At 68.3% G+C, this 173,528-nt stretch carries 164 protein-coding genes, 3 pseudogenes and 1 riboswitch (1 of these 168 cut by a window edge); of the genes and pseudogenes, 114 read left to right on the top strand and 53 right to left on the bottom strand.

Going from position 1 to position 173,528, the window contains the following annotated elements:
- Positions 1 to 432, top strand: a 432-nt coding sequence (locus tag IPG05_07535; protein MBK6494941.1) for an MOSC domain-containing protein, incomplete at its 5' end; no start/stop codon positions are given.
- Between the two features lie 107 nt (positions 433 to 539).
- Complete coding sequence (locus IPG05_07530) at positions 540 to 947, top strand: SRPBCC family protein (GenBank protein ID MBK6494940.1); 408 nt, start codon at positions 540 to 542, stop codon at positions 945 to 947.
- Between the two features lie 124 nt (positions 948 to 1,071).
- Here the strand turns inward: IPG05_07530 and IPG05_07525 are convergent, their stop codons facing one another.
- The gene (locus IPG05_07525) at positions 1,072 to 1,941 is read right to left on the bottom strand and encodes a TetR/AcrR family transcriptional regulator C-terminal domain-containing protein (GenBank protein ID MBK6494939.1); all 870 of its coding nucleotides are present in this window, start codon (positions 1,939 to 1,941) and stop codon (positions 1,072 to 1,074) included.
- A gap of 147 nt (positions 1,942 to 2,088) precedes the next feature.
- On the opposite strand from IPG05_07525, the gene IPG05_07520 reads away from it, so the two are divergent.
- From IPG05_07520 to IPG05_07500, 5 genes are all read left to right on the top strand, one after another.
- On the top strand, positions 2,089 to 2,694 hold the full coding sequence (locus tag IPG05_07520) for a hypothetical protein (protein ID MBK6494938.1): 606 nt from the start codon (positions 2,089 to 2,091) through the stop codon (positions 2,692 to 2,694).
- Positions 2,695 to 2,887: 193 nt separating this feature from the next.
- Positions 2,888 to 3,307 (top strand): VOC family protein, encoded by a 420-nt coding sequence (locus IPG05_07515; GenBank protein ID MBK6494937.1) that lies wholly within the window; start codon positions 2,888 to 2,890, stop codon positions 3,305 to 3,307.
- Positions 3,308 to 3,310: 3 nt separating this feature from the next.
- Positions 3,311 to 3,637 carry a hypothetical protein gene (locus tag IPG05_07510; protein ID MBK6494936.1) on the top strand — a complete coding sequence of 109 codons (327 nt, stop codon included), beginning with the start codon at positions 3,311 to 3,313 and terminating at the stop codon, positions 3,635 to 3,637.
- On the top strand, positions 3,634 to 4,416 hold the full coding sequence (locus tag IPG05_07505; protein MBK6494935.1) for an ATP-binding cassette domain-containing protein: 783 nt from the start codon (positions 3,634 to 3,636) through the stop codon (positions 4,414 to 4,416). Before IPG05_07510 ends, IPG05_07505 begins: the two co-directional genes overlap by 4 nt.
- 26 nt (positions 4,417 to 4,442) lie before the next feature.
- Entirely contained in the window at positions 4,443 to 5,171 is a 729-nt protein-coding gene (locus IPG05_07500; GenBank protein ID MBK6494934.1) for an AAA family ATPase, read from the top strand.
- Positions 5,172 to 5,181: 10 nt separating this feature from the next.
- Here IPG05_07500 and IPG05_07495 read toward each other — a convergent pair whose 3' ends face one another.
- Positions 5,182 to 5,481: a helix-turn-helix domain-containing protein gene (locus IPG05_07495; protein ID MBK6494933.1), complete on the bottom strand. Its 300-nt coding sequence runs from the start codon at positions 5,479 to 5,481 to the stop codon at positions 5,182 to 5,184.
- A 130-nt stretch (positions 5,482 to 5,611) separates the two neighbouring features.
- Between IPG05_07495 and IPG05_07490 the strand changes: the two genes are divergently transcribed.
- Positions 5,612 to 5,977, top strand: a complete 366-nt coding sequence (locus IPG05_07490) for a VOC family protein (GenBank protein MBK6494932.1) — start codon at positions 5,612 to 5,614, stop codon at positions 5,975 to 5,977.
- An 89-nt stretch (positions 5,978 to 6,066) separates the two neighbouring features.
- A complete protein-coding gene (locus IPG05_07485) occupies positions 6,067 to 6,441 on the top strand; it encodes a DUF1428 domain-containing protein (GenBank protein ID MBK6494931.1) in 375 nt (124 codons plus the stop codon).
- Between the two features lie 75 nt (positions 6,442 to 6,516).
- On the opposite strand, the gene IPG05_07480 is transcribed toward IPG05_07485, so the two are convergent.
- The gene (locus IPG05_07480) at positions 6,517 to 6,732 is read right to left on the bottom strand and encodes a hypothetical protein (protein ID MBK6494930.1); all 216 of its coding nucleotides are present in this window, start codon (positions 6,730 to 6,732) and stop codon (positions 6,517 to 6,519) included.
- A 641-nt stretch (positions 6,733 to 7,373) separates the two neighbouring features.
- Here IPG05_07480 and IPG05_07475 point away from each other — a divergent pair.
- The 11 genes from IPG05_07475 to IPG05_07425 all read left to right on the top strand — a co-directional run bounded on the left by IPG05_07475 (position 7,374) and on the right by IPG05_07425 (position 12,864).
- Positions 7,374 to 7,631: a hypothetical protein gene (locus tag IPG05_07475; protein MBK6494929.1), complete on the top strand. Its 258-nt coding sequence runs from the start codon at positions 7,374 to 7,376 to the stop codon at positions 7,629 to 7,631.
- Positions 7,595 to 8,779 carry a GNAT family N-acetyltransferase gene (locus IPG05_07470; protein MBK6494928.1) on the top strand — a complete coding sequence of 395 codons (1,185 nt, stop codon included), beginning with the start codon at positions 7,595 to 7,597 and terminating at the stop codon, positions 8,777 to 8,779. Before IPG05_07475 ends, IPG05_07470 begins: the two co-directional genes overlap by 37 nt.
- Positions 8,763 to 9,065 (top strand): hypothetical protein, encoded by a 303-nt coding sequence (locus tag IPG05_07465; protein ID MBK6494927.1) that lies wholly within the window; start codon positions 8,763 to 8,765, stop codon positions 9,063 to 9,065. The genes IPG05_07470 and IPG05_07465 overlap by 17 nt, the downstream gene beginning before the upstream one ends.
- Before the next feature lie 14 nt (positions 9,066 to 9,079).
- On the top strand, positions 9,080 to 9,556 hold the full coding sequence (locus IPG05_07460; protein MBK6494926.1) for a VOC family protein: 477 nt from the start codon (positions 9,080 to 9,082) through the stop codon (positions 9,554 to 9,556).
- 22 nt (positions 9,557 to 9,578) lie between these two features.
- Positions 9,579 to 9,785: a hypothetical protein gene (locus IPG05_07455; GenBank protein ID MBK6494925.1), complete on the top strand. Its 207-nt coding sequence runs from the start codon at positions 9,579 to 9,581 to the stop codon at positions 9,783 to 9,785.
- Between the two features lie 140 nt (positions 9,786 to 9,925).
- Positions 9,926 to 10,510, top strand: coding sequence for a hypothetical protein (locus tag IPG05_07450; protein MBK6494924.1), 585 nt, complete (start codon positions 9,926 to 9,928; stop codon positions 10,508 to 10,510).
- 96 nt (positions 10,511 to 10,606) lie between these two features.
- The gene (locus IPG05_07445; protein ID MBK6494923.1) at positions 10,607 to 11,113 is read left to right on the top strand and encodes a hypothetical protein; all 507 of its coding nucleotides are present in this window, start codon (positions 10,607 to 10,609) and stop codon (positions 11,111 to 11,113) included.
- A gap of 80 nt (positions 11,114 to 11,193) precedes the next feature.
- Positions 11,194 to 11,463, top strand: coding sequence for a hypothetical protein (locus IPG05_07440; GenBank protein MBK6494922.1), 270 nt, complete (start codon positions 11,194 to 11,196; stop codon positions 11,461 to 11,463).
- Positions 11,463 to 11,981, top strand: coding sequence for a DUF4440 domain-containing protein (locus tag IPG05_07435; protein MBK6494921.1), 519 nt, complete (start codon positions 11,463 to 11,465; stop codon positions 11,979 to 11,981). The genes IPG05_07440 and IPG05_07435 overlap by 1 nt, the downstream gene beginning before the upstream one ends.
- 137 nt (positions 11,982 to 12,118) lie before the next feature.
- Complete coding sequence (locus IPG05_07430; GenBank protein ID MBK6494920.1) at positions 12,119 to 12,421, top strand: hypothetical protein; 303 nt, start codon at positions 12,119 to 12,121, stop codon at positions 12,419 to 12,421.
- Positions 12,418 to 12,864, top strand: a complete 447-nt coding sequence (locus IPG05_07425; GenBank protein ID MBK6494919.1) for a hypothetical protein — start codon at positions 12,418 to 12,420, stop codon at positions 12,862 to 12,864. Before IPG05_07430 ends, IPG05_07425 begins: the two co-directional genes overlap by 4 nt.
- A gap of 36 nt (positions 12,865 to 12,900) precedes the next feature.
- Here the strand turns inward: IPG05_07425 and IPG05_07420 are convergent.
- Positions 12,901 to 13,994: pseudogene (locus IPG05_07420) on the bottom strand (IS3 family transposase).
- A gap of 738 nt (positions 13,995 to 14,732) precedes the next feature.
- Between IPG05_07420 and IPG05_07415 the strand changes: the two are divergent.
- The 3 genes from IPG05_07415 to IPG05_07405 all read left to right on the top strand — a co-directional run bounded on the left by IPG05_07415 (position 14,733) and on the right by IPG05_07405 (position 18,133).
- Complete coding sequence (locus IPG05_07415; GenBank protein ID MBK6494918.1) at positions 14,733 to 16,814, top strand: AAA family ATPase; 2,082 nt, start codon at positions 14,733 to 14,735, stop codon at positions 16,812 to 16,814.
- Between the two features lie 109 nt (positions 16,815 to 16,923).
- The gene (locus IPG05_07410) at positions 16,924 to 17,553 is read left to right on the top strand and encodes a DUF5343 domain-containing protein (GenBank protein ID MBK6494917.1); all 630 of its coding nucleotides are present in this window, start codon (positions 16,924 to 16,926) and stop codon (positions 17,551 to 17,553) included.
- Positions 17,554 to 17,581: 28 nt separating this feature from the next.
- Positions 17,582 to 18,133, top strand: coding sequence for a hypothetical protein (locus IPG05_07405; GenBank protein ID MBK6494916.1), 552 nt, complete (start codon positions 17,582 to 17,584; stop codon positions 18,131 to 18,133).
- Between the two features lie 123 nt (positions 18,134 to 18,256).
- Here IPG05_07405 and IPG05_07400 read toward each other — a convergent pair whose 3' ends face one another.
- The 4 genes from IPG05_07400 to IPG05_07385 form a co-directional block, all read right to left on the bottom strand.
- On the bottom strand, positions 18,257 to 18,874 hold the full coding sequence (locus IPG05_07400) for a hypothetical protein (GenBank protein ID MBK6494915.1): 618 nt from the start codon (positions 18,872 to 18,874) through the stop codon (positions 18,257 to 18,259).
- Positions 18,875 to 19,056: 182 nt separating this feature from the next.
- A complete protein-coding gene (locus IPG05_07395; protein ID MBK6494914.1) occupies positions 19,057 to 19,749 on the bottom strand; it encodes a thioredoxin domain-containing protein in 693 nt (230 codons plus the stop codon).
- Positions 19,750 to 19,904: 155 nt separating this feature from the next.
- Positions 19,905 to 21,077, bottom strand: a complete 1,173-nt coding sequence (locus IPG05_07390) for a hypothetical protein (protein MBK6494913.1) — start codon at positions 21,075 to 21,077, stop codon at positions 19,905 to 19,907.
- Between the two features lie 11 nt (positions 21,078 to 21,088).
- Positions 21,089 to 22,855, bottom strand: coding sequence for a hypothetical protein (locus tag IPG05_07385; GenBank protein MBK6494912.1), 1,767 nt, complete (start codon positions 22,853 to 22,855; stop codon positions 21,089 to 21,091).
- Between the two features lie 1,021 nt (positions 22,856 to 23,876).
- Between IPG05_07385 and IPG05_07380 the strand changes: the two genes are divergently transcribed.
- The 4 genes from IPG05_07380 (at position 23,877) to IPG05_07365 (ending at position 26,351) form a co-directional block, all read left to right on the top strand.
- Positions 23,877 to 24,278 (top strand): hypothetical protein, encoded by a 402-nt coding sequence (locus IPG05_07380; protein MBK6494911.1) that lies wholly within the window; start codon positions 23,877 to 23,879, stop codon positions 24,276 to 24,278.
- Between the two features lie 195 nt (positions 24,279 to 24,473).
- The gene (locus tag IPG05_07375) at positions 24,474 to 24,725 is read left to right on the top strand and encodes a DUF4160 domain-containing protein (GenBank protein ID MBK6494910.1); all 252 of its coding nucleotides are present in this window, start codon (positions 24,474 to 24,476) and stop codon (positions 24,723 to 24,725) included.
- Positions 24,718 to 25,146, top strand: a complete 429-nt coding sequence (locus IPG05_07370) for a DUF2442 domain-containing protein (GenBank protein ID MBK6494909.1) — start codon at positions 24,718 to 24,720, stop codon at positions 25,144 to 25,146. The genes IPG05_07375 and IPG05_07370 overlap by 8 nt, the downstream gene beginning before the upstream one ends.
- A gap of 89 nt (positions 25,147 to 25,235) precedes the next feature.
- Entirely contained in the window at positions 25,236 to 26,351 is a 1,116-nt protein-coding gene (locus IPG05_07365; protein MBK6494908.1) for a 6-bladed beta-propeller, read from the top strand.
- 54 nt (positions 26,352 to 26,405) lie between these two features.
- On the opposite strand, the gene IPG05_07360 is transcribed toward IPG05_07365, so the two are convergent.
- The 6 genes from IPG05_07360 to IPG05_07335 form a co-directional block, all read right to left on the bottom strand.
- On the bottom strand, positions 26,406 to 27,308 hold the full coding sequence (locus tag IPG05_07360; GenBank protein MBK6494907.1) for a hypothetical protein: 903 nt from the start codon (positions 27,306 to 27,308) through the stop codon (positions 26,406 to 26,408).
- Entirely contained in the window at positions 27,232 to 27,654 is a 423-nt protein-coding gene (locus IPG05_07355; protein MBK6494906.1) for a hypothetical protein, read from the bottom strand. The genes IPG05_07360 and IPG05_07355 overlap by 77 nt, the downstream gene beginning before the upstream one ends.
- Before the next feature lie 55 nt (positions 27,655 to 27,709).
- Positions 27,710 to 28,123 (bottom strand): hypothetical protein, encoded by a 414-nt coding sequence (locus IPG05_07350; GenBank protein MBK6494905.1) that lies wholly within the window; start codon positions 28,121 to 28,123, stop codon positions 27,710 to 27,712.
- Between the two features lie 56 nt (positions 28,124 to 28,179).
- Entirely contained in the window at positions 28,180 to 28,530 is a 351-nt protein-coding gene (locus IPG05_07345) for a type II toxin-antitoxin system RelE/ParE family toxin (protein MBK6494904.1), read from the bottom strand.
- A 188-nt stretch (positions 28,531 to 28,718) separates the two neighbouring features.
- Positions 28,719 to 29,870, bottom strand: coding sequence for a hypothetical protein (locus IPG05_07340; GenBank protein ID MBK6494903.1), 1,152 nt, complete (start codon positions 29,868 to 29,870; stop codon positions 28,719 to 28,721).
- Positions 29,870 to 30,691, bottom strand: a complete 822-nt coding sequence (locus IPG05_07335) for a hypothetical protein (protein ID MBK6494902.1) — start codon at positions 30,689 to 30,691, stop codon at positions 29,870 to 29,872. Before IPG05_07335 ends, IPG05_07340 begins: the two co-directional genes overlap by 1 nt.
- A 383-nt stretch (positions 30,692 to 31,074) precedes the next feature.
- On the opposite strand from IPG05_07335, the gene IPG05_07330 reads away from it, so the two are divergent.
- From IPG05_07330 to IPG05_07290, 9 genes and pseudogenes are all read left to right on the top strand, one after another.
- Positions 31,075 to 31,512, top strand: coding sequence for a hypothetical protein (locus tag IPG05_07330; GenBank protein ID MBK6494901.1), 438 nt, complete (start codon positions 31,075 to 31,077; stop codon positions 31,510 to 31,512).
- 66 nt (positions 31,513 to 31,578) lie between these two features.
- On the top strand, positions 31,579 to 32,706 hold the full coding sequence (locus IPG05_07325) for a hypothetical protein (GenBank protein ID MBK6494900.1): 1,128 nt from the start codon (positions 31,579 to 31,581) through the stop codon (positions 32,704 to 32,706).
- A gap of 272 nt (positions 32,707 to 32,978) precedes the next feature.
- Positions 32,979 to 33,416, top strand: coding sequence for a hypothetical protein (locus IPG05_07320; protein MBK6494899.1), 438 nt, complete (start codon positions 32,979 to 32,981; stop codon positions 33,414 to 33,416).
- A gap of 1 nt (position 33,417) precedes the next feature.
- Positions 33,418 to 34,590, top strand: a complete 1,173-nt coding sequence (locus tag IPG05_07315) for a hypothetical protein (protein ID MBK6494898.1) — start codon at positions 33,418 to 33,420, stop codon at positions 34,588 to 34,590.
- A 328-nt stretch (positions 34,591 to 34,918) separates the two neighbouring features.
- Positions 34,919 to 35,713: a methyltransferase domain-containing protein gene (locus tag IPG05_07310; protein MBK6494897.1), complete on the top strand. Its 795-nt coding sequence runs from the start codon at positions 34,919 to 34,921 to the stop codon at positions 35,711 to 35,713.
- 260 nt (positions 35,714 to 35,973) lie between these two features.
- Positions 35,974 to 38,398 (top strand): annotated as a pseudogene (locus tag IPG05_07305) (TonB-dependent receptor).
- A gap of 260 nt (positions 38,399 to 38,658) precedes the next feature.
- Entirely contained in the window at positions 38,659 to 40,506 is a 1,848-nt protein-coding gene (gene nagB, locus IPG05_07300; protein MBK6494896.1) for a glucosamine-6-phosphate deaminase, read from the top strand.
- A 66-nt stretch (positions 40,507 to 40,572) separates the two neighbouring features.
- A complete protein-coding gene (locus tag IPG05_07295; protein ID MBK6494895.1) occupies positions 40,573 to 41,412 on the top strand; it encodes a metallophosphoesterase in 840 nt (279 codons plus the stop codon).
- Positions 41,413 to 41,533: 121 nt separating this feature from the next.
- Entirely contained in the window at positions 41,534 to 42,220 is a 687-nt protein-coding gene (locus IPG05_07290) for a VIT family protein (protein MBK6494894.1), read from the top strand.
- Positions 42,221 to 42,235: 15 nt separating this feature from the next.
- Here IPG05_07290 and IPG05_07285 read toward each other — a convergent pair whose 3' ends face one another.
- On the bottom strand, positions 42,236 to 43,942 hold the full coding sequence (locus tag IPG05_07285; GenBank protein ID MBK6494893.1) for a response regulator: 1,707 nt from the start codon (positions 43,940 to 43,942) through the stop codon (positions 42,236 to 42,238).
- Between the two features lie 116 nt (positions 43,943 to 44,058).
- Complete coding sequence (locus tag IPG05_07280; protein ID MBK6494892.1) at positions 44,059 to 45,006, bottom strand: MBL fold metallo-hydrolase; 948 nt, start codon at positions 45,004 to 45,006, stop codon at positions 44,059 to 44,061.
- Positions 45,007 to 45,148: 142 nt separating this feature from the next.
- Here IPG05_07280 and IPG05_07275 point away from each other — a divergent pair, with 142 nt between their 5' ends.
- From IPG05_07275 to IPG05_07245, 7 genes are read left to right on the top strand one after another with little or no spacing between them, the layout of a single operon-like run.
- Positions 45,149 to 45,751: a TetR/AcrR family transcriptional regulator gene (locus tag IPG05_07275; protein MBK6494891.1), complete on the top strand. Its 603-nt coding sequence runs from the start codon at positions 45,149 to 45,151 to the stop codon at positions 45,749 to 45,751.
- A complete protein-coding gene (locus IPG05_07270; protein ID MBK6494890.1) occupies positions 45,748 to 47,031 on the top strand; it encodes a TolC family protein in 1,284 nt (427 codons plus the stop codon). The genes IPG05_07275 and IPG05_07270 overlap by 4 nt, the downstream gene beginning before the upstream one ends.
- Before the next feature lie 31 nt (positions 47,032 to 47,062).
- A complete protein-coding gene (locus tag IPG05_07265; protein ID MBK6494889.1) occupies positions 47,063 to 47,926 on the top strand; it encodes an efflux RND transporter periplasmic adaptor subunit in 864 nt (287 codons plus the stop codon).
- A gap of 17 nt (positions 47,927 to 47,943) precedes the next feature.
- Positions 47,944 to 48,870, top strand: a complete 927-nt coding sequence (locus IPG05_07260) for an ABC transporter ATP-binding protein (GenBank protein ID MBK6494888.1) — start codon at positions 47,944 to 47,946, stop codon at positions 48,868 to 48,870.
- Positions 48,867 to 49,604 (top strand): ABC transporter ATP-binding protein, encoded by a 738-nt coding sequence (locus IPG05_07255; GenBank protein ID MBK6494887.1) that lies wholly within the window; start codon positions 48,867 to 48,869, stop codon positions 49,602 to 49,604. The genes IPG05_07260 and IPG05_07255 overlap by 4 nt, the downstream gene beginning before the upstream one ends.
- Positions 49,601 to 50,704, top strand: coding sequence for an ABC transporter permease (locus tag IPG05_07250; GenBank protein ID MBK6494886.1), 1,104 nt, complete (start codon positions 49,601 to 49,603; stop codon positions 50,702 to 50,704). Before IPG05_07255 ends, IPG05_07250 begins: the two co-directional genes overlap by 4 nt.
- Positions 50,701 to 51,789, top strand: coding sequence for an ABC transporter permease (locus tag IPG05_07245; GenBank protein ID MBK6494885.1), 1,089 nt, complete (start codon positions 50,701 to 50,703; stop codon positions 51,787 to 51,789). Before IPG05_07250 ends, IPG05_07245 begins: the two co-directional genes overlap by 4 nt.
- A 32-nt stretch (positions 51,790 to 51,821) precedes the next feature.
- On the opposite strand, the gene IPG05_07240 is transcribed toward IPG05_07245, so the two are convergent.
- Together IPG05_07240 and IPG05_07235 are read right to left on the bottom strand one after the other, a co-directional pair.
- Positions 51,822 to 52,349, bottom strand: coding sequence for a DUF2249 domain-containing protein (locus IPG05_07240; GenBank protein MBK6494884.1), 528 nt, complete (start codon positions 52,347 to 52,349; stop codon positions 51,822 to 51,824).
- 46 nt (positions 52,350 to 52,395) lie between these two features.
- Complete coding sequence (locus IPG05_07235; protein ID MBK6494883.1) at positions 52,396 to 53,091, bottom strand: Crp/Fnr family transcriptional regulator; 696 nt, start codon at positions 53,089 to 53,091, stop codon at positions 52,396 to 52,398.
- A gap of 186 nt (positions 53,092 to 53,277) precedes the next feature.
- On the opposite strand from IPG05_07235, the gene IPG05_07230 reads away from it, so the two are divergent.
- The 15 genes from IPG05_07230 (at position 53,278) to IPG05_07160 (ending at position 66,386) form a co-directional block, all read left to right on the top strand.
- Positions 53,278 to 53,604 (top strand): cupin domain-containing protein, encoded by a 327-nt coding sequence (locus IPG05_07230; GenBank protein ID MBK6494882.1) that lies wholly within the window; start codon positions 53,278 to 53,280, stop codon positions 53,602 to 53,604.
- On the top strand, positions 53,604 to 54,065 hold the full coding sequence (locus IPG05_07225) for a cbb3-type cytochrome c oxidase subunit I (GenBank protein MBK6494881.1): 462 nt from the start codon (positions 53,604 to 53,606) through the stop codon (positions 54,063 to 54,065). Before IPG05_07230 ends, IPG05_07225 begins: the two co-directional genes overlap by 1 nt.
- Positions 54,066 to 54,068: 3 nt before the next feature.
- Positions 54,069 to 54,497 (top strand): hypothetical protein, encoded by a 429-nt coding sequence (locus IPG05_07220; GenBank protein MBK6494880.1) that lies wholly within the window; start codon positions 54,069 to 54,071, stop codon positions 54,495 to 54,497.
- A gap of 333 nt (positions 54,498 to 54,830) precedes the next feature.
- Positions 54,831 to 56,867 (top strand): Sec-dependent nitrous-oxide reductase, encoded by a 2,037-nt coding sequence (nosZ, locus tag IPG05_07215; GenBank protein ID MBK6494879.1) that lies wholly within the window; start codon positions 54,831 to 54,833, stop codon positions 56,865 to 56,867.
- Between the two features lies 1 nt (position 56,868).
- The gene (locus IPG05_07210; protein ID MBK6494878.1) at positions 56,869 to 57,453 is read left to right on the top strand and encodes a hypothetical protein; all 585 of its coding nucleotides are present in this window, start codon (positions 56,869 to 56,871) and stop codon (positions 57,451 to 57,453) included.
- Complete coding sequence (locus IPG05_07205; GenBank protein ID MBK6494877.1) at positions 57,450 to 57,914, top strand: hypothetical protein; 465 nt, start codon at positions 57,450 to 57,452, stop codon at positions 57,912 to 57,914. The genes IPG05_07210 and IPG05_07205 overlap by 4 nt, the downstream gene beginning before the upstream one ends.
- 1 nt (position 57,915) lies before the next feature.
- Entirely contained in the window at positions 57,916 to 59,133 is a 1,218-nt protein-coding gene (locus IPG05_07200) for a nitrous oxide reductase family maturation protein NosD (protein MBK6494876.1), read from the top strand.
- Positions 59,130 to 59,852: an ABC transporter ATP-binding protein gene (locus tag IPG05_07195; protein MBK6494875.1), complete on the top strand. Its 723-nt coding sequence runs from the start codon at positions 59,130 to 59,132 to the stop codon at positions 59,850 to 59,852. The genes IPG05_07200 and IPG05_07195 overlap by 4 nt, the downstream gene beginning before the upstream one ends.
- Entirely contained in the window at positions 59,849 to 60,640 is a 792-nt protein-coding gene (locus IPG05_07190) for an ABC transporter permease subunit (GenBank protein MBK6494874.1), read from the top strand. Before IPG05_07195 ends, IPG05_07190 begins: the two co-directional genes overlap by 4 nt.
- A gap of 25 nt (positions 60,641 to 60,665) precedes the next feature.
- Positions 60,666 to 61,091, top strand: coding sequence for a hypothetical protein (locus IPG05_07185; GenBank protein ID MBK6494873.1), 426 nt, complete (start codon positions 60,666 to 60,668; stop codon positions 61,089 to 61,091).
- Positions 61,092 to 61,350: 259 nt separating this feature from the next.
- Positions 61,351 to 61,944, top strand: coding sequence for an RNA polymerase sigma factor (locus IPG05_07180; GenBank protein ID MBK6494872.1), 594 nt, complete (start codon positions 61,351 to 61,353; stop codon positions 61,942 to 61,944).
- Positions 61,941 to 62,573: a hypothetical protein gene (locus IPG05_07175; protein MBK6494871.1), complete on the top strand. Its 633-nt coding sequence runs from the start codon at positions 61,941 to 61,943 to the stop codon at positions 62,571 to 62,573. Before IPG05_07180 ends, IPG05_07175 begins: the two co-directional genes overlap by 4 nt.
- A gap of 21 nt (positions 62,574 to 62,594) precedes the next feature.
- Positions 62,595 to 63,500 carry a hypothetical protein gene (locus tag IPG05_07170; GenBank protein ID MBK6494870.1) on the top strand — a complete coding sequence of 302 codons (906 nt, stop codon included), beginning with the start codon at positions 62,595 to 62,597 and terminating at the stop codon, positions 63,498 to 63,500.
- A 202-nt stretch (positions 63,501 to 63,702) separates the two neighbouring features.
- Positions 63,703 to 65,298, top strand: coding sequence for an alpha/beta hydrolase (locus tag IPG05_07165; GenBank protein MBK6494869.1), 1,596 nt, complete (start codon positions 63,703 to 63,705; stop codon positions 65,296 to 65,298).
- A 20-nt stretch (positions 65,299 to 65,318) separates the two neighbouring features.
- The gene (locus IPG05_07160) at positions 65,319 to 66,386 is read left to right on the top strand and encodes a hypothetical protein (GenBank protein MBK6494868.1); all 1,068 of its coding nucleotides are present in this window, start codon (positions 65,319 to 65,321) and stop codon (positions 66,384 to 66,386) included.
- Here IPG05_07160 and IPG05_07155 read toward each other — a convergent pair.
- Positions 66,383 to 67,105: a hypothetical protein gene (locus IPG05_07155; GenBank protein MBK6494867.1), complete on the bottom strand. Its 723-nt coding sequence runs from the start codon at positions 67,103 to 67,105 to the stop codon at positions 66,383 to 66,385. The genes IPG05_07160 and IPG05_07155 overlap by 4 nt on opposite strands.
- Positions 67,102 to 68,142, bottom strand: a complete 1,041-nt coding sequence (locus tag IPG05_07150; protein MBK6494866.1) for a zinc-binding dehydrogenase — start codon at positions 68,140 to 68,142, stop codon at positions 67,102 to 67,104. The genes IPG05_07155 and IPG05_07150 overlap by 4 nt, the downstream gene beginning before the upstream one ends.
- Positions 68,143 to 68,290: 148 nt before the next feature.
- On the opposite strand from IPG05_07150, the gene IPG05_07145 reads away from it, so the two are divergent.
- From IPG05_07145 to IPG05_07105, 9 genes are all read left to right on the top strand, one after another.
- Complete coding sequence (locus IPG05_07145) at positions 68,291 to 68,806, top strand: hypothetical protein (GenBank protein MBK6494865.1); 516 nt, start codon at positions 68,291 to 68,293, stop codon at positions 68,804 to 68,806.
- Positions 68,803 to 70,182, top strand: coding sequence for an amidohydrolase family protein (locus IPG05_07140; protein ID MBK6494864.1), 1,380 nt, complete (start codon positions 68,803 to 68,805; stop codon positions 70,180 to 70,182). Before IPG05_07145 ends, IPG05_07140 begins: the two co-directional genes overlap by 4 nt.
- Before the next feature lie 128 nt (positions 70,183 to 70,310).
- Positions 70,311 to 70,538, top strand: a complete 228-nt coding sequence (locus IPG05_07135; protein ID MBK6494863.1) for a hypothetical protein — start codon at positions 70,311 to 70,313, stop codon at positions 70,536 to 70,538.
- A 17-nt stretch (positions 70,539 to 70,555) separates the two neighbouring features.
- Entirely contained in the window at positions 70,556 to 71,170 is a 615-nt protein-coding gene (locus tag IPG05_07130) for a ribonuclease HI (protein MBK6494862.1), read from the top strand.
- Entirely contained in the window at positions 71,167 to 71,886 is a 720-nt protein-coding gene (locus tag IPG05_07125) for a zinc ribbon domain-containing protein (protein ID MBK6494861.1), read from the top strand. The genes IPG05_07130 and IPG05_07125 overlap by 4 nt, the downstream gene beginning before the upstream one ends.
- A 60-nt stretch (positions 71,887 to 71,946) precedes the next feature.
- On the top strand, positions 71,947 to 73,140 hold the full coding sequence (locus IPG05_07120) for an acetyl-CoA C-acyltransferase (protein MBK6494860.1): 1,194 nt from the start codon (positions 71,947 to 71,949) through the stop codon (positions 73,138 to 73,140).
- Between the two features lie 4 nt (positions 73,141 to 73,144).
- The gene (locus IPG05_07115) at positions 73,145 to 74,011 is read left to right on the top strand and encodes a hypothetical protein (protein MBK6494859.1); all 867 of its coding nucleotides are present in this window, start codon (positions 73,145 to 73,147) and stop codon (positions 74,009 to 74,011) included.
- Complete coding sequence (locus IPG05_07110; protein ID MBK6494858.1) at positions 74,008 to 74,892, top strand: 3-hydroxyacyl-CoA dehydrogenase family protein; 885 nt, start codon at positions 74,008 to 74,010, stop codon at positions 74,890 to 74,892. The genes IPG05_07115 and IPG05_07110 overlap by 4 nt, the downstream gene beginning before the upstream one ends.
- On the top strand, positions 74,889 to 75,350 hold the full coding sequence (locus IPG05_07105) for a hypothetical protein (GenBank protein MBK6494857.1): 462 nt from the start codon (positions 74,889 to 74,891) through the stop codon (positions 75,348 to 75,350). The genes IPG05_07110 and IPG05_07105 overlap by 4 nt, the downstream gene beginning before the upstream one ends.
- Positions 75,351 to 75,531: 181 nt before the next feature.
- Here the strand turns inward: IPG05_07105 and IPG05_07100 are convergent, their stop codons facing one another.
- The gene (locus tag IPG05_07100; GenBank protein ID MBK6494856.1) at positions 75,532 to 76,323 is read right to left on the bottom strand and encodes a DUF116 domain-containing protein; all 792 of its coding nucleotides are present in this window, start codon (positions 76,321 to 76,323) and stop codon (positions 75,532 to 75,534) included.
- 90 nt (positions 76,324 to 76,413) lie between these two features.
- Here IPG05_07100 and IPG05_07095 point away from each other — a divergent pair, with 90 nt between their 5' ends.
- The 6 genes from IPG05_07095 (at position 76,414) to IPG05_07070 (ending at position 83,497) form a co-directional block, all read left to right on the top strand.
- Entirely contained in the window at positions 76,414 to 78,009 is a 1,596-nt protein-coding gene (locus IPG05_07095) for an FAD-binding oxidoreductase (protein MBK6494855.1), read from the top strand.
- A gap of 99 nt (positions 78,010 to 78,108) precedes the next feature.
- Positions 78,109 to 78,864: an FAD-dependent thymidylate synthase gene (gene thyX, locus IPG05_07090; protein MBK6494854.1), complete on the top strand. Its 756-nt coding sequence runs from the start codon at positions 78,109 to 78,111 to the stop codon at positions 78,862 to 78,864.
- A gap of 131 nt (positions 78,865 to 78,995) precedes the next feature.
- A complete protein-coding gene (locus IPG05_07085; protein MBK6494853.1) occupies positions 78,996 to 79,247 on the top strand; it encodes a hypothetical protein in 252 nt (83 codons plus the stop codon).
- 2 nt (positions 79,248 to 79,249) lie between these two features.
- Positions 79,250 to 80,839, top strand: a complete 1,590-nt coding sequence (locus IPG05_07080; GenBank protein MBK6494852.1) for a GAF domain-containing protein — start codon at positions 79,250 to 79,252, stop codon at positions 80,837 to 80,839.
- Complete coding sequence (locus tag IPG05_07075; protein ID MBK6494851.1) at positions 80,839 to 81,174, top strand: hypothetical protein; 336 nt, start codon at positions 80,839 to 80,841, stop codon at positions 81,172 to 81,174. The genes IPG05_07080 and IPG05_07075 overlap by 1 nt, the downstream gene beginning before the upstream one ends.
- A gap of 97 nt (positions 81,175 to 81,271) precedes the next feature.
- Positions 81,272 to 83,497, top strand: coding sequence for a TonB-dependent receptor (locus tag IPG05_07070; GenBank protein ID MBK6494850.1), 2,226 nt, complete (start codon positions 81,272 to 81,274; stop codon positions 83,495 to 83,497).
- Positions 83,498 to 83,701: 204 nt separating this feature from the next.
- Here IPG05_07070 and IPG05_07065 read toward each other — a convergent pair whose 3' ends face one another.
- Both IPG05_07065 and IPG05_07060 read right to left on the bottom strand, forming a co-directional pair.
- Positions 83,702 to 84,499 carry a GAF domain-containing protein gene (locus IPG05_07065; GenBank protein ID MBK6494849.1) on the bottom strand — a complete coding sequence of 266 codons (798 nt, stop codon included), beginning with the start codon at positions 84,497 to 84,499 and terminating at the stop codon, positions 83,702 to 83,704.
- Between the two features lie 29 nt (positions 84,500 to 84,528).
- Positions 84,529 to 84,723 (bottom strand): hypothetical protein, encoded by a 195-nt coding sequence (locus tag IPG05_07060; GenBank protein ID MBK6494848.1) that lies wholly within the window; start codon positions 84,721 to 84,723, stop codon positions 84,529 to 84,531.
- 90 nt (positions 84,724 to 84,813) lie between these two features.
- Here IPG05_07060 and IPG05_07055 point away from each other — a divergent pair, with 90 nt between their 5' ends.
- The 3 genes from IPG05_07055 (at position 84,814) to IPG05_07045 (ending at position 87,806) form a co-directional block, all read left to right on the top strand.
- A complete protein-coding gene (locus tag IPG05_07055) occupies positions 84,814 to 85,041 on the top strand; it encodes a heavy-metal-associated domain-containing protein (GenBank protein MBK6494847.1) in 228 nt (75 codons plus the stop codon).
- On the top strand, positions 85,025 to 87,391 hold the full coding sequence (locus IPG05_07050; protein ID MBK6494846.1) for a copper-translocating P-type ATPase: 2,367 nt from the start codon (positions 85,025 to 85,027) through the stop codon (positions 87,389 to 87,391). The genes IPG05_07055 and IPG05_07050 overlap by 17 nt, the downstream gene beginning before the upstream one ends.
- A gap of 127 nt (positions 87,392 to 87,518) precedes the next feature.
- On the top strand, positions 87,519 to 87,806 hold the full coding sequence (locus tag IPG05_07045; protein MBK6494845.1) for a metal-sensitive transcriptional regulator: 288 nt from the start codon (positions 87,519 to 87,521) through the stop codon (positions 87,804 to 87,806).
- 9 nt (positions 87,807 to 87,815) lie between these two features.
- Here IPG05_07045 and IPG05_07040 read toward each other — a convergent pair whose 3' ends face one another.
- The 6 genes from IPG05_07040 to IPG05_07015 all read right to left on the bottom strand — a co-directional run bounded on the left by IPG05_07040 (position 87,816) and on the right by IPG05_07015 (position 94,857).
- Positions 87,816 to 88,934: a mandelate racemase/muconate lactonizing enzyme family protein gene (locus IPG05_07040; protein ID MBK6494844.1), complete on the bottom strand. Its 1,119-nt coding sequence runs from the start codon at positions 88,932 to 88,934 to the stop codon at positions 87,816 to 87,818.
- A complete protein-coding gene (locus tag IPG05_07035; GenBank protein MBK6494843.1) occupies positions 88,931 to 89,737 on the bottom strand; it encodes a sulfite exporter TauE/SafE family protein in 807 nt (268 codons plus the stop codon). Before IPG05_07035 ends, IPG05_07040 begins: the two co-directional genes overlap by 4 nt.
- A 25-nt stretch (positions 89,738 to 89,762) precedes the next feature.
- Positions 89,763 to 91,430, bottom strand: a complete 1,668-nt coding sequence (locus IPG05_07030; protein MBK6494842.1) for an NAD-dependent malic enzyme — start codon at positions 91,428 to 91,430, stop codon at positions 89,763 to 89,765.
- A gap of 19 nt (positions 91,431 to 91,449) precedes the next feature.
- The gene (locus tag IPG05_07025; GenBank protein MBK6494841.1) at positions 91,450 to 92,889 is read right to left on the bottom strand and encodes an MFS transporter; all 1,440 of its coding nucleotides are present in this window, start codon (positions 92,887 to 92,889) and stop codon (positions 91,450 to 91,452) included.
- Between the two features lie 65 nt (positions 92,890 to 92,954).
- Positions 92,955 to 93,722, bottom strand: a complete 768-nt coding sequence (locus IPG05_07020) for a TIGR00730 family Rossman fold protein (protein MBK6494840.1) — start codon at positions 93,720 to 93,722, stop codon at positions 92,955 to 92,957.
- A complete protein-coding gene (locus tag IPG05_07015; protein MBK6494839.1) occupies positions 93,715 to 94,857 on the bottom strand; it encodes an aminotransferase class V-fold PLP-dependent enzyme in 1,143 nt (380 codons plus the stop codon). The genes IPG05_07020 and IPG05_07015 overlap by 8 nt, the downstream gene beginning before the upstream one ends.
- 61 nt (positions 94,858 to 94,918) lie before the next feature.
- On the opposite strand from IPG05_07015, the gene IPG05_07010 reads away from it, so the two are divergent.
- Genes IPG05_07010 through IPG05_06985 form a run of 6 tightly spaced genes read left to right on the top strand, consistent with a single transcriptional unit; the run spans position 94,919 to position 99,536 of the window.
- Positions 94,919 to 95,209: a hypothetical protein gene (locus IPG05_07010; GenBank protein ID MBK6494838.1), complete on the top strand. Its 291-nt coding sequence runs from the start codon at positions 94,919 to 94,921 to the stop codon at positions 95,207 to 95,209.
- Complete coding sequence (locus tag IPG05_07005; protein MBK6494837.1) at positions 95,209 to 96,504, top strand: NAD(P)/FAD-dependent oxidoreductase; 1,296 nt, start codon at positions 95,209 to 95,211, stop codon at positions 96,502 to 96,504. Before IPG05_07010 ends, IPG05_07005 begins: the two co-directional genes overlap by 1 nt.
- Positions 96,501 to 97,448, top strand: a complete 948-nt coding sequence (gene queG / locus IPG05_07000; protein MBK6494836.1) for a tRNA epoxyqueuosine(34) reductase QueG — start codon at positions 96,501 to 96,503, stop codon at positions 97,446 to 97,448. Before IPG05_07005 ends, queG begins: the two co-directional genes overlap by 4 nt.
- Positions 97,445 to 97,831, top strand: a complete 387-nt coding sequence (locus IPG05_06995) for a VOC family protein (protein MBK6494835.1) — start codon at positions 97,445 to 97,447, stop codon at positions 97,829 to 97,831. Before queG ends, IPG05_06995 begins: the two co-directional genes overlap by 4 nt.
- Positions 97,828 to 98,889: a low specificity L-threonine aldolase gene (locus IPG05_06990; protein MBK6494834.1), complete on the top strand. Its 1,062-nt coding sequence runs from the start codon at positions 97,828 to 97,830 to the stop codon at positions 98,887 to 98,889. The genes IPG05_06995 and IPG05_06990 overlap by 4 nt, the downstream gene beginning before the upstream one ends.
- Positions 98,886 to 99,536, top strand: coding sequence for a phosphatase PAP2 family protein (locus IPG05_06985; GenBank protein MBK6494833.1), 651 nt, complete (start codon positions 98,886 to 98,888; stop codon positions 99,534 to 99,536). The genes IPG05_06990 and IPG05_06985 overlap by 4 nt, the downstream gene beginning before the upstream one ends.
- On the opposite strand, the gene IPG05_06980 is transcribed toward IPG05_06985, so the two are convergent.
- Genes IPG05_06980 through IPG05_06970 form a run of 3 tightly spaced genes read right to left on the bottom strand, consistent with a single transcriptional unit; the run spans position 99,419 to position 103,430 of the window.
- Positions 99,419 to 101,326 (bottom strand): serine/threonine protein kinase, encoded by a 1,908-nt coding sequence (locus IPG05_06980; protein MBK6494832.1) that lies wholly within the window; start codon positions 101,324 to 101,326, stop codon positions 99,419 to 99,421. The two genes, IPG05_06985 and IPG05_06980, sit on opposite strands and share 118 nt — an antisense overlap.
- Before the next feature lie 8 nt (positions 101,327 to 101,334).
- A complete protein-coding gene (locus tag IPG05_06975; GenBank protein MBK6494831.1) occupies positions 101,335 to 102,753 on the bottom strand; it encodes a HAMP domain-containing histidine kinase in 1,419 nt (472 codons plus the stop codon).
- Complete coding sequence (locus IPG05_06970; GenBank protein MBK6494830.1) at positions 102,750 to 103,430, bottom strand: response regulator transcription factor; 681 nt, start codon at positions 103,428 to 103,430, stop codon at positions 102,750 to 102,752. The genes IPG05_06975 and IPG05_06970 overlap by 4 nt, the downstream gene beginning before the upstream one ends.
- 85 nt (positions 103,431 to 103,515) lie before the next feature.
- Between IPG05_06970 and IPG05_06965 the strand changes: the two genes are divergently transcribed.
- From IPG05_06965 to IPG05_06955, 3 genes are read left to right on the top strand one after another with little or no spacing between them, the layout of a single operon-like run.
- Positions 103,516 to 104,742 (top strand): TolC family protein, encoded by a 1,227-nt coding sequence (locus IPG05_06965; protein ID MBK6494829.1) that lies wholly within the window; start codon positions 103,516 to 103,518, stop codon positions 104,740 to 104,742.
- A complete protein-coding gene (locus IPG05_06960) occupies positions 104,739 to 105,839 on the top strand; it encodes an efflux RND transporter periplasmic adaptor subunit (GenBank protein MBK6494828.1) in 1,101 nt (366 codons plus the stop codon). The genes IPG05_06965 and IPG05_06960 overlap by 4 nt, the downstream gene beginning before the upstream one ends.
- Complete coding sequence (locus tag IPG05_06955; protein ID MBK6494827.1) at positions 105,836 to 108,925, top strand: efflux RND transporter permease subunit; 3,090 nt, start codon at positions 105,836 to 105,838, stop codon at positions 108,923 to 108,925. Before IPG05_06960 ends, IPG05_06955 begins: the two co-directional genes overlap by 4 nt.
- Positions 108,926 to 108,963: 38 nt before the next feature.
- Here IPG05_06955 and dacB read toward each other — a convergent pair whose 3' ends face one another.
- On the bottom strand, positions 108,964 to 110,412 hold the full coding sequence (gene dacB, locus IPG05_06950) for a D-alanyl-D-alanine carboxypeptidase/D-alanyl-D-alanine-endopeptidase (GenBank protein MBK6494826.1): 1,449 nt from the start codon (positions 110,410 to 110,412) through the stop codon (positions 108,964 to 108,966).
- A 182-nt stretch (positions 110,413 to 110,594) separates the two neighbouring features.
- Here dacB and IPG05_06945 point away from each other — a divergent pair, with 182 nt between their 5' ends.
- The gene (locus tag IPG05_06945) at positions 110,595 to 111,134 is read left to right on the top strand and encodes a fasciclin domain-containing protein (protein MBK6494825.1); all 540 of its coding nucleotides are present in this window, start codon (positions 110,595 to 110,597) and stop codon (positions 111,132 to 111,134) included.
- A 79-nt stretch (positions 111,135 to 111,213) separates the two neighbouring features.
- Here IPG05_06945 and IPG05_06940 read toward each other — a convergent pair whose 3' ends face one another.
- The 6 genes and pseudogenes from IPG05_06940 to IPG05_06915 all read right to left on the bottom strand — a co-directional run bounded on the left by IPG05_06940 (position 111,214) and on the right by IPG05_06915 (position 120,070).
- Positions 111,214 to 112,374, bottom strand: a complete 1,161-nt coding sequence (locus IPG05_06940) for an acyl-CoA dehydrogenase (protein ID MBK6494824.1) — start codon at positions 112,372 to 112,374, stop codon at positions 111,214 to 111,216.
- 80 nt (positions 112,375 to 112,454) lie between these two features.
- A complete protein-coding gene (locus IPG05_06935; protein MBK6494823.1) occupies positions 112,455 to 114,299 on the bottom strand; it encodes a bifunctional homocysteine S-methyltransferase/methylenetetrahydrofolate reductase in 1,845 nt (614 codons plus the stop codon).
- Position 114,300: 1 nt separating this feature from the next.
- Positions 114,301 to 117,908 (bottom strand): annotated as a pseudogene (metH, locus tag IPG05_06930) (methionine synthase).
- A gap of 104 nt (positions 117,909 to 118,012) precedes the next feature.
- A riboswitch (SAM riboswitch) is annotated at positions 118,013 to 118,088 on the bottom strand.
- A 129-nt stretch (positions 118,089 to 118,217) separates the two neighbouring features.
- The gene (locus IPG05_06925) at positions 118,218 to 118,808 is read right to left on the bottom strand and encodes a YggT family protein (protein ID MBK6494822.1); all 591 of its coding nucleotides are present in this window, start codon (positions 118,806 to 118,808) and stop codon (positions 118,218 to 118,220) included.
- Positions 118,809 to 118,812: 4 nt separating this feature from the next.
- Positions 118,813 to 119,787, bottom strand: a complete 975-nt coding sequence (locus tag IPG05_06920; GenBank protein ID MBK6494821.1) for an acyl-ACP desaturase — start codon at positions 119,785 to 119,787, stop codon at positions 118,813 to 118,815.
- A 13-nt stretch (positions 119,788 to 119,800) separates the two neighbouring features.
- Positions 119,801 to 120,070 carry a hypothetical protein gene (locus IPG05_06915; GenBank protein ID MBK6494820.1) on the bottom strand — a complete coding sequence of 90 codons (270 nt, stop codon included), beginning with the start codon at positions 120,068 to 120,070 and terminating at the stop codon, positions 119,801 to 119,803.
- Positions 120,071 to 120,149: 79 nt separating this feature from the next.
- On the opposite strand from IPG05_06915, the gene IPG05_06910 reads away from it, so the two are divergent.
- The 3 genes from IPG05_06910 to IPG05_06900 are packed head-to-tail and all read left to right on the top strand — an operon-like array spanning position 120,150 to position 122,317.
- Complete coding sequence (locus IPG05_06910) at positions 120,150 to 120,512, top strand: hypothetical protein (protein MBK6494819.1); 363 nt, start codon at positions 120,150 to 120,152, stop codon at positions 120,510 to 120,512.
- A 45-nt stretch (positions 120,513 to 120,557) separates the two neighbouring features.
- Positions 120,558 to 121,349 carry a hypothetical protein gene (locus IPG05_06905; GenBank protein MBK6494818.1) on the top strand — a complete coding sequence of 264 codons (792 nt, stop codon included), beginning with the start codon at positions 120,558 to 120,560 and terminating at the stop codon, positions 121,347 to 121,349.
- Complete coding sequence (locus tag IPG05_06900) at positions 121,346 to 122,317, top strand: hypothetical protein (protein MBK6494817.1); 972 nt, start codon at positions 121,346 to 121,348, stop codon at positions 122,315 to 122,317. Before IPG05_06905 ends, IPG05_06900 begins: the two co-directional genes overlap by 4 nt.
- A 208-nt stretch (positions 122,318 to 122,525) precedes the next feature.
- On the opposite strand, the gene IPG05_06895 is transcribed toward IPG05_06900, so the two are convergent.
- Positions 122,526 to 122,900 (bottom strand): hypothetical protein, encoded by a 375-nt coding sequence (locus IPG05_06895; protein ID MBK6494816.1) that lies wholly within the window; start codon positions 122,898 to 122,900, stop codon positions 122,526 to 122,528.
- A gap of 174 nt (positions 122,901 to 123,074) precedes the next feature.
- On the opposite strand from IPG05_06895, the gene pruA reads away from it, so the two are divergent.
- From pruA to IPG05_06845, 10 genes are all read left to right on the top strand, one after another.
- The gene (gene pruA, locus IPG05_06890) at positions 123,075 to 124,697 is read left to right on the top strand and encodes an L-glutamate gamma-semialdehyde dehydrogenase (protein ID MBK6494815.1); all 1,623 of its coding nucleotides are present in this window, start codon (positions 123,075 to 123,077) and stop codon (positions 124,695 to 124,697) included.
- A 183-nt stretch (positions 124,698 to 124,880) separates the two neighbouring features.
- Positions 124,881 to 125,459 (top strand): hypothetical protein, encoded by a 579-nt coding sequence (locus tag IPG05_06885; GenBank protein MBK6494814.1) that lies wholly within the window; start codon positions 124,881 to 124,883, stop codon positions 125,457 to 125,459.
- 83 nt (positions 125,460 to 125,542) lie between these two features.
- Positions 125,543 to 126,667, top strand: coding sequence for a tetratricopeptide repeat protein (locus IPG05_06880; protein ID MBK6494813.1), 1,125 nt, complete (start codon positions 125,543 to 125,545; stop codon positions 126,665 to 126,667).
- Positions 126,664 to 127,569, top strand: coding sequence for an ABC transporter ATP-binding protein (locus tag IPG05_06875; protein MBK6494812.1), 906 nt, complete (start codon positions 126,664 to 126,666; stop codon positions 127,567 to 127,569). Before IPG05_06880 ends, IPG05_06875 begins: the two co-directional genes overlap by 4 nt.
- Positions 127,566 to 128,303 carry a hypothetical protein gene (locus tag IPG05_06870; GenBank protein MBK6494811.1) on the top strand — a complete coding sequence of 246 codons (738 nt, stop codon included), beginning with the start codon at positions 127,566 to 127,568 and terminating at the stop codon, positions 128,301 to 128,303. Before IPG05_06875 ends, IPG05_06870 begins: the two co-directional genes overlap by 4 nt.
- Positions 128,300 to 130,930, top strand: coding sequence for an insulinase family protein (locus tag IPG05_06865; protein ID MBK6494810.1), 2,631 nt, complete (start codon positions 128,300 to 128,302; stop codon positions 130,928 to 130,930). Before IPG05_06870 ends, IPG05_06865 begins: the two co-directional genes overlap by 4 nt.
- 9 nt (positions 130,931 to 130,939) lie before the next feature.
- Positions 130,940 to 131,485 (top strand): CDP-alcohol phosphatidyltransferase family protein, encoded by a 546-nt coding sequence (locus IPG05_06860; protein ID MBK6494809.1) that lies wholly within the window; start codon positions 130,940 to 130,942, stop codon positions 131,483 to 131,485.
- The gene (locus IPG05_06855; GenBank protein ID MBK6494808.1) at positions 131,478 to 131,891 is read left to right on the top strand and encodes an OsmC family protein; all 414 of its coding nucleotides are present in this window, start codon (positions 131,478 to 131,480) and stop codon (positions 131,889 to 131,891) included. The genes IPG05_06860 and IPG05_06855 overlap by 8 nt, the downstream gene beginning before the upstream one ends.
- A gap of 679 nt (positions 131,892 to 132,570) precedes the next feature.
- A complete protein-coding gene (locus IPG05_06850) occupies positions 132,571 to 133,260 on the top strand; it encodes a thioredoxin domain-containing protein (GenBank protein MBK6494807.1) in 690 nt (229 codons plus the stop codon).
- The gene (locus IPG05_06845) at positions 133,257 to 135,185 is read left to right on the top strand and encodes a potassium transporter Kup (GenBank protein ID MBK6494806.1); all 1,929 of its coding nucleotides are present in this window, start codon (positions 133,257 to 133,259) and stop codon (positions 135,183 to 135,185) included. The genes IPG05_06850 and IPG05_06845 overlap by 4 nt, the downstream gene beginning before the upstream one ends.
- Before the next feature lie 236 nt (positions 135,186 to 135,421).
- Here the strand turns inward: IPG05_06845 and acs are convergent, their stop codons facing one another.
- Complete coding sequence (gene acs / locus IPG05_06840; GenBank protein MBK6494805.1) at positions 135,422 to 137,371, bottom strand: acetate--CoA ligase; 1,950 nt, start codon at positions 137,369 to 137,371, stop codon at positions 135,422 to 135,424.
- Between the two features lie 281 nt (positions 137,372 to 137,652).
- Here acs and IPG05_06835 point away from each other — a divergent pair, with 281 nt between their 5' ends.
- Genes IPG05_06835 through ccsA form a run of 4 tightly spaced genes read left to right on the top strand, consistent with a single transcriptional unit; the run spans position 137,653 to position 140,116 of the window.
- Positions 137,653 to 137,979 carry an STAS domain-containing protein gene (locus IPG05_06835; GenBank protein MBK6494804.1) on the top strand — a complete coding sequence of 109 codons (327 nt, stop codon included), beginning with the start codon at positions 137,653 to 137,655 and terminating at the stop codon, positions 137,977 to 137,979.
- Positions 137,980 to 138,036: 57 nt separating this feature from the next.
- The gene (gene ccmA, locus IPG05_06830; GenBank protein ID MBK6494803.1) at positions 138,037 to 138,750 is read left to right on the top strand and encodes a heme ABC exporter ATP-binding protein CcmA; all 714 of its coding nucleotides are present in this window, start codon (positions 138,037 to 138,039) and stop codon (positions 138,748 to 138,750) included.
- Positions 138,747 to 139,424: a heme exporter protein CcmB gene (locus tag IPG05_06825; GenBank protein MBK6494802.1), complete on the top strand. Its 678-nt coding sequence runs from the start codon at positions 138,747 to 138,749 to the stop codon at positions 139,422 to 139,424. Before ccmA ends, IPG05_06825 begins: the two co-directional genes overlap by 4 nt.
- On the top strand, positions 139,421 to 140,116 hold the full coding sequence (gene ccsA, locus IPG05_06820; protein MBK6494801.1) for a cytochrome c biogenesis protein CcsA: 696 nt from the start codon (positions 139,421 to 139,423) through the stop codon (positions 140,114 to 140,116). Before IPG05_06825 ends, ccsA begins: the two co-directional genes overlap by 4 nt.
- Before the next feature lie 286 nt (positions 140,117 to 140,402).
- On the opposite strand, the gene IPG05_06815 is transcribed toward ccsA, so the two are convergent.
- The 8 genes from IPG05_06815 to IPG05_06780 form a co-directional block, all read right to left on the bottom strand.
- Entirely contained in the window at positions 140,403 to 141,086 is a 684-nt protein-coding gene (locus tag IPG05_06815; GenBank protein ID MBK6494800.1) for an aquaporin, read from the bottom strand.
- Positions 141,087 to 141,138: 52 nt separating this feature from the next.
- On the bottom strand, positions 141,139 to 142,380 hold the full coding sequence (locus IPG05_06810; GenBank protein ID MBK6494799.1) for a beta-ketoacyl-ACP synthase II: 1,242 nt from the start codon (positions 142,378 to 142,380) through the stop codon (positions 141,139 to 141,141).
- Positions 142,377 to 142,847 (bottom strand): SRPBCC family protein, encoded by a 471-nt coding sequence (locus IPG05_06805; protein MBK6494798.1) that lies wholly within the window; start codon positions 142,845 to 142,847, stop codon positions 142,377 to 142,379. The genes IPG05_06810 and IPG05_06805 overlap by 4 nt, the downstream gene beginning before the upstream one ends.
- Positions 142,844 to 143,545, bottom strand: coding sequence for a methyltransferase domain-containing protein (locus IPG05_06800; protein ID MBK6494797.1), 702 nt, complete (start codon positions 143,543 to 143,545; stop codon positions 142,844 to 142,846). Before IPG05_06800 ends, IPG05_06805 begins: the two co-directional genes overlap by 4 nt.
- A 2-nt stretch (positions 143,546 to 143,547) precedes the next feature.
- Complete coding sequence (locus IPG05_06795; GenBank protein MBK6494796.1) at positions 143,548 to 144,024, bottom strand: flavin reductase family protein; 477 nt, start codon at positions 144,022 to 144,024, stop codon at positions 143,548 to 143,550.
- 134 nt (positions 144,025 to 144,158) lie between these two features.
- A complete protein-coding gene (locus IPG05_06790) occupies positions 144,159 to 145,370 on the bottom strand; it encodes an FAD-dependent oxidoreductase (GenBank protein ID MBK6494795.1) in 1,212 nt (403 codons plus the stop codon).
- Entirely contained in the window at positions 145,363 to 145,614 is a 252-nt protein-coding gene (locus IPG05_06785; protein ID MBK6494794.1) for a zf-HC2 domain-containing protein, read from the bottom strand. Before IPG05_06785 ends, IPG05_06790 begins: the two co-directional genes overlap by 8 nt.
- Positions 145,611 to 146,162, bottom strand: coding sequence for a sigma-70 family RNA polymerase sigma factor (locus tag IPG05_06780; protein ID MBK6494793.1), 552 nt, complete (start codon positions 146,160 to 146,162; stop codon positions 145,611 to 145,613). Before IPG05_06780 ends, IPG05_06785 begins: the two co-directional genes overlap by 4 nt.
- Before the next feature lie 159 nt (positions 146,163 to 146,321).
- On the opposite strand from IPG05_06780, the gene IPG05_06775 reads away from it, so the two are divergent.
- From IPG05_06775 to IPG05_06745, 7 genes are all read left to right on the top strand, one after another.
- Positions 146,322 to 146,948, top strand: a complete 627-nt coding sequence (locus IPG05_06775) for a hypothetical protein (GenBank protein MBK6494792.1) — start codon at positions 146,322 to 146,324, stop codon at positions 146,946 to 146,948.
- Positions 146,945 to 148,123, top strand: a complete 1,179-nt coding sequence (locus tag IPG05_06770) for an aminopeptidase P family protein (GenBank protein MBK6494791.1) — start codon at positions 146,945 to 146,947, stop codon at positions 148,121 to 148,123. Before IPG05_06775 ends, IPG05_06770 begins: the two co-directional genes overlap by 4 nt.
- A 480-nt stretch (positions 148,124 to 148,603) precedes the next feature.
- Entirely contained in the window at positions 148,604 to 151,780 is a 3,177-nt protein-coding gene (locus IPG05_06765) for a carboxypeptidase regulatory-like domain-containing protein (protein ID MBK6494790.1), read from the top strand.
- Positions 151,781 to 151,854: 74 nt separating this feature from the next.
- Positions 151,855 to 155,748 carry a hypothetical protein gene (locus IPG05_06760; protein ID MBK6494789.1) on the top strand — a complete coding sequence of 1,298 codons (3,894 nt, stop codon included), beginning with the start codon at positions 151,855 to 151,857 and terminating at the stop codon, positions 155,746 to 155,748.
- Between the two features lie 100 nt (positions 155,749 to 155,848).
- A complete protein-coding gene (locus tag IPG05_06755) occupies positions 155,849 to 156,973 on the top strand; it encodes a PorV/PorQ family protein (GenBank protein MBK6494788.1) in 1,125 nt (374 codons plus the stop codon).
- 58 nt (positions 156,974 to 157,031) lie between these two features.
- Complete coding sequence (locus tag IPG05_06750; protein ID MBK6494787.1) at positions 157,032 to 158,441, top strand: GWxTD domain-containing protein; 1,410 nt, start codon at positions 157,032 to 157,034, stop codon at positions 158,439 to 158,441.
- 67 nt (positions 158,442 to 158,508) lie between these two features.
- Entirely contained in the window at positions 158,509 to 159,900 is a 1,392-nt protein-coding gene (locus IPG05_06745) for a PPC domain-containing protein (protein MBK6494786.1), read from the top strand.
- A 222-nt stretch (positions 159,901 to 160,122) separates the two neighbouring features.
- On the opposite strand, the gene IPG05_06740 is transcribed toward IPG05_06745, so the two are convergent.
- Together IPG05_06740 and IPG05_06735 are read right to left on the bottom strand one after the other, a co-directional pair.
- Positions 160,123 to 161,970, bottom strand: a complete 1,848-nt coding sequence (locus IPG05_06740; protein ID MBK6494785.1) for an ATP-binding cassette domain-containing protein — start codon at positions 161,968 to 161,970, stop codon at positions 160,123 to 160,125.
- Complete coding sequence (locus tag IPG05_06735) at positions 161,930 to 162,781, bottom strand: protoheme IX farnesyltransferase (GenBank protein ID MBK6494784.1); 852 nt, start codon at positions 162,779 to 162,781, stop codon at positions 161,930 to 161,932. Before IPG05_06735 ends, IPG05_06740 begins: the two co-directional genes overlap by 41 nt.
- A 264-nt stretch (positions 162,782 to 163,045) precedes the next feature.
- Here IPG05_06735 and IPG05_06730 point away from each other — a divergent pair, with 264 nt between their 5' ends.
- From IPG05_06730 to IPG05_06720, 3 genes are all read left to right on the top strand, one after another.
- Positions 163,046 to 164,371: an amino acid permease gene (locus tag IPG05_06730; protein ID MBK6494783.1), complete on the top strand. Its 1,326-nt coding sequence runs from the start codon at positions 163,046 to 163,048 to the stop codon at positions 164,369 to 164,371.
- 271 nt (positions 164,372 to 164,642) lie between these two features.
- Entirely contained in the window at positions 164,643 to 167,882 is a 3,240-nt protein-coding gene (locus IPG05_06725; GenBank protein ID MBK6494782.1) for a TonB-dependent receptor, read from the top strand.
- A gap of 143 nt (positions 167,883 to 168,025) precedes the next feature.
- Positions 168,026 to 168,283, top strand: coding sequence for a hypothetical protein (locus IPG05_06720; GenBank protein ID MBK6494781.1), 258 nt, complete (start codon positions 168,026 to 168,028; stop codon positions 168,281 to 168,283).
- 174 nt (positions 168,284 to 168,457) lie between these two features.
- Here IPG05_06720 and IPG05_06715 read toward each other — a convergent pair whose 3' ends face one another.
- Positions 168,458 to 169,552 (bottom strand): LptF/LptG family permease, encoded by a 1,095-nt coding sequence (locus IPG05_06715; GenBank protein ID MBK6494780.1) that lies wholly within the window; start codon positions 169,550 to 169,552, stop codon positions 168,458 to 168,460.
- Positions 169,549 to 171,447, bottom strand: a complete 1,899-nt coding sequence (locus IPG05_06710; protein ID MBK6494779.1) for an LptF/LptG family permease — start codon at positions 171,445 to 171,447, stop codon at positions 169,549 to 169,551. The genes IPG05_06715 and IPG05_06710 overlap by 4 nt, the downstream gene beginning before the upstream one ends.
- A 92-nt stretch (positions 171,448 to 171,539) precedes the next feature.
- Here IPG05_06710 and IPG05_06705 point away from each other — a divergent pair, with 92 nt between their 5' ends.
- On the top strand, positions 171,540 to 173,528 hold the start of the coding sequence (locus tag IPG05_06705; GenBank protein ID MBK6494778.1) for a hypothetical protein. Its footprint extends 4,071 nt past the window's final position; only the first 1,989 of its 6,060 coding nucleotides appear in the window; the start codon lies at positions 171,540 to 171,542; its stop codon lies beyond the right edge, outside the window.

Genomic DNA, 173,528 nt, shown 5'->3' with positions numbered 1-173,528 from the left:
CGCGGGCCGATGGACCCGCAGGCCGAAGCCACGCTGGTGCCGAATCAGGGAATGGCCGGGAGCGTGGGGCGCAGCAAACGCCGCCAGGTCACCATCCTCTCCCGCGAGGCGTGGGATGCCGCGACGAGCGAGCTCGGCGCCGCGGTCGATCCCGCGATGCGCCGCGCCAACATCCTCGTCTCCGGCCTCGACCTCTACGACACGCGCGGCAAGGTCCTGCGCATCGGCAGTTGCCGACTGATCATCGGCGGCGAACTCACGCCGTGCGAGCGGATGGACGAGGCGTCGCTCGGCCTGCAGGCGGCGCTCACCCCGCGCTGGCGCGGCGGCGTCTTCGCGCAGCTGGAGGAGGGGGGCGTCGTCAGGGTGGGTGATGCGGTGGAATGGGAGGATGCGGCGTTTTCAGCCGCGCATGTCGATGCGCGGCGGTGAACGGTTGACGGCTTCCCCTCGACCAAGCTCAGCCCCCCTGAGCCCCGCACGCCGCGCCCCGCGCTAAATTTCCCGCAACTCTCCAACCCCCTGACCCGAGGCCCCGCATGAAGATCACCGTCGAAACCGTCGTCCACGCCCCCATCGACGCCGTCTGGCGCGCCTGGACCACCCCCGCCGACATCGTCCAGTGGAACGCCGCCTCCGACGACTGGCACACCACCACCGCCACGGTCGACCTCCGCGCTGGCGGCGAGTTTTCGTCGCGGATGGAGGCCAAGGACGGCAGCGTGGGCTTCGACTTCGCGGGGACGTACACGAAGGTGGAGCCGCACAAGCTGATCGAGTCGGCGTTCGGCGACCGCACCATGCAGGTCGAGTTCGAGACGGCGGCCGATGGCGTCATCGTTCGCGAGACCTTCGACGCCGAGACCACGCACCCGGAGGAGATGCAGCGGGCGGGGTGGCAGGCGATCCTCGACAACTTCAAGCGGCATGTCGAGCAGGGGCAGTGAGGGGGAGGTCGCCCCACGATTGTCATCCTGAGCGGAGCAGCCCGTAGGGCTGCGTAGTCGAAGGACCTCTTTCCGGTGCGCAGGGAGAGAGGTCCTTCGACTGCGCCCGCTGCGCGGGCTCCGCTCAGGATGACAGCCGTTCTGCCTGCCGCGTCACCTGCCTCACGTATTTCTCGATGCCATCGAGCACCCGCTGCAACCCGAAATCAAATGACTCCTCCATGGTCCGCCCGTGCTCTTCGGGCGGCGCGGTGAGGATCGCGGCGAAGGCCGGGAAGCGCGGGTCGCCGATGGCACGGCCCAGGTCCGCACCAACTGCCGCCCCCCACTGCCGCTCGGAGATGCCGCGTGCCCGGGCGCGCGCCAGCGAGATCGAGGTATCCGCCGCGCCGCGCGTGTAGCCGTCGATCACGCTGATCATCTGCCCGACATCCGCCGGCGTCAGCGCCGTGCGTGACAGCGGCCGGGCGACCGCTTCCAGCCAAGCCATCCAGTTCGGGCCATGCGGCGCCGCGACGAATGGCAGCTCCGCCAGCCAGGGTCGACTGCAGAGCATCTCCCGCTTGGCGTGCGCCCACGCCGCCACCTCGGCGCGCCACCCGACCTGCGGTCCGTTCGGCGCCGGCGGCTGTCCCATCCCCGCGGCGACCAGCGCGTCGATGAGCGCGTCCTTGCTCGGGAAGTAGCGGTACAGCGCCATCGCGGTGACGCCGAGCTGCTGCGCCACCGCCTGCATCGTCACGGCGCTGAGCCCATCGGCGTCGGCGATGTCGATGGCGGCCTGCACCACGTCGTCGGCCGTGATCGATGGCTTCGGCCCTCGGCCGGGGACCGAGCGCGCCTCCCACAGCAACTCGCTGCGCCGCTGCAACTCCGGGTCGGGAGCGCTCGCGGCCTGCATCAACGCGTCGTGCGTCAGCTCCCGACCGATGCCGGGCGTCGCGCCGCTGCTCTGCTTCCGGCGGCTCCCGCTCGCCGCTGCCTTCCGTGCCATAGCTCCCGCCGCCATAGGGGTTGACAAACCCTAAACTGTTTATAACATACACAGCAATAGTATACGACGTATACTAATAACCGTCGGCCCGGAATGCGAGCGCCGCTCGCCCCCGCCCGGCACCACGCCCGACCCGAGGATCGACCCATGACCGCGTCCCCCCTGCGTTCGTCGCCTGCCGCCCGCCGCGCCCTGCTGGGCGCCCTCCTCCTGAGCGCCGCCGCTACCCCCGCCCGCGCGCAGGCGCCCGTCCCGCGCTGGCAGTTCCGGCTCGCCAACGGCTCGCTCGTCCCGACTGGCGCGCAGCGTGATGCCCTCAAGCGGGCGCCGGTCCTCGCGGCCCAACTGTCGCGGACCCTCGCGCCGACCTTGGCCGTCGTCGGGACCTTCGGTTGGGCCCGGAGCCGCGACCTCGCCACCGTCGACGCGACCAAGCTTGACATCTTCAGCGCCGATCTCGGTCTCGAGGCCACCGCCTCGACCCGACAGCTCAGCAAGACCTTCTCCTTCACGCCGCTGGTGGGGCTGGGTTCCGGGGTGCGCTACTACAACCATCGCCACCTCGCCGTCGACGAAACCACCACGCTTGGGGGCTACGTCGCGGCCGGTGGGGAGCTGGATATTGGCCGAGTCGGGGTGCGCCTCGAAGTGCGCGACTACCTCACCAACTTCACGCCGCTGATCGCCGGCGGCCGCAGCTCGGTGCGGAACGAGGTCATGCTACTCGGGGCGTTGCGCATCAAGCGGCGGTAGCACGCGGCGCTGGGCGCGGCGGTTGCCAAGAGCTTGTCATCCTGGAGCGAGCCTGAGGCTGCAGGAGCCCCGAGCGCGCGGGAGGGCGCCGCTCAGGGGCCTCGGCTGCGCCCGCTGCGGCTTCGCTCAGGATGACAACCTGCGTGGCCTCCCCGCGATACATTTCACCTCCACCCCTGACCCGAGCCCCGCCATGTCCCACCTCGCCCTCGTCGCCCTCGTGGTCCGCGACTACGACCCGGCGATCGACTTCTTCGTCAACGTCCTGCAGTTCGAGTTGGTCGAGGACACGCCCTCGCTCACGAACGACGGGCGGCCGAAGCGATGGGTGGTGGTGCGTCCGGTCGGGGGCGAGACGGGGATCCTCCTCGCGCGGGCCGACGGGGCGCACCAGGAAGCGGCCATTGGCCAGCAGTTCGCCGGGCGGGTCGGCTTCTTCCTGCGCGTCGACGACTTCGACGCGACGTATCAGCGGATGGTCGCGGCCGGGGTGACGTTCGTGGGCGCACCGCGCGAGGAGTCGTACGGGAAGGTGGTCGTCTTCCTCGATCTGGAAGGGAATCGGTGGGACTTGTTGGGCCGTGGTCATGCCGAGCGCGGCGAGGGTGCCTGACCGATGCATGCACTGGCCTCACGATTCCCGGCGCCTCACCTGACGCGCATGCTGCTCGGGCGGGGCGCGCTCTTCTGGCTCCTGATGCGCGCGATGCTGCTGGTCGTCGGCCTCGGTGGCGGCGGCTCGCCGACCGTCTCCGGATTGACTCCACTCGCCGCGTTCGTGCTGATCGTCACCGTCGGCGCGCTCGCGGTCCTCGAGTCGCGGCGACTCAACGAGCATCGCTTCTTCGCCAACCTCGGCGTGTCGCCCGCGACCACCGGCGTGCTCGGTGCCGTCCCGGCGGTGCTCGGCGAGGCCATCGTGGCGATGGTGACTCGCCCATGACGCTGGTCCTCCGCGCCGACAGCATCCGCAAGTCCTACGGAACGCGGGCCGTCTTGAACGCCGCGACACTGCGCGCGACTGCTGGGACACTCACCTACCTGATCGGTCGGAACGGGTGCGGCAAGTCGACGCTGCTGCGCATCGCCGCAGGGGAGCTCACGCCGGATGGCGGCGTCGTCTCGTACAAGGGACGTGCGGCCCTGCGCCAGCGATGGCATCGTCTGGCGCGCGATGGCTTCAGCTACCTGCCGGACCGTGACCTGCTCTCACCGCGTCGGACGGTGCGGCAGCATCTCGATGCCGTGGTCGCGCAGTTCCGGCTCGCGGGCTATGGATCGGCGGTCGAGACGTGTCAGCTGGAGGCGTTGCTCGATGCGCGCTGTGGCGAGCTGTCGACCGGCGAGCGGCGTCGCGCCGAAGTGGCGACGATCCTCGTGCGGCGGCCGGACTGCCTGCTGGCCGATGAGCCTTATCGCCATCTCGATCCGGTCGATCGCCAGATCATCGCGGCCGCGTTGCGCGAGATCACGGCGCAGGGCTGCGCGGTCGTCGTCACCGGGCACGAGGTGGCGGACCTGGTGCTGAGCGTCGACGCCGTCGTCTGGTGTACCGACGGCACGACCTACGAACTCGGGACACCGCAGCAGGCGCTGACCGATTGGCGCCTGGTCAAGGACTATCTGGGTGAGGGGCGTGCGAGTGATTTGCTGGCGGAGCTTGAAGCGATGGTGCCGCCCTTGCGTCCATCGGAGACAGAGCGGGTCGGGGCCGCCGAGTGAGCGGTCTCTTTCTCCGACGCGCCTACCTGCGCCCAGACGCCGAGCTTCGACCGGATCTGTTTCCGGGAACGTTGCCGTTTGTCCGGAGCCTCGACCTGCAGTTCGACGCTCCCGTCACCATCCTGATCGGCGAGAATGGCTCGGGGAAGTCGACGGTGGTCGAAGCGCTGGCGGAACTCTGCGGGCTCCCGGCCGGTGGCGGCGGTCGCAACGAGCTCGCCGACTTGCGGACGCCCCAGGGTCGCAGCGAGTTGGCGCCGTTCCTCCGCGCGTCCTTCGCGACCAAGCCGCGGCATGCCTACTTCTTTCGGGCGGAATTTCAGGCGCACTTTGCGACGCTGCTCGAGGAGCGGAAGGCGGACCCCGAGTTTCTGGGCGATCCCTTCGCGCGCTATGGCGGCCGCTCGCTGCACACGCGGTCGCACGGCGAGGCGTTCCTGTCGGTGCTCTCGTCGTGGATGACCCCGGGCCTGATCCTGATGGACGAACCCGAGGCGGCGCTCTCCCCGCAGCGGCAGCTGGCGTTGCTGGTGCAGATGGCGAGACTGGCGCAGGGTGGGGCGACGCAGTTCGTGATCGCGACGCACTCGACCATCCTGATGACCTACCCGGGTGCCGCGCTGCTCTCCTTCGACGACGGGACGATCAGCCCCACGACGCTCGAGGAGACGTCACACTATCAGATCACCAAGGGACTGCTGGAGCATCCCGAGCGCTACTGGCAGCACTTGTTGCGCGAGGAGGAGGAGGGGTAGCGAGGGCGGACTACGCCCCCCGCCGCCACGGACGCAGCACGGTGTAGATGGGGACCGACGTGGGCGACGCGCGGTCGACGGCCAGGAGGCGGCGGTAGACGAGATGGGCGATCGCCGACTGCACCGTGCGCTTCGACAACCCCGTCGACTCGGCGATGTCCTGCAGCGCCATCGCGATCTGCGGGCGATGCGGGCTATGGGCCCACCGCGTGAGGGTCAGGTAGACGAGGAAGGCCGACGGCTGACGATCGTGGCTGACCAGGTCGGCCATCAAGGTGTCGATGATATAGGGGTCGAGCGTCATCACCATAAGGTCGCTCCGGAGGCTATGGCAAGGAATGCCATAGTAACGATTACGCGCCTTGCGCGCCAATTCCCCGCAGGCGATGGTTTCCGCCGCACGGCATCGCATCGTCGACCCTTTCGCCCCGGAGCCTCGCATGATCAAGCAGGTGAAGTTCGTCAGCATTCCCGTCCACGACCAGGACCGCGCCCTCGCCTTCTATACCGAGAAGATGGGGTTCCGGATCGCCACCGACTCGCCGATGGGTCCCGGGCAGCGATGGATCGAGTTGAGCATCCCGCGCGCGCAGACCGGCGTGGTGCTGTTCACGGCACCCGGCCAGGAGGGGTGGATCGGCGGCTTCATGAACATGTCCTTCCAGTGCGACGATGTGGTCGCGACGTACCACGAGCTCAAGGCCGCCGGCGTCGAGTTCGTGAAGGAGCCCAAGGTCGAGCCGTGGGGCACGTCGGCGATCTTCAAGGACAGCGAAGGAAACCAGTTCGTGCTCTCGACCGGCTGAGGGCGCGACGCGGGTGGCGGCCCGCGAGGCAGAATGTGGTGGTAGCTTGGATGGAAACGGCTCGCACAGCCCCCAAAGGAGAATGCGACATGAGATACGTGGACGGCTTTCTGATCGTGGTCCCTGCCGACAAGCTCGACGCCTATCGCGCGATGGCCGAACAGGGCCGGGACGTCTGGATGAAGCACGGCGCGCTCGATTACAAGGAATGCGTCGGCGACGACCTCTATCCGCAGATGGGAGAGATGGAGACGTTGCCGTTCCCGACACTCACCGGACTCGCGGCGGATGAACGGCTCATCTTCGCGTTCATCGTCTACAACTCACGGCAGCATCGTGACGAGGTCAACGCCAAGGTCATGAGCGACCCCGCCATGAGTCCGGAGCAGATGAAGGACAAGCCGATGCCCTTCGAGTTCAAGCGGTTCAGCTTCGGCGGGTTCGAGGTGCTGGTCGACATCTGATCGGGCCCACGGATCGCCGATCGGACCCGATTGGCGGGCCCTGTGGTGCAGCCGCTGGGGCGGGGCGTCCTCCTCTCAGGCTGGCTCGGCGGGGGCGGCGAAGAGCCACGTCTCCCAGGCTGCGCGGCGGACCGTCGTGTTCCCCACCGGTGGCATGCCAGGGACGGCTACGATCCGGTGCCGTTGGTGGCCGTCCTCCCGCGTGGCGTGGGCCGTGGCCGGTGCCGATTCGGCGGCCGCGGCTCCTTCGTGCAGGAGCGTCCTGCTTGGGGCCGCCAGGGGTCCGTTCACCGTCCTCGGGTTCATCGGCAGCGGCGGGCTGCCGATTCTCTGCGTCGGCATCGGCTGTCGGGTAGCCTGGGCTTCAATAGCGGCCGGTCCCGTATCGGTTGGTGCGTGGCGACGGCCTGCGCGGCGCCTTTTCGCTGTGCCTCGCGCTGCCGCGGGGGCGGGGAGTTCTTCATCTTCTCGCAGGGCACCCGTCGGATGCGTTGCATCCCTGCTGGACTCGGGCTGCGACCCCCCAACGAACAGGTGCGCGGCGCCGCGATCCCTGGGTGACCTGGGCCTCGGCCCCCCCCGGCGCGGCGGCTGATCAGCGCCGCCGGCTGCGGCGATTGACCGGGGGGGCGCACGCCCGGTCTGCTGAGGCGAAGCGGCGGCGATGCAGCGGTTGGGCGGGGATGATGTGCCGGTGACCTGCACCGACGCCGACGTCCGCCCCGCTGCGGGCGCGGCGCCGGGGGGCCGCGAGTGCGCGGAGCTGATGGCCGCCATGGAGCCATGGCGCACGCTTGGGCGCACCGTCGAAGCCGGGGTGCGAGGGCTCACCGATCCGGCTCGCGGTGCACGTCCGGTGCGGGCGGCGACGAGGTGGCTGGCTTCCCGGTGCTCGACCTGCATGGGATGGTGCGGGGCGGGATCTCAGACGCTTGTCTGCGTCGCCCGCGCCGGCAGTGCTGGTGGCAGCTTCCTCTGCTCGCATGGGCCGAGCGGCGCATCGCCGCGCTCCCAACGTCTTTCTCTGCGTCTCCTCGTTCAACCCCGACGCGGAGCGCCTTTACCGCCGGCTGGGCTATGAGGTCGTCGGGACGTTGACCGACTTCATCGTGACGGGACATCACGAAACCCTCCTCCGGAAGTCGACCGGATCGTGGGCCGCATTCCGGCGCACCTCCCCAGCGAGCTGAACGCACTTGAGTTGACCTCCTTCCCCGAACGCATCGCCACCGACCGCCTGCTGCTCCGCTGCTGGCGGCCCGAGGATGCGCCGCTCCTCAAGGCGACCGTCGACGCGAACCTCGAGCACCTGCGCGCTTGGATGCCGTGGGCGATGGAGGAGCCGTCGCCGCTCGAGGTGGTCACTGCAAAGCTGACGCGGTTTGCGGAGAACTTTCACGCGGGGACCGAGTGGATCTACGCGATCTTCACCCCCGATGAGCAGCGCGTGCTCGGTGGCACCGGCCTCCATCTGCGGCAGGCGCCAGGCGTCATCGAGATCGGCTATTGGATCGATCAGGAGCACACCCGCCGCGGCCTGGCCACCGAGGTGACGCGCACGCTGACGGCGATCGCGTTCACCGATCCGGGCACCGAGGTGGTCGAGGTTCGCTGCAATCCGCTCAACACCGCGAGCGCGCGGGTCCCCGAGCGGCTCGGCTTCACGCTGCGCGAGGTGCTGCGCAACGACGGACTGACGCCACAGGGCGAGCCGCGCGACACGATGGTGTGGGAGATGCGGCGCGGGCCGCCCGAACGCTTCGAGCTCGCCGAGTTGCGTTTGCGCCGGCCGCGGCCGTCCGACGCCGAGGCGATCCTCGAGTATGCCAACGACCCCGAGGTCGCGCGCTATGCCGACTGGCCCGTCGGGGCGACGCTCGACCGCATCTTCCACACGATCGATGCGCGGGCCGAACGGTGGGAGCGCGGTGAGGAGTTCTACTGGGTGATCGCCGAGCGGGAGAGTGACCGCGCCATCGGCGGGATCTCGTGCAGGATGGAGGGCGATGCCGCCGAGATCGGCTTCCTGGTCCATCGGCAGCAGTGGGGCCGCGGCCTGGCGACGGCGGCCTGCGTGGCGGTGGCGGATTGGGCGTTGTCGCTGCCGGCGACCCACCGCCTCTGGGCCACCTGCGACGTCGACAACCACGCCTCGGCGCGCGTCCTCGAGAAGGCGGGCTTCACGCTGGACGAGCGGCTGGTCCGCTACGCGGTGCGGCCCAACATTTCGGATGAGCTGCGGGATGCGCTGCGGTACAGTCGCCGCTCCCCCGATGTACCTTCGGATATCCCCTTGATGGGCCTTGCCCCTGGAGCCCCCGATGATCCCGATCAGTGAAGAGTTCTACTACTTCCTTCTCGCCCTTCCCGTCGGCTCGTTCATTCTGGGCGCCCTCTGGATGCGCGGGCACATCTATGCGCAGCGCCTCCGCGCCAAGGCGGAGGCAACACCGTTGCCGCTGCAGTCCCCGGGGCTGGAGACGCAGCTGCTCGATGCCCTCGATTCGGTGCAGGTGCAGCTCGCCGAGTTGGCGGAGCGGCAGGACTTCACGGAGCGGATCCTGACCCGCCAACCGAAGCGCTCGCGGATGGACACTCCGACGCCGGTGCCGACCCCGATCTAACCCCCGAGCCTCTGATGACCGTCTCCCGCATGGACAATGTCGGCATCGTCGTCGCCGACCTCGACGCCGCGATCGCCTTCTTCATCGAGCTTGGCCTCACGCTCGAGGGGCGCATGCCGATCGACGGCGAGTGGGCCGGCCGCGTGACCGGCGTGCGCGGGCAGCGCGTCGAGATCGCGATGATGCGGACGCCCGACGGCCACAGCCGCCTCGAGCTCACGCGCTTCGACGCTCCCAGGGTCGCCTCCGATCACCGCACCGCGCCGGTGAACTCGCTCGGCTACCTGCGAGTGATGTTCACCGTGACGGACCTCGCCGACACCCTCGAGCGCCTCCGCCCCCTCGGCGCGACGGTGGTCGACGAGGTGGTCGACTACGAAGGGATCTACCGGCTCTGCTACATCCGCGGGCCCGAAGGGATCCTGCTCGGACTCGCGGAGCAGCTCCGCCAGCAGGTGTCGCGGGAGAATCCGGTCGACTTGCCGGCATGATGCACTCGCATGGAGGTGATCCATGAAGTGGGCGTGTGCTACGCCAGCGGTGCGGTTGATTGCGTTGATGGTGGCGGCAGGATGCTTCGGCGTCGCGTGGCGACTCACGAGCATCGGGGCCTCGGGCGTCGAGGATGTGCCGCCGCCTTTCATCCTGGTGGCGGGGGTGGCGGGGCTGCTGTTCCTGGGCGTGGGCGTGGTCGGGAAGTATCCCAGAACTGATGGGTGAGACGTTGCCGCCACCGGGTGGAATTCCCAACCCTTTCGAGGTCCGCGTTGTCTACGTACCGTGACAATGCGGGTCCACACTCGTGAGGAGAGAATATGCGGTGCATGCGCCGGGCTGGATCGGTCGTGATGGTGTCTTTCGTGCTGGCTTGTGCAGCACCGCGTCCGCCGGCGCCTCCGGTGCCGGATCCGGCATTGCGGGCGGCGCTGATCGAGCGTGCCGCCAAGGATCAAGCGGACATGCAGGCGCTCGCCGCGCACTGGGAGGACAGCAGCTATCACCGCACGATGCAGGCGACCCTCGTCGCGAACGCGCAGTGGCTCGACTCGGTGGTCTCCGCCCGCGGGTGGCCTGGCATTGCCGTCGCCGATTCGGATGGGACTCAGGCCGCCTTTCTGATCGCTCAGCATGCCGATTCGGTGTCCGCCGCGCAACGCCGATTCCTCACGGCCCTCCGCGCCGCCGTTGCCGGGCAGGACGCGCCCCCGGCGAACCTGGCCTACCTCGAGGATCGGGTACGGCGGGCCGATGGACGCCCCCAGCTCTACGCCACGCAGCCCGACTTTGACAAGCAGGGGAACGCGGTCACGCCGCCGGTGGAAGCGCCGGAGAGTCTGGACGTGCGCCGGGCGAGGGTTGGGTTGAAGCCGATGGCCGAGTATCTCGCGCAGATGAACGCGACGAACGCGCAGCTGCGTGCCATGAGCCCGCCGCCGAAGAAGTAGGGTCAGACCCGGGGGAGTGGCAGGGGGTGCCGCCACGCCGGTCGGATTCCGGTGGTACCTTCATCTGGGTCGCGCTCCCGCCAGCACCGAGGCACCATGATCTCCCTCCGAACGATTCTTCGCGGCGTCCTGACGCGCTTCCTCCCCGCGTTCATCCTGGCCACCGCGATCATGTATGGCCTCGCCAGCCTCGCCGACCGGATCAGTGTCGGCCTGCTCGGCCTCGTGACCCTGTACGCCCTGATGACGCTCGGCTACACCGCGGCGCTGGTCGCGCTGCGCTACCGCCTGCGGGCCGATGCGGACGTGGCGGGGCGCCGGAGTGTGGTGGCAGGACTGCTGGCACCGGCCGCGTACCTGGGCGGGTTGGTGTTGATCGCCCCGCACGGCGTACTCGCATACAATGCCGCGTGCGTGGCGATCGGGGCGGTTCTGGCCGTCGGGATGTTCTTCCCGTGGCTCAAGGGGCCGGCGGTCCCGGCGCTGACCGACCAGGAGGCGCAGCATCTGCTCGAGGAGAGTCGAGTGGACTTCGCGGACCTCGATCGGTCGCGTGCGTCGGCCTGGTCTGACTCGGCTGGGGCCACCCCACGGCCTGAGTAGGGTTACCCGGGCGGGGGTTGGTGCCACGCCCGTCGCAGCCTCGTGGTAGCTTGGAAGGGACCCTCCCTCTGGAGCATCTCGTGACGCACTCGGAGATCCGCCATCTGCTCGCAGGCTTCATGGTCGTGTCGTCGCTGTTCGTGCTGGGCAGTGCGGCCCGGGCGTACGGTGCGCGGAGGGCGTGGCGAGGCACTGCGCTGATGGGTGGCGGGGTCCTGCTGATGGGGCTGGTGGGGATCGCGACCGAGTCGCGCGACGAGCTCGGCGGGACGCTGACGTTCGTGGCGGGGATGATCGTGGTGGCGGGGAGTCTGACGGAGCGGCATGAAAGGAAGATGGGAGTGGGGTGATGAGCTCGGTCAGGCGCCCAAGCATCCTTGTTGCCTTCACGGCCTGCCTCGCCGCCGCACCGGTTTGTGCGCAGGAGGTGGCGCCGCTTCGTGGCGCGCCCGAGGTGCTGCCAACCATCGCGCTGCCGAGCGAGCTCGACCGCGTGCTGCGCGACTACGAGCGCGCCTGGCGGGCGGGAGATGTCTCGGCCCTGGTCGCGCTCTTCACCAGCGACGGCTTCGTGATGCAGCCGGGGCGCCCGCCGGCCCGCAGCCACGCCGCGCTGGCCGCCGTCTACCGCGGACAGGGCGGCGGCTTGTTGAGGCTGCGTCCGCTGGCGTATGCCACTGCCGATTCCGTCGGCTACATCATCGGGGCCTACGGCTACGGCGATGATCCGGCCGATCAGGGGAAGTTCACGCTGACGCTGCGCCGCAACAGCGCGGGGCGCTGGCTCATCGCCTCGGATATGGACAACGGCAGTCGGCCGACAGGGCGTCCATCATCTCCGCCGGCTCCACCCGCCAATATCCGCTAACGCGCCGACCTGGAAGGGCGGTTTGGCCCCACTAGTGTTTTTCCTAGTGGCCCCACTGAAACTCCTACCCCATCTTCCCTCGTCCTTCCGATCTACACCGCCAGCGCCCCCTCATACGACCGCCAGGAGCCACCGTAATGTCCGACCGCCATCGGATTTCCCTTGCTGATGCCATCGCCATGGTCCAGCAAGCTCGCAAGACTGCCCCCACCATGGTCAACGGCTGGAATATTGACGCCGCAATCATCCGGGAGATCCTCTCCCAGCCGGGGGCAGCAGGGCGCCGGGCCTACATGGCGTCGACGGCCGAGGGCGTGGCAACGCTCGTCTATCTCGCGGTCGACAAGGACGGCAAGGACATGACCGATGGCGTGATCGCGGAATACGCCTTTCCGTGTCCTCCAGATTGTGACGCTTCTAGCCCATTTAGCGCGGCGTGACCGCCCGCGCTCTGATGCACAACGTGTCCCTGGCGGCTGTTGGAGTTTCTATCCTGGCATTGCTGCTCGGGCTGATTGGCTACAAGACTCGGCCTGCGGGGCTTCGGGTGCTTTGGGGATGGCTGGTGTTCGGCTTGGCAGTGAATATTGTCATGTGGGCAATGGGGCGTCAGGGTGTAAAGACTGCCATGGTCGTGCAACTGACCTTCCCCTTCTTTGCCGCCCTCGGGCTGTGGGCGATCGGGACACTCAGCGGGTCGGCATCGGTGCGCCGCTGGTGTTCCGGGGCTACCGTAGGGTACGTGCTCTTCTGGGGGTGGCGATTCCTGCATGATGAGGCCGCCAGCGATTTCAGCCTCTACACTGGTCCGGTGCTCTGGATCATCTTGACGGTGTCGGCCGCCGCATTGATCCGCGCCCGCTTGGCGGAAACGCCGTCGTAGGCTTACCCGTCAAGGATACAGTCCCAAGCTAGACTCTCAGGCCGCTTCCGATCTCGGCAAAAAGGTCCGCGGCGGCACTCGGCCGAGACTGCGATGGGGCCGCGCGGTGTTGTAGAGCTCCAGCCAGTCCTCGGTCACCTGCCGCACCTCCGCCAGCGACGTGAAGACCCAGGCATCGAGGACTTCGTGGCGGTACGTCTTGTTGAAGCGTTCGATGAAAGCGTTCTGGTTCGGCTTGCCCGGCTGGATGTGATGGAGCACGACGCCATGCTGCTCACACCACCGCACGAGGGCCTGCGCGATAAACTCCGGCCCGTTGTCGCACCGCAGCATCTTCGGCGCGCCGTGCATCGCCACCAGCTGTTCCAGCACCTGCACCACGCGCACGCTCGGCAGTGACGTGCTGATCTCGATGGCCAGCGCCTCCCGATTGCCTTCGTCCAGCACATTCAGCGTGCGGTAGCAGCGTCCGTCGTAGAGCGTGTCGCCCATGAAGTCGAGCGCCCAGGTCCGGTTCAGCACCGCCGGGGCCTCCAGCGCCAAGCGCGGCCGCGTCAGCACCCGCTTCTTCCCCCGGCGCGGCAGATTCAGCCGGAGCGCGCAGTACACGCGATGTACGCGCTTCCAGTTCCAGCCGTGGCCTTGGGCGCGCAGCGTGTCGAAGCAGAGCCAGAAGCCCCATTTGCTCTGCGCGGTGACGAGCGCCGTGAGCGCGTCGATGATCGGCGTGTCGGCGGCCGAGCGATCCTGGGCTGGGCGATACCACGCCGTCCGCGAGCATCCAGCGATCCGACAGGCCCGCACGACCGACAGGGTGTGCTCCTGCACCAGCATCGCCGCGACGACCCGTCGCGCGGACGGCCCTACAGTTTTCGGTTGAGCACATCCTTGATCGCGGCGTTCTCGAGGGCCAGCTCCGCGTACATCCGCTTCAGCCGGGCGTTCTCCTGCTCGAGCTCCTTCAGACGGCGCAGCTCCGGCACCGAGGTCCCGCCGTACTTCGACTTCCAGGCGAAATAGGTCGGGCGGCTGATACCATGCTTCCGCAGCAGCTCGGCCACCGGCATCCCGGCCTCGGCTTCCTGCAACACGGCAACGATCTGGGCCTCGGAGAACTTCGACTTCCTCATATCCCCTCCTTCGGGCGAGAAAGTCTAACTTACTGTGTATCCGCTGAGGGTAAGCCTACGCGCGGAGTCTAACAACTATTGGATGACCTATTGTTACGTGTCCCAGCGCGCACCAAGTCTGGCTCTGGTTGTGAAGCGGTGGGAGACCCTATACCTGTTCTCACGCAATCTGGCCACCGCCTTCTTCCTGTCATTCCAGTTCGTCGTCCTTTGGATGTTTGCTCATGCCTCGGTGCCCCGGACAGGTCCGAGCACCGCCACGTGGCTGTGGGTCGCCGCCGGTCTGTATGGGCTATCCGTGCTCTTTCTGATCCACTTCTACTACCTCTACGTCTCATACTTCAGCAAGTTGCTCTTCCGCTCGTTTGTCTTTCTTGCGGAAGAACAACACCCGTTGGGACGGCCGCACGCAATGCGGTCGCGAGCAGGGCGTGGCGCTCCATAGGCGATAGAGGAATGCCGGCGCCCTGGTGGCACTCGCCCGCCAGGAACCAAGGTGGTGGCACAGGCGGTGCGCGAGTCAGCGCGTTTGATCGGACTGAAAGTGTACGGCCCATTGGCATCGTAATGTGGAGTGGGGGGGAGAAGTCGTGGACACTCACGGACTCAACAGCGTCGGGGCCTTAGTGGGCGGTGCCCCCGCCTAGCGGTGAGGTGCTGGGTAGTAATGACGAGCGGGGTCGTGGCTGTCCCCACGTGGAAGTTGCTGATTGTGAGAAGCCTGTTGCTCGGTACTTCATGACACTCGAAGAGGGCCTCCGGCCAGGCAAATCGGAAGTGACGTTGCAGATGGGCATTGTCGCGGGGCGGGTGCGCAGTGACGGGGCGCACATTCCTTCCAAGGAGAGTCGCATGCGCTTGAAGTCGCTTCGCATTCAGAATTTTCGTTCGTGCCGAGATGTCCAGGTCGATTTCGACAGCTACACTTGCCTCGTCGGTGCAAACGGAGCAGGCAAGTCGACGGTTCTCGCTGCCCTGAACGTTCTGTTCCGCCATGCCGCCGGCACCCCGACGCCTGTTGTTGCGTTAGCAGAAGAGGACTTCACGCTCCGTGACACGTCAAGACCGGTTGAGATTACCGCAACCTTTGCCGATTTGACCTCAGACGAGCGTGAGGATTTCAAGGCCTACTTTCGACAGGACCGACTGATAATCAAGGCCGTCGCCCACTGGGATGAAGGAAGTCGACGGGCGGATGTCAAACAGTTCGGCGCGCGACTTGTTATGCGCGAGTTTGCCCCGTGGTTCCGGAGCAAGGAAGCAGGGGAGAAGGTGTCCGACCTAAAGGTTATCTACGCGGACCTTCGCAAGGTGCACGTCGGGCTGGCTGCTGCGGCGACACGAGATGCGATGGAGGAGGCACTGCGGTCTTTTGAGGAGGCGAACGCTGCACTGTGCAGCTTGGTTGATAGCGAGGATCAATTCTACGGCTGGAGTAAAGGAGAGAATCGGCTGCGCAAGTACTTGCAGTGGGTCTTCGTTCCTGCTGTCAAGGAAGCGGTGTCAGAACAATCAGAGGCAAAGAACACTGCTCTAGGCGAGCTTCTGCAGCGGACGATCCGGGCGACAGTTGACTTTGATGGACCGCTTGAGACTCTCAAGGCAGCAACCGAGGTAGAGTATGCTAAGATCGTCACAGCGCAGCAGTCGGCGCTGCGTGACGTCTCCCTGGCCCTGGAAGCACGTCTGAAGCGGTGGGCTCATCCTGATGCTCGACTCAATATTGAGTGGCAGGCCGATCCCGAGAAGGCGGTAGCACTGACCGGCCCATCAGCAAGGGCCTCAATCGGCGAGGGTGGCTTCGTTGGTGAGGTGTCGAGACTCGGGCATGGTCTTCAGCGTTCATTCATCGTGGCACTCTTACAGGAGCTGTCTACCGGTGAACCGAAAGCCGCACCTGCCCTCCTGCTTGGATTCGAGGAGCCGGAGCTGTACCAACATCCACCGCAGGCTCGTCATCTCGCCTCGACGCTGCAAGAACTGGCGGAAGGAAACGCTCAAGTCATCGTCGCGACGCACAGTCCCTTTTTCGCATCGGGTCGGCATTTCGAGAGTGTCCGCGTATTGCGTAAGTCGGCAATCCTCGTCGATGAGACCACGTGCACGCAGGTGTCAATGCGGAAGGTGGCGGACTCGCTGGCCGACGCTCTTGGGACCAGGCCAGAGGAGCCATCGGCACTCTTGGCCGCTATTGAGCAAATTCTTCAGCCGTCGCAGCGGGAGCTTCTATTCTGCGGACTACCTGTGCTGGTGGAAGGAGAGGAGGACGTGGCTCTAATTGCGGCGCAGCTACGCCTCAGTGACCGATGGGACGAGTTTCGCCGTCTAGGGGGGCACTTCGTACTGGCGCTGGGCAAGACCAACCTGAGCCGCCCATTGGCCATCTGCAACGAACTAGAGATCCCCGCCTACGTTGTGTTCGATGGAGATGGCCCCCATGCGGATGATGACGAGAAGTCCCGCGAGAACAAGCGCCGGAACGAGCGTGACAACAAATGCTTGATGCGCCTTGCTGAACTGCCCGAGGCTGACCCACTTTCTGAGCAAGTCGTTAGAAGCTTCCGGCTGACGATGTGGCCGACAACGCTATCCAGGACAGTGCAGGAAGACATGGGCCTAGAACTGTGGAGGAAGTCCTCGGAGCGTGTGCGAGATGCACTTGGTCTGCACGGCGTGTCGGGAAAGAACGGGCTACTGTTGGCTGCCGTTTACGAGGACGCCTGGAACAACGGTGCTCGCTCGCCAGCCCTCGCCCAGGTGTGCGAGGACATCCTAGCGCGTGGAAGCAGCAAACTTGCAGCGCCAGTGTCCCCAAGCTGACGACATCGGGGTCGTGGGCCGTGCGGCTGTGGAGGTGCCGAGGTCATCAGCGCGCTAGCGACCCGTTTGTCAGGGTGTTGATACTTCACGCATGAAACCGAGGCCATCAATGGCAGTTCTGCCCTACGTGACAGCACCAGGCAACGTCGAAAGGGCTCTCAAAGGAATAAGGGCGGCCGCGACGCCCGATTCCGTCAGCCAGGACTTCGTTAAAACGATCCTAGGCATCAAGGGTGGATCTGGAAACCAGATGACTGCGTATCTCAAAAAGATCGGGTTGGCGACAGCCGACGGAACCCCGACTGATGTGTACAAGAAATTGCGTAACAGCGCTACCGAGGGCTGGGCGGCAGCCCAGGCGCTCAAGATTGGTTATGGGCCGCTGTTCACTCGAAATGAATACATGTACAAACTCAGCGATGAGGAGCTGAAGGGCCTAATTATCGAGGAGACGGGTGCAGGGGAAGATTCGAGCTCAGTCCCCCTAGCGCTCGCGTGCATCAAACACCTCAAGAAACTAGCCAAGTGGGATGCCACAGCAGCCGAGAGCGGGGTGAGTCAGGCGGAAACAGTCGAACGTCCCACTGCTGTACGGGGGGCCCAAGTGTCACTCGCTGGGTTCGGTCTGAACTTGGGCTACAACATCAATCTCAATCTTCCCGCTACATCTGATCCCGCTGTCTTCAATGCAATTTTTCGAGCACTCAAGGAGCACCTCTTGAGAAGTACAGATGCATAGCTGCGATGACTACTTGAGGTCGTTTGGAATGTCTGGACTGCTGATCAGCGACGAGCTCAGGCAGATTGAGCATTCATTCGCGGTGAACCTTGGGCACTTGCCGCCAACCGACCCTGCGAGCAGCGTAGCATTCTATCCCCAATTCGAGCAAAGTGTGCGGCAGGAAGCGGCAGATATGTCGGATCACTATGAGGTCTTTTACTGCCTTGAGCAGGCGATCCGCAAGTTGATCACGGAGACCCTAGAGGAAGCGGAAGGAGTCGAGTGGTGGGCCGGTGCACGCGTCCCCACAGACATCAAGGAAAGCGTTGTTGGCTTGGTGAAGAAGGAGAAGGACAACGGTATCACGCAGCGTTCTGAGCGTATGATTGACTATACCACGTTCGGGCAGTTATCTGTCGTTATCACCTCCAACTGGACACTTTTTGAGCCGATTCTGAAGAGTAAACGTGGAGTGGAGCGAGTCATGGCGAGTCTGAATCTTCTGAGAGGGCCGATTGCTCACTGCTGTCCGATGCAGGAGGATGAGGTTGATAGGCTTCGCTTGGCCGTGAAAGATTGGTTTCGAATGATTGGGTGAAAGCGCCAAAGTGCGACGATGGCCGACGTCGGGCGTCGGGGACACAAGGTGTGGGTTCAAGTGCAGCGGCATGGAGTCGCAACATGCAAGGAGCACCTGCGCGTCCGGTTCGAGGCGCACCCCCTACCCCCCAAACCTCCCCGCCACCTCCCTGACCTCCCCCAGCATCGACAGCGTCTCCAGGTGCCGCCCGACCAGCCTCCGGTCCGCCCCGGCGAACGCTGCCGCAGCCTCCGCCTCGGTCAGCGGGGCCCGCCCCACCAGCGCCTGCAGCGCCGCCAACTGCTCCACCGCCGTGCCGGGCCAGGGCACCAATTCCGCCGGAGCAACCTCCTCAGCCACCTCGGATGTAGGCAGATCCAGCTCCGCCACATGGTCCGGTGCGAACCGCGGGATCTGATACTCCGGCCTGAGCCAGCGGATCACCCCGCGCTGCTCCTCGGCCACGCGCTCGTCGTGCAGCGCCACCAGCCGCTCGAGGATTTCCTCCTTCTCCATCGGCCAGGGCCAGCCATACGCCTCGGCCACCAGCGCGTCCAGCTCGTCGTGCATGTCCCGCAGGATGCCGCAGGCAGCGACCTCGTGAATGGCGCGCTCTTTCGTCGTCAGCGCCTCGCCCGAACGGAGCTTCTCGACCACGTTGTACATCCCCGTCATCGTCACCCGCTCGTCGCGCGCAATCGCGTCCTTAAGGTGCTGGGCGAGTTTGTCGGCGAGGGCACGGATGCGCTCCCAGTGCACTAACGTGGGGTCGGGGAAGGGGAGGGGAACGAACCTCAGCGTCTCGAGATACTGAGGCCGGCCTCGAGGCCACCAGCGGATACCGACAGGTGTTCTCCCCTCACACCTCCCTCCTCACCACCCACCTCCGCCAGCGCGGTGGGAGACAGCCCATCCGTCGTTGGCCTTCATGACACGGGGTCTCACCGCATGGTCAGCGTGTCCAGAGTACCCCCGCGGAGCACCACCGTGATCATTCGGTGCAGCATCGCGCTGTCCGGTGCGCCGGGGAGGCGCCACCCATTCAGGAGGATTGTTGGAGTGCCGGATCCCCCGATCGCGCGCGCAGCCGCCGAATCGGCATCGATGGCGGCAACGTTGCCCGGCAAGTTGACGCACGCCGCGAACTTGGGCGAGTCAGGCACTCCGGCCCGTGCCGCCAGGTCTTCGAACCTGAGCAACCCGAGCGAGTCTTGCCCTTGAAACGCCGCATAGTGAAATGGCTCAAATTGGCCTTGCGCCGCGGCGCACTCTGCTGCTCTGGCAGCCGGGTAGGAGAACCGGTGGTAGGCCAGGGGCCAATGCCGATACACAACAGCCACCTCATTCGGGAAGCTCGGCAGCACCGTTCGCAAGGCGTTCAGCGTGAAAACCCTGCAGACGGGACATTCGAAATCGGAGAACTCCACGATAGTCACTTTGGGCGCACTCGCACCGAACCGGTGCCCGACCTCGGCGTACTGCTTCCATTCCGGAACGAAGACCGGCTTCGCGGAGGCGGGGGTCGGGGCGCGCGGAGGGAAATACAACCGCCACGTCACGGCCACCGCACACAGCACCGAAAGACCGGCGAGTGCATTTACGAAGATGGAGCCCCGCTTCTTGTCCTCAGCCATCGATGCTACCTCCAGTTGATGGAACTCTGCCTTGTGAGTTTTCCCGGGATGCCATGATCCACGACCCGATCATCACGCTCGTGCCCTGAAATTCTTTGAGGTACGCTCGGTGCCTCACGCGTCAGTGCCCGAATGCACTCGGTGAGTCGCAACGGTCAGGGCACTCGGTACCGGACCACGCTTTCACTCCCGTCTGCATCCGCCTCAACACCGATGATCCCGGTCTCATTCGCCGATATCCCCCTGAATGCACGAGGCAGTGACAGTGCACGGATCCCGGGCCTCCCGCGTGAGACGAGAAGCCAACGGCTCGTCGCGTCATCACCCCAAGGCTGAAGCCACAGGTCGCCGGTGATCCCGATGATGACGGTCCGAACACAGGGAAAGGCCTTGGGGACCTCCAGAATCTTTCGCATGGCATCTGCGATCTGGGGCGTTGGTGCGCGGCCGAGATACGCAGCGCGCGCGCTGTCGGCGACTCTCGCGGGAATAGGGATTGCAGGCATGGTGACCCGCCGCACGCTTCCCCGACCGGTTTCAGGCTCCAACGCGGTCAATTGCACTGCGCACTGCCCGGCCCCTTCGGCCATACCTCGGGCAAGGACCGGTGCATGCCCGTCCTCCTGGATGATCGGTCGCTCGTTCATGCAGAATGGTTGGGAAACCTGGAATTCCCCGCCGGCGGTCGTTGTTGTTGCCACGCACTGGTCAGGTGCGCTCCAGCCGATCATCCGCTTCACCTGACCATCGGCCCCCACTCGAAGAATTGGACGCCCTCCGCCGGGGACGGTCCCTGCCCACTGCGGAATCGACGCCCCCCGTCGGATCGAGACGCGCACAAACGATTCGCCGTCCTGGCTGCGGCCCAGGAGCTCCGGCAACACAAAGAGTGATGGGTCCGGAGTACCCGGCGGCGGGAGGAGAGGGAACGGGGCCTTCCGGACACCCAGAAACTTTCCGTTAGAGGTGAACGAGGAAATGCGCTGCAGCGTTGGATCGAGCACCCACAGTGTGTCGGCATTCCAGCCACGTGGCCCGAGGGTTCGAAATTCCCCGGGACCCTCCCCGCTCCGGCCGACCGTGGTCACCCGGCCACCGGCCGCGTCAATGAAGCGCATGGCCCTTTCCGCACCCGATGCGACCACAAGCGCGCCCTTCGGCCCGGCACTGATCCAGGTGACCGCATCCAGTACGGTGGACGAACCGTCGATCACGATTTCTCGTTTCGCCGCGATGGCCGTCGCGGTGCTGGCCGAGTACGACTGTTGGGCCCCGAGTGGCGATGCACTGAAGATGCCAACGAATACCAGTATGCGAGACCACTTCATATTAGGCGCTCTCAGAAAAGGTCGATCAAGACATGGCGTTCAACCAGCTCCACTCCGTCGGGCCGGGTCACCCGGAGTGCCATCCGGTACTTCCCTTTGCCAAGGCGGGAGAAATCCAGCGTCCGCGTAAGTTCCGCGAAGGGTGTATCCAGCGATTGCCCGAACTTCACCTGCAGCATCGGGGGTGCCTTCTCCGCCTCGGCATCACGCATTTCGAGCTCGATGCGGACCTCCCGCACCGTGCTGTCGCGCCACATCTGCAGGTACAGCTCGATCGGCACCTTGCGGTCGAAGCGGAGCGAGGAGGAAAGCCACACGGTTCGGCTGCCAAGCGTCCACGACGGACCACTGCCCTCGACGCCGAGCACGGGGTCGGAAATTCCAAAGGGAGCAGCAAGCGGTGCTGACTCTCCGCGCAAGGTCACGAAGTGGTCGTCCCAGCTCATAGCATGCACTCGCCAGACAAGTGGACCACCAGGGTCCGCGAGTGCCAACACGTGCTTCACGCCGCTGTCGCTCTTCACCCGCATCGTGCCACTGGACCATTGATTGGTGGCTGCATTCCAGATGCTCACTTCCGCGGTCATCGCCGGGAGAGTGTCACCGGCCGCCGCCTTCCCGGGTTCCGCGGTCAGGGGGACCAGGAGCAACGGAGCCTTCGAGTGTGGATCAACGACTCGGAAGAGCGTCGAGGATGCTGAGAGTGCGTCAAGCTCGAGGCGAGATTGCCCGAGGAAGTAGCATCTGATGGCGCCGACAATGAGGGGGCAGACGTTGAAGGCACCCCGTGAGGGGACCAAGGTCAGGAAGTGCCGGGCAACGCGATGGCCATAGTTACCGGTCAGGGAATCCAAGGCCTGGTTCCGCCGTCGAACCCATCCGAGAAGTGCCGAGTCCGGCACCGTGAACAGGTCGTGCACCTCGGCCGGCGACATCCGCTGCCATGACTGCATATGCTGCACCAATTCGAATTGGCCGACGTTCCTGCCGAACAGGTGCCACCCCAACTCTGCCCGTGTGGCCGAATCGTGGGCGGTCGTGACCGCCAATTCGAACAGGTTTTCCCCGAGCGGGACCTGCTTGGCACGAAACGCAATCCATGCCAGTCGGAGGAAGTGCCATGTCGAGTCATGGCCCGCCGCGAGGGCGCGGTACGCGCACGCTTCTGCGGTCGATCGATCGGCACGATGCAGACTGACCGCAACGCACCCCCGCAAGAAGTATGGGTTCGTGACGGAATCCCGGACGCCCACCGCGATCGGGGCCGCGAACTTGTCGGGGCGGATGATGGCATCGGGGCTGGATTGTTGAACCTGGCCATCCGCTGGCAGCGTTTCGAGCGCCAGGATACCCAGCAGTCGAGCGGTGGCGTTGTGGTCACCCGGCGTCGCCGCGGCCTGCTCCAGTGCGGCACTGGCCCCGCCCGCCCAGGACGTCCCCGTGGGCATGAGGAGCCCTCCCTGCGCCCGAGCACCGGCGGCGAACAGCAACCCGCGCACGCACGCCAGCGCATACCAGGCCTCAGCAGTCTTCAGGGCGGAGGCGGAGTCCGCACGGCGGCGCTCGAGGGTCACCAACTGCGCCTTCGTCGCCACGCCAGGCACGCCGCAGAGCTGGACAATCCGCTGCCGACCGATGGGCTCATCATCGATGCGGCGGAAATTGCCGTGGCGGTCGACCACCGGCAGCGACTGCGCGTGTGCGCTTCGCACGGCCCCGCAGCCAGAGAGGACCGCGAGGACGACCCCAAGGCACTGCACGCGGCCCCACGACGTCACGCTTGTACGGTGCAATATCGCTCGGCGACTGCACGGCGTCATGGGACTCTTTAGCATCGGGAGTACCTGCATGTCGGGGGGGGGGCCGGGAGGCGCCCAACGCAAGGCGAGCCGTAGAGCGTCCCTCCCGGCCGGTCAGGAGGCCAACCCTAACCTAGCTCCAGTAGCAAAGCGCACCGATGCCAATGCTGTTGCAATTCGCCAACGTGCTGCACGAGGAGAACTGGAGATTCGCTGTGCAGCCGGCTTGCGCATTGCCTGCAGCTGTGCAGAGAGCGGCCGGACCGAAGTCGACCCCACAGCTGCCGGTCTCCGGGCAAGCACTCGAGGGGCAGTTACCGCCCCCGGTCTCCGCGCGAAGCGCACCAGCCCGCGCACCGGCCACGGTAATGATCGTGCACAACGCAATGATCACCTTCGGGTTCACTCGCATGACCCCTCCAAACGATGAATGGGAATACCGTCGTCCGTGAGCCGGTAATGTGCGTCGGGACTGATAAATGGTCCACTGGGAAAATCCCTAGTCGGATCACTAGCACCGCACCGGTCTACAGAACTCTGAGGTTTCCTTTCTCTGAGGTCCAGGCCGGGCCAAATGATATCAGTGATCCTGCTGTGACGACCGCCTCCAACGCGACAGCACACTCGGACGTGGCGCCTTTCTGCAAGGTGCAGTGCCGACGAATCGCGTTGTGGTCATCCCGACACGCTTCGATGAGGCCCCTTGCCTTCGCGACCTAGGTAAACCGCTGCAATCTCACAGAATTATTCCGTATTCACCCGTTGAAGCGCTCGACGAAGTAGTCGTTTGCCGGACGGCCCCGCGTGATGTAGTCGCGCCGGACGCAGCACGCCGCGCGCGTCGACGTCCTGCTTCCTGACCTCTCCGAACCGCGGCGAGCCCGAGCCGTTTGAGGCGAAATTGAAGTTCCAGTCCGTGGCATGAGGCCGCTCCCTCCACTAAACCCCTCCCGCCCCCGCGCCATCTCAGGAAGACCACCCCCTTCTTCCCGGAGCCCCCATGCGCCGCGAATCGCTCGCCCTCGGCCTCACCGTCCTCAACCTCCTCCTCCTCGGCGGCATCCTCCTAGGCCGCGTCGATCCGGTCGCCGCGCGCCAGGGCTCGTCGGGCGTCCTCCGCGCCGGCGGCCTCGAGATCGTCGATGCCCAGCAACGCGTCCGCGCCTCTCTCACCGTGCAGCCCGCGGCCACCGTCGCCGGCGTCCGCTATCCCGAGACGGTACTGCTCCGCCTCATCGATCCCACGAGCGGCCCGGTCGTGAAGCTCACCGCCGCCGCCAACGGCACCGCCCTCGCCCTCTCCGATGACAAGGACGGCGGGCTGCAGCTCTTTGCCCGTGACACCGGGAGCTTCGTCCGGGTGACGGGGCCGAGCGGGAGGAGTCAGACGATCAGGCCGTAGGGTAGGCCGCGGCCGAATGGGCACGCGTGAATCGGCCACTAGGTGCGGTCCTCCGGTCCGCCGTCCAATGGGGATGCGCCCATAATCGGCATCATGCAGCCCCGGGTGGTCCACCGGGCGCGGCGACGCCGGAGCTCCGATGTGGCCACGAATCGTTCGCCTTGCCAAAACCTAAGCGTTGGGTTAACGTCCCCTATGCCGACGGTCCTCAAGACGGACGGCTTCATCCTCCGGGTCCACGGACCGCCGCGTGAGCATCCACCGCCGCATGTCCATGTCGAACGCGGTCATGATGAGCTCGTCGTCATTCGGCTCGGGACGGCGACGTCACCCCCGGCCGTCTGGGCGGTGTACCGAATGCGGAATGCCGATGTGCTTCGGGCGTTCCGCTTGGTCGAAACCCACCATGCGCTGATCGACGCGGCGTGGAGGAAGCTGCATGGCTAGAACTCAAGTGTCAGACGCCGACATCCTCGCGCAGATCCCTGCGGCGCGGCGGCGAGCGCGTGCCGGACAGCCCGTCGCGGCAGAGGCGCGCTTCGACCGCGCCGGGCGGTGCCTCCGGATCGGGCTCACGAACGGCACCGTGCTGTCGGTGCCCATTGATCTCGTACCACCGCTCCGGCACGCGACCGACCGGGAGTTGGCCGGCGTGACGGTCGGCGTCGCCGGGGTGAGCCTTCGCTGGGAGCGCCTCGACGAGGACCTGGGTCTCTCCGCGCTGGCGCATCTGGCCCTCGGTCGCGGCCTCCTGCTGCGCGCCTCCGGCGCAGCCGGCGGTGCCGCGCGAACCACCGCCAAGGCCCAAGCCTCCCGCGCCAATGGCGCACTCGGCGGGCGCCCACGCAAGGCCGACGTCCCTCGGTAGAACACCGCGCAGCCTGGGGCGGACTGGCGACTCGACTCGACCGGCTCCGTGGTATGGTTGAAGCACCTCTTCCCGGACACGTGCAGCCTATGCGTCCATCGATTTCGCCGTGCACCCGAATCGCAGCTCTGGTCATCCTCCTCGCCACGCTCTTCGTTCGACCTGCCTCAGCGCAACAGCGCTGGCGCCTGGTCGAGGACCTGCGGATCGGCGGTGCAGATACCGGCGCCGCTTCATTCAACGACATTCGGGCCCTGGCCGTGGACGGCAAGGGACAGATCTTCGTACTCGACTTGCAGGCGCTGGAAATTCGCGTCTTCGATCCGCGCGGACGATTCGTGCAGCGGATTGGCCGGAACGGCGAAGGGCCTGGAGAATTTCGGAGCCCGAACGGGATGCTCGTCGCGCCGGACGGCAAGATCTGGGTCAATGACATCGGCCAGGAACGGATGGTGGTGTTCGACACCCGCGGCAAACCCGCGACGCACCTGCGACCTTCGAGCTGGGGTTCGGTGGGATTTGGGAAGCCACCTTCGACCCGCATGGTCGGCTCCTCGAGACGCTTCGCTCGAGCAGAGGGAGCGTGGTCGGTCGCTTCGATCCGAAGACGGCGCGCGTCGATTCGCTGCGCATGCCTGACTGCCTCCTCATGGCCGACGCCCGCGATTGGATGTCGAGCTATCGCACGCCGACGGGCGGCGGTGGAACCTTCGTCGTCCCCCTTCGCGCCGAGCACCCTATTCCAACTCGATGGTGCGGGTGCGATCTGGTGTGGTTCCGGATCGGAGTATCACATCATGGCGATCGAACTCGGCACCGGCGCGATCCGATTCGATCAGACGCGCAAGGAAGCGCCGGCGCCGATCCCCGCGGCGGCACGCGACTCCGCGATCGCGTTCATCCGGAAGCTGGCCGAGCGCGCACCGCCAGGCACGATCGATGTCAGTCGGATTCCGCGCACCTATCCGACGGTGCGTGCGCTCGATCTGGACGACGAGGGGCGCGTCTGGGCTTGGGTGCGACGTCCAGGGAAGGCGGAGATCGACGTGTGGAGCAGGACGGGGACTCGCCTCGCCACGATGGCAGCGCCGCCCGTTCCCGACGTCGGTCGGTTCGTGGTCGTGCGCGGCGGGAAGCTCTACGCAGTGGAGCGGGATACGGATGGGGTGCCGTTCGTGGTGCGGTATGCGCTGGTGAAGCGGTAGCGAGTTGGGGGTGCTCAAGGGTTGTCATCGCGGGCGGAGCGAGAAACTTCCCCCCTACCGCCGCTCGCGCACATCCAGTCGCACGATGCTCTGTACGTCCATCTCGTCGGTCGCGAGCCCCCAGATGGCAGTGCCACGAACGGCGAGTGGGCGGAACGTCGGCGGGAAGCGCACCGGCCCGAGGTGCTGCCCCTTCTCGCTGAAGACTTCCCACACCGATGAGCTGCCCTGCATCGCCTCCATCGTCAGCGCGGCGCCGCCCGCGCGCATCTCCGGAATCGTCCGGAAGCGCTGCACCATGATCGTGCCGAACGGTCCCGGCCGCATCGCGCTGAAAGCCGGATAGAACTCGGCGAAGGAGATGTTGCCGAGGATCGTCTCGATCATCGAGGCCGGCGCGGGGCCACCCGAGGCGAACTGCTTCCCGAAATACTCTCGAACCGCGGTCCGCGCGGCGCTCTGGTCATCCGCCGTGACCGGCAGCTGCGGCGAGACGAGCGAGACGTCGCGGATGACGGCGCCGGCATCGCCATGCTCTCGATAGCCAAAGCGCACGGGATCGCCCGTCACGATGCGCCCCGTCGGCAGGACCATCCACGTCGGCTCGGCCCGGAACAGCGTGGTCTTCATTCTGGAAAGACCGCCACGCATGTCGATGACGCTGCCGCCGGGGAGCGCAACGACCGTGTCGTGCGGTGGCGTGAGCCGCACGATGTAGCTGATGGCAGCCGGCGTACTGTCGCCGTCCCGCGCCATCGGCTTCAGTTGGACGAGAACGACGCCATCGGGGGTGATGCTCCACTCGACCGGTGAGCCGGCAGGAAGATCGATCGGCTGATCGGCGAGGTGGGTGCCGCTGCTGTCGTAGGAGTGCAGCCGGTCATTGGCAGGGTCCACCACGAAGATCGTCCCGTTGCCGGCCGCGAGCAGGTAACACCATCCCTCCGCCGATCTCACCCGGCCCTTCCCCTGGCCCGGCGAAGGTGCGCAGCAGCGCGCCAGCCGGTGAGAACTTCAGGACCACGCGACGATCGGCGTCCATGCTGTAGATGTTGCCCGCGGGGTCGAGCACGAGGCCGGACAACCGGCCGAAGCGCAACTCGCCCGCGCCGCTGTCGCCGCTAATGCGGAGGCCCTCGACCAGCGTCCACGGCCCGGAATCACTGGCCTCCCGCGCCGGATTGCGGACGAGCGTAACGCCGGCACTGTCGGACGTGCCTGCGGCGTCACGAGACGCCTTGCCGCAGGCGGTCAGGCATGCCGCGAGCAGGAGGGTCGACCGAATCGGGATGTGAAGGGGCATGGGGGAGGATCGCGCTGAAATGGCGGGAGGGGAAGGGGTGGCGGGGGAGGCCCACTCAGGCCCCCCGCTTCGACGACCTTCGCTTCGCCGCCACTTTCTTCGAGGCGTCGCCCGCTGCCGCCGCGCGGGGGCGTTTCGCGTGTACCGGCTTTTCGACGGTGTGGACAGGCAGCCCGCGAAAGACAATGCGCGGGTTCGCTGCGCCGAGCTCGAGCAGTCGGAGTGCTGCGCCCTCGGGGCGTCGTCGATCGGACTCCCAGGCCTGCACGAGCTTGGTGCTCACATTCAGGAAGTGCGCGAAGACGGCCTGCGATGCGTTCACCCTCTCGCGCAGCATCCGGACCTCCTCGGGTCCCATCGCTTGCGGCGGTCTCGGAAGCGTCGTCGTCCGGAGCTCCCGCTTCCCCTGCGCATGTTCGAGTGCCTGGTGGGTCGACTCCAGCAACGCAGCAAAGTGATCGGCCTTCATCGTCCTCGTCCTCATGAAATGATCGAGCCACGGACCGGCTGCTGCGGGACTGGGCGCTACCGGCGTCGGAACTCCCATTCAGTGCGAATTGCCTCCACGACACGTCTCAGCTGCTTCTTCTGGACAGCGCTCAATGTGATGAGCTCATCCTTGCCATAAACGAAGAGGAGGTAAATGAGCGCACTGTGGGGCAGGTACAGATAGTGAACCCTCGCACCGCCGCGCTTCCCCTTTCCTCGTCCCGCATCCGGGATGCGCACTTTTCGCAGGCCACCCGTGCCGGGGTCCAGATCGCCCTGCGTCGGGTTGGCCATGAGCGCCGCCTGGAGTCCGCGCAGCCCGGCCTCGAGCCCCAGTTCCTGGACGCGTTTCGTGAACAGCACCGTTTCGACGAAGGTCAGGCGCATGGCGGACACGATTCGGATGGGTGCCCGACAACTATACTACACTGTAGTGTACTACGGTGTGGGGGTCAAGCGGGCCGGGGCGGCGGTTTGGGCCTGGCACAACGGGGGAAGATCTGCGGCGAGCGTCGACTGCGTGGGAGCGGGATTCCGCGGGACGGTGCCAGATACTTCGGGTGCGGCGTGAGGGATCAGCGGCCGTCCCACGTCGTCCCGTACACCCGCACCTCCACCCCCCTCGCCCCAGCCGCCACACCGAGCAGGTAGTCGCGCCCGATGTCGAGGACGGTGACGCCTGCCGGCACCGTGGTCGTGCCGAGGTGGCGGCCGTCCGGAGAGAATAGGTCCCAGGTGGCGTCCTCGTCGTCAGTGGCCCACTGCCGGGCCCAGAGACGCCCCGCCGCGTCACGCTGCAGTGCCGTCCAGCCCCCCTTTCGTGCGGGCCAGGGGAGCCAGTCGAGTCCGGCCGCGTATTCCGCGCGCAGATCCGCCGGGATCGTGGCCAGTCGCGCCGCCTTGAAGCGCGCAATCTCCGCGGGAGTCACCACCTGAAGTGGCCGCGCCAGCTGGATCACCCGCCGCAGCGCGCCATCCTGGCCGTGCTCCTCGATGCGGTACGCGGCGCCATCACTGTACAGATAGCCGTCGTCGACCGCGACGAGTTGGCCACTCCGACCGAATGGCAGCGGTGCGTTCATCCCACTCCGCGCACCACGGTAGAGCACGCGCTCCATGCGAAGCACCGTATCGACCGCGGTGATCGACCCGCTTCGACCAACAACGACCACCGGCGCCGAATCTGCCTCGACATGACTCACTCGGCCGTCACGATACGGGTCACGTACCTCGCCGAGCAGCGAACCATCCCGGAACATCCCATGCAGCAGCAACGCCGGACGACCGCTGCTCCCATTCGGGCGGGTGATGTCGCGCAATGCGCGCACACCGCTGCTGCCACGCTGCCGCCCCGTCCGGTCGAGGATCCGTGCCTGCCTCGCTGCGCCATCCCAGACCAACAAGGAATCGGCGCCGGCGCGGAGCATCCCGTAGATGGATGTCCAGTCGCCGACCGCACTCCGCGCGTTCCCCGCGCCGACGCGCCACAGTTTGCGCGCCGCTGCATCCGCGATCCAGATCGTGCCGTCCGACATCCGCAGGGCACCGACCACGTCTACGTCGGCCCCGACCGTGATGACGCGTGACGCCTGGCGCGACACCACCACAGGTGTCGTCGCGACCGGAACAGTGCGGACCATTGTCACGCCGGCACTGTCGCGCACCGGCGACTGCGCCCACATCAGTGAAGGCACCAGCATGATGCAGAGACAGTGCGCGAGGAACATCAATGCGGGCGACTCGTGCTCAGTGCTACCGCCCGCGGGAGGCGGTATCGAATGATGCTGTCACTCTCCGCCGATCCGGTGTAGAGCAGCGTGTCGCCGCTGACCGCCACGACCGAGGCGGGATGATCGAGCTGCAGCACGCCGAGCAGCGTGCCGTCCCAGGCGAAGCGATGCACTTGACGCGCGGCGATGGTGTGACCGTCATCAGTGTGGCCGGCGAAGAGTGCGTAGACGGCGGTCGACGTGGCGGTGCAGCCGGCGTAGTAGCGCCACGGGGTGCGCAGCGTCCACTTGCCTTCCTTGCCGCGGCCGAAGTCGCCGTTCGACGGGAAGGGGACCGCCGCGAGTTGGTGACTCCCTGCGGTGTCGTGCAGTTCGACGCGCCCGGCCGCCACGTAGGAGATTGCGAAGCGCCCGCCGGCTGGGTCGGCGCAGACGGTGATCCCGGTGGCGGCGTTGCGACGCGCTTCGATGCCGACGCTGTCGGGGCCAAGCAGCGGGACGGTGTGCATCGCGTGGAGGACGCCGACCGTGTCGACGAGCATCACGCGGTTGGTGTCGAAGTCGCCGACCTGCGCGATCCTCGTGGGGCCGACCCATCCACCCCAGAACGCGATCTGCGGGTACTCGAGCCGCAGCGTCGTCACCCTCGGGATGCTGTCGTGTGTGACGCGTGTCATGCGAAACTGTCGCTCGTCGTAGCCCCAGACGCCGCCACTGTCGCCTGGGCGGAGCGAGAGTTGGGGGAAGCCGCCGAAGTCGCCCGGCCCCTCGCCTTTCCGTCCGAAGGTGGCCACTTCGACCTGTCGCGTAGTATGCACCAGATGGAGGAATGGCTCTCCCCGCGCGGTCGCTGACCCAGAGCCACTCTCCCTCGGCGAGCATGTCGCGCGGGGTGCCGAGCGTCGGGAGCCCGATGAACGGCTCGCCGGTCAGCATGACCGGATTGAGCGCAGCGGTCGAGAATCCCTGGAGTCCCTCGGGCGTGGTCTCGGTGGCGGGCCCGTCGCCGGCCGAGGTGCACGCGGCGGCGAGCAGGAGGATCACGATCCAGCGGCGCATGGCGGCTCGGGTGCAGGGGGAGACGGAGAATCGCTCCGGATGCGGAAGGGGGGAAGGGGTGGCGGGGCCCCTCCCCCACTTGGCGCCTCACGCTCCACCGTCTCGATATAGCTTCAACGGGTCCCTCACCGCCGAGCTCCGCATGCGATCCGCCGTGACCCCGCTGTTCGTCGTGTTGCTCTTGGGTGGTGCGTCGCCGATGGCCGCTCAGAAGCTGCTCCGGCCTGGTGACCCCCCGCTGGTGTGGCGCACTCCGGCCGAGTGCGCCGGCGTGACCGCGCCGCCCAACGCCACCAAAGACACCCCAGGCTATACGCCCGCCAGACCCTTTGCGGTGATCCCGTCACTCGACTCCCCTCGCGCCCTTCGCGGCAAGGTGGTCGAGGTCCGCATGTTGATCGGAAGCCTCGGCACACTCGACAGCGTCGAGGTTGGCGGCCTCACCGACGAGAAATTCAAGGCGCGGTATATCAAGAGCCTCAGGGATGTTGCGCCGAAGAGCAACCTCCGCCCCGCGTACTATCAAGGGTGCGCCGTGGCGACGTGGTGGTCGTACAGCATGAGGATGGGAGAGGGCTGAGGGGCGAGCTTCATGCGCCGGCGCGTGGGGGGCCATCCCGACGCTGCAGATCAAGGAGATTCTCGGATGAAGCTTGCCGCCGTCGCTGCGGTGTCGGTCATGCTCTGCACGCCCGCTTCGACGCAGCCAATTCTGCCTGTCAACGAGCCAGCTGCGCGGATTGCAGTTGTCCTCGCTGATGGGCGACTCCAGTTGTACTCCGGCATGGCCGACAGCCTCACGCGGGAGTGGACGATTGCGCCATTCATGCTGAGCGGGCCTGAGCCGCAACTGGAACAGTCGCCCGATGGTCGCACCCTCGTCCTGCTGGCCAAGCCTCGGTTCATGGAGCCAGGACAGAGCCGCCTGGTCAGTGTCGATCTTCGAACGATGCGCCTGACGTCGCGGGTGCTCACCGGGGCATTCGCCAACTCAGGGGCATTTGCGTTGCACCCACAAACCGGCGCGCTGTTTCTCGTCGGCTATGACGCCGTCGGAGTGTGGGTTGCCGAATTCGACGCGAAACAGCTGGCCCCCAAGCGGCGGTGGATCGCACTTCCGGTCAACACTGGCGTCGATTCGTCATCTCGCATCATGGCCTCCCTGGGACCCCGCTGGCGAGCCTACGGCGCGACGATTGACCCTGCGACACAGACCATGATCGTGAGCTTTCACGGGGGTGTTGACGGGGCGGAGCTCATTCGCCTGGATGGCAATCCGACGGTGCGGTGTCCGGCGGCCACACCCACCAGCTCCTGCATCGGGCAGCATGGTGACGTCGTATCGCGGCCGAGCGGCTTGTTCACGGCTACTGGCAGCCAGATCGTGCGGTTCTTCGGTCGCGATTCGACCAGGCGCGAGATCGACACCGGCTTGCCGGGCAATCACCTCATGCAATTCATGGTCGATCGCGATGACGCGGCTGTCCTTGCGGTCGGCTCCTGCTTCTTCGGCCGCGGATTCAGCATGACGGCCGTATCCAGTTCGGCGACCGATCCACCGCTGCTCCGGCTGCCTCAGGTGTGCGGCGAGTCGATCAGCGCTGACTTGGACGAGCGGTGGATCGTGGTCACACGGCTGAGGGGGTCGATGACCTTGAGCCGCGGTCCGGGCAGTCTTCGCTTCGTCTCGCTCCCAAGTGGCGAGACAATTCGTGAGCGCGAGGTGCCGGGGCCGCCGATCGATGTGCTGGTGCTGAGGCCCTACGGCAGATAGTGCAGGTGCGCAGTGACCGGTAACCTGGCGCGGGGTGCGGGGTGCGGGGTGCGGGGTGCGGGGTGCGGGGGGGCGGCGAGGTACGAGGGGGCCGTCAGAGGAGGATCGCCGCGCGCGCAGCGCGCGTCGCGAGCCGACGGTTGACGGCTTCCCCTCGACCGAGCTCAGCCCCCCTGAGCCCCGCACCCCATTCCCGCACGCCGGCTGCGCCGGCGCCCCGCCATCGCCCTCCTCGATATACCTTCAACGGGTCTCCCACCGCCGAGCCCCGCATGCGATCTCCTGTCGTCCCGCTGCTCGTCGTATTGCTCCTCGGGGGTGCGTCGCCTCTCGTGGCCCAGGCGATGATCCAGGTCTCGCCCAATCCCAAACCGACCCGTACTCCGACCGAGTGTGTCGGCGTGACTGTGCCACCAGACGCGTCGAGCAGCACGCCCGACTTTCACCCTGCCGGGTTGCTGATCGTCCTCCCACCGAGAGACCCATCGCACGCGCTGCTCGGCAAGACCGTCGACGTGCGCCTGCTGATCGGCACCCGAGGCAAACTCGACAGCGTGCAGGTGAGCGGAATCGCGGACGAACAGTTCCGCAAGCGGTACGTCCGGCAGATCTGGGATGATGTCCTGGGGCGGAAGCTCTTCCCCGCCATCTATCAGGGCTGCGCGGTGGGGACGTGGGTGTCGTATACCGTTCGCGTGGAGAAGGACTGACGTGGGGCCGATCGCCAGCCGACTGCCCCTCCTCGCCGCTGCCCTGCTCCTCGTCGGCTGTTCCGACCGCGCTGCTGCCCCGCGCGCTGCCGCCGCTACTCCCGTCATCGTCACGGGCAATGGCGACACCATCCCGATGCGCGAGACGCTCCGCGTCGGCGTCCTCGAGGGCGATCCCAACTACCAGTTCAATCGGATCAGCTGGATGCTGGCGCGGCAGGACGGCGGCGTGCTGCTCCATGACATGGTGTCCAACACCAAGGGCGGGCTGATCCGGCAGTACGACGCGCAGGGGCGCTTCGTCCGCGTGATCGGCGGGCTGGGTGACGGCCCCGGCGAGTACGACGATTTTCCCTGGGGGACTGTGCTCGCCGATGGATCGCTGTTGATTGTGAGTCAGGGTCAGGCGCGCATCACCCGCTTCGACAGCGCCGGCACGCTCACCGGCACCTGGCCCGGGCCGACCAGCATCGTCGACGTCGCACCCGCCACGGACAGCGGATGGTTCGTGGCGAGAGTCTCGGCGCACTATCCGCAGGAAGAGAAGTCGCGAGCGATCACCTATTTCCGCTACGACCGACTGGGGCAGCTCGTCGACACGCTCCCCGCACCCGCTGCCTATCGCGATGGGCCATCCGCCGGGGCCTTCGGTCCGACGGCGATGACCATCGTCCTCCCCGACGGCCGCTTCGTGAGCAGTCGCACCGACTCGATCGCCTTCCAGGTGGACGGCCCCACAGGCTCGGCGGCCTACGCCCGCCCCTCGGACCGCGCGCGGTTCAACGAGGAGGAGAAGCAGGCGATCGTGGCCGAACTCGCGACCCTCAACCGGATGTCGGGGATGAAGCCGCAGCCGATGGAGCTGCCGGACGTGAAGCAGGCGTTCTGGTACATGGTCTCCGATCAGGATGGGCGGATTCTCTTTCTCCGCCGGACCGTTGGCATCCGGATCGCCGATACCACCAATCTCCGCCCGGAAGATTCGCGGTGGCGCGGCACGCTCGAGATCGACGTCTTCGACTCCGCGGCCACGTATCGTGGACGACTCGTCACGCCAACGGATATCGTCAACCGCGTCTATGCCTTCGGCAAGGGACATCTCTGGCTGATGCATGAGGGAGAGAGCGGCGAGCAGTATCTGGTGCGATGGGAGCCGGCGCGCGTGGTGTGGTAGCACGCCGCTGGCGGTGACCAGTGACCAGTGACCAGTGACCGGTGACCTGGGGCGCGGCCCATGGCCGCGCGGGGTGAGGGGTGACGGGGGAAGGGGGGCGGTCGCCCAAGGATTGTCATCCTGAGCGGAGCAGCCCGGAGGGCTGCGAAGTCGAAGGACCTCTCGACCGTCCCAGAGGTCCTTCGACTTCGCGCCGGCTGTGCCGTCGCTTCCCTTCGCTGCGCTCAGGGCAGGCTGCTCAGGATGACAATCCAGGAGTTACAATCCCACCTCGATCATCGATCATCGACCATCGATCATCCATCATCCATCATCTTCCCCGACCCCCATGCCCACCGACCCCACCGCCCGCTTCTCCAATCGCGTCGACGACTACGTCCGCTATCGCCCGAGCTATCCGGCTGGCGTCCTGGAGATCCTGCGGACGGAAGTCGGACTGACACCCGGAAGCATCATCGCCGACGACGGCTCTGGTACCGGGATCTCGGCGGAGCTCTTCCTCCGGAACGGCAACACCGTCTACGCCGTCGAGCCGAATGACGCCATGCGCCTTGCCGCCGAGCGGCTGCTGCACGGCTATCCGAATTTCCACAGCGTGAACGGACGCGCCGAGTCGACCACGCTCCCCGATGCCTCGATCGATTTGAGCCTTGCGGCGCAGGCGTTTCACTGGTTCGATGTCCCGAAGGCGCGCGCCGAGTGGCAGCGTATCCTCCGCCCCGACGGCTGGGCGGTGCTGGTCTGGAACACCAGACGCACCGACACCTCGCCCTTCCTCCGCGCCTTCGAGGCGCTGCTCCAGCGCTTCGGCACCGACTACCGGGACGTCGTCCACACCAACATCTCGGCGGACTCGCTGCAGGCGTTCTACGGTGGCGCGCACTACGTCAAGAAGACGCTCGACCACCACCAGGAGCTCGACCAGGACGGCATCCGCGGCAGGCTCCTCTCTTCATCGTATGCCCCCGCCGCCGGACACCCCAACCACGAGCCGATGCTCGCCGAGCTCGAGCGCATCGTCGCCGAGCACGGGCGCGAGGGGTGGGTGCGGGTGGAGTATGAGACGGAGGTGTATGTCGGGCGGGTGAACGGTGAACGACGTGGAGTGACCAGTAACCAGTAACCAGTAACCAGTGACCAGGGGGCGCGGCCGTCGGCCGCGCGGGGTGAGGGATGAGGGGGGGGCGGTCGCCCAAGGATTGTCATCCTGAGCGGAGCAGCCCGGAGGGCTGCGAAGTCGAAGGACCTCTCGACCGTCCTAGAGGTCCTTCGACTTCGCGCCGGCTGCGCCGACGCTTCCCTTCGCTGCGCTCAGGGCAGGCTGCTCAGGATGACACTCGGCGGGGGAATCGAGATGATCCCGTCCGGGCATTAAGTTCCGGCATGGCTCCCTTCAATCGTCTCCTTCGACTCCTGCCGTTGCTCCTGCTCGCGACGGCGCTGCCCGCGGCGGCCCAGTCCGGTGGCGTCACCGTCTCCGGCCGCGTCGTCGACGCCGCGACCGGCAAAGGCATCCCGTACCTGACCGTCCGGCTGCGCCGAGCGCGCGACAGCAGCTTCGTGGCCGGCCGACTCACCGACACCGCAGGCGGCTTCACTTTCGGCGGGACGCCCAAGGGCAACTATCTCTTTGACGCCCGCCTGATCGGCTACGCACCGCTCAGCCAGTCGGTGTTCGTCGGCGAACTGAGCGCCTTCCTCGACCTCGGCGTGCTGCGCATGACGGCGGTCGCAGCCGTCCTCGGCGACGTCACCACCACCGCCACCGCCGACGAAGTCGCAGGGGCGATGGACCGCAAGAGCTACCCGGGTCGCCGACAACATTGCGCAGGCCGGGGGCTCGGTCGTCCAGGCGATGGCGGCGCTCCCAGGGGTCACCCTGGGGCAGGACGGAAGGCTGCTGCTACGCGGCAGCGACAAGGTCGCGGTGCTGATCGACGGCAAGCAGTCGGCGCTCACCGGCATCGCCGCGCAGAGCGGCCTCGAGAACCTCCCCGCGTCGGCCATCGAGCGGATCGAGATCATCACCAATCCCGGTGCGAAGTACGACGCCAATGCCAGCGCCGGCGTCATCAATTTGATCTTCAAGCAGGAGAAGCGGGACGGCTGGAACGGCCGCCTCGGGATGATCGCCGGCGCCGGCGCCCTCTGGTCCAGGCGCGACAACCTCCCTGGCATCCGTCCGCAGGAGCTGTACACGCCGAAGCTGAATCCGTCGTTTGCCGTCAACCATCGCTCCGGCGGGACCAACACCTTCCTGCGAGGTGACTGGCTCCACTCGCCCACCCTGAACCGGAATGACTTCGCCACCCGCACCTACGACGACGGCACCGTCATCATCCAGCAGCTCTTGCGGAACAGGACCACCGATTACCAGACGCTCAGCGCCGGGGTCGATCATGCCCTCACCGCGCAGAGCACGCTGAGTGTGTCGGCGCTGGGCAACCGGGAGAAGATCATCGACGACGGCGACAACCCCTACTACACGGGCGACGTCACCAATCGTTATCGGCTGTGGCAGTTTCTCGAGGACGAGGTCAAGTACACCGCCTTCGGCTCGGCGGTCTACACGCGGCGCTTCCGGCAACCGGGCCACGCGGTCACGGTGACCGGCAACTACTCGTTCCATCGCGAGGACGAGAAGTACTTCTTCACCAATACGCTCCCCGACTTCGTTGGCGAGGACTCCTTCAAGCTGCTCTCCGACGAGCACATCGGCGACCTCAACGTCGACTACGTCCGGCCGCTGCGGCAGGGGCGCGTAGAGCTGGGCTTCAAGGGCCGCTACCGTTCCATTCCGGTCGACATGCGCTTTTTCCCGGGCGAGCGGTCGCCGATTGACAGCGGCGCGGGCGGATGGGCCACGTACAAGGAGCGGATCCCCGCCGTGTACGGCACGTATGTCTTCGAAGGGCCGAAGCTCGAGGTCGAGGGCGGGCTGCGCCTCGAACGCGTGCTGGTCGACTACGACGTGAACCCCGACCACAACACCTATCAGAGCGACGGCTACAGCTACACTCGGCCGTTTCCCACGGTGCGCCTCGCGTGGAAGCTCGACGACAATCACAAGCTCTCGTTGTTCCTCAATCGGCGCGTCGATCGCCCGAACGAAGTCGACATTCGCATCTTCCCCAAGTACGACGAACCGGAATTGATCAAGGTCGGCAACCCCGGCCTGCGCCCGCAGTTCACGACGTCGATGGACCTGGGGTATCGGACGGCGTGGTCCGGCGGCAGCCTGTACGCGGCCGGCTATCATCGCATCGTCGACGCGACCATCACCCGCATCGCCACGCAGGCGCCGGGGAGTCCGCTCCTCTACAACGTCTTCCAGAACGCCGGGCGCAGCCGGATCACCGGGTCGGAGCTGGTGTGGCAGCAGACGGTGTCGCCGGCGGTGTCGATCAGCGCCAACGCCAACCTCTACCGCACGAGCATCGGTGCCTTCACCGTGGTGAACCTCTATCCGGTGCCGGTGACCTACTCGGCGGCGAAGACGTCGCTCACCTCCGGCTCGCTGAAGGTCAACGCCAATCTGCGGCTCCCCGGCGACTGGGAGACGCGCGTCTCCAGCATCTACCTCGCGCCGGACCTCTTTCCGCAGGGGCGCATCGGCAGTCGCTACTCGCTGGACATCGGCGTGCGGAAGAGCGTCATGCGCGGGCGCGGTGAAATTCTGGCCAATGCCACCGACCTGCTCAACACGATGCAGGTCCGCCGGACCATCAATGGCACCGACTTCCGGCTCGAGAGCACCGACTACCTGGAGACGCAGGTGGTGCGGCTGGGGTATACCTGGAAGTTCTAGGCTATCAGGGGTGAGGGGGGCGGTCTCCAAAGTTGTCATCCTGAGCGCAGCAGCCCAAAGGGCTGCGCAGTCGAAGGACCTCTCTCCCTGCACAACGGAAAGAGGTCCTTCGACTTCGCTCCGGCTGCGCCGTCGCTTCGCTCAGGATGACAATGCTGGTGCACCCCCCTCACCCCTCACCCGCGCGGCCGCCGCCGCGCCCCTGGTCACGGGTCACTGGTTACAGGTCACCGGCCGCTATTCCGGCATTACTTTAGGTCATGGCCTCCCTCCATCGCCTCGAACGCCTCCCGGTTGAGATCCTCGATCCGCCGGAAGCCCTGGCGCGCGCCGCCGCGCGCCGCATCGCCGACCTGATCCGCTCCCGCGCCGCCCAGGGGAAGGGGACCGTCCTCGGCCTCGCCACCGGATCGACTCCCGTCGGGGTCTACGCCGAGCTGGTCCGGCTGCACAAGGAGGAGGGGCTCTCGTTCAAGACCGTCGAGACCTTCAACCTCGACGAGTACTGGCCGATGGCCCCGGAGTCGCTCCATTCGTACCATCGCTTCATGCGCGAGCACCTCTTCGATCTGGTCGACCTCGACCCGACGAAGTGCCACGTGCCGCCCGGGTCGGTGGATCGGGAGCAAGTGGACGCGGTCTGCGCCGCCTACGAGCAGCAGATCCGGGACGCCGGCGGGATCGACCTCCAGCTCTTGGGCATCGGCAAGACCGGCCACATCGGCTTCAACGAGCCCGGCTCCGGCGCCGATTCCAGGACCCGCCTCGTCACGCTCGACGCGGTGACGCGCCGCGATGCCGCGGCCGACTTCTTCGGTGAGCGCAACGTCCCGCGCCAGGCGATCACCATGGGCGTCGCCACGATCCTCGAGGCGCGCGAGATCCTGCTCCTCGCCACCGGCGAGCACAAGTCGGGGATCCTCCGCCGCGCGATCGAAGGCGAGATCGACCACCACGTCGCCGCGACCTTCCTGCAGCAGCACCCGAACACCGTCGTGTACTGCGACGGCGCCGCCTCCGCCGACCTGACGCGGATCGCCACGCCGTGGCTGCTCGACGAGATCGAGTGGACCCCCGACCTCGAACTGCGTGCCGTCGCGTGGCTCTCGCAGACGGCCGGCAAGGCGATCCTCAAGCTCACCGAGGCCGACTACGCCGAGCATCACCTCTCGCCGCTCGTGGCGCGGCATGGCGAGGCCGGTGCCGTCAATGGCGCGGCCTTCAACGCCCTCGGCGCCAAGATCCGCGGCCGCTCGAAGCTCCCCAAGGGCCAGACGATCATCTGCTTCTCGCCGCACCCCGACGACGACGTCATCTCGGCGGGCGGGATCCTGCGCAAGCTGATCCTCAACGAGAACAAGATCCTCGTCGCCTACATGACCAGCGGCAACATCGCCGTTTTCGATCATGACGCACTGCGGTATGTGGAAGTGATCGAGCGGCTCGCAAGCGACGCGCACCTCGGCCGGCGCGCCGTCGATTCGCTCGCCGAACGGGTGCGCGCCTCGCTCGATGCCAAGGCGCCGGGCGACATCGACTCCGCCGAGGTGCAGGACCTCAAGCGCGTGATCCGCGAAGGCGAGGCCGTCAGCGGCATCGAGACCCTCGGCCTCTCCCGGCACAATGCGCGCTTCCTCAACTTGCCGTTCTATCAGACCGGCAAGGTGAAGAAGGATCCGATCGGCCCGCGCGACGTCGCGATCATCCGCGCGTTGCTCGAAGAGATCAATCCCGATCTGGTGCTCGTCGCCGGCGACCTCTCCGATCCGCACGGGACCCACCGCCTCTGCAAGGACGCCATCGAGCTGGCGCTCCACGAGGTCAAGCCGCTCGGCATCACCCCCGAGGTGTGGCTCTACCGCGGCGCGTGGCAGGAGTGGCCGGTCACCGAGGCGACGTGGCTGGTGCCACTCGCGCAGGAAGAGCTCAAGCTCAAGATCCAGGCGATCTTCAAGCACCAGTCACAGAAGGACTCCGCTCCCTTCCCTGGCCAGGACGATCGTGAGTTCTGGCAACGGGTCGAGGCGCGCAACAAGGGGACCGCGGAACTCCTCAACCAGTTGGGATTGGCGGAGTATTTCGCGATGGAAGCCTACGTTGTTGGGTGAACGATGATCGATCAATCGATCACTCGATCAGCCGCGCATGCATCGAACTGACCGACGCGGCGATAGCTGCTGCGTGCAGGCGGTGCAGTGGTCGGCACGGGCCTCGCCTCGCTCGGCTACGCCGTCGGTTGGGAGCCGGAGTGGCTCGAGGTCGTCACGCGCGATCTCCCGATCCGCGGCCTTCCTGCGTCGCTCGAGGGAAAAGCGCTGGTGCAGTTGAGCGACCTGCACATGGGTCCGCGCGTCGACGACAGCTACATCGCCGACACCTTCGCCACGGTGGCGGCGCTCCGGCCGGACATCGTGGTGATGACCGGCGACTGGATCAGCTATCGTCGCCGCACGCAGCTCGAATCATTTGACAGACTGATTGCTTCCTTCCCGCATGGCCAGCTCGCGACGATCGGCATCCTTGGCAACCATGACTACGGCACCAACTGGCGGATGCCGGCCGTGGCCGAGGCGATCACCACGCGTGCCGAGGCGCACGGCGTGCGGATGCTGCGCAACGAGGCCGCGGTGGTCGAGGGGCTCACGATCATCGGCCTCGAGGACCTGTGGGGGCCGTACTTCACGCCACCGCCCGCGCTGCTGGCGGCGAGCGACGCGCCGCGGCTGGTGCTCTGCCACAATCCCGACGCCGCCGACCACCCGATCTGGAGTGGCTACCAGGGGTGGATCCTGGCGGGCCACACCCATGGCGGGCAGTGCAAGCCGCCGTTCCTGCCACCACCGATCCTTCCGGTGGAGAATCCGCGCTACACCTCAGGCGAGATCGCCGTGCGTGGCGAACGGCGACTCTATATCAGTCGCGGCGTCGGCTATCTGATTCGGGCGCGCTTCAACGCGCGGCCGGAGGTGACGGAGTTTCGGTTGAAGGGTGAACCGGTAACGGTGAACCGGTGAACCTGGGACCTGTGACGTGTGCCCGGAGCAACTCCTTACGGGTCACGGGTCACGGGTCACTGGTCACTGGTTCTTGATCACCGATCACTCGCCTTTCAGCATCCCCCAGCGGGAGTTGCTCATGCACATCGAACGCCATCGCAGTGATCGCATCGGCTGGCTCCGCGCCGCCGTGCTCGGCGCCAACGACGGCCTGATCTCCACGTCGTCGCTCGTGGTGGGTGTCGCCGCGGCGGCCCCTGATCGCGCGGCGATCCTCGTCGCGGCGGTCGCGGGGCTCGCGGCTGGGGCACTCTCGATGGCGGCAGGCGAGTACGTCTCGGTCTCGTCGCAGGCCGACACCGAGCAGGCCGACATCGCGCGCGAGCGTGGCGAGCTCGCCAACGATCCGGAGCCGGAGCTCACCGAGTTGACCGGCATCTACGTCAAGCGCGGCCTCACCCCGGAACTGGCCGGACAAGTGGCCGTGCAGCTCACCGCGCACGACGCCCTCGGTGCCCATGCGCGCGACGAGCTCGGCATCCACGAATTCACCACCGCCAAGCCGATCCAGGCGGCGATCGCCTCGGCGGCGTCGTTCGCCGTGGGAGCGGCGCCACCGGCGATCCTCGCGGCAGTCCTGCCGACCAGCATCCTCTCGATCGGTGTCGTGGCCGTCACGATCGTGCTGCTGATCGGACTTGGTGCGGTGGCGGCGCAGCTCGGCGGCGCCTCGCGGGTGCGCGGCGCGATGCGGGTGGCGTTCTGGGGGGCGGTGGCGATGGGGGTGACGGCGCTGGTGGGGCGGTTGTTCGGGACGGTGGTGTAGCGACTGCCCCCAGTTTCACCCCGCCGGACCGAGCACCGAGCGGACACGTTCCGCCAACTCGCCGACGGTGAATGGCTTCTGCAGAAATGTCGCGGCCGAGTCCACCACGCCGCGGCGGATCATCTCGTCGCTGCTGTAGCCCGACAGGAAGAGCACGCGGCAACCGGGGCGCTCGCCGAGCAGGACGTCGGCGAGCTGGCGGCCGCCGAGATGGGGCATGACGACATCGGTCAGGAGCAGGTCGATCGGCTCCTTCCGGCCACGTGACAGCATGATCGCCGCCGCGCCGTTGGCGGCCTCGAGTACCTGATAGCCGAGGCCGCGCAGCATCGTGCGCACGAGATGGCGCAGCGCGTCATCGTCCTCTACCAACAGGATGGTCTCCGTGCCCCGTGGCAGCGCGCCGGGCGACGACACCGGAACAGCCGTCGCCACGACGCCCTCGGCCCGCGGGAGGTAGACCCGGAAGGTGGTGCCCTTGCCGGGCTCGCTCTCCACGGTCACATAGCCGAGCGCGTCGCGCACGATCGTCGCCACCGTGGCCAACCCCAGTCCGGTCCCCATGCCGGGCGGCTTGGTCGTGAAGAACGGCTCGAAGAGGTGTGCGCGCGTCTCGGCGGTCATCCCCATTCCGGTGTCGGCCATCTCGAGGACGACGAATTCGCCAGCGGGCACCTCGGCCGTGGGCTGGGCGAGCACCGTGGCGTGACTCCGCATCACCAGTGCCCCGCCGTCCGGCATCGCATCGCGTGCATTGACGGCGAGGTTGAGCAGCACCTGCTCGAGTTGGCCCGGGTCCGCCGTCGTGGTCCAGAGCGGGGATTCCAGTTCGGTGGTCAGCGCGATGTCGCTGCCGATCAGCCGACGGATCATCTTCTCGCTGCCGCCGATCACGTCGTTGAGGTCGAGCGGCCGAGGCGACACCACCTGCTGCCGGCTGAACGCGAGCAGTTGCCGGGTGAGGTTGCGTGCGCGCTCCCCCGCCTCGCGGATCTCGCCCAGCAACTCGCGCGACGGGTGATCGCCGGGAATTTCGGCCTGCAGCAACTCGGCACAGCCGGTGATCACGGTGAGAATGTTGTTGAAGTCGTGCGCGACGCCACCGGCGAGCAACCCCACCGCCTCCATCTTCTGCGCCTGCACCACCTGCGCCTCGAGCGTGCTCCGCTCCGCCGCCTTGGCGAAGGCGGTGAGGGCGAGCGACACCGTGGGCGTGATCTCGCCGAGCGTTTCGATCAGCTCCGGCGTGAAGAAGCCGGGCTGCTCGGCGTAGAGACTCAAAACGGCCACGACCCGGTCCAACTCGAGGAGCGGGAACGCCGCAGAGGCACCGAAGCCCGATCGCTGGCCGGGTTCGTGCCACGGCGCGGTCAACGGCGATGACAGGAAGTCGTTGACGACGGTCGTTGCGCCGACGAGGACCGCCTGACCGGTCGGTCCCTGCGAGGTCGGATCGGACGGGTCGAGGGAGAGCTGCAACGCGGCGAGGTACCCGCCGTCATCGCCGGACCAGGTGGTCGGCTTCACGATGCCGTCGGCAGGGATGCCGATCCAGGCGAAACGGAAGCGACCGGTGTCGACCGCGATTCGACAGAGCGCCTGAAAGAGCTGCTCACGGTTCTCGGCCGTGAGCACCGCGCGGTTGGCTTCCGCCATCATGTGATAGAGGGTGGTCCGCAGACGGAGGGCCGCTTCTGTCTCGTTCGCCGCGGGCTCGGTCATTCGCGATCCTTCGGTGCAGGGGCCCGGCGATCCGAAGGGAGGGGTCGGTCGTGGTCGGGCCCGAGTCGGAGTATCGCGCCCCACCGCACTTCACGCCAGAGCGGCGCTGCCACTCGTCAATAGGCGGCGAGGTCCCGCGCGACCGCGACGAGGCCCCTGAAGCCGCCGCGCCGCACGCCGGCCCGCAGCTCCGCATCGGTCCCACCCATCCGCACGATGTGCGTCAGCACCACCTGCTTCACGTTGGCGCGTACGGCGAGCTGCCCCACCTCGACGTCGCTGGTGTGCACGCTGTGCATGTACGCCGGCCACGCATCGCCACCCGGCCGAGCCTCCGGCTTCAGCCGCACCGACGGATAACTCTCGTGCACCAGCAGGTCGGCGCCGCGTGCCGCCGCAAGGAGCGCATCGCCCGGGCCGGTATCCCCCGAAAGGACGATGGTCCGCGTCGGCAGCACGATCCGATAGCCGAATGCGACGGCAAACTCACCATGCGTCACGGGGATCGCTTCGATCCGCACGCCGGCGCTGTCGTACACCACGCCCCCGCGCGACTCGATCACGGTGACTCCCGGACCGGCCGGCTGACCCTGTTCGAGGCCATTGATCCGCGCGGTGATGTCCTCCTGCCACGCCGCCAGGAGGCGATCGACCATGGTGCGCGTGCCCGGCGGGCCAATCAGCGGGAACGGTCCTCGGCGTCCCATGGTCCAGGTCGTGAGGAGGAGGTCGGGGAGGCCGAGGGTGTGGTCGCTGTGAAGGTGAGTCAGGAAGGCGGCGGTCACGCCATCGATCGGGAGCCCGGCCGCCGCGACGCGACGCATGACCCCCGCGCCGGCGTCGAAGAGGAAGGTGCGCTCGCCGTAGACCAGGGCGTAGGCAGGTCCTGCACGCTCCGGATCGGGTACCGGCGTGCCCGAGCCAAGGACGATGAAGCACCCCGCGGCACGCTGGGCGGCGGTGCAGGGCGAGGCGGCCGGGAAGCGGCGCGGAGACTGGGCTGCCGCGCCATGCACGAAGAGCGCGAGCACGATGACGGCGGCGAAGGGTGGGGTATGGCGCATTTCGGAAACTAAGCCGCGGGTCGCGTTGGCCTCCAGTCTCGCCGCTCCCCTTGCGGGACCGGAGGCGGTGCCGTAGTTTAACCAAATGGTTAAACCAAAAAGTAAGTCGCGCCGCGGGTCCGTGACGACCCCGGAACCGGTCGTGGACCCTTCGACGGCGGACCGGATTCTCGATGCGGCGCACCGGGTCTTCCTCCGCCGCGGCACCGCAGGAGCGCGGACCCAGGAAATCGCCGCCGAGGCCGGGGTCAACAAGGCGCTGGTGCACTACTACTTCGGCACCAAGGAGGCACTCGCCGACGCGGTCTTCCAGCGAGTCGCCTCGGTGCTGCTTCCGTCAATGTTCGGTGTCCTCTCCGCGCCCGATCTATCCCTCGCGGAGCGGGTCCGGCGCGTGTCCGAACGGCAGGTCGCGTTCCACCGCGCGCATCCCTACATGGCGATCTACCTGCTGAGCGAGATCCACATGGCGCCCGAGCGGCTCGATTCGCTGGTCGGGCGGCACGGTCGTCCCTCGCTTGAATTGCTGCAGTCGCAGCTGGATGCCGCGGCGGCCGCAGGGACCATCCGCCCGGTCACGATCACCGAGTTCATGGTGAATCTCATCTCCCTGTTGGTCTTTCCGGTGGTGGCCCGGCCGATGATCCGTCACATCGTCGGAATCGGCGAGGCCGAGTACGACCAGTTCCTCGACCAGCGGGCGGAGCAGGTCGTCACCTTCTTCTTCGCGGGGCTCAGGCCATGATCCTCCTCGTCGCCACACTGTTCCTCGCCCCGGCGCCACAGGATTCCCTCACGCTCGCCTGGGTGCACGCCCGTGCCGAAGCGATGGATCCGCGACGCGGGCAGCGCGACCAGCTCGCGGCCGCGTCCGAGCAGCGTGCCGCCGTCCTGCGCAGCGCGCGGCTGCCGCAGCTCGCGATCCGGGCGCAGGCCACGCACCAGAGCGATGTCACCCGGGTGCAGTTGCCAGGGGCGAACATCACGCCGCCTCCCCGTGATCGCTGGCAGGCGGTGCTGCAGGCCGAGCAACTGCTGTTCGACGGCGGCCTCGTGGAGGGACGAGTCGCGCTCGAATCGGCGCGATTGATCGAGCAGCAGGCCGGGGTTCGCGTCGCGCTGTACGCACTGCGTGGTGAGGCCGAGACGGCCTTCTTCGGGGCGTGGCTGCTGCAGGAGCGATTGGACGAACTCGATGCCGTCACGGCCGACCTCGCCTCGCGACTCGGCGAAGTCCGCGCCAGGGTACGAGAGGGTCTTGCCCTGCCCCGTGACACGGCGGCGATTGCCGCCGAGCGCCTCACGGTCGTGCGGCGCCGCGCCGAGGCCGACGTCCAGCGGCAGGCCGCGATCGCCGTGCTGTCACGGCTCACCGACACGACGTTGGCGGCCAGTGTGCGACTCGTCGGGCCGGTGCTGAGTGGCGTCGTCGATGCGATCGCCACCACGGCGCTCGACACGCTGCGCCACCGGCCCGAGTTCGCGCAACTCCAGGCCACGCAGGATCGACTCGCGCGCGAGGCCGCGCTCGCCGCCGCCGAGAATCGCCCGACCCTCTCCGCATTCGCCGAGGGTGGCGTCGGCCGCCCGGGGTTGAACCAGTTCGAACCCGATCCTGCGGCCTTCTGGCAGGGCGGCGTGCGCGTGACGTGGCGCCCGTGGACCTGGCGTTCGGCCGAGCACTCGGCTGGCGCACTGCGCGCGCAGGGCGAGGTGGTGGCGGCCGATGCGCTGGCGCTCGCCGCGCGTCTGTCGCGCGCCGTCGAGGCCGACCTGGCCATGATCCACCACCTTCGCGAGGGGTTTGCCGACGATGCCCGCCTGATCACGCTGCGCTCGGAAATCGAGCAGGCTGCGCAGGCCGAACTTGCCGAAGGGATCATCACGGCTGCGCGCTACGTCGAGGCGCGCACCGACCTCGCCGAGGCGCGGCTCGCCGAGCGACGGCACCGTGCCGAACTGGTGCGTGCCGAGGCCGCGTTTCTGACCACCCTGGGGATCGCGATCCCCGCAGCCCGTGAGTGACCCGATGACGATGATGCGATGGAGTCTGCCCGTGCTGCTGTTGCTTGGGGCATGTGCCAAGGACGACACGGCGGCCTGGGGCACCTTCGAGGCCGACGAGGTGACGGTGGCGGCGCAGGCGAGCGGCCCGGTGACGCGCGTCGCGGTGCGCGAGGGCGACAAGGTGGCAGCGGGGGACGTGATCGCCGAAGTGGATGCCGGGCCACTCGCGCTGCAGCGTGACGAGCTCGAGGCGCGCCGCGCCACGGTGACGTCGCGCCTCGGGGAGGTGGCGGCACAACGTGCGGCGCTGCAGGCGCAGCTCGAGCTGGCCCGGCGCGACGAGGGGCGGATGCGCCGACTCGCCGTGGCCAAGGCGGCAACGCCGCAGCAGGTGGACCGTGCCGAGCGCGAAGTGGCGGTGCTGGTGGCACAGCTCGGCGGGGTCGAGGCGACACGCGCCACGATCGGCCGTGAAGCTGCGGCGATCGGCACGCAGGTGGCACAGCTCGAGGATCGGGTGACGCGATCGGTCGTCCGCGCACCGCTGCATGGCACGGTGCTCGTGCGCATCGCCGAACCGGGCGAAGTCGTGACCGCTGGGCGGCCGATGGTCGTGATGGCCGCACTCGACACCCTCACCTTTCGGGCGTGGGTGAGTGGCGCGCAGTTGCCGGCCATCCGCCTCGGCGCCACGGTGACGGTGCGCACGGACGGCGGCGAGGGAACGCTCGTGGAGCACACGGGCACGGTGACCTGGATCGCCGAGCGGGCCGAGTTCACCCCGACCCCGATCCAGACGCGCGATGAGCGGGTCACGCAGGTCTACGCCGTGAAGGTGCGCGTGGCCAATCCCGACGGAACGCTCAAGGTCGGCATGCCGGGCGAACTCGTGCTCGCCGCCGCCACGCCGTGACCGCAGCCGAGCCCGCCATCGTCGTGCGCGACGTGCATCTGGCACGCGGCGCCACGCGCGCGGTGGATGGCGTGTCATTCACGGTGCCAAGAGGCGAGCGGTTCGGCGTCATCGGGCCCGACGGCGCGGGGAAGACCACGCTCTTTCGGATGCTCACCACGCTGCTTGTTCCGGACCGGGGAACTGCCGTGGTCCTCGGCCACGACGTGGCCGGTGCGCCATGGGCCGTGCGCCCCCAGCTCGGCTATATGCCGGGACGCTTCGCGCTCTACCCCGACCTGTCGGTGGCGGAGAACCTGGCCTTCTATGCAGACGTTTTCGACACGACGGTCGAAGCGGGCATGGCTCGCATCGCCCCGATCTGGTCGCAACTCGCCCCATTCACCGCGAGGCGCGCTGGTGCACTCTCCGGGGGGATGAAGCAGAAGCTCGCCCTCTGCTGCGCGTTGGTGCATCGTCCCACGCTGTTGGTGCTCGACGAGCCGACCACCGGTGTGGATGCCGTGTCTCGGCGCGAGTTCTGGGACCTGCTCGACACGCTGCGCAGTGACGATCTCACGATCCTCGTCTCGACACCATACATGGACGAGGCCTCGCGCTGCGACCGCGTCGCGCTGATGCAGGGGGGGCGCTTCCTGGCGGTGGACACACCAGCGGCGATCAGCGCGGGATTCCCCCTGCCGTTGTTCGCCCTGCGGGCCGCCGATCGGATCGGGATGCTCGCCACATTGCGCGCCTTCCCGCACGCCGTGGGGGCGTGGCCGTTCGGTGAAACGGTGCACTATACCGATGCCCGCACCGGCATGGCCCCGGAGGTGGTGCTCGCCGAGTTGCGGGCATGGGCGGCGTCGCGTGGCATTGCCGACCTCGCTGGAGAGGCGATCACGGCGGGGATCGAGGATGTGTTCATCCATGAACTCGCCGAGCGGGAGCGTGCGGCGTGACCACGCCCGCGATCCAGGCCACGAACCTGACCCGTCGCTTCGGCGACTTCGTCGCGGTGGATGCGATCACCCTCACCGTGGCGCGCGGCGAGGTGTTCGGCTTTCTCGGTGCCAACGGCGCCGGGAAGACGACGGCCATCCGGATGCTGATCGGCCTCCTGGCCCCCTCCGATGGCGAGGCCACCGTGGCGGGGGCCGACGTGCGCACCGATCCCGCTGGCGTGCGGCGGCGGATCGGGTACATGAGCCAGCGCTTCTCGCTGTATGACGACCTCACGGTCCGCGAGAACGTCGAGCTCTACGGCACCATCTACGGACTCACTCGCGACCAGATCCGCACGCGGATGGACGAGCTGCTGGCACGCATCGGCCTCACCGAATCGCGCGACACCCTGGTGCAGAAGCTGCCGCTCGGGTGGAAGCAGCAGCTTGCCCTGATGGTCGCGCTGCTGCACCGCCCGGAGGTGGTCTTCCTCGACGAACCGACCGGCGGCGTGGATCCGATCACGCGCCGACGCTTCTGGGAATTGATCTACGCCACCGCGGCCGAGGGCACCACGGTGCTGGTGACCACGCACTACCTCGACGAGGCGGAGTACTGCGATCGGCTCTCGATCATGGTGGATGGTCGCATTGCGGCGATGGGGACCCCAGCCGAGGTCCGTGCGCAGGTCGGTGTCGCCACCCTCGATGAGGTCTTCCTCACCCTCACCCGCGCGGCGGGCGCACCATGAGCGCGTTTCGGGGGCTGGTGCGCAAGGAGACGCTGCATCTCCTCCGGGATCGTCAGACGCTGGCGATCCTCCTGCTCCTGCCGGTCGTGTCGGTGCTGCTCTTCGGCTTTGCCGTGCGGACCGACGTGCGCGCGATTCCGATCGTGGTGGTGGCCCCTGCGCCCGACGCGGCGACGCGCGCGCTGGTGGAGCGGATCGCGGAATCGGAGCAGTTCCTGCTGCGAGGCACGCTGCACAGCGAGGCGACGCTCGACAGGGCCTTCCGCGCCGGCACCGTGCGCCAGGCGATCGTGCTCCCGCCCGATACCGAGCGGCGCCTGGCCCGGGGCGAGCGGCTGGTGGTCGGGCTGGTGACCGATGCCTCCGACCCGAACACCGGTCGCGTGATGGAGGGATATGCCGGCGCCCTCCTGCGCCGGTGGCATGCCGAGCGATCGGGACCGGCGCCGTCTGGCGGCGTGACGCTGCTGACGCGGATGCGCTTCAACCCGACGCTGGAGAGCGTGAACCTCTTCGTGCCCGGGCTCATCGCGCTGATCCTCACCATCGTGGCCGCGATGATGACGGCGATCTCGATCACCCGCGAGAAGGAGCGGGGCACGATGGAGCTCCTGCTCGTCTCGCCGCTTCGGCCCTCGGCGGTGGTGTTGGGCAAGGTGGCTCCCTACGTGGTGCTCGGGATGGCGAACATGGTCACCGTGCTGCTCGCGGCGCGGGTCGTCTTCGGCGTCCCGATGCGTGGCCACCCACTCCTCCTGCTTGGCGCATCGCTCCTTTATGTGGTGTCCTCCCTCGGGTTGGGGATCCTCATCTCGACGACGGCGGAGACCGAACGCACCGCCATCATGGCCGCGCTCGCGGGGCTGCTCCTGCCGACGCTGATGCTCTCCGGCTTCATCTTTCCGCTCGACGCCATGCCGCGTCCGCTCTGGCTGGTCTCCCACCTCATCCCCGCACGGTGGTTCCTCACCATTGTCCGCGGCGTGATGATCAAGGGCGCCGGACTCGCCGACCTCTGGCGCGAGGTGGCCATCCTGGCGGCGATGTCGGTGGCACTGCTCGGTATCGGCATTCGCCGCCTCGCGATCCGGTTGCCATGAAGATCCGGACGATCGGCGCCTTGATGCGCAAGGAAGTGTTGCAGGTCTTCCGGGATCCGCCGACCCTGGTGCAAGTGCTGGCCATTCCGCTCATCCAGCTCGTCGTGCTCGCCAACGCGACGACGTTCGACACCGGTGCCACCCGCCTGCTGGTGCGGGACGATGATCGCACCGTGGCCTCGGCCGCAATGGTGGCGGAACTGGTGGGGAGCGGCGAGTTCACCGTGGTGGGGACCGCGATCGCACCGGATCGGATCGAGGCGGTGTTGCGCCGCCGCGAGGCGGCTGCCGTGCTGCACATCCCGGAGGGTTTCGAAGCGGCCATGGCGCGCGGCGAACGGACCGCGGTCCAGTTGCAGATCAACGCGGAGGAGGGCGCCGTCGCCGGCCTCATTCAGCAGGCCGCCCAGGCCATCGTCGAACGACAGGCCGGGGTGCCGAGTACGCTGGAGATTCGCCAGCGCGGCTGGTTCAACCCGACGCGCCGCTACAAGGACTGGATGGTGCCGGGGATCCTCGTGTCGCTCACGACCATCATCGGACTGCTCCTCACGGCGCAGAGCATCACGCGCGAAAAGGAGCTCGGCACGCTCGAGCAGCTCCACGTGACCCCGGTCACCAAGGGCGAGTTCATCACGGCCAAGCTGCTCCCCTTCTGGATGATCGCGATGGGGATCTTCACGGTGGGGCTGACCGTGGCCAAGCTGGTCTTCGCGATTCCGACGGTGGGCGCCGTGCCGATCGTCTTCCTTGCGGCGATGGTCTATCTCACCGTGGCGCTCGGCATCGGGCTGCTGATCTCCACGGTGACGCAGACCCAGCAGCAGGCGATGTTCGTCGCCTTCTTCGTGCTGCTGATCTTCCTGCTGATGAGCGGCCTCTTCACGCCGCTGGAGGCAATGCCCGACTGGGCGCAGGCCGTGGCCCATGCCAATCCGGTGATGCACTTCGTCGGACTGATGCGGGCGGTGCTGGTGCGCGGGGCGGGGCTCGCCGACGTGGGACCGACCATTCTCGGGCTGGGGATTGCAGGGGCGGCAGTGCTGGGCCTGGCGGTGGTGCAGACGCGGAAGACGCTGGATTAGTGGGTGAAGGGTGAACGGGGCAGGTTACCGGTTCACCCCTCACCCGCTTCGATTCGCACCTGCACTCCATCGGCCCGCGATTCGACCAGCGTCACGCGGCGACCGGCCGGTTCAAGGAGCGCGACGAGCGGCTCCGGAAAGAAGGGCAGCAGCACATCGAATGACTCGCGCGTCTCCTCCACTCGCTGCAGGATCACCAGCAGCGGTTCCGGCGGCGGGAGCAAGCGCAGGTCGAGGACGCCACTCGGCGCCGGCTCCACCTCGAGGGTGGTGGTCGGCGCACGCAGTGGCGTGTCGGCCTTCCAGAACCAGGTCGACCAGTCGTCGTCGCCGAAACAGAAGGAGTGTGACGCGAAACCGAGGTGGCCGAGGCGGGCGGAGAGCGGCGAGGGGCGGAAGGGGGAGCGGAGGTGCAGCACCCGCCCGGGACCGAGCTGCTCGGCGACCTTGAGGATCTGGGGCAGCGGCTCGCGGCCCGCGGCGAGCTCGTCGCGCACGTCGAGGTCGACGATGGTCGACGGATCGAACTCGGGGAGCATGTTGCCGTACGGCGAGGTCATCCGGGCAATCTCGTCGAGACGGCGCCTGCCCGCCGTGACGGATGTCTCATCCCTCGCCCCGCGCATACTCGCGCAGCCGGGCCGTGGCGACCAGTTCGAGGATGTTGCCATCCTGCGACCGGATCAGCCCCTTCGTCTTCAGCTGCTTCATGGCGCGGGACACCGACTCGCGCGCGGTGCCGATCGCGGCGGCGAGCTGCTCCTGGGTCCGCAGGAGCTCGAGGCGGACGCCGTCGCCCACCACCGTCCCGCGCTGGTCGGCCTGGTCGGCGAGCAGCATGGCGAGGCGCGCGGCGACGTCGCGGAAGGCGAGCGTCTCGACCAGCTGCACCAGATGGCGGAGCCGCGCGCCGAGGGCGCGGACGACGGCAGTGGCGACATCGGGGTCGGTCTGGAAGGCGTGCTCGAACTCCGCGCGCGGCAGGAAGGCGAGGCGCGAAGGCGTCACTGTCACGGCCGAGGCGGGGTAGGGCCCGCCATCGAAGAGGGGCAGCTCCGCGACGGGGCGGCCGGGGCCCTCGAGGGAGAGCGTCTGCTCGCGACCGTCGGTGGCGGTGCGATAGATCCGCACCTGACCATCGAGCACGAGATAGAGGCCGCTGCAACGGTCGCCGTTCCGGAAGAGGGTGAAGCCGTCGCCGACCGTGCGCGGGACGCAGCGCGACGCGAGCTTCTCGAGCACCGGCTCGGGGATGTCGGCAAAGAACGGGATACCGCGGAGGATGTCGGCGGGGGAGGCCATGCTCAACGATAACCGTGGGGGCGGGGACGGCAGTGACCAGTAACCCGTGACCAGTCACCAGTCACCGCAGGTCAGGCCCCCTGGTAACGGGTCACAGGTCACTGGTCACCCGCCGTTGTGACAACCGTCACGGCCCCACGCCCCCCACCCTGCGATCCTCCAGCTGTCCCCCACGTGGAGTTGTCGATGTTGCCTGAGGTCCTCGTTCCTGAATCCACCGCTCCGGCGGGTCGTCCCCTGGTCACCGATGTATCGGAGGCCGGCGGCGTGCGCTCGTTCACGTTGCAGTTCGCGCCGGGGCAGACGCTGCCGGATCATCGCAATCACGCGCGGATCACCATCCTCGTGATGGCAGGCCGCGGGATCTTGACCGTGGCGGAGGCGGGACCGCGGGCGATCGTCTCGGGCGACCTGGTGCAACTCGATCCGAATGTGCTGCACTCGGTCGAGGCCTCGGACGGTGCGCTCGAGTTGCGCGTGACGCTGCGCGCCAACTGCTGCGACTCCTGCTGATGGACCGCGCCGTCATCCGCTTCCTGCGCGCCTCGCTGCTCTGGCTGACAGCGGGCGTCTCCCTCGGTGTCGCCATGGCGGTTCACCCGGCGTGGACCCGCTATCGGCCGGTGCACCTGCACATCCTGCTGCTCGGCTTCGTGACGATGATGATCGCGGGCGTCGCGTATCACGTCTTCCCGCGCTTCGCGGCGACGCCGCTGCACGCGCCGAAGCTGCAGACCGTCCACTTCGTGCTGGCCAACGTCGGCCTGGTGCTGGTGGCGTGCGGCTTTGCGGCCCGCGCCGATGGTTCGCCGCTCGGCGTCTGGCTGCTCGGCAGCGGCGGCGGGCTCTCCGCGCTGGGCGCCTACCTCCTCGGCTGGAACCTCTGGCGCACCCTTGATCATGCCGCGATCCCCCCGACGCGGCTTCCGGCGGCTCGACCAATGCCGGTGGTCGAGCGGCCGGCGATGCGCTAGACGATGTCACCGATCTCGCGGCGCTTCCTCGCGACGGCCGCGGCCTTTCTGGGCTGCGGCCTCGCGCTGGGGCTCTGGATGCTCATCGGCCGCGAACTCCGCGGCGTCTGGCCCTCGCCCTGGCTCGTCTCGGCGCATACCCACCTGCTGCTGGTGGGCACCATCCTCTCGACCATCCTCGGCACCGCGCTCTGGCTCTTCCCACGCCCACCGCGCGGCGCCCCACCGCTCCAACCCTGGCTCGGCGAGGTGGCCTACTGGTGCCTCACCCTGGGCACCACGGCGCGTGCGATTGGCGAAGTGGCGCATGCCAGCAGCAACGCCGCCGGCTGGCGGCTGCTGACAGTCGTCGGCGGCGCGTTCCAGTTGGTCGGGATGGGATTTGGGGTGGGGGCGTTGCGGAGCAGGGTGCGGGGGCCGGCGTTGGGGTGAGGGGTGAGGGGTGCCTCCAACACTGTCATCCTGAGCGGAGCCCGCGAAGCGGGCGCAGTCGAAGGACCTGCCCTGAACGAAGTGAAGGGACCTCTCTCCGGCGCCCTGGGATAGAGGTCCTTCGACTGCGCGCCGGCTGCGCCGTCGCTTCGCTCAGGATGACACCTCTGGGAGCCCCGCTGCACCCCCGTTCGCCGTTCGCCGTTCGCTGTTTGCCGTTGTGACAACCGTCACGGCGCCCCGCTCCCCCCTCCGCGATTCTCCCTGTGTGCCACCGCGACTGCGGAGCGGCACCGGACCGGCCCCACGGGGCCCCAAGCGCATGAGGCGGGCATGTCCCTCCGCACCATCTCCCAGACCTCGTTGCTCGCGGCGGCCGCCTTGCTGGCCGCAGGGTGTGGCAACACGGCTCCCAAGCAACTCGTCAGCGGCGACGCCGCCCAGCGCGTGTATGTCGCGCCGGGCGAGCACGACGAGTTCTACTCCTTCATGTCCGGCGGCTTCAGCGGGCAGATGACGGTCTACGGCCTCCCGTCGGGGCGGCTCCTCAAGACGATCCCGGTCTTCTCGCAGTTCCCCGAGAACGGCTACGGCTACTCCGAAGAGACCAAGCCGATGCTCGAGACCTCCTACGGCCCGGTGCCCTGGGATGACACCCACCATCCGCAGCTCTCCAAGACCAACGGGATGCCCGACGGGCGCTGGCTCTTCATCAATGCCAACAACACGCCCCGTATCGCGCGGCTCGACCTGACCACCTTCGAGACCGACGAGATCCTCGAGATCCCCAACGCGGCCGGTGGCCACGCGTCGCCGTTCGTGACGGCCAACTCCGAGTACGTCGTCTCGGCGATCCGCTTCTCGGTGCCGGTGCCGAACAAGGACGTGCCGATCGAGACCTACAAGCAGAACTTCAAGGGCTCGCTCTCGTTCGTCACGGCGAACCAGCCCGGGAAGATGGACATCGCCTTCCAGATCCTGATGCCGGGCTACAACTACGACCTCGGCCGCGCCGGCAAGGCGAAGTCGGAGGGGTGGTTCTTCTTCACCTCGTACAACTCGGAGCAGGCCTACACCAAGCTCGAGCTGAACGCCTCGAAGAACGACAAGGACTACATCGCCGCGGTGAACTGGAAGGAAGCCGAGAAGTGCGTGGCGGCGGGGAAGGCGGCGAGCGTGCCGGCCAACTATCGCCACAACTACATGGTCGCCTCGACCCGCTCGGCGGTGAGCGAGAAGAAGACGTCGGTCAAGATGCTGCTGCCGACCAATTGCCCCGGCGCGGTCTACTTCCTGCCGACACCGAAGTCGCCGCACGGCGTCGACATCGACCCGACCGGTGAGTACATCGTCGGCGGCGGCAAGCTCGCGTCGGTGATCCCGGTGCACTCGTTCACCAAGATGATCGCCGCGATCCAGGCGAAGGCGTTCGATGGCGAGCTCGAGGGGATCCCGGTCCTCAAGTACGATGCCGTGATCGCCGGGGAGGTGCAGAAGCCGGGCCTCGGCCCCTTGCACACCGAATTCGACGCCAAGGGCAACGCCTACACCTCGATGTTCATCTCGTCGGAGATCGTGAAGTGGAAGCTGGGGACCTGGGAAGTGCTGGACCGGATGCCGGTGTACTACTCGATCGGCCACCTGATGATCCCCGGTGGCGACGGCACCGAGCCCTACGGCAAGTACGTCGTGGCGCTGAACAAGATCACCAAGGATCGCTACCTCCCGACCGGTGGTGAGCTGACGCAGTCGGCGCAGCTGATCGACATCAGCGGCGACAAGATGAAGATGCTGCTCGACTTCCCGACGCAGGGCGAACCACACTACGCCCAGGCCTTGCCGGCGTCCTTGATCAAGGAGAAGCAGATCAAGTTCTTCTCGCTCAAGGACAACATGCACCCGTATGTGGTGCGGGCCGAGTCGGAAAGTGGGGTGTCGCGGAAGGGGAAGCAGGTGCACGTGAAGCTGGTCGCGATCCGTTCGCACTTCGCGCCGGACGTGATCGAGGGCGTCGAGGTCGGCGACACCGTGTACTGGCACGTCACCAACATCGAGCAGGATTGGGACATCCTCCACGGCTTCGCGGTGCTGGGGATGCAGACCGCCGAACTGGTGCTGCAGCCGGGCGAGACGCGGACGATCACCTGGACGCCGAAGACGGCGGGCGTCTACCCGTTCTACTGCACCGACTTCTGCTCGGCGCTGCACCAGGAGATGCAGGGCTACGTCCGGGTCAGTGCCCCGGGGAGCGGGGTGCAGTTGAGTGCCGGGCTGAGCCCCCGCTCAGCCACGCAGCAGGCACGGGCGGCGGCATTGCCCGCCGGTGCCAACCCGCATGCCGGAATGAAGATGCCGGCCGGCGGGCGCTGAGATGAGCACCCGAGCGCGCCTCCTGTTGGCGGTTGCGGCCCTCCTCGGCCTGGTGGCCTTGGTGTCGCCGCTGTGGGAGGTGCGCCTCGGGGCGCCGCAGTACCCCGAGGGGCTGGGCCTCCGCATCTATGCCCACACCGTCACGGGGATCAAGGAACACGACCTCGACAACATCAACGGGCTCAATCACTACATCGGGATGCAGCCGATCACGCCGTCGGCGATTCCCGAGCTGGTCTACATGCCGTACCTGATCGGTGCGCTGGTGCTGGCCGGGCTGGGCGTCGCGGCGCGCGGATCGCGCCGCGGCATCCTGGTCTGGCTGGCCGTCTTCGCGCTGCTCGGCGCGGTGGGCCTCTGGGACTTCTGGCGCTGGGAATACGACTACGGCCACAACCTCGACATGGAGCACGCGATCATCATCGTGCCGGGGATGAGCTATCAGCCGCCGATCATCGGCTCCAAGCAGTTGCTCAACTTCACCGCCACCGCGTGGCCCGGCCTCGGCGCCATCGCGCTCGGCGTCTCCTTCCTGCTCGCGGCGGGCGTCTGGGTCGGGACGCGCCGCCGGGTGGAGGCCGCGTGATCCGCCATGCTGCCGCGGCCACTGCGCTCGTTGCCGTCCTGGGGTTGATGAGCTGTGCCCCGTCGACGCCCTCGATGGCCTGGGATGTCGACAACTGCGACTTCTGCCGGATGACGGTGAGCGATCAGCGCTTTGGCGCCGCCGCGATCACCAGCGGTGGGCGGACGCTCCACTTCGATTCGATCGAATGCCTCGCCGCGTGGACCGATGCCCAGCCGGAGCCGCCGCGCGGCGTCTGGATTGCCGATGCGTCGGCACCCGGGACGCTCTACCCGGTCGCAGAGCTGCGCTTCCATCGGACCGCCACGGGGAAGTCTCCGATGGGGAAGGGCTTTGTTGCCGTGGCGAAGGCCGCGGGCCGCACCGACTGGGATGGGCCGGCGCTGACATGGGACGAGGTCCGTGCCACCGTTGCGAAGGAAGGAATGCAGACCACCACCGCCCACGCGGGCGGGCACTGACATGCTGATCCTCGCCGCGCTCCTCGCCGTGCAGGGGCCGCTGCTGGTGGCGCCGGACGGACCCTACCGCAGCATTGCGGCGGCGGTCGCGGCGGCGCCTGATGGCGGCACGGTGCGGGTGGCGGCCGGGGTGTGGCGCGGGCCCGTGCTCCAGCTGGACCGGCCGGTGACACTCGTCGGTGACGCCGGCGCAATCCTCGACGGCGAGGGGTCGCACGAGATCGTGGTGATCCGCGCGCCGTACGTGACGCTGCGCGGCCTCACCTTCCGCAACACCGGCCGCTCGTACCACGAGGACCGCGCGGCGGTGCACGTCGACAGCGCCTCGAGCTGCACCATCGAAGACAGTCGCTTCGACGACACCTTCTTCGCGATCTACCTGGCCCAGACCGAGGGCTGCGTGGTGCGGCGCAACGTGGTGACGGGGCGCCCCTCCACCGAAACGGCCACAGGCAACGCGATCCATTCCTGGGGGTCGCGCAATCTGACGATCGAGGACAACCGGGTCAGCGGCCATCGCGACGGGATCTATCTGGAGTTCACTCGCCACGCCGCCGTGCGGCGCAACGTGAGCGAGCGGAACTTCCGCTACGGCCTCCACTTCATGTATTCCGACTCCTCGGCGTACGAGGGAAACCGCTTCCAGCACAACGGCAGCGGCGTGGCGGTGATGTACTCGCACGTGGTGCGGATGGCGCAGAATCACTTCCTCGCCAATCGTGGTGCCACGGCCTACGGGCTGCTGTTGAAGGAGATCGCCGACGTCACGCTCATCGGCAACGACTTCACCGGCAACACCACCGGATTGCTGGCCGACGGCGCCGAGCGATTGGAGGCCAGCGGCAATCACTTCACCGGCAACGGCTGGGCGGTGCGGCTGCTGGCGAGTACCAGCGGTGGGCGCTTCACGGACAATCACTTCGCCGGCAACACCTTCGACGTCGCGGTGAATGCGCGCACGGTCGATGCCGAGTTTGTCGGCAACTGGTGGGATGCGTATCGCGGTTGGGACCTCGACCACGACGGCACCGGCGACGTGCCGCACCATCCGGTGCGGCTCTTCGCGCTGCTCGTGGAGCGGGCCCCGGCGGCGCTGATGCTGCAGCGGGCGCTCTTTGTCCGGGTGCTCGATGCGGCGGAGCGGGTGGTGCCGGCACTGACGCCGGCGCAGGTCGTCGACCGCGCCCCGCGCGTGTCGCGGGGCAGGGGGAGCGAATGATCGTCACGCGTGGGGTGGTGAAGCGGTTTGGTCGGCGCACGGTGCTGGCCGGGCTCGACGCCGAGATCAGGACGGGGCGGATCACCGCGCTCGTCGGACCGAACGGCGCGGGGAAGACCACCTTCCTCAAGGTGCTGCTGGGGCTCGCGCGGCCAACGGCCGGGCAGGTCGCCATCGACGGCGTGATCCTGGATGGCGGCCCTGAATACCGGGCGCAGATCGGCTACATGCCGCAGATCGTCCACTTCCCGGCGCACCTGCGCGGCAGCGATCTGATGACGATGGTGACTGCGCTGCGCGGCGGCACAACGCAGCCCGATCTCTCGCTGGCCGAGGCGTTCGACCTCGGTGCCACGATGCGTCGGCCGCTTGGCGAACTCTCCGGCGGGACGCGGCAGAAGATCAATGCCGTGTTGGCCTTCGCCTTTGCGCCGAAGCTGCTCATCCTCGATGAACCGACGGCCGGTCTTGATCCGCTCGCAGCGCGGGTACTCAAGGACCGGATCCTCGCCGAGCGGGCGCGGGGCACGACGGTGCTGATCACTTCGCACGTCCTGCCGGAACTCGAAGAGCTGGCCGACGATGTCCTCTTCCTCGTCGAGGGGAAGGCGGCGTGGGCGGGTGCGGTGAAGGCGCTGACGCATGGCACCGGCGAGCGGACGCTCGAACGCGCGGTCGCGCGGCTCCTCGGCGGCGGCGTCCGCCTGGCGGTCGCATGAACACCGCCCTCCGCGTCCTGCCACCCGTACTGCGTGACGCCCTCCGTGGTCGCTGGCTGGTCGGTCTCCTCGCCACGCTGCTGCTGATCGGCGAGCTGCTGCTGCGCTTCAGTGGCGGCGGCGCCACGACGCGCGTCTCGCTGCTCGACGTGGTGTTGATCCTCACGCCGTTGATCGGACTGGTGGTCGGCACGATGCAGGTCCACCATGCGCGCGAGATGACCGAGCTGCTGCTGGCACAGCCTATTGCCCGCCGCACGCTCTTCGTCGCGCTCTACCTCGGCACTGCGCTGCCGTTGGCGGCGGTGGTGGTGGTCGGGCTGCTCGCGCCGTTCCTCTGGCACGGCATGCTCCTGGGCGACGCCCTGGTGCCGATGCTGGCGCTGGCTGGCGCTGCCGCTGGGCTCGCCATGCTTTCCACCGCACTGGCCTTCGTGATCGCGCTCGGGGCCGACGACAAGGTGCGGGCGCTGGGGATTGCGCTCGGGGTCTGGCTGGTGACGGCGGTGCTCTGGGATGGGGTGCTGCTGCTGTTGGCGCTGCTCTTCGGCGATCGTCCCATCGAGCTGCCGATGCTGGTCATGCTCGCCCTCAATCCGTTCGATCTCGCGCGGGTCCTCCTCCTCCTCGGCAGCGACGCCGCCGCTCTCCTCGGCTACACCGGGGCGGTGGTGCAGCGGAGCCTGGGGAGCAGCGGTGGCCGCGTGATGCTGGTGTCGTTGCTCGCCCTGTGGCTGGTGGTTCCCTGCGTGATTGCGGCGCGAAGCTTCGCCCGCAAAGACTTCTGACTTCGTAACCCGAAAGGATCTGACCATGACGATGACCCCCCGCACTCTTGCCCTCGTCGCCCTCCTGCTCGCCGCCTGTGGTGGCGCGAAGGATGCGGCTCCCGCTGGTGATGCTGCCCCCGCAGCACCGACCGCGCCCGCCGCGACCGGCAAGGTGATCGAGATCCAGATGATCACCGATGGCACCAGCAACCGTTATGAACCCGCCGAGATCGAGGCGCATCCCGGCGATGTGCTCCGCTTCACGCTGCAGGTCGGCGTGCACAACGTCCACTTTCTCGCCGACAGCAACCCGGGGATCCCCAACTTGCCGCCCGCGAGCGACATGCTCCAGCTGCCAGGCCAGACGTTCGACGTGATCGTGAACTTCCCGGTCGGGAAGACGCTCTACTTCCAGTGTGACCCGCATGCGTTGCTGGGGATGGTGGGGCATGTGAAGATCGAGTCGTAGGTCGTAGGTCGTAAGGGTGCCGCAGAGTTTGTCATCCTGAGCGCAGCGACGGCGTAGCCGGCGCGAAGTCGAAGGACCTCTCTCCGTGCGCCGGGATAGAGGTCCTTCGACTGCGCACCCCTTCGGGGTGCTTCGCTCAGGATGACAAACGCGACGGCGCCCCCGTTCACCGTTCACCGTTCACCGTTCACCCCTCCGCGTGGTATAGTCCTCCGCACCCCTCCGTAAGCACTTCCGCCCCTCGCATCGTCCCATCGCCGTGCACTCCTTGGAGCGACCGATCACCGAGCCGCGCGACGATGACCGTCTCCATCCCTCGCCTGAACAGGACGCCGCCTTTGCGGCCCTCGTGCGGAGCGTGCGGGAGCGGATCCACGGCTGGGCGCGCCGCTTCAGCGGCGATGCCGATGACGCCGAGGACATCGCCCAGGAGGTGCTGCTTCGGCTGCACCGGAAGGTGCACACCTTCGAGGGGCGGTCGGTGCTCAGCAGCTGGCTCTACCGGCTGACCTGGAATGCGGCGCATGACCGACGCGTCAAGCAGCGACGACGATCCGCCCTGCTGGAGCGGTATGGCGACGGCGAGACGACCGCGCCACCAGCCGATGCCGCGCCCCCGTTGGACGCCGATGGAGTGGCGGAGCTGGTCCGGAGCTTTCGAGCCGAGTTGACCCCGAGGCAGCAAGAGGTGTTCACGATGGTTGATCTGGAGCAGCGTCCCGTGCAGGAAGTCGCCGAGACACTCGGCATTGCTCCCTCGACGGTTCGGGTACTGCTGGCACGCGCCCGCCAGACGATTCGCCTGCGAATGCTCGCCGAGCACCCCGACCTGCTTCAGGAGTTTGGCCGATGAGCTGCGAACCGATGCTGATGCAGCTGCTCGAGGCGGAGCCGGACGAACTCCGCCGCGTGGTCGACACGCCGTTGACTCGGCACCTGGCCGATTGCCCGAAGTGTGCCGCGGTGGCCGAGCGACTGATTGCGGACACGGCGCAGCTCGCCTTTGCGGTGCGGGCGGCCGGGGCTCACCCGGAGCGGCGGCTGTCGAGGTGGTGGCTGGTGCCGGGCATGGCGGCCGCGGCAGTGGCGGTGCTGCTCTGGCGCGGCAACACCCCCGCCATCGTGGTGCCTGCCCCCGTGAGTTCCGCGGTGACGCCGCCGCCGCCGCCCGCGATTGCGCCGACACTGGTGGCCGTCGCCGAGGCACCGCGCTCGGTGGCCCCGGCGCCGAGGGCTCGATCTGCGGGATTGCGGCGGGTGCGGGTGCGACCGGTGCCGCAGCTGGTCGCCTTCCGTGTCGAGCCGGTGATTGTCGAAGCGGAGCCGGCGCCGACCCCGGTGAAGGTGACGCCGATCTCGACGAACCGCCGAGGACGCGTGACCGATGCGCGCGGTGCGGTGATCGTGGAACCACCACCATCGAAGCGTGCAACCATTCTCCGTTCCGCCGTGCCCGGCGTGACGGTCATCTGGCTCAACTGACCACACTCCGAGGAACACTCGATGAACAACATGATGCGTGGGATGACGGCGATGCTGCTGCTGGCGGCGTGCGCGCCGGCGGCGGGGCAGGCCACTGCGACGGCGGTGACCTTTCCGGTCACGCAGAAAGAGCCGTTCAAGCTTCACTTCCGGCTCGGCAACGGTGGCGAAGGAGGCTTTCTGGGGGTCGAGGAGCCGAAATCGCAGCAGGGGGCTTGGTCAATCGGCAGGTTCGGTTTCAGCGATCAGGCTGACACCATCGCCGTCCGGACCTTTGCGCTGCGGTACCTCGATTCGGAAGAGGCGGCCAAGTTGGTCGGGCCCTACGTTCGCTCGCCGGGGAGCGCGGTGTACGATGGTGGGCCCAGGGTCAACGCGATCACCGTGCGCGAGCAGCAGAGCATCCTGACCACGATCGACAGCGTGCTGCGCGAGTTCGACCGACCGCCGAGCACCATGGTGCTCCATTTTCAGGTTCTCGCCAACAGCGACGCGCCGACGACAGACCCGGCGATTGCGGATGTCGACAAGGCACTGCGTGGGGTGTTTCGGTACCCGGGGTATCGGCTCGTCGCGGAAGGCACCGCACTCGTCGTCGACTTCTCCTCGTTCACCGTCACCATGAACGGGGAGTCGGTTCCCCTGACCATCACCGGAACCGTCGGCCGGGTCCGACTCGGCGCGGCACCGACGGTGGTGATCATGGTCGACCTCCTGTCGGGACCTACTCGGCGGATGGTCGCGGACTCGGTGGCGCCTTCGCGGACGGCTGCCTACGTGTCGACGACACCGCAGCAGCTGATCTCCAGCCAGATCACGATGCCGGTCGGGGAGGCAGTTGTCCTGGGCAGTGGGTCGATTCCAAATCAGAAGGGGACGCTGATTCTGGTGGTGCGTCCGACGCTGCGGCCGCCGTTGCCGAGGTAGGGGGAACTCTTGTCATCCTGAGCGGAGCCCGCGAAGCGGGCGCAGTCGAAGGACCTCTGTCCCAGCGTGCGGAGAGAGGTCCTTCGACTTCGCACCCCTTCGGGGTGCTTCGCTCAGGATGACAAACTCTACGGCTCCCCCGTTCACCGTTCACTGCGGCGGTAGGGGCGCCGAACCTCGGCTGGGGTGTTTCATTTCCCCCATGCCGCGCCCACTGCTGGCCGCCCTGCTGCTCCTTCCGGCTGCGCTCTCCGCGCAGGGAGCGAAGCTCGAGGCCCGCGCCTTCGCCCTCCTCGGCGCGCGCGGCGACACCACCCTCGTCGAGCGCTGGGTCGCGCTCGGTGGCGCGATCCGCGCCGAGCAGCGGGTGCCGGGCGGCGGCGCACCACTCCGCCTTCGTCTCGATGAAGACCCCGAGGCACGACTTGAGCGGCTGACTCGCATCAGCGGCCAGCCTGACCTCGCCGAGCGGGCCGAGGCCGTCAGCGTGCCCGGGTTCGCCGCGCTCCGCATGGGGGCGGAGGGGCGTCCGACGGCGCGCCGCGAGACCCCCGCGGGGAGCGCGCTGCTGGCCCCGCGGTCGCTCGCGATGCTGCAACGGCAACTGCATCGCGCCGATCAGCAGGGCGACATCTGGTACAACGGCAACTGGTTCACCCCCACCGTGACGCTGCTGGGCGATCGGATGGTGATCGATACGCTGCGGGTCACCGCGATCGGCGTCGACACGCTGCTCGTCGAGTCGGCAGAATGGCAGCTGCGATTGGCCGTGGACGCGGAGGGGACCATCAGTGGCGGCGGCGGGCGCGGCGCCGAGGGCCAGCCGCTCCGCGTGGTGCGACTGGCCGATCGCGCCGCCGCCGATGGCTGGCTCGTCGATCTGGGCGACTACACCGCGCCAGCCGGGGCGCCGTGGCAAACGAGTGCGGTCACCGTGCCCGTTGGTGGCGGCGTCACCCTCGGCGGCACCCTCACCATGCCGAATGGCCCCGCGCCCCACGCCGCCGTGCTGCTCCTCTCCGGCTCGGGGGCACAGGATCGCGACGGCAGCACCATGCTCGGCTATCGACCGCTGCGTGAACTGGCCGACTCGTTGGCGGCGCAGGGCATCGCCTCGCTCCGCCTCGATGATCGCGGCGTAGGGGCCTCCGGCGGCGACTACCCCTCCCGGACTATCAATGAGCTCGCCGAAGACGCCTCGCGGGCATTGCGGCTCCTGGCGGCCCTTCCAGGCGTCGATGCCGAGGCGCTCGGCATCGTCGGCCACAGCGAAGGCGCGTTGGTGGCGATGCAGGCGGTCGCCAACGGCGCCGATGCCAAGACGCTGGTGCTGTTGGCTGCACCATCGCGGCCCGGTCGGGAACTGGTCGCGCTGCAGCAGCGCTACGGCGCGACCCGCATGGTCCGCGACAGCGCGCCTGACAGGCAACCGGCCTTGATCGAGGCGCTGCTGCAGGGCTCGAGTGAGGCGGTCGAGGCGTTGCGGCGCGACTCGCGCGGCTTCCGTGCCCTCCTCGGCTATGACCCCCGAGCCGCCGCCAAGCGCGTCCGGGTACCGACCCTGCTGCTCCATGGCGACCAGGACACCCAGGTGCCGGTCAGCCAGGCGGCAGAACTGGCGGCCGCGCTCCGACGTGCCGGCGCGGACGCCGCGGTGGAGCGGCTTCCGGACGTGAACCATCTCTTCCTGGCCGACCGCAGTGGCGATCCCGCTGGCTACCTGCTGCTCCCCGAGCGACGGCTCGCGGCAGGGGCGGTGGCGGCGGTGGTCCGCTGGCTGCAGGCGCGGCTCCCCTGACCGGGCGATATCTTCCGAGGATGCGCACTTCATCCGCCGTCTCCCTGCTCGTCCTCCTCGCCGCCTGCGGCGAGCCTCCCGCGCCCGCTCCGGTGGTCCGCCTCGCCGAGACCGCCGACACGCTGATCGTGCCGGTGGTCCAGCTGACCGATGCCCGGCCGCTCAGCGACGGCCGCTGGGTGATGATCGCGACCAACGAGTTGGAGTTGCAGGTGGCCGACTTCGCCGCGAAGACGGCGATGCCGTTCCCCGGCATGACGAAGGAAGAGGTCCCCGGGCCGAGCACGCTGCTCGCGGCGGGCGACACGATGCTCGTCGGCGATTGGGGCTTCCAGCGGGTCACCTTCTGGACGGTCGGCTCGAAGCGACTCGAGGCGGTGCCGATGCCGGAAGGCACCAACGGCGCGCTGCCGCGTGCCCGCGATGCGGCGGGGCAGTGGTACTTCGAGGGGACGCCGTCGCCGGGGCGCGATGGCAGTGGCCTGGCCGATAGCGGGCGGGTGATCCGTGCCGATGCGATGCTGACGAAGTTCGACACGATCGCCCAGTTGGTCTCGCCCGACCTGGCGATGGTGCCGCGTGAGGGCGGCCCGCGCCTGGAACGCCGCATCCTCACGGGGATGGACAAGTGGGGCGTGCTCGGCGACGGCACCCTCTGGATTGCGCGGACCAAGCAGAATCAGGTCGAGTGGCGCAACCCCGATGGCTCGTTGCAGGCGCAGACCAAGCCGCTCCCCGACCCGATCCTCCCGGTGCAGGAGATGGATCGGCAGCTCTATCTGCGGCGCTTTCCCGAGGACCAGCGGCAGGCCGCCAACACGCAGGTGTTCGCGGAACTGAAACCGCCGTTCGAGGCCGCCTTCGCGACGCCCGACCGGCGGATCTGGTTGTTCAAGAGTGCCCCGGCGCTCGATTCGATCCGCACCTTTCAGGTCGTCGACAGCAGCGGCCTCAAGGCGGTGATCGAGGTGCCGAGTCGCGGCACCGCGATCGGAGTCGACGGCAGCTGGATCATCATGGCGGAGGAGTTCCCCGAGGGGATCCGCCTGCTCCGTTACGCGATCCCTGCGAGCGCCAAGGGCAACTAGTCCATCAGCGAGGCGTCGGCCGACTCCGCCGTTTCCTCGTCGGGAAGCGTGCTGGGGCGGCGACGCTCGCGATTCTCCTCGTACCACTCGCGGGTGATCTCGCCCGCCAGCCGGCGATTCCCGAAGCCGAACGCCAGGCCGACGGCCAGCGCCACTGCGCCGAGAATCAGCGTGAAGGCCGACGTCACGATCTCCTCGGCGACCCCCAGCTGCTGCAGCGCCATGAAGATCGCGATCACCACCACCGCGGCCTTCGCCACCTTCGCCAGCGTCGGCACCCCTTCCACGCCGCCGGCCGACGCGACGATCACCCCGCGCACGAACTCGCCGACGATCATCCCGAGGATGACGATCACGATCGCCGAGATCAGGGTCGGGATGAACGAGATCATGATGCCGAACATCTCGTTGATGCTCTCGAGGCCGAGGGCGGCCGAGGCGAGCAGGATCACGATCAGCATCATCAGCCAGAACAGCAGCTTGCCGACGGCGTGTTCCGGGTCCATCCGGGAGCCGGTTCGGTCGACCGCTTCGCGGAGGCCGCCCGCTTCGGCGACCTTGTTGAAGTTGAGGCGCTTCAGCGTCGCATCGACCCATTTCTCGATGGTCCGGGCGACGAAGTAGCCCGCCACGAGAATGAGGATGGCGATGAGCATGGCGGGGATCACCTGCCAGAGTTGCTCCGCGCCGTTGCGCAGCCGTTCCGAGAGAGCGTTCACGAAGAGACCTCAAGCACGAGTTTGCCGAACTGATCGCCGGCCGCGAGGCGCTGGTAGGCCGCGGCCCCGTCGGCGAGGGGAAAGATCGCATCGACCGGGGGTCGGAAGCGTCCGGCGTTGCCATGGGCGACCACCGCCGCGAATTCGCTGCTGGTCCCCATCGTCGACCCGAGCAGGCTCCACTGGAACCAGAAGAGCCGTCGCAGGTCGAGCGCCACCTCGGGGCCACCGGTCGCCCCGCAGGTGACCAGGCGGCCCCCTGGGCGCAGCGCCTTGAGCGACCTGGGCCAGGTCGGCGCGCCCACGGTGTCGACGACGACATCGACGCCGCGGCCGAAATGTGCCTTGACGGCCGCCGGGATGTCAGCGCTGCCGCCGTGCTGGAGCGCCAACTCGGCGCCGAACGCCGTGGCCCGGGCCAGCTTGGCGTCGGAGCCGGAGGTGACCGCGACGTGGGCGCCGAGGAAGCGGGCAATCTGGAGCGCGGCGACAGCGACCCCGCCGCCGATGCCCCAGATCAGGACCGATTCCCCGGCGTGCACCCGCGCCCGGGTCGTCAGCATCCGCCAGGCGGTCAGCGAGGCGAGGGAAAAGGCGGCGGCCTCGGCCCAGCTCCACTCCCCGTCGAGGCGCGCGACGTTGCGCGCGGGGAGCACGATCTCTTCGGCGGCGGTGCCGGGGCGATGCTCTCCGAGCAATCCGAAGTGGCGACAGAAGACTTCGTCGCCGGCGAGACATGCGGTGCACTGCCCGCAGGAGACGCCGGGGTTCACCACCACGCGATCACCGACCTGGACCGAGGTGACGGCGGGGCCGACCTCGAGCACCACGCCAGCGGCGTCGGCCCCCACGATATGCGGGAATGCCTTGATTGGCGCGGCCGGCAGCCCGTTTGCCACCCAGAGATCGAGGCGATTCAGGGCGATCGCGCGGACGCCGATGCGGACCTCATCGGGCGCCTGCAGGCGCGGCGCGGGGAGGTCGAGAACGGCCAGATGCTCGGGACCGCCGGTGGCGGTGAGAGAGAGCGCGCGCATTCGTTGGTGACGACACCTTGCAGAAGCGAGGGAGTGACGCGACATATAATAGCGCTTCGACCAGTACCGGCGTGCACAGCATCCGACAACGCGGGCCCGGCGAGAGCGATCCCAACCCTTTCCCACTGCATCCTGCAGGAGAGTACCGATGGCGATGAACGACGATTCGCTGTTCTACGGGTCCTTGGAATCCCAGGGCCAGAGTGCCGCCGCCGTCCCGGCGTTCGACATTCCTGAGCCGGCCGTGGGCAACCTCCCGGCGCCGAAGCCGCGGAAGAAGGCGCCGAAGAAGGCGCCGGCGAAGCCGGCCCCGAAGGCCGCGGCGAAGCCCGCCCCCAAGGTGGCTGCGAAGCCTGCCGCCAAGGCCCCGGCCAAGAAGGCAGCGAAGCCTGCGAAGAAGGCGGCCAAGCCGGCCGCAAAGGCGCCGGCGAAGAAGGCTGCGAAGCCCGCCAAGAAGGCGGCCAAGCCGGCGAAGAAGGCGGCGAAGAAGGTGGCGAAGCCGGCCAAGAAGGCGCCGGCGAAGAAGGCCGCCAAGCCCGCGAAGAAGGCGGCGAAGAAGGTCGCGAAGCCCGCCAAGAAGGCGGCCAAGCCGGCCAAGAAGGCGCCTGCCAAGAAGGCCCCGGCGAAGAAGCCGGCCAAGAAGGCTGCCAAGAAGCGGAAGTGATTCCACTTCAGGGCTCCATGATGGCGCGCCCCGGGTTTCCCGGGGCGCGTCGTCACTTGGGGTGGTGGGCCACCGCGCTGCTCTGCTGGCTCGGTGGATGTATGGGTGCGCCCGCCGGTGCGGGTGTCACCGCGCTGACCGGCGCGACCGTGATCGACGTGGTCTCGGGCCGCCCGATCACCGATGCCGTGGTGCTGATTCGCGACGGGATGATCGTCTCGATCGGCTCGTCGGCGGAGCTGGCCGTTCCCTCGGGCGCCACGACCGTCGACCTCGCCGGGCGCTGGATCGTCCCCGGCTTCATCGACGCGCACGCCCACCTGCAGCCGTGGGGCCTCGCGGCGTCGCTTCGCTACGGCGTGACGACGGTGCGCGACCTCCACGACGGCCTCCCGCTGGCCGACACACTGCGCGCGCTGGTCGGCCGAGGGCCGACGCCGCGGCTCTTCCTCGCCGGCGCGATGGTCGATGCCCCACCGACCACCTATCCCGATGCGATCGCTTTGGCCGAGCCGGACTCGGCCAGCGCCGTGGTCCAGCGCCTCGCCGCCACCGGCGTCCAGTGGGTCAAGGGCTACACGCACCTGACTCCGCCACTGCTCGGCGCGCTGGTCACCGCCGCGCGGGCCCAGGGCCGTCCCGTTGCGGCGCATCTCGGCCTGACCAACGCCGTCGAGGCGGCGATGCGCGGTGTCACTTCGATCGAACACCTGAGCGGCGTCCCCGAGGCCTCGGACGATTCCGTCGCGCTGCAGGCCGAGCATCGCCGCGGCTTCTTCGACGGCTGGACCGCGTTTGAACTCGCCTGGGCCCAGATGGCCCCCGCGGCGCTCGGTGGTATTGCCCGCGACCTCGCCGCCACTGGCGTCGTGCTGGTGCCGACCCTCGGGCTGCACGAGACCTTCGCTCATCTCGACGATTCGCTGGTCTATCGCTCCCCCGATCTCGCGGCGGTGCCCGACTCGGCACGCCGCAATTGGAACGTCCCGGGGATGATCAAGCGCGCCGGCTGGACGCCGGGGATCTATCCGCGCTTCCGCGAGGCACGGCCAATCCAGGACGCCTTCGTGCGGACCTTCGTGGCCGCCGGTGGCCGCGTTGCGACCGGGACCGACGCGTCGAATCAGCTGCTCGTCCCAGGTGCCGGCGTGCACCTCGAAATGGAGCTGCTGGTGCACGCCGGCCTCTCGCCCCTCGAGGCGCTGCGGGCCGCGACCGTCAACGGCGCGCATCTCCTCCGCGCCGATCACCTCGGCCGCCTGCGCCCCGGTGCCGCCGCCGATCTCGTCGTCCTCGGCGGCGATCCCCTCGTCGAGATCCGCAACACGCGGCTGATCGTGAAGGTGATGAGCAGGGGGGAGTGGGTGAATCGATGATCGATGATCGATGGTCGATGATCGACGGGTGGTGAATCCCGGTTGCAGGCTATATTCTCGACGTGGCGCTATCGATCATCGATGATCGATCATCGATCATCCTGTTTCTCGCATCTCTGTGTTTCGCCATGGCCGCCTTCCGCTGGACCCCCGAGCGCATGGAACAGCTGGAGCACGCGGTGCGCCGGCGGAAGCGCGTGTTGTTGCGGCGGCGCGGGAACGAGTACGTCGTGGTCGCCTCGGCGATCACCACGTCGCGCGGACGGGAAGCACTGGCCGGCTACCTCGCCATGACCGGGGATGACATGCTCTTCATCCTCGGCGACCTCGACCATTTCCAGGTGATCGACCCCTGACCAAGTCTTCGCTTCCCATCGCCATCGTGCATCTCGACGAGAGCTGTCTCGGCAACGGCAAACCGGGCGACAACCCCGGCGGCGCCGGCGGGCTCGTCGAAATCCGCACCAGTGCCGGCCTGCAGCGCCGCGAGTTCTACCTCCACTCCAAGGCGACCACCAACAATCGGATGGCGCTCGCGAGTGCGATCGCCGCGCTGCAGCTGCTCGGGCAGAAGAAGAACCGGCTGCGACTGCTGGTGATTTCCGACAGCGAGTATCTCGTGAAGGGAATCCGCGAATGGGCACCGGCGTGGAAGGCGCGCGGCTGGGTCAGGAAGGGCGGCGGGATCGAGAACCTCGAGTTGTGGCGCGCGCTCTGGCAGTCGCTCGACCTGCACGACGTGCAGTTCATCTGGGTGCGCGGCCATGCGGGCCATCCGAAGAACGAATACGCCAACGATCTCGCGATTGCGGCCGCCACGAAGCAGATCACCTCCGATGGCATCATCGAGTCGGGGTATGACGCCTGGCTGGAGGCGAAGCACGCCGCGCGCCAGTATCTGGGGTACGACCCGGACGCGACCTTTGCGGCGCTCGAATCACGACTCGCCGCCGGGGAACGCTTCCCGATCAAGGAGGTGGGGGCATGACCGATCTTGAACACCTTGCCGCCGCGCTGTTGGCGCAGTGGCGCGCCGAGGGCGGCCCGGTCGATGGACCGATCGCCGTCGGGTCGATTCTCGATCGCACCATGCCGTATCGCGTGGCGCGCCGACTGCTCGGCATCGATGTGAGCGAGGACTACGAGGCGCTGCTCCTCCGCCTCGTCGCCGAAGAAGAGGGCCTCGTCATGGCGGAGCCCGCCGATGCCGCCGAGATGGCGCGGACCACGATGGCGGCGCGGATCCCCGACCTCGATGTCCTGCAGCTGCTCCGCTCTGCCACGGTGACCTTCCATGCCAGCACGGCGATGCGGCTCGACGGGGTGTTGCCGCTCCGGCCGCCTGCACCGACCGAGCCGTCGCCCTGGGCACCGCCGACGCCGGCCTCGCCCGCCGAGCCGGCCGTCGAGACGCCGGTGATCCCGATTCGCAGCGAGGTCGTCGCCGATCACACCGCGGTGGCGCCGCCGACGCCGCCGATGCCGCCTGCGCCCGCGCCGGCCTTCGTGACGCAGGTGCGCTTCGATGCCCCGGGGGCAGGATGCTGGAGCTGCGAGGCTACGCTGCCGAGCGGCCGGACGGTGAAGTTCTGCCCGTTCTGTGGTGCCGATCAGCGTGAGCCGACGTGTCCCGCCTGCAACGTCACGGTGGAACGCGGCTGGAAGCACTGCCCCGATTGCGGCGAACGGCTGCCGGCCAGCTGACCTGACGCCGTGCCCCGCTCGGGGGGCGCGGCGAACCACTCCCCTCGCCATATTCCGAGGATGACGGACATCGTCTTCCTCTCCGCCGTCCGGACGGGCTTCGGCACCTTCGGTGGAGCGCTCAAGGATCATTCGGCCACCGACCTCGGCGTGATTGCCGCCGAGGCGGCGCTGGCGCGCGCGGGACTGGACGCTCGGCTGGTCGATCATGCCATCGTCGGCAACGCGATGCAGACCTCGCGCGACGCGATGTATTGCGCGCGGCACGTCGCGCTCCGCGCCGGCCTTGCGGTCGAGACACCGGCGGTCACCGTCAACCGACTCTGCGGGTCGGGCTTTGAGGCGGTGGTGCAGGGCGCCCATCGACTGACGCTCGGCGAGGCCACGGCGGTGCTCGCCGGCGGAACGGAGTCGATGAGTCAGGCGCCGCACGTGGTGCGCGGCGCCCGGTGGGGGATCAAGTACGGACCGTCGCCGCTGCTGGAAGACTCGCTCTTCGAGGGGCTCACCGATTCGTTCGGTGGTTGCGCGATGGCCGACACCGCGGAGAACCTGGCGCAGCGGTATGGCATCACGCGGGAGGCCTGCGAGGCGTGGGCACTGGTGTCGCAACAGCGCGCGGCGGCGGCGTGGGCGAGCGGCGTGTTCGCCCCCGAGGTGGTGCCGGTGATGCTGCGCGACCGCAAGACGAAGCAGGACGTGCCCTGGGCGCGCGACGAGCACATCCGCGGCGACATGACACCCGAAGGACTCGCCAAGTTGCCGCCGGTGACGCGGGCGGGGGGCACGGTCACGGCAGGCACCGCCTCGGGGATCAACGACGGTGCGGCGATGCTGGTGATGACCACCGCCGAGACGGCGGCGCGTGAGGGTGCCGCGCCGATCGGGCGACTGGTGTCGTGGGGCGTGATGGGGGTGCCGCCGGAGATCATGGGGATCGGCCCGGTGCCGGCCGCGCGCCAGGCGCTGGCACGCGCCGGGATGACGATGGACCAGATGGCACTGGTCGAGATCAACGAGGCGTTCGCGGCGCAGTATCTGGCGGTGGCGCGCGACCTCGAACTCGACCCCGCGCGCACCAACGTGCACGGCGGGGCGATCGCGATCGGTCACCCGCTCGGCGCCAGCGGCGCGCGGCTCACCGCGCACCTGTTGCATGCGCTGCGGGCGCGCGGTGGCGGGATCGGCCTGGGTGCGGCCTGCATCGGCGGCGGGCAGGGCATCGCGGTGATCGTCGAAGGGTTCGGGGGCTGACGCGATGGCCAACAATCTTCCCGGGCGAATTGATCGCGCCACCTTCGACCGCGTGCTGCAGCGCGCCGCCGAACTGCAGGCCGCCTCGCACGACATCGGCGAAGGGCTGACCGAGGACGAAGTCGTCGCCCTCGGCAACGAGGTCGGCATCGCGCCGCAGGTGCTCAAGCAGGCACTGCTCGAGGAGCGGACCCGCATCGCGCCGATGGAACCGAAGGGGGTCCTCGACGAATGGGTCGCACCGGCGGAACTCCGCGCGGAGCGCGTGGTGCAGGGGACCGAGGCGACGGTGAGTGCGGCGCTCACGGCGTGGATCGACAAGCACGAGCACTTCGTGGTGCAACGCGCCACGCTGGGGCGCACCACCTACGAGCCGCTCGACACCCTCGCCGGCGCGATGCGCAAGATGAAGCGGGTCTTCGAGGGCGCCTCGGCGAAGCCGTACCAGAACGACACCGAGCTGCTCACCGCGGTGATCACGCCCCTCGAGGATGGCTTCTGCCATGTGGCCGTGATGGCGACGCTGCGGCGAAGCCGCCGGAACTACGTCACTGGCGCCAGCGTGCTGGCCGGTACCGGTGTCGCGATTACGGCGGGGGTGATGGCGCTGGTGCAGTATCCCGCCGCTGAACTGCTGGCGATGATCCCTGCAGTGGCCGGGCTCGGAACCGGGGCACTGACGGCGCGCAGCTTCCGCCCGATCTCGGCGCGCGCGCAGCTGGGGCTGGAACGGATGCTCGACGATCTCGAACGCCGGCCGGCACTTGCTGCAGGATCGCCGCCGCCGCGGTCGCAGCAGATTGCGCGCGAGGTCGGCCAGGTGGTCAAGGACATCACCCGCGAAGTCCGCAAGGCGCTGGAGGAGAAGTGAGCATCGGCACGGTGGGCGTGGTCGGCGCGGGATTGATGGGCAGTGGCATCGCGCAGGCGGTGGCGATGGCGGGGCACGACGTGCTCATCCACGACAGCAACGGCGCCCAGTGGAACACCGCCCGCGGCCGGATCGAGTCGTCGCTGGCGAAGCTGGTCGAGAAGGGGAAGCTGACGCCGGAGGCGCTCCTCGCGACCAGCAGCCGGATCAACTTCGTCCCCGATCTCGGCGCGTTCGCCGTCTGCGACCTGGTGATCGAGGCGATCGTCGAGTCGCTCGACGCCAAGCGTGCGCTCTGGCAGCGGCTCGAGGGCATTTGCCGTGCCGAGACACTCTTTGCCACGAACACGTCATCGCTGAGTGTGGTGGACCAGACGGTGGGGCTGCGCCATCCGGAGCGGCTGCTCGGGATGCACTTCTTCAATCCGGTGCCGATGATGCCGCTGGTCGAGGTGGTGCGCTCGGTGCGCACGGCGCCGGCCGCGGTCGACGCGGCGACGGAGTTCGCCCGCGGACTGGGGAAGACGGCGATCACCAGTCGCGATGAGTCGGGCTTCGTCGTCAACCTGCTGCTGGTGCCGTATCTGGTGGATGCGGTGCACGCGCTGGAGCGCGGCGTGGGGACGATCGCCGACATCGACGCGGCGATGAAGCTCGGTGCCGGCCATCCGATGGGGCCGTTCACGCTGCTCGACTTCATCGGCCTCGACACCGTGGTGCAGATCGGCGAGATCATGTTCGACCAGTATCGCGAGGCGCGCTACGCCCCGCCGCCGCTGCTGCGGCGGATGGTCGCGGCCGGCTATCTCGGAAAGAAGAGTGGGGTGGGCTTCTACGATTGGCGCGGCGCGCAGCCGGTGCCGATGGAGCTCGGGCTGTGAGGCGCTGGAGCCTGGCGTTTGTGCTGCTCGCGGCCTGCTATCCGACCACGACCCGTCCGGCGATGACGCCGGTGCCGTCGGCCGATGTCGCGGAGTGGGAGCTCTTCGTCCCCGAGGCGACGCGCGCGTTGGCGCTGGCCCTCGATGCCGATTCGATCCCCGTCTCGCGCACCGAGCCGGACGACGGTTGGCTCGAGACGCCATGGTTCGACGCCCGCACCCTCAAGCCGACGACGCGCCGTCCGCTCGGCGACGAGACGGTTCGCCTGCGTGCCTGGATCGACCCGTCGCAACCCAATCACAGCACCGTCACCATCGAGATCGTCTACCGACCCGTCGCCGATCCCTCGCGCGATGGGCGGACGCTGGAGCGGCAGGTCAACGCCGCGCATCCCGTGGCGCAACGGGTGGCGGCGGTGATGGCGAAGTTGGTGAAGCAGTACGGGGAGGGGAAATAGGTCGTAGGTCTTGAGTCGCCCAGGCTTGTCATCCTGAGCGGAGTCCGCGAAGCGGACGTAGTCGAAGGACCTTCGTCATCATAGGTCCTTCGACTTCGCGCCGGCGTTGCCGTCGCTTCGCTCAGGATGACACCCATCAGGACCTACGACCTACGACCTACGACTTACGACCTACGACCCTTCATCCCACAAACGCCTTCAGATACTTCTCCAGCATCTCATAGTCCAACGCCGCATCCTTGCAGGGTCCCGCCGGCAGCGTCATCGTCAGGCCGAGGACCGGCACCTTTCCCGCCACATCATGCAGGCCCGTTACCATGTCGCGCTCGCAGGCCACCGCCACCACGGCGCGGGGGCGGCGTTCGCGGATGACGCGGCGCGCCAGCTGGCCGCGCGTCGCGACGAAGACCGGCACGCCGTACTTCCCGGCCATGCTCAGCACGGTGTCGAGCGTGACGCGCGAGAGGCAGCGCGGGATGAGCAGCAGCAATTCGCCGTGGCCGACCTTGCGGGTGCGCAGCAGGGCCAGCGTGTTGTAGACCTTCACCGAGGCGTTCTCGACCCGATCGCGCGTCCGGAACCACGAGGCCACCTTCGACGTGAGTCCCATCACGTTGAGGAAGAGGCCGCGCTCGGCCAGCATCGGCGGCAGCAGCGGGAAGCGGAAGAGATACGAGACCCCGATCAGCAGCCACCACGCGAAGACGGTGATGATGAGGATGCCGAAGCCCGACCAGAGGAGGAGCGGCAGTCGGGGGTGCAGGTCTCCGATGCGCGGGTCGAGGAGGAAGAGCCCGAGCGAGGCGAAGCCGAGCGCGACGATCAGCGAGGTGATCGCCCAGACGAAGAAGAGCGCCGGCGGCGCGTCGTAGTTGCCGCCGTTCGGCAACGGCTCGCCGTTCCATGCGTCCCACTCATGGCCGAGGCGACGATCGACGTCGATATGGATCAGTTCCGCACGCGGGGCAGTCATTGGGGGGGAAATCTCCGACCGAGCGGGTCGGAGTCAAGGGGACGGCCCAACTTCGGCGCCACGCGCCGCGTCCTTGCGTACTTTTCGGCCATGCCAGCGCTCCTTCGAACCGATTCCGACCTCCGTGCGCGCTATGCGCAGGGGGGTGGCGTCTACCGGATCATCCCCGCCGCGGTGGCCCGGCCGACGACGCTGGCGGAGCTGCGCGCGGTGCTCACCGAGGCGCGCGCGGCGGGGCTCGCCATCACGCCGCGCGGTGCCGGGAGCGCGATGGATGGTGGCAACGTCGGCGAAGGCGTCGTGCTCGACCTCACCGCGTTCGACGCGGGCCGGTGCGTCGTCGATGCCGCGGATCGACTCGCGATCTGCACGCCGTCGCTCACCATCCCCACGGTGCAGCGCGCTGCCGCGGCGCACGACCTCCACCTCCCGATGGACCCCTCCAGTGCCGGCTGGGCGACGCTCGGCGGACTCATCGGCACCAACGCCTCCGGCGCGCGCACCGTGCGCGATGGCGCGATGCGTCGCTGGGTCGAGGCGGTGACGCTCGAGACGGACGATGGTCCGCTGACCCTGGCACGAGGGATCGCGCCGGACCAGCGGCACCCGGTCATCCAGCGCTGGCAGCGTGACGTGCTGCCCCTCCTCGCGCGGCATCGCGCCGCGATACTGGCGCGGTGGCCGCGCACGCGCAAGCAGAGCTTCGGCTACGATCTCGCGGCGTGGTGGGCCAGCGGCGACCTCGTCGATCTGGTGATCGGTGCGGAGGGTACCCTCGGCGTGATGACCGAGGTCACGGTGCGCCTCGCCCCGATCGCCGCCCACCGCCTGGCGTTGCGGGTGGTGCTGGCCGACCGCGCCCTGCTGGTGCCGGCGCTCGAGACGGTGCGCCGCCACGATCCGGCGGTGCTCGAATTCCTCGACGGCTCCTTCCTCCGACTGGTGGAGGCCGAGGTCCCTGCGGGGACCGCCGCGGTCCTGCTCGCCGATCTCGAGGGGGAGCATGCCGACGAGTTGCAGGCACGCGCGGCGGCGCTCCAGCAGGATCTTGCGGGGCTGGGTGCAGGAGTGACCGAGGCGGTCGTCGCGGCCGACGCGGCGGCAATCGCGGCGCTTTGGCGCATCCGCCACGGCGCCTCGCCCCGCCTCGCGGCGCTCACCGATGGTCGGCAGTCGATGCAGATCATCGAGGACGGCTGCGTCCCGCCTGCTGCACTGGGCCGTTACCTCGACGCGGTCGATGCCGCGTGCCGCGCCGAGCGGATCGACGCGGTGATGTTCGGCCATGCGGGCGATGGCCACGTGCACGTGAACCTCCTCCCCAACCTGCGCGAGGCCGATTGGCTCGGCCGCGTGCGCGGCGTCTACGAGGAAGTCGCCGGTGCGCTCCTCGCGCTGGGTGGGACGCCCTCCGGGGAGCATGGCGCGGGGCGGCTCCGCGCACCGCTGATCGAACGCTTTCTGGGGCCCGAGGCGGTCACCTGCTTCCAGGCCATCAAGACGGCGTTCGATCCGGCTGGCCGCCACAATCCGGGGGTCATTCTCGCCGACGGCCACGACCCGCTCAGCCGGCTCAAAGTCGGGCCCGACGCCGCGCCGCTCCCGGCCGGGATGGCGGAGGCGCTGGCGGCGATCGAGCGGGAGGGGCGGTGGGGGGAGAGCCGGTGGTCGAACGATGATCGATGATCGATCATCGATGATCGATCATCCCGCTCCCCCTCACCCCTCACCTCGATTCGACTACATTTTGCCGATCTCCCCGACCCTCTACCGGCGCTGACTCCCATGCTGACCATCTACCGCGATCCCGTCGTCACCCTCATTGGCCGCCCGCAGTTCGTCGAGCCGGCGCACCTCCCCGTGCAGTGGAAGGAGGAGGGGACCGACGGCGAGAAGATCGCCGAATTCGCCGGCCGGCTCTGCTACATGAGCCAGAGCAACCCGGCGGGGCGCAGCACGGCGGAGTACCTCGGCAACATCCTCCGCGCGGGGCACGGTTCGGTCTTCGAGCACGCGGTCTACGTGGTGCTGATCGAGGGCGTGTCGCGGTCGTTGACCCACGAGCTGGTGCGCCATCGGGCCGGTTTCGGCTATTCCCAGCTCTCGCAGCGCTATGTCGACGAATCGACGGCCGCCTTCGTGATGCCGCCGGCGATCCAGGGAGATGAGTCCCTCGAGGCCGCCTGGTCCGAGCAGATGACGGCGGCGCAGGCCAGCTACGTCGCGGCGGTGGACCGCCTGATGGAGCGCTACGCCTGGGTCGAGGATCGGGTGCATCGGCGGAAGATGGCGCGCGAGGCGGCGCGTTCGGTCCTGCCGAACGGCACCGAGACCAAGATCGTCGTGAGCGGGAACGTCCGGGCCTGGCGGACCATGCTGGAATTGCGCCTCGGCGAGGGCGCCGAGCGGGAGATCCGGCGGCTCGCCGTCCGGGTCCTCGAGACGCTCCGGAAGGAGGCCCCGCGGTTCTTCGCCGATTTCGAGCTCTATCAGGCGGAGGACGGGGAGCGCGCCGGCCGGGTGGTCTACCACAAGGTCTAGTCGAGGGGGCGGTGCCTCGCATCCCGCCCCGGATCTCCGTAGATTTCCGGAATGTCCATCACAGCGCATGCCCAGGAGACCCGCGCCGGGATCGGCCCGGCCGTAGCCGTCAGGCTGGGGACCCTCCGCGGGTGAATTGGCGTCCCGCCGTCCGGATTGATCGCTGCGTCTGCCAGCGGCTCCTCTTTGCGCAGCTGCTCCCGGTCGCGCGCGCCAACGGCTGGACCCTCCAGGCCATCATGGACGAGACCGGCTGCGGCGACCAGTGCGGGATGTGCCGCCCCTACCTGCGCGCGATGCTGGCCGACGGCACCACGGTATTCGGCGAGATCCTCGAGGACGTCGCCGCCGATGTGGTTGCGCTCGGCGATGAGGTCGCCTGAGCGTGCCGCCGCAAGTACCCACCAAACGTCCCGCCGCCGCGCGGAAGTGGCATGAGCGGCTCTTCACCACCGGGCCGTTGGTCCTCTCCGCGCTCGTCAGCGGCTGGATCTCGGTCGCGCTGTTGGCATCGAAGCACTACGACAGCGGCATGGCTGCCGCGGCCGTCGCCTCGTTCCTCGCGCTGCTCACCGTGCGCCGTGGGCGGGTCCTCGCTGAACACCAGAAGAATTCCCTCTCGCGGGCGCTGGCTGCCGCGGCCCGCCGCAACGGCGAGCTGGAGCGCCTTCGCGACCTGGCCGCGGCACTGCTCGCCGGCAATGATCTCGCGACGCTGAATCGTCAGGTGGCGCAGGCCGCCGCCGACCTGCTCGGCGCCGAGGGTGGCGCGATCATGCTGGTCGTCGAGGAAGGCCGCTTCGCCAAGGTGGTCGCGGGCTCCGGGCCGCTCCTCCCGGCGGTCGGGTCGCTGGTGCCGATGGAGCAGTCGCTCGTGGGCATCGTGATTTCCGAGGACACCGCGCTCCTTGTCGACGACATGGAGCAGGACCCGCGCAACCATCCCCACGAGCAGTTGGCGGGCCGGCTCATCTCGGCGGCGATGGTGCCGCTCCGCTCGGCCGGGCTCGTCGTCGGCGCGGTCTGCGCCTACAACCGCAAGGATGGCCGGCCGTTCGAGGATCACGATCGTCAGCTGCTGCAGACCCTCGGCGACCAGGTCGTGCTCGGCCTCGACCGCACCACGGTGCTCGAGGAGCTGCGCCGCAACGAGCGAATGCTCGCGGCGAAGAACAAGGAGCTCCAGCGCGCCACGCAGCTGAAGAGCGAGTTCCTCGCCAACATGTCGCACGAGCTGCGGACGCCGCTCAACGCCATCATCGGCTTCTCCGACCTGCTGCTCACCGAGGGCCTCGGTCCGCTCGAGGATCAGCAGAAGGACTTCCTCGAGGCGATTCTCCGGAACGGCCGCCACCTGCTCGGGCTGATCAACGACGTCCTCGACCTCTCGAAGATCGAAGCGGGTCGGATGGAGCTCTCGCTGGCGAGCACCGACGTGCGCGACTGCATCAACGGCGCGATCACCGACACCGCCTCGCTGCGCACCGCGAAGAATCAGGAATGTGTCGTCGAACTCTCCGAGGGGTCGACGCTCGACGTGCTGGCCGACGGCGTGCGCGTCCGGCAGGTCCTCTTCAACCTCCTCTCCAACGCCTCGAAGTTCACCGGCGAAGGGGGGCGGATCACCGTCTCGGCGGTGCGCACCGTGGCGCCGATGCCGGCCGCCGCCGGCGCGGGCGCGATGGACCGGGTGAAACTGTCCACGCGGGATGTCGTCTGGATCTCGGTCTCCGATTCGGGCGTTGGCATCCAGGCCGAGGACATGTCCAAGCTCTTCCAGGAATTCTCGCAGGTCGACACCTCCGCATCGCGCGCGGCCCAGGGCACCGGCCTCGGGCTGGCGCTCTGCAAGCGCTTCGTGGAGCTGCACGGCGGCCAGATCGGCGTCGAGTCGATCTACGGGAAGGGCAGCACCTTCTGGTTCCTGATCCCGGTCGACGGCCCGCCCAAGCGCGCCGCGGCAGCGGGCTTCTGATGCACGCCTCGCGTCGTCTCGGGCACTGGCTCGGCCGGCTCGCCATTCTCCTGCAGGTCGGGATGGCCGGGCTGCCGTTCATCGACGCCGCGCTCTTCCACCGGGATCGCCCGGAAGCGGCGGTGCACGTCGAGGCGGCCGGCGTCAGTTGTCACGCCGGCGATTGCGTCCTTGGCCAGACGCTGCAGTCCACCGGTGCCGGCTTCCTCGACATCGCCAGTGCCTCGCTGCTTGGCGATGTCGTCGTCGGCTCGCGCTTCTCCGGAAGTTCGCCCACCGTGCGCCTCGCGGTCGGCATCCCCGTCGGTCCCCGCGCTCCACCACTCCAGGCCTGACCCACACTCGCTCAACCTGACGGTCGCGAATCTCGCCCCTCGGCGAGTCGTGCCATCGTCTCTGTGGATCATCCTCATCCGGATTGGAGTGCGCACCATGTTCCTCCCGCTCTTGCTCGCATCCCTCGCGACCGCACCGGTCGCGCCCCTCCGCCCGCTGCCCCGGTCGATCGACCGCGCCGCGGTCGCCGTCATTCTCGCCGGTCGGGTCACCGATTCGACCGGCCGACCGATCGTCGACGCCCGCGTCACCGTCCTCGAGGCCAACCGCTCGACGACCACCGATGCGGAAGGCCGCTTCCGGATCGGCGGCATCCCCGAGGGGACGTACGGTATCTCCATCGCGGCGATCGGCTTCCGGCCGCGCGTCTATCGCCTCGCACTGACCGGCGCGACGACCACCCTCGAGGCGAAGCTGCTGCCCACGGTGGTGGAACTCGCCACCATCCAGACCACGGCGACGCCGGTCGGGACGTCGGTGCTCGAGTCGCCACAACCGCTCTCGGTGCTGCACGGGGACGCGCTCAGCGCCGCGCAGGCACCGTCGCTCGGCGCCGTGCTCGAACTGCAGCCCGGGCTCCGCAACTCCTCGACCGGCAACGGCATCGGCAAGCCGGTGATCCGCGGGCTCAGCAGCAATCGCGTGCTGATCCTCGACAACGGCCAGCGGATGGAGACGCAGCAGTGGGGCGACGAGCATGCGCCGAACGTCGAGACCGCGACGGCCGAGCGGATCGAGGTGATCCGCGGGCCGGCAAGCGTGCTCTATGGCTCCGATGCGCTCGGCGGCGTGATCAACGTCGTCCAGCGCGAACTCCCCGATGCGAAGGAACGCGGCGCGCTGCTGCGCGGCACCGCGAGTGCCCGCTACGCTGGCAACGGGAAGGCGCCAGACGGCTCCCTGCTGATCGAGGGCGCCAGCGGGATCGTCGGCTTCCGGGGCACCATCTCCGGGCGCCAGTCGGGCGATGTGATGACGCCCTCGGGGGCACTCTTCAATTCCGGCCTCTCGATGGAAGCGGGGTCGGGGTCGGTCGGCGTGCGTGGTGACTGGGGCTCGCTGATGGCGAGCGTCTCACACCGCGCGGAGCGCGTCGAGATTCACGAAGATCCTGCGGAAGATCCGACTGCGACGCCGTTCCAGCGGATCGGGTCGACGCGCGTCGCGATCAACGGCAACCTCGCAACGCCCGGTGGTGGCCGACTCGACATCGACCTCGGCGGTGAGCGGAATCGGCGCCGCGAGTTCGAGGAATCCGGCGCGACGGATGTGGCCCTCGGCCTCCTCTCGACCACCGGCACCGCCAACATCCACCTGCACCAGGCGCTGGGGGGCGTCGCCACCGTCCTTGGGGTCGCCGCGATGCACACCGCGTTCGAGAAGTCCGGCGAGGAGACGCTGATTCCGAACAACAACGCGGACAATGTCGGCGTCTACGGTTTCGGGCAAGTGGATCACGGCCGCTGGCAGTTCTCCGGCGGTGCGCGCTACGACTATCGGCGGCTGACCAACGAGGCCGATGCCGCGTTGGCGCTCACCGCCGGGAGCCGTCGCTACTCCTCGGTGACGGGCAACGTCGGCGCGCTCTATCGCGTCAACGAGCCGATCGTCCTGGTCGCGAACCTTGGGCGCGGCTTCCGCGCACCGTCACCGTTCGAGCTGTTCTCGAATGGCGTGCATGAGGGCACGGTGCGCTTCGAGCGCGGCAACGCCGGCCTCGGGAACGAGACGTCGCTCAACGTCGACCTGGCCATCCGGGTGCAGAGCAGCGCGGTGCAGGGCGAGTTCGGCGTCTTTCGCAATGCGATCGCGAACTACATCTACCCGAACCCCAGTGGCGTCGACGATCCGGAGTCGGGCTTCCAGATCTACGACATCACGCAGGGCGATGCGGTGCTGCGGGGCGTTGAAGTCGCCGTGGAATACCACCCGATCGACCAGCTCCACCTGCGCGTCGGTGGCGACTACACCCGCGGGCAGAACACCACGACGAACCAGCCGCTCGCCTTCGTGGCGCCGCTGCGGGTCACCGGTGGGGTGCGCTACGAGGGACAGGGCAGCGCCGCGCCCTACCTCGAGCTCGGCGCCGAGCACAACACCAAGCAGACGCGGCTCGATCCCGAGGACACGGCGCCGGACGCCTACACGCTCGCTTCGGTGAGTGCCGGCGCCAAGCTTCGCGTGGGCGTCCAGACGCTGCGGGTGGACTTGCAGGTGCGCAATCTCTTCGATGTGTCGTACCGGGCGTTCCTGAGCCGGTACAAGGCGTACGCGGATGATCCGGGGCGGAATGTGAGTGTGCGGGTGGGATTCGACTTCTGAAGAGTCGTAGGTCGTAAGTCGTAGGTCGTAAGTCGCCCCGCCTTGTCATCCTGAGCGAAGTCCGCGAAGCGGACGCAGTCGAAGGACCTTGGCCATCACAGGTCCTTCGACTTCGCGCCGGCTTCGCCGTCGCTTCGCTCAGGATGACACCCCAAAGGACCTACGACTTACGACCTATGACCTACGACTTACGACCTAAGACCCCTACCGCCACGCCCCCCGCAACTCCGCCTTCGCCGTCCACCCGGCCACCCGCGCGGCCAGAATCCGCGCGGCCAGCTGTGCCACCGCTTCGTCCTCTTGGCGGAACCAGGCGGGGGTTTCGCTGCCGAGGCAGAGCCAGCCGACGAACTCGTCGCCGATGTCGAGGCGGGCGGCTACCAGCGAGCGGACGCGATGGGGATGGCTCCCCGGAAGCGAGGGCCACGGCGTCTCGCTGAAGCGGAGGTCGGGAATCCGTGCGACGGAGCGCGAGCCGAGGTGGAAGACCAGCGCGTCGACCGCATCGGTGGTCTCGGCGTCGAGCGTGATCCGGCCACTGGTGGAGCGGCTGCTGCTCAGCAGCGCCCAGCAATCGGGGGCGGGGGCGACCGCGATCAGTTCGCAGCGGTCGTGGGGCACCTGATTGCTGAGCGCATCGGAGACGAGCTGCACCAGGTCGCCACCCTCGCGGGCGCGGCCGATCGCTTCGAGGACGCCCTCGGTGACGTTGGCGATGATCGCGCTGCGCTCGTCGGCGACCGGCCCGGGCACCACCCACGAGAAGGCGGCGAGTCGGCGACAGGCGGTGGCGAGCTGGGCCGCAGTGCGGTGCAGGAGGCGGAGGTCGGCGAGAGTGTGCGCGTCGTTCCGGAGCGATCCGATCAGCAGCAACCCGACGTCCTGCATCTCGGCGCGGATCGGCACCGCCAGCACCGACGAATAGCCGGCGGCGCGGAGGCGATCCTCGAGGGCGTACAGCCCCTCCTGCGAGACCAGCGGTTCGGCAGGCGGCGGCGGCATCCGTTCCGCCGAGAGGCCGCTCGGCCCAATCAGGACGGCGCCCCGCGGAGAGGGTAGAGCCAGAGCGCGACGATGTCGGCGGCGACGAGCCCGGCGACGGTATTGGTCAGCGCCTCGTGCCACGTCCCGAGGTCTGCCAACGACGGGCGGCGCCCCGGCCAGGTCAGGACCGGAACGAGTGCGTCGGAGGGCTGGGTGTCGTCGGCGTCCATAAGGGTGGCCAAAGGTGCACGGGGTGTGCCACGCACGCGACCTCTTGCTATACCCCCCACCCCTATGTTATCTTTGTAGGGTCCCACTCAAGGAGCGGTCGGATGGCGACGGTCACTTTGCACATCGAAGGCATGACCTGCGGACACTGTCTGCGGGCCGTGCAGCAGGCGTTGACGGGTGTTGCGGGCGCAGAGATCACGACGGTGCAGATGGGGCGGGCCGTGGTGCAGGTCGCGCCGGACGGCCCCACGGGTGAGGCGTTGGCCCATCTGGTCACCGACGCCGGCTACCACGCCACCGCGACCGTGGTGGATGCCCACCACGACTGAGGCGCTGGCGCCTCATGCCGACGCGGTCACCCTCACGGTCGAGGGGATGACCTGCGCGGCCTGCCAGGCCCGAGTCCAGCGGGCCCTCGAGCGCGAGCCGGGGGTCGCCTCGGCATCGGTGAACCTGATGATGGCGAACGCCGCGGTGCAGTTCGACCCGGCGCAGGTGACGCCTGAGCGGCTGGTCGCGCTCGTCCAGGCGACGGGCTATGACGCCTCCCTGCCAGCGCCCGATCAAGGCGCGATTGCCGCGACGACCGATCGCGACGAGACGCTGCAGGCCGAGTACGCCACGCTGCGCCGGAAGGCGGGCTTCGCGTTGGGCGCAGGCGTCGTCGCGATGGTCGCGTCGATGCCGTTGATGGCCGGCGGCGAGCATGAGCACGGCCTCGTGGTCGACCCCTTCATGACCTGGGCAATGACTACACTCACGCCAGCGTTGCAGCGCGTGATGCCGTGGGCGTATGCCATCCCGAAGCCGATCCTCTCGTGGGGACTGCTCGGCCTCACCCTGGTGGTGATGGGGTGGGCTGGCCGCCACTTCTACACGCGTGCGTGGGCGGCGCTCCGGCACGGCGCGGCCGACATGAACACGCTCGTCGCCGTCGGTACCGGCGCGGCGTTTCTCTACTCGCTCGTGGCGACCATCGCGCCCGACCTCTTCCTGAGTCGCGGCATCCCCGCCGACGTGTACTACGAAGCGGTGGTGCTGATCATCGCCTTCGTGCTGGCGGGCAACGCCCTCGAGGCGCGTGCCAAGCGGAACACCGCCACGGCGCTGCGGTCGCTGGCCGCGCTGCAGCCCGCCACGGCGCGGGTGGTGCGGGATGAGGGCGAGGTCGATGTCCCGATCGAGGCGGTGCGGCACGGCGACGTGATCGTGGTGCGCCCGGGTGAGCGCGTCGCGGTCGATGGCGAGGTGATCGGCGGCGAGAGCGCGGTCGATGAGTCGATGCTGACCGGCGAGTCACTCCCGGTGATGAAGCAGGCAGGGGCCCGCGTGATCGGCGGCACCATGAACGGCACCGGCGCGCTCCGCGTGCGCGCCACCACCCTCGGCGCCGAGTCGTTGCTGGCGCGGATCGTCCAGTTGATGCGCGACGCGCAGGGCTCGCGCGCGCCGATTCAGGCGCTGGCCGACCGCATCAGCGGCATCTTCGTCCCGGTGGTGATGATCCTGGCGTTGCTGACCGCGATCACCTGGGCACTGGTGGGCGGCGAAGGCGGTGCCGTGCGCGGCATCGCGGCGGGCGTGGCGGTGCTGATCATCGCCTGCCCCTGCGCGATGGGCCTCGCGGTGCCGACCGCCGTGATGGTGGCGACGGGGAAGGGCGCCGAGCTCGGGCTGCTGATCAAGGGGGGCGAGGCGCTGCAGCGGGCGGGTGACATCACCACCGTGATTCTGGACAAGACCGGCACCATCACCGAGGGGGCGCCGAGCGTCACCGACGTGGTGCTGGCGCCGGGGAGTCCGTTCGACGAATCGACCGCGCTGGGGCTGATCGCCGCAGTGGAGGCGTCGTCGCAGCATCCGCTCGCCGCGGCGATTGTCCGCGCAGCGGGTGCGCGCGGCGCGCCGGTGCCGATGGTCGAGAGTTTCCAGTCGGTGACCGGGGCCGGGGCGAGCGGCGTTGCCGACGGCCATGCGGTGGTGGTGGGGACGAGCGCGTTGCTCGCCGACTGGAGCGTGCCGACCGCACCGCTCGATCATGAGGCCGCGCGCCTCGCGGCGCTGGGTCGGACGCCGATCTTTGCGGCGGTCGATGGCGCGCTGGTGGCCCTGATTGCCGTGGCCGATCCGCTCCGCGCCACCTCGGCCCAGGCCGTCACGCGGCTGCGGGCCCTCGGGCTCGACGTGGTCTTGCTGAGTGGTGATCGCCGCGCGACGGCGGTGGCCATTGGCCACGAGGTGGGCATCAGCGATGTCGTCGCCGAGGTGCTGCCGGATGGCAAGGTGGCGGAAGTGGCGCGTCGGCAGGCGGCAGGTGCCGTGGTCGCGATGGTGGGCGATGGCATCAACGACGCGCCGGCGCTGGCCCGTGCCGATGTCGGCATCGCGATGGGTGGCGGCACCGACATCGCGGTCGAGGCCGCCGACGTGGCGCTCATGCGTGCCGATCTCGGTGGCGTGGCCGATGCGATCGCGCTCTCGCGCCGCACCATGAAGACGATGCACCAGAACCTCTTCTGGGCCTTCATCTACAACGTCATCGGCATCCCGATCGCCGCCGGCGTCCTCTACCCCCGCTTCGGGCTGCTGCTGTCGCCGATCCTCGCCAGTGCCAGCATGGCGTTGAGCAGCGTGAGTGTGGTGAGCAATAGCCTCCGATTGAAACGGTGGGTTCCGTGAGTCGATGATCGATGGTCGATGATCGATGATCGATCGCCAAGTCGAGCCATTGCGTGCTAACCGTTCATCTGTGCCATCGATCATCGATGATCGATCATCGATCATCCCATTTCTCGGAGTCCCCCGCATGCGCCACGCTTCCCATCTCCCCCCCGACACCAAAGACGCCCTCGCCAAGCGCCTGCGCCGCATCGAGGGCCAGGTGCGCGGGCTGCAGAAGATGGTGGACGAGGAGCGCTACTGTGCCGACGTCCTGGTGCAGATCGCCTCGGTGCAGGAAGCGTTGCGCGGCGTGGGGCGGATGCTGCTGCAGAACCACCTGACGCACTGCGCCACCGACGCGATCCGCTCGGGCAAGCCGGAGGAGGCGGAGCGCGTGGTGGCGGAGCTGGTGGAGCTGTGGGGGAAGGGGTAGGGGAGACGCCTAACGCTTCCCCGCCTTCCCCACCTCCAACACCGGCTTCCCGAGCACCTTCATGATCGGCTTGACGCCGAGGCCCGGCGCGCGTGACGCGGCCAGCCGCCCGTGGTTCCGCTGCGGCGCGCCGTCGGCGAAGGCGACGGTGACGTACGAGTTGAAGTCGGTCGACGAGAAGAGGAAGCGCTCCGGTGTGCTGTGCGCCAGGTGGGCGATCGCCGCCGTGGTGATGTCGCCGCCCCAGGTGTCCTCGATCGTCATCGCGATGCCGAGCGAGACGCAGAGGTCGCGGATCTGCCGCGCGCGCGTGAGGCCGCCAACCTTCGAGATCTTCAGGTTGATGACGTCCATCGCGTGGTCGTTGATGCCGCGCACCACCATGTCGATGCCATCCACCACTTCGTCGAGCACGAACGGCCGGGAGGTGAGGCGCCGCACCGCGAGGCACTGCTCGTAGGTCATGCACGGCTGCTCGATGTACACGTCCACGTCGCGCACGGCATCGGCCACCCGCACTGCCGCATGCTGCGTCCAGCCGGTGTTGGCGTCGGCGATGAGGACATCGCCGCGCTGGAGCACGGCGGCCGCCGCCTTGATCCGCTCGATGTCCGTGTCCGGATCGCCGCCGACCTTGAGCTGGAACTTGCGATACCCTTCCTTCCGATACTTCCCGATCTTCTTCGCCATCTGCGCCGGCGATTCCTGCGAAATGGCGCGGTAGAGCGCGAAGTCCTCGCCGACGTGCCCGCCCATCAGCGTCGCCACGGCCAAGTTGCTCGCCTTGCCGAGGAGGTCCCAGCACGCCATGTCGATCGCCGACTTGACGTACGGGTGGCCGCGCATCGCCGAGTCCATCCGTTCATTCAACTCACCCAACGCCAGCGGGTCGGCACCCAGCAGTTGCGGCGCCAGCTCGGCGATCCCCGCCCGCGCCCCGCGCGCATACGCCGGCAGGTAGGCCGGCCCGAGCGGACAGATCTCGCCCCAGCCGGTCAGTCCCGCGTCGGTCTCGACGGCGACGATGGTCGAATCGAAGACCGAGACCGAATTGCCGCCCGACCACTTGTAGCTCCCCTCGTGGAGGGGGAGGTCGACCTGATAGGCACGAATCGCGGTGATCTTCACGCGGTCTTCTCCACTGGCGCCTGCGAGGAACGGAAGAGCGTGGCGGCCGTGTAGAGCAGCACCACCACCACGACCCACTTCACCATCGTGAGTGGCAGCTCCTTCACCAGGTAGGCCGCCACCAGCACGCCCGGGATGCCGCCGATGGCGAGTCCGGTCGCGACGCGCTTGTCGAAGCGCCCCGACTTGTAGAAACGGAGCGCGGCAGCCGGCAAGATCAGCGAGGCCGAGGCCGCCATGATCGGGAAGACGGCCTTGGAGTTCATCCCAAGCATGTAGGTCATCGCCATCGTCGGCGCGTAGTTGCCGATGCCGAGCGAGGTGAGCGAGCCGATGATCAGCGAGCCGAAGACCGCGATCCCCAGCGCGATGCCGGTCAGGCCGATCGTGCCCTCACTCAGGGAGAGGCTCATCAGCAGTCGGGTCGCCATGAAGCCGGCGGTGACGATCAGCGCGATCGCCATGGCCCGCTGAATGGTGCGGCGCGGCCAGTGCACCACGATCCCCGTACCGAACCATGCCCCGATACCGCCGGCCAGCACCATGCTGACGATGGTCGGCATGTCGATCAGGCCACCCAGCAGGACGATGAAGATGGCACACTCGAGAAAGGTCGGAATGGCGTGGCCGACATTCATGGTGCCGGGGATGTTCTCGTCGTCGACGATCCGGAAGAGGCGGAGCACGGCGGTCGTGGTCGCGAACGACCCGATGCCCAGCGTGTCCAGGAAGTCGGTGGCGAAGCCAAGGCCGAGGAGGGCAGGCCACGAGCGCGCGCCGGTGGTGGGGGCTGGTGCGGTCATCACGACTCCGGAAGGGGGTTGGGGGTCAGCTGCCCACGAGGACCGGCTTGCGGCGTTCCGAGGGAATGGTCGGGTAGATCGGTTGGTACATCCGGTCGGCCACCCACGACTCGATGTCGGTGGGCACCTCCACCGTGGCGAGGTGCTCCTCGAGGGCGACGCGCACCACGGCGGCCGCGATCGTCACCGAGGTGGCGCGAATGCTCTCGAGCGCCGGGAAGAGCGCACCCTGCGCGAGGTCGTGCGCACTGACCGTCCCGGCGAGCGCGCGGGCCGCGGCGAGGAACATCCGGTCGCTCACCGCGGTGGCCTGCGTCGCCACCACGCCCAGCCCGAGGCCCGGGAAGATGTAGACGTTGTTGGCCTGGCGCGGGACGAAGTGCATTCCGTCGAGAGTGACCGCCGCCGCCGGCGAGCCGGAGGCGAACAGCGCGCGCCCGGCCGTCCAGCGATAGGCCTCTTCCGAGGTGCACTCCGCCTTGGAGGTCGGATTCGACAGCGCGAAGATGATCGGGCGTGCCGTCACCTCGGCCATCGCGGTGAGCACGGGCTCCGAGAACGCGCGCGACTGTGCCGCCACGCCGATCAAAGCCGTCGGCTTGAGCGTCCGGACCGCCTCCTCAAGCGTGGCAATCGGCGGATGGTCATGCGCGAACGGCACCTTGTGCGCCTGCAGGTCGCCGCGTGACGCCACCACCAGTCCCTTTGAGTCGAGGAACCAGCAACGCCGCCGGGCCTCGGCCTCGGTCAGCCCGTCCTCCCGCATCGCCTTCACGATCAGTTCGCCGATCCCGGTGGCGGCCGCGCCGGCACCATAGAAGAGCACCTGCTGATCGCGAAGCGCCCCACCGAGCGCACGACACGCCGAGTAGAGGCCGGCGAGCGTGACCGCGGCGGTGCCCTGGATGTCGTCGTTGAAGGAACGGATCCGGTTGCGGTGCGCGGCGAGCAGGCGGAAGGCGTTGTCCGTGGCGAAGTCCTCCCACTGGAGCAGCGCATTCGGGAAGACCTCGCGCACCGCGTCGACGAACTCCTCCGCCAGATCCGCATACGCCTCGCCGCGGAGCCGCGGTTCCGGAATGCCTGGGTAAAACGTCGACTCGCGCAGCTCGACATTCTCGGTGCCGACATCGAGCATCACCGGGAGGCAGCGGGTCGGGTCGATGCCGGCGCAGGCGGTGTAGAGCGCCAGCTTGCCGAGCGGGATGCCCATCCCCTGGGCGCCGAGGTCGCCGAGCCCGAGAATCCGCTCGCCATCGGTCACGACCAACACCTCGACCTCGCGCGTCGGCCAGTTCGCCAGCACTTCGCGGATCCGGCCGCGATCGCGCGCCGTCACATAGAGCCCCCGGGGCCGGCCGAAGATCTCGCCAAAGTGCTCGCAGGCCTCGCCGACGGTGGGCGTATAGACGATCGGCATCAGCTCGCTGATGTGGTCGATCAGCGCACGGTAGTACACCGTCTGGTTGCGATCCATGAGCCGGGCCAACGTGATGTACCGGCCGAGCGGCGTCGCGGTGCGGCGCAGGTTGAGCAGCGTTCGCTGAACCTGCTCCTCGAGCGTGAAGACGCGCGCCGGCAGCAGGCCATGCAAACCATAGGTGTCGCGCTCGTCGAGCGTGAAGGCGCTGCCGCGATTGAGGTGCGGGTCGCGGAGCAGGTCGTAACCACGAAGTGCAGAAAGCGGGGACATCAGAACTCCAGGCCGTGGGTCAATCCGCACCCGCCACCCGCTGCATGTCGCGGGTCACCGTGCGGAGGGCTCCCAGCATCACCACACCACCGATCAACGCAACCGTCGGGAGCAACAGCACGGCGCGGTCCAGGCCAAAACGATCCGACAGGGCTCCGATCAGCGGCAACGCAATCGCGTCGCCCGCCAGATGGATGAACAGGAGATAGGCACCGATCACGGTGGCGCCGATCCGGGCCGGCACGACATCAAAGATGACTGCGGCCATCGGTCCGTTGTACCACGAGAGGCAGAAAAAGGCGACCACGAAGATCGGAATGAAGGTGTCGAGGTCGCGGACCGTCATCAGCCAGATCGCCAGCGGCCCGCCGATCACCAGGCCGAGCGAGACGGTGATCACCCGCGCCCGGTTGGTGAACTTCGACAGGTATTCCGCGATGAAGCCGCCCGCCAACGCCCCGAGCGTGCCGGAGAGGAGGCCCCACTTCCCCAGCAGCGCCGCGCCTTCCGCCGACGTCAGCGTGAACGTCCGCGTCATGTAGGTGGGTCCCCAGCCGACAATCCCGTTCATCCCGAAGGAAATCGCCGCTCCTGCCAGGAAGACGTAGACCAGCGTGGGGGTGGCCAGCACCAATCGCCCGGCGTGGACGAGGTCGTCGACCGCGCTCTCGAGTTCGGGCGTGAACGGCGTCTCCTCGCGGCGGTCGCTGCGCACCAGGCGCACCCAGCGGTAGATCGTCAGCGCGAGGCCGATCGCCACCGCGCCGGCCAGCACCGCGGCGTCGGCCTTGGAGTCGGCGCCGTAGCGGATCGTGAGGATCCACGCGGCGATGAGTCCGGCGGTGGTGAGCACGATCAGCGCGAGGAACTGCCGGATGAAGCCGCGCACGCCGATCTCGAGCTCCGCCATGAACGACCGGAACGTCATCGGCATCTCGGTCCGGGTCGGGTCGACCAGCCGCGTCACCAACACCGCACAGAGGAAACCCGGGAGCCCGACGGCCATGAAGGCGACGCGCCAGCCGTAGATGCTCTCGAGCCAGCCGCCGAGCAGCAGGCCGAGGACGCCGCCCACCGGGATCCCGGCGGAGAGAATCGCCATCGCGACGGGCCGCTTCTTTCCGGGGAAGTAGTCGGCGACCATCGAGGACGCTGCCGGCCCGAACGCCGCCTCGCCGATGCCGACGGCAGCGCGACAGATGAAGAGCTGCCAGAACGATCGCACCAGGCCGCCGAGGGCGGTGAAGGCGCTCCAGACGGCCACGCCGCCGGCGATGACGGTCTTCCGACTGCGCAGGTCGCTGAGCACGCCCAGCGGCAGCGCGGCGATCGAGAAGACAAGGATGTACGCCGACCCGAGCCAGCCGAGCTGGGTGTCGGTGAGCATGAGGTCGCGCTTGATCGGCTCGAACAACGCGAAGATCACGTTGCGGTCGAGATAGTTGAGCAGGTTGATCACCGCCAAGAGCGCAAGCGCCGCCCAGGAATTCGAGCGGCGGGTCGCGATGGCCTGCTCCTCGGTGTTCAGAACTCCACCGCCGTGATGCCGAGCCGGTCGCGCGCATCCATGATCGTCTTCACCACCACCTGCGGGTCGTCGGTGACGGTGAAGAGGCGAAGCTCCGGGGTCGAGATGTAGCCATCGTCCACCATCCGCTGATGGATCCAGTCCACCATCCCGCGCCAATACTCCGTGCCGAAGAGCACCACCGGGAAGTCGGTGACCTTGCCGGTCTGGATGAGCGTCAGCGACTCGAACAGCTCGTCGAGCGTGCCGAAGCCGCCCGGGAAGACGACGAAGCCGATGGCATACTTGACGAACATCGTCTTGCGGACGAAGAAGAACTTGAAGTCGAGCGACGAGGTGAGGTACGGGTTGACGCGCTGTTCGTGCGGAAGCTCGATGTTGCATCCGATCGAGATCCCCTCCGCCTCGAAGGCGCCCTTGTTGGCGGCCTCCATGATGCCGGGACCGCCGCCGGTGATCACCGGGACGCCGGCCTTGGCGAAGAGTCGCGCCGTTTCTTCGGCGGCGAGATACATCGGATGATCGGGCTTGGTCCGCGCCGAGCCGAAGATCGAGACGCCGCCCGCCACCGACTGGAGGTTCTCGAAGCCCCAGACGAACTCGCCGAGAATGCGCAGCACCCGCCACGAGTCGGAGGAGCGCCGGATCTTGAGGGTCGCCTCGTCGAGCGGGATGTTGAGGAGGTTCTCGTCCTGCGTCGGCTTGCGCGGGCCCTTCGGGTCGAGCAGCTGCTTGGGATGGCTCGTGGCTTGGCTCTCAGACATTCCGGAACGCCTCCAGCATCGCGCGATGGTCATCGGCGACGTTGTAGAAGTACGGGGAGACACGGACATGGCCCGGCCGCGCATCCACGATGAAGCCGGCATCAGCCAGCCGTGCCACATCCCGCCGCGGCTCCTCGCTCGGCAGCATGACGATCCCGCTGCGCCGTGCGGCGGTCGCCGCGACCTTGGGAGCGAGTCCCATCGCGCGTGCCGCGTCGATCAGGTCTTCGGTCAGTGCGGACGTCACCGCCCGGATGGCCCCGGGACCGGCGGCCTCAAGCACGTCGAGACCACCGAGCTGGGTGACCACCGGCAATAGCGGCGGCGTTCCCGTTTCGAAGCGGCGGGCATCGTCGTGCGGCGTGAAGTGGCGCGGATCGAAGGCGAACTGATCACGGTGCGCAAACCAGCCGCTGGCCAGTGGTGCGAGGTCGTGGGTCGTCTCGGCGCGGGCGTAGAGGAAGGTGATCCCCGTGCCACCGAGCATCCACTTGAGCCCACCCGAGGCATAGAAGTCCACGCCGGCGGCTCGCACATCGAGTGGCAGCTGCCCCACGCCATGGTAGCCGTCGATGAACGACAGCGCGCCATGCCGCGCCGCGACCTCGGCGATGGCCGCGATGTCCTGGATGGCGCCGCTGGTGAAATAGACGTGCGACGTGATCACCAGCGCGGTCTGGTCGTTGACCGCTGCCTCGAAGGCTTCCACCGGCACCGAGATCCCGTCGGGGCTCTCGAGGATCACGAGGTCGACGTCCCTGGGGAGCCACTGATAGGGCACCGTCGGAAAGTCGAGGGCGGTGGTCACGACGCGCCGCCTGGTGCTGGTGTCGAGCGCCGAGGCGACCACGCCAAGGATGCTCGACATCGAGGGGTGCAGGGCGATCTCACCGGAGCTCGCGCCGATCAGGGTCGCCAGCCGGCCGCGGAGTTCCGCGAGGTCGCCCCACCAGGTCTCGTACCAGTTGGCGGCGCCGCGGAGTTCCCACTGGTCCAGATGGGCCTCGATCCGGCGGCGGGAGGCGCGTGAGAGCGCCCCGAGCGAGCAGGAATTGAGGTAGGTGGTCCGCTCGAGAATCGGGAATTCGGAGCGCCAGCTCACCAGGGGGTGCGAGAGGGGGGCGGCCATGGTCATTGGTCTGCAATATAGGCCCCTCGGGTCGATCTCCGACCCGCCGCGCCGGTATATTCCGGGCATGGCCGAGCCTCACGCCCCCGACCCCCGGTATCGCGGTTCCTGGTCCGCGCTGTTCGGGGCGCTGACCGTCCGCGCGCTGACCTCGCCGCGCACCGCGATCGACCTCCTGCGGACCGGGTGGGCCTTCCGGCGCCGCGAGTGGTGGCGGCAGGCCCCCTTCCTCCCCGTCCCCGATGGGACCTATCTCCGTTGGCGGATGTACACCGCCTATGGAGACGAGTCGGCGGTACCCCCAGCGGAAGACGTGGTGCGCTTCGCCCGGTGGCGTCGGGAGACGATGGGCTGTTGATGCCTGAGACCACCGCGCGTCCGCATGTCGTCGTGATCGGCGGCGGCTTTGCCGGGCTGTATCTGGCCCGGGGGCTCGCGCGCGCCGACGTGCAGGTGACGCTGGTCGATCGGCGGAATCACCACCTCTTCCAGCCGATGCTCTATCAGGTCGCGGCGGCGGCGCTCTCACCCAAGGACATTGCCGCCCCGATCCGCTCGATCCTCCGCAACCAGGCCAATGTCGAGGTGCTGCTCGCCGAGGTCACCCGCGTCGACGCTGACGCGCGCGTCGTGCACCTCGATGTCGGGACGCAGCTGGCGTACGACTACTGCGTGGTGGCCACGGGCGCCCGCCACTCCTACTTCGGCCACACCGAGTGGGAGCGCTTTGCCCCGGGACTCAAGAGCGTCGAGGACGCACTCGACATCCGACGGCGGATCCTGATCGCCTTCGAGCGTGCCGAGCGCGAGCCCGATCCCGCCAAGCGCCACCAGTACCTGACCTTCGTGGTGATCGGCGGCGGGCCAACGGGCGTCGAGATGGCCGGGGCGATCGCCGAGATTCGCCGCTTTGCACTCTCGCGCGACTTCCGGCATATCGATCCACGCGAGGCCACGGTGATGCTGGTCGAGGGCGGACCGCGTCTGTTGCCCTCCTATCCCCCCGCGCTCTCGGCACGCGCCAAGGCCGACCTCCGGGCACTCGGCGTCGAAGTGCGCGAGAACACGCTGGTGACCGGCATCACCGCCGCCTCCGTCGAGGCCGCCGGCTGGGTGATCCCGACGACGACCGTGGTCTGGGCCGCCGGCAATCAGGCCTCGCCGTTGCTCAAGACCCTCGGTGGGCCGCTCGACAGCCAGGGACGCGCCCTCGTCGAGCCGGACTGTACGGTGCCCGGCCATCCGGAGCTCTTCGTGCTGGGTGATGCCGCCGCGTTCCTGCATCAGGCGGGGCAGAGCGGCCCGCTCCCCGGCGTCTGTCCGGTGGCGATCCAGATGGGGCAGTACGCCGCCGCCGCGATCAAGCACGATCTCGCCGGCAAGGCGCGCATCCCCTTCTCCTACTGGGACAAGGGGCAACTCGCTGTGATCGGCCGCGGTCATGCCGTCGCCGATCTCGGCAAGCTCACCTTCGCCGGCGTGACGGCGTGGATGGTGTGGGCCTTCGTGCACATCTTCTTCCTCGTCTCGTTCCGCAACCGGGTGATGGTGTTGCTGGAATGGATGTGGTCGTACGTGCGCTATGCGCCTGGTGCCCGCCTCATCACCGGCGAAACGGCGGAATACGCCGCGCGAGTACCGGGGCGTCGGTGACGCCTCCCACGCTTGCCGAGGTGCAGGCCGAGGCGGCGCGTCTCGGCTTCGTCGCGTGCGGCGTGGCGTCGCTGGAGCCGAGCCGCCGCGCCGATGCTCTCGATGCGTGGCTTGCCAGCGGCCGTGCCGGCACCATGCGCTATCTCCATCGGCAGGCGAAGAAGCGGAAGCAGCCGGCGACGATTCACCCCGAGGCGCGCACCGCGGTGATGGTGCTCGACAACTACGCCGCGGCCCCCGACGAACAGCCGCAGCCGGGCGATGCCTTCAAGGTGGCGTCCTACGCGCGCGGCACCGACTATCACCTGGTGACGCTCGGCCGCTTGTTGGCGCTGAAGGAGTGGCTGATCAGTCGCGGGGCCAGCTTCACCAGTGCGTGGGTCGATGACGGACCGGTCCCCGAGCGTGAACTGGCCGAACGCGCCGGCCTCGGCTGGATCGGCAAGAACACCATGCTCATCAACCCGCGGCTCGGCTCGTGGACCTTCATCGGCTCGGTCTTCACCGATCTGGTCATTCCCGCGGACGCTGCGGTCGACACCGATCGCTGTGGCAGCTGCACCCGCTGCCTCGATGCCTGTCCCACCGAGGCGATCGTGGCCCCGCGCGTCCTCGACGCCACACGCTGCCTCTCGTACCTGAGCATCGAGTACAAGCCCGATCCGCCCCCCGAGCTCGATGGACGGTGGGCGGAGTGGGCGTTCGGCTGCGACATCTGCAACAGCGTCTGCCCCTGGAACGAGAAATTTGCGGAACCGACGACGATTGCCGACTTTCGTCGCCGCCCGCACCCCGACCGTCGTGATCCCGCCGCGTTCGACGCCCTCGACGACGCGGAATTCACCCGGCGCTATGCCGATTCTCCCCTGGCGCGTCCCGGTCTGGTCCGGATGCGCCGCAACGTGCGGCACGCCACGGCGGGCCGTCAGGATGCCGAGTCATGAGTGTCACGCTCCACTCCATCGCGATCTTCGTCCACGACATCGACAAGGCGCTGAAGTTCTACAACCAGCAATTGGGGCTCCCGGTCGGGAAGCAGGGCTCCTTCGGCTTCGAGTTGCTCGAGAGCGCGCCGCACGTCGGCGTGCATCCGGCACAGCATCCCGATGCCAAGGCGATGGTGGGGCGTCACACCGGGCTCACCTTCGAGGTCGATGATCTCCTCGCGCTGTCGTCGAAGCTGCTCGCGGAGGGGGTGACCTTCCTTGCGGAGCCGGCGCAGCAGGGCTTCGGGATGATGGCGATGGTGAAGGACCCCGATGGCAACGTGATGGCGCTGTGGGAAGACAACGTCTCGCAGGTCGTGGCCGAGGGGCCACCCGCATGAGCGTGGCGCGCGAGTTTGCCTCCGACAACACCGCCCCGGCGCATCCTGCCGTCCTCGAGGCGATGGCCGCGGCCAACCACGGCCCGGCCCACGCCTACGGCGCCGATGCATGGACGGCGAAGGCGGTGGCATGGTTCCGCGACCAGTTCGGCGGTGACACCGCGGTCTTCCCGGTCTGGAATGGCACCGGCGCGAATGTGGTGTCGCTGCGCGCGCTGACCCGGCCGTACCACGCGGTGCTCTGCACGCAACATTCGCACATTCAGGTGGATGAGTGCGGCGCGCCGGAACTGCTCACCGGCTGCAAGCTGCTGGATTTGCCGTCACCCGACGCGCGCCTCACGCCGGCCCAGCTGCGCGGCGCGGTCCGCGGCATCGGCAACGAGCACGCCGTGCAGCCGCACGTGCTCTCGCTGACGCAGACCACCGAGTACGGCACCGCGTACTCGGTGGCACACCTCACGGAGCTGTGTGGCGTGGCGCACGAGCTGGGGCTGCGGGTGCACATGGACGGCGCGCGGATCGCCAACGCCGCCGCCACCCTTGGCGTGCCGATGCGCGCCTTCGCGCGGGACGCGGGCGTCGATGTCCTCTCCTTTGGCGCGACCAAGAATGGTGGCATCAACGCCGAGGCGGTGCTGGTCTTCGATCCGGCGCTGGCGGCCGAATTGCCCTTTCTGCGCAAGCAGTCCGCGCAACTGGCGTCGAAGATGCGCTTCCAGTCGGCACAGTTCCTGGCCTTGGCCGAGGGCGAGGTGTGGCTGGAGAACGCGCGGCACGCCAACGCGATGGCAGGACGGCTCGAGGCGGGGCTTCGCGGAATCGCGGGCGTCACCATCACCCAGCCGGTCGAGGCGAACGCGGTCTTCGCGGTGCTGCCGACCGCCGTGACGGCGGCGCTGCAGGAGCGCTTCCACTTCTACGTCTGGAATGAGACCAGCGGCGAAGTGCGCCTGATGGCGAGCTGGGCGACGCAGCCGGAGAACGTGGATGAATTTGTGACGGCGATCGCAGCGGCGATGCTCGACCATCGATCATCGACCATCGATCATCGATGATTGAACGTCGGTCGTTCACTCCCACCACGCTGGCGCTTCTCGGCGTCTTCGTGGTGCTGTCGGTGCTCGTGGTGCTGGAGCGGACGCTCCCGTTCGACGAGTCACTGCTCCGGTGGTTCGAGGCGCACCGGACTCCCGGCCGCACCGAGCTGATGCTCTTCTTCACCTTCATCGGCAATGGGCTGGTCGAGGTGCCGCTGGCACTCATGGCGGCCTGGGCGCTCTGGCGGCTTGGGCGACCGCGCTGCGCCAAGCGCTACGTCTTCGCCGCGCTCTCGGCCGAAGTGGTGTACGCCATCGCCAAGCCGCTCTTTCATCGCGAGCGGCCGCGCATCATCGAGCGGCTCGCGGATGCCGGCTGGTACTCCTACCCGAGCGGCCACGCGATGCTGGCGCCGGTCATTTACGGCTTCGGCCTGCTCCTGCTCGCGAAGTCGGTGCGGCACGCCGGCGCACGCCGCGTGCTGCTCGCCGCCGCATTCACCATCCCTCCGATGATTGCCCTCTCCCGCGTCTACCTGGGCGTCCACTATCCCAGCGACGTGGTCGGTGCGCTCTTCCTCGGCAACGCGTGGTTGCTGCTCTGGAGTGAGGTGCCGGAGGCATCGAGCAGCGACGCGACGTCGTCGCTCGCCTCCAGCAGGTAGCCCATCCGCTCGGCCAGCTCGCGCGCCGCCTCCAGGTCGGCGGTGAGCGATCCCGCCTCGACCCGCCCCGCCGACATCCGCAGCAACCCGATTCGCAGCGTGTCGATCGCCGCGACGGATTCCTGCAGCCGGGCTGCCCACGCGCCCTCGGCCCCGGCCGCCACCTGCTGGCGCGCGTGTTCGGCCTCGCGTTCGAGACGGTTCACGACCTGGGGCAGGTCGGCGAAAGCACTGCGCACGCCGTCGGGGAGCGCCATGAACAGCGTCTCCGTGGCACTGCCGAGCGCCACTTCCGTGGGGCGCCACTCGGCCCAGCCCGCGCGCGGCGCGCGGCGCAGCCCGATCCCGGAGAGCTTGGTCATCACGTTGCCGAACGGGCCGTTCCACATCCAGCGCCGCAGCCGGGCGAACGGATCGGTGGGCCGCACGCGGCGCCCCGGAAAGATCAGCCCGAAGAAGGAACCGGCGAGCACGCCCATGGTCGCGAGGTTGAACATCCCGAAGGCGCCACCCGCTTCGTTGCTCGTCGTCGTGAAGAAGACGCCGTAGACCAGTGCGGCCATCGCTCCGGTGAAGGCGGCGTAGGTGCCGGCACGCACCAGCTTCGGAATCCAGTGGATCGGGCGCGCCACCTCGTACCGCAACTCTTCCTCGCGTCGTGCCAGGGCCACGTCGAGGCCGTGGCGCAGCTCATCGAGTGTGACGCCGGCCTCCAGCGCGCGCCGCGTTTCGTGGATGCGCCAGACGCCATGGCCCACCCATGGGAAGAGCGTCGCCATCCCGCAGAGGATCATCAGCACCCGGGCGACGGCCGAAGCGGCGGGCAGTTCCGAGGTGATCACGTAGGCGAGCGTCCCGGCCCCGTAGAAGAAGATCGACCAGATGAGGTAGATCGCCTTGAGTTCGCGGCCGCGCTCGACCCAGACGCGCACCGGCACCGGCAGGTCCTGCGTGAGCGCGCGGGGCGGCTCGAGCGCTTCGGCCATTGCCTCGGCGGTGGGAAAGCGGTCGTCGGGGCGCTTGGCGAGGGCGCGGTCGATGGCGGCCGCGAGGGCCGGCCGCAGTTCCGGCACCACCGAAAGGAGTGGTGGCGGTGGAGCGGTCAGGTGCTGATTGATCAGCTCGGCGACGGTGCCGTGGAACGGCGGACGCCCCGAGAGGGCGTGGAAGCCCATCGCGCCGAGGGCATAGAGGTCGCTCCGCCCGTCGACCGCCTCGCCGGCGACCTGTTCCGGCGCGACGTACTCCGGCGTGCCGACGATGCGGCCTGCCTCGTGGGCGTCGTCGCGCAGGACAGCGATGCCGAAGTCGGTCACCAGGGCGCGGGTACCGTCGACGTCGAGGAGGATGTTGTCGGGCTTGATGTCGCGGTGCACGACGTCCTGCGCGTGGGCGTACGCCAGCGCGTAGGCCACGTCGCGCAGGATCGGCCCGGCGACCTGTGGCGCGAGCCGCCCCTCGCGCCGCAGCCGATCGCCGAGGGATTCGCCGGGGACATAACGCATCGCGAAGAAGACGAACGCGCCCACCTCTTCGACGGCGTGGATCGGGACGATGTTCGGATGCGCGAGCCGCGCCGCCAGTCGGGCCTCGCGGAGGAAACGGGCGCGTCGGTCGGGGAGTGCCGCCTGTTCGGGTGGCAACAGCTTGAGGGCGACGGGGCGGTCGAGCTGGACGTCGCGCGCCAGGTAGACCACGCCCATGCCGCCGCGGCCGAGTTCGCGCTCGAGGGAATAGCGGCCCGCCACGGCCGCCTGCAGGGCGAAGAAGAGGGCGTCAGGGGAAGGCATGGCGCGCTCTACGGCGTGGAGCCGACAATGGTGTCGCCGCGTGGCGCGATCGGGAGCGTCATCACGAAGCGGGCTCCGGGGTGCGCTTCCTCGACGTGCAGGCTGCCACCATGCCGGGTCGCGATGAGTCGTGCGATGGCCAGCCCCAGGCCGGTTCCCGGGCGATCGGTGTCGAGTCGTGCGAAGCGCGAGAAGATCCGTTCGCGCGCCTCCATCGGCACGCCGTCGCCGTGGTCTCGCACCGAGAGGATCGCGTGGCCCTCGTGCGGTGCGACGCCGAGTTCGATGAGACCGGCACCGCCGTGCACCAGCGCGTTCTCGAGCAGGGCGACGATGGCGCGCTCGAGCAGCGGGGGATCGCCCAGGACCGCAGTGGCCTCGAAGGGGCCGAGGCGGACCTCGCGCCCGGCCGCGATCGGGAGCGCGCGAATGCGTCGCAGCGATTGCTCGGCGAGGTCATCGAGATAGAGCGGCGCCTGGGCGAACGGCCGATCGGCATCGCCGCGCGCCAGGAGCAGCAGGTCGGTGATCAGCTGCCCCATCCGCCCGGCTTCATCGGCAACGCGGCGGAGCGCGTCGCGCGCGCCGGCCACATCCTCGGGGGCGGCGAGCGCCGCATCGGCCTCGCTGCGGACGATCGCCGCCGGGGTACGCAATTCGTGCGCGGCATCCGCCAGAAAGGCCCGCTGCATTTCGGCGAAGCCGCGCTCACGCTCCAGGGCGGTCTCCAACTGATCGAGCAGCCCGTTGAAGGCGTCGGTCAGCTGGCGGACCTCGTCGTCGGCCCGGGGCGGGGTGAGTCGGGGCAATCGCGGATCGCCCCGCAACACCGCCTCGCCGGCCGTCTCGGCGGCGGTGGCCACCGCGTTCACCGGCTTGAGGGCGGGGCGGGCCAGGACCACGCCGATCGCCCCGCCGAGCAGGAGCAGCAGGGGGAGGCCGACCGCCAGGCTCACGCGTAACACGCCGATGCGCGCGCGGAACGAGGCGTTGGGCTGCCCCACGAGCAGCCGCACGCCATCCGGCAGCTGGACGGCGACGACCCGCATGTCGCGCCCGGCCGTGGTGATGTCGATCGGCGTCGTCGGGGTGGCGAAGGGGTCGATGTGCTCGAGGTCCGGCGAGCCCGGCAGATGCCGCGACACGGCAAGGCGTTGCCCGGTGGTGTCGAAGGCGATCGTGGTGCGTTCGCCGAGCAGCAGTTCCGACACCACGTGCGAGACCGCTTCGTCGCGCGTGGGATACTCCTCGCGGTCGATCGCATAGAGGTCGCTGGCGGCGTGGGCCACCTCGAGCAGTTCGCGGTCGAAGTCCTCGCGATAGGCCCGTTCGAGGATGACCGCAAAGACGGCCGCCCCGACGAACAGCATCAGGGCCAGGCCCACGGTGAACGTCAGCGCGAGCCGCCAGCGCAACGGGGCATTCATCCGGTGCGGTCCGGATCGAGGACGTAGCCCGCACCGCGGACCGTGTGCAGCAGCGGGCGGTCGCCATCGCCATCGACCTTCCGGCGGAGCCGTGCGACGTAGACATCGATGATGTTCGAGAACGGGTCGTAGTTCTCGTCCCAGACCTTTGCCGCGATCCGGGCGCGGGAGCAGACCTCACCGGGATGTCCCGCGAGGAAGGCCAGGAGCGCAAACTCGGTCGTGGTGAGCTCGAGTGGACGCTCTCCGCGAGCACCGGCTTGGGTGGCGGGATCGAGCCGGAGCGTGTCGATGGTGAGGATGTCAGGGCGCACCGCGACGGCGCGGCGCCCCACCGCGCGCAGCCGCGCCAGCAACTCCTCCAGCGCGAACGGCTTCACGAGGTAGTCGTCGGCTCCGCTGTCGAGCCCCGCGATGCGATCGTCGAGGGCATCGCGCGCCGTGAGAATCAGCACTGGCGTGGGATCGCCCTGGGCGCGCAGTTCCTGCACCAGGGCGAGTCCCGGTCCATCAGGGAGGCCCAGGTCGAGCACGATGGCGTCGTACGGGTCAAGCGCGAGTTTGCGGCGCGCCTCGGCCAGGCTCCCCGCCACATCCACGGCATGGGCATGGCCGCGCAGGCCACGGGCCGTGGCATCGGCCAGCCGGCGTTCATCTTCGACCAGAAGGACTCGCATCCTGAATTAATACCGCCCCGCGGCATTCATCGGGGATTCATCTCCCGGGCATAGCTTTGCCCGCGTACCCACGGAGGAGTCCCCAGTGCTGGTCCTTTTGCTTCCCATGCTATGGCAGGACACCACCCGGCTTGACGCCGGCGCGGCCCTGGCGCGGGCCCTCGAACGGGCGCCGGTGGTGGCCGCCGTCGACGCCCGCACGCGTGCCGCCGACGCCCTGCGCCGGGATGCGGCACGGCTCCGCAATCCGCAGCTGGGGATCGCGGCCGAAAACCTCGGCATGCAGCGGCAGGTGACCGGCAAGGATGGACTCGCCGGGACCGAAGGTCAGATCACCCTGCAGACGGTGCTGCCGCTCGGTGGTGATCTCGGCGCGGCGCGCCGCACCGGCGCCGCCCATCTGGCCGTGGCCCAATCCGACGGCGCGGCGACAGTGGTCGGCTTCAGTGGGCAACTGCTGGCCGCGATGGCCGCTCACGACATGGGGCACGATTTGCTCGCGGAGGCGATGGCGGAGTCGGCCGCGCTCGACCGCCTCGCGACATCACTCACCGCACGGGTCGCGGACGGTCGATCCCCCGCGGGTGAGGGGGCACGCGTCCGCACCGAGGCGGTGATGGTGGCGTCGCAGCTCGCGCGCCGTCGCGCCGACCTGGCCGCGGCGGATGCCCAGCTCGCCGTGGCCCTCGGCCTCGCGCCGGAGACGCCCCTGCGGATCAGCATGCCGGCGAGTTGTATCGCCCCATCGCCAAACGGCATGGCCGTCGATGCGCAGCGCGCAGCGGCCCGCCGCACGCTGGCCGAGGCGCTCGTCGATCAGGCGGCGGCTCGCCGGGTACCGGACCTGATCCCGCAAGTCGGCTTCCGGCGCACGGCCGGCTTCTCCGGTGTGCTCGTGGGACTCGCCTTCGATCTGCCGCTCTTCTCCTCGGGGAGCGCCTCGCTCGCGTCGGCCCGCGCCGAGGCCGATGCCGCGAAGGCCGAGGTGGCGCTCGCCGAGCAGGAGTCCACGGCCGCGATCGCCTCCGCGCGGCGCACCATGCAAGAGCTCGACGCCGCCGGGGTGCGCTACGCCGCCGGCTGGGAGGCCGATCTCGCGCAGGCGGTGACGGCCGCCGAGGCGCGCTGGCGTGAAGGCCAGGGCACCCTCGCTGAACTCTTCGATGCCCGGCGCGCGCGACTCGCGGCGCTGGAGGAACACGCCACCTGGCGCGGACGCCGTGTCGCCACCCGCCTTGCCCTTGCCCGAGCAGTCGGCCAGCCGCTGACGACTGCCTTGCTGCTCGAAGACTGCCCTGGAGCGCCCCGATGATCCGACGCCACCTGCCATTCCTGCTGTTGTTCGCTGCCGCCTGCGGCAAGGGCCCCGAGGCCGACGCGCCGATGCGCGCCCTCCCCGCGGGGACGGTGGAATACACCCCGGCGCAGATGGCCCAGGCCAAGCTGGGCTTCGACACCGTCCGCATCGCGTCGACCACGATTCCGATCGCGTTGCCGGGGACGCTCGATACCCCCGATCCGGAAACGGCGCACGTCGGCTCGATCGTCTCCGGCCGCATCGATCAGGTGATGGTGCTGCCGGGCGACCGGGTGCGCGCCGGGCAACCGCTCGTGAAGATCCATTCGCACGAGTTGGCCACTGCGCGCCGCGACCTCGAATCGGCCGAGGCCGCATCGTCCGCGGCGAAGGCCGCGCTCGATCGCTCCACCCGCCTGCTGGCGGCCGGCGCCGTCGCCCGTGAGGAAGTGGAGCAGCGCAACGCCGTCTACCGCGCGGCCGAAGGCGAGCGGCAGCGCGCGGCCGAGTTGGTGTCGCACCTGCGTCCGGATGGCGACGAAGTGGTGATCGTGGCGCCGCGTGCCGGGGTGGTGTTTACGGTCGAGGCCAAGCTCGGCGAAGCCGTCCTCGAAGGGGCGTCCCTGGTGGAATTGGGCGATGACGCTGCACTCTGGGTCACCGCCTGGGTGCCCGAGGCGTCGCTCGGATTGATCAGTGCGGCGAAGCAGGTGCGTGTCACGCTCGCGGCCTTCCCGGGCGACACCCTCCCGGGGCGTGTCGTGCGCACCGGAGGGCGCCTCGACGCTGCCCGCCGCGCCGTGGACATCCGCGTGGTGCTGGAGCGGCGCCCGGCCGGGCTTCGGCCCGGGATGTTCGCCCTGGTGCACGTCGCCGGTGGCCAGCGGGTCGAGCGCGCCATCCTCCCGGCCGAAGCGGTGCAGCGCGTGGGTGACGGCGCCGAGGTGTATGTCGTCGATGCGCCGAATCGGTTCCGCCGCTTTCCGGTCACCGATGCGGTGCTGCTCGAGGACGGCCGGGTCGCGGTGCTGGGGCTCAAGCCCGGCATGGTGGTGGTCGGGCGCGGCGCCTACTTCGTGCGGTCGTCCCTCGACGCCGAGGCGCCCGAATGATGATCGAGCGCCTGATCGACGTCGCCGTGCACAAGCGGGGCATCGTCCTTGGCGCGGTGGCCGTGCTGCTCAGCATCGGCGTCTGGGCCTTCGCGACGATTCCGTTCGAGGCCTTTCCCGACCTGACCGCCAACAGCGTCAGCATCATCACCGAGGCACCGGGGCTCGCGCCGCAGGAAGTCGAGCAGCTGGTCACCTTCCCGATCGAGCGCGCCCTGCTCGGCCTGCCCGATGCCGAGGTGGTGCGGTCCACCACGAAGTTCGGCCTCTCCATCACGCAGGTCGTCTTCGACGACGGCGTCGATTCCTGGTTCGCGCGGCAGGTCGTCTCGCAACGACTCGGTGATGTCGCGGCGTTGCTGCCTCCCGATGTCACGCCGCAACTCGGTCCTCCGTCGACGGCGATGGGCGAGGTGTTCCAGTACGTCCTCACGGCCAGCACGCCAGAGTGGGACCCGACCTCGCTCAAGACGCTCCAGGACTACACCATCGCGCCGCAGTTGCGGACGGTGCCTGGCGTGGCCGAGGTCAATTCGTGGGGTGGCCTCACCGAGCGGATCGAGATCGTCGCCGATCCCGCCCGACTCGCAACTGCCGGCCTCACGCTCGGCGACATCGAGCGCGCCGTCGCGCGCGAGAATCTCAACTTCGGTGGCGCCTCGATCGAGTCACGCCAGGAGCGCTTCGTGGTGCGCGGGCTCGGCCGCTTCACGCGGCCGGAGCAGATCGCCGACATTCCGGTGACCGTGGCAGGGCAGACGCCGGTGCGCCTTGGCGATGTCGCCGAGGTGGTGCGCGGGGCGTTGCCTCGTGAAGGCGCCGTCAGCGCCGATGGCCGCGGCGAAGTCGTCTCGGGGATGGTCATCATGCGGAAGGGCGAGAATGCCCAGCGCGTGATGGCGGGGATCGCCGAGCGGATCCGTGCCGTTGAGGCGACGCTGCCGGCCGGCGTCGCGCTGGTGCCGTTCTACGATCAGACCGAACTCGTGAAGCGCACCACCCACACCGTCGAGAAGAACCTCCTCATGGGTGGCGCGCTGGTCGTGGCGGTGCTCTGGCTCTTCCTCCGCAACACCGCGGCGGCGCTGATCGTGGCGGTGGTGATCCCGCTCTCGATGCTGTGGGCCTTCATCGCGATGCGGATCTTCGGCTTCTCCGCCAACCTGATGTCGCTCGGCGCCCTCGACTTCGGTCTGCTGGTCGACGGTTCGATCGTGCTGGTCGAGAACGTGATGCGACGCGCCCACGGGCACGCCGACAAGGAGGGGGCGCCGGCGCGGATCCACGCCGCCGCGGTCGAGGTGGGCCGACCGATCGTCTTCGGCATCGCGATCATCATCGCCGTCTACCTGCCGCTCTTTGCCCTCGAGGGCACCGAGCGGAAGATGTTCGTCCCGATGGCGTTCACCGTGATGGCCGCCCTGATGGGTTCGCTGCTGCTGGCATTGACCCTGGTACCGGCGGCGGCGCGCACCTTCCTCGCCACCGCCGTCGAGCCCGACTGGCCCGCCTTCGAGCGGTTGCGGGAGCGGTACCAGCGGCTGATCGCCGGAACGCTTGGCCGCGCGCCGATCATCATCAGCACCGGTGTGGTGGCCACGGTGCTGGCCGTATTCGCCATGAGCCGTCTCGGCAGCGAGTTCATGCCGCGGCTCGACGAGGGGAGTGTGCTGGTCCAGGCGCGACGCCTGCCGGCCACCGCCTTGAGCGAGGGCGTCCGCTTCAGCGGGCTCATCGAGCGCGCGCTGGTCGCCCTCCCCGAAGTGCGCACCGTGGTGTCGAAGCTTGGCCGCCCCGATCTCGCGACCGAGGCGATGGGGAGTTACGAGTCGGACACCTACGTCATCCTCACCGAGAAGGAGTCGTGGCGGAAGGGGGGGAAGGCAGCGATCGTGCAGGCGATGGATTCCGTGCTGCGCGACATTCCCGGGCTTTCCGTGGCCTTCACGCAGCCGATCCAGATGCGGCTCGACGAGGCGGAGAGTGGCATCACGACCGACGTCGGCGTGCAGCTCTTCGGCAGCGACGCCGACACGCTGGCGATGCTCGGCGGCAAGATCGAGCGGCTGCTCGCCGGCGTGCCCGGCGCCGCCGATGTGAAGACCATCGCGGCCTCGCGCATGAAGCAGGTGACGGTCACGCTGGATCGGGCGCGGATGGCACCGCTCGGCCTCTCCGCCGATGATGTCGCCATCGAAGTCGAACGTGCGCTCGGGGCCAAGCAGGCCGGCGCCCTGATCGACGGTGCCCGGCGGATTCCGATCGCGGTGCGGCTGGCCGAGGCGAGCCGGATCGATCCGGAGCGCCTGGCCGAGTTGCCGATCGCGCGCGGACGTGGTGCCGTGGTCCCGCTCGGTGCCGTGGCAGAGATCAAGGTGGTCGAGGCGCCGGAAGCATTTGCGCACGAGGGCGGGCAACGCCTCGTCGTCGTCGGCGCCAACATCCGTGGGCGCGACGTCGGCAGCTTCGTGGCCGACGCCGAGGCGAAGCTGGCGAGCACGATCCAGCTGCCGTCCGGGTATCGGACCGAATGGGGCGGGCAGTATCGGCACCAGCAGTCGGCGCTCGCGCGGCTCCGCGTGCTGGTCCCCGTCGCCATCCTGGCGATCTTCGGCCTGCTCTACATGGCGTTCGGCACCTGGCGCCACGCGGCGCTGATCATGTCGAACGTGCCGTTTGCACTGGTGGGTGGTGTGGCCTCGCTCTGGTTGATGGGGCTCAACCTCTCGCTCTCCGCCTCGGTCGGCTTCATCGCGCTCTTCGGCATCGCGGTGCTGAACGGCGTGGTGATGGTCACATCGATCAACGACCTGCTGCGCGAGGGGAAGACGCTGGCCGATGCGCTGGTGATCGGTGCCGGCTCACGGCTGCGTCCCGTCCTGATGACCGCCTTCGTCGCAGGCCTCGGCTTCGTGCCGATGGCAGTCTCCACCTCGGCCGGGGCCGAGCTGCAACGCCCGCTCGCCACCGTGGTGATCGGTGGGCTCCTGACCTCGACGCTGCTGACGCTGGTGGTGTTGCCGACGTTGTACGGGGCGGTGGAGCGGTGGGTGATGAAGCATCCGGGGGTGGTGATCGAGGACTGAATCGATGATCGATCATCGATGATCGATCATCGGTTGGTTCAGGGCCCACCCACCCCCGTCACCTCGTCCACCGGCAACACCACGCCGTTGGCGCCGAGGGTGCGGAAGAGCTTCCACTGGGCCTGACGGGCGGCACCCGCGTTGCGGCCATTGTACATGGCGGCGATGAGCAGGGTGCCGTCGCTGCGACCGAGGTAGCCGACGAGCGTCGAGACGTTGCCGAGGGTCCCGGTCTTGGCGTGCACGACACCCGCCGCCGGGAGGCCGGTGCGGAGCGACTTCAACGTGCCGCTGCCATTGGCGGGCAGCAGCTGGGCGAAGTTGCGACCGCCCGCGGTCTGCGGGAAGTTGGCGAGGTAGGTCGTGAAGACGATCGGCGAGACCCGGTCACGCTCGGAGAGGCCGCTGCCATCGAAGAGTTCGATGCCGTGGCTGATGCCGGTGACGGTCCGGATGTGCTGCATCAATCGATCGGCGGCGCGCTCCGGCCCGCCGCCCCAGAGGAGCATCAGTTCGGCGCCGATGTTGAGCGAGCGACTGTTGATCTCGTGCGCGATCGAGTCGAACGGCTGCGACACCACCTCGGCCAGGACGCGGCGCTCGCCGAAGCCGGGGGCGGAGATGGCGGAGGCCACCAGCCATTCGATACCGGCCTGCTTGGTCGCGTACTGCCAGGCCGCCTCGAGCACGGCGGTCGGATCGGTGGCAACAGCCTGATACCGACGCGCGCCGGCCCGGCTGCCGATGGTGCCGCTGACCAGAAAGCGACCACCCGACTGCGGGGTGACGCGAATCTTCGCGCGGGTTCCGGCCACGGTCTTGACGGTGCTGGTCACCAGGGATGCCATCCCGGCAGGGGCGTCGGCCGCGATGATCGCGCGCGTACCGCTCCGCGCGCCGGGGAGAACCGAAAATTCGACGAGGTTCTCGTTGAGGGTGACCGGACCGACCATCGGGGCGTAGCTGCGGCCACGGTGGCGGGCGGCCCAGGCGGCGGGGAAGACGCTCCGCGCCTCGCCGGCCCCGCTCGTCACGCTCAAGGGGCCGATCAGTCGGCGGACCCCGATCGAGGCGAGCTGCAAGGCCAGGGCGGAGAGTGTCGGGCCGGTGCGGTCGCGCCGTTCGAGGGTCGGATCGCCGTTCAATTCCAGCCCCCAACGCCCTTCCCAGGTGCCGGTGGCGGGATTCACCCGGCCATCACCCACGACCCGGGTGGCCCGGCGGGCATCGGAACCGACCATCGTCCGGGCAAAACCCGTGGTCAACAACTTGACAGTCGAGGCGGGAATCAGCGGTTGTTCGGCGTTGATCGACCAGAGGACCTGCCCCGATTGATCGGCCACGACCACGCCCCAAGTCCCCGGCGCACTGCGCTTGGCGCCGAGGTACCACGATTCCAGCCCCGGCGTCAGCGGGCCGGCGTCCTGCGCCCGGGCGACTGCCGGAACGGCAAGGAGGAGGCAGAGGATGGTGGCGCGAGGGTTCATGAGGTCTCTAGGTCTGCAAGATGCGTGCGGCATCTCGGTCAGGTACCGAGGTGAAACATCGGACGGTCGGCTCTTGGGGTGGTGCATCCAGATGCGCTGGGCGGGCGAACCGGGGGATACCAACGCGGCCTCGGCCTGATCGGCCACGCGTCAGCATCTGACCCCCTACGCAGGAGTTCGTCATGCAGTTCCGCAACTCGTTCCGCCATCTCGCGGCCGCCGCCATCCTCGGCGCTGCCGTCGTCGCGCCGGCTCAGGCGCAGATGGATCATTCGAAGATGGGGAAGGACATCGTCGCCACCGCCGTCGCGGCCGGCTCGTTCAAGACCCTCGCCACGCTGCTGACCGAGGCCGACCTGGTCAAGACGCTGCAGGGCGCCGGGCCGTTCACCGTCTTCGCGCCGACCGATGCCGCCTTCGCGGCGATCCCGGCCGACGCCGTCGCCAAGCTTCGCGCCGACAAGGGCGCTCTCACGAAGGTGCTGACCTACCACGTCATCGCCGGCAAGATCACCGCCGCCGACCTGGCCAAGATGGCCGACAAGGACGGCTACATCACCGCCAAGACCGTCTCCGGGGTGACGCTCAAGCTGCACCTGGCCGGCAAGGCCGTGCACGTGAACGTCGACAAGGGTGACAAGGCGATCGCGAACGTCACCACGGCCGACGTCATGGCGTCGAACGGGGTGATCCACGTGATTGACAAGGTGTTGATGCCGTAACTGCGGTCGTAGGTCATAGGTCATAGGTCGTATGTCCTCACGGTGGGGACGTACGACCTACGACTTACGACTTACGACCTTACTTCAGCACCATCTTCGCAATCGTCTGCAGCTGCATATTGCTGGTCCCCTCGTAGATCGTGCCGATCTTGGCGTCGCGGAAGAACTTCTCCGCCGGATACTCGGTCGAATAGCCGTAGCCACCGAAGAGCTCCAACGACTGCGAGGCGATGCGGTTGGCGACGGTGGAGGAGAAGAGCTTCGCCATCGCCGCTTCGCGGGTGAAGGGGAGGCCGGCGTCCTTGAGGCGGGCGGCGTTGTACACGAGCATCCGCGCCGCCTCGAGGTCGGTCGCCATCTGGGCGACCTGGAACTGCACCCCCTGGAACTCCGCGATCGCCTTCCCGAACTGCTTCCGCTCCTTGATGTAGCGGCAGGCGGCGTCGAGCGCGCCCTGCGCCACGCCGAGCATCTGGGCGCCGATGCCGATGCGCCCCTCGTTGAGGGTCTCGATCGAGATCTTGTAGCCCTGGCCAACGGGGCCGAGGACATTGGCAGCCGGGACGCGGCAGGACTCGAGAATCAATTCCACGGTGCTCGAGGCGCGGATGCCGAGCTTCTTCTCGCGCTTGCCGATCGAGAAGCCGGCGAATTCCTTCTCGACCAGGAAGGCGGTGATCCCCTTGTACCCGTTCTCCGGGGCCACATTCGCGAAGACGATGAAGAGACCGGCCTCGGCGCCGCTGGTGATCCAGAACTTCCGGCCGGTCAGCAGCCAGTCGTCGCCATCCTGGACCGCCTTGCACTCGAGCGCGAAGGCATCGGAGCCGGAGGCCGGCTCGGAGAGCGCAAACGCGCCGATCATGTCGGTCGTCATCCGCGGGAAGTAGCGCGCCTTCTGCTCCTCGGAGCCCCAGCGGAGCAGGGCGTTGTTGACCAGGGTGTTGTGGACGTCGACGTAGATGGCGCTGGAGGCATCGACCCGGGCCATCTCCTCGATCGCCAGGGTGGCGAGGAAGATGGTGCCGCCCGCGCCGCCGTACTGCTCCGGCACCTCGATGCCCATCAACCCGAGCTCGAAGAACTTGGTCAGGAGGTCGGGGCGCATCTTCGCGTCGACATCCATCTCGTGCACGTACGGACCGATCTCCGTTTCCGCGAACTCCCGCACGGTCTGACGGAAGAGCTCTTCCTCCTCGGAGAGGATCGAGAGGGGTGCGGCAGCAGCGGTCAGCGACATGGGCGGAGCTCGGGAAAAGGGTCGGACTCAAAGATAAACAGGGATCCCCGGATGATCGATGATCGATCATCGATCATCGATCATCGGCTTTCGAGCACGTCCACCGCCACCTCCACCCTCCCCATCGGCGCCGCCACCTGCACACCGGCGACCGAGCCGCGCAGCGCGGCGAGCATCTCGCGTGCGATCGCCACGCCCTCGGCGAGCGCTGCCTCCTTGCCCACCACCGAGGCGCGGCGCATCCGGTCGAGCACCACGTCGGGGACGGTGATGCCGGGGACTTCGTTGGCGAGGAACTCGGCGTTGCGGAGCGACACCAGCGGCCAGATGCCAGCAATGATCGGCACGCCGAACCGTTCGAGTCGAGGAAGCACTTCCTCGAGCTGCCGCACATCGAACACCGGCTGGGTAATCGCAAAGCAGGCGCCCGCCTCTGCCTTCCAGGCGAAGCGTGCCAGCTCGCGCTCGAGGTCGGGCGAGGCCGGATTGATCCCGACGCCGTGCACGAACCTGGTCGGCGCGCCGATGGCATTGCCGCCCGGGTCGAGGCCGCGATTGAGGCGCGCCACCAGGTTGGTGAGGCCGATCGCGTCGATGTCGAAGACGGCGGTGGCATCGGGGTAGGGGCCCATCTTCGGCGGATCGCCAGTGACGATCAGCAGGTTGCGCAGCCCCGCCGCGGCGGCGCCGAGCAGGTCGGAGAGCATGCCGAGGAGATTGCGATCACGGCACGCGTAGTGGACCACCGCCTCGAGGCCGGTCTCGCGCTCGATCAGGATCCCCGAGATCAAGGCCCCCATGCGGCTTTGCGCCCGCGGGCCGTCGGGGATGTTCACGCCATCGATGCCGGCCGCCTTGAGTTGGCGAGCCTGTTCGAGCATTGGGGCGGGGTCGACGCCGCGCGGCGGGACGATCTCCACGGTGGTGACCCATTCGCCGGCGGCCAACTTGGCGCCGAAGGCGGAACGTTCGCCGAGCGGCACACTGGGCACGGCGTGGAGGGCGGTGTGTTCGCTGACGCCGATGACGGCGCGGGCCGACGGCGCCATCACCGCGGTGGCGCGCACGAAGCCGCGCAGCGCCTTCACGTGCTCCGGCGTGGTCCCGCAGCAGCCCCCGATGAAGCGGGCGCCTGCCTCGACGATCCGCCGACCATACTCCGCGAAATACTCCGGCGAGGCCATGTACATCTTGCGGTCGCCGACGTCTCGCGGCAGCCCGGCGTTCGGCTGCGCCACCAACGGCACGCGCACCACCTTGGCGAGCCGCTCGATGGCTTCGAGCACACCCTGCGGCCCGATCGAGCAGTTGATCCCGATCACGTCGGCGCCGGCCGCCTCGAGCGCGGGGCCAAACACCTCCGGCTCGGTGCCGAAGGCGGTGGTGCCGTCGACGCCGATGGTCATCTGCGCCATGACGCCCAAGTCCGACCGCGCGCGCACCGCACGGATCGCGGCCTCCAGTTCGGCCACGTCGGAGAAGGTCTCGAGGCAGAAGCCGTCGACGCCCCCCGCAAGCAGTCCATCCACCTGCCGTCCGAAGGCGGCTTCGGCGTCGGCGACGGCCAGGTCACCGAACGGTTCGAGGCGCACGCCCAACGGACCGATGGCGCCGAGCACGGCGACGCTGCTGCCAACCGCCTGACGGGCCACCGTCGCGGCCACGCGGTTCAATGTCTCGGTTTCGGCGGCGAGTCCGTACTGCGCCAGCTTGATCGGGTTGGCGCCGAAGGTGTTGGTCTCCACCAGTTCCGCGCCGGCCGCCGCATAGTCGGCATGGACCTCGGCGATCAGCGTCGGCTGGCGCACCGCCAACTCGTCGAAGCAGACGTTGACGAAGACGCCCTTCTGGTAGAGCATCGTCCCCATCGCGCCGTCGAGCACGTGGACCTTGCCGTCGTCGAGCAGTGCACGCAGTGTCGGCATCTCAGGACCTCCGGTAGCCGAGCACGGGGGCGAGCCACCGTTCGGTGGTGGCAATGTCCCACCCCTTCCGCGCGGCATAGTCCACGACCTGGTCGCGCCCGATGCGGCCGACGCCGAAGTAGCGCGCCTCGGGCCGCCAGAAGTACCAACCGCTCACCGACGCACCCGGGAGCATCGCGAAGCTCTCGGTAAGCGTGATCCCGGTGGTCGCCTCGAGGTCGAGCAGCGTGGCGAGGGTGCCCTTCTCGGTGTGATCGGGGCAGGCGGGATAGCCAGGCGCGGGGCGGATCCCCTGATAGCGCTCCTGCAGCAGGTCGTCCATCGAGGCGTGCTCGGCCGCAGCATAGCCCCAGTGCGTGGTGCGCACTTCCTCGTGGAGCCGCTCCGCAAACGCCTCGGCGAGGCGATCGGCGAGCGCCGCCAGCAGGATGGCGCGATAATCGTCGTGATCGGCCTTGGCGGCGGCGACCAGCGGTTCCAGGCCGAGGCCGGTCGTCACCGCGAAGGCGCCGACATAATCGGTGATCCCGGCGGCGCGCGGGGCGACGAAGTCGGCGAGCGCCACTCGCGGCCGACGATCAAGCCGCTTCCCCTGTTGCCGCAGCGTGTGCAGCACGGTGAGCGGCGTGGTGCGCGCGGCATCCTCGTACAGGGTGATGTCGTCGTTGGCGGCATCGGCCGGCCAGAAGCCGACCACGCCGCGCGCGGTGAGGCTCTGGTCGCGCTCGAGTTCGTCGAGCAGCTTGTTGGCATCGTGCCAGAGGTCGCGCGCGGCGGCACCCTGCAGCGGATCGTCGAGGATGGCAGGATAGGCCACGCTCAATTCCCAGGTCCGGAAGAACGGCGTCCAGTCGATCCGCGGCCGAAGGTCGGCGAGCGACCAGCGGTCGAAGGCGCGGATGCCAGTGAACGACGGCACTGGCACCGGCACATCGAGGTCAATCGGGAAGGCGGCGGCGCGTGCGGCCGCGAGCGAGGTCAGTTCGCCTTCGCGCTCCCCCTCGCGCTCGCGCCGCACGATGGCATACTCGGCGGCCACCTCGGCGGCAAACGCCTCGCGGCGCGCCGGGTCGTGCAGCGCCGAGGCCACGGGGACGGCGCGCGAGGCATCGAGGACGTGCACCACGGGGGCCGAGTAGTTCGGCTCGATCCGGAGCGCGGTGTGCGCGCGCGAGGTGGTGGCCCCGCCGATCAGCAAGGGAATGCGCAGTCCCACGCGCTCGAATTCGCTGGCGACGAACGCCATCTCGTCGAGCGACGGCGTGATCAGGCCGGAGAGACCGACCAGGTCGACCTGCTCGCGCTGGGCCGTCTCGAGGATCGTCGCCGCGTGGACCATCACGCCGAGGTCGATCACTTCCCATTCGTTGCACTGCAACACCACGCCGACAATGTTCTTGCCGATGTCGTGGACGTCGCCCTTCACCGTGGCGAGCAGGATGCGACCGCGACTCCGGGCCCCATGCTCGGCGCGTTCCGCCTCGAGGTAGGGGATCAGGTGCGCCACGGCCCGCTTCATCACGCGGGCGCTCTTCACCACCTGCGGCAGGAACATCTGGCCGCTGCCGAAGAGGTCCCCGACCCGGCTCATCCCCGCCATCAGCGGTCCTCGATCACGTCGAGCGGGCGTGTGGCGAGCAGGCGCGCCTCCTCGACGTCCTCGTCGACGTGGTCGGCGATACCATGGACCAGCGCCCAGGCGAGCCGTTCGTCGACCGGCAGGTCGCGCCAGGCCAGGTCCGCCCCGGGAGCATGCGCACTGGTCTTGGCACGATCGGCAATCTCCAGCAGCCGCTCTGTGGCGTCGGCGCGCCGGTTCCAGAGCAGGTCCTCCACCCGGTTGCGAAGGTCGGGGTCGAGGTCCGTCAGCACCGGCAACTGGCCGGCGTTGACGATCCCCATGTCGAGGCCGGCGGCGATTGCCCGTTCGAGGAAGACGGCGTGAATCGCCTCGCGGACCGGATCGTTGCCGCGGAAGGCGAAGGAGACATTGCTGATGCCGCCGCTGGTGCGCGCGCCGGGGCAGCGCGCCTTCACCGCACGGACCGCCTCGACGAAGGCGATTCCGTACTCGGCATGCGTCTCGATCCCGGTGCCGACGGCGAAGACGTTCGGGTCGAGGATCACGTCCTCGGGCGCGAAGCCGACGCGGTCGACCAGCAGGCGGAAGGCGCGCTCGAGGATGTCGACCTTGCGCTCGACCGTCTCGGCCTGTCCCTGCTCGTCAAACGCCATCACCACCACGGCGGCGCCGTAGCGGTGCGCCAGCGTGGCCTGCGTCAGGAACGCCGCCTCGCCTTCCTTGAGCGAGATCGAATTGACCACGCCCTTTCCCTGCAGGTTCTTGAGCCCCGCCTCCAGCACGCTCCACTTCGACGAGTCCAGCATCACCGGCACGCGCGCAATGGCCGGCTCGGCCGCAATGAGCCGAAGGAAGCGCGCCATCGCCGCCTCGGAGTCGAGGAGGCCTTCGTCGAAGTTGAGGTCGATCAGCTGCGCCCCGGCCTCGACCTGCTGCCGCGCCACGGCGAGCGCCTCGTCGTCGCGCGACTCCTTGATGAGGGTCGCGAAGCGGCGCGATCCGGTCACGTTGGTGCGCTCGCCGACGTTCACGAAATTGGTGGTCGGGCCGATGGTGAATGGCTCGAGTCCTGAGAGGCGCGTCAGGGCCGGGCGTGCGGGCGGCGTGCGCGGCGGCACACCGGCGACGGCGGCCGCGATCGCCGCGATGTGCTCGGGCGTCGTGCCGCAGCACCCCCCGACGATGTTGAGCAGCCCATCGCGCGCCCAGGCGCCGATCTCCTCGGCCATGACCTCAGCCGAGAGATCGTAGCCGCCGAGGTCGTTGGGGAGCCCGGCATTCGGGTGGGCGGAGAGGAAGGTCTCGGCGGTGCGCGAGAGTTCCTGGATGTGGGAGCGCAGCAGGTCGGGGCCAAGGGCGCAGTTGAGGCCGACGGTCAACGGCTTGGCGTGCGCCACCGAGATCCAGAATGCCTCGGCGGTCTGCCCCGAGAGGAGCCGACCACTACGGTCCGTGATCGTCCCCGAGATCATCACCGGGACGGTATGGCCGCGGCCCGCGAAGACCTCGTCGATTGCGAAGAGCGCCGCCTTGGCGTTCAGCGTGTCGATGATCGTCTCGACCAGCAGCAGGTCGGCGCCACCATCGAGCAGCCCGGAGGCCGCGGTGGAGTAGGAGGCGACGAGCTCGTCGAAGGTGACGTTGCGGAAGCCGGGGTCCTCGACCGACGGCGAGATCGACGCGGTCCGCGGGGTCGGGCCGATCGAGCCGGCGACGAAGCGCGGCCGATCGGGTGTCTCCGCAGCATCGCACGCCTCGCGCGCGACCCGTGCGGCCGCCACGTTCAGGGCGTAGGCGTAGTCGGAGGTGCCGTACTCGGCCTGCCCGATCGATGTCGACGAGAACGAATTGGTCTCGACGATATCCGCGCCGGCCGCGAGATACTCGGCATGCACGCCGCGCACCACGTCGGGGCGCGTCAGGCAGAGGAGGTCGTGATTCCCCTTGAGATCACCCGCGATGTCGGTGAAGGTGCTGCCGCGATAGTCGGCTTCGACCAGCCGGGCACGCTGCAGCATCGTCCCCATCGCACCATCGAGGACGAGAATGCGTTCGGCCAGAAGGCCCGGGAGACGGGCAAGGCGTGCAGCACGTGCGAAGTTCGGGTCGGACACAGGGGCTCCAGTTACTCATCGTCGCCCCGAAGGGCGGCTTAGCGGGATCTTTAACGTGGCCGCAAGTCGCGGGAAATCGCCACGGATTGGGAAAGTCGTAAGTCGTAAGTCTTAAGTCGTAGGTCCAGAGTCCTGAGGGGTGTCATCCTGAGCGAAGTCCGCGAAGCGGACGAAGTCGAAGGACCTCTCCAACCGCCTTACGACCTACGACCTACGACCTTACTACGACCTGAACAACGCCCCCACCACCACCTGCTGCGCCACCCGCAACAGGAAATACGCCACCAGTGGCGAGAAATCCATCGGCCCCATCGGGGGAAGGATGCGTTGCAGCGGCTCGAGGATCCAGTCCGTCAGGCCCCGCACGATCCGCATCCACCAGCTGTAGGGCGAGGCCCCGAACCACGACGAGATCACCCGGACCAGCAACGCCGCCGTGATCAGTGAAAAGAGCGACGACACCAGGGTCGGCAGGAGCGCGCCCGACCGGGCGGCGTAGCCGAGCTGGAGCGCGGTGCCCAGGACCCACTGGACCAGCTGGATCAGCAGCAGGCCGCCGACGACGATGCCGCCCAGGAGCCAGAGCGGGGCCGATTGCGGATTGCCGCCGGCACGGACCACGCGCCCCTCGACCGGCCGCAGCATCGGGTCGCTCCAGCCGCGCACGAAGCGTGGCCACCAGCCGAACGGCGTGAGGTGTTGACGGCGCACGGCCCAATGCGTCGCGGCGACGACGGCGCCGACCACGAACGCGCCGCCCACCAGCCACCGCATGCCGACGATCACCCAGACGGCGATTTCCATCAGCTCCACCGACTCACTCCATCACGAATTCGCGAGCGAACGCCACCTCGAAGGCGAACGTCTTGCTGCGCGAGCGTGTTTCCATCAGGTCGGCGATCCGCCGCAGGCGCTCCGGAATGCCGAGGAGCTTCTCCTGCGCGGCGCGGCCCATTTCGTCGAGTCCCTCGATCGTCTCGATGCGCCAATGCACCAGTGCATCCTGGACGATCTTGAGGTAGTCGCGCGGGCCATAGATGCCGGAGCGGCGAATGACCTCGGCGAATTCCTTGAAGCCCGGGATGGTCACGCCCGGCATGTCGATCGCAGGCATGATGTGCAGCGCGGAGCGAAGTGCCTCGCTCGGGTCGCGCTTCAGGATCTCGGTGAACATCCGCCGATAGAACGAGAAGTGCCGCGCCTCTTCGGTGGCCACCTTCGAGAGGATGCCGCCAAGCAGCGGCTCGTACTCGCCGATGATCCGCCCGGTGTTGGCGTGCGAGTACTGGGTGGCCCGCTCCTGCAGCGTAGTGTAGACGAAGACCCGGTACGGATCCTTGTCCCACTCCGGCTGGAAGCCCGCCTTGATGTACTCGAACTTGAGCGACTCGAGCGTGCGCTGTTCAACGACGCCGGTGTCGCGGATGTAGTCGCTGAGCACCGCGCCGTGGCGATCCTCTTCGGCGGTCCAGAGATTGTTCCAGTTGCGCCAGTGCGAGTCGTCGCCGAGATGCACCGCGAGCAGCCGATGGAAGTGGGGCAGCCCCTCTTCGGTCAGCGTGTTGAGCGCCAGCGCCGCGCGGCAGGCGTCGGGAATGCCGGCGACCCGTTCGCGCAGCGTCCGCCGATGCTCGTCCGGATCGCCGCCATCGGCCGGCGCGAGGAGCTCCGACGGGAACCACAGCTCGCGCTTGGCCTCATGCTCGACCATCAATTCGTGCACCAAGGATTCGAGGTCCCGAAGGACCTCGACCTTTCGCCACATGGTGCGCGCTGCATCGGTCAGGGACATCAGTCGGCCAGCCTCATCCGGTGGTGCACTGCTTGGTCACCGGCGGGCGATTGTCGCAGGCGATGGCGTCGTTCATGCCGCTCGTGATCGGGCCGCAGGCGGTGTTCTGCGCCGACCGGGCCGCTTCGGCCTCGGTCTCGTGCGACGCCTTCGCGCAGTTGCGCGACCCGTTGTACTCCACGCACACCTCGCAGGTCGACTTCTGCGCCGAGAGGGTGGAGTAGGTCAGGAAGGCGATGAAGCCGAGGATCACCGCGATGGTGGTCAGGGTCTTGGATGACATGGTAGAAATCTACTGGCAGGGCGGGCGAGGGGGAATCGATGATCGATCATCGATCATCGATAGCCTGCTATCTTCGGGGATGCTCCGCACCCTGCTCCTCCTCGCCTGCCTGCTTCGCCTCGCCCCGGCTCCCGGGATGGCGGCGTCGCATTGTGCGCCGGTGGTGGCGGGCGGGGCGCACCAGCATGGGGCAGCCCACCACGAGGCGCCGGCGCCCGAGCAGCGCCAGCCCGCAGGCGATGGCGATTGCAGCCATTGCCCGCCGAGCCAGTGCGCTCAGGTGGCCTCGTGCGGCGTCACCCTGGTGACCGGGATCGCCACCGAGCGCGGCTGTTTCGGGGTCGCGTCGCCGACCGCGCAGGCCACGCCCGCGGACGCCCTGACCTGGGCCTCCGCCGATCATCCCCCCCCAACCCGACCACCGGCATCGCCCCTCGTCTGATCGAGTCGCTGTTTCCTGACCCTACTCGTTTCACCGAGGATCCCGATGTTCGTTCCTGTTCGAACCCTGCTCACCGCCGGGGCGTTGGTGTTTGCCGCCGCCGCCCTTCCGGCCCAGACGGACTACCGCAATCTCGACGACGAGCGGCCGGTCCGCTCCGAGGACGCCTGGGCGCTGGAGTTTCGCGCCTGGGAGTGGATGATGCCGTTCCACTACGCCCGCCACGCCGGCCGGGGCGAGGTGGAATTCACCCCCGAAGTCATGTGGGGCGCCTTCCCCAACGGCCTCCTGGGCATCAAGCTCCCCTTCCGTGCCTCTGACCGGCTCAGCGAGGCCGCAGCGGCCGGGCCGCGTCTCTTTGCACTCCTCTCCCTCAACGCCGAGACCCCGCACACCCCAGGGATCGCCCTGCGGGCCGACGCCATCCTCCCAGGTGGTGGTGCCTCGGGCGACGGCGTCCTGGTGGTGGGGAAGGCAATCGCGACCCGCACCTGGGGTCGACTCCGCACCCACGCCAACGCGTCGGTGACGGTGGGGCGCGCGGTCAACGCCCCCGAGGCCGATGCCCCCGGCCGATGGTCGGCCTCGGTCGCGGCCGACTGGACGCTGATGCGGCAGAGCACGCTGCTGATCGCCGAACTCTACAGCGCCAAGCCGCTGGGGCCGTCGGAGCAACATTGGGAAGTTGCCGTCGGCTTCCGCCGACAGATGACGCCGTCGTTGGTCCTCGACGCGGGCGTTGCGCATGGACTCGGCGACGGACCCGGGATCGCCCTCACCATGGGACTCTCGCGCACCTTCTCGCTCGGCACGCCGAGCATCCGGGGTGATCGATGATCCGCCGCCTCCTCATCGTGCTGCTCGCGCTGCCAACCATGCTGATGGCGCAGCAGCGACGCGATGAAGTGCGCCCGTACCCGGGCAGCTTCAACTGGCAGTTCCTTGGCCGCCACGCCGATGCCGCACGGCTCTTCAACGCCTTCGACTACGGCCACGCGATCCTCTACGAACGGCTGCTGACCCTGCCGCTCAAGGACGCGAAGGTCGCGCTGGCCGACGAGTACGACTTCCTGGTCGGTGACTTGTTGGTGAAGCCGCCGCGCTTCGCCATTCCGGAAGAGGCGATCGAGCCGACCTACGCCAAGGTGGCGTGGCGCGCCAAGGTCACCTTCGACTGGGCACACATTCTCCATCGGCAGATCTACGACGCCTACGCCGATCCGCGGCTGACCCCGGCGGAGCGCGACGCACTGATCGAGCGGATCACCGACTACTACCTGGAGGAGACGCGCTACGCGTTGCCGACGGTGCCGAAGTCGATGGCGCTGATGGACGAGCAGCCGTTCTCGCAGATCTTCCGGCGCGAGGTGCCGCAGTTCAACGGCCTGATCTGGTCGTATCACTGGCTGCAGATCGGACTCTACGAGGCATTCCTCACCGACGACGACCGGTCCAACGACGCGGCGTCGGTGCGCCAGGTGACCGGCCGCTGGCGGGCCATGGTCCAGGGCGCGCCAGCCGCCTATCCGAGCGTGATGCCGATGGCGCCGGCCGTGGCGCCGCGCTTCAGCAAGGCGCACCCGCGCGCCGCGGCGATCTTCGACAACCTCCACATGCTGCACGACATCATCTCCGACATCCTCGCTGCGCCGACGATTCCGCGCGCCGGCAAGGGCGCCGAGATCCAGCGTCAGCTCGACCTGATGCAGGACCCGACGCGCGACCTGATGGGCGCGGAGCACTGGTGGATGATGGGCGACATGATGGGGGGCGTGGGGAAGATGGGGGGGGTGGCGGGGGGGTAACGAACCGCGAACAGCGAACGGCGAAACGCGATCGGATGGGTCCTGATCGTGTCATCCTGAGCGGAGCAGCCCGCAGGGCTGCGAAGTCGAAGGACCTCTATCCCAGCGTATCGGGAAGAGGTCCTTCGACTTCACTCCGGCTGCGCCGTCGTTTCGCTCAGGATGACAGCTCCAGAGCCCAGCGCCGTTCGCCGCTCGCAGATCGCTGTTACTTGGGGAGTCCCTTCGTCTCGTCGCCGCTCTTGCCGTCGGTGATCGGCGTGACCTGGGTGCTCCAGCCGTCGGCGAAGGTCAGCACCAGGCGGTGTCCAAGGGTGTCCGCGACGATCGTCTTGATCTGCGGAAACTTCTTGGCGTAGGCGAGGGCGGCATCGGCCTGCTTGGCGAAGGCCTCCGGCGTCGCGCCGGCCTCACCCTTGCCGAACTCGCGGCCAACGGCCATCGCGATCGCCTGCTCAGGACCGTAGGCAGCGTAGTCATCGGCCGACATCAGGCCGTCCTGACCGGCGGCATACTTGTACGAGTCGTACGTCGGGCAGGCCGCGAGGAGGGCGACCAGGGCAAGCGGGGCGTAACGGCGCATCGAGAAGTCTCCGAACGGGATCGACACTGGTACCGACCGGGCGGGGCCCGGGTTCCCGGCCACCAGCCAATCCGGAAAGATAGCCCCGCCGGCCCCCCCCGCCATCCTTGTCCCGGCTCCCCTGCCGCCCTACCCTTCCCGCCGACCAGATCACCCCCGGACCGGAGTCCTGTCATGAGTGCCATCGGCAACATCCCGACCCCCATCAACGAACCCGTCCTGAGCTACGCGCCGGGCACTCCGGAACGCGCCGGCTTGCAGGCGGCCATTGCCGAGCTCGGGAGCGTGGTGACCGACATTCCGGTGGTGATCAACGGCGTCGAACACCGCCCCGGGAAGACCAATCGCGTCACTTCGCCCCAGCGGCACCAGCACCACCTCGCCAACGTCCACCAGTCGACGCCCGAGCTCCTGCAGCAGGCCATCGACGGGGCCATCGCCGCCCAGAAGGTCTGGGAGCGGTGGTCGTTCGCCGATCGCGCTGCCGTCTTCCTGAAGGCGGCCGATCTGCTCGCCGGCCCGTGGCGTCATCGGATCAACGCCGCCACCCTCCTCGGCCAGGGAAAGACGCCGCATCAGGCCGAGATCGATGCCGCCTGCGAGCTGGCCGATTTCTGGCGCTTCAATGTCCACTACGCCGAGCAGTTGCTGCACGAGCAGCCGATCTCGGTGCCGGGCGTCTGGAACCGTCTCGACTGGCGGCCGCTCGAGGGGTTCATCTACGCCATCACGCCGTTCAACTTCACCGCGATCGGCGGCAACCTCCCGACCGCGCCGGCAATCCTCGGCAACGTGGTGCTCTGGAAGCCCTCGGCGACGGCGTCGCTTTCCAACTGGCTGATCTACGACCTGCTCCGCGAGGCGGGGCTGCCGGCCGGCGTGATCCAGTTCATTCCGGGCGATTCCGCCAGCACGACCAAGACCCTGCTCGACTCGAAGCACCTGGCCGGCGTCCACTTCACCGGCTCGACGCCGGTCTTCCAGAGCATCTGGCAGGGTGTCGCCGAGCGGTTGCCGAGCTACCGCAGCTACCCGCGCCTCGTGGGCGAGACCGGCGGCAAGGACTTCATCGTGGCGCACCCCTCGGCCGATGTCGAGGCGTTCGTGACCGCCCTCCTGCGTGGGTCGTTCGAGTATCAGGGGCAGAAGTGCTCCGCCTGCTCGCGTACCTACATCCCGCGCTCGCTCTGGCCGCGCGTGAAGGAGCGGATGCAGCAGGAGATGGCACAGATCAAGGTCGGCGATCCGGCCGACTTCTCGGTCTTCGTCGGCGCGGTGATCGACGAGAAGGCGTTCCGGAAGCACGAGGCGCTGCTCAAGGCGGTGCAGACCGATCCCGCGGTGACGGTCCACGCCGGCGGCACCTGCGATGGGTCCGTGGGTTGGTTCGTGCAGCCGACGCTGCTCGAGACCACCGATCCGCACCATCGGATCATGAAGGAGGAGTTCTTCGGCCCGATCCTCTCGGCCTATGTCTACGAGGACGCGGCCTGGGACGAGGTGCTCACGTTGATCGATGACACCGCCACCTACGCCCTCACCGGCGCGATCTTCGCGCAGGACCGCGCGGCGGTGATTCATGCCGAGACGAAGCTGCGGCACGCCGCCGGCAACTATTACGTCAACGACAAGTGCACCGGCGCCGTGGTCGGCCAGCAGCCGTTCGGCGGCGGCCGCGCCTCCGGCACCAACGACAAGGCCGGCTCGCTCCTCAACCTCTATCGCTGGGTCTCGGCGCGGACGGTGAAGGAGACGGGGAATCCGGCGACGGAATGGCGGTATCCATATCTCGGCTAGGGGACGCTCAGTGGCCGATGATCGATCATCGATGATCGATCATCGATCATCCCGCGGGGGCGCCGTCACCGGACTGCTGCTTGCAGCGCTCTTCTCGGCGCCCCCGCTGCGCGCGCAGACTCCTTCCGGTTACTGGAATCCATCTCCTCCACCATCACCTCCCGCACCGCCACCGCCGAGCTGGTGCGGACGCTCACTCGCGAGACCGAGTACCGGGTGAGCCGGCGTGCCGACACCACGGTGGTCGAGGCGGCGGCGGTGCGTCTGGTGGAGGAGGGGCCAGGGGGGCGGGTGGTGTTCGACACCGATGGCTTCACCGGCGGCCGGTGGAAGCTGGTGCCTGCGCCGCGCGGCGGGCTGGTGGTGGTGGATGTCCCCTTTGTGCCGCCGGCGCTGGTCGAGGTGAACGACCTCGCCGCCGCGATGGACGATTTCTTCCCGCCAGTGGCACCGCCGCTGCCGGTCAATCGGCGCGTGCGGGACGGTGCCGGGCGTGACTGGCAGCGCCTCGCCGACTCCGCCGACGTCCGTCGCTATCGCTGGACGGCGACGCGGACGCGGGACACCACGGCGGTCGCGCGCGACACGGTGACGCTGCGCATCAGTGAGGCGACGCGTGAGGTGTCGCAGCTGCGCCTCGATGCGCGTGGTGTGCCGATCGGGTGGACGCGGGAGCTGGTGACCGACGTCACGTCACGCGGTGGCGGCCGCGCCGTGCAGGCCACCGTGCGGCAACGAATCGTGGTGCGCGCGCTCCCTTGACATCCTCGCGACGCGCGTTCCCCTTGCGCCGCGTTCGGATCGCCCCAACATTGCGAGCACACCCGCCTGGAGGCCTACTGCCCATGGAGCCCTTCCTCAGCTCCGATGAGTACGACGAACAGGCCCACCAACTGTACAACGAAGCCCGCTACGACGACGCCCTCACGCTCCTGCGTGACGGGATCACCCGCTACCCTCAAGCCGTCGAATTGCACGTCGGCGTCGGTTACGCCCAGCTCGCCCGCGAGGAGTACGCGTGGGCCCGGCAGGCGTTCGAGCATGCCCTGCTGCTCGACCCCGAACAGGAAGATGCCCTCGCCGGCCTCGGCGAGACGCTGCTGGTGATCGGTCACATCGCGGCGGCGCTGCGCGCCTTCGAGCAGGTCGTCGCGCTCGGCTTCGACGACGACCACGAACTGATGCTGCAGATCGGCCGCGCGCTCTTTCGCGAGGGCTACTTCGTCGAGGCCAGGCGCACCTTCGAGCGGGTCCATTTCCACCATCCCGAGTCGCCGGAGATCGCCGCCTCCCTCGGCTACACCTCGCATCGCCTCGGGATGGATGCCGACGCCTATTACTGGCTGCGCCGCGCCCTCGAACTCGAATCGTCGTTCGCCGAACCGCGGATCTATCTCGCCAACATTCTCTACGACCGGGGCGAAGTCACCGCCGCGATGTTGCACTTCGCGCGCACGACGCCCGACGATCACTTCGACGACCTCGGTATCTGGCGCGTGATCGAGTTGCTCAAGACCGCACGGCAAGTGGGCGACGACGACTCCGAAGTGGCGGAGTGGCTCGAGCGCCTCGCCGAGCTGGGCAGTGAAGGCACGCCGGAGGACATGATCCTCGCCGAGATCGAGGGGATGCAGCCGGACGGCACCCCACGCGATCCGACCCAGCTCGAGCTCTTCGGCACCTTGATGCGCGACATCCCCGGGATGCAGCGCCGCCCGGCGATCGACGGCATGACCGGTGGCCACGTGATCGAGACGCTCGGCGGCCTGGCGCTGCGCGGCAGCTGGGATGAGCTCCTGCTGCAGTTGCAGGCGGTCGAGGGCGCCTGGGCCGATGGCACGATCACCGAGTTCATGCAGGCCTACGCCCGTCGGGGGGCCGCCGAGACCGGCGTGCGCATCCCGATCACCACGGCCGAGGCCTTCCTGCGCGGATCGGCCGAGGCAGGCGTCATTCGGATCGTGGAGTGATTCGATTCGAGTCGGTCTCCAAGTCCTACACCGCCCTCGTCTCCCGCAAGCGGGTCGATGCGCTGGCGGAGTTCACGCTGGAAATGGCGCGCGGCGAGGTGGTGGGGATCGCCGGCCCGAACGGGGCGGGGAAGTCCACCATGATCTCGCTGTTGATGGGGTTCCTGCACCCGACGTCGGGGCGGATCACCATTGACGGCGCCGCGCCGCGTCCCTGGGTGGAGCAGCACGGCGTGGGGTACCTGACCGAATTGGTGAACCTCCCGCCACGGTGGAAGGTGCCGACGACGGTGCGCCGCATGGCGACCCTTTCCGGCGTGGCGGCCGATGCCGTGGCCACCGAAAGCGCCGCGATGATGACGCGCCTCGGGCTCGACGAGCACGCCGGGAAGCGGATCAAGCAGCTCTCCAAGGGGAACCTGCAGCGCGTCGGCCTCGGACAGGCACTCATCGGTGACTTCGAGCTGGTCGTGCTCGACGAGCCGACGCACGGCCTCGATCCCCTCTGGACCCAGCGCTTCCGTGACGTGGTCCGCGCGTTGCGCCGCCCCGATCGGCTGGTGCTGATTGCCTCGCACAATCTCGACGAGCTCGAGATGCTGGCCGACCGGGTCGCGATCCTCGACCACGGCCGACTGCAGCGCGTCGTCGGCCACTCGACCGAAGAGCGCTCGGAGCAGTTGGCCTGGCGGCTGGTGCTCGAAGGGACCGTCGACGTTACCGCGGTGCTCCCGACCGCGACGCCGGTCGCCGGCCGCACCGGGACCTGGCGCTGCCTGGCCTCGCGCCGCGAATTGAGCACGGCGCTGGCCACGCTCCTGGCCAACGGCGCCGTGCTGGTGGAGTGCGTGCCCGAAGAAGGGCGCCTCGAATCGGCCTTCCGCGAGGCGGTGCAGCGATGACGCGCAATCGCTCGCCGTTCCGCTACCTCCCCGCCCACGTGATGGACGTCGCGCAGGGGCCGTTCGCGCTCTTTGCCACCGTGGCCCTCACCATCTGCGTGGTGATCTGGCGACTCGGTCGGAAGGACGCCAGCGCGATGGCCGATCCGTCGATCTTCGTGCGCCAGGTGGTCGCCGCGGTCCTGACGCTCGCCGTGCTGGTGGCGTCCGGCGGAGTCGCCGGCAACGACGTCGGGCGTGGCTACTATCGCGCCTGGTTCTCGAAGCCGATGGCACCGTGGTGGTTCTACCTGCAGCGGTGGCTGCTCGGCGGCGTGGCGGTGCTCTCGATTCCGGTGCTGCTCGGTGTTGGCCTGCAGCTCTTCTTCGGCAAGGGCACCGGCATCACCCTCGAGCTGATGCAGGTGACGGCGCTCGCCTATCTGCTGGTCGGGGGGACGGTGCTGCTGGCGTCGGTGTTCACCTCACGTGACTGGCTCTTCACCTTCGCGATCACCTTCACGCAGGCGCGGCTCGACGACATCATCAAGCTGATGGCGATGTCGAAGACCGAACCACCGACGATGCTGAGCTGGGCGCACACGCTGCTGCCGCCGTACCACCTGATCTCGCCGGTGAAGGGTCTCCCCGCGGGCGACGACCTGTTCCATGTGATCGGCTACGGCGTGGCCCTGGTGGCCGTGGCGCTGGTGCTCCTGGTGGTCAAGCCACTGGGGAGTGGTGGACGCGCGTGAGCGCGCACCCTACCGACGGCGTTCGGCGCGAGGTCCTGCCCAACGGAGTGACGCTGCTGGTGCAGCGCCGCCGTGCCGCGCCGGCCGCCGCCCTCGCCACCCACGTCCGCGCCGGTTTCCTCGATGAGCCCGACGAGGTGCAGGGGATCTCTCACGTCCTCGAGCACATGCTCTTCAAGGGGACACCGACGCTCGGCCCCGGTGAATTGGCGCGGCGCACCAAGGCGCTTGGCGGCTCGCTGAACGCCTACACCTCGTACGATCGCACCGTCTACTACGCCTCGGTTCCCGCACGCCACGCCGTCGAGGCGATGGCATTGCAGGCCGATCAGGTGCGCAATCCGCTCTTCGATGCCGACGAGTTGCGCCGCGAACTCGGCGTGATCATCCAGGAAGCGAAGCGGAAGCTCGACACGCCCGGTGCCGTGACCGGCGAGACGCTGCACGAGCTGTTGTACGACCATCACCGGATCCGTCGCTGGCGCATCGGCTACGAGGCCGTCCTCGAGGGCTTTCGCCGCGAGCAGGTCGCCGCGTATCACCGGTCGCGCTACATCCCGTCGCGCACCATCGTCTCGGTGGTCGCCGACCTCGACGAAGACGAGATGCTGGCGGCGCTGCGCGCCAACTGGGGCGACTGGTCCCTCCCCGCCGATCCGTTCGACGTCGGCCCGACCGAGAGCGGGCCCGCGACGCCTGGCGTCCGGCTGCTGCGCGGTGATGTGGCGATGGCCGATCTGGCACTCGGGTGGCGCGGGGTCGGCCCGCTCGATCCGCAGGTCCCGGCGCTCGATGTCCTCGGCACCATCCTCACCGGCGGCCGCGCGTCGCGATTGGCGCGCCTGCTGCGCGAGCCGGGGCTGGTGGCGGGTGTTGGTGCAGGGCACTACGGCACCACCGACGCCGATCGGCAGACCCCGGCGGGCGTCTTCGTCGTGGGCCTCGAGCTCGAGCCGAGCCGGATGCGCGAGGCGCTCGGCATCGTCGCCGCGACGATCCGCGCGGTGCGCGACGCTGGCCCCGACGCCGATGAGCTGGCGCGCGCGCAGACGCTGTTGCGCGTGCGGCTCCAGCGCCGGCTTGAGCGCTACGAGGCACGCGCCACCGCGCTCGCCGACGCCGAGGCCGAAGGCGACCTGACGCGACTGGATCGTGAGGAAGCCGAGATCATGGCGGTCACGGCGGCGCAGGTGCGCGACGCGGCGGCGCAGTGGGTCGACCCCAGTGCGGCATCGGCGGTGGCCTACTATCCGACCGCGAGCAGCGAGGCGTTCGACCTCGACCTGCTGACCGATGCGATGCGAGCTCCTGCCCGCGCCATGCCGGCGATGGCAGTGCCGAGCGCGCTCGTGCCGGTGCCGCGCGCACCGGTCGCGGGCACGCGGCGGCGCGAGCAGGGCGTGCTCCACGTGGCGTTGCCGGGGCTCGACCTGTTGGTGGCCAGGCACGGCGATGTCCCGCAGGTCGGCCTCAACGTCTACCGCCCGCGCGCCGCGGTTCGCGATCCGGCGCTCGCCGGCCTCGATGCCCTCGGCTTCCGGGCGTTGATGCGCGGCACCACGCGGCTCGATGCAGGGCAGTTGGCAGTGGCGATCGAGGCGCTCGGCGGGGTGCTCTCGCCGTCGGTCGGCGCCGATGTCCTCTCGCTCGGCACGACGGTGCTGGCGGAGCAGGTTGGCGCGGCCGCACGGCTGCTGGTCGAGGTGCTGACGACACCGCGTCTCGACGACGCGAGTGTCACCATCGAGCGCGATCTCATGCTCGACGACGCGCGGTCCGTCGCCGATGACATGGTGCGCTTCCCGTTCCAGTTGGTGCTCGGGCATGCCTTCGGCGATGTCGGCTACGGCGCCCCGACCCTCGGCAGCCCGGAGTCGCTCGACGCCTTCACGCCGGCGCGGGTGCGGCAGTGGCATGCCGACTTCGCATCGAGCGGCCCGATCACCGTCGTGGCCGTGGGCAATCAGGAGCCGGAGGCATTGGCCGACCTGCTCGTCGACGCCTTCGCGCCGCTCGTGTCGAGTGCGTTTCCCGCCGGCGTGCGGCCGCTCGTTGAGGTGGAGCCAATCCTCCCCGGCCTGCGCACGGCCAGCCGGGATCGGCAGCAATCGGCACTCGCGATGCTCTTTCCGGGACCGAATCGGGGCGACCCGACGCGGCACGCCGCCGAGGTGTGGGGCGCGATCGCGGGCGGGCTCGGCGGGCGGCTCTTCGAATCGCTGCGGAGCGCGCGGTCGCTGGCGTACACCGTGATGGCGTCGTCATGGCAGCGGCGGCGGGCGGGTGGGCTGCTCACCTACATCGCCATGGCCCCGGAACGGCTCGACGAGGCGCGCGAGGCGATGCTCGAGGAGCTGGCGGCCTTCCGCGCCGAGCCGCCCACGGCCGATGAACTCCATCGCGCCACGGCGATGCTGGCCGGGCAGGAGGAGGTCGCGAGGCAGTCGGCCGGCGCGGTGGCTGGTGAGATCGCGGATGCCTGGCTGTTGGGCGAGGGGCTGGCCGAGCTGGCCGATCCGGCGGCGCCGTACCGGGCGGTCACCCGCGAGGCGGTCCATGCCGTGGCGGCCGCCTTCGATCCGGCCACTCGGGCCGAGGGCGTCGTCGCGCCGGAGCGACCGGAGTAGCTTCCCGGGATGGCCGATCCTGTTGCCCCCCCACCACTCCGCCGCGGCTTCGCGCTGGCCGATGCGATCACCCTGGTCCGCATTCCGCTCGCGATCGCCTTCCCGATCCTCGGGGGGACGACCGAGCGGCTGGCATTGCTTGGGCTGGCCGCCGCCACCGACCTCGGCGACGGCGTGGTCGCGCGGCGCTACGGCGGGTCACGCATCGGGGCGGTGCTCGACCCGATCGTCGACAAGCTCTTCATGGCGGCGGCATTCGGGACGGTGCTCTGGAGTGGCGACCTGGCGTGGTGGGAAGTCACCGCGCTGTTGATGCGCGACATCGTCCTCTCGGTGGCCTTCTTCATCACGCTGGCGACGGGGCGAGGCACCGCGGTGCCGGCACGTTTCGGCGGCAAGGTGGTCACCCTGTTGCAGTTGTTGACCCTCCTCGCCTTCATTCTCAAGTCGTCGTACTTCCTGCGCCCGTTGGCGTGGGCCACGGCGGCGGTGGCACTGTACGCCATTTACGACTACAACCAGCCCTTCTTCAGGAAGCTGAACGCCAATGACTGATCCGAATCTCCGCTTTTCGCATCTCGACTGGACCGGCGGCATGCGCTTCACCGGCGGCGCGCCCGGTGGACCGACCATCAATCTCGATGGCGACGGCAAGGTCGCGCCCGGCCCGATGGTCGCCCTGCTCACGGCGATGGGTGGCTGCGCCGGCGCGGACGTCACGTCGATTCTCGAGAAGATGCAGGTCACGCTGACGAAGTTCACCATGGACCTGACCGGCCGCCGCAACGAGGAGCATCCGAAGCGCTACAATCACATCCTCTTCACCTTCACCCTCTCGGGCGAGGGGCTGACGCAGGCGAAGGCCGATCGGGCGGTGGAACTGAGCGTGACGAAGTACTGCTCGGTGATGCTGTCGCTGCGGGAGGATATCGTGGTGGAGACGAAGGTGATCGTCGAGTAGCGAGAAGCGAGAAGCGAGAAGCGAGAAGCGGGGCCCAGCGGAGAGATCTTCCCGTTGGGCCCCGCTTCTCGCTTCTCGCTTCTCGCTTCTCGAACTTAGCCGTCGCGTTCGCCGTCTCAACTTCGACTTCGACTTCCGCTTCGGCTTCCGTCTCCACGACCGTCTCGACGACGGCATCGGCGGGCGCGCGGCGAACCACGGGCTGGCAGAAGCGTTCACCGAGGACGCGGAGCTGACCCTGCTGCTCGGCGTTCAAGTCGGGGTAGCGGTCGGCGACGTACTGCATGGTGTCGTCCATCCACTCCTTCTGATGCTCCGGGGCGGCTTCGAGCACGCCGCAGCGGAGGATATGGCTGAACAGCTCATCCCGTGCCGCGTCGAACGCCGTGGGCATCGCCGGGGGCCGGGGGGCCGTCTTCTTCTTGGTCATTCGCCTTCCCTGAGTGTTGCTGGGGGCGACATTGCCCCCGGATCCATCGCTTTGGATACGCGCAATATAGGGAAAAAGTTCACCTGAAGGCAAACCGGCCCCCACGGTGCCCCGGGTTCTCGTTAGATTGGTCCCCGTCGCCGACCGCCACAGGCGGGGGCGCGAGCGCGGTTCACCAGGGCAGCCGCGCGCCCACCGAGCAGGCCCAGCCGGGCCCCGCGCTCGCCGGGGGGCGCGCCAGAGGACGTCATGGCGCAGGGTCAGAAGCCGTTCTACCTCGCACTCGGGGCGATTGCGATCGCCGGAGTCGGATTTCTCGCCTACCGGATGATGGGCGGCGGCGCCGTCTCGATTCCCGCCAACGTCGCCGTCACCGCGGCGGACACCTCCGGCTTCAACGGCTATCTCCTCGGCAGCCCCACCGCGCCGATCGAAATCTCCGAGTACGCCGACTTCACCTGCCCGGCCTGCGCCGCCTTCTCCACCGTCCAGTTCCCCGACATCCGGGCGCGACTGATCGAGACCGGGAAGGCGCGCTTCCGCTATCGGGATTTCCCGCTGGAGGGTGGCATTCACACCCACTCGCGCGTGGCGGCGCACTCGGTGGCCTGCGCCAACGACCAGGGGAAGTTCTGGGAACTTGCCGAGCGGCAGTTCCTGCATCAGTCCGAGTGGGCCCTCGCCGGCAGCGCCGTTTCGATCCTGAAGGGGTTGGCCAAGGAGGCAGGGGTCGACACCGGGCTGTGGCAGAGCTGCATGGAGTCCGCCAAGTACGCCGGTCGCATTCAGGCCTCGCTGGATGAAGGGGCGCGCATCGGCGTCGGCTCGACGCCCTCGTTCCTGATTGGCGGGCGGATCTACACTGGCCTCAACTCCGATGGCATGGTTCAGCTGGTCGACTCGCTGATCGCTGCCCAGGCCGGTACCAAGGCGCCGTGAGCCACGATCGCAAACCGCCCGAGGGGAAGGCGCTCGTCGGCCTGGCCCTCGCGGCGCTGGGCGTGGTCTACGGCGACATCGGGACCTCGCCGCTCTACGCACTCAAGGAGTGTTTCTCGGGGCCGCACGCCATCGCGCTGACCCATGAGAACGTGCTGGGGATCCTCTCGCTGATCTTCTGGTCGCTCAATTTCGTCGTCTCCTTCAAGTACATCTCGCTGGTCATGCGCGCCGACAACCGCGGCGAGGGCGGGATTCTCGCGCTTCTGGCGCTGGTCGCGCCCGGCGGCCAGTCGAAGGGCCGCGGCTTCGTGCTCATGGTCGGCCTGTTCGGCGCGGCGCTGCTCTACGGCGACGGCGTGATCACCCCCGCCATCTCGGTGCTCGGCGCCGTCGAGGGGCTCGAGGTGGCGACGCCGATCTTCAAGCATTGGGTCGTCCCGATGGCGTGCGTGATCATCACCGCGCTCTTCGCGGTGCAACGGCGCGGCACGGCCGGCATCGGCAAGATCTTCGGCCCGGTCACCACGATCTATTTCGTCTGCATCGCGGTGCTCGGCGTCCGCGGCATCTTGATGAACACCGAAGTGCTCCACGCGCTGAATCCCTGGTACGCGTTCGAGTTCTTCCTCCGCGAGCGGAGCCACGCGTTCGTCGTGCTCGCCGCCGTGGTGCTGGTGATCACTGGCGGCGAGGCGCTCTACGCCGACATGGGGCATATCGGGGCGCGCCCGATCCGGCTTGCCTGGTTCGTGGTGGTGCTGCCGGCGCTGGCACTCAACTACTTCGGGCAGGGGGCACTGCTGCTCACCGACCCCACGGCCGTCAGCAATCCGTTCTATCAGCTGGTGCCGTCGTGGGCACTGTATCCCATGATCGGGATCGCCACCGGCGCCGCCGTCGTCGCCTCGCAGGCGTTGATCTCCGGCGCCTTCTCGCTGACACAGCAGGCGATGCAACTCGGCTTCGCGCCGCGGATGCGCCTGATTCACACGTCGGCAACGGAGATCGGCCAGATCTACATGCCCGGCGTCAACTGGGCCCTCTGGGTGGCCTGCATCGCGCTCGTGCTCGCGTTCAAGTCCTCCACGGCGCTGGCGGCCACCTACGGCGTCGCCGTGACCGGCACCATGCTCACCACCTCGATCCTCTTTGCGATCGTGATGCTGAAGATCTGGCGCTGGCCGATGTGGCGCGTGGTGCTGATCACCGGCCTCTTCGTGGCGGTCGACGTCGCTTTCCTCGGCGCCAACCTGCTGAAGATCCCTGACGGCGGCTGGTTCCCGCTCGCCGCCGCCGGCGCGATCTACCTGCTGATGAGCACCTGGAAGCTCGGTCGCCGGCAGGTGACGGCGATGCTGCAGGAGTCGTCGTTGCCGCTCGACCTCTTCATCCCCGACGTGATCCGCCGCAAGCCGTATCGCGTCCCGGGCGTGTCAGTGGTGATGACCTCGATCCCCGACGTGGCGCCGCCGGTCCTGCTCCACCACCTGAAGCACAACAAGGTGCTGCACGAGCAGGTGATCCTGATGACGATCTCCTCCGAGCAGATTCCGCTGGTGCCGGACGCCGAGCGGGTGCAGGTGGTCGACAAGGGCGCCGGCTTCGTGCAGGTGTTCGCACGCTACGGCTTCCTCGAGTCGCCCAACGTCGCGGCGATCCTCGCCGCCACCGCGGAACAGCTGCCGCCGCCGACCGAAGGGAAGGTCCCCGCGCTGCGGCTCAACGAGGTGACCTTCTACCTCGGCCGCGAGACGCTCATCGTCGCCCCGCGCGACCGCAAGGGCGCCCGCACCCGCGCCGCCATGCCGGCGTGGCGCGCCACCCTCTTCTCGGTGATGAGCCGCAACGCGCAGAGCGCCGCCGGCTACTTCGGCTTGCCGCCGAATCGGGTGGTGGAGTTGGGGGCGCAGTTGCAGGTGTAGGGAAGGGGTCGTAAGTCGTAGGTCGTAGGTCGTAAGTCGAATATGTCATCCTGAGCGGAGCATCCCGAAGGGATGGGTAGTCGAAGTGCCCGCCCTGAACAAAGTGAAGGGACCTCTCTCCGAGCGCATCGGAAAGAGGTCCTTCGACTGCGCATCCCTACGGGATGCTTCGCTCAGGATGACAACTCTCCGAAGCGCCTCTAACGACTAACGACCAACGACCAACGACTAACGACTCAGCTCTCCAAGCTCTCATACTCATCCTTCAGCCTCGCCACCACCCCCGGATCCGCCAGCGTCGTCGTGTCGCCCAGTGCGCGCCCCTCGGCGATGTCGCGGAGCAGCCGGCGCATGATCTTGCCCGAGCGGGTCTTGGGCAGGTTGTCGGCAAAGCGGATGTCGTCGGGCTTGGCGATGGCGCCGATCTTGTGCGCCACGTGCTCGCGGAGCTCGTCGCGCATCTCGGAAGAGGCGTGGTGCCCCTCCTTGAGGGTCACGAACGCGGCGATCGCCTGCCCCTTCAGCTCGTGCGCCTTGCCCACCACCGCCGCCTCGGCGACGGCCGGATGGTCCACCAGCGCGCTCTCGACTTCCATGGTGCCGATGCGGTGGCCGGCGACGTTGAGCACGTCGTCGACGCGGCCGAGGATCCACCAGTAGCCATCGGCGTCGAGCTTGGCGCCGTCGCCGGCGAAGTAGCGGCCCGGAAAGCGGCTCCAGTAGGTCTCCTGGTAGCGCGCGTCGTCGCCGTAGATGGTGCGCAGCATCCCGGGCCACGGCGACTTGATGGTGAGGAAGCCCCCACCCATCGCCACGGGCGTGCCGTGGCTGTCGACCAGCTCCACCTCGATGCCGGGGAACGGCTTGGTCGCCGAGCCGGGCTTGGTGGTGACAACGCCCGGCGTCGGCGTGATCATGATCCCGCCGGTCTCGGTCTGCCACCAGGTGTCGACGATCGGACAGCGGCCGCGACCGATCTGTTCATGGTACCAGATCCACGCCTCCGGGTTGATCGGCTCACCCACGGTGCCGAGGAGGCGCAGGCGGGAGAGGTCGTGCCTGGCGGGGTGGTCGGTGCCCCACTTCATGAAGGCGCGGATCGCGGTCGGGGCGGTGTAGAAGACGGTCACGCCGTGGCGCTCGCACATCGACCAGAAGCGACCGCGATTGGGCCAATCCGGCGCGCCCTCGTACATCAGTACCGTCGCACCGTTGGCGAGCGGACCATACACCACGTACGAATGTCCGGTGACCCAGCCGATGTCGGCGGTACACCAGAAGACGTCGCCGGCCTTGAGGTCGAAGACGTGGCGCGTGGTGGCGGCCGCCTGCGTGAGGTAGCCGCCTGTGGTGTGGACGATCCCCTTCGGCTTCCCCGTGGTGCCCGAGGTGTAGAGGATGAAGAGCAGGTCCTCCGCCTCCATCTCCTCCGGTGCATTCACCGCGCTCTGTCCCTCGAGCATCCGGTGCCACCAGTGGTCGCGCCCTTCCTGCATCGGGCACTGGGTCGGGTCGACGCCGTGCCCGCGGTGCACCACCAGGACCGAGGTGATCGACGGGCAGTCGGCCAGCGCCTCATCGGCGAGCCGCTTGAGCGGCAGCACCTGCCCGCGCCGGAAGCCGCCGTCCGCCGTTATGCAGCAGACCGCCTGGGCGTCGTTGATCCGGTCGCGCAGCGATTCCGCCGAGAAGCCGCCGAAGACCACCGAGTGGACCGCGCCGATGCGGGCGCAGGCCAGCATCGCGATCGCCGCCTCGGGGATCATCGGGAGGTAGATCGCCACCCGGTCGCCCCGCGTCACGCCGAGGGCGAGCAGCGCGTTCGCGGCCTTGCAGACTTCCTGGTGCAGCTGCCAGTAGGTCAGGACCCGTTGGTCGCCCGGCTCTCCCTCCCAGATCAGCGCCGCCTGGTTCCGCCGCGCCCCGGTCAGGTGCCGGTCGACGCAGTTCACGGCGACGTTCAGCCGCCCACCCGAGAACCACTTGGCGTGGGGGAGCTTCCATTCGAGGACCGTGTGCCAGGGCGTGAACCAGTCCAGACGCTTCGCCTCGGCCTCCCAGAAGCCGAGCCGGTCGGCCGCGGCCTGGTCGTAGGTCGCCTCGGTGGTCACCGCGGCCGCCGCAAAGGCCGGGTCGGGCGGGAAACGACGCTCTTCGGAGAGGAGGGTCTGGAGCTGGTCGGACATGTTGGGATGCCGGTGTCTGAGGGAAGCTGGAAAGCTAGCGGGATTCGGGATGATCGATGATCGATGGTCGATGATCGATTGCAGCGATCTGTGGGATTTCAGGCCAGGTGTCCGTGGCGGCACCATCGATCATCGACCATCGATCATCGATCATCGACGATCGAGCATCGATCATCGATCATCCAACTGTCAATATTTCATACACTCCAGTCTCCTCGCCGTTTGGCAGACCTCTTGCTCCTGCCTCTACCCCAGATGCTTACATCGAGGGCTGGAGGCCCATGACCGTGACGACCGCGCAGCCATCACAGCGAGAGCTGCTTGCCCCACCGACCCTGGGGTTGGCGACTCGAGAAGCCTTTCGCCGGACGGCGAACGAGCTCCTCGACGAGCTGGCCGAGGGGAATGGGCAGCTGGTGGTGGACCTCTCCGGGACGCGGGAGGTCGACTCCTCGGGGCTGGGCGCGCTGGTCATGGTGCAGCGCCACGCCGCCGATCGGCGGCTGCAGGTCAAGCTCCGCGGCGTGACGCCGGAGTTGGAGTTCCTGCTGGTCCTCACCAAGCTCGACGATCTCTTCCTCTTCGAAAAGCCGCGCCCTGAGCGGTAACGGCGCGGCCGCCTGGCCGCGCTATACTTCCGGGATGCCATTGGCGCCCCGCTGCGGATGACCCCCGCCGACACTCCGTTGCTGCAGGTCCACCATCTCGAGCGTCGCTTCGGGGCGGTGGTCGCGTTGCGTGGGGTTGAGCTCCTCGTGGCCCCCGGCGAAGTGGTGCTGCTGCTGGGCCCGAACGGCGCCGGCAAGTCCACCCTCCTCCGCTGCATCGCGGGGCTCGCGCGCCCCACCAAGGGGCGGGTCGAGGTTCTCGGCCAGAACGTCCATGCCGATCCCGACGCACGCCGCGCGCTCGGATTGCTCTCCCATCAGTCGTTCCTCTATGAAGATCTCACGGCGCGGGAGAACCTGCGATTCGCGGCAGAGTTGCATGGACTCGACAGTGTCGCATCGCGTGTCGAGACGGCGCTAGCGGATGCGCGCCTCACCTCGCGTGCCGACTCGCGCGTGTTCGGATTTTCGCAGGGGATGTTGCAGCGGCTCGCCTTCGCGCGGGCCACGATGCACCAGCCGGCGCTGCTGTTGCTGGACGAACCGTTCACGGCGCTCGACGCCGCCGCCGCGCGGTCGCTCCGGGAGCGGGTGGCCGCCGAGCGCGATGCCGGGCGGGCCGTGGTCTGCGTGACGCACGAGCCGGCGGAGCTCTGGGAGCTGGCCACTCGGGTGATCGTGTTGCGGAGTGGCGTCGTCGTCGCCGATGAGCCGCGGCCGGACGACCTGGCGCAGTTCCGGACGGGCTACGATGCGCTGGTGACGCCATGAGCGTCGTCCGGATCGCGCTGCTGATTGCCGGGAAGGATCTCCGCATCGAGCGGCGGTCGCGCACCGCGATCCACACCGCCACCCTCTTCGCCGTCCTCGTGCTGCTGACGGTGGTCTTTGCGCGCGATGGCGGGTCCGTCTCGCTGGTGACGCTCGCCCCCTCGGTGCTCTGGATCACCATCGCGCTGGCGTCGTTGGTCGCGCTCAACCGGGCCTTCACGCTGGAGCGCGAGCACGCCGCCCTCGAGGGGATCCTCCTCGCCCCGGTGCCCCGGAGCGCGCTCTTCCTCGGGAAGTGGCTGGCCAACCTGGCGTTCGTCTCGCTGGTCCTGGCGATCACCTTCCCGCTCTGGATCCTCTTCTATGGGGTGGCGGTCACCCCGGCGCTGTTCCCGGTCGCCGGCGTCGCCGTCCTCGCGTCGATCGGCATCACCGCCATCGGCACCGTCTTCTCCGCGATGGCGGTCCGGACGCGGCACGCCGAGCTGCTGCTCCCGGTCCTGATGCTCCCCTTCCTCCTCCCGCCGATCTACTTCGCGGCGCAGAGCACGGTCCGCCTCCTCGGCGGCCGCCCCTTGGAAGAGCTCTGGGGATGGCTCAGATTCCTTGCCTTGTACGACCTCGCCTTCGCCATGCTGGCGGCGATGCTCTTTCCTGCGGTGGTGGACGAATGACTCTCGAGGCAGCATCGGCCAGTCGGCAGATCAGCCGCGGCCGGATCATGACCCTGGTCGGCGTGGTGTCGCTGATCGTCCTCTACGTGATGGCGCTGCAGTTGACGCCAACGGAGCGCTTTCAGGGACTGGCCCAGAAGATCTTCTACATCCATCCGCCCGCGGCGTACGCGATGCAGATGGCCTTCATCTTCACCGGCATCGCGTCGCTCCTCTACCTCCTGCTCCACGACGCCCGCTTCGACGTCTTCGCCGAGGCCTCGGCCGAAGTCGGCATGATGTTCGGCATCATCGTCGTGATCACCGGCCCGATCTGGGGTCGGCCGGTGTGGGGCACCTGGTGGGAGTGGGAACCACGGCTGACGTTCACCGTGATGGAGATCGTGCTCTTTGGCGGCTACTTCGCGCTCCGGGGCGCGGTGCGTGACCCCGCCGAGCGGGCCAAGTTCGCCGCGGTCATGGGGCTGATGGCGCTGGTGCTGGTGCCGTTCAACCACCTCACCGTCTATCTCTTCGCGTCGCAGCATCCGCAGCCGGTCGTCGTCAAGACGACCAAGCCGGAGCTGCCGTTCGAGATGCTGCGCACCTTCCTCACCGGCTTCGCGGTCTTCACCATCCTCTACCTCGGGCTCGTCATGCAGCGCTACGGCATCGGCGCCCGCCACGCCATCCAGGAGGCGGCCGATGCCTGATACCGGGAGCTACATGATCGCGGCGTATGTGGTGACGGCCGTGGTGGTGGGAGGATATGTCGTGAGTCTCTGGCGGAGAGGTAACAGCAAGGGATGATGGATGATGGATGATGGATGATGGATGCATGTTGTCATCCTGAGCGGAGCCCGCGCAGCGGGCGTAGTCGAAGGACCTCTTTCCCAGCGCGCGGAGAGAGGTCCTTCGACTGCGCAGCCCTGCGGGCTGCTACGCTCAGGATGACACGGTTAGTGGAGCATCCATCATCCATCATCCATCATCTGCTGTCTACGCGACGTCTTCCTTCGCCATCAGCACATGCTTCCACAGCAACGCCGCCACGACCGCGCCGACGATCGGCCCGATCCACCAGACGGCCTGCGCCTGCATGTTGCCGGCGATGATGGCGGGGCCGAAGGCGCGGGCCGGGTTGAGGGCGCCACCGGTGAGTGCGCCACCGACGACGATGCCGGGGATCAGCGTCAGGCCGATGCCAAAGCCCGCGATCTTCGGGGCGCTCTTCGAGACCGCCGTTGCCATCACGGCCGACATCAGGAAGAAGGTCAGGATCGCCTCGAGGGCGATGCCGGTGCCGAAGCTCATCGTGTTGTGCAACGCCGGCGCGCCGAAGTTCACCACGCGGCCGACATTCGGGGCCACGATGGTCTTGACGAGCAGCGCGCCGAGGAGGCCACCGGCCAGCTGCGCCATGACGTAGGCGAAGGCGTCGGCGGGGGCGATCTTCTTGATCGAGAGCAGCCCGATCGTGACCGCCGGGTTGCAGTGGCCGCCGGAGATCGCCGCCGTCGCCGAGATGGCGATGGCGAGGGCGATCGCGTGGACCACGGCGATCCCGAAGACGCCGTAATCAGCGCCCGGGAAGGAGTTCATCACGACCGCTCCGCACCCGAAGAAGATCAGGACGAAGGTGCCGAACATCTCGGCGAGGACACGGGGAAGCAGGGGACGCATCGGTCGAGTCATCCTGTTGGGGGTGGCAGGGATGCGAAAGAACTGCGCGAATCTACACTCCCGCCCGCCGGAGGAGGAGCGTCGCGTTGCACCCGCCAAAACCGAAGGAGTTCTTGAGCACCGCCCGCGGGGCCAGCGTCAGCCCCTCGGCGGGGAGCTGGCGCAGCCCGCCCGCCGGATCGGGGTCGAGGCAGTTGAGCGTCGGCGGAACCCAGCCGTCACGGATGCTGCGGCAGGCGATCGCCGTCTCGATGGCCCCCGAGGCGCCGAGCGCGTGGGCATGCCATCCCTTGGTGCCACTCACCGGCAGCGTGTCGGCGTGTGCACCGAAGACCTCGCGAATGGCGAGTGCCTCGGTGGCGTCGTTGAGCGTGGTCGAGGAGCCGTGGGCGTTGACCCACTCCACTTCCTCGGGCGCGCAGCCCGCCTCGGCCAGCGCCATCCGCATCGCCCGCGCCGCTTCGCGGCCGTCGGGGCGCGGTTGCGTCATGTGGTGCGCGTCGTTGGTGAGCCCCGCGCCCGCGATCTCGGCGTAGATGCGGGCGCCGCGCGCCTCGGCGTGCTCCAGCGATTCGAGGATCAGCACCGCCGACCCTTCGGCCATCACGAAGCCGTCGCGTCCGCTGTCGAAGGGCCGCGAGGCGGTGGCCGGGTCATCGTTGCGGGTGCTCATCGCGCGGATCAGCGAGAAGGAGCCGTAGCAGAGCGGATAGAGCGGCGCCTCGCTGCCCCCGGCGAGGATCACTTCGGCGTCACCCTGCGCGATCGCCCGAAAGCCCTGGGCAATAGCCAGCGTTCCCGACGCACAACTCATCGCATTGGTGCTGTTGACGCCGGAGACACCATGGGTGATGGCGATGTTGCACGACAGCGCGCCGCCGAAGACGGTGAGTGCGAGCAGGGGGTCGACCTCGCGCGGGCCGCCGGCGATGTACTTGAAGTTCTGCTCCTCGGCGAAGCCGATGCCGCCGAGCGCCGTCCCCATCATCACGCCGACGCGGTCCGCCGGTTCGCCGGCGAGGTCGAGCGCGGCGTCCTCGAGCGCGAGCCGGGTTGCCGCGAGCCCCAGCTGCGAGCAGCGATCGGTGCGGCGCGCCTGCCTGGGCGAGAGCATCGCCTCGGGATCGAAGTCGTTCACCTGTGCCGCGATGTGGGACCGAAAGGGCGACGAGTCGAAGCGGTCGATCCGTTGTACCGCGGAGGACCCAGTCTGCAGCCGCGACCAGACGGCGTCACTGCCGATGCCGATCGGCGTGATCAGCCCGATGCCGGTGACCACCACCCGGCGGCTCATAGGCCACGCTCCGCGGCGCGCGCCACGCCGGCCAGCGTCTGCTCGGCAATGCCATGCACGAACACCGGTCCGATCACGATCTCGGCGGCGATGCGGCGAATCAACGGCCAGGGGGGGCCGTCCCAGGTATGCACGATCGTCACGTCACTACCGCCGTCTGGCGTGGGGAGAATGCTCCAGAGCACATCCATTCCGGTGGTGATGCCACCGATGTGCCGGTACCGAACCTCGTGCTTCGGGGCGTCAACCCAGATCCGGCTGCGCCACCAGGTGGGCCAGTTGAGCGGGCCGCCGAAGCGGCGATACGCCGACATCTCGACGATGCCATCGCCGCCCGGCTCGCCCTCGGTGCGCGTCACGTAGCGGTAGTGCGGCAGGATGTCGGGCCACTGCTCCACGAGCGCGGCGTGCGGCCAGACGCGCTCGGGTGGCGCCTGCACGAGGCGCCGATCGACGACGCGCATCATCGGTCGGTCCGCCACGCGGCAATGACGCGCGCGCCCGGAAGGCGCCAGACGTCGACGTCGTGGCCAGTCGCCTCGCGCGCGATCGCACGCAATGCCGCGGGATGCAGCCCGCGCGCCAGCGACACCACGCCATCGCTTACCGTGAGCGGATGCATGCGCAGGAACGGCCCCGCGAGCCGATACCCCAGCGCGGCAAGCGGCGACGGCCGCAGGTCGGCGATCACCACACCGCGTCGGGCGATCGCATCGCACTCGGCGAGGAGCCGCACCGCGGACGGGCGGTCGAGGTGGTGCACCATCTGGCTCACCAGCACGATGTCGACACCCTTGCGGCGGATCGGCAGGCTGCCTGCGCAGCCGAGCAGCACGGGGAGTCCGCCGCGTTGCGCCAACTGTGCGGCGGCCGGGATCCGTTCCAGGCCGGTCGGGACGATCGTCACGCCACGCTTGGCGGCCCAGCGCACGGCATCGTGCGGCAGGTCGCCGGCGCCGGTGCCGATGTCGAGCAGTGTCAGCGTGCGGCCCGCGTCACCGGCGTCGAGGAGTCGGCGCAGGCCGGCGCGCATCGCGAGCCGCCCGCCGAACCAGCGATTGCTCCGCGCAATGTCGACCAGCATCCGCTCGACCAGCGCCGGCGGCGTGGTGGGGTCGTCCAGCGCTTCGTGGCCGACCGGCGACAGCGTGAGTGTGGCGCTCACTTTTAGAGGGTGTCGGGCTCGGTGTAGCCGCCGCGATAGTAGAGCAGCGGACGGCCATGCTCGGCGGAGGCGCCACCGACCACCTGCCCGATGATCAGCGTGTGGTCGCCCGCCTCGACGGTGTTGACGCGTTCGCAGCAGATGTGGGCCAGCGCGCCATCGAGCAGGATGCGGCCGAGTGCGTCGGGCGTGAAGCCGATCCCCTCGAAGCGATCCGGGTTGCCGGAAGCGAAGCGACGCGACAACGACTCCTGGTGCGCCTCGAGGATGTTGATGGTGTAGTGCGTGGCGCCGAGCAACACCTCGTGCATCGACGCCGCGCGGTCGATCGCCAGCAGCACCAGCGGCGGCTCGAGCGAGACCGAGGTGAAGGAATTCACCGTCATCCCCGCCGGCCGCCCCTCGGCGTCGCGCGCGGTGACCACGGCGATCCCGGTGGCGAAGCGACCACAGAGTTGACGGAAATCGTAGCCATCCATACGAGGGACCTTTCGAGAAGCGAGAAGCGAGAAGCGAGAAGCGAACGGCGTTATCGGTGACCAGTGACCCGTGACCCGTGACCCGTGGGTTGTTCCTGGTGACAGGTCACAGGTTACAGGTCACTTCCCCACATCTACACAATCATCTTCCCAAGAAACCACGGATTCACCACCCGCCACGGCGACACGAAATCTCCCGTCACGCCGATCAGCGTATCGGCCATCCCGCGGCGGTCGAGGCGTGCCACGGCGCGGTCGAAGAGGCGCGGTGACAGCATGGCGTACCCGATGAGGCGCTCGACGATCCACTTGCCGAGAAAGGCGCGCCGGCGGGCGTGGCGGTAACCGGCCAACTGCGCGGTGGTGATCGCCGCGTTGGCGCGGAGCGCGCCGTCGAGCGTCTCGGCGGCGAGCGCCGCGCCGGCCAGTGCGCTGCAGACGCCTTCGCCGGTGAACGGATCGAAGAAGTCGGCAGCATCTCCTACCAGCAGGAGGCCGTCGGCGGTGCTCCGGCGTGACGACGCGGCGAACGGTCCGGTCACCATCACCTCGCGCACGGTGCGCGCCACGTCGACTCGACCGCGGACGCTGGGGAATGTCTCGAGTTGCCGATGGAAGAACCCCGCGGCGTCGCCGCGCGCCTCTGCCGCCAACGCGGCAGGAACCACCAAGGCAACGTTGGCGATGTTGTCACCCAAAGGATTGAGTCCGACATAGCCCGCCTTCCCGACATGCATCTCGGCGACACGGCCGAGGCCGGTGACGCCCTCGACGTGTGCGACGAACGCCACCCGCTTGAGCCAGCCCTGCCGATGCAGCCCGGCCTGCCGTGCCACGACGCTGCGCAGGCCATCGGCGCCGACGACGCAACGCGCCGTGACGGCGTGGCGCCTGCCCGCTGCGTCTTCGAGGGTGCTGGTCCGGCCGTGGGGTCCCATGGCACTGAGGACGCGCAGCGTCGTCTCCTCGTGCACCGTCACCCCCGCGGCGCGTGCGGCGTCGAGGAGGGTGGCGTCGAGAATGCGGCGCGGCATCGCCAGGCCGGTCGATCGAAAGGGGGAGCCGCCGGCATCCGCGAAGCGGCCGATCAACGACGCACCGTGGGCGGCACGCACGCGGGTGCCTTCGAGTGCGGTGCGACCGTGCGCGTCGAGGGTGTCCAACACGCCGAGCGTCGCGAGGTGGCGCACCGTTTCGGGGGAGAGGTATTCGGAGCAGGCCTTCTCGCGCGGGAAGCGGGCGCGGTCGATCAGCGTCACGGCGTGGCCGGCGCGGGCCAGGTGGATCGCGGTGGCGCTGCCGGCCGGCCCTGCGCCGACGATCACCACACCGGCACGCTCAGCCACTTGCCGGCCCGTTCGCGAGGAGCGCGGCGATCCGCGCCCGCAGCGCCTCGGGGCACTCGGTGCCGGCACCGAGCCGCTGCAGCCGACTGCGGAAGGCCTGCTCGTACCGGCCGATCTGGGTGCAGTGCCGACAGCGGGTCAGGTGGCCCTGCATCCGCTCGACGCTCTCCACCGGCAACTCGCCGCGCAGGAAGGCGTCGAGCTCGGCGAGCGCGTCGGTGCAATTCAATTCCGGGTCGCTCATGGGGTCGGCTCCGTGGGGCGGATCAGTCCGCTCTCTTCGGCATAACGCCGCAACTGCCCCTGCAGGATCCGTCGGGCGCGGAAGATCCGCGACTTCACGGTCCCGAGCGGGATGCCGAGGGCCTCGGCGACTTCGGCGTAGGGCATTCCTTCGAGGTCGCTCAAGACCACCACCTCGCGGAACTCCTCGGGGAGTTGGTCGAGCGCCGCCAGGACCTCGTCGTCCACCAGCTCGGCGAAGAAGCGCCCTTCGGGGTCCGGATCGGCCAGGTCGGGCAGCTCCGGGATCGCCTCGACATCGACCGGCTGGGCGCCACGCCGCGCGCTGCGCCAACCGGTGATGAACTGGTTGCGGAGGATGGTCACCAACCAGGCGCGTGCGTTGCTGCCGGGGCGGAATGAGCCCCACGCCCGCAACGCGCGGAGCATGGTGTCCTGCACCAGATCTTCCGCGGCGGCCGGATTGGTGGTCAGCCGCAGCGCCACCCGGTAGAGGGTGTCGAGGTGAGGGAGGGCTTCGGATTCGAAGCTGGGCGTGGGGGTCGCCATGGCAGGAAGGATAGGCGAGAAGCGTGACCAGTGACCAGTGACATGTAACCAGGGGACGTGCAACCTGCGCCTCCCGCACAACTCCCGGTCACTGGTCACTGGTCACTGGTCACTGGTTACCCTCACCGTTCACCCCTCACCCGATTAGAATCGTCGCCAATGCTTTCCTCCGTCCCCGCCCTCCTGCCGCTCTCGTTGCTCGAAGCGGTCCAGAACATCGACACGCCAGCCGACGATGGACTCGGCGCGCTCCAGGATGAGCTCGCGTCGAAGCGCCTCGGCCTCTCGCCGACGGTGGCGGCGCAGGTTGCCCGGTACCGGCAGCGCGCCGTCGACGGCGAAACGGTGGCAGCCGACGAGGTCCTCGCGGTCTTCCGGCTGGTGGGCCGCCGGCCCGATGCGGCGCTGGTGTATGCCGATGCCGGGCGGCGCGCGGCGCGCTATGCCGCCAAGGAGATCGGGCCCGGGGTGAAGGGGATGTTGGCGATGGCGCCCGGGAAGCGGACCAAGCTGGCCATCGGGCTGCGGGCGGCGTCGAAGCTGTCGCAGCGCTGGTTGCTGGCGGATTTGCAGCCGGCCGATGGCTTGGCGCGCTGTGAACTGCTCGACTCGTTGCCGATGCAGGCGCGGGAAGATGGCGTGGCGTGTGCCTTCTACACTGCGGCGCTGGCCGAGCTGTTGCGGCTGGTGGCTGGGGTGGAGGGGGCAATGGTGCATCGCAGCTGTCGCGGTCGCGGCGACCGCAGCTGTGTCTGGCTTGCCGCAGAGGCAGGGGGCTACCAATGAGTGCGTTGGACACGATCGACCGGGCGATGGTCACCTCGACCCTGGAGCGGCTCGGGGCGGACGGCTGGCTGCTGTTCGACTTCCACGGCTGCAACCCGGTGGCGCAGCGGTTGCTGCCCGGCGGCGGGCTGGTCACGCGGCGGACCTTCGTCTGGATTCCGCGGCAGGGGCCGATGGTGGCGATCGTGCACAAGATCGAGATGCAACCGTTCCTCGGCTTTCCGGGGACGGTGATCCCGTTCGCGCGGCACGCCGAGCTGCAGGCCGCGCTGGAAGGGACGTTGCGGGGGAAGCGCGCGGCGATGGAGATCTCGCCGAAGGATGCGGTGCCGTACCTGGATCGGATCCCCTGGGGCGTGGTCGATCTGCTGCAGAGCCTCGGCGTGACGGTGGTGCCGAGCGCCGATCTGGTCACCCGCTTTGCGGCGACGTGGAGCGAGGCCGAGGCGGCGGAGCATATGCAGGCGGCGGAGCTGCTGCGGGAGATCGCGCTCAACGCCTTGCACGGCGCGGTGCGTCGCGCGGGGACGGGGCTGACCGAGTCGGCGCTGCAGCAGGAAGTCGTGGCCGCGATGGAGGCGGCAGGGATGTTCCTCACCACCCATCCGATCGTCGGCTTCGGCCCGAACGCCGCGAACCCGCACTACGAGCCGCGTCCCGGGGCGGACCGCGCCCTGGAGCACGATCAGGTGGTGCTGCTCGACCTCTGGGGCGGGATGCGCGAGGGGGCGGTCTTCGCGGATCAGACCTGGATGGGCTTCTCGGGGAGCGCGGTGCCCGAGCGGGTGCAGACGGTGTGGACCACGGTGCGCGACGCGCGTGACGCGGCCATTGCCCGGATGCAGGGGCTGGCGGCGTCCGGCGCGCCGGTGCAGGGGTATCTGGGCGACCAGGCGGCCCGGCAGGTGATCGAGGCGGCGGGCTTTGGGGAGTACTTCGTCCACCGGACCGGGCACAGCATTGACCGCGACCTGCATGGCTCGGGGCCGCATCTGGACGACTACGAGACCCACGACGACCGGGCGATGCTGCCCGGGACGGGCTGCTCGGTGGAGCCGGGGATCTACCTGCCGGGCGATTTCGGGGTCCGGAGCGAGATCAACCTCTATTGGGGGGCGTCGGGGATCGTGGTGACGCCGGGGGAACGTCAATTTGAGTTGGTCACGCCTACTTGAGATCGGTTAATCGATCATCGATGATCGATCATCGATGATCGATACGTAGATCTCAATAAGGGACGGGGCTGTTTCATTCGGTGACCTCCGTAGGCTGGTTGTTCGCAATCTGTTACGCTTGCTTGACACTCGCTCGAAGCGCGGGCATATTCATCTCATCCCGGCACTCAGTCGGGGCTTTCCGATCGTCACAGACAGAGTAGACCCCAGGAACCGCGCGGGTTTCCGGCGTATTGACGTCACCCCCCAGGTGGCTTCGTGCGCCGCCGGTTCCCCGATCCACGACGCTCCCGTCGTGCGGCATCGGATTCACCGTCTCTCCACGCCAGTGGAGCGACGCAGTACGCGGTCCCAGCGTCGATTGGCGCCGGTGACTGGCACGAAGGAGCGGCATCTCCAGTGTTTACGCCTTCGGAGGACGGTTCAATGACTCAGAATTGTGTGAGAGCCCTCGCCCGCACAGCGCTTGCGCTTGCGGCGGTGGCATTCGGGGCAGGCGCCTCGACCCTTCACGCGCAGGGCGCGACCGGCAAGATCGACGGTCGTGTCAAGGACGCCGCGGGACAACCGCTGGCGGGTGCGCGCGTGATCATCGTCGGGACGGCCTTTACCGCGACGACCAACCAGCAGGGGTACTACTTCTTCAACAGCGTCTCGGCCGGTTCGGTGACGCTGCGGGCGACCTACATCGGCTACAAGTCGTCGCAGGTCGAGAATCTCCGCGTGCTCTCTGGCCAGACGTCCCCCCAGGACATCATCATGGAGCAGAGCGCCGTGAACGTCGGCGACATCACGGTGACGTCGGCGGCGCAGCCGCTGGTGCCGCGTGACCAGGTGGCCACCAAGCAGCTGATCGACGGCGGCTTCGTCGACAAGCTCCCGGTGGACAACGTGTCGCGCGTGCTGCAGCTGCAGCCGGGTGTGACCACCACGAATGGTGGCGGCATCTCGGTCCGCGGTTCGCGGACGGACGAGCAGAACACCTACATCGACGGTGTGCCGGTCCAGAGCGGTGTGCGCTCGGGCGGCGCGTCGGGCGGCTTCTCGGCCGGCATCAGCGTCGTCGCGGTGAACGGCTTCGAAGACGCCTCGATCACCACCGGCGCCGCGTCGGCCGAGTTCGGCAACGCGCAGGGCGGTATCGTCGCCATCACCACGAAGACGGGCGGCTCGAAGTTCGCCGGCAACGTCTCGTGGGAAACGGACATGCTGGCGCCGGCGCGGTATCGCGGCGGCTTCAACATGTTCCAGGGCGGCTTCGGCGGTCCGATCAAGGGCGCGCTGACGTTCTACGTCTCCGGCCGTCTCGAAGGGTCGCAGGGTGGTAACCGCGGCTATCAGACGTGGGAACTGGCGTCGTGGGCGCCGGTCGGGATCGACACGACCTTCACGCTGCCGAAGACCTTCGGCAACGTCCGCTCCGACTCGATCAAGGTCCCGGTGTATCAGTACGCCGTGATCTCGGGCGAGTGCGACAAGATGGACTTCGTCACCAACGCCGCGCTGCAGGCGATGCGCGACAACTACGGCCAGAGTTGCGCGTCGAACTCGTCGCGCAACGGCGGCGTGTCGACCCAGTACAACGGCACCGCCAAGCTCAACTACACCTTCGGCGGCGGCTCGCGCATCTCGGCGACCTACCTCCTCTCGGGCAACCAGGCGCGCAACCGCAAGGCCGACGGCCTGACGGCGGGCTCCGAGAACTGGTCGAACGTGGCGACGCTGAACTGGAACCAGCAGCTGATCCGCGGCGCCTCGAAGTCCCTCTCGATCGACGCCTATGCGTCGTATCAGTGGAACTCGTCGCTCGCCGGACGCATCACGGATGAGTCGGAAGCCGGCAGCCGGGATCCGATGTTCGGCATCCTGCTGAAGAAGCTCAACTACGTCTACACGGCGGACAACTTCCCGCTCGACTCGACGTTGCTCAAGAACATCCTGACCAACAAGGTGACCAACCGGATCGGCCTGACCGACCGGATCAACACCTCGCAGTACTCCGCGCAGGGTGGTTACGGCGGCGCGCCGGACGGGGTCGGCTACGGCGCCGGCGGCGGCGGTGGTTTCGACAACGCGATCAACTACCAGATCGAGAACCGCAAGGTCTTCAAGGCCAACCTCGACTGGCAGGCCGACCGCTACAACCGGATCAAGTTCGGTGGCGAGTACACCGGCTACGACATCACCGCGTATGGTGGCGGCAACATCTCCACCTATCTCGTGAAGCCGTACCGCTACAACTTCTTCGCCGAAGACCGCATCGACCTGGGCGACGTCATCGTCGTCGGCGGCCTGCGTTACGACTACTTCCTGTCGAACGCTCGCCGGTGGAACGGCTTCCCGCGCATCTCGACCGCGCCGGGCTTCACCGCCGATTCACTCGACAACTTCCTGGTGACCGACCCGTCGCACGACTACATCTCGCCGGCGATCCAGGTGGCCTTCCCCGTCACGGAGAAGACCAACTTCCGCCTGTCGTACCGCCACCAGGCGCAGTCGCCTGACCTCGGCCTCGTGCTGCAGAACTCGCTGACCGACATCGATGCCGGCGGCGCGAACTCCCGTTCGAACTGGGGTGGCGACCTCGACTTCGGCAAGACGATCCTGTTCGAGTTCGGTGTCCGTCACGCCTTCTCCGACGACATGGTCCTCGACCTGGCCGCGTACAACAAGGACAACCTGGCCAACGCCTCGTACCAGTTCGCCTTCCCGGTCGACCCGGTTGGTGGGCAGCCGACGCGTATCTTCCAGGCCCAGAACGCCGACTTCGGCAACACCCGAGGCCTCGACCTCCGCCTCGATCGCCGCATCGGCAACTACGTGAACGGCTCGCTGTCCTATTCCTTCCAGGACACCAAGAGCACCGGCTCGGACCCGACGTCGTACCGGAACTTCTACGAGCCGCTCCCGGGCAACCGTGCGCCGCTCGCCGCGACCACGACGACCTTCTCGCGCCCGCATACGATCGCCGGCTCGTTCCAGGTCACCCTCCCGGCTGACTTCCAGCAGGGCTCGATCCTCGGTGCCGTCCTGAAGCGCACTGGCTTCTACGCCACCTTCCGTCTTGCCTCGGGCACGCCGTACACCCGTTGCGACGTGACGGACCCGGGTTCCGTGGGCGTCCGGAGCGGCGGCAGCTGCGCCATCGAGCCGGCACAGTCGTCCTTCCTCGGCGCGCGTCTCCCGGCGGCGAAGGAGTTCGACCTCCGTGTCACGAAGAACTTCCAGCTCGGCAAGTTCGACATGACCGGTTACCTCGACGGCCGCAACATCCTGAACCTCAAGGTCGTCAACTCGGTGTGGGCCACGACCGGGACGATCCAGAACGCGGCCCAGGACAAGATCAACTGGAACGCGGACTCGCTCACCTTCGCGACCTTCGGGACCCAGAACGGCTTCCGTCGCGTCTCGGACGGGGCGCTCACGTTGCCGGCCACGGACGCGGCCTGCGCCCTGTCGGGTAACGGCACGAACACCACCGGCGCCCAGTGCTTCTACTACCGGAAGTCGGAGCAGCGCTTCGGCAACGGTGACGCGGTCTACACGCTCGCAGAGCAGCGCGCGGCGTCGGACAACAACCGCGCTGGCGGCAGGCACATCAGCAATTACGTTGGCGCCGGTCGGCGTCTGCGCTTCGGCCTTGAAGTGAACTTCTGACCCCGGCCGGGGGGAGCGGGCGGTCATCCGACCGTCCGCCCTCTCCGGACGACTATATCAGACGCGAGGAATCAATGCACGCACTGCGTGGTATGCAGAAGATGTTCGTCGGGGCCGCCCTGACGATGTTGGCGCTCGGCCTCGCGCCGAGCACGGCTTCGGCCGGGCCGGCACCGGGGACGAAGCAGCAGCCGTATCGTCTCTTTGCCCGCTCCACGGGATTCATTGCCACCAACCGGGTCTTCTACGGTCTTGGCACGCGTGGTGAAATCGGTGCCGACTCGTCGGGCACCGGCACCACCGCCGGCGGCAACTGGCCGCGCGGCACCCAGAACTCGTACATGTTCAACTCCGGCTTCCAGTTCGCCGGCATCATCCGCGGCACGAAGCCGGCCAACCCGTGGGGTGGCGACACCTCGGCGGCGCTGCTCTTCGACGCCTCCGGTACCCACAAGCACGGCGCCGAAGTCATGCCGATCTACAACGGCCAGAATCCGGCCGACGTGGCAGCCTGGCCGGAAGTCGCCTACGTGCCGCAGGGCGACGCCGGCGAGCTGCTCTTCAGCCCGCTGCTTCGCGGGCAGGTCAACGCCTCGCAGGGTGACGTCTACTGGATCACCTGGGACGGCGACCCGGCGTTCATCGCGCAGCGTCCGCACCCGCTCGGCATTCTGGCCGAACACCGTGGCGTGGCGTGGAACTACCCGTCGGGCAATGAAGACATCCTGTACTTCATCATCACGTACTACAACGTGACGTCGCTCGACCCGGCTGCCTACGCGCAGCACCGGCCGGCGATGCGCACGCTGCTCCTCGAGCAGGCGCAGAAGTTCCATGCCCTGAACAACGCCAAGTTCGGCATCACGTTGCCGACGGCGGGCTACACGATCGATGAGCTGTTCGCGGCGTATGCGGCGGACCCGGACGTCGGCCCTGGTGGCGGCGGCAACTACTCCGGCGTCAACCTGCCGTTCGCGATGGGCTTCGCCTACAAGGGTGCGTTCGACCGCCCGGCGTCCTGGGTCTACGATCCGTCGATCTTTGCCCCGCCGTTCTTCCAGGGCATCGGCTTCGTCGGGATGAAGTACCTCAAGGGCCCCGAGGGCCCGGGCGAAATTCAGCTCTTCTCGAACACCTGTAACGGCGGCTGCTTGCCCGACCCGGGCCAGGCCAAGCAGGTGTGGCGCTACCTCGCCGGCAAGAACGACGTCAACGTCGGCGACCAGGCCTGTACGATCAACTCGCCGGAAATCAACCACGTCTGCTTCGTCCACCTGGGCGCAACGGGCGTTGACATCCGGATGTTCGAATCCGCCAAGTCGTCCTCGCTGGCCCCGGGTGCTTCGGCCTCGGTCGTCATCGCGTTCGTCCACGCGGCGCCGGTGCTCATCCCCGGCTTCGCGCCGACCACGGCCACCTCGATCACGCCGGGCATCCCGACGTTGACGGCGTCGGTCGACTCGATGTTCAAGTACAACGGTGCCAACAAGGTCGACTCGATCGCCGGCTTCCTCGGCTTCACCGACGGCAACAGCGACGGCATCCCGCAGCAGGGTGAGTTCAAGGTTCGCCCGAACTCCCTCTACGGCAAGGCGCTCGTGGCGCAGACGGTGTTCGACGCGAAGTTCCTCCTCCCGTTCTCGCCGGAGCCGCCGGAGTTCTTCCTGATCCCGGGCGACGCCACGGTGACGATCCTCTGGAAGCCCTCGGCGTCCGAGGCCACGGGTGATGCCTACTTCGCCATCGCGTCGTCGGCCACGACCGTCACGCCAGACGGGACGATCGCGAACAACTTGTACGACCCGAACTACCGCCGCTTCGACGTCGAGGGCTACCGCCTCTATCGCGGCCGTCTCGACGGCCCGGGGTCGCTCAAGATGTTGAAGCAGTGGGACTACAACAACACGACCTTCAAGGACTTCGGTGGCCTCGTCGTCGAGGGCGGCAACCTCGGCGCGGCAATCAACTGCGCCCCGGAAATCGCGGTCCTGACCGCCTGTCGTGCGGCGTTCACGCCGATCACGCCGGGCGTCACCTCGACGATCTCGTTCACCTACGACCTTGTCGGTCCGCTCGTCCAGGTCAACTACGGCGGTCGCGACAGGCTGGCGACCGGTGGCATCGTGCTGAACCCGGGCGCGGCCGACTCGGCGCTGACCCGCGACGGCTTCCCGCAGCTGTCCAATACGGGCGTCCCGTTCATCTACACCGACACCGACGTCCGGAACGGCGTGCGCTACTACTACGCCGTCACGGCATTCGACGTGAACTCGCTCAAGTCGTCGCCGTCGTCGCTTGAGTCGGCGAAGATCTCGAAGCAGATCGTTGTTGGTGCACCGGCCGCGAACTACAACAACACCGCGACCATCCAGAAGGGCATGTTCGGCCGCAGTGGGCTCCTGACGGACAATGCGGTCCCGACGATCGGCACCGACGGCAAGTTCTCGAAGAAGTTCCCGCCGTCGAATTCTGCCTCGGTCTCCTTGGCCGCCTTCGCCCCGCAGCTGCTGGTCGGCTCGGGTGAAGTGTCGATCACCTACGACTCGTCGAACGTGACCGCGATCGCCGCTGGCTCAAGTGTGACGGTGCGCGAGTACTACACCATTCAAAGCGCAGCCGGTGCGTCCAAGGTTGATCGGACCGTGGTCAAGTCTGGCACCAGTGGCGCGGTCCAGACGATCACCGGGACCTTCGACGCCATCGCGCCAAACGGTCCGCTGGCGGCGCAGTACGGCGGCGACGCGACCTACAAAATCCCGGGCGCGTTCTCGATCACCACGGGTGGTGGCGCCTACTGGACCGGCATCGCCGGCCGTGGTTGCGCGAACGCCTCCACCGGCTTCCGCTCTGGCCAGTGCTACTACAACGGACCGCGCTGGTTCATCGGGGACCAGGAAACGAAGGCGAATCCGACGACCGCTTCTCCCGCGGTGCAGCTCACGGGCGCGACGACGGCCGCCTCCTTCGGCAACGCCGGCGAACTGACCGGGGTCGTCGCGGCGCACCACCCGGATGCCTACGGCTACATCAACGGCGTCAACTGGCGCGACTTCGAACTCTACAAGTCGCCGTTCGTTACTGCCGCCGACTACCGGCTGTACTGGGGTGCGGCCGGCAAGGTCGACTCGGTCGTTGACCTGACGCACAACACCCGGGTGCCGTTTAATACCCGGATGGTCAACAGCTGGGGCGTCCTGAATGGCAGCGACGTTTCTGCCGTCGGCTCCCAGGACAAGCGCGCTGAGCTCACCGCGACCGACTTCGGTTGCGTGGACGGCCCGCGTGCCTTCTCGCAGTCCAGCTTCGGCTGCACCAACACGGCGACCTCGCTGGTGCAGACGGCAGTGCCGGGTCCGATGGCGTTCTTCGTGAACGGCACGGCCAACGCCCTGACCGCCCCCGCGGCCTCCAGCAACGGCTTCGGTCTCTACATCAAGGGACGCGCCTTCCTGTTCCAGCTGACCGGTGGTGCTGTGCCGGCGGCGGGGACGGCCTGGACGATGCGCGACTACACCGGAGCGCTCAGCGGTGGCAACGGCGCGGGCGGCGACCTTGGCGCCTACGTCTACACGCCGGTGATCAACCGTCCGTTCAACGCCCCGGGTGCGGCGCAGAAGTTTGCGTTCACCGTGCTCAACGAGAAGGCGGCGGTGACGGATGAGGCGCTGGCCAAGGTGCACACCGTTCCAGATCCGTACTATGTGACCTCCGCGTTCGACCGTCAGGTCGTCTCGAAGGTGATCAATTTCGTGAACGTGCCGACCGGCGCCCGGATTCGCATCTACACCACCAGCGGCATCCTGGTGCGCATCCTCGACGCCGCACCGGATGCCCTCACCGGCACCGTGACGTGGGACGTGCGCAACCGCTCCAATCAGTTCGTGGCCTCGGGTGTGTACTTCTATCACATCGAAGCTGAAGGGAAGAGCAGGGTTGGCCGGATGACGGTCGTCAACTTCGCTCAGTAGCGGTCGCCCGTAGGAACCACTGCCCGTCACGGGCAACCGATTCACTCGAGGTGTGGTGGCCAGCTCAGGCCGGCCACCGCACCACAGGAGACGAGACCAGATGATCCGGCATTCCGTCGCACGCGTTGTTGCCCTCACCCTGTTGGCTGCCACCCCCGTCGTTGTCGGGGCGCAGTCGACCGCGGTCAAGCGCGACAACACCGGCTACGGCACCACCGCCGCCGAGTTCCTCCTCATCGGAGCGAACGCACGCGGTATGGCTCTCGGCGGCGGCTACCTGCCGCTGGCGACTGACCTTGGTGCCTTGTACGCCAACCCGGGTGCCCTCGCGCTGATCAAGCGCGCTGGCGTCCAGGGATCGCAGTTGAACTACATCGCCGACACCAAGCTGAACTGGGGCGGCGTCGCCACCCCGTACGGCGGCGGCTCGGGCGCCATCGGTTTCTCGATCGGGAGCTTCGGCTTCTCCGACCAGCCGGTGTACACCCCGCAGCAGCCGAACGGCACCGGCGAGTTCTACAGCGTCTCCGAGACCTACGCGGCCATGACGGTCGCCAAGAACTTCTCGGACCGCTTCTCAGTCGGTATCACCGCCAAGGGGGTCTTTGACCGCCTCGGCCAGGTGAGCGGCAATGCGTTCGCCGTCGACTTCGGCACGCACTTCCACTCGCAGCTCGCCGGCAAGCCGATTCGCTTCGCCTTCGCGCTGACCAACCTCGGCACCAACCTCACGTACAAGGGCGACCCGTTGAAGGTCACCTCGGTGCGCGACACCCTCCCGGGTGACGGTGACGTTCCGAGCGGTCCGGTGGCGTCGACGCGGTTGACCTCGCCGTTCTCGTTGCCGACCAAGTTCGCCGTCGGCCTGGCCTACGACTTCATCTCGACCTCGGACGCGCGCCTCACGGTGACGTCGGAGTTCAACCAGATGCGGTCGAACAAGGCCTCGTTCTCGGCCGGTGGCGAGTTTGCCGCCGAGCGTGTCGGTGGCTCGCCGTTCGGCGTCGCGCTCCGCGGCTCCTACACGTCGAACCCGTCGCTGGCCTACTCCTCGGCTGGCGTCGCCTTCGAGAAGCAGACCGATGACAAGTCGGCTGGTCTGGCCGTCGGTGGCGGTGTGTCGCTGGCCTCGCGCGGCGGCTTCGCGCTCGGCTTCGACTACGCCTGGAAGAAGATGGGCGCCCTCGGCGACGTCTCCTTCTTCACCGTTTCGCTGGGCTGGTAATCATGCGGCTCGAGCTCGTTCGGCAGGCTGACCTGTCCGGTGCCCTGGGGATGACACGGTGTTGAACACTGTCGTCATGCTCGCGGTGCTGGCTGCCGGTGGCAGCGCTTCACAGCGCGACCAGGGGCTCGAGCTGGGTGTGACCCGATTCTTCCTCCCGGCCTCGGGGGAGACGCAAGTGCTCACCCAGGCCGGGGTGCCGTACCTCTTTGCATCAGCAATCGGCTCGGGTGCCGACGCCCACGTCACCTACACGGTGACGGTCAAGGTCGTCGATGATCGCGGCACGGTGCTGACCAGCGAGTCGTTCCAGCGGAGCGCGCCAGCGATGGCGCGGATTCCTGGCGCCGCTGGAGTGGAAAATTTCCGGTTCCTGCTCAAGCCCGGCACGTTCGTGATGCATGTGTCGGCCCGGGACTCGTTGACCGGGAAGACGATTGCCGATTCGGTGCGCCTCGTGGCCTATGCCTCGGCGCCCGCTGCGTCGGATTTGATGCTCGCGAACGAAATGCGGCAGTTGCAGGCGGGTGACACGACCTCGATGCCTGGGGAAGTCGCGCGTGGCAACTTCCGGATTCGCACCGCCCCGATGCTCCGGGTGGACATCGTCAACTCGAACATGGCGTACATGCTCGAGGCCTATTCCGCCACGGAGAGCCAGGGCGAACTTCGCCTGTCGATCCGCAAGCGTGACGGCACGACGGTGGCCGACCTTCCCCCGACGCGTCAGCAGATTCCCGCCGGTGGCGGGCTGTTCAAGGGGCAGTTCTCGGTCGAAGGGTTGCCGGACGGCGATTACCAGATGCATGCCACCCTCGCGGTGGCCGGCAAGACGGTGACGATGCAGACGCCGTTCGTTGTCTCGCCTGCCGAGGAGGCGCTGAAGCGCAGCGTGGCGATCAGCCAGGCGAATCGTGGCACCGACGAGGGCTACTTCAATGCCCTCCCGGATGATTCACTCGACGCGGCCGCCGAGGTCCTGTTCCTGACCGGCGCCCCGTCTCGCGAGCTGAACGTCTACAAGCAGGATATGTCGATGGCCGCGAAGCGTCGCTTCCTGATCGATTTCTGGTCGAGTCGCGACAAGAACAAGGCCACCGTGAACAATGAAGACCGCATTGCCTTCTACCAGGCGGTCGCGAACGTCAACCTGAAGTATGGCGAACGCGGGCGGGTGGGTTGGAAGACCGATCGTGGTCGTGTCGCAGTGAAGTTCGGTCCGTTCAGTGAAATTCTGGCGCGACCGTCTGATGGCCGGGCGCCGCCGTATGAAGTGTGGCGCTACACGGTTGGCAAGCCGATCTGGTTCATTTTCGCCGACCGAGGGAACCAGGGCAACTTCATTCTGTTGAAGTCGAACGAGTTCCGGGAACCAGGATCCGCTGGCAATTGGCTGGAAATCCTGACTCCCGAAGTTGCCGACGAGATTGGCCGCTGGCTTGGCGTCAACCTCTCGAACGTGCCCTGAGTCTGGGCGCCACCATGTTCACCGATGAGTGCCCGAAGCACTCCGCTCTCTCCTGAGGAGTTTGACTATGAAGAAGATGGTTCGTGGGGCGATCGCCATCCTCGCGCTCTCGGGTCTGTCAGGATGCGTTGACGACCCCCTTCTCGATCTGAACAGCGAGCCCACCGAAGTGCGGGCCAATCCGATCGTGCTGAACGTGAAGCAGGGCGATTCGTCGGCGGTGCTCCTCCGACTGATCAACCCGCTGAACAACAGCGTGCGGACGAGCTTCACAATCTCCGGCGCCGGGGCCGGCATCGCCGTCCACTACGATCCGCTCTACCGCCCCGAGTTCGTTGACGGGTCGGACACGCTCATCGTGCCGCTCGACAAGTCGCAACAGCGCTACTTCGTCGTCGGCGTCTCGCCGGGCGAATTCACCTACACCGCCACGGCCGGCGGCCTCTCGGGGACCTTCAAGGTCCGCGTCGAGCCGGCGAACCTCGGCGCGGCACTCTCGCGCACGACCGGCGTGGCCGGCGACGAGGTCACCATCACGGCGCCTGCCAACACAAGCTTCACGCAGACGGCCACGGTGGCCTTCGCGACCGGGGCCAATGCGATCGCGTCCCGCTCGGCCGATGGCAAGACGATCAAGGTCCTGGTCGGTCCCGGCGTGACCGGAGCCGCCACGGTCGTTGGCGTCACGATGGATTACCTGACGGCGGCGGGCAACCTGACGCTCGTCTCGACCAACACGGTCACCACTCCGGCCCTCGCGGCGGCTCCGACGACCGTGTCGGCCGCAGCCCCGAACGCCGGAGCGCCGGTCACCGTCACGCTCGGCGGGTCACTCCGCTTCCGCGGCGACGGCAAGGTCCTCATCGGCGGCGTCGAGGCCGGCATCACCGCCCTCAGCGCGGACTCCTCGACCGCGACGATCGTGCCGACCTACAACTCCACCGGTGCGGTCACCTTCACGGGCGTTGCGCTCTCCTTCCTCCCGACGGTTGCGCTCGCGTTGCCGTCCGACGGCAAGACGATCGCGCCGACGGCGACCTTCGGCGGCACCACGCTCGCCGGCGGCACCGACATCGCAAACGCGCCGGAAATCGCCCTCCCGACCGTCGCCGGCCGCAGCGCCGTCGTCACGGACCAGGGTGCCTACGGCGCGTACGCGACCTGCACCGGCACGTTGGGCGGCAACACCTGCCGCATCTACAAGATCGTCGTCCCGGCCACCACGACCTACCGGGTCGATGCCAACTGGAACAACGCAGCCGACCTCGGCATCTACCGTTTGACCTCGGCCGGCGCCTTCGCTGCGACCGTTGCGGACGCGCATGGCGAAGACGCCAGCAAGAACGAGAATGGCACCATGACGTCGCTCGCAGCTGGCACGTACTATCTGGCTGTCGTCTGGTACGCCGGCTCGGAGACCCAGCCGACCACGTTCCAGATGCGTATCACCAAGAACTGATCCGCATCACAGAACGAAGGGCAATGACTCGCCCCCGTCCGGGAAACCGGACGGGGGCGATGTCGTTGCGGGACGATCCTTTACAGCCGCGCATGTCAATGCGCGGCCCCATACGCGACGATTGCCGCATTGAACCTTTACAGCCGCGCATGTCAATGCGCGGCCCATACGCGACGATTGCCGCGCATTGACATGCGCGGCTGTAAGACATCCCTATCGCAATCAGCCCTGCTGCTTCAACGCCGCCAACGCCTCCGCCAGGTTCTCCCCGCCGCGCCACTGCATCTGGAAGAGCCGCGCGTAAATGCCGCCGCGCCGCAGCAGCTCGGCGTGCGTCCCCTCCTCGACGATCTTGCCGGCATCGAGCACCACCAGCCGGTCGGCGCGCTGCACCGTGCTGAGGCGGTGCGCGATGATCAGTGTGGTCCGCCCCACCAGCAGCCGCTCCAGCGCCATCTCGACCAGCCGCTCGCTCTCATTGTCGAGCGAAGACGTTGCCTCGTCGAGCACCAGCACCGCCGGGTCCTTCAGCACGGCACGGGCAATCGCGATCCGCTGCCGCTGACCGCCGGAGAGCTTGACGCCGCGCTCCCCCACCACGGTCTCGTACTGCTCCGGCAACTGCACGATGAACTCGTGCGCATTGGCAACCTGCGCCGCCGCCTCGACGTCCGCTGCCGAGGCATCGGGGCGGGCATAGGCGATGTTCTCGCGCACGGTGCCACTGAAGAGCGCCGGCTCCTGCGGCACGATCCCGATGGCGTGCCGCAGGTCGGCGAGCGTGAGGTCCCGAATGTCGATCCCATCGAGCCGGATCGCCCCCTGGTCGACGTCCCAGAAGCGGGGCAGCAGCGAGGCCAGCGTCGTCTTCCCGGCGCCAGAGGGGCCCACCACGGCCACGACTTCGCCCGGGGCGATCCGTAGTGTCAGCCCCTGGATGGTCGGCTCGGCCGTGTCGGTCCGATAGGCAAAGGTGACGTCGTCGAAGGTCACCTCGCCGCGCACCGGGTGGGGCAGCGGCACCGGGATGGCGGGGTCGGCGACCGGCGAGACGGTCTCGAGTAGTTCGAAGACCCGCTGGGCCGCGCCCACCGCTTCCTGGTACGCCGAGAAGAAGGTCGCCAGGGCGCCGAAGGCGGCGGCGATGCTCACCGTGTAGAGGAGGAAGGAGACCATCTGGCCGGGGGTGAGCTGGCCGGAGAGCACCAGCCTCCCACCCATCCAGAGCACCGCCGTCACCGCCGAGAAGGTGGTGAAGGTGATCACCCCGAAGAAGGTGGCGCGGACCCGGGCGCGGTGCAGCGACGCCGTCACCACCCGCCCCACTCGTGTGGCAAAACGCTCACGTTCGTACGGCTCCTGCGCAAAACCCTGCACCACCCGGATCTGGCCGAACGCCTCCTCGGCGAGCGCAGTCGAGTCGGCCAGCTGGTCCTGCACCGACGTGGTGATCGACTTCAGCCGTTTGCCGAAGATCAGCGCCGAGAGCGCCACGATCGGCACCACGCCGACGGCCGTCAGCATCAGCTTCGGCTGCATCCAGGTGAGGATGACCACGCCACCGACCAGCGCCAGCAATTGCCGGGTGAAGTCGGCGAGCTGGTGCGAGAGAATCCCCTGCAGCAGCCCGATGTCGACGGTCAGGCGCGATGTGAGCTCGCCGGTACGGCGATCGGCGAAGAAGCCGGGCGGCATCTCCAGCAGCTTCCCGAACAGCTCACGCCGCAGCCCCGCCACGGCGCGTTCGCCGGTGGCAGAGAGGAAGTAGGTCTGGATGTAGTTGAGGACGGCGGTCGTGGCGAAGATGGCGAGGAGGCCGAGGGCGATCTGGTCGAGCAGGTGGCGATCGTGGCGTTCGAAGGCGGCGTCGAGGAGGTAGCGCACCACCAGCGGGAAGGAGAGCGCCAGACACGACGACAGCAGCAGCGTGATGGCGGCAATCAACAACCCGCGGCGATAGGGCCGCACCCTCGGCCAGAGCCGGAGGAGCGGCCTGGGCGAGGGGGGGCGCTTCCGCGGGGCGCTCAGCTCAGTGGTCGGTGTGGGCGCCGGACGCCGCGGCTGCGGCATCGGGAGTCAGTGACGTGGCACTGCCGAGCTGGATCTCCTGTGCCTGGATCGCACGGTGGCCAAACGGCACCCAGCGATCGACGGCCATGGCGACGAAGAGCAGCGCCAGGTAGGAGAGCGAATACTTGTAGAGGCGCCAGGTCGTCGGGGTGACGCCGTCTTCCTTGGCGATCACCCAGCAGAGCTGGAGGAAGCGAGCGCCGAGCAGGGTGGCGGCCACGCCGTAGAAGAGCCCCTGGATGCCCACCACGGCCGGCATCAGCGTGAAGGGGATCAGCATCAGGGTGTAAAGCAGCATCTGCCGCTTGGTCTCGGGGACGCCGTGCACATTCGGCATCATCGGGATCCCGGCGTTGCCGTAGTCGCGCTGCTTGTTGAGGGCCAGCGCCCAGAAATGCGGCGGGGTCCAGTAGAAGACGATCGCGAAGAGGTAGAGCGCGCCGAGGTCCACCGAGCCGGTCATCGCGGCCCAGCCGACCACCGGCGGGAAGGCGCCGGCGGCACCACCGATCACGATGTTCTGCGGCGACGATCGCTTGAGCCACACGGTGTAGATGAAGACGTAGAAGAGCAGCCCCGCCAGCGCGAGCCACGCCGACAGCGGATTCACGAAGGTCCAGAAGAGCGTGAACGCGACGGCGCCGAGGGTGATGCCGAAGAGGAGGGCGGCGTTGGCCGGCATCCGCCCGGACGGGACGGGGCGCAGCTTGGTGCGCGTCATCCGGTCGTCGATGTCCCGATCGAACCACATGTTGATCGCGTTGGCGCCGCCGGCCATCAGATAGCCCGCCAACGTCACCCAACCGATCAACCCCAGCCCCGGGCATGCCAGCGGGGGTGATGAACATCGGGGCGATGGTGGTGACCAGCAGAAGCGAGATGATCCGCGGCTTGGTCAGGGTGACCAGGTCCGCCAGCAGGGAGGGCTGGGGCAGGGCCACGGCGTTGGGGGCAGCGTCAGTCATGGATCTATTGTTCCTCACGGTCGTCGCCCCTAGGCGCGACGGCCTCATGGTGTCAGTTTTCCAAGCGGGCAATCTACCCCGCCGTCGGACCCCCCTCAAGGAATTCCCCCATGGACGAGCGCCTCCCGCGTCATCTTGGCCTCTGGAGTGCCGCCGCCGTCCTGGTGGGGACGACGATCGGAAGCGGGATCTTCCGCGTCCCCCGGGAAGTCGCGGCCGCCCTGGGCGATCCGCAGGCGATGCTGCTCATCTGGGTGGTGGGTGGCATCGTCACCCTGACCGGGGCGTTGACGATCGCCGAACTGGCGGCGGCCTACCCGCGGTCGGGGGGGATCTTTGCCTACATCCTCGAGGCGTTCGGCCCGCTACCGGCCTTCCTCTATGGCTGGGCCGAGCTGACGGTGATCCGCGCCGCGGCGATCGGCGGGATCTCGCTGGTCTTCGCCACCTACCTGGGGGAGTTCTTCCCGCTCACCGACCAGCAGGAGCGCCTGGTGGCCTCGGGGGTGATCCTGGTGATCGCCCTGCTCAACTACCTGGGGGTGGGGCTGGCGTCGCTCCTGATGAACGTCACCACCATTCTCAAATACGGCGCCATGCTGGGGCTGGGGCTCTTTGCCTTCGCGGTCGGCGGCGGGACCACGGCGAACTTCGTGACCCCCTCGCCGGCCGCCACGGTGACCCTCTCCACCATGCTGACGGCGCTGGTGCCGATCATGTGGACCTACGACGGCTGGTCGAACCTCTCGTTCATCGGGGGCGAGGTGAAGGAGCCGGGGCGGAACCTCCCGAAGGCGCTGATCCTCGGGACGGTGGCGATCGTGGCGATCTACCTCTTCGTGAACGCCGCCTACCTCTACATGATCCCGGCCGCCGAGATGGCCACGATCCAGCGGGTGGCGTCCGAGACGGCCAGCCGCATCGCGCTCTTTGGGGGCGCCGGGGCGGCGATCATCTCCGGGGTGGTGATGATCTCCTGCTTCGGCTCGGTCAACGGCTCGGTGATGACCGGCCCGCGGATCTTCTTCGCCATGAGCGAGCAGAAGCTGATCTTCCCGGTGATTGCCCGGGTCTCCCCCCGCTTCCAGACCCCGTCGGTGGCGATCTGGCTGACGGCGGCCCTTGGCGTCGCCTACGTCATGCAGAACTCCTTTGCCGAGCTGGCCGACCGCTTCGTCCTGGGGTCGTGGCCCTTCTACGCCATGGCGGTCGCCGGGGTCTTCGTGCTCCGGAAGCGGAGCCCGGACGTGGAGCGGCCCTACCGGACCCTGGGCTACCCGCTGACGCCCGCCATCTTCCTGCTGGCCTCGCTCGGGATGGTGGCCAATGCCCTGCTGTCGAACCCGGCCCAGAATGGGGTGACCTTCGGGATCATTTTGGTGGGGGTGCCGGTGTATTTCGTGTGGCGGCGGTTTGGAGGGAAGAGGGACCAGTGACCCGTAACCAGTGACCCGTAACCAGTGACCCGTAACCAGGGGGTCCCCCCAACGGGTCACGGGTCACAGGTCACAGGTCACTGGTCACTTCCCCCCCCTCCCCCCAATAAGAATTCACTCTTGTGACTGACCCGTGACCCCCCCTTGGGGGGGCTTGCTTGCGCGACTTCCGATCGGGAACGACATTTCGCCTGCCGCTTTTGGGGGTGTCAGGTCCCTGACCCAGACCCCTGTCGCGGCCCCTCTCATCCGCAATTCTTCAGGAGCAACGATGCAACGCTTTCTTCGTTTGACACTGGCAGTGTCGAGCGCGATCGTCGCCATGCTGGCGCTGCCGACGGTCGGCCGCGCGCAGGGTGTCACGACGGGCGGTATTGCCGGTACGGTGATGGACTCGGCTGGCGGCGTGCTGGCTGGCGCGACGGTCCGGATCACCAGCCCGTCGACCGGCTTCTCCCGCATCACGACGACGCGCGAGAACGGTCGCTATGTCGTCTCCGGTCTCGAGACCGGGACCTACCGTGTCGCGGTGGCCGCGATCGGCTTCGGCCCGCAGGCCCGCGAAGGGGTCCGGGTGCTCCTGTCGCAGACGGCCCGTGCCGACTTCACGATGGGGCGCCAGGCGGTGACGCTGCAGGAAATCGTCACCACGGCCGCGGCCGCCAGCTCCGAGTTCGCCCCGACGCGGACCGGGGCGCAGACCTTCATCTCCGACTCCTCGGTGCGGCGCCTGCCGACGCTGAATCGGCTGCTGCAGGACTTCGTCCGGTTGACGCCGCAGGTGGTGACCAACCCGGCGCCCGCCAACGCGGGTGAAGTCTCGATCGCCGGCCAGAACTATCGCTACAACGCGATCCAGGTCGACGGCACGACGCAGAACGACAAGTTCGGCCTCTCCGACACCGGCGAGCTCGGTGGCCAGGCCAACGGCCGCGGCATCTCGCTCGAAGCGGTCAAGGAGTATCAGGTCGTCGTCTCGCCGTACAACGTGACCCTGGGCGGCTTCACCGGCGGCTTGATCAGCGCCGTGACCAAGAACGGCACCAACAAGTTCGCGGGCACCGGCTTCTACACCACCCGGAACCAGGACCTGGTGCCGAACGTTCCGCTCTACTCGGGTGCGAAGTTCCTGCGCCGCCAGTACGGCGGCTCGCTGGGTGGCCCGATCATCAAGGACAAGCTCCACTTCTTCGCCGCGGCGGAAGGGACGTCGGCCAACCAGCCGGCCTTCGGCCCGTACATCGGCCAGCCGCAGGACGCCGCGCAGCAGCTGCGCGTCGACCAGGCGCTGGTGGACCGCTTCAACGCGGCGCTGGCACAGTATGGCATCGACGGTGGTTCGGGCGGGCAGGAGTTCAACAAGAACCCGATCACCAACCTCGTCGGCCGCCTCGACTGGGCGGTGTCGTCGAAGAACCGCGTCGTGCTCCGCGGCATCTACAACAAGTCGCAGGGTGACGATTTCTCGCGCTCCACGTCGACGTTCACGCTCTCGTCGAACCGCTTCAAGCGCGACGAGTGGTCGTCGTCGATCACGGGCCAGTTCTTCTCGAACTTCAACAACGGCGCGACCAACGAATTGCAGCTCGGCGTGATCCGCCAGCGCTTCGCTCGCGTGTTCGACAACATCGGTCCGCAGGTGACCGTCAGCAACGTCCCGTCGCCGCTTGTGGCGGGCACCCTGGTGGCGCTCCGCGCCGGCCCGGACTCGAACTCGCACATCAACCAGCTGGACCAGGACGTGCTCGAGTTCCGCAACGACCTCACCATGCCGCTCGGCAATGGGCACTTGGTCACGCTCGGTGCGCGCGCCGAGGTGTACAAGATCCGCAACGCCTTCTGGCAGAACGCCTTCGGCTCGTGGCGCTTCGAGTCGATGGAAGCGCTCGAGGCCGGGACGGCCTTCGCGTACGGCGTCGGCGTCGGCCGCGGCGACCCGATCGCCCGCTTCACGACGTCGAACCTGTCGTTCTACCTGCAGGACCAGTGGACGGTGAATCCGGCGCTGACGCTGACCTACGGCGTCCGTGCGGAAGTGCCGCGCTTCAAGGACAAGCCGACCGTGCTCGCGGATGCCTTCACGGACTTCGGGCGCAAGACCGATGAGATCCCGACCAACACCAACATCAACCCGCGCCTCGGCTTCAACTTCACTCCGGGCGGCTCGAACGGGCGGACGCAGGTCCGCGGCGGCGTCGGCTTCTTCTCTGGCACGCCGTCGTACGTCTGGATGTCGAACCTCTACACCGCCAACGGCAACAGCGGCATCGCCCAGTTCACCTGCCCGCAGGCCATTGTGCCGGCGTTCACGCCGGAGAACATCCTGAATGCCCCGCAGACCTGTTCCAACGGCTCGGGACCGGGCGTCGGCAGCACCATCGGCACCATCAACACCGCCGACCCGAACTACAAGCAGCCGCAGGTCGTCCGCGCCACGCTCGGCTTCGACCGCAAGCTGCCCTGGGGCCTGACGGGCACCATGGATGCCGTCTACACCTACGCGCTCAAGTCGCCGTTCATGGTGAACCTCGAGCTGGCCGACCCGACCACGACCGACGCGAACGGCCGCGTGATGTACGGCACACTCAACGCAACCACCGGGCAGCCGACCACCATCGCGAAGCACGGCTCCAAGTATGGCGGCACCTCGGGTGGCGGCGTCTATGACCTCACCAACTCCAAGGGCGACTACTCGTACGGCGTGACCGCCGGCCTCGCGAAGCGGTTTGCCGGTTCGTTCGAGGCGAGCGCGTTCTACTCGTACCAGCGCTCGTACTCGGTCGCGGACTTCACGTCGTCGGTCGCCCGCTCGGTCTACCAGAACGGTCGCACCCAGGCCGGCAACCAGCTCGACACGCAGGTCGATCCCTCGTCCTTCGACCGTCCGCACCGCATCACGGCCTCGATGACCTACACGGCGCCGTGGAAGAACTTCCCGACCGACATCTCGTTCATCTACATCGGCCAGTCGGGGACGAACTTCACGTACACCTACTCCGGGGCGAACAATCGCGGCGACCGCAACGCGGACGGCGTGGCCACGAACGACCCGATCTACATCGCGCCGAGCAGTGCGCAGATGGCGTTCGTGCAGAACGGCACCTTTACCGCGGCGCAGCAGGCGGCGGCGTATGATGCGCTGCTCAAGGACGAGCCGTGCATCGCCAAGCAGAAGGGCGAAATCATGGGCCGCAACACCTGCCGCAACCCCTGGTTCAACCAGCTCGACCTCTCGGTGCGCCAGTCGTTGCCGGGCATGCGGGGGCAGAAGCTGACGCTGCAGGCGGACATCTTCAACTTCCTGAACTTCCTCAACCAGGACTGGGGCCAGTACAAGCAGAACAACCGCTTCCCCCAGGTCTCGCTGCTGACGGTCACCGGCCAGACGGCCGATGGTCGCCCGACGGTGCAGATGGACACCCGCATCGGCGACCGGACCTTCCGCTATCCGAAGGCGCTCAACTCGGTGTCGTACTGGCAGGGTCAGGTCTCCCTGCGGTACGCCTTCTGATCAGGTAATCGGTTCCGCAGGACCACAGGCCCCCGGGCGCTTCGGCGTCCGGGGGCTTGTGGCGTTCGGGAATGTCGTGCGTCCGTTGAGGGGCAGTTGAGGCCGGTGCCGTTCCGTGGGGCACCCCTCGCCACGGAGCCCGCATGCCGCTGGTGCACCATCGCTGGCGCCCGCCCCACCGTGGACGCGCGGCCACGGCGCACGACGCCATCTGGCTTCGCGCCAGGATCTGTTCGGTGCTGATCGATTGGCCCGGCATCGCCCTCGAGACAGTGGCCTGCTCGGATGACGAGGTCACGTTGGCCGTGCGCGCACGCGATGAGGCTGCCGCGCGGGGGTTCGCCCTGGCAGTGGAGGCGGAGCTGTGCGTGGCGATGAAGCGGCGAACGGCGATCGCCTAGGAAGTTGTCATCCTGAGCGAAGCAGCCCGGAGGGCTGCGTAGTCGAAGGACCTCTCGCACTGGAAAGGGGTCCTTCGACTGCGCCCGCTTCGCGGGCTTCGCTCAGGATGACACACCCCTCACCCCTCACCCCTCACCACCGTTCGCTGTTCGCCGTTCGCCGTTCGCCGTTCGCTAGCTTCTCACCTTCCGCAACAACCCCAGCGCCAGCACCAGGAACACCCCGTTCATCGCCCACGCGGCCACGGTGGGATCGACGTAGTCCTTGCCGCCGATTGCCTTCATGATCTGCGTGCCGGTGAGGTAGACCAGCGTGGTGCCGAGCGCGATCGCGAGGCCGAGGGCGGCGCCGGCGCGCGGGTTGGTCACGGCCAGGGGCGCGCCGAAGAGGGCGACGATCAGGCAGGCGAACGGCAGCGCGAACTTGAGCCGATAGTCGACGGCGAGCATCCCCGGTTTGGTGCCGCTCCGTTCGAGCAGGTCGAGGTAGTCGCGGAATTCGCCGATCCGCATCTCTTCGCCCTTCTTCCCTTCGTCGAGCAGCATCGTCGGCGTCTCGCGCATCGTCTTGAGCCGGAGCGACGTGAAGCGCACCGTCTCGACGCGCTGGCCGCTGTCGCCCACCTGGTACATCGCGCCCTGATGGAGCACCCAGAGCTGCCGGCGCTTGCTCCAGCGGGCGGAGTCGGCGCTGATGATCCACCCCTCCGGCTGCCCCGGTGCCGCCTGCGGCGGGGTGAGCAGGACGCCGAGCATGACGCCCTCCTTCCGCTGCAGCTCGTGGATCGCGTAGGTCCAGCCGCTGGTCGAGATGAAGGCGAAGTTGTAGCGACCAAGCGCCGACGACGAGTTGAGCCGCTCCTGGTGCAACTCCTTCTGCCGCGACGACGAGGTGGCGGCCGCCTCCTGCAGCGCAAAGTTCGCCGGTACGGCGAGCGTGGCGAGCAGGATCATCGGGAGGATCAGCCGCCAGAACGACACCCCGCCCGCCTTCACCGCGGTGAGCTCGCTGTAGCGCCCCATCCCGTTCAGCGTGAAGACCGTCGCGAAGAGGACCGCCGCCGGCAGCAGCGTGGTCATCTGGTACGGCAGGAAGTAGAGCTCGCCGAGGAGGATGTCGGGGACCGGGACGCCCTTGCGGGTGAGCGGGCCGAAGCGCTCGGAGAGATTGATCAGCACCGCGACGAGCGGAATGCCGATCGCCGAGAGGAGGAAGGTCCCCAGCCATTGCCGGAGGACGTAACGGTCGAGGGTGCCGAGCAGCTTCACGCCGCCTCCGGTCGACGGCGGCGAAGCAGCGACTGCACCGCTTCGCCGATCGCCTGCAGGATGCCGCTGGTGCGCGACGTTCCCATCTCGCGGTTGGCCGATGCCACCATCACCAGCCCGAGCAGGGTGAAGATCACCAAGGGGGCGTACATCGCCATCGCCGGCGAGATGTAGCCGACGTTGGCGAGGTTCTCGCCGCCGATCAGCAGGACGTAGAATCCGAGGAAGATCAGCAGCGAGCCGCCGATGACGAGGCCGATGCCGCTGCGCGGATACTTGAGCGCGAGTGCCATCGCCACGAGCACGAAGCCGAAGGCCGAGAGCGGGATCGCGAACTTCTTGTGGTACTCGACGCCGAACTCCCGTGTCGTCTTCAGGTTGCGCTCGTCCTGGTAGCGGGCGCTGTTGACGTCGACGATGGTCGAGGCAAGACCGGTGACGGGTGCGACCTCGGTCGGCGGCACCAGGAAGCCTTGCTGTGGGGCGTTGACGGCGGCCTGCCCCGCCACGCCCCCATCGACCAGCGGTGCCGGCGCCCCGTCGGCGGTCGCGGTGGTCGCGGTGATCGTCGGCGGCGCGACGACCGGTGCCGGTACCACCGTGGCCGTCGTTTCGGGGGGAAGCGACGCCGGCCGCGGCTTCAGCACCGGGGCGGTCACGGAATCCACCACCTTGGGGGCCGTCGAGTCCTGCTTCACCGCCGAATCGGTCGGCGCGCTCCCCGGCGCGGGCTGCCCCGGGAGGCGGTAGATCACGCCGGGAGGCGGCGTCGCCGGGGTGACCACGGGGCCACCCGGCGCGGGCATGACCGGCAGCGACGGGCGGAAGCTGTCGACCGTCTTGATGGACTCCGCGGTAACCGTTGGCGCCGGAGGCGGCAGCACCGGCGGTGTGAACGCCGTGTCCTCCCTCCCCAGGATCAGCCGCTCGAACCACCGCTCGACCGGCCGATACGCGGCGCAGCGGGTCGGCAGCGCCGGCATCTGGCGGATGGCCGGGGGAGGCAGCGCCGGCAACCCGGCGAGGCGGCGCAGGTCGCGGCGCGTGAGCACCTCGCGCTCGCTCTTCCCCTCCTTTCGGTACCACGCCGCCGAGTCGATCCCCATCAACAGCTCGCAGCCGGTGAGTTCGCGGTCGCTCCGGTCCCACTGGTTGGTGCTCCGGGTCAACTGATTGGCCACGCCCGGGACGCGGACGCGATTCACCGCGAAGGTCGTCCGCTCCAGCCGCCCCGGTTCGATCGACTTCACTTCCGTCGCCACGCCGTCGTACAGCGTCAGCACCAGGTCGGTGCGGTTCGGCGCCTCGCCCATCACGCCGCGTGCGGCGCGGATGACCCGTGACCCCTGATAGGAGGAGAGGTCGTAGATGGTCACATCCGTCAGCGCCCCGGAAACCGGGTCGATCTCGGCGGCGCGCAGCACATACTGGTTCGGCAGCGGATTGAGCACCTGCGGACGGAGGGTGAGCGTCGGCAGCTTCTGGACGACATCCTGCTGCAACGTCGTGAAACGAGCGTTGCTTCGCGGAACGACCTGGTCGAACACCAGGAAGTTGATCCCCGAGATGACGCAGGCGGCGAGCAGCGCCGGCCGCGCCATGCGCCACACCGAGACGCCGTTGGCGTACATCGCGACCATCTCGAGATCGGCGGCGAGCTGGCCGTAGGCATAGAGTGCCGAGGTCAGGACCGACATCGGCAGGGTCAGGGTCAGCAGGGCGGGGAGGGCGAGGAGAATGGCCTCTCCCATGACGGAAAAGGGAAGGCCCTTCCCGCCGAATCGGTCGATCAGGCTGTAGAGCTGGTTCAGCAACAGCATCCCCGTCAACGCCACGACCCCCCACCCGAACGGGGCGGCAAGGGAACGCAGGATGTGACGCGAGAGGAGGCGCATGCGGATGTCGTGGGCGTGGTTGTGGCGCCCCGCGGGAGGGGCGTAGTTTTCTGGTCGGTCTCCAAGCTAATCGCTCAGTCCCCCCAATCGCGGTGCCACCCACGCCGATCGCGCTGCTTACGCTGCTGGCCCTGCTGCCGATCGCCCTGGCAGCGCAGGAGCCGGCCCCGACTCTCCCCGCCGTCGCCGCGGACACCGTCCGGCAGCCGCTGACCTTTCGCGTGCCGCCGGCCGCCGTCATCGACACGCTGGTGCGCGCTTCGATCCTGCGCGCGCCCTGGGTGGTGCCCGGCAGCCTGACGCCCTGGTCGATGCGCGCGACCTTCGACTCGACGCTGGCAGGGCGGCTGTCGGTCCGCTCCCGGCAGACGGCCACCGAGCGGCTCCTCGCGGTGCTGGACACGCGCGACAGCACCGGCCGGCTCGCCAGCGACCGCGGACTCTTCGGGCTTCGTCGGCAAGTCGCCGACATCACCTTCAATGGCGACCTGCGCCTTGAAGTGGCCACGTCGCGGCAGCGGAACCTCGCCTGCACGCCGTTGCTGCTGCAGGACCCGCTCTCGGGGTGTCGCGGCGGCTTCACGGCGCCGAAGATCGACAACATCCTGAACTTCGAGGCGCGCGGTGCCATCGGTCAGCGCTTCTTCCTCGATTTCAACATCAATACGCAAGCGGACTACGGCAGCAACCAGAACGTCATCCGCGCCTGGTACCAGGGCCTGCCCGACGAAGTGGTGAAGCGGATCGAGGTCGGCACCACGACCTTCCGCGCGCCGCGGTCGCGCTATCTCACCGCCGGGATTCCGGCGAACAACTTCGGCGTCAACGCCACCTTCGAGGTGGGGCCGCTCGAGCTGCAGGCGATCGCCGCGACCCAGAAGGGGAGCAACGTCGCCAACCGCAGCTACGTCATCGGCAGCGAGACGGTGCAACCGCAGGATCGCAAGGCGCGTGACCTCGACTTCGAGGGTGGCCGCTTCTTTTGGACGATCGATCCCCGCACGCTGCCGGGGTGGCCGTCGATCGACATCCTGAACGTCGCCGACCTCCCCGTTCCCCCGTCCGAACGGCCCGTCGAGCTCCGTGTCTATCAGTACGTCCCCACCGCCCTCGGCGAGGGTGGACAGTACGATGGCATCACTGCCACCGGCATCAATGGCAGCGAGCAGGCCGGGCCCTTCCGCTGGAAGCCGCTGGTGGCCGGCAAGGACTTCTGGGCCGATCCGTCTGGGCTCTGGTTCGTGCTCGCGTCGCGCATCGGGCCGAGCGATTTCCTCGCGGTCTCGTACCGCACCGCCAATGGCGGCGTCGTCGGCACCTTCCCGAGTGATGACAATCCGGCGCGCGGCGATCAACTCGTCCTGGTGAGCGCACCCAATCGGACCACGGCTTCGCCAGTCTTCTTCCACGCCATGCGACAGGTCTATCGCGTCGCCGGTGGCGACCTGGTCCGTGCCTCGACCAAGGCGTCGTTGACCGTGTCGCGCTCCGAGCGGCCGATCGGCGGCACGGGGACCTACCTCGCGCTGCTCGGCATGGCGTTTCCGACCGATCAGGCGCTGCTCGACACCGACAATCGCCTCTTCCCGCGACTGCGCGACCCCGGCGCGGATCAGGTGATTCGCGACGTCTTCATGATCTTCCCGAGTGCCCAGCCGTTCGCCGACCCGCGACTCACCACGTCGGAGCGGAACGACTCGCTCTATCGGACGCCCGAGTATCTCCTCTACTCCCAGGGCCCGCCGTCGAAGTTCGAGGTGCGACTGCAGTACGACGCGCGCGGTGGCGAGGATCGCGGCTTCCTGATGCTCGGCGCCGTGCAGCTGCGCGAGGAGAGCGAGGAGCTGACGGTCGACGGCCGCACCCTCGAGCGCGGCGTCGACTACAGCATCGAATATCAGACCGGCAAGGTCTCCTTCCTCAATCCCGATGCGCTCTTCGGGTCGCGGCAGTCCACGGTGACCGCGCGCTTTGAGGAGCGGGCGTTCTTCGCCGTGGCCCCGACGACCATCGCCGGCCTGACCGCCAAGTGGCAGGTCGGTCGCTTCGGCACCGTGGAGGCGCTCGGCCTCTATCAGGCC

The organism is Gemmatimonadota bacterium (assembly GCA_016704275.1).
GTDB lineage: Bacteria > Gemmatimonadota > Gemmatimonadetes > Gemmatimonadales > GWC2-71-9 > Palsa-1233.
This window is presented reverse-complemented; position numbering and strand designations above follow the sequence as displayed.

Bases quoted from the DNA above. Each gene is read 5' to 3' on its own strand.
- IPG05_07435 (MBK6494921.1), top strand. From the start codon at position 11,463: ATGAGCTCGGTCAGGCGCCCAAGCATCCTTGTTGCCTTCACGGCCTGC.
- IPG05_07145 (MBK6494865.1), top strand. From the start codon at position 68,291: ATGGCGATGAACGACGATTCGCTGTTCTACGGGTCCTTGGAATCCCAG.
- IPG05_06960 (MBK6494828.1), top strand. From the start codon at position 104,739: ATGATCCGACGCCACCTGCCATTCCTGCTGTTGTTCGCTGCCGCCTGC.
- IPG05_07365 (MBK6494908.1), top strand. From the start codon at position 25,236: ATGCGTCCATCGATTTCGCCGTGCACCCGAATCGCAGCTCTGGTCATC.
- IPG05_07290 (MBK6494894.1), top strand. From the start codon at position 41,534: ATGCACATCGAACGCCATCGCAGTGATCGCATCGGCTGGCTCCGCGCC.
- IPG05_06815 (MBK6494800.1), bottom strand. From the start codon at position 141,086: ATGCGTCCCCTGCTTCCCCGTGTCCTCGCCGAGATGTTCGGCACCTTC.
- IPG05_07460 (MBK6494926.1), top strand. From the start codon at position 9,080: ATGACCGTCTCCCGCATGGACAATGTCGGCATCGTCGTCGCCGACCTC.
- IPG05_07065 (MBK6494849.1), bottom strand. From the start codon at position 84,499: ATGCCGCCGCCGCCTGCCGAACCGCTGGTCTCGCAGGAGGGGCTGTAC.
- IPG05_07195 (MBK6494875.1), top strand. From the start codon at position 59,130: ATGATCGTCACGCGTGGGGTGGTGAAGCGGTTTGGTCGGCGCACGGTG.
- pruA (MBK6494815.1), top strand. From the start codon at position 123,075: ATGAGTGCCATCGGCAACATCCCGACCCCCATCAACGAACCCGTCCTG.
- IPG05_07270 (MBK6494890.1), top strand. From the start codon at position 45,748: ATGATCCTCCTCGTCGCCACACTGTTCCTCGCCCCGGCGCCACAGGAT.
- acs (MBK6494805.1), bottom strand. From the start codon at position 137,371: ATGTCCGACCAGCTCCAGACCCTCCTCTCCGAAGAGCGTCGTTTCCCG.
- IPG05_07150 (MBK6494866.1), bottom strand. From the start codon at position 68,142: ATGCGCGCGCTCTCTCTCACCGCCACCGGCGGTCCCGAGCATCTGGCC.
- IPG05_07510 (MBK6494936.1), top strand. From the start codon at position 3,311: ATGCATGCACTGGCCTCACGATTCCCGGCGCCTCACCTGACGCGCATG.
- IPG05_07515 (MBK6494937.1), top strand. From the start codon at position 2,888: ATGTCCCACCTCGCCCTCGTCGCCCTCGTGGTCCGCGACTACGACCCG.
- IPG05_07050 (MBK6494846.1), top strand. From the start codon at position 85,025: ATGCCCACCACGACTGAGGCGCTGGCGCCTCATGCCGACGCGGTCACC.
- IPG05_06770 (MBK6494791.1), top strand. From the start codon at position 146,945: ATGAGTGCGTTGGACACGATCGACCGGGCGATGGTCACCTCGACCCTG.
- IPG05_06920 (MBK6494821.1), bottom strand. From the start codon at position 119,787: ATGTCCCTGACCGATGCAGCGCGCACCATGTGGCGAAAGGTCGAGGTC.
- IPG05_06745 (MBK6494786.1), top strand. From the start codon at position 158,509: ATGAAGAAGATGGTTCGTGGGGCGATCGCCATCCTCGCGCTCTCGGGT.
- IPG05_06730 (MBK6494783.1), top strand. From the start codon at position 163,046: ATGGACGAGCGCCTCCCGCGTCATCTTGGCCTCTGGAGTGCCGCCGCC.
- IPG05_07055 (MBK6494847.1), top strand. From the start codon at position 84,814: ATGGCGACGGTCACTTTGCACATCGAAGGCATGACCTGCGGACACTGT.
- IPG05_07330 (MBK6494901.1), top strand. From the start codon at position 31,075: ATGCGATCCGCCGTGACCCCGCTGTTCGTCGTGTTGCTCTTGGGTGGT.
- IPG05_07250 (MBK6494886.1), top strand. From the start codon at position 49,601: ATGAGCGCGTTTCGGGGGCTGGTGCGCAAGGAGACGCTGCATCTCCTC.
- IPG05_07455 (MBK6494925.1), top strand. From the start codon at position 9,579: ATGAAGTGGGCGTGTGCTACGCCAGCGGTGCGGTTGATTGCGTTGATG.
- IPG05_06760 (MBK6494789.1), top strand. From the start codon at position 151,855: ATGCACGCACTGCGTGGTATGCAGAAGATGTTCGTCGGGGCCGCCCTG.
- IPG05_07240 (MBK6494884.1), bottom strand. From the start codon at position 52,349: ATGACCTCGCCGTACGGCAACATGCTCCCCGAGTTCGATCCGTCGACC.
- IPG05_07035 (MBK6494843.1), bottom strand. From the start codon at position 89,737: ATGACCGCACCAGCCCCCACCACCGGCGCGCGCTCGTGGCCTGCCCTC.
- IPG05_07350 (MBK6494905.1), bottom strand. From the start codon at position 28,123: ATGAAGGCCGATCACTTTGCTGCGTTGCTGGAGTCGACCCACCAGGCA.
- IPG05_07380 (MBK6494911.1), top strand. From the start codon at position 23,877: ATGCGCCGCGAATCGCTCGCCCTCGGCCTCACCGTCCTCAACCTCCTC.
- IPG05_06970 (MBK6494830.1), bottom strand. From the start codon at position 103,430: ATGCGAGTCCTTCTGGTCGAAGATGAACGCCGGCTGGCCGATGCCACG.
- IPG05_06915 (MBK6494820.1), bottom strand. From the start codon at position 120,070: ATGTCATCCAAGACCCTGACCACCATCGCGGTGATCCTCGGCTTCATC.
- IPG05_07525 (MBK6494939.1), bottom strand. From the start codon at position 1,941: ATGGCACGGAAGGCAGCGGCGAGCGGGAGCCGCCGGAAGCAGAGCAGC.
- IPG05_06805 (MBK6494798.1), bottom strand. From the start codon at position 142,847: ATGATGCGCGTCGTCGATCGGCGCCTCGTGCAGGCGCCACCCGAGCGC.
- IPG05_06795 (MBK6494796.1), bottom strand. From the start codon at position 144,024: ATGGATGGCTACGATTTCCGTCAACTCTGTGGTCGCTTCGCCACCGGG.
- IPG05_07530 (MBK6494940.1), top strand. From the start codon at position 540: ATGAAGATCACCGTCGAAACCGTCGTCCACGCCCCCATCGACGCCGTC.
- IPG05_07185 (MBK6494873.1), top strand. From the start codon at position 60,666: ATGACGATGACCCCCCGCACTCTTGCCCTCGTCGCCCTCCTGCTCGCC.
- IPG05_07390 (MBK6494913.1), bottom strand. From the start codon at position 21,077: ATGAAGTGGTCTCGCATACTGGTATTCGTTGGCATCTTCAGTGCATCG.
- dacB (MBK6494826.1), bottom strand. From the start codon at position 110,412: ATGAACCCTCGCGCCACCATCCTCTGCCTCCTCCTTGCCGTTCCGGCA.
- IPG05_07505 (MBK6494935.1), top strand. From the start codon at position 3,634: ATGACGCTGGTCCTCCGCGCCGACAGCATCCGCAAGTCCTACGGAACG.
- nagB (MBK6494896.1), top strand. From the start codon at position 38,659: ATGGCCTCCCTCCATCGCCTCGAACGCCTCCCGGTTGAGATCCTCGAT.
- IPG05_06945 (MBK6494825.1), top strand. From the start codon at position 110,595: ATGCAGTTCCGCAACTCGTTCCGCCATCTCGCGGCCGCCGCCATCCTC.
- IPG05_07095 (MBK6494855.1), top strand. From the start codon at position 76,414: ATGCCAGCGCTCCTTCGAACCGATTCCGACCTCCGTGCGCGCTATGCG.
- IPG05_07115 (MBK6494859.1), top strand. From the start codon at position 73,145: ATGGCCAACAATCTTCCCGGGCGAATTGATCGCGCCACCTTCGACCGC.
- IPG05_07465 (MBK6494927.1), top strand. From the start codon at position 8,763: ATGATCCCGATCAGTGAAGAGTTCTACTACTTCCTTCTCGCCCTTCCC.
- IPG05_07520 (MBK6494938.1), top strand. From the start codon at position 2,089: ATGACCGCGTCCCCCCTGCGTTCGTCGCCTGCCGCCCGCCGCGCCCTG.
- IPG05_07430 (MBK6494920.1), top strand. From the start codon at position 12,119: ATGTCCGACCGCCATCGGATTTCCCTTGCTGATGCCATCGCCATGGTC.
- IPG05_07320 (MBK6494899.1), top strand. From the start codon at position 32,979: ATGCGATCTCCTGTCGTCCCGCTGCTCGTCGTATTGCTCCTCGGGGGT.
- IPG05_07200 (MBK6494876.1), top strand. From the start codon at position 57,916: ATGCTGATCCTCGCCGCGCTCCTCGCCGTGCAGGGGCCGCTGCTGGTG.
- IPG05_07070 (MBK6494850.1), top strand. From the start codon at position 81,272: ATGTTCCTCCCGCTCTTGCTCGCATCCCTCGCGACCGCACCGGTCGCG.
- IPG05_07345 (MBK6494904.1), bottom strand. From the start codon at position 28,530: ATGCGCCTGACCTTCGTCGAAACGGTGCTGTTCACGAAACGCGTCCAG.
- IPG05_06990 (MBK6494834.1), top strand. From the start codon at position 97,828: ATGAGCGTGGCGCGCGAGTTTGCCTCCGACAACACCGCCCCGGCGCAT.
- IPG05_06825 (MBK6494802.1), top strand. From the start codon at position 138,747: ATGAGCGTCGTCCGGATCGCGCTGCTGATTGCCGGGAAGGATCTCCGC.
- IPG05_07175 (MBK6494871.1), top strand. From the start codon at position 61,941: ATGAGCTGCGAACCGATGCTGATGCAGCTGCTCGAGGCGGAGCCGGAC.
- IPG05_07100 (MBK6494856.1), bottom strand. From the start codon at position 76,323: ATGACTGCCCCGCGTGCGGAACTGATCCATATCGACGTCGATCGTCGC.
- IPG05_07235 (MBK6494883.1), bottom strand. From the start codon at position 53,091: ATGGCCTCCCCCGCCGACATCCTCCGCGGTATCCCGTTCTTTGCCGAC.
- IPG05_07495 (MBK6494933.1), bottom strand. From the start codon at position 5,481: ATGGTGATGACGCTCGACCCCTATATCATCGACACCTTGATGGCCGAC.
- IPG05_07285 (MBK6494893.1), bottom strand. From the start codon at position 43,942: ATGACCGAGCCCGCGGCGAACGAGACAGAAGCGGCCCTCCGTCTGCGG.
- IPG05_06940 (MBK6494824.1), bottom strand. From the start codon at position 112,374: ATGTCGCTGACCGCTGCTGCCGCACCCCTCTCGATCCTCTCCGAGGAG.
- IPG05_07170 (MBK6494870.1), top strand. From the start codon at position 62,595: ATGAACAACATGATGCGTGGGATGACGGCGATGCTGCTGCTGGCGGCG.
- IPG05_07405 (MBK6494916.1), top strand. From the start codon at position 17,582: ATGTCTGGACTGCTGATCAGCGACGAGCTCAGGCAGATTGAGCATTCA.
- IPG05_06910 (MBK6494819.1), top strand. From the start codon at position 120,150: ATGCTCCGCACCCTGCTCCTCCTCGCCTGCCTGCTTCGCCTCGCCCCG.
- IPG05_07485 (MBK6494931.1), top strand. From the start codon at position 6,067: ATGAGATACGTGGACGGCTTTCTGATCGTGGTCCCTGCCGACAAGCTC.
- IPG05_07160 (MBK6494868.1), top strand. From the start codon at position 65,319: ATGCGCACTTCATCCGCCGTCTCCCTGCTCGTCCTCCTCGCCGCCTGC.
- IPG05_06995 (MBK6494835.1), top strand. From the start codon at position 97,445: ATGAGTGTCACGCTCCACTCCATCGCGATCTTCGTCCACGACATCGAC.
- IPG05_07220 (MBK6494880.1), top strand. From the start codon at position 54,069: ATGTCACCGATCTCGCGGCGCTTCCTCGCGACGGCCGCGGCCTTTCTG.
- IPG05_07340 (MBK6494903.1), bottom strand. From the start codon at position 29,870: ATGTTCCTCGCGCACTGTCTCTGCATCATGCTGGTGCCTTCACTGATG.
- IPG05_06870 (MBK6494811.1), top strand. From the start codon at position 127,566: ATGACGCGCAATCGCTCGCCGTTCCGCTACCTCCCCGCCCACGTGATG.
- thyX (MBK6494854.1), top strand. From the start codon at position 78,109: ATGCTGACCATCTACCGCGATCCCGTCGTCACCCTCATTGGCCGCCCG.
- IPG05_06785 (MBK6494794.1), bottom strand. From the start codon at position 145,614: ATGAGCGACCCGGAATTGAATTGCACCGACGCGCTCGCCGAGCTCGAC.
- IPG05_07375 (MBK6494910.1), top strand. From the start codon at position 24,474: ATGCCGACGGTCCTCAAGACGGACGGCTTCATCCTCCGGGTCCACGGA.
- IPG05_06955 (MBK6494827.1), top strand. From the start codon at position 105,836: ATGATGATCGAGCGCCTGATCGACGTCGCCGTGCACAAGCGGGGCATC.
- IPG05_07280 (MBK6494892.1), bottom strand. From the start codon at position 45,006: ATGCGCCATACCCCACCCTTCGCCGCCGTCATCGTGCTCGCGCTCTTC.
- IPG05_07020 (MBK6494840.1), bottom strand. From the start codon at position 93,722: ATGTCTGAGAGCCAAGCCACGAGCCATCCCAAGCAGCTGCTCGACCCG.
- IPG05_06860 (MBK6494809.1), top strand. From the start codon at position 130,940: ATGGCCGATCCTGTTGCCCCCCCACCACTCCGCCGCGGCTTCGCGCTG.
- IPG05_06780 (MBK6494793.1), bottom strand. From the start codon at position 146,162: ATGGCGACCCCCACGCCCAGCTTCGAATCCGAAGCCCTCCCTCACCTC.
- IPG05_07125 (MBK6494861.1), top strand. From the start codon at position 71,167: ATGACCGATCTTGAACACCTTGCCGCCGCGCTGTTGGCGCAGTGGCGC.
- IPG05_06850 (MBK6494807.1), top strand. From the start codon at position 132,571: ATGGCGCAGGGTCAGAAGCCGTTCTACCTCGCACTCGGGGCGATTGCG.
- IPG05_07190 (MBK6494874.1), top strand. From the start codon at position 59,849: ATGAACACCGCCCTCCGCGTCCTGCCACCCGTACTGCGTGACGCCCTC.
- IPG05_06905 (MBK6494818.1), top strand. From the start codon at position 120,558: ATGTTCGTTCCTGTTCGAACCCTGCTCACCGCCGGGGCGTTGGTGTTT.
- IPG05_07415 (MBK6494918.1), top strand. From the start codon at position 14,733: ATGACACTCGAAGAGGGCCTCCGGCCAGGCAAATCGGAAGTGACGTTG.
- IPG05_06895 (MBK6494816.1), bottom strand. From the start codon at position 122,900: ATGCGCCGTTACGCCCCGCTTGCCCTGGTCGCCCTCCTCGCGGCCTGC.
- IPG05_07135 (MBK6494863.1), top strand. From the start codon at position 70,311: ATGGCCGCCTTCCGCTGGACCCCCGAGCGCATGGAACAGCTGGAGCAC.
- IPG05_06725 (MBK6494782.1), top strand. From the start codon at position 164,643: ATGCAACGCTTTCTTCGTTTGACACTGGCAGTGTCGAGCGCGATCGTC.
- IPG05_07015 (MBK6494839.1), bottom strand. From the start codon at position 94,857: ATGACCATGGCCGCCCCCCTCTCGCACCCCCTGGTGAGCTGGCGCTCC.
- IPG05_07310 (MBK6494897.1), top strand. From the start codon at position 34,919: ATGCCCACCGACCCCACCGCCCGCTTCTCCAATCGCGTCGACGACTAC.
- IPG05_07395 (MBK6494914.1), bottom strand. From the start codon at position 19,749: ATGGCTGAGGACAAGAAGCGGGGCTCCATCTTCGTAAATGCACTCGCC.
- ccmA (MBK6494803.1), top strand. From the start codon at position 138,037: ATGACCCCCGCCGACACTCCGTTGCTGCAGGTCCACCATCTCGAGCGT.
- IPG05_07370 (MBK6494909.1), top strand. From the start codon at position 24,718: ATGGCTAGAACTCAAGTGTCAGACGCCGACATCCTCGCGCAGATCCCT.
- IPG05_06810 (MBK6494799.1), bottom strand. From the start codon at position 142,380: ATGAGCCGCCGGGTGGTGGTCACCGGCATCGGGCTGATCACGCCGATC.
- IPG05_06880 (MBK6494813.1), top strand. From the start codon at position 125,543: ATGGAGCCCTTCCTCAGCTCCGATGAGTACGACGAACAGGCCCACCAA.
- IPG05_07010 (MBK6494838.1), top strand. From the start codon at position 94,919: ATGGCCGAGCCTCACGCCCCCGACCCCCGGTATCGCGGTTCCTGGTCC.
- IPG05_06755 (MBK6494788.1), top strand. From the start codon at position 155,849: ATGATCCGGCATTCCGTCGCACGCGTTGTTGCCCTCACCCTGTTGGCT.
- IPG05_06935 (MBK6494823.1), bottom strand. From the start codon at position 114,299: ATGCCGACACTGCGTGCACTGCTCGACGACGGCAAGGTCCACGTGCTC.
- IPG05_06985 (MBK6494833.1), top strand. From the start codon at position 98,886: ATGATTGAACGTCGGTCGTTCACTCCCACCACGCTGGCGCTTCTCGGC.
- IPG05_07410 (MBK6494917.1), top strand. From the start codon at position 16,924: ATGGCAGTTCTGCCCTACGTGACAGCACCAGGCAACGTCGAAAGGGCT.
- IPG05_07120 (MBK6494860.1), top strand. From the start codon at position 71,947: ATGACGGACATCGTCTTCCTCTCCGCCGTCCGGACGGGCTTCGGCACC.
- IPG05_06900 (MBK6494817.1), top strand. From the start codon at position 121,346: ATGATCCGCCGCCTCCTCATCGTGCTGCTCGCGCTGCCAACCATGCTG.
- IPG05_07045 (MBK6494845.1), top strand. From the start codon at position 87,519: ATGCGCCACGCTTCCCATCTCCCCCCCGACACCAAAGACGCCCTCGCC.
- IPG05_06740 (MBK6494785.1), bottom strand. From the start codon at position 161,970: ATGCCGCAGCCGCGGCGTCCGGCGCCCACACCGACCACTGAGCTGAGC.
- IPG05_06980 (MBK6494832.1), bottom strand. From the start codon at position 101,326: ATGCCTTCCCCTGACGCCCTCTTCTTCGCCCTGCAGGCGGCCGTGGCG.
- IPG05_07165 (MBK6494869.1), top strand. From the start codon at position 63,703: ATGCCGCGCCCACTGCTGGCCGCCCTGCTGCTCCTTCCGGCTGCGCTC.
- IPG05_07325 (MBK6494900.1), top strand. From the start codon at position 31,579: ATGAAGCTTGCCGCCGTCGCTGCGGTGTCGGTCATGCTCTGCACGCCC.
- IPG05_07490 (MBK6494932.1), top strand. From the start codon at position 5,612: ATGATCAAGCAGGTGAAGTTCGTCAGCATTCCCGTCCACGACCAGGAC.
- nosZ (MBK6494879.1), top strand. From the start codon at position 54,831: ATGTCCCTCCGCACCATCTCCCAGACCTCGTTGCTCGCGGCGGCCGCC.
- IPG05_06775 (MBK6494792.1), top strand. From the start codon at position 146,322: ATGCTTTCCTCCGTCCCCGCCCTCCTGCCGCTCTCGTTGCTCGAAGCG.
- IPG05_07355 (MBK6494906.1), bottom strand. From the start codon at position 27,654: ATGCCCCTTCACATCCCGATTCGGTCGACCCTCCTGCTCGCGGCATGC.
- IPG05_06835 (MBK6494804.1), top strand. From the start codon at position 137,653: ATGACCGTGACGACCGCGCAGCCATCACAGCGAGAGCTGCTTGCCCCA.
- IPG05_06710 (MBK6494779.1), bottom strand. From the start codon at position 171,447: ATGCGCCTCCTCTCGCGTCACATCCTGCGTTCCCTTGCCGCCCCGTTC.
- IPG05_07245 (MBK6494885.1), top strand. From the start codon at position 50,701: ATGAAGATCCGGACGATCGGCGCCTTGATGCGCAAGGAAGTGTTGCAG.
- ccsA (MBK6494801.1), top strand. From the start codon at position 139,421: ATGACTCTCGAGGCAGCATCGGCCAGTCGGCAGATCAGCCGCGGCCGG.
- IPG05_07225 (MBK6494881.1), top strand. From the start codon at position 53,604: ATGGACCGCGCCGTCATCCGCTTCCTGCGCGCCTCGCTGCTCTGGCTG.
- IPG05_07230 (MBK6494882.1), top strand. From the start codon at position 53,278: ATGTTGCCTGAGGTCCTCGTTCCTGAATCCACCGCTCCGGCGGGTCGT.
- IPG05_07210 (MBK6494878.1), top strand. From the start codon at position 56,869: ATGAGCACCCGAGCGCGCCTCCTGTTGGCGGTTGCGGCCCTCCTCGGC.
- IPG05_07030 (MBK6494842.1), bottom strand. From the start codon at position 91,430: ATGTCCCCGCTTTCTGCACTTCGTGGTTACGACCTGCTCCGCGACCCG.
- IPG05_06855 (MBK6494808.1), top strand. From the start codon at position 131,478: ATGACTGATCCGAATCTCCGCTTTTCGCATCTCGACTGGACCGGCGGC.
- IPG05_07075 (MBK6494851.1), top strand. From the start codon at position 80,839: ATGCACGCCTCGCGTCGTCTCGGGCACTGGCTCGGCCGGCTCGCCATT.
- IPG05_07445 (MBK6494923.1), top strand. From the start codon at position 10,607: ATGATCTCCCTCCGAACGATTCTTCGCGGCGTCCTGACGCGCTTCCTC.
- IPG05_06975 (MBK6494831.1), bottom strand. From the start codon at position 102,753: ATGAATGCCCCGTTGCGCTGGCGGCTCGCGCTGACGTTCACCGTGGGC.
- IPG05_07005 (MBK6494837.1), top strand. From the start codon at position 95,209: ATGCCTGAGACCACCGCGCGTCCGCATGTCGTCGTGATCGGCGGCGGC.
- IPG05_06720 (MBK6494781.1), top strand. From the start codon at position 168,026: ATGCCGCTGGTGCACCATCGCTGGCGCCCGCCCCACCGTGGACGCGCG.